Raw genomic sequence first — 230,686 nt, forward strand, 5'->3', positions numbered from 1 at the left:
TGGACTCGATTTCTTTGATGCAAGCATCAACCGGGTTGCTGCATGGGTGGTTGGTACGCGCAACACGATTAAAGCACTGCTTCGTGCGATGTTGGAACCTGTAGATGCACTGAAATCAGCTGAGCTGGCTGGGGATTATACCCTTCGCCTCGCATTGACAGAAGAGTTCAAGTCCTATCCATTTGGAGCCATCTGGGATTACTATTGTGCCCAGCAGCAAGTACCTGTACGTGAACAGTGGATTGCTGAGATCAAAACCTACGAGCAGGAAGTTTTACTTCAGCGCGATAAGTCATTCGTATAACAAGTAATCATATTATTCATGACTGGCCACAGTGGAGCAAAATGTTCCGCTGTGGTTTTTTGTATGGAAAAGCTTCGTAATGTATAACTGCGGTCAGAAGTTCCATACTAAAAATACATAAAAGGATTGTAAGGATGCTTGCTATTCTTAAAACGTAGAGGAGGGTCAATCCAAATTGAATTTCGCCCATAACAAACTGTATATCGCTGCACTTGGCGGCTTGAATGAAATAGGTAAGAACATGTATCTCATCCAGTACAATGAGGACATTATTGTCATCGACTGTGGTTCAAAGTTTCCGGATGAAACACTGCCGGGGATTGATCTCATCATTCCCGATGTGACGTATCTGCTGGAGAATCAGGAAAAGGTCAGAGCACTTGTAGTCACGCATGGACATGAAGATCACATTGGCGGCATTCCCTATTTGTTAAAGCAAATCAATATCCCTGTGTATGCGTCCAGGCTGACGCGAGGATTGATTGAGCTTAAACTGAAAGAGCATGGGCTGTTGCGAACAGCATATCTGCATACGATTGATGCCAAATCCAGCATTACGCTGGGTGATGTTCAGGTTTCTTTTTTCGCAACCAGTCACAGCATACCGGATTGTCTCGGTATTTTCTTTCAGACGCCAGGCGGCAATGTGGTCCATACCGGGGACTTCAAGTTCGATATGTCTCCGGTCAACGGGCCGTATCCCGATCTGCATCGTATGGCCGAGATTGGCAAACAGGGTGTTCACGTGCTGCTGTCCGAAAGTACCAATGCGGAGAGACCCGGGTTTACCCCTTCTGAGCGAATCGTCGGTGACCACATATTGGATGCCTTTATTCGTGCCAAACAAAAAGTATTTATTTCAACCTTTGCGTCCAACGTAAGCAGGGTGCAGCAGATTGTAAATGCAGCATTCGAAACGGGACGCAAGTTGGCTCTGCTGGGCAGAAGTATGATCAATGTGGTGTCTGTAGCCAGTGAACTGGGGTACCTAGATGTACCTGAGGGGCTTTTGATCGAGGCGATGGATTCGAATCAGTTTCCACCTGAAGAGGTCGTTGTGCTCTGTACGGGAAGCCAAGGTGAAACGATGGCTGCATTATCCCGTTTGGCCGCGTCCAAGCATCCTCATGTGAAGATCGCACCTGGAGATACAGTCATTATTGCCGCAGGAGCAATCCCGGGTAATGAACGTAATCTCGCGCATGTCATTGATAATCTGTATGTGCTCGGTGCACGCGTCATGTACGGTTCAACCGGCGCTGCAGGCATGCATGTATCTGGACACGGCAGCCAGGAAGAGCTCAAATTGATGCTGACCCTGATGAAGCCTGATTATCTGATTCCTGTTCACGGCGAGTTTCGCATGTTGTATCAGCATAGACTGCTGGCAGAGTCCGTGGGGATGGAACGTAATCATGTATTCATCGTCAACAATGGGGATATGATTCAGTACAAAGACGGTGTTGCTTCTCCTGGTCCCAAGATAGCTTCAGGCAATAGTCTCGTCGATGGACTGATCATGGGCGATGTCGGGAATATTGTACTGCGTGATCGCAGGCAACTGTCCTCGGATGGCATGCTGGTGATTGTAACTACGTTGAGCAAAACAGAGAAGCATATGGTTACCTCACCCGAAATCATCTCCAGAGGTTTTGTGTTTGTGAAGGACTCCGAGGAATTTATGAGAGAGATTCATGAGCTGGTTCAAAGCAAGATGGAAGAGTTAACCGGAAGCGGAGCGAACCAGTGGAATGTGATCAAAAGAAAGCTGAAAGACGAGATCGGTCATTACATCTACGCCCAGACGAAACGAAGACCAATGATTCTGCCCATTATTATTGAGGTATGAAGAAAGGGAAGAAGACGGTTATCGTGTCCGGTCTGGAACGGAGACTCCTGCAAGGACATTAAGTTGATCAAAAGCCTGAGAAATGTAGGATCGTACAGCATTTGTATGACCTACATTTCAGTCAGGCTTTTATTATTGTTAATTAACCTATAGATCGTTCAGCAATCCCGATTGTCTCACGGAGGAGAGGAACTGGTTGAACTGCTCGATGTTCAATTGCTGCGCACTGTCTGAAAGGGCCACCGCCGGATTAGGATGAACCTCAACCATTACACCATCCGCACCCGCTGCAAGAGCAGCCTTGGCACAAGGAGCGAGGATGTCTTTGCGTCCGGTAGAGTGGGTTACATCCACAAGGACAGGCAGATGGGTTTCCTGTTTCAGAATCGGTACAGCAGAGATGTCGAGTGTATTCCGTGTTGCTTTTTCATAAGTGCGAATCCCGCGTTCAATCAACATGACCTGTTTGTTCCCCCGGGAGACGACGTATTCTGCAGCATGAACGAATTCATCAATGGTTGCCGATAAACCGCGTTTCAGCAGAATAGGGATGTTCACATCTCCCGCAGCCTTAAGCAGTTCAAAGTTTTGCATGTTACGGGCACCGATCTGGATCACATCAATGTATTCCGCAGCAAGCTCAATATGTCCCGGATGAACGATTTCACTGATCGTTTTCAGACCGAACTCGTCGGCAACTTTTTTCAGAATTTTCAATCCTTCAATGCCGAGTCCCTGGAAGTCATACGGAGAAGTACGAGGTTTGAATGCCCCTCCGCGCATCACGGTAATGCCGGCTTCTTTCAGCGCTGCGGCGACCTCGCGTACCTGCTCATAACTTTCAACAGAGCACGGTCCAGCAATCATGATCGGTTTGCCTGCCCCAACCTTGACGTCACCGATAGATACGACCGTATCTTCCTGTTGATTTTTACGGCTAACGAGCAACTGTTTCTTGTGTTCGTCGACCTGAAGATTCAGGGAGGCCTGGAAAATCTGCTTGAACAGCAGCTTGATGGCATCGTCCTGGAAAGGCCCCGGATTGGCGGCAGTCAGTTCCTCCAGCATTTCTTTTTCGCGAACCGGATCGAACTTGGGTACACCCTGTTTTTCCTTGATCTGTCCAATTTCCTGTGTAATTTGAGCCCGCTCCGACAACAAGTGGAGAAGACTATGATTAATTTCATTCAAACGGCCTCTTAACTGTTCCAAGTTCATGCTTTGATCCATGCTGAACCACTCCTTCAATATAGATATATGAAAAAACACAAAAAGGCCCTTCATCCGCAAGGGACGAAGAAGCCGTGGTACCACCCTAATTAGAAACGGTCGTGCTGAATGAATGCAGCCGATTTGTTTCTCACTTTGACCTTTTAACGCAAGGAACGGATTGTCCTAGGAGCTGTACCCTTGAGAAGCAGCCCTTCAGCAATCAGCTCGGGAGTGAACTTCCGCGGTGTGTTCCTTCGGGTGCTCTCAGTCTTTGGCACCACGTCCCTGTAATGAACGATAAACTCGCGTACTCTTTCCGTCATAGCCTGTATGAATGATGATGTTCTAAATGATGATGCTCTGTCTGTACTTCATGATGCACGTTATGAATTGAAGTTATACTAGCATCTCAAGACCTTGCTTGCAAGAAGCTGAATTAATGCCAAGACTCAATAACGCTTTACTGTGACGCATTTAATATCCGTATGAGGATCTCGCGAGGTTTGATTCGGATCAGAATGGGAATAGTATTCGCCAGGGTTTGCCATTCGAAGTATAATAAAATGAATTCAAGCGAATGCGAACAAGAGGAGAAGTTATGAATAAAACGATTTCCGATATTGCTCAAATGGCGGGAGTGGCAAAGAGCACAGTCTCTCGTTTCCTGAATGGCGGTTCTGTTAGTGAGGATACCAGGCAGAAGATTGAGCGAATAATTAAACAATATAATTATGTTCCCAATACGTTTGCACAGAGTCTCAAAGCCAAAAAAACCAGTATTATTGGAACGGTTGTTCCCCGTCTGGATTCCTTTGCAACCTCGCAGACATTGATTGGCATTGATGAAGAATTAAGAAATAATCAGTATCAGATGCTGATTGCGAATACAAGTCAGGATATGCAACGTGAAATTGATGCCATTTACGATTTTGCCAGACAGAAGGTATCCGGGATTATTCTGCTTGCCGCTGAAGTGACCGATGCACATCTGAAAGCCGTTGAAGACATCGGAATTCCGGTCCTATTGGTGGGGCAACAACATGAACAGCTGCACAGTCTGGTGCATAATGATGATCAGGCGGGGTATGAGATGGGTAAGTACGTTGTGGAAAAAGGACATCGAAAGATAGTCTATATTGGCGTTACCGAGAAAGATCAGGCAGTAGGAATCCATCGTAAGCAGGGGTTTAAGCGTGCAATCGACGAATGTGGCAGTTGTGATGTGACGTACTATGAGACAAGCTTCAAAATGTCCGAAGCCATCGTTACTGCAGAAGCCATTCTGAAAGAAAGCAAACCGACCATTATTGTTGGTGCAACGGATAATATCGCACTTGGTGTGATGAAGATTGCTTTTTCCAACAAGGTGCGAATTCCACAGGATTTATCGGTTGCCGGATTTGGCGGATACGAGATCACGGAGATGATTCATCCTGCGCTGACAACAGTGAAATATCACTACTTTCAGGCTGGTCAACTGGCGGCGAATCACATTATTCGTCTGGTAAAAGGCGATCCGGTGGAGCTGTGCACGATTATTGACGTGGAGATAATTCCGCGAGAAAGCGTTGACAAATTATAAAAGGATCCTTTATGATAATTCCATCGAACCGGTTCCATAATAAATGTCCTATGGGACGGTTATGGGAACACGGTGCAGGCGAGCAAGCCACATGGAATTATTTTTTTGCGCTTGATGGAACCGGTTCCTCTGATTTGGATTTTAAAATAATTAAATTAAGAGTTACACGATTCGGAAAGTGCAGAAAAAATGCAGAAACGTAGTGTTCGCCTTTATCCCAGGATTTCACCCTTTAGAAAAGGGATCAAGGAAATCTGGGGATAACAGCGATCGGAGGATTGTTCTGCAATCGAAGTGGCCACGTGTAACATTTCTTGGTCTAATTTATATAAGCAAGGATGGAGAACACTTTTTATGAAAATGACTAGAAAGCAACGTTACAGACGAATCGAGCAGGCGGAGCCTGGAGAAATAGGCAAACTGGAGGCTTTGATCTCTGCATGTACGTGGAGACAGCATTACCATATCCAGCCGATAACCGGTCTGCTTAACGATCCTAACGGATTTTCATATTATCAAGGGTATTACCATCTGTTCTATCAATGGTTTCCACTCGGAACCGAGCATGGAATGAAGTACTGGTATCATACCCGATCAACGGATCTGGTGAACTGGGAGGATGTCGGAATCGGTATTCAGCCTGGGGATACCTATGATTCACACGGGGCTTATTCGGGCAGTGCTATTGAAAAAGAAGGTCAGCTGTATCTGCTGTACACAGGAAATACAAGAGATAGTAATTGGATCAGGCATCCGTATCAGTGTCTGGCGATTATGGATGAAAGCGGTTCAATAACCAAAGTGGATCAACCTGTGATCTCTGAAGTACCTGCTGGATACACGGAGCATTTCAGAGACCCCAAGGTATGGAAGCAGGGCGACACGTATTATGGTGTGATCGGAGCCCAGCGCGAAGATGAGACAGGATGCACGGTGTTATATCGCTCGTCAGATCTCAGAAACTGGACGTTTCTTGGAGAGATCCAGACCCAGCTTCCCAAGTTTGGCTACATGTGGGAGTGCCCCGATTATATGGAGCTGCAAGGTCAAGGCGTGTTGATCTTCTCGCCGCAAGGAATAGAACGTCAGGGAGATTGGTACAACAATATTTTTCAGTCGGGCTATCTGATTGGTGAACCGCTTGATCTTCAGACAAGGCACTTCGAACATGGTCCGTTTCAGGAGCTGGATCGCGGGTTTGACTTTTATGCCCCGCAGACGATGCAGTCGCCGGATGGAAGGCGAATTCTGGTGGGGTGGATGGGGCTCCCCGATCTGGAATATCCGACAGACGAGAGGGGATGGGCGCACTGTCTGACCATTCCGCGGCAGTTATCCCTTCGGGAGGGGAAGTTAATTCAACAGCCAGTCTCTGAAATGGTGAAGCTGCGTGGGGGTAAGGAAGGGAAACATATGGTTTCCACGCTTCATAATGAGACTCGATCTTTTGCGGAATTTGCTGGAGTTGCTTATGAATTGAAATGTGAAATCCGAGATTTTGACGCAGAGGTCGTAGGCATTGAACTTCGGGCGGGTGCAGAAGAGAAGACCGTGTTGCAGTATGATCGGTTGGCTCAGAAAGTGATCCTGGATCGCTCCCGATCAGGAGCCGCGCTAGCGGATCAGAATGGGAATGTACGGCGCTGCGTACTGAATGCGGATGTCCTTAAGTTCCATGTATTTATGGATTCCTCTTCCGTTGAGATTTTTGTCAACGATGGTGAAGAGGTATTCACAAGCCGTATTTTTCCAAGCAAGGAAAGTGTGGAGATTCGCTTGTTTGCACATGGAGGCAAGGCAGAGTTTCAGGCATCAAAATGGGATTATTAGATATTACGTGAGAGGAATGAAAAACCATGTCGGATAATCAGCAGATTGCCCAGGACGTTATTCGTGCCATCGGGGGCAAAGAAAATATCGCATCATTTGCACACTGTGCAACACGTCTTCGCATCATGGTGAATGACAAGGACAAGATCGATCAGAAGCAGGTCGAGAACATCGACAAAGTCAAAGGGGCCTTTTTCAATTCGGGCCAGTATCAGATCATATTCGGTACAGGAACCGTGAACCGGATTTTCGAAGAGGTTGAAAAGCTGGGAATCGAAGGATCGTCCAAGGAAGACGTGAAGAGTCAGGGTAAAAAGGAAGGCAATGCTTTTCAGCGGGCCATTCGCACGTTCGGTGACGTTTTTGTACCCATTATCCCTGTGCTGGTGGCAACAGGACTGTTCATGGGATTGCGGGGGTTGCTCACTCAAAATGAAATTTTATCGCTGTTTGGTGCAACACCTGAAGACATTTCGCCCAATTTCCTGTTATTTACTCAGATCCTCACGGACACGGCATTTGCATTTCTGCCTGCACTCGTAGCCTGGTCTGCATTCCGTGTGTTTGGTGGAAGTCCGGTTCTCGGCATCGTTTTGGGTCTCATGCTTGTGAATCCGGCGCTGCCGAATGCATATGCTGTGGCCGATGGATCAGCACAGCCGCTGCATATGTTCGGATTCATACCGGTGGTCGGATATCAGGGCTCCGTGCTGCCTGCGTTCTTCGTGGGGCTGATTGGAGCAAAGTTTGAGAAAGTGCTAAGAAGACGTGTACCGGAGGCGCTCGACTTAATACTTACCCCTTTTATTACGTTAACGGTCATGATTACACTCGGTCTCTTCGCGATTGGTCCGGTATTCCATTCCCTGGAGGAGTGGGTGCTGCATGGAACGACAGCCGTATTGGGACTGCCATTTGGCATTGCGGGTATTATTATTGGTTTCTTCCATCAAATTATTGTCGTTACGGGTGTACATCACATCTTTAACTTTTTGGAGATTCAACTGCTGGAGAAAACGGGCTTTAATCCGTTTAATGCCATCATTACCTGTGCCATGGCTGCACAAGGAGCGGCTTGTCTGGCCGTGGGATTGAAGACCAAAAATTCGAAGTTGAAAGCACTCGCACTGCCTTCGTCATTCTCTGCATTTTTGGGGATTACCGAACCTGCTATCTTCGGAGTTAACTTGCGGTATATGAAACCATTTATCATGGGACTTGTCGGAGGCGCTGTGGGTGGATTTATCGCATCCTTGTTCCATTTGCAAGGTACAGGCATGGCGGTGACGGTTATTCCGGGAACCCTGCTGTATCTGAACAGTCAACTGCCGCTGTACATTCTGTCCAACGTCGTTGCGATGGGGATTGCCTTTACGCTTACCTGGTTCTTTGGATATAAGGATCAGCCCGTTGCAGAGGAAGTAGCGAGCAGTGAAGGAGTAGAGAGCAAGTCGGAAGATCAATCGCAGAGATTAAACTCATCTGCCAGCAAGGTTGTTAATCGTCGTACCAAAGTAGATGTGTTGGAGATTGCATCACCGATCACAGGCACAGCTGTTGCTTTGGAACATGTTCCTGATCCAGCATTCTCGGAGAAACATATGGGAGAGGGGATCGCCATTGAGCCTTCAGAGGGCAGAGTGTACGCACCTTTTGATGGCGTTATCGCTCATGTAATGAACAAGAGCAAACATGCGGTAATTTTGGAACATGAAACAGGTGTTCAGATGCTTGTGCATATTGGGATTAATACCGTTGGACTGAAGGGTGAGGGTTTTACCGCATATGTGAATAGCGGAGACACCGTAACCGCAGGGCAATTGTTGATTGAATTTGACATGGAAGCGATCCAGGCTGCAGGACTGCCATTAATTACACCTGTGCTCGTCCCGAATGGGAACGATAGGATTGAACAGGTGACAGCAACTTTGACAGGCCCTGTTCAAGCTAATGGGGGAGCACTAATTCTTGTGAAATTTGTTGAACCGGCATGAGAGTAAGCTTTTGAAAAAAACAGGTTGAAAAGTGCAAAGAGACCCGGTGTATATCACCAGGGTTTCTTTGCACTTTTATGATATTTCCTTCTAAACGGAAGGTATCAAAAAGAATAATACGTCAGTGCGTATTGCATTAGAAAGGCACGAATTTCTTCGCGGCTTAACATCACATCAGATGTGCTAGCTTGCTCCAGGTTGAGAAGCAAATTGCTGACGGCTTCGTGCAGGAAAAGCATGCGTTCATTTCCCCATAGTTCTTGATGCTGCTGGATATATTGCATGACCTGTGACAGCTCCATACCTTTTAAAGCTCTGAACACCGAAGCCCATTTTACCAGATCAGACGGATGGGAACCTACAGGCAATTCAAATTCGGCAAAACCATGAACATTCCCGCATGAGATTTTGAACAATCCGCAGTAGCAGGATGAATGTTCCCGCGCTATGAAAGGTAATTTTCGCATATCGTACCGAATAATCTCCATGGAACTAATCCGGGCATCAACACGAATCTCCGGTCGAATTTCCACATCACAACTTGCAATCACACGCTCCAACCTCCATAGGCAAAATCATCTTATTCTTTCTATTTTTTTCGTTATCCTGCGATTATGTTACGACTGAACAAAGCTCAAGTAAAATCAACCGGAATAGGATATACGCCCGATTTCCCGATGTTTAATTTAGAATTCACACATGTAAGCGATTAACAAGAGATATATCTTCGTTTTGGACTCGAATAAATCGATTTTTTCTTCCGCTCATGACAGACCGAGTAATATGCCGCATGGCAGCGAAAAGAGGAGATTAGGCAAGAAATGCTCACCTGGATTGTCTGGAATCGATCAGAACGGTACAGAAATCGGATGCATTTGAATTGCGGAGATGCAGACAGAGGACTATGATTCGCACATAACGTACTCCAGATGGCTTTGCAGGATCTGATGTGAAGGCGAGGTTGGCGGCAATGGATGAAGCAATGATGGTGGTATCGACAGGACACGGTGAGGCGGGAAAAAATTTTGTGGATGTATTATTGAAGAGGGGATTTGCAGTTGTCGTACTTGTACACAGCGAAGAAGAGGGAGAACAACTTCAATCGCTTGGTGCAGTCACCGTGCGTTACATTCAGGAAATGGCATTCCGTAATCAGCTTCCGCCAGAATTTGTAGTGAAAAACGCCTTTGTATTTGAAAATAGTTTGCCGCAGTGCTGTCAGGACATTGAGCTGTGTCGCAGCTTGTGTCCGCAACAACTCTATGTCGTTTCCAGCAACAGGGCTCATGTTGGGCTTGTTTATAAAGGTCTGGGAGCAACATATGTCATTCACAGCCGGAGTGGAGATGTTTCATTTTTATTGTGAATCACCTGATCGTGGGTTCCTGTCGCCAGTCGGATGAACCAAGTATAAATGAAAAACGTTGTGTCCAGAGCCTGTTGCCCTGAACACAACGTTTCGTGTATTTCTATGTGCTATCCATTGAGTTGTGAAACGCTATTAGGAAGAGATTCCGACAACACTGGTACCATTCTTTGTAATTTTGTACGTAATGACGTCTCCGCTCCAGAAGTGGAACTTGAGAATGATTTCGCCATTATTCGTTTCGTTGAAGAAGTTTTGTTTCAATTCAATCACGTTGCTACTATAATTCGGACTGAAAGTGTAGGAAAATTCTTTGAAAGAAGTCCAGTTTTGCGGACCCGCGTTCCCGCCACTTGTATAAGTTGCTTCCATGGTGGCCAGTTGATTGCCATTAAAGGTAGTCGGAATCGCAAACAAGCTCGTTGTACCCGTTACATTGTTCAGTTTAGGCGTATCATACTTGATAATATTCAGGTTCCAGTTTGCACCTTTGTTGAATTTGACGGTCAGCTTGGCATTAACCCCAAGATTGCCGGAAGTGGTCAGTCTGGTTAACAGGCTTGATTTTAATGTCAGCACATCACCACTGATCGTGTAATCTGTACCCTGGACCAGGGTGGTGCTGCCATTAGCAAGAGCACTAAATGTATTACCATTGAGATTCAGCTTTACTGTTTTATCCTGAATCGCTGCCCCCTTTTTAAGATAAACCAGATCCGATTCAGCTGTGGAGGAACGACCTGTCCAGCTTGCTTTCATCGTGTTATACAGATCCGGATCAGACCAGGTGAAGTTGGTACGACCAAAATGCTGTCCATTATCCCATAACATGGTCGTCATTTGTTTCTGACGCAAGTATTGGCCAATAAATTCAAAGAATTTCAACTTCTCACCTTGCTCAATAACACCTGTGTGCTGATCAAAGCCGAGCAAGCCATACTCCCCAACGATAACGGGAATACCCTTGGCAGTAAAAGCATTATAGACACGGTCGAATGTATCCGTTATATCCTTTTGCACTTCAGCGTTATATTTTGTGTATCCTGCGATATTAACACTGAATGGCCAGAAGCCATAATAGTGGACGGTTGCGATGATGTTAGGGTCATTCAATTTTGAAATCGTCTGGGTTAATGCATCGAGATCTGGTTGAGCGGAAGAAGTATGCATTGTTGGCAGAACGAGTGGACGTGTGGTGTTGTTTCCGCCGGATGCTCTCACGATGCTATGGAAAGATACATTCAATTCATCCAGCAAAGCGTATGCAGTAGCGGTATTCGTTGTGCCACCTTCGGTGAAGCGTGGTTCATTTACACTTTCGAACATCAGCTTTGTAGAAGAGTTTTTGAATTTATTTGCAATTTGAGTCCAAGCCGCATTGTAGCGTGCGAGAACATTGGCATGGTCATTCTCCATATAGCTGATCCACTGCCATGAGTCGTGATGGATATTGATCATCACATAAAGGTTCGCATCAAGGGCCCAATTTACAACCTGTTGTACTCGATTCATGTAAGCGGTATCAATAGTATAGTTGGGGGCTCCACCCATATGAGCTTGCCAGGTCACTGGAATACGTATACTCTTGTAGCCTTGATTCGCAATATTTTGTATCAGTTGCTGAGTGATCAGCGGGTTACCCCAGGCCGTCTCATCTGCACCAACTGCGTCCAGCGAGTTACCAAGATTCCAGCCCGGCTCCATCGCACTGACATAGGATTGCATATTGGTTGGAGTGGCGGCAGCACTTGTCTGGATCGTCTCATCTGCAGCAGCAGAAGCGATGGCGGATGAGAACAGGGACAGGATCATCGCTGTTACGAGAGTGAGCGAAAGGACCGATTTTCGGTTTTTGTTCATTAACATATTCTCCTTTGTGATTATAATTGTGGATCTAAACATAGAGTGCTTGCAGAAGACATTAGTGAATAAGGTTCAGCATAGAACAAGACTCTGGCTTCTTTGAAATGGAATCACCTCCAAATTAAGTATTGAAAGCGTTTTCTAAGTTGTAAATATATCATAATTAACGATCAGTAAATACCCTTATAATTGGAATAAAATTCATGTGAAAATTAGTGCTTGTAGGATTATTTTTATTTTATTTTGATGAAAATAGCGTTACATTTAGCTCATGGTTTAATTTAAATATCTACAGGAGGGGATCATTGAATGAAACTGGATGCACATCAACATTTCTGGAATTATAATGTTCATGAATATGGATGGATCGGGGAACATATGGGCGTCATTCGACGATCGCTTCTTCCGGAAGATCTGGAACCTCTGCTAACCAATTCAGGCGTATCAGGTTGTATCGCTGTTCAGGCGAGACAAACGGTTGAGGAAACCGAATGGCTTCTTCACTTGGCAGAACAGCACGAGTTCATCAAGGGCGTTGTGGGCTGGGTGGATCTGTGTTCTGCAGATGTCTCTCACCAACTGGAGAAATATGCCTCAAGCCCCTGGTTGAAGGGTGTACGTCATGTGGTACAGGATGAACCGGAGAAGTTTGTATTGCGAGACGATTTTCAGCGAGGAATTGCATTGCTGCAGCAATATAATCTAGCTTATGATCTACTGGTGTCCAAAGAGCAATTGCCTTACGCTACAGAACTGGTGAAGATGTTCCCTGAACAGCGATTTGTACTTGATCACCTGGGGAAACCTGATATTAAGGCGAGCAAGGTTTCACCTTGGAAGGAAGCGTTATATGCTTTGTCAGAACAACCGAATGTTTATTGCAAATGGTCAGGCATGATCACTGAAGCGGATTGGGATAATTGGAGACAGGAGGACTTTACTCCCTATCTCGATACTGCGCTAGAAGCCTTTGGTCCAGATCGGATCATGTTTGGTTCCGATTGGCCTGTTTGCACGGTGGCGGGTACATACGTTCAAACACTTGAGATCATAACGAAACATATAAATTCCTTTTCAGAGGCGGAGCAGCAAATGATTTTCGGGGGAACCTGCGCTGCCTTTTACCAGTTATAGCAGTGCATTAGGCAACTGATTTAGGTTTCATGATGTTGACAGTTTCCCTATTCCTTGCTAAAGTTTTATCCAATCCGCATAATTATGATCTGGGAATGTTACCGATTAGGGCATAACCTGAACTGTCTTGTTTACACCGCAAGGTGTATCCAGGCTAGTTCGGGTTTTTTCTATTTAAGTTGAACGAACGGTTCTACATTGGACCACTGCGCGGCCAGAACAATCTTCCGATCGCTGTTATCCCCAGATTTTTTGATTCCCTCTTTCAAAGGGAAAATCCGGGGATAAAGGCGAACGCTTCGCTTCTCCAGATTTTTTCTGTCCTCTCCGTTTATGATGTAAATGTGTAATTCAACTTAAATATTTTGTCTTTTAATGTTTCTTGCGATTGGAGCGGATAACAGAATTATTTATTTGGAAGGAGAATACGGATGACTAATTTTAAGTTTCCCAAAGACTTTTTGTGGGGTGGAGCCATTGCTGCGAATCAGGCAGAGGGTGCTTATCTGGAAGATGGCAAAGGGCTGAGTATTGTTGACCTGCTGCCGACAGGAGAGAATCGCAGAAGCATCATGAAGGGGAATGTCCCTGCATTAACCCCGCTGGAAACCGAGTTTTATCCTTCGCATGAAGCGATTGATTTCTATCATCGTTATGCCGAGGATATCGCTCTGTTTGCCGAGATGGGATTCAAAGCGCTGCGTGTATCGATTGCCTGGGCGCGGATTTTCCCAACAGGAGAAGATGCACAGCCGAATGAAGCGGGTTTGCAGTTTTATGATCGATTATTCGATGAACTATTGAAGCATGGTATCGAGCCTGTAGTAACACTTGCTCACTTCGATGTACCGGTCAATCTGATTGAGAAATATGGCAGCTGGAGAAGTCGTGAGTTAGTGACTCTGTTTGAAACGTACGCGAAAACCGTATTCGGCCGTTATAAGGACAAGGTTAAATATTGGATGACGTTTAACGAGATTAACATGCTGCTGCATCTGCCATTCTTGGGCGCGGGTCTTGTCTTCAAGGATGGTGAAAATGTGAAGGAGATTCAGTATCAGGCAGCACACCATCAATTGGTGGCAAGTGCTCTCGCGGTTAAGGCCTGTCACGAGATGATTCCAGGCGCAATGATCGGCTGTATGCTCGCGGCAGGCAGCTTCTACCCGTACACATGTAATCCGGAAGATGTGTTCCAGGGCATGGAGAAAGACAGGGAGTCCTATTTCTTCATTGATGTTCAGTCGCGTGGAGAGTACCCGGGCTATGCCAAACGTTTCTTCAAGGATCATGGACTGAACATTGCCATGCAGCCAGGTGATGCAGAAATTCTGAAAAACCATACCGTTGATTATATCGGATTTAGTTATTATTCCAGTCGAACAACGTCCACCGATCCTGAAGTGGTTAAAAACATGACGAGTGGCAACGTGTTTGGTTCTGTAGCCAATCCATATTTGGCAAAATCGGAGTGGGGATGGACGATTGATCCCAAAGGCATCCGTATTACAGCCAATCAATTACATGACCGATACCAAAAACCGTTGTTTGTGGTAGAGAACGGATTTGGAGCCCATGATGAGGTTACACCTGAGGGCGAGGTTAACGATGACTACCGAATCGATTATTTGAAACGTCACGTTGTCGAGATGGGCGAAGCTCTGCAGGATGGTGTAGACATTATCGGTTATACAAGCTGGGGACCAATCGATATTGTCAGCGCTTCTTCAGGTGAGATGAGAAAACGTTATGGTTATATCTACGTGGACCGTGACAATGAAGGTAAGGGTGACCTGAAGCGGATCAAGAAAAAGAGCTTCCATTGGTATAAAAATGTTATTGAATCGGATGGTACTCATTTAGGCGAAGCGTAAGCAAGGCATTAACGAGAGAGTTTTCCCTCATATGATCGGAAGGACCATTCTTCATGGAATTTCCGATCGTTCTTTCATTGAAAGCGTTGACATGTAAGTCTCTTCGCGCTATACTTGACGCAATTATATCGTTTTGGGATTGTTACTACTTGAAGTAGGCAAAACCTAAGCATCAAAAAGCAGACGTAAATGTCTTGTTTATTTTGTGATGCTTCAGGTTTTTTTTGTATGCCCACAAGGCGATATATGACTGCCAAGAGAGTGGATCGTGACGGGGGGATTGAAGTGAAAATAGCAAAGGTTATCAACAATAACGTCATTAGCATCTATCAGGCGGATGGAGCAGAGCTTGTGGTGATGGGGCGTGGGATTGCCTTTAAGAAAAAGCCGGGGGATAAAGTAGATGAGACCCGCATCCAGAAAGTATTTGCGCTTAAAAACAAGCAGACATCTGACAATTTCAAGATGCTGCTGCGCGAAGTACCAATGGAACTGATCGAAATTGTGGAAGAAATTATTACCTACGCCAGAGAGAATCTGGGTCGTAAACTGAATGAAAATATTTACGTTTCCTTAACAGATCATATCAACTTCGCGATCGAGCGGTATCGTGAAGGAGTTGAGATCAAGAATGCACTGATGTGGGAAATCAAACAGCTGTACAAGGCCGAGTTCGGACTGGGTCTGAAAACGCTGGAACAGATCAAATCCAGGCTGGATATTGAGCTTCCACCGGATGAAGCCGCGTATATTGCCCTGCATATTGTCAATGCGGAGATGAATGAAGAAGTCATCACAACGATGAACATCACGAAGTTTATTCAGCAGATTATTAATATAGCGAAATATCACTTCAAGATGGAATTCGATGAAGAGTCTCTCAGTTATTTTCGCTTCATTACGCATCTGAAATTCTTCTCCCAGAGGGTATTAAGCGGGACACATTATGACAACAACTATGACCACTTTTATGACATGATCAAAGAGAAGCACCCGGAAGCAGCCGCATGTACGGAAAAAATCGAAATGTTCGTCAACAAGGAATATAACCATCAGCTTACCAATGAAGAGAAATTATACCTGACCGTCCACATTGAACGAGTCGTTAATAGGTAGTAAATAAATTGTTGACATATTTGGTTGAATTATTATAATATGAGATTAACAGGAATTGAATACGATTTAACTGGGATTGTTACTGGTTATGCAGGCAAAACCTAAGTCATGAGAAAGTAAGGGCCGATGTGTCCAATACTTGCTCAAGGCTTAGGTTTTTTGCGTCCAAAAAAATCGGTAAGGTGCCTGTTTTAGTCAAAATGGGGGTGCACATCATGAGTCAGGAAAAACTCGCAAAAGAGATCGTCGAGCTGGTCGGCGGCGAAAAGAATGTGGTATCACTGGTACATTGCGCAACACGTTTGCGTTTTGTATTAAAGGATGATGCAAAGGCAGACAAAGCCAAGCTGGAAAAGACAGAAGGAATTATCGCAGTGAAGGAAAATGGGGGACAGTTCCAGGTAGTCGTTGGCAATAAGGTGCCTGAAGTTTACAGTGCGATTGGTCAGATCAGCAACATTTTGGATGATTCTTCCGAAAAGGAAAAGCCGAGTAAGTCTGCGAAAGGTATAGGCGGCATAATTGATGTAATATCCAGTATTTTTGCACCGCTCTTAGGGGTTATGGCCGGAGCCGGTATCCTGAAAGGTTTGCTGCTCATTGCAAGCAATGTCGGCTGGCTCGAAACGACGGAAACCACATATAAAATCTTATTTGCAGCAGCAGACAGTCTGTTTTATTTCCTGCCTTTGCTGTTAGCGGTTACAACCGCTCGCAAATTCAAGGGTAATATGTTTGTGGCAATGACGATTGCCGGTGCATTAATATATCCGTCCATCGTTACGCTGAAGGCGGAGGGAACGCCAACCGATTTCTTCGGTATCCCGGTGATTTTGATGAATTATTCATCTACCGTTATCCCTATTATTCTGGCAGTTATCGTCATGAGCAAATTGGAGAAATTCTTCAATAAGGTTCTTCACGAAAGTGTGAAAAATTTTGTCACTCCATTATTTTTGCTGGTCATTATGGTACCTCTTACTTTGCTCGTATTCGGTCCATTCGGCGTATATGTAGGTAATGCCATAGCATCAGGTCTCGTGGCTGCCTTCGGATTCAGTCCGCTGTTGGCCGGAGCTGTTATGGGTGCAAGCTGGCAGCTGCTCGTTATTTTCGGAATTCACTGGGGACTCATTCCCGTATTTATCAATAACGTTGCTGTATATGGACGCGATGGCGTCAAACCGGCTGCGACGGCTTCCATCTTCGCACAGACCGGAGCTGCATTCGGCGTTATGCTGAAAACCAAAAATAAAAAGCTGAAAACGCTGGCGGGTTCATCGACATTGACAGCCTTGTTCGGGATTACCGAACCAGCCATCTATGGTGTCACTCTACCACTCAAACGTCCATTCATCGCAGGCGTTATCGGTGGTGCTGTTGGCGGGGCCATCATTGGTCAAGCGGGTACTCAGGCATTCGCTTCGGGCGCTCCAGGACTACTAACTTTGCCGATCTTCTATGGACCAGGTGGAGAGGGCTTCCCTGGACTGATCCTTGGGATCTGCGTATCCTTTGTTGTTTCGGCTGCATTGACGTACATTATGGGATTCAAAGATCCGGTTGAAGAAGAAGAACAAGAAAAAAGCATGGAATCCACCAATTCATCAGTAAGAACAGCGGATTCCGTGGATCAAGAAGTTCTTAGCCCGATTGAGGGGACCATTGTTGAACTGACTGAGGTACCAGATCCGGCATTTTCATCCGGAGCGATGGGTAAAGGGATTGCCATCGAGCCGGCAGTCGGCCGTGTCGTTGCTCCTTTTGACGGTACCATTACCGTGGCATTCAAAAAGAAACATGCCCTGGCTGTTGTATCGGATACGGGGGCTGAGATTTTGGTTCATGTCGGGGTGGATACCGTTAAGCTCGATGGTCAGCACTTTACGTCACACATTCAGGAAGGTGATCGGGTTAAAGCAGGAGATTTACTGCTGGAATTCGATATCGCTGCAATCAAGGCCGCTGGTTATCATACGGTAACCCCGATCATTGTAACGAATTCTGCGAACTATGAGGATGTGGTTCCTTTGATTACGGGACAAGTGCGAGTTGAAGAACCGTTACTGACCCTGTATGGTGGAAAGGGACAGGAACAAAATTAAAGATCTGCATAAGTGTGGTTTAGCATTTCTATAAGCAGAAGCCGTGTCCAGCGTGGAACAGAATATTTTCTGTTTATGCGGACCCGGCTTTTTTCAGTTTCCATCGCTGTATTCAGGTTGATTTAGTTCAGGATAACTTTAATTTGTTGCAAGGGCTGATCAGGAATCTGCTCGCACAACCGTTGAGTTCATGTTGCCTGTCAGTCGCTGTGGAGGGAAGACCATGCGAACAGGTGCGATAATAATTGCAGCAAACAAGGCTTTGATCAGATCTCCGATGATATAGGGATAGAACCCTTGTATCATGGCTTCGGGTAACGACATTTTGTAAGCATAGGCCAACCAGGGCACGCCCGAAACATAGATCAACAATGAACCAAACACCTCAAAAACGATAAAAGCCAGGAAATAACCAACGAATCCGTTCAGTTTGATTCTGCTGAGTAATAGCCCAATGAGTAATGCCGAGAAGGGCCACATCATAACATATCCCCCGGTAGGCCCAAGGAGTACGGCAAGTCCGCCTGCGCCATGCAGAAGTGGGAAGCCAATTGCAGTCAGGATGACGACCAGAGCGATACTTAGAAAACCATATAATGGGCCAAGCAGTCCGCCTGCCAGCATAACCGCAAGAGTTTGCAGTGTAATCGGCACAGGAGAGAAACCAATGGGAATACTTATGTAACCAAAAAGAACTAGTATAGCTGCCATAAGTGCGCTAAATACAATACCTCGCAAAGATAATTTCATGTTTGAACATTCCTTTCAATTTTGGTAATCTTATTGTTAACCGATTAAACGGATGTGGTTAACGATTTGGATCGTACCACAAAAGATTCAAAAGGGAAAGGACCAATTTGCGATGCAAGACGTTATACCTTTGATTCAACTAGAACATGTCCGTGTTCATTATGCATCCGAGTCAGGACGTGTTCGTAAGGCAGTGGATGGGGTTTCACTGAAAGTGATTCCCGGGGAATGGATAAGTGTTGTGGGAGCCAATGGAAGCGGCAAAAGTACGCTGGCCGGGTTGCTGATTGGATTCACTCCGCTATCCGGCGGAGAAAGGCAGGCTTCGTCAGAACTGGTTGTTCGGGGAGTTCTTCAGCAGCCTGATGCACAGGTACTTGGAGATACCATTGAAGAGGAATTTCATTTTGCCTTAGCTTCGTTGCTGGAATCTTCGGATGAGCACTTACGACGGAGAGAGCAAGCTTTACATATGGTAGGTCTTGAACACCCGCCAGAGACAGTAATATCTCAGTTGTCGGGAGGACAGAAACAGCTCCTTAATATGGCGGTCGCGCTGGCTGCCCAACCGGACGTACTCATTCTGGACGAGTCTACGGCCATGCTTGATCCGGGAGCTAGAGATCGAATGGAAGCGGTAGTTCAAACCATTGTCCAGCAAGGGACGGCGGTAATCTGGATTACGCATCATTTGGAGGAAGCTACCCTGTGCGATCGAATTATTGCCATGGAACAGGGACGCTGTGTTTACGATGGAGCGCCTGCGGCTTTCTTTTATGGAAGAGATAAGGAAGAGACGACGGCTGACGCTGGAAAAGAAGCACAACAACCATCACCCTGCGAACAGCTTGGGCTTGCTCCACCTTTTACAGTGCAGACGGCTCTACTTCTAAAACGGAAAGGTCTGCTGCAACATGCGACACCTCTGCGACCAGAGCAGTTGGTTAAGGAGGTAGCCCTTTGGCAATCGAATTAGAACATGTAGGAATAGTTTCATCACAACCTGACAAAAGAGCGCTGCTTCAAGATATCACTGTCCAACTGAACCGTGGAGAAATTACTTTATTGTTGGGCTGCACAGGATCAGGCAAAACCACACTGCTGCAAACGATCGCTGGCTTAAAACCTCCAGATGCGGGTAGCCTCAAGCTGGACGGAGAGCCTTTCTGGCAGAACGGGAAAGTGCCACAGTCCATTCTGTTGCAGATGGGGTTGGTCTTTCAATTCCCGGAGCAACAGCTGTTCGCCCGAAGTATTGGGCGTGAATTTGCTTATTCTCTGCGTCCATATCGTCTACCGGATGAACAAAAGAAAAAACAGATTTCCGAAGCGCTGACCCGCTGGGACTCCCCAGCTGGTCAGGGAGAGGAAGAACGATTCCATTCGGACAGATCACCCTTTGCACTAAGTGGGGGAGAACGGAGAAGACTGGGGCTTGCCCTGGGAACGGCTACGCAGCCTTCATGGCTGTTGCTCGATGAACCTAGCGCCGGATTGGAAGCACAAAGTGTGATCATGCTGCTAGATGCATTGAATCAGCATCGAACTGCAGGTGAGGGAGCTATTGTGGCTACACACGACCTGGACACATTTTTACCACATGCAGATCGGGTTCTTTTGTTGCAGGAGGGAAGTCTAGTTGCTGATCTCACGCCACGGGAACTTCATACAAGGCCAGATCTGCTGGAACTTGCCGGAATTGGTCTGCCACCTTCTATGCAACTGGCACAACAATTTGCGGCGGCGGGGATTCATTTGTCTTTTACTGCGTTGACCCCGGAAGAAATGGCTGAAAGCATAGTTCAGTCCATTCATGAGCCGTTCGAACAGAAGGTTGATGTTATTGGTAATGAGGAACAATTCAGAATAGATGAAGCAAAGCATGCCTTATCAAGCTCCGACACTTCGGAAGGAGAAGGCACACAAGAGATCATGTACGCCCACGCTGAATCAGGATCAAGCAGAGGCTTGTATGGGGCCATGGACCCGCGTCTGAAATGGGTTTTATACATTTTGCTCGTGACTGCCACGATGCTTCAGCACCACTGGTTGGGCCTATCCCTTACGTTGGTGCCAGTCATCTTGGCACTCGTTGTGCTGCCACGTCAGGCTTTGATTGGATGCTTGAAATTAATGAAGCCGCTCGTATTGTTCTTTCTCATATCAACCGCGCTGTCGGGGACGACCCTTTCTACAGAAGGGGGCGGTCTACAGTTTGGATTTTCCTTGATGCAGGCGGAGGCGACGTTACTGAATGTATACCGGTTGTTTATTGTCACATTGGCAAGTCTTTGGTTTTCACTGACCACGCCTTATGGTCGCATGGTGGCGGGACTGAATTGGGTGCTCGGCGTCGGACAAAAAATAAAGCTGCCCGTCTCGTCATTTGCACTCGCGGTGTCGTTAATCTTCCGTTTTATCCCGATGATCTGGAGTGAATGGCAGCGATTCTCGCTGATTGTTCGGGCACGCGGCAAAGCTGCATTACGACCGAATACGGTGCGTGTGCGTGATCTGGGTCCGATGGTCATTCCCTTGCTCATGGCGCTGTTTCAGCGTGCGGAGGATATGACGATTGCGATGGAAATGCGTAAGGTTAGAGAGGACTCTCTGCTTGGAGCACGCTCATCCTTATTGATATGGTCCAAACGAGACACGTGGATTTGCCTAATTGGACTTATTGTTTTTGTATTTTATATATGGATCAGAGACTAAAGAATGAACCTTAGCCAATGACTATGCATAAATCCATTCATTTCCGTTCAAAATAAACATGCTTTGATCACTACGAAGCAGATATGGAGGGACGAACGATGAAGGATAAATTTTTGCAAGAAGAAAGACGAGAATATACCGATGTGTCGACTGTGGAGTCGCAGCGAAATGATATCACACTCGAAGAGTTCCCTGAGGGTCCTTACGGCTCATCTCTAATGTCTGAATCTCTTGGCAAAAGCTCGCCATGGCGAGTGGATCAAAGGACTGCACACCGTTTCGATTATGAAAATCATGAACTGCACGAAGGTGAAGTTCGGGATTATCCCGGTCAGGACGTCTTCGATGAAACGGTCCCCAATAATGTAACCAAGCCTCAATACCCGGAAGAAGAATAGTACTGACGTATTATATAAAATAGATGATAGCCTCCGGCAGGATCGTCCTGCCGGGGGCTATTTTTTTGTTGTTTATGAAAACAAATCTCCTCAAATTCCACAATATGGGTTATCATAGGCGTAGCTAGATTAAAATGAGCAATTCATTGCCAAACGGGGGATATCAGCATGAGAGAGATTAACTATAGCCATTATTTTTGGCAGGATGATCAGGTCAGATTGCGTGCTTTGCGTGAGGAAGATTGGGAGGATCATTATTATAACCGCTTCGATACACCCGCTCGTCGTTTACTGGAATGTGCAGTAGAGCTGCCACCTACGAATGCTGATGCGAAGAAATTTACGGAAGCCTTTTCCGATTTTTCTCTGGACAGAGGACGGATCATGTTCACAATTGAAAATATGGATGGTGAGAATGTCGGGGGCGTCAATCTGAACAGCATCGATGAGAGGAACGGTACCTTTAGCATTGGAATTCAAATTGACAGGGACCATCGTGGAAAAGGATACGGGACGAGAGCCATTCGAATCTTGCTGAAATATGCCTTTTTTGAGCGCCGGCTTCATAAATTCAATGATTCTGTTCTCGAAGGCAATGAACCCTCCGCAGCCATGATGAGAAAGCTTGGGTGTGTGCAGGAAGGCGTGCGTCGTCAGGTGATTTATACCGATGGAAAATACCAGGATCTGATCCTGTTCGGGTTAACCAAAGAGGAATTTATCGATAAAGAGGGACTTGCATGAGTCCTATTTTAAATCAAATCGGTACGGTGTTTATTCCTGTTCGTGACATTGAAAAAGCACGTGAGTGGTATTGAGACATACTGGGTTTGCCTGCCAATTGACAGGAATTTGTTGATGGTCTGCCAATGTTAGTTTAATTAGGTGTACACTAGGAGGCATTATGAAACAAACCATACAAAGTGATGAATTAATCATTGATTGCAAAGATATTTATTTGCGCGAGTATCGACCTGAGGATTTGGAGAAATTGCAGGAAATCACGTGGCAACCCGAGGTTTACGAATTTTTGCCTGGATGGAATGCTACGGCCGAAGAGAGAGCTCTCTGGCTCACTCAATACGAAATCCCTGAGAATCAGAATTTTAAACAAGCTGTTTTGGCGGGAGGGGGCATTGGAGACCTCTATTTACGTTTGGCTATAGTGCTCAAAGAGAACGATGAGTTCATAGGATGGTGCTGCTCGGGAATCAAGGAGGAGCTGTCAGCTCCCAATCGGGAGATTATGTACGGCATTTCGAAACACTTCAGGAACCGTGGCTTTACAACGCAGGCAGTACAAGGAATAACACAGTATTTATTTGAAAATACAAACGTTGAAGTGTTAAATGCCATCGCTTTATTAACGAATCAGGCATCCAATAAGGTAATACAGAAATGCCATTTTGAATGGCTGAGTTTGATCGAAATCGAGAATGAACCGTACAACCATTACCAACTGTTGAAGCAACAACGATAACCCTCGATACAAATGCACTTTGTAACGATACACCATTTCGTTGCTAAACAAATAACCCTTCCCATTTCTCCGCAGAAATGAAAGGGTTATTTGTCATGTGATAAGAGCCGCAATAAAACGAAAAGCTGGGTCTTGCACGCCTCGTTCAGCTTAGGCTTCACTCTTTATCAAGGGAAGTATGATGGTAAATTCAGTTCCTGCTCCTACTTGGCTGCGTACTGTAATTTTCCCGCCATACGATTCTACAATCGAACGGGTGATGGCAAGGCCTAGACCTGCGCCCCCTTGTTTTCTCGAACGGGAAGAGCTTGTCCGATAGAAACGTTCAAAAATGTGAGGCAGATGTTCCGATTCAATCCCTGAGCCGTTATCTTTAACGGTTAATTCGGCTTTATGTTGAACCGCGTACAACGTGACACTGATGGTTCCGCGATCCGAATCGGTGTGCTGTACTGCATTATGGAACAGATTGAGAACAACCTGTTTCAATTTGTGAGCATCAGCCATAACATGGACTTCAGCGGTCAGGTCGAGATGAACCTGTCTTTCCTGAGCCATCATGACAAGCTGTGGCTGCATTTCGAGCAGCAGACTGCCCAGTTGGATAACTTCCTGCTCTTGCTGAGGCGCCTGGTCCAGCTTGGTAAGCATCAGCAGATCCTCTACAAGTTTATTAATTCGCATAGATTCACCATACATGCTGTTCAAAGCGCTATATAATTGCTCGCTGTTGGACGCTGCGCCGCGCTTGAGCACCTCAATAAATCCGTGAATGGAGGTAAGAGGGGTACGCAGCTCATGGGAAGCATCGGACAGAAAACGCTGCATCTGCTCCTTCGACTCCCGCTCTGCTTCAAACGAATCTTCCAGCCTTTCGAGCATGCCGTTAAATGAAAGCGCCAGTTGATCCACTTCCTGTTGACCCTGGACCGCTGGAAGGCGTTCGGCCAGACTGCCCGCATCGATCCGTTGCACTGTATCTACCATGCTGGACAAGGGAATCAGTGTCCGGCGAAGTGCCTTGGTATACAGAACGAGTCCAGCAACCATGGCCAGTAGGGATAACATCAGGAAGATCAGAAGCTGTTTCACGATCAGATCTTTTAGCGGTTTCGTAGGCGTGCCCATCTGCACCATTGGTAATCCCCGATTGCGTGGTCCAGGAGAGGAGAAGACGATGAGCTGCTCATTGCCTTCACTATCCGTTACAATCCGGTATGGAACATGTTGTTTGTCGTTTATCTGTTCCGTAATGTTCTGATATTCTGCCGACGTCAAGCGAGGAGCGGTCAGACCGTCTTCCCCAAAGATATCCTCGAAGCCACTTTGGTTATCAAATAGGGCCAGTGAACGATCAGGAATATACAAGAAACGATTGCCGGATCCTCTTGGATCCGATCCAGATTGCCCGCCAAAAGGATTATTTGTCGCACCACCGCCACTACGCGAGGACGGTCCAAGCCACACAGGGGGCATGGACATCAACTGTTCTTCCATGGTTTTCGCCTGATTCCGATACAGAAAGCTCTCCATAATCCAGAATTGAAGAAAACCAATTAACAAGAGCAGAGCAGCCAAAATGAACAGCGAGCGCGCGAGTAATTGAGAGCGCAGCGAACGTGGTGAGATCAATCGATGCAGCCATGTCCAAGGACGCTTATCTTTCTTTGATAAAGAAACCATCAGAGATCCACCCTGTATCCGACACCTCGAAGTGTACGAATGAGTTTATGCTCTTTATCCCCCAGTTTGTCACGCAAGGAGCGAACGTACACCTCCACAATGTTCTCTTCTCCACCAAAATCGTATCCCCACACACGGTTCAGAATGGTCGCTTTACTCAGGACAATGCCATGATTGAGCACAATGAATTTTAAAAGTTCATATTCGGTTGGAGATAACTCCAGAATCTGATCGTGATAAGTAATCTCTTTGCGTTGATCATCGATACGGAATGCACCATGAGTCACCGCCCCTATTAATAAAGGAAACTGATTACGGAGCCTTGCCTGAATCCGTGCAAGCAGTTCGTCGAATGCAAAGGGTTTAATCATGTAATCGTCAGCACCAAGCCATAGGCCCTTTACGCGATTCTCGACTTCATCTTTGGCTGTCAGCATAATCACCCCGACCTGAGCCCCGCTCTTGCGCAGACGCTCAACCACCTCAAACCCGTCCATCTCCGGCATCATGACATCCAGAATGGCCATATGTGGACGGAAATCGAGTGCCAATTCAAGCGCAGCGGCTCCATCCGGGGCTGTACGTACATCAAAGCCTTCATTGCTTAGTCCAAGCTCCAAAAATTGCAAAATATGTGGTTCATCATCTGCCAAAAGTATTTTAATGCCAGTACTCAGCTTCATAAGCAGGCGTTCCTCCCTGTTGGATCGATATCTATTACATACCCTCCATTCTAGAGGTCTATATGCTGTATTATCGCTTGCCAAACTGAAAATCAGCTGAAAAGTTTCCACGTTATCCTCAGGCAACATTCAGCGGGCACTCATCCCAGTTTTACTTTGGCCTGTCACAATAGTAGACATGAAGAACTTGAAGGAGTGATTGAGATTGAATAACGCCAAACGAAGGATGGATCTGGTCCTTCTGCCGATTGTTTTACTGGCGGCATTTCTGAACGGGTATGGCATCTGGAACGATCAATATGCCAATTCCTATTATACGACTGCCGTTGGGAGCATGCTGAGAAATTTCCATAACTTTTTCTACGCATCACTCGACTCGGCTGGTTCGGTAACCGTAGACAAACCACCAGTTGTCTTCTGGATTCAAACCGCTTTTGCTTACGTTTTTGGATTGCATGGCTGGAGTGTTATTTTACCGCAAGCGTTAGCTGGGATCGGTTCGGTGCTGCTGATTTATTTTATGGTCAAGCCTACATTTGAACTTGGCGCGGCGCGAATCTCGGCACTTGCGATGGCAACCGTACCCGTAGTGGCTGCGGTCAGCCGTACCAACAATATTGACAGCATGCTGATATTCACCCTGCTGCTGGGTTCATGGTTTTTGTTCAAGGGAAGCAAGCAAGGAAGTACGTGGCGAATCTTGGTTGCCTTTGCTCTCATTGGACTTGCTTTTAATATGAAAATGCTGCAAGCCTACATGATTCTTCCGGCGTTCTACTTGTTCTATCTGCTGGCATTCAACGCCAAGTGGAGAAGAAAAATCTTCTTGCTGATCGGAAGTACGGCAGTGCTGGGCGTTGTTTCCTTATCCTGGGCAGTCACCGTGGATTCTATACCGACAGATGAGAGGCCATATATCGGCAGCAGTGAAACGAATTCGGTGCTGGAGCTGGCTTTTGGATATAACGGTCTATCCCGTCTCACGGGTCAACAGAACAGATCAGCCAACGCAGGCATGCCAAGCGCTTCGGATGAAGGCAATGGACGTGGCAGCGCCACTTCACAGGGATCAGGAACCGATCAGTCTGGCAGCGGCTCGGCTCCCACAGGCAATCCACCGGGCAATGGTGGAATGAGTGGCATGAACGGAATGACTTTTCCGGGCGGCCCGATGCCAAACGGTGGCGAGATGCCTAATGGAAGGGATTTCGGAGCCGGTAATGGCGGCGGAATGGGCGGCATGTTTGGCACAGGGGAAAAAGGCCCTCTGCGGTTATTCCAGACCGAACTTTCCGGTCAGGCCAGTTGGCTTTTGCCGATTGTATTGCTTGGCTGCATTGCCATTTTTGCAGGGTTAAGACGTAGAAACATAACTGATAAGCATAAGGAAGCGTTGTTCTGGTTGGCCTGGCTGCTCCCGGTGGCTGCTTTCTTCAGTGTGGCAGGCTTCTTCCATCAATATTATCTGATTATGCTCGCACCTCCAGTAGCGGCATTAACCGGAGCAGGATTTACAGTCATGTGGACGGCTTATCGTGAACGTAATGGCTGGCAAGCCTGGCTGCTACCGTTATCCGTACTGTTTACGACCATCTTCGGCTGGTATACCATGCAGGTGTATAACGACACCATCGGGGCAGGGTGGTCCATAAGTGAATTGATCGCAGGCATTCTGATTACCGTTATTCTGATTGTGATGCTTAATCGTTCACACCCATGGAAGCAGGGCGTGATTATCGCGGGTTTTATGGTCATGCTGATCGGTCCAATCTATTGGTCATTCACACCTATCACATATGGAGGTAACAGCATGATTCCGGCGGCTGGACCTACAACAGGTTCCAATGAGATGTTCGGCGGAATGGGTATGGCTATGGGGGATCGACAAGGGGATCGCAATGGTGGCGGAATGGGTATGACTCCCTCAAATGCATCAGATGACACTGACACCGATCCGAATTTCCCATCATCCGATGAAGCGTACTCGAACAATGCGGGTATGGGTACTCCTCCGAGTACAGGAAGCAACATGAATGGCGGCGGAGGAATGCCTACAATGGGTGGTCGAGGTGGAGCAGGAAACCGCAACGAAGAAGTGGACACCACAACACTGAATTATCTGAGAGAGCATAACACAGGTGAAACCTATCTCTTCGCAACGACGGACTATAACCAGGCAGCCCCATATATCATCGATGAAAATGAAGCAGTCATTACGCTTGGCGGGTTCTCGGGCTCAGATCCGGTGTATACCACGGAAAAACTGGAACAACTTGTGAAGAGTGGACAAGTGAAATACTTCATGGTAGGTGGCATGGGCGGCCGAGGTGGAAGTTCTGATATTGGTGACTGGATCAAGGAGCATGGTACCGAAATTCCAACGTCAGAGTGGAAGACGGGTACGGACAGCGGTTCCGGTTTCGGCGGTCAAACCACTTTATATGAAGTGAAATTATAAGCGTGATCAAATGGTATAAGGGAGGGAACGAAGATGGCTCAAAAGTGCCGTTACAGCATTATCATTCCGATGTATAACGAAGAAGCGGTAATTGAGGAGACCTATCGGCGTCTGAAAAAGGTCATGGGCAGCACAGGAGAGAGCTATGAACTGTTGTTTGTCAATGATGGCAGCGTGGATCGAAGCGCACAGATGATCCGTGATTACGCCCGTTGGGACGAGAGTGTGAAACTGATTGATTTTGCCCGTAACTTCGGACATCAGATTGCGATAACAGCGGGTATGGATTATGCAGTGGGGGATGCGGTCGTTATTATTGATGCGGATCTTCAGGACCCTCCCGAACTGATTCTCGATATGATCGCGAAGTGGAAAGAGGGCTATGAAGTCGTGTATGCCCGTCGCACTAGACGAAGTGGGGAAACTCGCTTCAAGAAATGGTCGGCCAGTCTGTTCTATCGCCTACTTCGTGCCTCAACGGATACGGATATCCCGGTAGATACCGGAGATTTTCGCCTGATTGACCGCAAAGTATGTGATGAGATGAAACGTCTTCCGGAGAAAAATCGGTTCGTGCGCGGATTGGTCAGTTGGGTTGGATTTCGTCAGACTGCTATTGAATATGAACGTGATGAACGTCTGGCAGGCGAAACAAAATATCCGCTGAAGCGCATGCTGAAGCTAAGCCTGGATGGCATTACTTCATTTTCGTATAAACCACTCAAACTTGCAGGTTATGTAGGTGCGATCCTTTCGGTAGGCGGATTCATCTACATGTTAACGGTTATTGGTTCAGCCATCTTTACGGATTCAACGATTAAAGGATGGCCATCCATTGTGAGTATCATGCTGATGTTTAACGGATTCATTCTGATCATGCTGGGCATTCTGGGCGAGTACGTTGGCAGAATCTATGATGAGACCAAGGCGCGTCCGCTATATATTGTGAGAGATGTGGTCCAAGCCGAGGGCCAGCAAGCGCAATCCCGATTGACAGCTCGAGTTGCTCATCATGACTAAACGTCTGGTAACACTTTTCAAGTTCGGTATTGTGGGTGTTGCGAATACGGCAGTGGATGCGGTGGTATTTGCAATACTCGCTGTGATCGGTGTGCCGGTTCTGATAGCGCAAGTAATCTCGTACAGCAGCGGCGTTACGAACAGTTATTGGCTGAATGGCAGGTGGACTTTTCGAGATGCGGCGCGAGGGAGCGACGATAGAGCCAAACTTATTCGTTTTCTAATCACCAATCTCGTCGTTCTTGCGTTATCCGCGCTGATTCTGATGACTTTGCACGACATGCTGGGTTGGAGTCTTGTGATGAGTAAGATCCTGGCGACCTTGATGGGGATGGTTCTGAACTATATGGCCAGCCAATATTGGGTGTTTCGTATAGCAACTTAGCTGCCCACAGCGTGCAATATGGGTTATAAGAAGCAAAGGAAAGGATTGTATGATGAAATGCGAATTAAAAAAGCAGTTATTCCGGCAGCGGGTCTCGGAACCCGTTTCCTGCCAGCAACCAAAGCACAGCCGAAAGAGATGTTACCAATCGTGGATAAACCGGCTATCCAATATATTGTTGAAGAAGCAGTACAGTCAGGCATTGAGAATATCCTCATTGTGACTGGACGCAATAAAAAATCCATAGAGGACCATTTTGATAAATCAGTTGAACTTGAACATACTTTATATGCGAAGGGCAAACAGTCTTTATTGGAAGAGGTGCAGGCGATCAGCGAAATGGCCAGTATTCATTTTATCCGACAAAAAGAACCGCTGGGATTGGGGCATGCGATTGGATGTGCACGTCAGTTTGTGGGAGATGATCCGTTCGCCGTACTGCTTGGGGATGATATTATAGTGTCCGATCCGCCAGCACTTGCACAGATGATTCATTTATATGAAAAGACAGGCAGCCAGATTGTTGGCGTGCGGCATGTACAGGCGACTGACGTGAGTAAATACGGGATTATCGACTCCAAGGGAGCAGTGGATCGGGTTCAACGGATTACCCATTTGGTAGAAAAACCTTCCATTGCAGAAGCGCCCTCCCGAACAGCCGTGATGGGACGTTACATTCTGAAACCGTCCATCTTTCCCATTCTGGATCGAATCGAGAGAGGGGCTGGAGGAGAATATCAGCTAACGGATGCGCTGAAAAAAGTAAGCCAGGTGGAAGATCTGCTGGCTCTTGAACTGGAAGGTCGCCGCTACGATATTGGTGATCAGTTCGGATATATTCAGGCGATCCTGGAGATTGGACTGATGCGTAAAGAATTGCAGCCCATGCTGACTCCATATCTTCAGAAGCTTGCAACCCAATGGGCATAGGGATTGATATATAGCAGAGGTTTAGATCTGCTATAGGACGGGGCTTCTCCGTGCAATGGTTCTGGCATAGACTCCAGCATTGTACAATGCTTCCTGTCACGCTACAATGAGCTTGAAGTTCAAGTTGCTCTTTGAGGGGTGAGGAATCATATGCATGAATCTGTCATAAAGGATCTTATTCAGTATATGGATGTGGAGGATAACGCCGCCATTCAATACATTCAGACCGAGCATCGGTTGAAACTGGGACTCTTATGGGGAATCAAGGAAGGCAGCCGCGTTCTGGAAATCGGATGTGGTCAGGGAGATACAACGGCTGTGCTTGCACATCTGGTAGGGGAGCATGGGTACGTTCATGGTGTAGATATTGCACCAGAGGATTATGGTGCACCGCTGACCGTAGGTGAAGCGGCGGCCAAGCTGCGGAAATCTCCGCTGGGTGATCGAATTCGAATGGAATATGATTTCGATATTCTAAGTGATCAGGCCCAATTCGGAGAGAATGAGTTTGATGTGATTGTACTTTCCCATTGTTCGTGGTACCTGAGATCATTTGACGAACTTGCCCAGATTCTTAGCAAGGTTAGGACGTGGGGACATCAGCTATGTTTCGCCGAATGGGATGCACGAGTTACAGATGTGAGCCAGCTCTCGCATTGGTTATCCGTTCTGATTCAGTCCCAGATCGAATGTTACAAGGAGAACAGCTTCTCCAATGTGCGCACACTCTTTACTCCGGAGGATATCCAAGAGCTTGTCTCTGCGGCGGGCTGGACGATTAAGGAAGAGGTTTCTATCCATTCTCCCGAGCTGCAGGACGGTCACTGGGAAACGAAAATGACACTGGCAGAAGCGGCTGTGGAACTGCAACTGCTTCCGATCCCGGACAAAGTAAAAACACTCCTTCTTTCTGAACTGAAATTACTTAGGACACATTATGCTTCGGGGCCTGTGAGTCCACTGGGAACGTATGCGATTGTTGGCAAAAAGCAGTAAAGAAATAGCCATTCGCAGCAATTTATAAGAAAAACGTCTATCGACGTACTTTCACAGAAGACAGACCGCGTTTAGCTGAAGTTTTTCTTGCGATAATTGAATTGTTCAGCTCCGCTGAAAACGTATAAATTCCATGATCTAAAAAAATGTGTTTACTTCACGATGGTAATTTTGATATTATAATCGCAATATCAAATGCGACGAAGAGACGAGTAGATAAAATTCATTCTTTCAAAGAGAGCTCCGGCAGCTGAAAAGGAGTAAAGAATCTTTTATTGAATAAAGACTCAGAGCAGCACATCGGAACTTAGCATTAAGGGATGGTGTGACAGGAGCTCCTGTTACAGAGCGAGAGTATATGCGGATGCGGCATGATTGAGTGCGTGCGGTTATCCTTAACTCGAAGAGGCTGATATGGCGACATATTGGCGAATCTGGGTGGTACCACGAGTGTAACAATCTCGTCCCTGAGACTTTTGTCTTGGAGATGGGATTTTTTGGTTTTTTCCGGGATGTTGGCTACACGCTTTGGAAATGCCTGAATAGTGTTTAATTAGAGGAAACTCACACCGAAAGGAAATGATGATTGTATGTCAGCAAAATTGAAAGTCGGTATCGTTGGAGGAACGGGGATGGTAGGTCAGCGCTTTGTAGATCTGCTCAATGAACACCCATGGTTTGAAGTAACGGCAATTTCAGCAAGTGCCAATTCGGCAGGCAAAACATATGAAGAATCTGTTCATGGTAGATGGAAGCTCGCTGTTCCAATTCCTGAAGCGGTGAAAAATATCTTTGTGCAGGATGCTTCCCAAGTGGAAGCTTTTGCGAGCCAGGTTGATTTTATATTCTGTGCTGTAGATATGAAAAAGAATGAAATTCAAGCGCTCGAAGAGGCTTATGCCAAAACGGGAACTCCGGTTGTTTCCAACAACTCGGCTCATCGCTGGACAGCGGATGTACCTATGGTCATTCCAGAAATTAACCCAGGACATCTCGACGTGATTGAAGCTCAACGCAAACGTCTTGGAACGAAAACCGGATTCATCGCAGTTAAACCAAACTGCTCGATTCAGAGTTATGTGCCTGCACTCCACGCGTTGCGCGAGTTCAATCCAACTCAAGTAGTCGCTTCCACATACCAAGCGATCTCTGGAGCAGGTAAAAACTTTACCGACTGGCCGGAAATGCTGGATAACGTGATTCCATACATCGGTGGCGAGGAAGAGAAAAGTGAACAGGAGCCGCTGCGTATCTGGGGAAGCATTCAAAATAATGAGATTGTAAAAGCGTCCTCACCATTAATTACAACACAATGTATTCGTGTTCCGGTAACGGATGGTCACCTGGCGACCGTATTTGTATCCTTTGAGAAAAAACCATCCAAAGAAGAAATTCTGGACCGTTGGTTGCAATTCAAAGGTCGTCCACAAGAACTGGGTCTGCCAAGCGCGCCGAAACAGTTCATTACGTATTTTGAAGAAGAGAACAGACCACAAACGAAGCTGGATCGTGACATCGAGCGTGGTATGGGCGTTTCAACGGGCAGACTGCGCGAAGACTCCCTGTATGATTACAAGTTTGTCGGACTGTCCCACAACACACTGCGCGGAGCAGCAGGCGGTGCTGTTCTGATCGCTGAATTGCTCAAAGCTGAAGGATATATTCAACCGAAATAAACATGACGCTTCGGCAACAGGAATAATAGTAAAAGAATAAGATTAGCAGGTTACCCCTTTTAGTAGACAAGAGTAAAAAGACATCTGGGAAGATGAATTTATTTTTGTTGAACAGAGGGGTATTTTTATGTCAATACATGTGAAACAGGAACACGGGAATTCCAATATTCCAGAAGAGGAAGGGGATTGTGATGGACGGCCAACTGGTATTGCGTCGAGTCCGTCTTACAAGCAGCGGTGAAGCGGTAGATATAGTAATCCATAAAGGCAGGATTGTAAAGATCGCTCCTGGTGGAACGGCAACCGGAGAGCGGATGTGGGAATGGCCTGGAGCTTACGTATCCAGCGGATGGATCGACATGCATGTGCATGCTTTTCCGGAGTTCAATCCTTACGGGGATGATGTGGATGAAATCGGGGCAAAGCAGGGCGTTACTACTGTTGTGGACGCAGGAAGCTGCGGGGCTGACCGGATCGACGATCTGACCAAGATTGCTCAAAAGGCGGATACCCGGCTGTTTGCCTTTTTGAACATTTCTCGCCTCGGATTACTGCGTACTGATGAATTAACGAATCTGGACTGGATCGATCGGGACAAGGTGTTACAGGCTGTGCGGGCATATCCTGAGTTCATCGTGGGATTAAAAGCGAGAATCAGTGGGAGTGTGGTCGGCAAAAGTAGACTGCAGCCGCTGTATAAGGCAAGAGAGCTGTCGCAGGAAACAGGTCTACCGCTTATGGTTCACATTGGATCAGCCCCACCGGATATTCGTGAGGTGATGCCGCTCTTGCGTGGTGGTGATGTGGTAACCCACTACTTAAATGGAAAAAGCAATAATCTGTTTGGTGCAGGAGGCGTGCCCCTGGACGTATTGAACGATGCGATACGGCGTGGTGTTCATTTGGATGTGGGACACGGGACAGCGAGTTTTTCATTTCAGGTTGCAGAAGCTGCCAAGAAACATGGCATTGACCCGGATACGATCAGCACAGATATTTACAGGGGCAATCGTCTGAACGGCCCGGTCTACAGCATGGCTAATCTGTTAAGCAAGTTTCTGGCGCTTGGCTACTCGTTGAGCGAGACGATAGAGCGGGTTACCGTTCGCGCAGCAGCGTGGCTGGGAAGGCCACAGTTGGGGAGAATTCAGACAGGTGATGAGGCCAATTTGACTCTTTTTCAAGTAGTAGACAAGCCTGTAAGTCTTCTGGACTCCGAGGGAGTAAGCAAGATAGCCAGTCGTCAAATTGAAGTAAAAGGAGCGATTGTGGGTGACAGATTCATTGAATGTTAAATATGGACTGAAACGTGTTATCAACGCGAGCGGCCGAATGAGCATCCTCGGCGTATCGGCACCGACAGACACAGTCATGGACGCGATGAAGCAAGGCGGGCAGAGCTATGTGGAAATAGCAGACCTTGTAGACAAATCAGGGGATTATGTGTCCCGACTAATCGGTGCCGAAGCCGCAGTTGTTGTCAATTCCGCCTCAAGCGGCATCGCACTCGCCGTAGCTGCCATGGTAACGAAGGGCAACCGGCACGCAAGTCTGAAGCTGCACCAGGAAGTCATCCACAACAATGAAATCATTATGCTTAAAGGCCACAATGTGCAGTACGGTGCCCCCGTTGAGACAATGGTGTACCTTGGTGGAGGGAAGCTGATCGAAGCCGGATATGCCAATGAGGGCCAGGCTGAAGACATTGCAGATGCGGTTACCGATAAAACGGCTGCCATTCTGTATGTCAAATCCCATCATGCGGTACAGAAAAACATGATTTCCGTGGAGGAAGCTTGGCATGTCGCCCAGAAGTGCGAAGTGCCGCTCATTGTTGATGCGGCTGCGGAAGAGGACCTGCACAAATATGTGAAGTATTCGGATCTGGCCATCTATAGCGGTTCCAAGGCCATCGAAGGCCCAACCTCAGGCATTGTGGCAGGCAAACGAACCTATATTCAATGGTTGAAGGTCCAGCTTCACGGGATTGGTCGCAGCATGAAGGTTGGCAAAGAGACGACGTTTGGCCTGCTTCAGGCTTTGGATGAATACGCAGTCAAAGCAGACCGTAGTGAACAGGAAAAGGCTTCGTTGCAAGTGTTAATGTCTCTCAATCAGATTGCCGGGATTCAGGTATCGATTGTCCAGGACGAAGCGGGCCGGGCGATTTACAGGGGGCGCATCCAGGTCGACGAAACGAAGGCGGGGATCAGTGCCAAACAGCTTACTGAAGAGCTGAAGTCCGGTCCAATCGCGATTTATACGCGGGACTATGGCGTAAGACAGGGTTATTTTGATATTGATCCCCGCCCGCTGATGGGGGATGACATACAGGTCATTGAAGAACAAATTCGGAAGCTGACAGGAGGAAACGGCAATGTCTGAGATCGCAAAACGATTTTATAATCATCGGGTGGCTTTAAATGTGCTCGCCAAGGATATTAGGAATGCAAAAGAGGTTTTTGATGCGGCCGAGGGGCATGTTCTGGTTGGCGTGTTGTCCAAGGATTATACCACCGTGTCCGAAGCAGTTGAAGCGATGAAAGCCTATGGCCGGGAGATTGATAATGCCGTTTCGATTGGACTGGGCGCTGGCGACAACCGACAGGCTGCTGTTGTCGCCGAAATCGTCAAATATTTTCCGGGTAGTCATATCAATCAGGTATTTCCGGCAGTCGGCGCGACACGGGCGAATCTTGGAGACCGGGAAAGCTGGATTAACAGTCTCGTCTCCCCGACAGGTCAGCCGGGCTTTGTCAATATTTCCACGGGTCCAGTGAGCGCTGCCCAATCCGAGCTTGCCGTGGTGCCTGTACACGCAGCTATCGCATTGGTGCGGGATATGGGTGGTAATGCGTTGAAGTATTTTCCGATGCAGGGTCTGAAGCGGGAAGAGGAACTGCGAGCGGTAGCGAAAGCGTGTGCAGAAGCGGATTTTGCGCTGGAGCCTACCGGTGGCATAGATATGGATAACTTTGAAGTCATTCTCAAAATCGCACTGGAAGCGGGGGTTCCTCAGGTTATCCCACATGTCTATTCCTCCATTATTGATCAGGAGGGCCGGACCATTGTAAGTGATGTACAGATGTTATACGCATCGATGAAAAAGCTGGCGAAACAATATGGTTAAACGCGTAGGGGCTTTTGGCGAAGTCATGATGCGACTTGAAGTTCCCGGGCATGATCTGTTAATTCAGAGCAATCGGCTTAAATACTCCTTCTCAGGCAGCGGGGTTAATGTCGTGTCGGCGATGACACGTTACGGATACGCAGGCCTGTTGGTGTCGAGGCTTCCAATCAATCCCCTGGGTGATGCCGCCGAATCCTACTTGCGCGGACTTGGCCTGAGCACTGAGTTTGTGCTTCGGGGAGGGCAGTATATCGGGATGTATTTTCTTGAGAATGGTTATGGGGCCAGACCCGGACGAGTAACCTATTCCAACCGACTGGAGAGCAGTTTTAATATGGCGTCCGAAGGTACATATTCTTATGCGGAAATTGCATCAGGAATGGACGCTATCCATTTTTGCGGAATCACGCTGGCGATGAATAATTCGGTGAGACTGGCGATGAAAAGTCTGGCACAGGAGGTAAAAGAGCAAGGAGGCACGGTTGTTTTTGATTGCAATTATCGTCCTACTCTATGGGGTGATCCAGGTTATGCTATGGCAAAGCCGCATTATGAGGAAATGATGCATTTGTCCGATATCGTCCTGATGAATGAACGGGATGCCCTTCATATTCTGGGGTTAAATACGGACAAAGTACAAAGGGAGGAGCAGCTGGCTGAGCTGATTCCCATGGTTGCTGAACGTTATGCCGTGCGTACCCTAGCGGGAACACATCGTACCATATACAGCGATAATCGCCACTGCCTTCAGGGCTATATATTCAAGCAGGGGGCATTCGAGTTTTCCGAGCCGCTGACCTTTTCGGTTTATGACCGGATTGGCGCGGGGGATGCGTTTGCGAGCGGTATTATGTATGGTGAACTGGAGGGTATGTTGCCAACAGAGACGATCTCTTTTGCTGTAACAGCCGGAATGCTGGCACACACAGTAGCTGGCGATACGCCAATGGCTACCGTGGGGGATGTTATCCAGGCGAGGAACTGCACAGCGCGTGATGTAACAAGGTAAATGCAGAGATTGATATCAATGTGAAACAAAAAGCGCCGACAATAATGTCGGCGTTTTTCATTTGCTTATGTTGTACTAGGCCGCAGACGTCTTATCGGCATTGTGAAGACTCTGCGAGCGGCGCCCAAGCAGGTATCCTGCAAGCGAGGCCAGCATCTGCTGAAACACCATGCCGAGTACAACCGGTACGGCAACCGGTGGAGGGAAATACGATACAGCAAGCACCGCTCCAGCACTAATATTGCGCATGCCACCGTTGAACACAAGTGCGACCTGATCCGCTTCATTCCACCCGAGTATTCGGGCAATGAAATAACTCAGAGCATACCCGAAGGAGGCCAGAAAAATAATGATGGCTGCCAAACCAGCCAACTGCCAGTTAAAGTCAGCCAAATATGGAGCAACCACAGAGCCATTAATTGCGACAACCGCTGCCATGAACAATTTGGAGAACGGATTCAGTCTAGGTCCCCAGACCGGGACAATGGCACCTTTGGTCCATTCATTCAAAAGCATCCCAAGCAAGGAGGGTACAACGATCATCCAGAACAAACTGCTCATCATGGCTACTATATCCAGCGATACACTAGTGCCTATCAACAAGGATAATACGCCGGGTACAACAAAAGGAGCGAGCATCGTGTCAATCAGTATGATCGAGAGCGTCAGAGCAATATTGCCCCGGTAGATACTGACCCAGATAAAGCTGCTCACACCTGTTGGAATCACGGCTGCCAGAACTAGGCCCGTTATCGTATAGGCATCTGTTGGAAAGACCAGGTGACCCATACCCAGAGCAATCAGTGGCATCGCCAGATGCAAAATAAACAGACATACAAACAGTGGGAAAGGCTTCTTCAGCACGTTCACAAAATCCCGTATCCCGAGACTGATACTTCCGGCAAACGTCATGAACGCAAACAGCCAGGGCGACAAAAAGGTATAAGAAGAGAGAAGACTCCCGCAAAGAACGCCTATAATAATGCTGATTGGAGTAATCAGTGGCATGATGCGGTTCAAGCGTACATTTAAAGCCTGAAGCATATTCATGACATCCCTTTACCGTATGATTCCTTTATTATACATGTTAATAATGATGAGTGCAGATCCATTTGCAATAAAGCTGGCTGAGCGGGCTTGGAACGAAACAAATTAAAGTTTAACAAGGTTAGCTTCTGAAGAAATAGCGGCTCCATCCCCATAAAAGGTCGTTATACCGAAGTGGTTTTGATCACTTGCGGTTATCGTCTTTTTTCATGTTCTCATATTCCTTTCATTTCCTAACGATTGATAGATCCCCGAATTTGAGCTGGATGAATATTTACCTTCATACTAGCAAGACTATGTAGTGGATTTGTGTGTGTGATATGACAATTTTCGCATATAGAAGCAATGATTTCCCATTGTTTGACAAAGGGGTAATAAGTTTAATTGATTATTAATAGAAAAAAATATAGTTGCTCACTTTAATTTTAAAAATATGTTCTTATCAAAGGAGACCTGTGTGTGATGTCTGAACAAAATGGTAAAGTAATTATTATTACGGGCGGAGCGAGTGGTATCGGTAAAGAAACAGCGCTTCAGCTTTCGGCGCAAGGCGCAACGATTGTTGTTGCAGACTATAACGAAGAGGGAGCCAAGAAGCTAGCCTCTGAGATTGAAGCAGCTGGTGGCACAGCCGGAGCTTATAAAGTCGACGTGTCCAAAGGAGACGAGATCAAAGCCCTTATTGACTGGACTGTAGAGAAATACGGAACATTGAACGGGATTTTTAACAACGCGGGTATTGGACTCGTTAAGCCATTTCTGGAGATGGACCCGGAATCCTATCACAGAGTCATTGATGTAGACCAGCATAGTGTATATTACGGCATGTATTATGGTGCCAAAAAAATGGTTGAATTAAATGTACAGGGCACCATTGTAAATACGGCATCGATCTACGGCAGTATTGCCGCTGTGGGGAGCTTTAACTATAATGCAGCCAAGGCAGCAGTTGTAATGATGTCCAAATCCGGTGCGTTGGAACTTGCTGAACATGGTATTCGTGTGGTCGGTGTAGCGCCAGGCTTTATTGAGACACCGATTTTGGGTAATGACAGAGCAATGAAGGATGCACTTGCAACCCAACATATGCGCGGAGAGCTTATTCAACCGGAGAAAGTAGCAAGTGTGGTTACCTTCCTGTTTAGTGACGCTGCAAGTGCAGTGAACGGTACAACGGTTGCCGTAGACGATGGTTTCCTCAGCTTCAAAACGAAATAAGAAGAGTATAGTCAGGAATTCATGTAAGGGATTTATGTCCGAGAAAATAAAGAAAAACGGTGCAAACGAATCAATCGTTCTGCACCGTTTTTTGTTTCTGCTATAAGTAAAGGAATCATTATGAAAATAATTCTATATAGTCATCCCGGTAATTCAGAGATCATGATACAATAAGCAGGCGTGCGTATTTTATCATTTTGTGGTGTCATAGACAATCCGCACACCGAGAGAGCTATAGCTCTCTTCTTTGTAGTGACATTGGGAGCACGTTTTTGTAGCGCATAACGCATCACTATGAACTTGTAATTTTTCGTTGCAAAGCGGGCATTTATTTTCAAAAAGAGTCTTCAACACGTTAAACATGCTTAATCACTCATTTCGGATTAATTTACTTGGTTTTTATATTATAGCCGATTATTTTAATGGCGTATACTGTTTTTTGGATGATTTTTTACAAGGCAAGAAAGGAAGAAAAACCGATGGATACTCTGCTTTTTATCATCATGTTTATACTAGGTCTGGTCGGTTCCTTCTTCTCCGGTTTGTTGGGTATTGGTGGAGCCATAATTAATTACCCGCTGTTGTTGTATGTTCCTTCTCTAATGGGACTGGAGCCGTTCTCGGCACATGAGGTATCATCCATCAGTATGTTTCAGGTGTTTTTTGCCTCACTCGCTGGTGTGGTGGCTTACATTAGGAGAACAGGGAATGGGAAAAAGAGCGAAGCTCTCATTCATAAAGGTCTGGTGGCTAATATGGGCTCCAGTATTCTGGTCGGTAGTCTGATTGGCGGTTTCATATCCGGACATCTGAATGGAGAAGTCATCAATCTGATCTATGGCATCCTGGCCATAATCGCGATTGTACTTATGCTGATCCCGGGTAAGGGAACAGCGGGCTCGACTGAACAGCTGATATTTAACACTTATGTTGCGGCAGGGTCTGCTCTTACCGTGGGGATCGTCTCGGGGATTGTCGGTGCGGGTGGTGCTTTTATATTGATTCCAATCATGCTGACCGTGCTCAAGATCCCTACCCGCACAACCATCGCGTCTTCGTTAGCTATTGTGTTCATCTCAGCCCTTGGTGGGGTGGTGGGAAAGATTCTGGGTGGAGACATTCCGCTGGAGCCCATTGTTTATACGGTTATCGGGAGTCTGATCGGAGCTTCTCTCGGTTCCAAAGTAAGTTCGATGATGAATGTGAGACTGCTTCGGTATGGTCTAATGCTTCTCATCGCGATTACAGCAGTGAAGGTGTGGTCATCCATTTTGTAAAACCATATAGGATAGCAGCGTCCATGACGATTTCGTAACCAAACGGATGGAATGCCGTATAAAGGTTATGAACATGAGCTGGCGAATTTGTTTCATCATGAATTCACATCAGTTTTCGTCCATGGAGCATCCTCAAACTCCTTTCATGGATACATGTTTAACATTATTAGAAGTTGAGGTATCCATCCTATGAATAACGTACTTACAGATCATGCTGATGCAGGATATCGGCTGGCTGAGCAGAAGTCAACTCAGTATTTTACTTCTCTTCATGAACAACTTCTGGAAAACAACTATATCACCGCGTTGACGCAGGATATTAACTTATGGCAAAAAAATCACGTTCAACCTTTTTCCTGGTTATCTTTTTTAGCACCAAGTCAACGGAAACCGGATTCCCGGGATGCTCATAGATATATTCAGTGGCTGAATGTTACAGGCAAGCTGGATAACTACCTGGATCGCAGTATCTCTTATATATATATGCGGGATCTGGGCAAAGCGCTGGATTGTTCAGAGACACAGGAGCGAATCCAGCGCGTCGTTCGGGATACCAAAGCATACTTTATGCGTTCGAATACGCCCCATCGCAAGGAACAACCGGATTATATCAGTCTGGCCTCCTTATATCGCTGGGCTCAGAAGGAGAACGTGGAAACGGCCGTCATCTGGGTGATTAGCAAATTAAAGAATGTCGCTTCCAATATTCCGAAAGAACTGGACGCGGAACAGGCACAGCGCAAGTTACTCAAGATCATCCTTGGTGTTGTTCTGCATGTGAATGATGATATGAATGATGACACTCCACAGGCAGAACGCTCAGAGAGGCTGGACGCTGCGATTCGGCTTGGTTATTCTTACGGGTTAACCTATCCATTTATTGATGACCTTCTTGATTCACAGGCATTGACCGCACAAGAGAAGGAACAATATTCTCTTCTGATTCGAAATGCACTTCTCACCGGAATTGTGCCGGACATCGGCGAATGGAACGGAGCCAATCTCAAAGTCATTCAATATGTTCATTCCGAGCTGCGGGATGCGTTCGAGTATATCAAGAACTACCAGCGCCCGGAGACTCAGCGAACGTTCTTCGAGCAATCTTACGTATTCTTTCAGTCCCAGGAGATAGATCGCGCGAAGAAACTAACCAATGCGAATTATACCAATGAAGAACTTTATATTCCGATTATTATCAAATCCTCTTCTTCCAGACTCATCGTTCGTTCCGTCCTCAGTGCATCTGCGGATGAAAGTTTTGATCTGCGGACATTCTATTATGGCATTTACAATCAACTCGCAGACGATTTTGCCGATATGTTTGCCGACATGGAGGAGGGGGCGGTGACCCCGTATACCTACTATCTGAAATATCGTGACCTGCGGCCTGATCTGATCAATCCGTATGAACTATACTGGGCAGTTATCTCTTATCTGATTCATGAGGTGTACCATTCCGATGCGAAGACCCGTGAGGTTATACTGGATCGTGCGATTAATGGTCTTAAGCGTTGTAAAGAGCGTCTGGGTCAAGATCATTACAACGAAGTAATGAACATTTTTGCCTCTGGACAACCGGAATTCAATCGACTCATTCAGCAGATGGTACGAAAAGCCGATGATGTGGATTTTTTGGATAAATTACTGCGAGATCAGGTCATCATCCATTTGCAGAACGACAAGCAGGAAAAACAGGATTTTCTGGATACGATTCGCACGGTTCGTGAACAGATCAATATTGAATTGCAGATTCCCAAGCCAAGTGAGCTTCCAGAGATGAAAGAAACACTTATTGATGCTGCGAATTATAGTTTGCAAGGGGATGGGAAGCGGCTCAGGCCGATACTGACTTGGGTTATGGGTGTGCGTGAATATGGATTGCATGAATCGTCTATCATTCCTCTTCTGAGGTCACTGGAGTACATGCATACAGCTTCCCTGATCTTTGATGATCTGCCAACACAGGATAATGCTTCGACCCGGCGGGGCCGTTCCACCTTGCATCAGGTGCATAACAGCGCAACAGCAGAATTAACGGGTTTATTTCTCATTCAGAAGGCCATCGGAGAGCAATCTTCCCTCAAGCAGTTCGATGCCGCTACCGTTCTGACCCTGATTCAATATTCGGCTGAAAAAGCAGAAGATATGTGTATGGGGCAAGCCATGGATCTGAACGCCAAAGGAAAGGCACTGACATTGGAACAATTGAACATGATCTGTTTCTACAAAACAGGCATTGCTTTTGAGGCTGCACTAGTGATGCCTGCCATTCTGGCTCAGGTGAAGGAATCGGAAATTGCGACCTTGAAGAAGTTTGCATATCATTCGGGTATTGCCTTTCAAATCAAGGATGATCTGCTGGATCTGGAAGGGGATTATCTTGTACTGGGTAAACCGGCAGGTCAGGATGTGCGGAACAACAGTTCAACTTTTGTGTCGATTCTGGGCGAAGATGGCGCGAAGAAAGAGCTGTGGGAGCACTATTGTCTAGCTACCGATGCACTGAACGAAATGCCCAAACCGAATTCTTTTCTGAAACATTTGTTGGATTACATTATTGGACGGGAGCGGTGAAATCTTTTCTGACTACATCCCATTCCTATGTTCGGCATGGTTTATATGAAATAAAACAAAGTTGCCTGGATTCTATGTGAATAGAATCCAGGTCTTATTTTGCTTTAATGACACAAACGTTTAGAAAATGAGATGTTTCAACAAATAAAAAATCGGGTATTAAGCAAATATTGTGTTTATACACCAAAAGGAGAGCTTAAGATGCAGGTTCAAAAGGTCGATCATCACGAATTGTTTGAGCAGATTTATAATCAAGCACCTATTGGTATTGCACTTGTTGCTCCAACAGGACAGTGGATGAAGGTGAATCCTGTTTTTTGCAGTATGGTGGGTTATGCAGCCGAAGAATTAATAGGACTTCACTATAAGGATATCACCCATCCCGATGATTCTGCTCAGGACATGGTCTATGAGCGTGGGCTGTGTGATGCTAAAACGAAAGAGCACAGATATGAAAAGCGTTATATTCAAAAAAATGGAGATATCTTATGGGTATCGTTACATGTAACATTGGTTCGAAATGAAATTAACAATGAGCCTCTTTATTTTATTTGTCATGTTGTGGATATTACGGATCGTAAAACAACCGAACAAAAACTTCTTCAAACGGAAGAAATGTTCAAACTCATCTCCGACAATGCCCAGGAAATCATATATATTGCTACCTTTGACGGTGTTTGTCGCTACTGTTCGCCTTCCGTATATAATCTGCTTGGTTATTCGCCGGAAGAAGTGGTTGGGAATGACAATACCCTCGTTTTCCATCCGGAGGATATGGAAGGTGCTTCGCAGATCGATTTGAGCAAAGGACATCTGATGGACATACAGGTTCGCCACAAAGATGGGCATAACCTCTGGTTTGAAACCACATATAAGGTTATCGGTGACCCGGGGGAAGAACGACAGATTCTGGCAATTGGTCGGGACATATCGGAGAGAAAGAAACATGAGGCCATCAGCGCAGAAGCTGAACGGATTGCTATGATCGGCAGTTGGGAGTGGGACATGCTAAGTGGCCATGTTTCAATGTCGGATCAAATATATGAGATTTTTGAAATAGACAATAACAAAACCTATAAAGCCAGTGAGATCTTTTCCTGCATGGAGCCATCACAGGAACAGCGTTTGAAGAAATGTATCGAATCGGTGAAAAAAGGGGAGCCGCTTGATTTTGAATATCGGCATCTGGGGTCAGACGGTAAGCAAAAGTATCTTCATCTACGAGGCTTAATTACCTATGATGAAGATCAACAACCGATACAGTTGAACGGTACATTGCAGGATATCACGGAGCGTAAACTTGTCGAATTCAAACTGCAGGAATCGGTGGAACGCTATACTTCACTGAAAAAATATAATCATGATGCCATCATTTCTTTTGACATGAGCGGCAATATCATAAATGCCAATCCGGTAGCCATAAAAATGACGGGATGCCCGGTTGCGGAAATGATCGGAACAAGCATATCTAGGTTTATCGGGCTGTATCATCTTGGTCTGATCCTCAATAGTCATTATGAGCTGGCTGAAAAAGAAATCAATGCCATTCAGCACATCAATGGTTCAGAGACAGAAGTGCTGGCAACGCTTGCTCCCATCATTATTAATGAACAAAACGTAGGTTTTTACCTGATTGCAAAGGATATTACAGAGCAGAAAAAATTGCTTGTAGCCAAAGAGACTGCGGAACGAATGAACAAGGCCAAGAGTGAATTTTTAGCGATGATGAGCCATGAGATCCGTACTCCCATGAACGGGGTGATCGGAATGACGGATCTGCTTCTGGATACGCCTGGACTCAGCGGAGAACAAAAGGAATACATTGAGATCATCCAAAAGAGCGGGGATTCGCTGCTTGCGATCATTAATGATATTCTGGACTTTTCCAAAATAGAGTCGGGCAAAACCGATCTGATGGATGAACCCTTTGATCTCAGAGAAATCGTGACCGAGACGGTTAATATCGTAACACCAATGGTCCGAGAGAAGCAGCTGGATCTTCGTCTTAGCCTGGATGATGCCATTCCTACTCCCGTATTCGGGGATGCTTACCGTCTTAGACAGGTCCTCACCAACATCATAGGGAATGCTGTGAAGTTCACCTTGGAAGGCAGTGTAGAAATCGAAGTGAAGGTGATTGGACAAGAATATAATGATGTTCAATTTCAATTCAAAGTGATAGATACGGGGATTGGAATCCCGGCTGAGAAGAGAGGGCATCTATTTGAAGCCTTCTACCAATTGGAGAACTTCATGACTCGCAAGCCTCAAGGTACAGGCCTTGGGCTGGCGATCAGCAAGAAGCTGATCGAGCTTATGGGGGGAGATATCTGGATTGAAGAGTCCAGTGATCCCGGGACAACATTTGTTTTTACAGTTTCCTTTAAAATCAATACATTTGAGGAAATCAACAATTACGATCTTCAACTTAAAAAGAATAAGATGGATGTATTGCGAATTCTGATTGCGGAAGACAATGAAGTGAACCAGCTCGTGCTGCGCCGAATGATTGAGAAGAAAGGTCATCTTGCGGATTATGTAGTGAACGGTGTTGAAGCTGTGGAAGCTGTCAAACAAAATAAGTACGATATTGTTTTTATGGATGTGCACATGCCTAGACTGAATGGATTTGAAGCGACCAAAGCGATTAAGGAAGCCCTGACACCAGACACATGCCCATATATTGTAGCAGTTACTGCAAACGCAGTTAGAGGAGATATGGACAAGTGTCTGAAGGCTGGAATGGATGCGTATGTAAGCAAACCAATTAAAAGTGAATCCATTATGCAAGTGATGGAGGAGTTTTACAAAACAAAGAAACAAAAGAATCATCTGTGATTTGCAAACGAACATGAAAATCGAGAATATATAGTATGTATCAGTACAGACATGCCCATGGTTTAAGATTTCTTTATGTTGTATGATCGGATTACCTTTTGTTTGGCAAAAGAGCCGTTGACTTATCCTTGTGATAAGTCAACGGCTCTTTAACGTTAGATGGAAATCGGAGTGGATAGAAAGTGCTGAACAAAAGTTGACAAATATATAGTTAGGCGCCATACTACATCTATGACCAACCATAATAAAGAAACAAATGACATGTATCTCATCCCCTCGTTAGTACAAACGAAGCGACAGGTTGATCGCTATCAATTAGATGTTGATGCACAAGCCGTGCTTGTCGCATCCAGGCTGATGGTAGCGGGAGCCAAGCTTGGGCATGCCGCGGAAATTCACTTCTCCAGATTTGGTTTATCGACAGGTCGCTATCGTCTGTTAGCAGATCTAGAGGATAACGATGGCGAAGAGCTGCCCTCGCAACTCGCGGAAAATCTGGGCGTTACTCGTGCAACCGTAACTGGTCTAATTGAGATTCTCGAACGCGATGGACTGGTCGCTCGTCGGACGAGTTCCGTCGATGGCCGTCAGAAGTCAGTCATCTTGACAGCCAAAGGCGCCAAAAAGCTGACGGATATGGCTTCGGAGCATTTTGCCAGATTGGAAGCGATGGTCGGCTTGCTCACAATTGAGGAACGGAGTGTGTTTCTCGATCTGCTGGGGCGTGTAACCCAAGGCATCTCGGCACTTACAGATGAGTCAATCGACTTCTCTGAATCCCAATCCTAGGAGCATAGCAAGAAAGGTGAAACGGGCTAGATCAGCTAGCCCATTTTCATCACCATATAGTTAGGCTCCTAATTACATAGTGTAACAATAGGGTTTAATTTCAAATAAAAGGAGTAGTGATATGTTTAACCAAAAAGCCCCCGTTCGATCAGAGGAAAGTTATGCTGTTCGATCCGCACAGCCTCGCCAAAAACCGTTTGTGTTATGGCGAGAATTAATCCCAGCTTACTTATCGCCTGCCATTATGGCAAGCATCGGGGGAATCGTTACCGCTGATAAAGTGCTTCAGTTACGAGCCCTAACAACGATTGGAGGGGCGTCCCTGTTGATGGCTCTATGGATTGGACTCTGGCTGCGTAAGCGTGGAAGCCATACACGCTGGGTGGTGAAAACGCCTCGTGTGATCGTTGTGGGTTGCTTTGCACTTGCAGGCGCAATGCTTGGCCTTATGGCCTCGTGGGGGATTTCCAACGTGCTGCATATCGTAAACCCGAGTCTTTCATGGACTTGGCTTTGGCTGGATCATATCGGGTTCGATTTTCCCCTGTCTGGTGCATTAGCCTGCACGATCATGACCTGGCGTTGGAGAGCTTCCTTTAAAAATAAATGAATTCAATTGAGAAGGAGATATGAAAACATGATTACTATTATTGGAGCAACTGGTATGATTGGAAATGCACTTTTGAGACGTTTGATGGAAGGCGGCGTTCCCGTTCGGGCAATAAGCAGAGAGCCTGATCAGCTTCGTCAACAAATCGTGGACTTGGCATTGTCCGGTGTTGAACTTCGTATTGCCGATGCGAATGATCCTGAATCGATGCGCAGAGCTTTGGCGGGTGCCAGCCAACTATTCCTTGCGTTATCCAACAATCCCAGACAAGTGGAATTAGAGACATCCATTATCCAGATAGCTGCGCAAGAGGGAGTGAAGCATGTCGTCAAAATATCCAGTCCAGCTTATGAGGAACGTTCACCTGTAGCTATAGCAAAATGGCATGCCGATATCGAGCAAGCTCTCGTGACATCAGGAATTGCGTATACAATATTGCGACCTTATGCGTTCATGCAAAATTTGCTGCGTCTCGCACCAACCATAACAACCCAGGATATGTTCTTCGGCTGTATTGGAGATTCACCGTGCAACTTCATCGATTGCCGGGATATCGCAAATGTTGCCGCAGAAGTGATGACACGGTTCAAGTCGGTTAACAGCATATATACGTTGACGGGTTCCGAAACGTTCACCTATCCACAGATTGCAGATAAATTGTCCATTGTGCTCAATCGACCGATCGAGTTCGTTAACCTCAAACCTGAGGCGTTGCGAACGGATCTGATCGAACATGGACAGATGCCTTCTTGGCTCGCAGACCACGTTGTGGAAATCCAGACGATGTCTACCGTTGTGTCAGAGAAGCCGACAGATACCGTTCGACGCTTGCTCGGTAGAGAGCCTCGCTCGCTTAATGCATTCCTGGAAGAGTATCGGGATGCATTTAAACCGAGGCTATAACCATGCAATGAAATAAGGAGAATCCCCTTAATTATTCTTTAGGGGGATTCTTTTGATGCAAATCAAACCTCACTGCCGATTTTGATCCATAATTGAGAGATATCCATATAACCAAATTCGGCGGTTTGCATGCCGAAGATGCTCTGATCGAGTTGAGCGCGCTTGTTCATGTGACAACCGTGCAAAATCCAGTTGTTTTCTCGCAGCATTTCCTCAGCTTCATCTAATAGCTCTGCACGTTCTATGCTGGGCAGTTGGGCGAAATGATCCAGTTTTTGATCCAGTACAGATTGCAGATCAGGAGTCATGCACATATGAAAATGATTGGACAGGTTTTTGAAAAAGTGAATCATGCCATATTGCCAATCTTCCTCCAGAATTTCTTCAGCCATGATTAATTCGGCATTCATCGTTTCTCCGAAATGAACATTATCTTCACAGGGACACATGGCAAGGTGCAGGCCAATGACTTGTGCACGCCGCTGAAGCCACTCCGCAACTTTTGAATCTTTGTTCAAAGTGTACGATAATGCAATGGTTTCACCTTGGTATCCACTGCCGTATAGCAACTCTCGGGCGTGTTCAAGCGAGGATTCTGTCCAGTCCTGTATTTCACTTTTCCATGGCAAGAAGCTGCCTGCGGGTGTAATTCGATTACCGCCCAGATCCTTCACAAGTGCCACGGAGTCATATACCATCCTCAGCGCTTGGCGAAATTTCGGATGATGGTGGATGCCTTCCTTACGAAAATTGAAGAGCATATACTGGCACCCGAGCGCAGGATAATTGATGCTGTTTGTATTGAAATCGGTTGATGGGAGCTTCAGCCGAGATGTTCCAGGAAGTTCATAGTACCGATCATTCGGACCCAAATCGGGAACAAACCAAATATGGACTTGGTCGAGATGGGGACGAATACCATAATAAGCTTCGAATGCGCCAAGCTCCAGCACATCCTCATTCATCTTCGTAATCTGAAAAGGTCCGGTGCCAATCAGCCGTTCGGAGACATCCATATCGTAGGGAAGAATGGTCATTCGTATACAGCTAAACAGATGCAAAAAGAAGCGGTTCGGCCGACTGAGTTCAAATCGGATACAGTAATTGCCAGTGATTTCGGCACGTTCAATATCCCGATATAACCAGATGGACGGGCTGTGCACATCATGCAATCGCTGTAACGTGGCTTGTACGTCCATGGATGTCATTACACGTCCATGGTGGAAACGCACCCCTTTACGGAGATAGAAGATCCATACGGTGTGATCTTCGCTGCATTCCCACATATGCGCCAAATTGGGCTGGAACGAATTGGATTTGGCATCATAAGTGACCAATGTATTGCCGACCTGACCGAGCAGGTAGGTTTCAAAAGCTGTATAAACAAAAGCAGGGTCCAGATTGCCTTGTCTGCGTGATCTCATCATGCGCAGCACATCCTGACCGGATGCCGTTTCGGCATGACTGTGGAATCCCATATGCTTGTTAAGTGATCGCAGCAATTGTTCCTGAAGCGTTTTATGGATGTCAATCGTGCCGATCAGCTCGATCGCTTCTTTAATTTTACCTCTCCCAATCAGTTCCCGCAGGTGACTCTCCAGCGTTTCATTCACACTGCGCAGCAGCGTCATCTCCGAATAATGTCCCCGCCCACGCCCAGGCTGCCAATGAATAAATCCTTGTTCCTCCAGCTTGCGCAGAATAAACTTCACGTTGCGTGGAGTACAGCATAAGGCATCGGAAAGGCTGTCGATGGTTACTGGAACGGGTTCATCAAGTGTAAGAGAAAGTTCTTTTGCTGTTGCAAGACGTACATAATGGGTTGTTGTGGTATCCATGTTTGGATGCTCCTTTATAAAAGGTGAAAAGTGTTATCGCAATCTTACACTTTTATTTCCCCCTTTGATCGATACAATTATACATAAAGAGAGAGGGAAAGACAGCCCCACTTAGACAAAACAACAAGAACAGGAGAACCATACGCATGAAGCAGCATTTACGGCAGATTCACCCTTTAGCATGGACCATCATTATTGGAACCATGTTTGGACGTCTCGTCACGTCCATGAGCATCCCCTTTTTATCCATTTACCTGACCCAGGTACTAGGTGCTACACCAACACAAACTGGGGTTACCGTCGCGGTCAGTTCTCTGGCGGGGGTCATGGTCAGCTTTTACGGAGGTTATATTTCAGATCGAATAGGCCGAAAGTTGGTCATGATGGTCTCCGTATTTGGCTGGGCCTGTGTTTTCTTCATCTTTTCAGCAGCGGAGCATCTGTGGGTATTTTTTGTGGCCAATACGTTAAACGGTTTATGCCGCGCCGTGTTTGAGCCCACGTCACGTGCACTTCTATCGGACATTACTTCACCACAAAATAAGCTGCTTGTCTTCAATCTCAGATATGCTGCCATTAATCTGGGTGTTGTATTTGGACCTATTATCGGCCTTCAGCTTGGATCAGCGGAGTCTACGTTTCCGTTTGTGATCTCCGGGATGGTATATATTGTTTACGGCCTGGTTTTGTTTCTTCAATTTCAATTGCAGCGTGCAACTCTGCCGAAACACGTCCAGGTCACTGCGCCCCGTTTACGAGATGCCTTGGCTACCACCGGCCGTGACCGTGTATTTTTGCCGGTGCTGATCGGGACTACTTTTTGTGTGCTTGGGTATGGGCACTTTAGCTCAACCCTGGCCCAGTATGTGGCGCAAAATCCTCTTTTTGAACATGGGAGTCAAGTGTTTTCCTATATGCTTTCACTTAATGCGTTGACCGTGCTTGTGGTCCAGTTTCCGATTGTGCGGGTGGCCAGCAAATTCCCGCCAGTTGTGCCCCTCATTCTAGGAAACCTGCTGGTCGCTACAAGTTTGTTCCTGTTTGGCATCGCAACAAGCGTTGCGGTACTGATGATCAGTGTCATTCTGTTCACCGTTGGGGAAGTGCTCATGTTCACCATGATGGATATGCTGATTGACCGAATTGCCAAACCGGAATGGAAAGGGACCTACTTTGGGACCATTGGATTCAATAACCTGGGCAGCGTCATGGCGCCGATTCTGGGAGGGCTGTTATTAACCCAATTCGGGACGGGGAATGGACTATCCATTTTTGTACCATTGGCACTGACCACTGCACTTGGATTGCCTTTTCTAATCGTAGCGCATAAGCGCCTTGTCGTCAGGGAAAAGGAGTCAAATCCAATACAAGTGAGTGCCTAGCTTAAGGGATGTCAGTTGCATTGCATATAAGCATTAGTTGTTTTAACTTTTTTTTGTAGACTGTAACTTTCATTGAGTAATCGGTGTTTTTTAGTTAAACATTTCCTCATGGGGGTTCCAAATGATATTTAAAAAGCTCACTTTAACATTGCTGGCATGTGTTATGTTTGCCACATTTTCAACGCCGAGTTTCGCTGAGGAGGCCACGCTAGAGATTGGGAGTGGCGTATTGTCCAATAACCGGGTGCTAATTCCTTTGAGGGTTGTGTCCAGCAACTTGGGAGCAGACGTAACGTGGTATAAGGAAGGGAAGAGCATTCGAATTAAAACGGATGAAAAAGAAATTTGGCTTGTAATTAACTTTAAAAATGCGAGAGTGAATGAACAGATAATCAAAATGGATTCTCCTGTTGAAATAATGGGCAATACAGCATATGTTCCGCTGCGATTTGTCAGCCAAACGTTAGGAGCCAAGCTGGAGTGGAATCCACAAACTAAACAGGCAACCATCCACTTGAATAATCAAAATATGATTGTAAGTATGCAAGAGGAGACGATCCAGATCCCTGATTCAAGGAAATTAACCCAGGGGCGGTTAAATGTTTTGTCAGAAAAATTGAATGAAATTTCAGGCTTGTCTCAGATTAAGCAGGTCAGTGCGTATTTCAAGCCCTATTTTACAGAAGATTTAATCCAATTTATTCTCAAGAGGCAGGATCTAGTAAGGGATTGGATGCTGTATGATGCTCCAGAGACCTCCGTTTATTATACAAGCAGTACAACAGCGACGTTATCCCAATCGTTCGTTATCGGAAATACATTAACGGGTGATTCTCATTATGTAAATGATCGAAATATTGAATTTGTTTACACTAATGGGGTATGGAAAGTGAACCAGTTGAGGTTTAATCTCAGAGAAGTCCCCTATTTGGGTTATGATCGTTGAACTAGCAGCATATGATGATTAGTGGCATGAAGGAAATAACAATTGAGTTAATATTATCTTGACGGATTACGGTGGAGCGAATACAATAAACAACAAATATGTGTGACGGGTGGTTAAGATGAACATGTTCCAGACAGGGCGCATTCTGAAACGATAACTGAATACGCATGAGCATTGTGACTTAACCATGGATTGTATATTGGCGTCTAGACAGTCATGTTTGTGCACCCCTGTCGTGAACGCTCATCATTATTGCGTGCAGTGGAGAAATCCGGAAACGTTTCTTATTTCATATGGTTCTCTTATTGTTACAAGCTGTAGATGAACATTAGTTCATCTATGGCTTTTTTGCATGCATTCCATCCAATTTGTTGCACATGGAAGGGAGATTTTGCAGTACTTTTTAGCATGAAACTATCCCTAAGAGGAGAAAGAGAGGCAGCGATATGAAACGACCTGCTCAAAGTTATACCATTTGGTTTTCTCAACGAACCGGCAGTACTCTGCTGGGTGAAGCCTTAAGTTCTACGGGTGTCGCAGGATATCCAAGGGAGTGGCTGCATTATCAGCATAAGAGCCCAGACACATTAAAGCGTGAAGATCTGGAGCAGATCTGGAGTCAGGGAACTACGTCAAACGGAGTCTTCGGAATCAAAATTAATTTTGAACAACGATGGATTGACGCATTCCGCAGTCTCTATAGTCTGCCAACAGAGTTATCGCGGGCTGAGGTATGGAGTACGGGCTTCCCTCATTGCACCAAGCATATCTATATGACGCGTCGCAACAAAGTCAGATTGGCTGTGTCATGGTGGAGAGCCATTGTCTCGGGTGAATGGCACCGCAAGCACGGTGACATTCCTCAGTTACGGGATATTGCAGATCAATATAACTTTGATGCAATTAAGCATCTGCTTGTGGAGAGTAACATGTGCGAAGCAGCAATTGAAGATTTCCTGTCTGAGTCAGGCATTGTGCCGCTGACGATTGTTTATGAGGATTTTATAGAAGATTATGAGGGAACCGTCATGAATGTGCTAGCGTTTTTGGATGTTCAATCTGACGGTGTCACTATATCACCCCCGTCCTTTGACCCGATTGCAGACGAGATTTCCGAACAATGGGTGCAAAGATTTCGGGAAGAATGCCAGAGAGATTGGGAGAATGTAAGATGGTAAACACACTCGAAAAGATTCATTCATGGGTTGGAAATGTTGCATTTATTTTTATTATGTATGATTCATCTTAGTGAGGAACCAAAATGCGTTGAATGCAAAATGGAATAGAAATGTTATACGAAGGGGTGAGGGGCTATGCCCAAAACAGAGAAACGCTCCATGTCCTGGCTGCTGCAATATCTAAAACCCGTCAAAGGCCGATTGGCCTTGCTTATGGTGATGTTGCTAACGTCAACGGGGCTGCAGCTCCTGAATCCACAGATTATCAAACGATTTATTGATACAGCCGCAAATGGGGGAGTCCTTTCTAACCTGCTCCAGCTTGCCGGATTGTTTCTGGTTGTTGCTGTCGTAAATCAATTGATTACGGTATCCGTCAGTTATCTGGGGAATGATGTTGCCTGGCGGGCAACGAACCGATTACGGGGAGATCTCCTGAAGCATTGCCTGCGTCTGGATATGGGATTTCATAACGTGAAGACACCAGGAGAGATGATTGAACGGGTGGATGGTGATGTGACGAGTATTTCCAACTTCTTTGCCATGTTTATTGTGCAGGTGATTGGAAGCTTTGTCTTGCTTGCCGGAATCCTCGGATTTATGTTCAGCGTAAACGTACCCATTGCGATTGTCATGACGGTATTTACATTGTTATCGATTCTGTTTATGGTGTTTATTCGGAATCTGGGAGTAAACTCTTCTAAAAATGAGCGGGAAGCGAGTGCATCCTTGTTCGGATTGATTGAAGAGCGTATCGCGGGAATCGAAGATGTTCAAGCTAACGGGCATGTCCCGTATGTGATGAATCGCTTTTATCGCACCATGCGTGTTGTGTTTCAAAAGGGCAGAAAAGCCTGGCTGCTTCGGGTCATTCCATGGAATACAACGGTTATTCTGTTCGCTCTGGCTGTTACGGCGGTACTATTGCTCGGTGTTCATTACTACATGAAAGGCATTATCAGCATCGGAACCCTGTTTCTGATTTATCAATACACACAGATGCTCAATGATCCTATTGAGATGCTGGGCGATCAGGTTCAAGAGTTTCAGAAGGCCAAATCCGGTATGCTTCGTTCGAGAGAACTGTTGTCTTTGCGCAGTGAGATTGAGGACGGAAGCGAGGACCAGCTGCCAGAAGGGCCGCTTGGTCTGGAATTCAAGCAGGTGAACTTCAGTTATAACGAGGATAAACCTGTATTGCAGAATATTAACTTTGCCATTAAACCTGGCGAACGGCTGGGGATCATCGGTCGTACAGGTAGTGGCAAATCAAGTCTCAGTCGTCTTCTTCTGCGCCTGTATAATCTGGATAGCGGAACGATTTATGTTGGCGGGAAAGATATTTCAGAGCTTACCTTGCCTGCACTCTACTGCAGGGTGGGTATGGTGACGCAGGATGTACAGCTGTTCGATGGTACGCTGCGAGACAATCTAACGCTGTTCAACCAAGGCGTTTCGGATCAGATCATTAAGGAGACAACGGATCGACTGGGATTAAGTCATTGGATTGAATCACAACCCGCAGGGTTGGACACACATCTGAAGGCAGGTGGTTCTTCATTGTCCGCAGGGGAAGCTCAATTATTTGCCCTGACGCGTGTATTTCTGACTGAACCAAGTCTTGTTATTCTCGATGAGCCTTCCTCACGGCTGGATGCCGCAACAGAGAGCATGCTTCAGTCTGCCATCGATCAATTGATGAAGCAATGTACCGGAATTATTATTGCCCATCGACTGGCTACTTTGGAGAAGGTCGATCGAATTATGGTACTGGGTGATGGGAAGGTGCTGGAATTCGGAGCCAGAGAAGAACTTGCTAGAGATCCGGCATCACATTATGCCAGATTGCTGATTACTGGGCGAGAGGAGGAATTGGCATGACGGTAGCTGGATTTATAGGGCGTTTGTTTCGATTCAGGCCCTTTCTATTTTTGATCAACGGATTGTTGTGGTGCATATTTCATTCTTTGCCATTGGCAATAGGGATCGGGATGCAGTGGTTTTTTGACAGGGCAACCGTAGGTTCCAGTGATTATATGTGGCTGGCGGCTCCGCTGATCTTCATAGCTTTGATCCGAGTGGCTAGAGTAGGGACGTTTTTTGCTGCATTCTATGCATGGATCACATACATCTACCATATTCAGGCTATTCTGCGTACCAATATGCTCTCGGGTATTATGCGCTGGCCTGGACGCAATCTGCCGGCTTCACCAGGGGAGGCGATGAGTCGCTTTCGGGATGATGTGGATGAGGTGGTTGAGTATGTGGAATCCTGGGTGGATTTCTGGGGCAGGCTCGTGTTCGCTATCGTATCCATCGTCATCATGGCGAACATTAACTGGAAAATCACTTTGGTAGCTGTTTTGCCACTGGTCGTCGTGACCTTGCTGAATAACCTGTCTGGTAATCGGGCCCGTCGATATGCTCAGGTCAATCGTGAGTCGACGGGGCGAATCACCAGTTTCATTGCCGAGACGTTTGGAGCTGTGCAGGCGTTGAAACTTGGGCAGGCGGAAGAGCATGTTTCCACTCGTTTTAACAAATTGAATGAAGAACGTCGTCAGGCGGCACTCCGGGATAATCTGTTTAAACAGTGGATGCGATCACTTAATCAGCATGTTCTCAGCATCTGTACAGGTCTCATTCTCCTGATGTGTGCGGCCGAGATGAAATCCGGCCATTTCACTGTAGGTAATTTTGCCTTGTTTACCAGTTATCTTGCCAACATCGGTTTTAGCATTTCATTGTTTGGATATATGGTATTTCAGCATAAACGGCTTAAAGTATCGTTTGACCGCATGCGAACCCTGTTTCGTCCTGGTGAGGAAGACCGAATCATGGATTTCAGAGAGACTTATCTGAATGAAGATCCGCCTGAGCTTCCTAAGGAACAGAGAGATCCCAAGGAGAAGTTAAGAGATCTGGAGATCCGCAATCTGGCGTACCAATATCCTCATTCTGCAAATGGAATACAGGATATCAGCTTCCGTGTGAAGCGGGGACAATTTCTGGTCATCACTGGACGGGTTGGGTCTGGAAAATCGACTCTGGTTCGTACACTTCTGGGATTGCTGCCCAAACAAGAGGGCACAATTCGCTGGAATGGGAAAGATGTTGATCCCGCTACATTCCTGATGCCTCCAAGAGCAGCATATACACCGCAAGTGCCCCGACTATTCAGTGATACACTGAAAGAAAATATAGTTCAGGGCAAACAGGGACGTACGGAGATTGCTCTTGCTAAAGCGATTCGCTTGGCTGTTATGGAGAAAGATATCCAGAATCTGGACCAAGGACTCGAAACGTCCGTAGGCCCAAGAGGTGTCATGCTGTCAGGTGGTCAGATTCAGCGGGCGGCAACCGGACGCATGCTGATGACCGAAGCGGACCTGTTCATCTTCGATGATCTGTCCAGTGCGCTGGATGTGGAAACCGAGCAACAGGTGTGGGAAGGTTTGTTCCAGGAGCCAGATGTCACATGTATTGCAGTGTCTCACCGCAGAGCAGCACTTGCGAAGGCAGATCATATCATCGTCATGAAGGATGGACGAATTGAGGCCGAGGGCAGCTTATCAGATTTGCTTGCTACAAACGAAGAAATGCAGCTACTTTGGCAAGGTGAGCAAACACCGGTTAAAGTGGGATAGGATAAGATATACGATATAAAAATGAAAAAAGCCGTACAGACAACTCTTTTTGAAAGAGTTGTCTGTACGGCTTTTAGTATTGCTCCATTGTTCAATCTTTATTTGATCAGCTGTGCAATCAATGAATACGCAATGATGACCAGGAAGATGATCGTAATGTGGTTAATGGAGAAAATAAACATTTTATGTGACCATTTCTTGGTTTCTTTCTTATCGAAAGTTGCCACACTAAGAATAAGCCAGGCCAAACTTACCAAAAATGCCACAATGGCAATGAACGGACTCATCGGCCAGAACAAGAAGCTGGAGAATAACAACAATACCAGATAAACATTCGTCTGGATGTATGTCCGTCTGATTCCTTTAACTACAGGAAGCATAGGAACGCCAGCCGCTTTATATTCATCAAATCTCCGGATGGCAATACCATAGAAGTGAGGCATCTGCCACAACAGCATGGTAACGACAAGGGCCCAAATCTCATAATGTCCAAGTTCTGGTGAAATGGCTGCCCACCCGATGAGCGGCGGAACAGCACCTGAAAGGCTTCCGACTTCCGTATTATATACGGTTGTTCGTTTGGTCCACATGGTATAAGGGAACACATACAGCAGCAGTCCCAATATGCCGAATACGGCAGCCGATGGGGATGCAATATACAACATGACTCCCCCAATGACCGTAATGGCAATACCGAGGATCAAACCTGTTTTGGTATCTACGCGACCGGTAACCGTAGGACGGGTTTTGGTCCGTTCCATGATTGCATCGATATCCCGATCATACAAATTGTTAAACACTCCGGCCGCTCCGATAATCAGGGAAGACCCGATAACAGAGAGGATAATGGGTACAATATTAGCTAAAATGGATGCATCAAATACATACAAAGCCAAACTTAAACCGGCAAACATGGCGATCAGATTGGATTTGATGATTCCGATCTTGATCGTATCAAAAAATACTTTCGGAATCGAGCTAGTATACTCCAAGCTGATATCGGGCCGTGACCCTTTATTCAATGTTTTCAAGAACTCACTTCCTATATCTATACTTATATATCTCGTGGTTTTATTATAGCATTCAATACAGTATGTGAATTAATTAACGATTTAGTATTTAAAATAATGTCATTTGATTGTGAACAATTTAAAAACAAGGTTTTTTTCAATTGTTAAAAATGATTTTATGTGATACAGGTCACAGAATCAATCTAAACAGTATTAAAGACAAGAAAAGAATATTTTTCTTGCATTATGCGTTTTATTTGTTTATTGTAGATATAAGGGGTCTTTAATGGTATGGAAAGTTCTCCTCTTAGATTATTGTAAGAACAGCTTGTTTGCAAGCGGCAAGAAGTCAGTATGGATTTATTTTTTTGTGTTTATTAAGGACATTGAGTATCTGGAAAGGGTGTTAAATATGAATCAACAGATGGATGTATTAATCATAGGTGGAGGGCCTGCGGGTCTTAATGCGGCTCTTGTATTAGGCAGGGCTCGTAAGCAGGTTGTGGTCATAGACGATGAAACCCCGCGTAATTGGGTCACACGTGAAACGCACGGTTTTCTGACGAGAGATGGTGCCAGTCCGCGTGAATTTCGGAAGGTTGCGAAGGAACAGATTAGCGCATACCCGTCCGTTCATTTTGTAGGGGACACAGCGACCTCTGTGACAGGAACCGATGGTGATTTTCAAGTTACAACGGCGCAAGGAGCGATCTATCGTACAAAGAAAGTGTTGTTCACCGTAGGGAAAAAAGACCTCCCGCTGGATATAAACGGCTTGACAGAGGTATATGGCAAGAGTGCTTTTGTCTGCCCTTATTGTGATGGTTGGGAATTAAGAGATCAACCGCTGGTCATCATTGTTAATGGAGCCAAGGCATTTCATATGGCCAAAACAATCTCGGGCTGGACAAGCCAGTTTACCATTTGCACGAATGGCCCTGATGAATTAACGGACGAGCAGAGGGAGGAATTGAAGCAGCATGGTGTTCCGGTATGGGACTCTCCAATTCGATCCATTGAATCAAGTGATGGGATGGTGCAGCAGGTAGTATTAGAAGATGGCACAGAAATCTCGTGCACAGGGATTTTCTTTGGACCGAAACTGGTTGCCGGATCAGAACTGCCGCAGGCGATCGGATGTGAGGTTAACGAGGCCGGTACGGTCGTTGTCGATGATTACGGCAAAACGACTGTACCAGGTGTATTCAGTGCCGGAGATGCAGCGTCGGAGCTGTACCAGGCTATTACTGCGGCTTCCCTTGGTGCTTTATCTGCAGTAAGTATCAACAATGAGTTAAATATGGAAGCATGGGATGAGCGCGGTAAACATTTAAACCGATAGAACGCCGGTTTACTCGTTTCATTTCTGAGAAGTTGCTTAATAGATAATTCAATAAAAAGGATCAGATCAAAGGGGATTGCCGACGCAATTCCCTTTTTGTGTTTTTTGTAAATTTTTCCATCTCCGAGTGACCGGCTCAGACATTATAGGCGTAAGATCAACATTTGATTTTCATTCGTTAACGATTTATTATTATATCAAATGATAGCTTTTAATATCATTTTAAAGCTATGGGAGAGGGTGTTAAAAGTGAGTAAAGCAATTAACGTTCCACAGCCCAAAATGTATGGTCCACTCGGAAATCTGCCCTTGATTGATAAAGAAAATCCAACGATGTCTCTCGGAAAAATAGCTGAGGAGTATGGTCCCATATATCGGTTGACTGTTCCTGGTTATTCCGGTTTGATTGTATCTGGACCAGATCTGGTGGCTGAATTATGTGACGTAAGCCGTTTTGATAAATTTATATACAATGAACTCGAAAATGTACGTGCCTTTGGAGGCGATGGTTTATTTACAAGCAGAACATCCGAGCCGAACTGGAAAAAAGCGCATAATATTCTGCTACCCACCTTCAGTAAACAGGCAATGAAGGGTTATCATCCGATGATGGTCGACATAGCGGAACAATTGATAAACAAATGGGCGCGTCTAAATTCCAATGACACCATTGATGTAGCAGACGACATGACACGACTTACGTTGGATACCATTGGACTGTGCGGTTTCAATTATCGATTTAACAGCTTTTACAGACAGGATCACAGTCCTTTTATCAAAAGTATGGTGCGTGCATTAAATGAAGCCATGCAGAAAAGCTCGCGCCTGAAAATTCAAAACTTGCTGATGGTCAAAACCAAACGACAGTACCAGGAAGATATTCAAACCATGTTCTCTTTGGTCGATCAGATTATTGAGGAACGTAAAGCAAGTGCTGCACCTGAAGAGGTTGACTTGCTGGCACGTATGCTGAATGGCAAAGATCCGGAAACCGGAGAAAAGCTGGACGATGATAACATCCGGTATCAGATTATTACTTTTCTCATTGCCGGACATGAGACGACCAGTGGTTTATTATCTTTTGCTCTTTATTTTTTGCTTAATAACCCAGAGGCACTTCAAAAAGCGTATAACGAGGTGGATCGGGTATTGGTGAATGAATCTCCACAGTACAAAGAGATCCTTCAGCTCCCGTATATCCGCATGATTCTCAGTGAATCGCTGCGCCTATGGCCAACCGCTCCGGGATTTGATGTTTATGCCAAAGAAGACACCATCATAGGTGGCAAATATCCGCTGAAAAAAGGGGAGAGCTGCAGTATTCTTCTGCCTCAGCTTCACCGTGACAAAGGTGCCTGGGGAGAGGACGCAGAGCTATTCCGCCCGGAACGTTTTGAAGACACGAATCAAGTTCCTCATCATGCGTATAAACCGTTTGGCAATGGGGAGAGAGCGTGTATCGGCATGCAGTTTGCTTTATATGAAGCAACCCTTGTGCTGGGTATGGTGCTTAAACATTTTGAGCTGGTTGACTATAGCAACTATACATTGGATATTAAACAAACATTAACGTTAAAACCAGGGGATTTTCGAATACAGGTGAGAGCGCGTACAGTTTCACCGAAGCTGGGTACACCTGTTGTTCGCTCGAATGAGAAGTCGAACCAGGTTGTTCAAACCAATGTAGCTGATCACGGTCCTATTACGGAATCGATGACCACTACCGTGGACATTAATCCAACTTTATTGGTTCTGTATGGTTCCAATCTGGGAACCGCAGAAGGTATTGCCAGAGGCATTGCAGAGAAAGCCCGTTCCTATGGGATTTCAAGCGAAGCCACGACATTAAATGAATCGGTTGGCCGCTTGCCCAAAGAGGGGATCGTTCTCATCGTGACTGCATCATATAATGGTAAACCGCCGCAAAATGCAACGGCATTTATGGAATGGCTGAAGGAAGCGAAGTCAGAAGAGACAAAGGGTGTGACCTATGCAGTTCTGGGCTGCGGGGATCGAAGCTGGTCCGGTACATACCAGAGCATTCCTCGAGTGGTGGATGAGAAACTTGCGAGCTTGGGAGGCAACAGGCTATTACCTCGGGGAGAAGCCGATGCAGGCGGGGACATGGAGGAACAAGTGGAAGAGTGGCAGCGCATATTGTGGCCTCAGATGTTAAATGCTCTGGGGATCAGCGAGGAATCCATGGAACACTCCTCACGAAGTACACTTCATATGGAATTTGTTCGCGAGAAAGCCGATCTGCCGCTTGCGCGAACCTACAATGCCAGCTATGCCACTGTAGTGGTAAATGAAGAGCTTCAGGCAAGAGATAGTGGGCGCAGTACACGTCACCTTGAGATACTGCTGCCCGAAGGCATGACCTATAAAGAAGGCGATCATCTTGGCGTATTGCCCCGAAATGCAAATGAACTTGTGAATCGCATCCTCCATCGGTTCGGATTAAAAGGAGACGTTCAGATCCAATTAACTTCGAATGTAACACAGCTTACACATCTTCCTTTGAACCGTCCTGTCCAGGTACATGAACTGCTCCGTGACTGTGTTGAATTGCAAGTACCTGTTACAAGAACGCAGCTGCAAGAGTTGGCTAACCATACGGTGTGCCCGCCTCATAAGCGTGAACTGGAGGCCATGTTGGAAGAAAACAACTACAGGGAACATATACTTGATAACAGAGTCACCATGCTGGAACTGCTTGAAAAGTATGAGGCTTGTGAGCTGCCATTCGAAAGATTTCTTGAATTGCTGCCCTCACTTAAGCCCAGGTATTACTCCATATCCAGCTCTCCCCACCTCAATGCCAAGCAGGCAAGCATTACGGTGTCCGTTGTGAGAGAGCCTGCATGGAGCGGTAACGGCGAATTCCGTGGTCTGGCTTCATCCTATCTGGCCGACCGGCAAACGGGCGATAGCATTCTGATGTTTGTACGTACGCCAGAATCCGGATTTGAGCTTTCGGAAGAGCCGGATGTTCCAATTATCATGGTGGGTCCAGGGACGGGCGTTGCACCGTTCAGAGGTTTCCTTCAAGCCAGATCTATCTGGAAAAAGAGGGGATTGCCACTTGGTGAAGCTCATTTGTTCTTTGGATGCAGAAATGAATCGGATTTCATATATCGACAAGAACTTGAACAATACGAAGAGGCAGGAATCGTCAAGCTTCATACGGCTTTTTCACGTGTGGAAGGTCAGCCCAAAACGTATGTGCAGCATCTGATGATAGAGACAGCGGAACATTTGCTTCATTTGCTTAATGGAAAAGGGAGAATCTACGTATGCGGGGATGGAAGCCAGATGGCCCCTGCCGTGGAAGAGACATTGCGGCAAGCGTATCAGAAGGCGAAAGGAGTAACCCCCCAGGCAGCGAAAGACTGGCTCAATCAGCTTCAGGCAGAAGGACGTTACGTCCAGGACGTGTGGGCAGGTAAACGAACGGCTGAATCGGAGAAGTTCGTGTATGCTGAAACATATTAAGATGGAGGCGGCGATAAGTCGCCTTTTTCTTATGTCAAAAAACAGCCGTTGATTTGGAGGTTCATATCCTTCAAATCGGAAGCTGTATGAATTTGGCTGATACATGATCTCTTGACAAAAAAAATATTTTGACGCAATATAAATAAACATACTTTATAAAGTGTATGAATAAAACATCTTATACTGAACAGATAACACGGGAATGGGTCATGGAATGTGAGATGAAGAAAAAGGAGTTTTTAACATGTTGTCATTAATATTGTTATGCCTGATGGTATATGTGGGTGTGTATTGGTGTCTGGCTGACTCCAAGCAGTCTATGGATGTAAAACCGGTGCGTTCGTTCGATGATTTTTTCGAGTAAGATTTATCATGCATATAATGATACTGAAAAGAAGCGAGGAGCAGCTCTCGCTTTTTTTTGTACATAAATTTCACTCATTTTCAGCAGCTTCCAATATCAATCCTCTTCAAAGCGCTTTCATGTGAACCGGCCTAAATATTAGGGTTGACAGTGTTTTTCGAAACAGTTTTAATTATATAGACCGATTGTTATAATTCATTGAAGGATGTGGCTTTATTGAGTGAAAAGTCTAATGCTAGAGAACTAATCGTCAGCACAGCAGCCAGACTGTTTTTTTCACAAGGATATCATGCGACCGGTCTAAATCAGATTATTAAGGAGAGCAGTACGCCAAAAGGCTCGTTATATCATTATTTCCCGCATGGCAAGGAAGAGCTCGCTCACGAGTGCATTCAAAAAGCCAATGAAAACATTCTGCAGAAGTTTGAAGAAATATTTGCAGCCCATGATAATACAGGCGATGCTATTCAGCAATTTATTCATGACTTAGCGGTTGAAACGGAGGCGGCAGGTTTTACGGGCTTTCTTCCATTTAGTTTCTGGGCAGCCGTAGAGACATCCTGCATCAGTCAACAATTGCGGATCGCTTGTCAGGATGTGTTTGCAGGGTGGCAGCAAATCATTACGAAACATCTGATTTTGGATGGCATAGGTGAAGAGAAAGCACAAGAGATGGGACTTCTCGTCATTTCCTTAATGGAGGGAGCATTGATTATCAGCCTGACCAACCAGGACAAACAGCCTTTGCTGACGGCTGCTGATTATTTGTCCCTTGTGGCGAAGAATGCAAGAGAGAAGCAATAAGTTTCGTAAAGAGAGAAATAGAAATTGTCAGATTGTTTGAGGAGGATGGGATTGTGGAGGCTTCCATGAAAGCTGGTTCTGTACAGGATCAACAAGAAACAAAACAATATAAAGTATTTCCGATTTTATTCGCCATGCTGCTCAGCGGCTTTATTGGTCTGTTCGGTGAAACAGCACTGAATGTGGCATTGACACCGCTGATGGGCTTGCTCGAAGTTGGACCTACTACGATTCAATGGTTAACGACAGGTTATCTGCTCGTTTTGGGTATTTTGGTGCCGGTTTCCGGTATGCTGCTACAATGGTTTACGACAAGACAGTTGTTTACCACTTCTCTGATTTTTTCAATTGCAGGAACGCTTGTTGCTGCTATCGCACCGAGCTTTGAAATTCTGTTGGTGGCACGGGTATTACAAGCTGTAGGTACAGCTTTGTTACTGCCACTGATGTTCAACACCATATTGGTTATCTTCCCGATTGAAAAGCGTGGCGCTGCCATGGGACTGATCGGTTTGGTTATCATGTTCGCGCCAGCAAGTGGTCCGAGTATCTCGGGTCTGATACTGGCCAATCTGAGCTGGCACTGGATTTTCTGGATCTCATTGCCGTTCTTCATTATCTCATTGGTATGCGGCTTGCTGTTCTTACCGAATATTTCGAAATTGACCAAGCCCAAAATTGATGTTCTTTCCATTGTACTTTCGACGCTTGGTTTTGGTGGAATCGTGTACGGATTCAGTAGTGCAGGAGGACATGGGGAAAGCGGCGGTGGCTGGACCAGTCCTGTAGTTGTTGCTACGCTGGTTATTGGCGTGTTATCTTTGCTGCTGTTCAGCATCCGTCAATTGAGAATGAAACAGCCGATGATGGATCTGCGGGCGTTCAGATATCCCATGTTTACGATCGGTTTGATCCTGATCTTCCTATGTATGATGATGATGCTGTCTTCCATGCTGATCCTGCCAATGTATCTGCAACAAGGTATGGCGGTTACGGCATTGACTGCTGGTTTGGTTTTGCTGCCGGGCAGCTTGCTGAATGGATTCTTGTCCCCAGTTATGGGACGTCTGTTTGACAAGTTCGGTCCGAAATGGCTCGTGATTATCGGACTGGCTATCGTGACTGTCGTTCTCTTCATGTACACGGGAATCACTCCGACAACGACCCTGAGCAAGATTATTACACTGCATGTGTTCATGATGGTCGGAATTTCAATGATCATGATGCCTGCACAAACCAACGGTTTGAATCAATTGCCTCCTGCATTTTATCCTCACGGGACGGCGATTATGAATACATTGCAACAGGTATCCGGAGCTATTGGTACAGCGGTCGCAGTAAGTATACTGAGCGCAGGACAGACTCGCTTTTTGAGCGGTGTAACGAACCCGGAGAGCCCAGAGAATCAGTTGGCAGGTTTTACATCCGGTGTACAAAATGCATTTGTTTTCGCACTGGTTCTTGCTGCAATTGGACTGATCATTTCACTGTTCCTGAAACGAGTTAAGGTTGGTGCTCAGCAGGGACAACAAGGCCCTATGCATTGATTGAAGTTATTGAAGAATTGAAGAATTGAACGATGCTCTCCCTTCTATTGGGAGCATCGTTTTTTTTGTACATAAAAACCCTAGCGATTACAGAATCACTAGGGTTTGATCACGAATTGTAGTGCTGGTTGAGCCAGCGTTTGATTATAAAACCTATTTCTGGACCAGTTCCAATATTTCCTTAGCTACAAGATCCGGGTGATATTGATGAATATAATGCTCGGTATCCTTAATGGTTACATGTTTGGAATGTTCCGACCAGGACGTAAATTCAGCTTGGGTTTTATCCCATAGAGGCTCACTGGCTCCGAAGTAGTCTGCTGTCAATATGGTGAGTGGGAACGGCAGGGTTTGCTTGTTGTCAATGACAATTTTGGCATTAGTTGTCGTTTCACGCAACTCATCCACGGTATTGGCATTTCCATAGTTAAGCAGCAGGGCCGTTGTATCGATCTTTTTCAGTTCATCAGGCACATACTTTAGTCCGTTTCGATTGGCATTGGAGGCTTCCACGACAGCGTCTGATTGTAAGGACAAGCGGAACAGCCCCGTTTGAATTCGGAATTGGTTCATAAAGCCGCCCATTACACTTGCCATATCCTCAGTTTCATTGGCATAATATTCCGGACTGCCACCATCGATCATGACCATACCTTGTACTTCATCCGGATATTTTTGCGCAAAACGGAGCGTTTCGAGTGAACCCAGTGAATGGGCGACCAACACGTAGGGAGGCTTTTGTCCAGAAACCTGTAATAACTCGTGCAATTCATCTGCTACGGTATCGACATCCCGTTTCTTATCGGTCATATCGCTATAACCATAGCCAAAGCGATCGTAAACCGCGAATTTCGTATAGGGAGCAAGTTCTTCATAGAGCGGATAATAATCCACATAAGGATCAGCTGTACCCCATCCGGATGCAAGAATAACGGTTACATCCCCTTGTCCGCCCGTATATAAATGCATATTGTCACCATGTACGCTGTACAACTTGCCAGGAGGAATGAATGTTTTTGCATCCTGTCGTGCACTCACTTGTTGGTAAATCACACCTGTACCCAAAAGGAGGAGAATTGCCACTACTCCGAATATAAACGTTTTAAATAATCTTCTTTGCCATTTTTTCATCATCTCTCACATACTCTCTGCTGTATTTTCTCTATTATATATGCCCAGTGTTATTGGAGAGAAAACAGAGTCTTAATTCCACCTTAATTATGTTTAACCAGGAGAGGAATCAACGTTAGTTAATGATACAACCCTGTGAGATGTTCGTCGCTGGGCTGTAAAATCTTCGACAACAGTACGATCTGGCCTGTGTGGTAGCCGTAGTGGGTAGCTACCTTAATTAAGAGAGAACGGATAATCTTATGTTCAAGTGCATCTGGGGCTTCCACCTCACTACGGTTCATACGATTCCAATCTGTCAGCTCATAGGGGATGGTCACTTGCCGAAACAAGTCATCCTCGTTCAGATTTGATAATATTGAAATGGACTCCGTTCGCACATGGCGGAGCTTGGTCAGTAATTCCTCCCCGGTCATACCGCCATTAGCATTAAACTCAGCAGAGCGTTCCCGAATCAGAGGTTTGTTTCCGATGCCCGTCACCAGGTTCTGATACTCGTTGCCCGCCAAATGCAGACAATAATTCCCCACACTGTTCATGCCAGGCTGGAGCCTGCTCCAAATCTGTTCATCGTTCAGCCTGTTCAAGCTGGTTTCAATGCGTTCAAGCTGCTTGTTCATGTCCTCAACAACGTCCTGAATAAGTTTAATCATGATAACATGTCCTCCATTCAGTAGGGTCGATTGAATTTCAAATTCAGATAACCAAAGGCGAATTGATTATAAACGAACAATGATTTAATATAAAGGCTAATATTGCTCCTGTTTTATTCTAAATTGAATTGTGGCTTGAAATACGGATTATAGAGAACAGAAGGTATGAATAATGACAAAATACGAAAATCAGATTCCAACATCCGCAGGTATGAGCTTCAGCTCCCTAGTAAGCATGTTGAGGGATTCCATGCGGAGAAGTATAGAGCGAAGACCTGCGGGCAGCATTCCCATGGTGAAATATGAACCGGCGGAATCGTTAAATGTATCCGATCATCCGCAGGTGACATGGTTCGGTCATTCGGCTTTTTTGCTTGAGATCGAAGGACACAGGCTGCTTTTTGATCCAATGCTGGGCAATCGTCCATCTCCTGTATCCTGGGCGGGTACGAAACGATACAGCACGAACCTGCCGATTCAACCCGAGGATTTTCCAACTTTGGATGCAATCATTATATCGCATGACCATTATGATCATCTGGACTATTCATCCATCCGCAGATTGAAGAATAAAACACAGCGGTTTATCGTTCCGCTTGGCGTTCGTCGACGACTGATTCAACTGGGTGTGCCCTCGGAACAGATTACTGAACATAACTGGTGGGATGAGCTATCCTTCAAGGGTTTGACATTTGCCTGTACGCCTGCACGGCATTTCTCGGGCAGAGGATTGTTGGATCGCAATTCTACATTATGGTGTTCGTGGGTCATTGCTGGACAGGAAACGAAGGTTTTCTTTAGCGGCGATAGCGGATATGGTCCTCATTTCAAGGAAATCGGTCAAAAATACGGGCCTTTTGACCTGACCCTGATGGAATGCGGGCAATATGACGAGCGTTGGTCCAACATTCATATGATGCCGGAAGAAACGGTACAGGCGCACATGGATGTAAAGGGAGGCTTGCTCATCCCGATTCATTGGGCTGCTTTTACGTTGGCCTATCATGCTTGGAACGAGCCAGTTGAACGGATCACCAAGGCTGCACAAGCATTGAATGTCAACATTGCAACACCCAAAATTGGCGAGAAGGTTGTGCTGCATTCGGGGAATTACCCAAGCCAACCGTGGTGGAGATCAAATTGAGGCAGATCGAAAAAGCGTTCCCTCATCGGATGAGAGGACGCTTTTTTGTTTTTTTACAATAGGATCGATAGGGCGCTGAAAATGAGCAAAACACCCATCACTATATGAAAAGGACGTTCATATTTCAATAAAAAACTTTGGAATAACATGCCACATAAACCCCACGTCATATTAGCAGCAACACCTATGATGGTGAGAAGCAACGAAAAAAGGATAATATGAACATGTGACTGCCCGAGAGGCATGACAAATACGGAGATAGCCGTAAGACCATACAAAATGACTTTGGGATTGATGAATTGCAGGGTAAAGCCAAAGAGAAATGAAAAACGATTAACCTTGGGATCTTTAGCATTCCCTGGTTTATTTCGCATGATTTTGATCGCCAGATAGATCATGTACATACATCCCAACACGTTCAGGGCAGGTTTAATCCTTGGGATGTATTGATGCAGAACAAGGTTGAAATAACTGGACAGAAACATAATAACCAGGCAGCCAATTGCCACGCCGGAGATAAACGGAAGGATTTTTTTGAATCCCTCGTTTTTTGCATGAGTCATGGCAATGATGTTGTTGGGACCCGGTGTGAATGAAGCCACGATTGCGTACGTCAGTAACGGTATAATATTCATAAGTCCTCCACATCTGATTCTCGATGTATGTTATATTGACTTGAAACGTACGTCATAACGCACGATCTTTATAATTGTACAATATGTACGTTATAGAGCACAATATATTCTTTTAAAAACAGAGGTGACTTTATTTTGAAAAACATTAATGTTGTTCTGGCACAGAATTTGAAGCAGCTCAGGGAACAAAGAAAGCTTAGTCTGGACAAGGTTGCCGAGATGTCTGGAATCAGCAAGACCATGCTGGGTCAAATTGAACGGGGGGAATCGAACCCAACCATTGCTACCGTATGGAAGATTGCGAACGGCCTGAAAATATCCTTTACCGCCTTGATCCACGAGCCAAAGTCGGACACTACAGTCGTAACGGGCAATGATATTCAAGCATTGATGGAGAATGAGGGGAAGATTCGAATATATCCGCATTTTACTTTCGAAGAGGGGCGTCGTTTTGAAATGTACGTTATGGAGATGGATGAGGAGTCTTCTTTGAATGCTGAACCGCATATAGAAGGGGCAGAGGAATTTATTACGGTTTTTGAAGGGCAAGTTACAATTCGGGTTGGGGAGGAGGATTATACGGTAAAACAAGGCGAGTCGATCCGTTTTCGAGCGGACAAGCCTCATGCTTATACGAATTTGGGTGACTCTGCGAACAAATTAAGCATGGTCATCCATTATTCGAAGTGAAATTAAATAAAACGCCAATGTAACAGTCTGTGTTTTCGACTGTTACATTGGCGATTACCTTATGGAAATTCAACTTCATGGGTAAGGGTTTGAATGAATTAAGGTTTTTCTTTGGCCTGACGTTGTATTTCCGCGGAGGTTAACGCTTTATCATATATTTTTACGTTATCCATATTGCCTTTATAGAAGGGATCGGCTGTGTAACGGCTTTTACCCAAATAAGCTTCCGTCACTTGCAGATCCTTCGGGTTAAAGGTCATTTCCGTGCTGCTTGCTACGGATTTTCCGTTCACATACAGAGTGCCGGTATCTCCCTGAAGGGTAACAGCGACATGCACCCATTGATTGGAGGGCAGCGGTTCAGCAGCAATTAGGCTCTGATCCCGTCCCTGATCATGAATGGTGAATTGCAGAGCTCCAGTATGCTGGGCGGGAGTAAGGAACATATGTCTGTTCAGGCCATTTCCAAAGTCGAAAATTCGCTGCCAGGCTCCCCCGCCACTCCAGTTGACCCAAGCACTGAAGGTGAAATCCTTCGTATCGGTCATGATTCCGGGCAGCTGAATGTAGCTGTCTGTTCCATTGAAAGCGGCAGCCTGATTTTTGCTATTAACCGCAGAACTCGTCACATTAAAGGCTTGACCGTGGTATTCATTTTTGCTGAAATCCTGTGCGATTTTTGCAAGTTTCTTTTGTTCAAACGTATATTCTCCAAGCAAAGGACTAACCGCTTGCTGTGGAATGGTAACGTTAAACGTTTTGGAGCTTACCGCGCTTCCTTTGCGAATCGTTGCCGTTAATGCCACTTTAGCATCTCCCTTACCAGCGCGCGGTCGATTCACTACCCCGGTAGCGGAAAGGGCAGAGGCATTGGATGATTTCCACGTAATCTCTGCATCGCGTGCTCCCTTCGTCGGGAGGGAGAGGTTGAAGAATACACTACTCGTGTCGCCGATGCTCAGATCCTTTTTCACCGCATTAACAACGTCCTGATCCTTGATTGCAGCCATCTGACTTCCCCAGATGGCTACGCCAGAAGAGGAGAGCGCGCTAAAAGTAAGAACCGTCTTCTGGGAATCCGGCTCCCATTCATGGGTGAAGACGCCTTTATATACAGCATTATTCGATGTAATTTGGACCTGATTGTCTGCTTCAAGACGCCATGTTCCTGTCACTGGACCACTAATGTGTCCATCTGCTGTGAACTGAACGGTCTGTGATGATTTGATCTCCGCCGTAATCTCCTTACCGTGATTGATCCAGTTATACTGACCCTCAATATCTTGGTTTGTCAGTTGGGCAGTATCCTCTTCCAAGGCCGCATAGCGATAGGGAGAAACGACAGGCCATCCTTCCGCGTTCATATGCATCTCATGCACGCGGACTTCATGCTCTTCGCCGCGCCCCGGAAAGCGGGTATGGAAGATCAGAAATTGTTTTCCGGTCTCAGCATCAACATAAGCAGAGTTATGTCCTGGTGATACATAGCCAGTCCCTTGACCTGTACCCGGATCCCCAATCTGTCTTTGAAAGAGGAAGTTTCCCAACAATTTGACGCCAAAAGGCTCGATCGAGCGGTCATCAAACAAGGGTTTGTCCTTGTCCGCTTTGACGTTGATCATATCGTTCCCTTCGGCATCGAGGAATGGACCGTCAGGTGTTTTGGAACGAGCTACGCGAATGTTATATCCCCCGTCAGCACCGAGTCCGCCATAAGACAGATACAGATAATAATAGTCCGTTTCGGGACTGTATAGCATGTATGGTGCTTCAATTCGGCTGTGATTGCCTCCGGTCAGCTTTTTGCCATAACCCTGGTTAGGCAGTGGTTTTCCCGTCGTTTCGTCCATCTCCAGAATGAAAATCCCCCCGGAATAGGAACCGTATACCATCCACAGCTTGCCGTTTTTATCGAAAAATACATCAGGATCGACCACATTTGGATGGATGGTTGCATCGTATATGGTGCCATCTTCACTAATCTCATCCCACATGCCGGATTTGAGAAGAATGCCCTTGTCCTTATAAGGCCCTTCGATGTTGTCTGCGACAGCAACGCCCAGCGCAGAGCGGGGGGAGTCTCCTTTGCACGCATTGTAGTACATATAAAATTTGCCATCCGCCAACTGAATTACGTCTGCTGCCCATAACGTATCGGTCTGCGCCCACTTCAGGGCTTCAGCGAATTCTTTGGTTACATTGGGCACAACAGGATTGTCATCTGTAACCCCGGAGGCGAGTGAATCCCAGTTCATCAAATCCTTGGATTTGGCTACCTGAAGGTGTGAACCGAAAATATAAAAGGTATCACCTGCCTTAATAACGGAAGGATCATGAACGGAAACATTTCTGAATGCTGGAGCTGCATTCTCAATGGATGTGGAAACTTGCGGGTTGAAACTGGCTGCCCCCGAACTATCCGCCAATACGGAGACGGGTGCCAAAGCTGTTGCCGTAAGTAATGCAGTGCTCAGTAAAGAAATGTGAAGTACGCTTACCCAATAACGTTTCATACGTTTCCCCTTTCCCAATACATGAAATGAAAAATAAGCCCTGTTCATTGCCGCCAACGTTATTTGGTCGGACACCCCTCCTGTTCGTTACCATAATTTATCAAGCGCTTTCATTTGTTATATTATCAATCAATTTATATATTTGTAAACCATAAATATCAGGGTTAGAGTACTTTACATTTTGAAAGAGTGGTAGGCATAAGAGCGATTTATTTGTATGAAATCCTATACTGCAACGGATTTTTTGTCATTTTGGGATTGAAATCTATACTCGGAATAAGATACTATACGATTAGCTCAGGTGTTTATATATTTATTAATCAATTTATATTTATACGAATTAAAGCAAGCACATCTACGATAATTTACGCTACATAGGAGGAATGAACATGACAACGTTTCGCAATCAACTCATCGCACACTATAAGTTTGAGGATGCAGCCGAGATCGGCAAGGATAGCTCAGGGAACGGACACAATGGAGCAGCCTTAGGAGAAAAACTACCCACGATTTCCGAAGTGAATGGCAGATGGGCGGTGACTTTTACCGGAGGAGCAAACGGAACATCCTATTTGGAGCTGCCTTCGGGATTGTTGCAAAATGTAAGCGATAACACCGGAGTGACTGTTGCAGCATGGGTCCATTTGGGCAAAGGTTCGAATGTGTGGGAGCGGATTTTTGACTTTGGCAAAGGAGAAAAGGGCCCCTATTTATTTCTGACTCGTCAGATGCGAGGCACGTTATATGCAGGCGATGATCTGGTTGTAGACCCGGGACGCGGATTTGCCAGCGGGGAATGGATGCATATTGCTTTATCGGTGGCAGGCAGTCAGGGCGGCACACGCAGCAGTGCGGGTCCGGTTGTATATGTGAATGGTGAGAAAGTCGCGGATGGCTCCATCAGTCAGACGTCCAGTGGCAATTATGCCAAGCTGCGCAGGTGGTTTGATTCGTTCGTGGACCCTGAGAATTATTCCCGTAATTATATTGGACGTTCTCAGTACGCGGCAGATGTGGATTTTGCGGGATCACTATCCGATTTTCGGATGTACCAGGCGGCTCTGTCCATGGATGAAGTGATTGAGGTGATGTGCGAGTCCTTGACGGATGAAGAGACTGTGAAGCTTGCCGGAGATAAATACTTGTCTGCTCCAGCCCGAATTATTACCAAAGATGTGTCATTGCCTGTAGATTTGCTGGGGGGCAAGGTAAACGTTCAATGGAATTCAAGTCAGCCTGAAGTGCTGTCAGCGAATGGAGAAGTTCAATCCCTAAGCTCGGCACAGGAGATTCGTTTGACTGCACGTTTGACCAAGGGTGGAATTACGTTAAACAAAAGTTTTGATGTCTCTGTTGTGCCAGAGCATATCCCGCCTTATACCGTCACGATTCACGGGGATCAAAAGGTGGCGGATATCAGTGAAGTAATGTACGGCCTGTTCTACGAGGACATTAACAATGCGGCAGACGGGGGGATCTATGCGGAGCTTGTTCAGAACCGCTCGTTTGAATCCTTTGCATTCGATACGTATTCGCATGACTCTGGCGAATGTGGTTGTTCGACAGGCCGGAATCGTGATCCATTGTTTGCCTGGTCCGGGGATACCGAGAAAATGATTGTACAGCATACCGATGGACTAAACACTCATCTTAACGTGGAAGATCTGGAAGTGAATGCTTATTATGTAACGGTTCAGGATGGTGCGACGATTCGAAATCGCGGGTTCTCGGATTCCAATCAACATTGTGCCATGTCCATCAAGAAGGGTGAGGCATATGATTTTACCGTCTGGGCCAAGGCAGTAGCCGCAGGGACGATTACGATTCAGTTGCAAGATGGAAACGGTGCTGCAATCAGTGATTCGGTTACGCTGCAAGTTGAAGGAGGTAACACGTGGAAGAAATACGGAATCGCCTATTCCGATACCCGCGTCCTCGCGGCCAATGCCGAGTTCAGCGCTCATGCGATTGGCAGTCATGTGTTGACTCACCCCGGTTCCCCCCGAATCACCAATTCGAATGTGACCCTGACGGGAACGGAGACTGCGCTGGGGCAGTTGGCACTCACCTTTGAAGGGGACATTTCCATTGATATGGTGTCGCTGATTCCACAGGACGTGTGGGGAGCCAATCCGGAAGAGCAGGGAGTATCCGCGTCAGCACATGCCAACTACACAGGCAATCCAAACTATCGACTCCGAAAAGATCTGGTTCAGGCGCTTGTTGATCTGCATCCGAAGTTTCTGCGTTTTCCGGGGGGATGTATTTCGGAAGGCTCGTTTATTTGGGACAATGTGTATGACTGGAAGGATTCGGTGGGAGCGGTTGAGCTTCGCAAAGAGAACTATAACGTCTGGGGTTACATGATGACGATGGGTCTGGGCTATATGGAGTATTTCCAACTGGCAGAAGACTTGAATGCTGCTCCGGTTCCGGTCATGGCCTGTGGTGTTCTGTGTCAGGCACGTTCGGATTACGCACACCCGGCGGGTGGGGCTTTGAGGGATTACTATATCCGTAACTTTACAGACCTGATCGATTTCGCGCTCAGCACGGATATTGAACATAACGAATGGGCGGCCATGCGGAGCAGCATGGGACATCCTGAGCCGTTTGATCTGCGTTATCTCGGCGTAGGTAATGAGAACTGGGGAACCGAATTTTTCGCCAACTTTGAAGTATTCAAGACGTCGATTGATGACTATATGAAACGTAACTATCCTGATCATGAGCTGCACATCATATCCACAGTCGGCGCCCAAGCGGATGATGATGCGTACCAGCAGGGATGGAAATTCCTGAGTGGCAATCTGACCGGATCAGCTCAAGTGGCTTTTGCAGACGGCAAAGAGGTGATCGAGGAGACGGTCACCTGGTATGAGAACCAGGACAACTATATGGATACCATTGCGGATGAGCATTACTATCGTTCCAATGACTATTTGCTAAACAACGTGGATCGGTACAACTATTATGAGCGGGCGTATCACAAAGATGGCAGTATCGATTGGAAAGAGACGTCCAAGGTATTTGTGGGAGAATATGCGTCCACGGACAAAAATACACTGGCAGGTGCAATCGCCGAAGCTGCGGTCATGACCGGATTTGAAAATAATGCAGACGTCGTTCGCTTGGCTGCCTATGCGCCACTGTTCAATAAAGTGTTGACGGACGGTACCTATCGTTGGACGCCGGACTGCATCTGGTTTGATGATGAGACGGTATGGTACACACCGAATTACTATGTACAGCAGCTTTTTGCCAAGTATGTGGGTGAGCAGGTGCTGAGGACTTCATTTTCAACGTATAGCAAGGGTCAACCAATGGAACTCATTCCGCGTGGTGGGATCAAGATTGCGACAGGCAATGCCGACATTGTAGTGAAGCGGATTACAGTCACATCGAACCAGGATGGCAGCGTGCTGTTTGCGGAAGATTTCAGAGAACAGACAGCATTAAATAAGGCGTGGAATTGGATTCCCGGATCAGCAGGATATACGTTGGTGGCCGGAACAGGTCTGATGTTGAAAGCACAGGCAAGCGGTCTAAACGGGATATACCTTTTGAACGATGAATGGACCAATTACAAAGTGGAAGTCGAGACGCAGCGAATATCGGGTGAGGAGGGCTTCACCATCGGTGTGGGTTTGACGGATATTTCACCTGAGAAAAAGGATGTCATCGAATACGCGATTGGATATGGCGGCAATGCAACGGGAATCAAGGTATATAAACAAGGTGTAGAAGGCTACACCCTTGGCGACTATTCTTCCAGTTCAGCGGCGGGCAATCTCCGAGCAGCCAACTATGAACCGTTGGAGAACGATACGAATTACACGATTACCGTCAACTATGGTGGCGATACAGGGAAGAGTCTGATCTGCTCGTATACCGATGGTCATACAACCAGCAGAACTCTGGATTACAAGCTGGAAGCGTACAACCGGGACATATTCCATTCGGTTACGAGAGATGCACAACATGTGTATGTGAAGCTGGTGAACGCAGATGGGGGGGACAAAGCAACTCAAATTCACCTTCAGGATCTGAACATTAACTCTGTTGCGAGAATGATAACACTTAGCGGAGATGAAGAATTGCTGCATGTTCCCAACGTGAATCAGAAGAACGATGAGAAAATTGTTCCACAAGAACAAGTGATTCATCTGCAAGAGGATTCTCTAGTTTTGCAGCTCCCTGCCCATTCAGTCAATGTACTGGTAATGGATGTCCAGAAATAATTATATAAGTTGAACCAATAATTTTCACACGAAGTCACTACGTGGTCAGAACCATCTTCCGATCGCTGTTATCCCCAGACTTTTTTGATTTCCTTATTTTAAAGGGGGAAGTCCGGTGATAAAGGCGAACGCTTCGCTTCTTCAGATTCCTTCTGACCTCTCCGTTATCGTGTAAATGTCTAGTCCAAATTATTTAGTTAATATCTCAATAATAACCTGATGCAGCCTTAGAACCGCGATTATCGCGGTTTTTTGGCGTTCAGCGAAGAGAGTCAATAAAAGATACCTAAAGTAAATAGCCTACACTATTGCCGATTCCTGACGGATTCTATAATGAATCTGAAGGAGGAGACAGCTTATGCGTTCCAACTACAGACAATTTATACGAAACGTTCCGCTTCACCTTATGATATTGCCTGGACTGATCATTATTATTGTATTCGGTTACATTCCGATGGCGGGGCTCTCCATTGCTTTTCAGAATTTTTCTCCCATTGCCGGATTCAAAAATATGAACTGGGTCGGTCTGGACAATTTCAGATACCTGTTCGATCTGCCTGGTTTCTCACAGGTCGTATGGAATACCGTATTTATTTCCGTTATGAAAATTGTGTCCGGTTTGGTCATTCCGGTACTTGTGGCCTTGTTACTGAACGAGGTTCGCAAAACAGGTTTTAAACGAACGATTCAGACGGTGATCTATATGCCGCATTTCTTTTCCTGGGTCATTTTGGCCGGCATCATTGTGGATGTGTTGTCCCCCAGCACCGGAATCGTGAATATGCTGCTAAAGGCGATAGGCGTTGAACCCGTGCAATTCCTGGCCAGTAACGAATGGTTTCCCTACATACTCGTCATTACGGATCAATGGAAGGAATTCGGATTTGGCACAATTATATATTTGGCCGCACTGACCAACATTGATAAATCCCTGTATGAAGCATCCGTAATGGATGGTGCGGGAAGATGGAAGCAGACATGGCATATTACGCTGCCTGGCATTCGTCCAATTGTGATTCTGATGGTAACGCTGAGTCTTGGTAACGTACTTAATGGTGGTTTTGACCAAGTATTCAACCTATATAATCCGCTGGTCTATGAATCCGGAGATATTCTGGATACGATGATCTATCGGATTGGTCTGCAGGATGCACAGTACTCGGTATCCACCGCATTGGGTCTTATTAAATCAGTCGTTTCGTTTATCTTTATCGGGCTTGGGTATTTCCTGGCTTATCGATTAGCCAATTATCGGATTTTTTAGAAAGGAGGCAAGAACATGCATCACGCTTCGAGAGCCTATCGTTGGTTTCTGGGATTGAATTACGTCATCCTGACCCTTCTTGCCTTGCTATGCCTGTTTCCTATTGTGAATATTCTGGCGATTTCGTTTAGTTCGAGTGAAGCAGTCAAGGCGGGGAGTGTTACATTCTGGCCAGTGGACTTCACCTTGTCCTCCTATAAATACATTCTCGAAAATCAGCAGTTTCTAAATTCATTCGGTACAAGTCTTCTCCGTGTTGTACTTGGGGTTGCGACCAATCTGGTCTTCACGATTCTTGTGGCCTATCCGCTATCCAAGGAAGCTGCAAAGTTTCGTTCCAGAACGTTCTATGCGTGGATATTTGTCTTCACCATGCTATTCAGTGGAGGACTGATTCCAGGTTATCTGATCGTCAAGGAAGCAGGTCTTTTGGATTCCATCTGGGCTTTAATTTTGCCGGGAGCTGTTCCCATCTTTAATGTATTGCTTATGCTGAATTTCTTTCGAGGTTTGCCGAAGGAGCTGGAAGAAGCGGCATGGATGGATGGGGCAGGACATTTTCGCACCCTATGGAGCATTTACCTTCCCATTTCACTTCCAAGTATTGCAACCATCACGCTATTTGCCATGGTAGGACACTGGAACGCCTGGTTTGATGGCATGATCTATATGAAGAGTCCGGAAGGTTATCCGCTAGCTACGTATCTGCAATCGATGCTCCAGCAAGTGACAAAGCTTCAAAGTGAGATGATGACCCTGGAGGACGCAACGCTGTTAAGCCAGGTGTCGGACAGAACGACTCAGGCATCCCAAATCTTTTTGTCCGTTATACCCATACTGCTTGTGTATCCGTTCCTGCAAAGGTATTTCGTCCATGGACTTGTTGTCGGCAGTGTAAAGGGATAAGATCGATGGAGGAAAGTCAATGGAGGAGCCGATTTCCGGCTCCTTTTTGCCGTTGAGGAGAGGAGTGGAGGGAAAATGAGATTTGCGGTGGGCACTTGGAAAAATGCATCCATCGTCGTCAAACTGATGATAGCCTTTGTGCTCGTCATTCTGCCCCTGTATGGAATCAGCATTATGATCACACATACCAGCTCCAAGCAAATGCAGACGGAAGTGGAGAAGGCGCATGAATCAAAGCTGTTTTTCTATCACAATCATCTGCAATTTGAACTGGAGCGAATGAGTGGGCTTGTTACCGAATTTTCATTTGATGAAACAATGTCTACCCTAAGTACACGAGCTGCGATCATGAGCAGGTATGAGGTGACTTCCAGTCTCAATAATATCCACAACAAGCTGGGTCAGATCATGGTAACGAGTCCCTATATCAGCGATGTTGTGTATTACGTACCGGCTCTGCATAAACGGGTCAGCGCGGTGGACGGAATTCGCAATGTGGAGGATGGCGAATGGAAGGATCTGCTGGCAACAATGGGAAATCTGAATGGAGAGCTGTCTTATTCGGATAACAATCTTTATTTTCTCAAAAGCAATCCGTACAACATGAATCATGAGGAACCGCCCAATTTTATATTAGGCATACGACTGTCTGCGGAAGAACTAAAGCACAGATTGCAGCAACTCGCGGAAACAGGGGGCAGTGATATTACGCTGAGCTTCGGAGAGCAGCATAATGTTGTCATTTCCTCTTCGGATAAACCTGCTTCGGCGGCACAATTGCAACAGGTATCTCCAGAATTTCCGGTATCCATGCAAGTGACGAGGTTTCAATCCGATCCATTCCTGTACTATTCACTTTATGATCCCGATCACTCATTCACGCTGACGGCTAGCATTCCTAATGATGTGCTCAAAGCTCCCCTGCAACAATACAACCTATGGTTGTGGGTGCTAACGCTTATTTCAATTGTTATCATTATGATCTTCTCGTTTTCAATCTACAGATCGATTCACAAGCCGTTATCTGTACTCATTCGCGGTTTCAGAATGGCGGAGCAGGGTCAGACAAGCATTCATATTCCACAATCCAGACGCGATGAATTCGGTTATTTATACTCTCGTTTCAACCACATGATAGAGCGCTTACATATTTTGATTGATGAAAATTATGTTGCCCGAATTCGAACCAGCGAGGCAGAACTGAAACATCTGCAGTCCCAGATTCAGCCTCACTTTTTATATAACAGCCTGTTCAGCATCAAGCAAATGGCCGAGGTCGAGGATGTTGAATTGATTCAGGAGTTCACCGACTATTTGGGTCAATATTTCAGGTATATGTCCAGGGATTCTCATGACGAGGTATCGCTCGGTGAAGAGGTGGACCATGCCCTGGTCTATGCCTCTATTCAAAAAATTCGATTTGGCTCACGAGTCCAGCTGCAATTGGAGGATCTGAGCAGGGAGTATCGAGGCATTGCCATTCCCCGCGTCATCATTCAGCCAATTGTCGAGAACGTCTTTGAACATGCCCTTGCTAAACGCAGTCAGGGAGGGATTCTGAAAATATCCTATCAAGTGGACCATGACAAATTGTCCATTCGGATTGAGGATGATGGCGATCAATTAACGGATGAAGTATTGAGCACCCTGCAAGCATCCTTTCAGGAATCTGCGAATCAGAGACATGGGAATGAAGAGATTACGGGACTGATAAATGTGAATCAACGTTTACGGATCAAGTTTGGGACAGGCTATGGCCTTAGTGCGCAGCGCAGTGTGTTGGGCGGTCTATGCATGATTTTAAATATTCCATGGAGACGGGAGTAGTCGTATGCAGCGAATGTTAATTGTAGATGATGAACCGGTTATTTTGGACGGACTCTATGCTTTCTTTCAAAAGGCGGATTTGCAGGATATGGAGATTATCAAGGCGTACTCTGCCTTTGAAGCAATCGAGTGGTTGAACTCCGTCAAAATTGATATCGTGCTCAGCGACATCTGTATGCCTGGCATGGATGGAATGGAACTCATCGAGAAGATTATGGATCGGTGGCCACGATGCAAAGTTCTTTTGCTGACAGGTCATAACGAATTTGATTATGCGCATCAAGCGATACGCAACCCTTGTGTTGTGGATTATCTGTTAAAGACAGAGGGCATGAATCATATCCGCGCTGCGGTAGAGCGGGCTTTAACACAAATTTCGGAGGAAAATGATTTCCGTTACCAGCATGCCTGGTTTCGCAGCAAGTTGCCCAGAGCGCTGCCACAGCTGCAAAGACAGTTGCTGCTGGATCTCCTAAAGCGAACGGAAAGACACGATATCGCCTCGCTTCAGGAGGAATTGGATGCTGTCCAGCTTCCTTTCATGTCTACTGAGCCTGTAATCCCGGTCATCATACGGGTCGAGGAGTGGAACAACTATCACTCCCAGGCAGATCGGAGTTTAATCCGATATGCCGTTGCCAATGTTGCGGAGGAGCTGCTTCAGGATAAGGTCAAGGTCAAAGCAATCGATCTGGATTATCAGGTGATCGCCTGCTTTGTTCAGCCCAAGGTGGAGCCATCCAGCTTCTATATGGGAGAGCAGGAGAAGGGGGAACAGACGCTGCGATTCGTCTATGGAACGCTGGAGTCTGTGCAGCAATCCTGTGCGGATTGCCTGAATCTGTCCGTCTCCATTATGGTGAGCGAGCAGGCGGTAGAGTGGATGGGGCTGAATCAGGCCATCGCGCAGTTGCGCCTGTCTATTCATGAGGGCCCTGGACTCGGGATGGAGAAGTTGCTTCGTGTCAATGTGCAGCATGATTTGCCATACACCCCCAATATTTTGAATCAACAGAGTGTTGCAGCCCTTCATCTGGATCAGATCAAGCAGCGCGTTGCAGCAGGTGACAGGGAGTGGATGGAGTCGTTTCACAAATGGACAGAGGCTTCAAAAGAAGGGCTTCAGGATCCGTTCTTTCGAATGAAAATCTATACAGGAGCAGGCAACGGACTGATCGAGCTTCTTCATGAACTGGGCTTGTACGAATCGGCGATGGAGGAAATGGCGCTGTCTCGAATGCTTCATTTTGACATCCATACGCCCTGGTCAGATCTGGTGCTCTTTTATCAATCAGCATATGAATGGATCATCTCCAAACGAAGTGTTACACGTATCCATGATCAGTCGCAGATTCTCGTTACGATTCATCATTATATCAAGCATCATCTGGAGGATGATCTTTCATTAACCCGAATTGCACAGGAGGTTTCCCTTAATCCTTCCTATCTGTCCCGTTGGTACAAGCGCATTACAGGCAAAGGCATATCCGACTATATCCATGACCGGCGCATTGAGCGCAGCAAGGAATTACTGCTCGGCTCCGCCTGCAAAATGCATGAAATATCCGCCAAGGTCGGATTTAGTGATCAGCATTATTTTTATCGTTTCTTCAAAAAAGCTACTGGCTGCACGCCGCAGGAATATCGGGATCAAAAAAGTTAGATCAAGTATGAAATGGTAAATCAAAGATACCAGATGTCAACGGGGTACACTCGAAGTGATAGCGCTTACTTATTACAATGAATTATATAAGATGAACAAGATTAAACCATAACGGAGAGAGCAGAAGAGACCTGTAGAAGCGGAGCTAAAAGCTTTCTGTGAAAGCTACTTCGTAAGCATAAACTCGCCTTTATAACCGGATTCTCCCTTCAAAAAGGGATAAAGGACATCTGGGGATAACAGCGATCAAAAGGTTGTTCTGCTATCGGAGTGCAGCGTTTAATATTTATTAGTTCATCTTATATACCTCACGAGAGGAATAAAAGGGGGATTCGCATGAACATATCATTAAAGAAATTCTCATTGTTAACGTTAAACCTGGTTCTGGCAACCACGCTTGCAGCCTGTTCATCAGGTACGGGTAGTGCTGAGAATGAAGCCCAGCCGAACACACAGCAGGATGCCGGAGGTCCGCTTACAAAATATGATCCACCGATCAAATTAACATCAACCATGAATGAAACAGGGAAAGAATCACTCGCTGAAGGTGATACGCATGCCAATAACGTTTGGACCAGAGGATATAAGGACGAACTGGGTATTGATGTCACCTACGACTGGATTGTTCCCGATGCCAATTATAACGACAAAATGAACGTCACCCTGGCTAGCGGCGATCTGCCAGATGTATTGAAAGTGAGTGCTGTACAGTTTGAACAGCTGCATGAAGCGGGAATGCTGGAAGATCTGACCGATGTCTATGATAAGTATGCATCTGACCTCGTTAAGGAATTTATGTCCGCTGAAGATGGAGCAGGCTTGAAGCCGGTAACCAAGGACGGAAAAATATACGCGATGGTCAGTTTCCCAGGCTCGCTGGATTCCTCGGATATGATCTGGATTCGCCAGGATTGGTTGAAAAAAGTCGGGCTTGAAGCGCCAAAATCAATGCAGGATGTCATCCAGATTGCGGAAGCTTTTACCTTTGAAGATCCGGACGGTAATGGCAAAGATGATACGTATGGTATTGCACTCAACAAGGATTTGCCAATTAATGCGTTCTTGCTTGGTTATCATGGTTATCTGGAAACCTGGATCAAGGATGCTTCCGGTCAGGTTGTAAATGGTACCATTCAGCCTGAGGTGAAGGAAGGGTTACGCGAACTGCAAAATCTGTATCAGAAGGGTGTACTCGACCCCGAGTTTGGTGTTAAGGATTTTACGAAGATGATGGAAGATGTGAATGCAGGCAAGTCAGGCATGTTCTTCCTGCCACAATGGGCACCATTTCAGGTTAGCAGCATGATCAAAAAGGATAAGAACGTGGACTGGCTGCCATATCCGGTTCAATCCATTGATGATCAGCCTGCAAAAACGCAGAATCATCTTAGTCTGGGCGGCATATTCGCCGTACGTAAAGGGTATGAGCACCCGGAAGCATTGATTAAGCTGCTGAACTTCCAGGCAGAGAAAATGTTCGGTGAGTCGGCCAAGGAAGAGCGGGCTGCGTATTTGAACGGTTTGACCGGACTCGGTTTTCATAATGCAACTGTATCCAATCTTCCTGCCAACAAAAACGTAAAAGCACAGGATGAAGTGGAGCAGGCGCTCAAAACGGGAGATACTTCCGGATTGGAGCTTGAAGCGAAGCTGTTCTACGATGATATTATGGATTACCGTAATGGTAACCTGGATAAGTGGCATATGGAACGCATTTTTGGACCGGAAAGCTCGCAGGGTGTCATTAAATATTATCGTGATAACGACCTGATTGTCATGAATGAATTCATCTACGCACCAACGAGAACGATGAACACGAAACAGGCAACCCTGGATAAACTTCGCGCAGAGACGTTTCTGAAAATCATCTACGGCAACTTGTCCATCGATGAGTTCGATAACTTTGTCGCCAATTGGAAAAAGCTTGGTGGTGACCAAATCACTCAGGAAGTGAATGAAGTCATTAATGCGAATAAGTAAGCTTAAGGAACAGCAAATGCCACTCTACGTCTATACGTAGGGTGGCATTTTTTATTGCAGCGAGAAACATATGAATCAGAAGAATCATGTCCACAAACAGAGTATGACCCCGTGTTATTTCGCTTTTCGCATAGGGTACACGGTTCATCCAGTTTCATGAGCGCTTTCTCTTTGCTTCTTGCGATATTCATTAGGGCTGCATCCCATTTCCTGTTTAAACAGTTTGGTGAAGTGGGAGTAGTTGGTATAACCCACATGTCCAGCAATGGCATGGACCGATTGCGTGGTCGTTTCCAGCAGTTGGCGAGCAGCTACAAGACGGGTATGAATGACATAGTTGCCGAGTGAGATTCCCATCTCTTTCTTGAACAGCCGTGCGAGATAATCCGGATTCAGATAGACCATTTCCCCCAGGTTATTCCTCGTTAGATCTTCCCCGTAATGAGTGCGTATATAATGGGTAATCTCGTGCACAACCGACTTCGGCTGCTCGGCAGCATTCAGGTATTCCGCAGCGGTATTAACCAGATAGGCTATGTAGGATTGCATATCTTCAATAGAATACAAAGATTGCATAAACAATTGATCATTCGTTTTGCCCATATATAGCTTGTGCACTTCAATCTCTTTACTCTTCAATTGGGCATATACGAGCTGCACCAGATCAAGACGCAACATGCTGAGCACGGCAGTGCCTACCACCCCTTCACGGACAAGTTGGTGCATGTAACGAACGGTCTCATCCAAAAAGGCCTGGAAACGGTTCTCATTCAGCAACTGCTCCAGCAATGCCAGATCAGGCGGTGTGTAATTCAATTCAGGTCTGCTATAGTTTTTCAGTAAAAAGGTTTGGTTGCGGTGTTTGATTCGTTCTTCATTCATGAGCAACAGCTCGTTGATGGTATGACGAATCTGACCCAGTGGCAGAGAAAATCCGATACTACAGCAGGCATCCGACTTCAGGTATCTATTGACCTCCGGGATGAACGAGCAGCACATGGATTCGATCAGCTGAGCATCCGGTGCTCCGTTCCATTTTAGAATAACCATCCAGTTATGATCCTTAATTTCGGAAATAGCTTCAATGGAGAACAAAGCGTCCTGAAACCGTTCAACAATCACATTCAAACTAGCGTAATCGAACAAATTCTTGTCGGTCTTGCCCAGGCTGCCATCATACGGAAAAAGATTTACCAGAATAGGAAGAAATAGATCCGTTGTTTCATATGGAAGATTTTGTTCTGTCAAAAAGGCAGAGACGTTGGCAGGGCCGGAAGGAAAGGCTTTACCGGAGATCAGCCTGCGCCAGCTGTCCTCAATGAGCTTGCTCCGATTTTTCTGCCACAGTTCACCCTCATGAATAGCTTTCTCAATGAACTGCTGGTCTCGGGCTTTGGCAATCGCCTTTTGAATAATCAGAGTCAACTTGTCAAATTCAATAGGCTTCAGAAAATAATCAAAGCTTTGCAGTTCGATTGCTTTCTGCGCATAGTTAAAATCGGCATAATTGGTGAGAAAGATCGTCTGTACATTATGCGATTCCTCCCGGACCCATGCCAGCAGTTCAAGTCCGCTTCCCTGGGGCATCTCAATATCGCAAATGAGGATCTGTACCGGATGATTCCGCAGAATCTCTTTGGCTTGCGCAATATTATAGGCTGTAAATATCGTGTTGATTCCCAAGGCCCCCCAGTCAATTTTCTTTTCCAAAGCCATTACAACAAAGTAATCATCATCAACCAGCAATGCATTCATGGTTTGTCACCTCTCCCGAAGGTTCTGAATTCAGTATCATTTTAGGCAAGGAAAGCGTGATTCGAGCGCCACTTGCGTCGTCGTTTGCAAACGTAATCGTCGCTTCATCTCGATACAGCAACTCCAACCGTTGAATGGTATTCATAATGCCGATCCGATTGCCGCCGGTCTGTTCCAGTGCTTCTCCGCGCATCAGTGCGCCAAGAATTTCCGGACTGAAACCTGGTCCCGTATCTGAAATTTGGATGAGCACATGATCGCCATTTTCCTGTCGTTTCTCAGTTACGTATAAAGTAATACATAATTCCCGGTCCCGGGAGACGCCATATTTGACGGCATTTTCGATGAAGGTCTGAATTACGAGTGGAGGCACAGCGATACCCGTGATCACCTCGGATTGTTCAATTCGGTAGGAAAAAGCATCCCGGTAACGTGATTTCTGGATGTCCAGAAACGTTCTCACATGTTCAATCTCATCCTCCAGCAGAACGAAATTGTCGCCACTTTGAAAGATATAACGGAAGTATCGGGACGTGGCCAGGGCCATACTTTCAATCTCCTCATACATTTGCATCTGCGCCATACTGTACATGCTCGTCAGACAATTCAGGAAGAAGTGGGGTTTGATCTGCAATTTCATATAATCCAAGCGTATTTTCTGTTTCTCCAACTCCTGCTCATAGCGATCAATCTTGAACCGTTTAATCTGGACCACCAGTTCCTTGAACTGTGCATTGACCTGCTCCAGCTCCATAATCCGGCTGCTCTTGAAGTCTGTTGTTTCATCGCCTTCGTTGATACGCGCGAGATTTTTGGAAAAACGCTGAATGGGAACCAGCAGATTTTTTCTGAAAAACAACATTATTGCGCTTAACGAGGACGTTACAATCAGAAAAAGCAGCATAATGAGCAGTTGGGCCACCATAATTTTCTCGAATGCGCCAAACTTGATGACCATATGTGCGCTGAATGCCGCATTGGAGAAGTCGCTGCTCACGAGATTGTGAGACTGGAACAGATCAAGAAATGAATGCCTCTCTTCCGGTGTGTGCTCCCCGCTGGCAGGACCGGAAAGTTGCATGCCGTTCTCATCAACGAGAGAGGCGTATCCGTTGGCACCCAGATTAATCTGCCGGAGAGGGGCGATCAAATCATCTGCGGATATCAAGGCAATCAGATAACGGTTGTAGTACGGCACAATATTGATAAGATAAGAAGTGCCGTTCACATGAATCGGTGTCCAATGGGAATAGAACTTTTCATATACACCTTTATCGCGGGTCAGCGTAATGATCTGTTTTTTCACTTCTGAATAATCCGAATAGGAGATGCTTATCGGCGCGCAGTTAAGGAAATACTCACTATTCTCCAAATAATAAAAGAAATTGTACGATTGCCCATAGTTTCGCTGTAGTTCAGCGAAAAGCATATGTAGTTTTTCGTTGCCCTTCAGGAACGGAATACTGTTTACACCATATGTATTCATGTTGTCGAGATTCTCGTCATTGGCCAGTGTCCACCCCATGAAATGGTTAATGTACGCAAAATCGTGATTAATACGATTGATGTACAGATCGGCTGCATCCTGCAAGTATTGGGTGGATTGCTGCTTCACCATGGAGATCGAAGCAATGCTGATGACCAGATCCAGAATGAACACAACAAATGAAATGACGAACATCATGCGGATGTAATGCCGAATGGGATAAGGTTTGATGGCGTTCAGGTTTGCCATGAACAATGCACCACTTTCTTGATTGCTTCATTATGAATGCGCTTTAATATCTCAGGAATAGTATAAAACCTTTGCTTGAAAAAAGCATAAAGATTTGCCTCATTTGGTTCAGAAGTCCGGAATACACACATGAAAGTCTGGATAACGATATGTTTTCTACTCGTAAGCATTCTGGTTTTCTCGTAATCTTCGAAAAGGGAACAGCAGAAGTCCGAATACCGTTCCTAGGGGTCCGATAAAGAGAATGAAAAGGGGTTTATACTGAAGCTATTCCAGAGATCACGGGTCCAAGCGGGAAAGCAGCATCAGTATATTTACAGGAGGGGAGAAAGAACCATGAGGACCAACCCACTTTATATCGGAAAAACGATGGAGAGAATCAGGCGAAACTGGGGGCTTTACGTTTTGCTTTTTCCGGCTGTTCTATTAACACTTTTATTTGCCTATAAGCCAATGTATGGCGTGATCATCGCATTTAAGGATTATAGCCCGGCATCAGGAATCGGTGGCAGCCCATGGGCGGGATTCAAGTACTTTGAGAAGTTCTTTCATTCCTATCAATTCACCAATACGATTCGCAATACACTTGTGATCAGCCTGTATAGCTTGGCTACGTTTCCGATCCCCATTATGCTTGCACTGTTGGTGAACCAGATGAGAGCGGGAAGGTTTAAGCGATTTTTCCAGACCGTCTCCTATATGCCTCACTTTATTTCAACGGTAGTTATGGTCGGATTGATGCTGATCCTGTTCTCGCCCAGTACAGGGCTCGTTGGCAATCTGTATCAGCTGTTTGGAGCGCAAGCACCGGACTTAATGGGTTCATCAGCTCTGTTCAGCAGTGTGTATGTGTGGTCTGACGTGTGGCAGCATGTCGGTTGGGACAGCATTATCTATATTGCCGCGTTGTCTGCTGTAGATCCAAGCCTCTATGAAGCGGCAACGGTTGATGGGGCAAACCGATGGCACAAAGTTCGTTATATTGATATTCCAATGCTGCTGCCTACGGCCATCACGCTGCTTATTTTGCGAATGGGCGGATTACTTGGCGTAGGATTTGAAAAGGTCTATCTCATGCAGAACGACTTGAATATCCTCTCAAGTGAGATTCTGTCTACGTATGTATACAAAATCGGTTTACTGAGCAGTCAATACAGCTTCTCCTCAGCGATCAACCTGTTTAATACGGTCATTAATTTCATTTTGCTTATTCTGGTCAATCAGTTGTCCAAGAAATACAGTGAGAACAGTTTATGGTAGAGGGGAGACAAACCAAATGAGCGTTATGGAGCCGGCAGCAATGACCAGAACTCCCCGTGTCAAACGTCGATCAGGCATTACGGTTGCAGAAGCCGTGTTTTATGCCTTTGCTATTCTTTTCCTGATTGCGATCATATACCCGATCTATTTTATTGTCATCGCCTCATTCAGTGATCCTACCGCCGTTGCTAACGGACAGGTGTGGGTCTTCCCCAAAGGATTTACGCTGGAAGGGTATAAGGAACTGCTGCGACACGAGAATATCTGGATCGGATATCGAAATACCATTTTATACACGGTGGTAGGAACGCTCTTCGGACTTGTTGTTAATATTTCGGCGGCTTATGCATTATCGAGAAAAGATCTGGTCGGACGAAAATTTTTCTCGCTGTTCTTTATCTTTACGATGTTCTTTAGTGGCGGATTGATTCCGACCTTCCTGACCATTCGTGACTTCCATCTCTACAACACGTTTCTGGTGATGGTGCTTCCGTTCTCCGTGGTGGTCTTCGATATGATCGTTGCCCGGACGTTCTTCCAGACCAGTATTCCGGGGGATCTATGGGAAGCTGCCCAGATCGATGGCTGCGGTAATCTGCGGTATTTCGTGTTAATTGTATTGCCGCTGTCCAAAGCGATCATCGCAGTTCTGGGATTATGGATTGCTGTAGGGTATTGGAACTCATATTTTAATGCTCTGATCTATCTGAAAGACCCTAATCTGTATCCGCTTCAATTGATCCTGCGTAACATTCTCATTACGAATCAGATGCAATCCGGGATGGGAACCGGGGAAGCAGCACAAGTCGCCTTGCGTCTCGCGAATCTGATGAGGTATTCCGTTATTATTATCGCGACGATTCCGATCATGTGTGTCTATCCGTTCATCCAAAAGTATTTCAATCAGGGGGTGATGATCGGCGCTGTGAAAGAATAAAGCAGTTGAAATTTATTACGAATCAAGGGGGTTCCTAAATGGGAAAAAAGATAGGCAAGAAGTTTTTCACCAAAATGAATAGCTTGCTGCTCGTCTCAGCTATGCTGGTAAGCGTGGTCGGATGTAGTAGTGGAAATAGCGGTGAGAGTGCTGAGACTCCGATATCAAGCGATTTTAATCAAGAAGGTCTACCTATTGTTAATAATCCGGTAACACTCAAAGTACTGACGGTTCGCTGGGGCAACATGGGCGATACTTTTACCCAGAACCAATGGCTTAAGGATTTGGAGAAGGATTCCAATGTTAAAATTGAGTGGCAAGTCATGTCCTCCAATGACTGGGGTGAACAGAAATCCATTATGCTGGCCAGTGGTACACTTCCGGACATAATTCTGGGAGATCAGGTGTTCAGCGATTCGGACATTGTCAATAACCTGAGCTATTTCCGTCCTTTGGATGAATATATTGATGCGTATATGCCCAACTTAAAGGCGGCAATGGAAGAGACGCCGGACATGAAGAAAATCAGTACATTTCCTGACGGCAAAATCTACTCGATGCCAACCCGATTACCTGCCCGTCCGAAGAGCCGGAATCAGCCTGTAATCAACAAGGCATGGCTCGACAAGCTGGGGTTGAAGGCACCAACGACGACAGAGGAACTGTATCAGGTGTTGAAAGCGTTTAAGGAGAAAGATCCGAACGGAAACGGTAAACCGGATGAAATTCCTTACACGGAAACGGGCTTGAATGTGGACTTTCTGAATCCCTTCGGGATTACCGATATTAATGCCAGCAGCATGATTGTTCAAGATGGCAAACCGGTATTCTTTCCGACAACCGATGCTTATAAAGAAGCGCTTATCTACACACACAAGTTGTATTCAGAAGGCCTGATCGATCAGGAACTGTTCACACAAGATAACACCATGACATCTGCCAAATGGCAAAATGCAGACATACCAATTGTTGGCTTCAGCAATCAGTGGACACCCGATGCGGTGTTTGGCAAATGGAGCGACCAATACGAAGCGATTGCGCCTATTGCCGGACCTGATGGCAAACGTTATCAGCCAGGGGACCCTGGTGGAATGAATCTGGCCCGTAATGAACTGCTCATTACAAGTTCATGTACTGTTCCAGAAGTGGCGGCACGCTGGGCGGATCAGTTCTATACCAGTGAAGCCAGCATTCAGAATTTCTGGGGTGCGATCGGAACTGTAATTGCGAAAAATGATGATGGCACATACACGCTCATGGACCCGCCGGCGGGTACCAGCGCCGATGCCTGGTACTGGGATCAGTCCCTGCGCGATTTTGGTCCCAAATATGTAAGCCCTTCCTTTGAAGAGAAAATTAAGCTCAATCCAAAGGCTGGTGACGGCCTCAAACTGCAAATTGATCAGTTGGGCAGTGCCGATGTAACGACGCCTTATCCGAAAGTCATGTACAATGCAGATGAGTTTCAGGAGCTGCCAACACTGACAACGGATATTGATGGCTATGTGGCAACGATGCGTGCCCAGTGGGTAACGAAAGGCGGTATCGAAGAGGGCTGGGATGCTTATATCAAAAAGCTGAATGACATGGGACTTGAACAGCTACTGACCATCCGTAATGATGCCTTCGAGCGTTATATGAGCGTCAAATAGGCTGGAGTTCAGCCCATCATTTCATTGAATAACAAACAGGTGCGCTTCCGTGTTTAAAGGAAGGCACCTGTCTGTTCGTTTACGATCTGCGTTTCAACAATAATACGCCACTGATACGCGATGTGTTTTTACGAAATACCACTTTGAAGCCGATATCATTGTCCAGCAAGCAATTTAAGGCATTGATCAGCAATGCACCAGGCACCAGTGTGAAGGTGCATGGGGATGTGTTTCCTATCACACGCACACTTTTAATTCTGCGAGCAGAACCGGGGACGAGCGGATTTCTGGACCAAAAGATCAGTACCAAATCCGGTTGTGGAACAGCTTTTACACTAGCCATCCTCATCATCTCTTTTCTATTAGTTTCTTTATAGTAAATGAAAAGAAGATGATGAAGGTGCTAGACAAAAGACGCGATGTTTAACAAATGGGGTTTTTATGGTACGTGAGAAACGGTTTCAGTTATCAGGCATAGCTTGGAAAAAGGATCTCCCACCAGAGATCCTTTTCATGTAATTGAAGATAAAATGCCCAATATTCTTCTAATGAATTCTGCAATTGATTATGCTCTTACTTATTGGTGCTATGTTGCTTCGATGGCAGTTTACCCGCAGGCGTACCTTTACCGTTGTTTTTGTTATGACGTGCTTTCTCGGCATTCTCATTCACTTTTTTCACATAATCATGAGTACTCTCCATTTTTAAGCACACCTCCTTCAAAATCAAAATGTGTAGCCTGAATCTTAATATAACCATTAAGAGGTCATTATATTTGAATGCTCCATTGGGACGTAATATCTCGATATTGGCTATGACCAAAGGCTGGTGGGATAAACTGGACATCGCAAGTGAGGGCGTCTAAACTGTATAGAACGATACAAAACAAGAAGGAGCCCGAATCCAACCATGTTACAGAAATTCGGTTTTACGCAATATGAAAGTCAGGTATATGAGGCCATATTTGCGCAGGGTGAACCGCTTGATGCGACATCCATTGTCAATCACTCCAATGTGCCCAAAGCCAAGATTTATGAAGTGCTTAATCGTCTTATTGACAAAGGTATTATACTAACAACCATGCATGGGAAGAAAAAATTGTATATGGCCGTTGACCTGCAGTCCATTATTCTTAAAATAAGATCCGATTTCGAAAAAGACATTGAAGAATTGAATACCTACAAAATTAAACGTACGTTTACAGACGAACATATATGGACGTTGAAGGATTCATCATCTATTGCTTCGAACATTGAACAGCTCATTGAAGAAGCCGACTCATCCATCCTTTTTCTGGCTTGGAACGAGCAAATGGAGAAATACCGGGAGCTTCTGGAGCAAAAAGAGGAACAAGGGGTACATGTAGAGGTGCTGGCTGTTGGTGGATTACAAACATCTCTAACCCATAAGTATTCGTTAATCCCCATACTTGAGGCCAACAAGCTTGAACTTTCGCAGCTGCTCATTGTGGACCATGCCTATCTTTTATTTGCAGGTATAGAGCATGATTCATGGAAGGCCATCAAGACCATGTCCAAACCGATTGTAAAAGCAATGACGGATTATTTTTATCATGATGTCGCTTTGACTCAAATTACCAAGAAGTACGGAGAGCAGCTGTTACAGGATGAAGAAATTGCCCGTTTGCTGGCACGATTAATTTATTAAAAAGCATTAAAAACTATTCTTGCGGAGAATAGTTTTTTTTGTTGAAATCTTTTCTCTTATAAGTTACTATCGTAGTTGTAACTTTTGAGGAGGATTCAAAATGAATAAAAAAGTGTATGTGCTTGCAATTGCCGCCTTTGTGGTCGGAACTGTTGAGCTTATTCTAGGCGGGATCCTGGACCTGATTGCGGCAGATCTTCATCTTTCCTTGGCGAAAGCCGGGTACTTAATATCCATCTTTTCACTTGTCTATGCCTTGTCTGCGCCCATTCTGTTAAACTTGACGGCCAGATATGAGCGTAAAAAGGTATACATGTCTACTCTGTTTGTTTTCTTGATCAGTAATCTGGTTTCTGCATTCAGCAGCAACTTTTATATGCTTATGGCAGGTAGAGCACTGGGAGCCGCAACGGGTTCACTGATTTTTGTCCTGTCTCTGACGCTCGCAGCTCGCATTGTAGAGCCACAGTATAAGGGACGTGCAGTGGGAATCATCACGATGGGAGGGAGTGCATCACTGATTCTGGGTGTTCCTCTTGGCATCTTTGTCGGTAATTTGGCCGGATGGCGTGAAGTGTTTATGTTGATCGCAATTCTCACTGCGGTTGTCATGGCAGCCATCGGCATTGCCATGGATCGTGTGCAGCCGATTCCGGCAGTGTCATTGAAAAAACAACTTGCTGCCCTTTGGAATCCGAAAATGCTGGCGATTCATGTTACGACATTGCTTGTGCTCGCAGGGCACTTGACGTTATATGCGTATTTCACACCATTTCTCCAAGAAACGCTGGGAGCCAGCTCAACGATGGTGACCTTTATCTATATGATGTTTGGCATCGCTGCAGTGGCAGGCGGAGGAATTGGAGGCATGTTGTCCGATCGCCTGCATCCGGCCAAGGCGATTGTCATCGTGCTGGTACCTTTTATTGTGAGCATGGCGGTGATCCCTTTTAGTACTGGATTGCCCTTGATTGCATTTCTGCTCTTGCTAAGTATCTGGAGTGCGCTGAGCTGGACGGTTACCCCGGTACAGAACAGTCTCATTATCAAAACCTCACCGGCAACGGCAGAAACGTTAATAAGTACCAATTCAGGGATTGCACATGCTGGTATTGCTCTGGGAACCTATATTGGCGGGGTGGTTATCGATCATTCGTCCATTATGTATACAGGATGGGTTGGTGCTGTTCTGATTTTGATGGGTTTGGTGTCAGCCGTTTATGCAATTAGTCGCAAGGAGCAAACTGTTCAGGCGGTTGGATAATACTTTAGTTAAAAGTTGTCTATGCAAACTGATCTACATTGTTTTACTTCAAAAAACCTCTGCGATCCAATAATTTATTGGATTTGCAGAGGTTTTTTGAATAACATTAGGGATAATATCTCTGCATTCAATATGTAAAAGAACTTGATTTATTTAGGTTATCCCATATAATTATTATAGCTTTATAAAGTATCTTAATTTATTAGTTCAATCATTAATATAGACGCAAAGGGGACACAATCATGAGCAATATCGCAACAAAATCGGAAAAACAAAAAATGATCGATGGTGAGCTATACTTGGCTTCCGATCCCCAATTGTCTCAAGACAGGGATATGCAAGAAGAATGACACGCATGTACAATCAGACCACCGAAACAGATGGCGAGCTCCGTACAAAGGTATTGAAAGAGCTGTTGGGTTCAACGGGTGAACACCTGATCGGGAACAATGTCGTTATTGCTTCCGGTGCCGTAGTCACAAAAGATATCCCGGATAACATGATTGTTGGTGGGAATCCTGCTAGAATTATTAGAGAGATAGAGCTTTAAAACATTCATTCTGGACAGAAGAGTTGGAGGCACAGGAATTGATGACAGAAAAAGAGAAATCACAACTGGGACTACTGTATAATGCGAATTACGACAAAGAATTGATTGATGAACGTTTATACGCGAAGGGACTTTGTTACGAGTATAATCAGCTTCATCCAGGTAAGACAACCGAAAGAGAAGCGTTGCTTAAAAAGCTGCTTGGAAAAACGATGGATCGTTTCCTGATCGAGCAGCCGTTTGTATGTGATTACGGCTATAACATTGAAATTGGTGAGAACTTCTATAGCAATCATAATATGGTTTTGCTGGATGGAGCCAAAATTAGTTTTGGTGACAACGTTTTTGTTGCTCCAAATTGTGGATTCTATACTGCCGGTCATCCTTATGATGTGGAACAACGTAACGAAGGTCTTGAAATTGTAGGTCCCATCACAGTGGGCAATAATGTTTGGATCGGTGGCGGTGTAACTGTTCTTGCGGGTGTGACTATTGGAGATAATACAATTATCGGAGCAGGAAGTGTAGTCACCAGAGACATTCCTTCTGATGTAATCGCTGCGGGTAATCCATGCAGAGTTATTCGCAAAATAACGGAAGCAGACAAAACGAAATATAGAAGAAGCTAATCACCAAGTGTATAGCAACCCTCAGAATGCCCGATGTTTTTCATCGGGTGTTTTTAAACCCTTTGGAGATATTGTATAGTTACTACATTGGAGAAGAAACTACGGAGTAGGGGTGCTTATGAAAATAGCGAACGCGTATCTGATGAAAGAAATTAATATAAACCATGTACGCCAGGTTATGAAACGGGTGGAAACAGCAACCAAGCCACAACTGGCCTCCTTGACCAAGCTCAGTGTAGTAACCGTCAATTCACTGGTAAAAGAGTTATGTGATCTGGGTGAATTGTTTGAGGACGAGACAGTGCCTTCCAACGGGGGCAGACCTGCATTAACTTATCGATATAATTACGATTTCAGCTTGGCTTTGGTCATGTATATCAACGAAAAGCAGGGGCAGGATCTGATTACGGCCACCGTCATTAACCTAGAGGATCACATGGTGTTCAGAGAAGAATATACGATGCCCACGTTTGATCAGAAACAGTTCTATGAGATCATAGGGAACGTGCTGACTCAGCATGCTTCCATTAAAGTGATCGGTATCGGTATTCCTGGGCAAACCGTGAATGGGGAAATTACAGTGAGCAGTCACCAGCAGCTGAAAGGTATACGTATGATCGAAGATCTTGAAGCGCAGTTTGGATTACCAGTCATGGTGGAAAATGATGTTAATGCTGCAATTAGCGGATACTGCGCAAGGCAAGAGTTAGAGGAAGAACACTGTGTCATCGGAATCTATTTTCCGACCCATTACCCGCCAGGCATGGGTATTTATCTGGATGGTAAAGTGATCAAAGGTAAACTTGGCATGGCGGGGGAAGTGAAATACCTTCCTATGGGGGTTGATTGGTATAGCTTAGTGGAAAAGGAACTGTTTATTGAAACGGTATGCAAAATGATTCAAACGGTAAATGCGATTCTTGCACCAGATAAAGTTGTAATTTACCAAAATATGGTTGATAAAGATTCAGTTGTTCAAGCATGGCAGATGAATCAAGCGGAGCTCTCAATGCCATCTTATCCTGACGTCATTCTGATCGATTCTTTCCGGGAAGATTTTGAAGCAGGGATGCGATGGTTAACGTTGAAAGCGTTGGAACCGGCCCTTGTCCAATTTAATTGATTACTGGAACTCACTATATGAATAAAAATCCCTCAGCAGAAAACAGTGCAACATTACATCGTATACCAATGCATGTCCTTGTTTTCTGCTGGGGGAGAGCAGGAATGCACCTGCTACAGGTGTATCCATTCCTTAACGTTTCAGGCTTTGGCCGTTACTGCCGATGACATCTTTGTACCAGTGGAACGACTTTTTGCGGTACCGATCGAGTGTTCCTGAACCATCGTCATGGCGATCAACATAGATGTAACCATAACGCTTTTTCAATTGTGCTGACGAAGCACTGACCACATCAATACATCCCCAAGACGTATATCCCATAACTTCAACGCCGTCTTCAATAGCTTCCGCGACTTGAACAAGATGATCATTCAAATACTGAATGCGATAGTTATCTTCAACAGTCTTTTCACCATCAGGTCCGGTAATAAGCTCGTCAACAGCGCCCAGCCCATTTTCCACAATAAAGAGTGGTTTCTGATAACGGTCATAGAACATGTTGAGCACATAGCGCAGTCCTTGCGGATCGATCTGCCATCCCCACTCACTTGCAGGCAAGTAAGGGTTAGGTATACCGCCAAGCAGGTTACCTTCGCCCGCAACTTGTTTATCCGGATCAGACGTTTGGCAGATACTCATGTAATAGCTGAAAGAAATGAAGTCGACAGTATGGAGCAGCATGTCTTCGTCGCCATCTTCCATGTGAATCTGGATTCCATTTTCCCGGAAGTAACGTTTCATGTATCCAGGATAGCGGCCTCTCACATGCACATCTCCGAAGAAATAATTGCTGTGTTCGAATTCCATCACTTTAATCATGTCATCGGGATTCGGTGTTAGCGGATAGGTCGGCATACTGAGCATCATACAACCAATCTGCGCACCTGGAATGATCTCATGACAGAGTTTCACAGCAGAAGCGCTGGCTACAAATTCATGGTGTATCGCCTGATAAAGATCTTGTTTACTCAATTTCTCTTTTGGAGTATAGATCCCGCCGCTCATGAATGGTGCTTCCAGAATCGAATTGATTTCATTGAATGTGAGCCAGTACTTCACTTTATTTTGATAACGTTTGAACACGGTAGTCACATAGCGCTCATAGAATCCAATCATCTTCCGATTGACCCAGCCATCATATTCCTTGGAGAGATGCAGAGGTGTCTCGTAGTGTGAAAGAGTGACCAGTGGTTCGATCCCGTATTTAAGACACTCGTCAAAGAGATCATCATAGAATTGAAGACCTTCTTCATTGGGTTCCAGTTCATCTCCCTTAGGGAAGATACGGGACCAGGCGATGGAAGTACGGAATACCTTGAATCCCATCTCGGCGAATAACTTGACGTCCTCTTTATAACGGTGATACAGGTCTATCCCGATCAGTTTCATGTTATCTTCAGTCGGTTCTTCCGTAATGGGACCCATGATACCTTTGGGAGCTACATCCTGAGTGGACAAACCTTTGCCACCTAGATTATATGCACCTTCGGCCTGGTTGGCGGCAATGGCACCACCCCACAGGAAGTTTTCGGGGAATTGAAATGATGGATGTTGAGATTGACTCATGGGTATCGCTCCAATCGTTATGAATTCGTTGTGGATGTTACATACAGCAGCAGTGCATAAAAAAAGCTTAAACGTTGGAACGGGTTACACGTCAAGTTTTACTTTTTATTTGTTTTGAGGCAAACTGTAAATCATTATAGATAGTCAGCAAGAAAGGAGACTTCATGTGTCCAAGTTCGATGAAATTATGAAGCAGTCCGGCTACTCGAAGGCCACGGTGTCCAGAGTAATTAATCATTCACCACATGTGAGCGACGAGGCTCGCCAGAAAATAACGGAAATCATGAAACAGCTAAACTATATACCGAATCGAAATGCCGTATCGTTATCCACCGGACAGACCAAGCAGATTGGGATTGTCACATCCGCAACCAACGAGATTATTCTTACGTTCATGAATCAATTCATTGATACCGCGATGGATTATGGATTTCAGACCCTGATCTATACTTCGCGTGGAGATAAGGAAATTGAATTGCAGGCGTTCGAGGATCTGCGGAGTAAACGGGTGGATGGACTGGTGATTATGACCTGTGTCAATCATCCCGACAAACTGAAAGCCTATTGCGAGTATGGTCCGATTGTATCCTGGCAGAGGATGGGGAATGACGAAATTCCGTCAGTGGCTATGGATCAGGCACAAGGCTACAGGCTGGCTCTAGAGCATCTGGTGTCCAAAGGCTATACACGCATTGCGAATGCCTTTGGCAGAGCAGAAAGTCTAAATACCCAGAGCCGGCGGGAAGCCTATGAATCCTTTATGGCAGATAAGGGTCTGCCTGTATTGCGTGAAGCCTATCAATATTCGGTATTCAGCTCATCTGATGGAGAAGAAGCGATGCGAAGAATGGCAAGTGGGCCAGAACTTCCTCAAGCGGTGTTATGTTCGAATGATTATGCAGCAATCGGGATTTGGTCCGAAGCACGCAAACAGAATATACAGATTCCTGAAAAACTCGCCATTGTTGGCTTCGATGATATTGAATTGTCCCGTGTTCTTGGAATAACCACCATACATAATCCGATTGCAGAACAGGCTACACAGGCCTTTCATCGATTATGGGCTGTCCTTGGCAAGCGGGAGCTACAGCCTCAGCAACTGGAATTTCAACTGATAGAGCGTGCAACTACCTAAATTTTATGGGGAATGCGGTCATTTCTTGCGAGTTTTTACAACAGACAGAGAACGGAAGCATAACAAAGGAGGGATAGCTATGGCACGTGTTTTATTCATAAACGGTGGATCAGAGGGACATGTCAATCCAACGATTGGTGTTGTGCAAGAGCTTGTTTCACGCGGGGAAGAGGTTGTGTACTTCACTATAGAGGCTTATCGGGAACGTATGGAGAAGACGGGGGCTGTAGTCCGAACCTTTGACGGTCAAAAATTCATTGAAGCTTTTGTCTCAGGTGGCAGAACTTATTTGCTTGAGCGAGTCAACGGTCTTTTGCTTACGGCAGATATCGTCATTCCGAGCGTCCTTGAACAGATCAAGGGTGAACAGTTTGATTACATCATCCATGATTCCATGTTTGGCTGCGGACGCTTGCTTTCGCAAATACTGAAGCTTCCTGCCATTAATTCGTGCACTTCTTTTGCACAGACCGAAGAATCATTCGATCATTTGATGCAACACTTTTTCTTAAATGTTCCTGCTGAAATCGCCCAACCTATAAACGATAAATTTCATGCCTTGGCGACCATGTTACAGAAAAAATATGATGTGGAGATCTCATCCCCTTACGAAGTGTTTTGCAATCCTGCGCCGCTTACAATCGTATATACAACTAAGGAATTCCAGCCTAATGGAGAAGCCTTCGACCCTACGTATCAATTTGTAGGCCCGTCCATTTTTTCACGAGTATCGCATGAACAATTCGACATGACAGCCATTAAAGGAAAAAGTCTCATATATATTTCACTGGGAACCATTTTTAACCACGCCATCGATTTCTATAAGCTTTGTATTAAGGCATTGGGGAATACCGATCATACGATTGTCATGTCTATAGGGACTAGAACACAAATGACTGATTTGGGAGAAATCCCTGACAATTTCATCGTTAAAAGTTATGTTCCGCAAATGGAGGTATTGCAGTCAGCCCAATTATTTATCACCCATGGTGGGATGAACAGTACCAACGAAGGTCTGTATTTCGGGGTTCCCCTTATTGTGATTCCACAAAGCGCGGACCAGCCGATCATTGCTGAGCAGGTTGTTAGTAGAGGAGCAGGCATCAGCTTACAAATGCAAACGTTGACTGCCAATCAGCTGTGTGAAGCGGTAGATCATGTGTTGAGTGTTCCCTCTTTTGAGAAAGCTGTTGCGAAATTGAGGGAATCCTTTCGAAAATCAGGTGGGTATCATTATGCTGTTGATGCGATTTTCGAATTTAAGACTCAACACCTCACACACGGATAGTTCAGTCATTAATTATTCAAAATTGAAGCATTTCTGGACCAGAACCATGCGGTATACTGAACAAGACGTTTCAAGAAGCTGCATCAGCAGGGGATATGTAGCTTCAAATTGAAGCGCCTTGTAACAAGTTACATATTTCACAAACTAACCGCTGGAAAGGTGAGATTGAACAGGATGAAGACAGTGACAGGTCGATTTAGAATTGCAGGCATATGGGAAGGTGTATCATTACTGTTGTTGATTTTTATAGCCATGCCGCTAAAATATTTTGCCGATATATCCTTCCCTGTTACCATCATGGGTATGATTCACGGTATTCTTTTTCCGTTATATTTGATTGCGCTTGTGCATTTGGCTGTGGTGAAGAAATGGAAGGTTTCACGCTGGCTTATGGGCTTGATAGCAGGCTTACTGCCTTTTGGAACATTTGTATTCGAAGCCTATCTCCGAAAAAGAGACTGGAAGTAAGGATTGCTAAAAAGAATGATGACAATGACAGCAGGCGGCTAATTCGGGAGGTTATCCGAAACGGTCGCCTGCTAGTTTCTGTGTGAATTTTTATGTTGGAAGTTGAGGCTACTATATTTTAGCGAAAGCGCGATTGTCCGAAAGAGGTGATTCCTATAAAAGAGCTTAGTGAAATAACGTCTGCAGGGAAGAGGTTGCGTCCAGATTTCTCATTTTCACAGTTCCAACCATGCACTTGCTCGTAGAGCAGAAAGAGTATATTCGGGAGGATCGCTTTGTTCGCTTAGAACGTTTAGAGGAGCAGCTGCAAGAGATTTACAATCTGTACATGGAAAAATAATTAAAGTGTTGTGTTGAAAACGGTTTTATGCTAATTTAAAATATATAAAAACGTTTTTATAGCAAAGGGACAACAAATTATGGGAAAGATTACGATTAAAGATGTTGCAAGGGAGGCCGGTGTATCCATTTCTACGGTTTCCAACGCCTTGAACGGCGTGGATGTCTTAAACCCGGAGACCAAATCGCATGTACTGAAGGTAGCAGAGCGTTTGAACTACGTTCCCAACCTGAACGGCAAGCTGTTGAAATCCGGGCAAACCAAGATGCTGGGCTTTTTCACCACAAGTGTGTCTGGTCCGTATTTTTATAAGCTGGTTGAATCCATGTCTCGGGAATGCGACCGTCTGGGTTACGGGCTGAATGTGTTTGTCACCAAGGATAAACAGGTCATTATGAGCAATATTCTGGGACGTCGTGTGGATGGCGTCATCATCTACGAAGAGCTTCGGATTGATGAGCAGGATATTCTCGCCATGGAGAAAGACAAGATTAAGGCTGTTTTTCTGGACCGGGTCTATCAGAGTGAGCGGATGGGGAGCGTTATTTTTGACTCGTATGTAGCGGGTTATGAAGCAACCAAGTATTTAATTGGACTTGGACATAAGAAAATTGCCTACATTTCGGGCGTCGACACCATGTTTGACAGTGTACAGCGCAGAGATGGATATCTGGCAGCCTTGCGTGAGTATCAGCTTCCAGTGGACGATGATTACATTATACAGGGGTATTTTGAGGAAGAAGGCACGTATAGTGCGGTAAAATCTTTCCTCCATCTGCATCCTGGCAAGCTTCCTGACGCTTTTCTGGCAGGAAATGATGTGAGTGCCATTGGTTGTATTCATGCATTGAAGTCTCATGGCTATGAGGTCCCTCAAGATGTAAGTGTCGTGGGCTTTGATGATATTGATATTGCCCAGTACTTCTCACCACCTCTGACCACGGTAAGAAATCAGATTGCAAGGCAGGGCATCTTGGCGATCAATCATCTGGTGGGCATGATCAAGAAGAAGGAACAGGGTGTTGCACAGAAGTTGGCGGGTGAACTTGTTGTAAGGGGTTCAAGTCATGTGAAGATTGACCGGAGTGATTATCGTACATAGCTAATGGAGTTGTCTCCGGTCTTTTTTTAAATCTAAAGGTGATCCGAGGGGGTTTTTATGCCAAAAAATAAAAACGTTTTTATGAGAATATGGTCAAGTTGGAGGGGAGCAAAGGAACGTGAGTAAATTAGCCGTAGAGACATCAACCGGGAAGAAGCCTGTAAGGCCGGATAGGAAGAAATCAGTCGGGCAAAGGATGAAAGAGTTTGTCATCGATTATCGAAGACAATGGGAAATTCAATCGATGATCATACCCGGCATCCTATTTATGATTATATTTTGTTATATTCCGATATACGGATTGACGATCGCTTTCAAAAATTACACCGTCATTGATACACTGTCCAGTGCACCATGGGTTGGTTTGGAAAATTTCAGAATCATTATGTCAGACAAATACTTCTGGGATGCTGTCGTGAATACGCTGGGGATCAGCTTTTTGAAACTGGGTATCGGGTTCGTCATCCCTATTATTCTGGCCATCATGATCTATGAGTTAAACAGCGGACGATTCAAGAAATTTGTGCAAACGATTTCATATTTGCCTCACTTTCTCTCCTGGATCGTGCTTGGCGGAATGCTCATCACCTGGTTCTCAACAACCGGATTGTTCAACCAACTGCTGCTTAGTTTGGGAATCATCTCGCAGCCGCAGAATATCCTGCTGGATGCAGGCAAGTACTGGTGGATTGCAACCTTATCGGATATCTGGAAAGAAGCAGGCTGGGGAACGATTTTGTATCTGGCGATCATGTCAAAGATTGATCCCACGTATTATGAAGCAGCCAAAATCGATGGCGCTAGCCGTCTCAGACAAATCTGGAATATCACGCTGCCTAACATGAAGTCGATCATTAGCCTTAACCTGATTCTTACTGTAAGCGGTTTATTGGGTTCTAATCTGGACCAGACTTTGGTTCTGATGAACTCTCAAAACCGTGACAAGGCTGAAGTTATCAATTCGTATGTATATCGTATGGGGATGTCACAGGGTGACTTTTCGTATGCTACCGCGGTTGGTCTGGGCGTTTCGATCGTATCTGTTATTCTGCTGGTCACCGCAAATAAAATTACAAGCAAATTAAACGATAATCAATCTGTGCTGTAGAGGAGGCATCCCGTGTGAATGGAAAGGTGGCTAAAGAAGATCTCGATAGTCGGATCTTTGATACCCTAAATATTATTTTGCTAACTATCTGTACTGTCATTATTGTGGTCCCGCTCTGGAATGTCATCATCTCTTCCTTTAGTTCAGGCAAAGCGTTGGCGGAAGGCGGGTTCATCTTCTGGTCACCGGAATTCTCGCTGGAGAATTACAGAGCCGTGTTCAACGATTCAAGCATCTGGCAGGCGTTCTTCATCTCCGTTTCCAAAACAACAATCGGAGTCGTTACGCACGTATTCTTCTGTGCCATGGTTGGTTACGGTCTGAGCAAAAAGTACATACGTGGCCGTAAACTGTACGTTGCCATGGGGGTAATCACGATGTTCTTCTCGGGCGGAATGATCCCAACGTACTTGTTGATCAAGTCACTTGGCTTGCTCAACAGCTTCTGGGTGTACATTATTCCGGCATTATTCAGCTTCTATGATGTTGTCATCCTGATGAATTTCTTCCGAAATGTACCGGATTCCCTGGAAGAGTCGGCCAAAATTGATGGCGCTGGGGATTGGCATATTTTCCTGAAAATCTTTATTCCGCTGTCCATGCCAGCGATGGCAACCATCGCACTGTTCAATGGAGTCGGGCAATGGAATGACTTTATGACAACCAAGTTGTACATTACCGATCAGTCCCTATATCCACTGCAAATGATGTTATATGAGATTATTGTTCAGTCCCAGACGCAATCCATGCAAAATATTGGTGGATCAGCTGTCATTGAAACCACGACCAAAGGTGTGCAACTGGCCACGATTGTTATTACCACATTACCGATCGTACTGATTTATCCCGTCCTTCAAAGATACTTTATCTCGGGTATGATGCTGGGAGCAGTCAAGGAGTAATTTTTTACCTAACCATAAGGAGGAAACAATATGTTCAAGATGAATAAAGCAGCGGGTAAAAAAGGAGTAAAGCTGTGCGCGGCACTGCTGACAGCGGTGCTTATGATCACCGGTTGCAGCGGGGGTTCAGGTGGTTCAAGTGAGGGCAATTGGGTCTCCATTGAAGACCGGTACACGGTTGATCCGGAAAAACCAGCCTGGCAGCTGGATAAAAAGGAAGAAGCTACGGATCTGACCTGGTACGTCAATGCGGACTGGTGGAACACGGATTTTGGCAAAGACATTGTCACCAAAAAGATTAAAGAAGATCTTAACATCAACATCAAATTCATCACAGGTGATGATACGAAGTTAAATACATTTTTCGCTGGTGGAGATATGCCTGACTTGCTGACAGTGTTTGACTCCAACTCTCCTGTCGTGCAAAAAGCTGCGACCTGGGCCATGCCATTAAATGACCTTGCAGAGAAATATGATCCGTACTTCAACAAAGTAGCGGCTGCCGACACCCTGAATTGGTTCCAGTTGGCTGACGGCAAAACGTATGGTTATCCGAACTATTCCAATACGCAAGAAGATTATGATAGTGGTAACATTCCGGCCAAAACGGCATTTATCATCCGCAAGGATGTGTATGAAGCTCTGGGAAGTCCTGTTATTGGAACACCGGAGCAATTCCAGAGTGTGATGAAACAAATCAAGGAAAAGTTTCCAACACTGATTCCGTTTGGGTTTAACGCCATTGGTGAAGGAACGGGTTCACTCGGAGATACGCTGCAAGATTTCATTGGCGTACCGCTTGAAACGGAAAATGGAGAATTCTATGATCGTAATCTGGATGAAGATTACCTGACTTGGTTGAAAACGTTAAACACGGTGTACAGAGACGGAAACATCAGTGATGACAGTTTTGCTGACGACGGTACAGCATTTGAGGAAAAAGTAAAATCCGGGAAATATGCAACGATGCTGCTGGATGGAACACCTCAGCAGGGAGGGAACCTGCAAATTTATCTGAGTGCCAATGAAGGCAAAGAATATGTAGCCATAGATGGGCCGCAGAGCACCAAGGGCAATGCACCAACGCTGAATCAATCCGGTATTACAGGCTGGATGATCAACTTCATCTCCAAGGACGCCAAAGATCCGGCCAAAGCGATCCAAATCTTTACGTATCTGCTTAGCGAAGAAGGTCAGCTTCTGATGAACTATGGTATTGAAGGCGAGACGTATCAAAAGAATGCAGACGGTACGGTTGAGCTGCTGCCAGCTGTGAAAGACCTGCAACTCCATAATGCGGATAAATTTAAAAAGGATTACCGTATGGGTGAGTTTATGTTCTTCGGTCATGACCGTCACAAAGCTCTGAGTGCGGATGCTTTCCCGGAAGCCATTAAACAAATGCAGGAGTGGGGCAAAGGCAAACTGAAACCACACTTCATTCTGGAGAATATTAGTCCGAATCAAGGAACACCTGAAGCACGTGCATTGTCGGCAATCAACGCCAAGTGGAATTCAACACTGGTAAGTATGGTACGGGCCAAAGATGATGCCTCTTTTGACAATGCTCTTGCTGCTTACAAGTCATTTTTAGGTGAAAACCGCTGGGATGACATTGTGAAGGTTCGCAGTGAGAAGATGAAACTGAACAAAGAGAAATTGGGTATTCAATAAGAGAAATGTGGAGGGCAATCAGATGACAACATTCAAAATGTACAAATCCACGGGAGAAGATGAATTATTTGTATCGGTATCCCCGGATCAATTGAAACCGCAGACATCCGATCGGGAGACAACGACCATCCAGCTCGATGATCAGCAAACCTATCAGGAGATGGATGGATTTGGGGCTTCTTTTACCGACTCGTCTGCCTATCTGATCAACCAAATACTAAGTGAGGAGCAGAGAGCTGAAGTCATGACCCGGCTGTTCCATCCGATAGAAGGCATTGGTTTGTCAGTCATCCGCAATCCGATGGGGGCTTCAGACTATGCCAGAACGGTATACAGCTATAATGATCTGCCAGAAAACCAAACGGACCCGGAATTAACCGGGTTCAGTATTGCACACGATGAAGCCGATATTATTCCTTTGACTCAAAAGGCTTTGGAATTGAATCCCGAACTGAAATTGTTCGCATCGCCATGGAGTGCCCCGGGTTGGATGAAAACGAGTGGGTCGATGATTACAGGACAACTGAAAAATGAGTGGTATTCCGCATATGCCGAATATTTTGTGAAGTATATCCAGGGTTATGGAGCAAACGGGTTGCCGATCCATGCCGTAACCCCGCAGAATGAGGCACTTTATGAGCCAGTACATTATCCAGGCATGTTGATGCCGGCGGAAGCGCAAGCTGATTTTATCAAAAATCATCTGAAGCCAGCTTTGGTCCGCAACGATATCCAAACGAAAATCCTCTGTTATGATCACAACTGGGATCGACCTGATTATCCATTGACCGTGCTGGAACAGGCGGGAGATGATGTAGACGGAGTCGCGTGGCATTGGTATGGGGGAGAAGCCTCGGCTCAAACGAAGGTATATGAAGCGGTTGCGGGTAAAGAGGTGCATTTCACTGAAGGCTCGGGAGGGGAATGGATTCCTCCTTTCGAACAAGCCTTCTCTAATGTGATCAGAACCGGAATTCAGATTTTGCGGAATTACAGCAAGTCTTTTGTACTCTGGAATATGGCACTTGATGAGAATAACGGTCCTACCGTCCCTGGCTTTGGAAAAAGTACATGTCGCGGTATTGTACAGGTCAATCAGCAAACGAAAGAGCTTACCTATACATTGGACTATTATGCTCTGGCTCATTTCAGTGCATTGATCCGTCCAAAGGCAGTTCGAATTGAATCGACTTCCAGCGATGCATCCATATATTCTGTAGCTTTCAGAAATACGGATGGTTCTACCGCGTTAGTTCTCTTCAATGATGGGGATCAGACCGGAAATGTGAAGGTAAACCTTCGTAATGATGAGCTGTTACATTTGCAATTGGAATCCAAAGGTGCCCTGTCCATCTTGATCAACTCATAAATAAGAGAAAATAGCGTGTTCCAGGTTCATTAAAACAAAATAACGATAGCAAAGGGATGTCCCTCGTCATATTCATGACTTATGGGACATCCCCTTGTTATGTTACGTTCGATATTATGTCCAAACTGCTTATATTCTTTGAATCGCAAGATTCGGTGTGCCCCTCCGCTCTCATCAATAAAGAGAACATACTGGCTTGGCATTTGCATTGACATTAATTCTTTATGTCGTCAGCACTGTCGTTTGTTTGCGGTACTCCGTCGGATTAAGTCCTGTATGTTTCTTAAATTGCCTGGAGAAATAGTATAAGTCACTAAACCCAAGGTGTTCGGCAATTGCAGTTACTGTGTTCGAAGTACACGTGAGAAGCTCCTTGGCTTTATCGATTTTCTTGCCTGTTATATAGTGAATGGGAGGAACACCGACCTGCTGTTTGAAGAAACGAATGAAATAATTCGGATGCATGTAGGCAATCTGAGCCAGATCCTGCACCGAAATGTTCTCTTCAATATTGGAATCGATATAAGCCAATATTGTAGATATTTTTTCCATAATAGGCTTATTTACATAAGAAATCTGTTGCAGATCCAGATTCATCACATAGTGAGACAATAATTCTACCAGTTTGCTCTTGGCCATCATATGAGCATAGACTTCGCCGGAGTTGGCATATGCAAGGATGCTGTCGAAGATTTCCTGAACCAGCTTTGGATCATTTACGTCACAACAGTGCGGGAACTTCAGGATTTGGAACAGGTTGATTCCGCCAACCTTTGCGCTAAAATGGCACCAGTATTTGAGGAATGGACGATCACTAATGACAGAATAGGACTGAATCACTCCTTCTGGCATTAAAATAAGCTGTCCGGGTGCCGGATAGTATTCCTGATTCCCAATCTTGAGCCAGCCCTCACCTTCACATATGAAGTAAAACTTGCTGTAATCGGGGGTATAATTCATATCACGCCAGTCGGTTTCACAACGATTGTAGTTGACCATGAACAAATCAACCTGCAGATTGGACAAATGGTTTGTGAGTAATGATTTCTGATTCAAAGTCCTCATCTCCTAACAAAGGTTATTATTGTCCATCCGAAAGTTAATGTTCTGCATGTCTATCTGTTGATCCAGCCACTACAATACAAGTGGATATGATAACGGAAGGAATGAGAATGAATCATGGACAACAACGCTTATTTGCAAAAAATCGAAGCAACAATCACCGAAGGCAAGTACAAAGACAACTGGAACTCGCTTAGTGCCTTTCAGGTTCCAGAGTGGTACAAGAACGCGAAATTCGGTATTTTCATTCACTGGGGGTTGTACTCCATTCCGGCTTATGATAGTGAATGGTATTCACGAAATATGTATATAGAAGGCTCCAAAGCCTATGAACATCATCTTGCTGTTTATGGACATCCGAAGGAATTTGGATACAAAGACTTTATTCCGATGTTCCAGGCGGAGAAGTTTAATGCTGATGAATGGGCAGAACTTTTTAAAAAGGCGGGAGCCAGATATGTCATGCCAGTTGCCGAACACCATGACGGGTTTCAAATGTACCAAAGTTCCATCTCTCACTATAACACAGTTGAAATGGGACCCAAACGGGATCTTCTGAAGGAGATGAAGGCCGCGTATGAGAAACAGGAGTTGACCTTTTGTGTCTCCTCACATCGGGCAGAGCATTGGTTCTTCATGTCTCATGGAAAGGAGTTTGATTCAGATATTAAGGAACCGCTTGCACGGGGCGATTTCTACTGGCCTGCGATGCCCGAACCGGATCATCATGATTTGTATGGTTCACCTCCTTCCGAAGAATTCCTGGAAGATTGGCTGATTCGCTGCTGTGAGCTTGTGGATCAGTACCAGCCCAAAGTATTTTATTTTGACTGGTGGATTCAAACGGCCGCGTTTAAACCTTACCTGAAAAAATTCAGTGCCTATTACTATAATAAAGGGGAAGAATGGGGAACCCCTGTTGCTATTAATTATAAACATGATGCATTTATGCTCGGCTGTGCCGTCCCGGATATAGAGCGAGGGCAGTTCGCTGATCTCAAGCCCTATTTCTGGCAAACGGATACCGCTGTAGCCAAAAATTCATGGTGTTACACGGAAAATAATGACTATAAATCCGCGGATGAAATCATCAGGGATCTCGTCGACATCGTAAGTAAAAATGGAAGCCTTCTGCTGAACATTGGACCGAAAGCAGATGGCAGCATTCCCGATGAAGATCGGGACATCTTGCTTGCCATAGGCAAATGGCTAGACGTGAATGGCGAAGCCATCTACGATACGACGTTCTGGCGCATATATGGTGAAGGGCCGACCATAGTAAAAGAAGGCCAGTTCACAGATGGAGATACCAAGATTTTTACAAGTGAGGATATTCGGTATACCGTAAAAGAAAACGTCCTGTATGCAACGGTTCTTGCCTGTCCTGACAATGGAGTGGTTCATCTTAAAGCGCTGAAGGAAAACTCCCAACATTTTCACGGTTTGATCAAGGAAATACAGGTTCTTGGTTTTGACGAACGACCGGAATGGAACAGAACGGAAAATGCCTTGTCGATTACAACAAAGAATGTACGAAGTACAGCACCCATTGTTTTCAAATTAGAACTGGATTAACAGGACGAAGGGCCATAACGAGGAGTGCTACTCTCTGGTTATGGCCTGTTTTAATCAAGGCTCCATTTTCTCAGATCTAATGTTTCCGTCTTCTGCTTGAAGCGGGGTGTGGGAGCTTGCTTCGTTTTTTGGACATACGGTATGTTTTAACCTTACGCCGTCGCTTGGATAAGTGCTGCCGGAGGGAACGCGTTTTCTTTTGAGGGGGTAATCGTGGGGGTGGTTGCATTTGTACTGGTGACAGATCAGAGCATACATCCGGTATATCATTCAGTGCTTTGTAGTTAATTGGGACAATGCCAAGTGTTCTTAACGTTCGGGGAATTTCCGGATCGACAAAGACTTCCAGCTCATGCTCCCGAATGTCCAGCCAATTGGAAATTTCACGCAGAACATCATCGACATATCCCGGATGACATACAATTTCGGTTACGCCTGGGCGAAGCGCAGAAAAATGATGAAGCAAACGATGTAATCCTTCATTGCCTTCGTAGGTATCCAGCAGAATCGTCTCCGTCATTCGAGGAGCTGGCAGATCAGAGATTAAATGCTGAATTTGCGATCTCCGGAGTGGGATGTTTTCCCGTACTGCTTTCTCGGCCATTAATTTATATACTCTGGGATCGTTTTGGTGCAGTAATTGATGAGAATCCAGATGTGTAGGAGAAAGGGATGTATGCATAAAAACATTCCACTGCGCTTCGAGTTCCTTTGCTATATCCGTAATGTCTCGCACGAAGACATTGTTGCCTTTGTAAAAAGTACCGTCAGGGTTCACCAGGGAAGGCACATGGGCCGGATTGGACACAGGCCTTCCGTAAGTCAGGTTGAAATGCAGTCCGATACCAAGGTCTGGCAATAATCGGGCAGAGCTCACTGCATGATCGAGACCCGGCATATTAACCATCATCGAAGTACTCGTAATTCCCCCAGCTTGATATGCTTGAATAATTCCCTGATTAACGCCGGGTGATAGTCCAAAATCATCCGCGTTAATAATCACTTTCCTGCTCATACCGCTACATCCTTCCTAACGTTGACTCCGAATCAACTGCCATGCCCCAATATATTAAAGGCAAGAAAGTATGGACCGTTCATTCGCACAGGCCTGACAAAATTACTTCAAATGGTGACATGTCCTTTACATATCCTGTTCACGTTTAGAATTTTCGAGCGGCCCTTGGAATACATTTAATGTAAAAGATGCGATGGATTGATAAAAATGGGGTATGCCCTTTTGGGTCAGTCCGTTAACATGAGGAGGGAAAGTGGTTGAAAAAGGGAAAAATGATAAGTCTGCTTGTGCTTTTCAGTTTGTTGGTCGCTTCGCTGCCTGGCACGACAACAAACGCAGCGCCAAACTGGAATCTGGTGTGGAGTGACGAATTCAATGGAAGCTCTCTGAATACGTCGAATTGGTCAGCAGAGATAGGTACCGGCAGTGGCGGATGGGGAAATAATGAATTGCAGTATTATACAAATCGCACCGAGAATCTGCAAGTTACAGGCGGGAACCTGGTCATTACTGCTCGCAAAGAAAATTACAACGGCAGCAGTTATACCTCGGCACGAATCAAGACCCAGGGTTTGAAGGATTTTACTTACGGGAAAGTGGAAGCACGTATCAAGCTGCCGTCAGGTCAGGGGCTGTGGCCTGCTTTTTGGATGCTGGGAAGCAATATTAATTCCGTCGGCTGGCCCAAAAGCGGAGAGATCGACATCATGGAGCGGGTCAACAACAACGCTTTTGTAAACGGTACCGTGCATTGGGATGCTAACGGGCATGCCGATTATGGAAAGATTTCGGAAAATCTTGATTTTTCTCAATTTCATGTATACAGCATCGAATGGGATTCCAAATATATAAGATGGTTCGTGGATGGCAAGCAATTCAATGAATTTTACATCGAAAATGGAACAGGAAACACCGAAGAGTTCCAGCGTCCGTTCTTCCTCCTGTTAAATATGGCTGTGGGCGGAAACTGGCCTGGCAGCCCCAATAATGCGACACCTTTCCCGTCACAAATGCTTGTGGATTATGTACGGGTATATCAAGCAGCGAGTACACCCAATATTGTCAGCGGGGGCCTCTATACGATCGGTTCCAAAGCAAGCGGTAAAGTGTTGGATATTGTAGATGTGTCCACGGCAAGTGGAGCCAAGGTGCAACAATGGACCAATTACAGTGCAACTAACCAAACGTTCAGGGTGGATAGCACAGGTGATGGTTACTATAAACTCACGGCTGTTCACAGCGGCAAAGTACTGGATGTGCCGAGCTCGACAGCATCTCCTGGTGTACAGCTTCAGCAATGGGACGATAACGGGTCTAACGCCCAAAGGTGGAGCATTCAGGATACGGGTAACGGTTACTATAAAATCATTTCCAAGGTGAATGGATTGGCGGTGGATGTATCGAACTCTTCAACAGCAGATGGGGCCGCAGTGCAACAATGGAATGATAACGGTACAGATGCGCAAAGATGGTCATTTAACAAATTAAATTAATTACTCGATTGAATAACGCGGAGTTAGACTCAAAGTAAGGGAACAAGCTGCGCTCCACTTGAATTGGAGCCAGCTTGTTTTTTTGTACTTTTAGGTATATTCTCGTCAGAAACAGGATTGAAGCAGCCAACAAAGAAACCAGCGTGGAGGGAACCATGAATATAGAACAGCTTTTTTTCCATATTTTATACTGCAACTCAAGGAAGCCGAATGAACAGCGGAAATTTTCCAATAAAGGGGTGCGGACGCTTCAGCATCATGAACTCATTTTTATTACAGGCGGGAAAGCAGAGATTACCATAGAGAGTAAAAGACATGAAATTCAGGCTGGCGTTCTGATCTACCTTCTACCGGATGTCCCTCACTCCATACAGATTGATCTTAAAAATCCGATAAGTTTTTTGTCGGTTCACTTCAGTTATGTCCAGATCGAGCAGAATGACAATACATGGACTGTAAACAAGGACGTCGAGATGTTTCCCTTGCCCGCTGTCCAGCAACTACAGGATTATTATCCATTGGAAGAAGTATTTAATCATATGGTGGACACTTGGTATATGAAACTTCCGGGTTATGAGTTTATCGCCAAGTCATTACTACAGCAATTGATTATTGCGATCAGCCAAAACATAAAAAAGCGTCATCGCAATTACGCAACATCCTTGAAAGTGGAAAAGATTATCTACTATATGAATCAACATCTGCATCGTAAAGTCACCTTGACCGAATTATCTGAACTGGTGCAGCTATCTGCCCCGTATGTATCAAGAGCTTTCAAAGAGATTACAGGATACTCCATCATAGAATTTTTTAATAAACTGAAGATGGATAAGGCCAAAGAGATCATTTTGGAAGGAAACAACAAAGTTAAAGAGGTGGCGCAGTTACTCGGTTACACGGATGAGTTCTATTTCAGCAGGTTGTTTAAACAATTGGAAGGAATGAGTCCTACGGAATTTTACAACAAAAATGTCCATGGAGTTTAACATAATGCATGGTATATAGCCGTTCTGATCGCTAAGATGAGGATATGATTCTCAAGCGGGAGGAAGGCTTGTTGATATGCAGCTGTGGAAAAGAAATTTGATTGTTTGCTGGTTTGGAATGTTTGTGACCGGAGTAGGCATGAGCCAGATCGCACCGATTTTGCCGCTCTATATCAAGCAGCTTGGTGTGAATGACTCAGCAGCGATTGCCCAATTCTCCGGGATTGCCTTTGGCATCACATTTGTGCTTTCCGCCATTTTCTCCCCCATATGGGGAGCAGCTGCCGACCGCTGGGGACGAAAACCGATGCTCCTTCGAGCCAGTTTGGGGATGGCTGTAGTGGTAGGTTGTATGGGGTTCTCAACCAATGTGTACATGCTCGTTGGACTTCGGATGCTGCAGGGTGTCATTACAGGATATAGCACCGCCTGTACGACGCTGATTGCTACCCAAACCGATTCCAGACATGCGGGTTATGCGTTGGGCACACTTTCAACGGCCAACATTGCAGGTTCCTTGATCGGTCCGACAATTGGCGGTTTCATTGGGGTGAATTGGGGGCTCCAGAATTCGTTTTTTATAACGGGTGGACTGATGCTGATTGCCTTTATTACGACGGCTTTGTTTGTGAAGGAATCATTCACGAGAGAGGACAAAATGGTGATTGGCCTTAGGGAAGTATGGCGAAAAGTGCCCGAGAAAAGTCTGACGATTCACTTGTTTGTTACTTTTTTTGTACTAACTGTAGCTTTATATTCGGTGGAGCCTATCATTACCGTATATATTACGCAGCTTACTGGTAACACTTCGCATGTTGCTCTGCTGGCCGGAATCGTGTTCTCGGCATCAGGATTGGCCAACCTCATTGCTGCACCAAGACTGGGCAGGCTTTCGGACCAAATAGGCGCACAAAAAGTAATATTGGTTGCTCTTCTAGCTGCCGGAATTCTCTTCATAGCACAGGCGTTTGTAACGAGTCCATGGCAGTTGATGGTCCTGCGTTTTTTATTGGGGTTGGCGGCAGCCGGATTGATTCCTTCGGTAAATACGCTGATCAAAAAAATTACTCCGGCTTCCCTGACAGGCAGGGTGTTCGGTTTCAACATGTCAGCAGGATATCTGGGTGTATTCGGCGGTGCGGTTTTAGGAGGACAAGTGGCCGCCTGGATGGGCATACGATATGTGTTTCTCATTACCAGTGTATTGATATGGATCAACGCTGGCTGGGTGTATTTTAAAGTATACAAAAAACTTGAAACGAATGGGAGCGAAGATCATGGAAAGCTTGAAAAAAGCAGAAACTGATCAGCTTAGAGCTGAAAAAACAGCGTTGGTCGTGATTGATTTGCAAAAGGGGATAGTGAATAGCCCGCAACAGGCTCCACATTCAGGTGAGCAAGTGGTGCAGAATGCGGCCAAGCTAGCACAGGCTTTTACGGAAAAGGGAGCATTTGTAGTGCTTGTAAAAGTCTCGTCCGTCGATGGAAAAGACATGTTGAAACCAAGGACGGATATGGAACGGGGAGCGATCGGGTATACCGCAGACTGGGATCAATTCGTGCCTGAAATGACAGCCTATACTCCTTATCATACGATTATCAAGCGTCAATGGGGTGCATTCTTCGGTACTGATCTTGACCTTCAGTTGCGACGTCGGGGAATCGATACTATTGTATTATGTGGCGTTTCTACATCCATCGGAGTGGATACTACTGCCAGAGAAGCTTATCAGCATGGTTATCAACAGATTTTTGCAGAAGATGCAATGACAGCCGCTACCAAGGAAGAGCATGACTACGTTTGTAAAACCATTTTTCCCAGATTGGGCCGGATTCGGTCCAGTGAAGAAGTGGTTACGGCACTGAAATAAGGACAAGCGGGTGTGTAGTTCGATACGATACTTAATCGAAATGTCAGAACCTAAAATAAAGAACGGTGTGAAGTTCACGTCGTTCTTCTTTTTGGTGTCAGGATGGTTCAGACATCATTACCACGGACGGTTTGAATCAGTCAAAAAACCTGGATGTTTCGCATTTGCGAAAAACAGAAGCATAATGGAGAGTCATTAGACTTATGAAAGCATTAAAAAGGCTTATTTTCTATATTTTTCTATAAAAGTACTTGTATATCTCTTTTTTTGACTCTATAATATACCATAAAAATACAATTAGTTTCTAAACTTTATATTATATGTAATTTTGAGAGTGTGTTTGTACATATGTAAAGAAATCTCCTGATCTACCCAGATCCATAATACTCCCATGTAAAGTATGCGTTCTTGCTAACGCTGGTGATTACCCTCCATAATGCATGCGAATTTCCGCTCACAAGATGGATTGATCTGAAATCCACCTCTTCCATATACTCTGAAAATGGCTACCTGCAATCTTTCATATACGACGATGCAACTTACTATCCAATAACCTGTCCTGTAAAGGAGGTGAGGCTCGATGTAGATAAACGCAATCTGTCTGTCCAATTGAGGCCGTTTTATCATTTCGTTTAAAGAAATGGGTACAGTGAATCGCTGTATTACAAAAACCGGGTAAAGGGAGTGGAAAAGTTTGATAAAGATAAACCGTTTACGCAAGCCGCTTTCCATGGGCCTGTCGCTTCTCCTTGCATTATCTATCATTCATCCGGTTTCAGCTGAAAACGCTGCATCGCAGAAGATCGACATGAAATCCAGTTTGGGGAAAATCACCACCTCCAAAATCAACGCCAAGCTGAGCAAGGAATTTGAGAGCAATGATTATGTAACTTATCTGGTGAAAATGAAAGAACAGGTAGATACAGCCTCAGTATCCAAGCAAGCCATGGAAAAGGCAACGATCGAAAAGCAAACGGCTTCTGCAACGAAATTGTCTGTGCGAAGCACGGTTGTCAGTACTCTGCGGGAAACGGCCTCACGATCCCAGTACACCCTGGAAAGTTTTCTTGAAAAGGAACTTGACCTTGGCAAAGTCAAAGAATATAAAAGTTATTTCATCGTTAATGCACTCGCAGTAACAAGTAAGAAGGAAGTCATGGAACAGATTGCACTTCTTCCCGAAGTGGATAAAATACTGCCTAACGAGCAGCGTTATATGCAGAAAACCGAGGTTAGCAGCGAAAATGCAACAGCAGCTCCAGCAACAGAGTCTGCCAAGGCACCAGCCAAAGAGGCAGCAGCGAAGGGAAATGCAGCGGCTGATAATAAGAGCTTGCAGACAGAGAACGTTGAATGGAATATCGATTCTATCAACGCGCCAGCAGTCTGGGATAGAGGAATCGACGGTACAGGAATCGTTGTTGCCAACCTGGACAGCGGGGTCGATTACACCCATCCGGCGCTCCGCAGTAAATGGAGAGGACTTGATGCTTCGGGAAATATCGTTGATCCCGAGCTAAGCTGGTATGATCCCCATAGCAATGCCTCCCTTCCTGCGGATGGAGACGGTCATGGTACACATACGATGGGTACAATGGTAGGTTCCGAAGCCAACGGTACCAACAAGATCGGGGTTGCTCCCGGAGCAAAATGGATTGCCGTCCGGATTTTCAATCCGGAAACCACCGATGCCATCATCCTGGATGGCGGGCAATGGCTGATTGCTCCAGTAGATGCCGAAGGAAACCTGCATCCTGAGCTTGCCCCGGATGTGGTGAACAATTCCTGGGGTGGTGGCCCAGGATTAGACGAGTGGTTCCGTCCAATGGTTCAGGCTTGGCGAGATGCACAGATCTTTCCGGAATTCTCAGCCGGGAATGTGACACTGACGAACCCGGGAGGGCCAGGTTCGGTTGCGAACCCTGCGAACTATCCAGAAAGCTTTGCTACCGGAGCAACGGATATCGACGGGAATCTGGCTTCATTTTCCCTTCTTGGTCCGTCCCCATATGAGGAGATAAAACCTGAAGTTTCGGCCCCAGGTGTTAACATTCGTTCCTCTGTTCCGGGCGGAGCATATGAGGGTGGCTGGAACGGCACGTCCATGGCAGGCCCGCATACAACTGCACTGGCCGCACTCCTGCTTCAAGCCAATCATTCCCTTACGGTTGATCAGTTGGAGCAGATCATTATGGATACAGCGACACCGAGAACAGACAGCCAGTACCCAACATCGCCAAATAACGGATACGGGCACGGCATCATTAATGCATTGGATGCAGTAGGTTCCGTACTCGAGGGCATAGGAACAGTATCTGGCAGGGTTGTCACAGCAGGTGACGATCTGGAAGCACCAGTCCTGGAGCATACGCCTGTAAAATCTGCTTTTACGGGGCTGGATATTCCGCTGACTGCGCGTGTTACCGATAATGTCGGTGTAACTGCAGTCGAAGCTTTTGCCAAAACAACAGGCACAAGCCAATATGTATATCTGCCAATGAATCGGATTGATGGAGATGCCAAAGACGGAACCTACACAGCGACGATTCCGTCATTCTTAATCGAGTCGCAGGGCTTGGAATACTACATCCGAGTCAATGATTACGGTAACAACGGATTCGAGAGTAAAGTTTATAAGGTTGCAGTATCCAATGGAGTCCAGCCTGGATATCTGCAGGATTTTGAGGAAGATAATCTCGGCTTTACCTCCGGGGGCGTTGGTAACACTTGGGCTTGGGGAGCACCAACAAGCGGTCCGGGAAGTGCCTTCTCTGGTGATAAAGTGGTTGCTACCAACTTGACCGGTACTTACGCAGCCAATAGTAATACCTATTTGCTCGCACCGCCAATCGATCTTACCCAGAGTACAGAGGGAGCATTGGTGTCCTTCAAACACTGGTATGATTTGGAGAACAACGTCGATTTTGGCAAAGTGTACATTGCAACGGAGGACAGTGACTATGCATTCGAAGAGGCATTGAGCTTCACGGGTGCTGGTGGAGGATGGAAGACACAGTATGTGGACTTGCGTGATTATGCTGGTCAGCAGGTGTTTATCAAGTTTAATCTGACGAGTGACAATTCCGTTCAAAAGGCTGGCTGGTATATCGATGACTTTTCCGTTCAAGCACCAGATGATATTGCTCCGGGAGCACCAAGCGGATTGTCCGCTTCAGCCGACATACTGGGAAATGTAAACTTGTCCTGGACCGGAACAGACGATGAGGATTTGCAATCCTACAACATCTATCGTTCAACAAGCTCAGGAAGCGGTTATGAAGCCATCGGAAATACTTCGGCAACAACCTTTACGGATACCGCTACGGTGACCGATTCGACTTATTATTATACGGTAGCCGCTCTTGATTATAGCGGCAATGAAAGTGACAAGTCGAATGAGGTATCCGTGACCGTGGAGGTCCCTGAAGATATCTATATCGACCATTTCGATGGCAATAACGACAATGATTGGACTCATTCGGGCACCAAGGACGAGTGGGAGCGCGGCGTACCGGTCGTTGGACCTGCCAGTGCCGTATCTTCGCCGAATGTGTGGGCAACGGACCTGGACAGTACGTATGAGAACGGGTCGAACTATTCTCTGGTATCACCAGTGGTGGATCTGACTCAGGTGGATCAAGCCACACTGACCTTTAATCATTGGTATGAGATTGAAAGTGGATACGATTACGGCTATGTCGAGGCTACGAAAGACGGTGGCAGCACATGGTCGGAGCTCGGTAAGTTCTCACATTCTTCAAACGGGAAACAATGGACACCGGTATTCTACGATTTGACTGCATTGAAGGGAAATGAAGTTCAATTCCGGTTCAGATTGACTTCAGACAACAGTGTCGTCAAGCAAGGCTGGTACATCGATGACTTCCGCATTCTGGGAATCGCCGCTGAGACGGTGACGAAAGATACGGCGGTTGTTCTGAACAGTGATAAGCCTAAGCCGGCATATGATAATCCTTGGTACAAAATTTCAAGCACGGACAAGGCTGAATTCAATAAAACCAAGCAGGAACAGCCCGAAATACAGAAACCTGGAACAGGCTCTGTAACGCCGCAAAGCTTGCCTGCAAGTGCAACGGTCACCGTTCTGGAAACAGGACGTTCCGTGAAGACGGACCCGACGACAGGCAAATACAGCTTTACTCACGTGGCGGGCGATTACACGTTGAAGGCTGAGGCCTATGGATATTACCCTCAGACGAAGACGGTAACCATCACGGATGGTAGTGGAGCGACAGCCAACTTCAATCTGGAGACCATTCCTCAAGGCAAGATTGAAGGTATTGTGAGCGATGAACGGACAGGAAAGCCTATAGCTGGAGCATCCGTTCTTGTATTGGAAGATGCTCAGGTAGGTGCTGTTCGGACAGGGTCAGACGGCAAATTCATCCTGGATGTACTGGAAGGAAACTATACGCTGTCCATTATGGCTGCTGACTATTACAGCAAAACTGTAAATGTAACGGTACCTGGAAATGGAAAAGTCGAAGCGAAGGTGGCGTTAAAACCATTTATCGGGTTTCCCGGAGAAATCGCCTATGACGATGGAACAGCTGAAAATGCAAGAGCATTTGTCGCAGCCAATAATGCTTGGGCTGTACGTATGACACCGGAAATGGAAACTGCACAGCTTACAGGTGCATCCCTTCGATTCTGGAATACGGAGTGGCCTGTACCGGGTGGGACGGCATTCCAATATGCTGTCTATGATGCCTCCGGTTCGGGTGGAGCACCAGGACGATTGCTGGCGGGACCGTTCGACGGTACGGCACTGCGCAATGATCAGTGGACAACCGTTGAGTTTCCAGAACCAGTGGTGGTGAAAGGTGACTTCTACATCGTGTATGTACAGACAGCTGCTGGAACGAGCGCACCGGGACTTGCAACCGATGAAACGGGTGTGAATGCGGAGCGGAGTTGGCAGCGTGTAGGGGGTGTATGGAGTACTGCACCTGCAGAAGAGGGGAACTATATGATTCGTGCAGTGGTGAGATACCCGGTGAATGCACCTGTCCTCACGCAACCGACGAACACTTATACGAATCAATCGACATATGCCGTATCAGGAACTTCTCCAGCTAATGGAGCCCAAATCAAGATCTATAACGGGAAAGAGGTTGCGGGAACAACAACTGTAGAGAATGGAACGTTTAAGCTTAATGTAAAACTCCGTGCAGGCATTAACGCCCTTACTGCCGAGGCGGTAGTTAACGGAAAGACAACGGACCGTTCACTTCCAGTTGTAATCATTTTGGATCAGACCGCACCTGTGTTAACGGTTCTGACTCCTGAGGAAGGAAGTCGAACCAATACGGAAGTAGTGCATGTGACAGGCCATGTAAAGGACCAATTCCTCGACAAGGTGACTGTGAACGGACAAAAAGTGCAATTGGAGAAAGACAGAAGCTTTAATCACCGCCTACTCGTAAATGAAGGCCAGAACACCATTACAATAACGGCGACGGATATTGCCGGCAATAAAACAACCGTGACCCGTGTCGTTCATGTGGAAACAGCTCTGCCGGAGCTTACGAATATTTCTCCAGCGGAGGATGTACGGATTGTGGCAGGAGAGAGCGTGACGGTTTCTTTCGACAGTACGCCTAATCTGCAAGCTGTTTTCCGGATTGAGCTGCCATCCAATCTGAGCACACAGGCTGGGGCAGAGATTCCATTGGTGGAGACGGAACCTGGTCATTATACAGGCACCTACACCACAGCTCCTTCGCTGGTGCTTGATGGTGGAGTAATCGTGATCCGTGCGCAGGATGCAGCAGGAAACAAAGTTGAGGTGGAAGCGTCAGGACGTTTGTTCGTTGCTGCAGCAGAAGCTTCCGATACGAAAGAGCCTTCTGAGGAAAAACCCTTGCCATAAATCTGGAAATTGAAATGAAAAGCCGACAAGCCCAAAGATAGTGGCTTGTCGGCTTTTCGTGTGTAATGGTTCCAACTTGTTTTAATGAAGAGGAAGCTTCCTGTAACACGACGGCGTGAACGGGAAGCTTTTTGTTTGTTATTTTCGATAGGTTGTTCTGAATCATGTCGTAATTTTATATATTTATTGTCGTAAGTTCCTATTAAAATTAGATCAAGTCTGTGTTACTTTATACTTAGATGTCAGAATATCATATAGTATGGAGGTTAAACATAGTGACCATTCGAATAGGCAAAATAAGCTTATGGCACGTCCATGCCTGGGATTATATCAAGCAGGTTCAGGAGCATGAAGATACGGAGATGGCTGCGGTGTGGGATGAAGATGCCGTGCGCGGACAGGAAGCAGCCGAACGTCTGAACGTACCATTCTACGCTTCACTTGAGGATATGCTGGCACAGGACAACATCGATGCCGTCATTGTGGATGCGCCAACTCGCCTTCATGAAGAGGTAATCTCAGCTGCTGCAAAAGCAGGCAAACATATTTTCACAGAGAAAGTTATTGCTTCAACCGTAAAAGAGGTCAATACGATCATTACTGATGTACAGGATAGCGGAGTGAAAATGACAGTTTCTTTGCCTCGTCTGAATGATGGGTATACATTAACGATTCAGGATGTTCTGAGCCAAGGACTACTTGGTAAAGTGACTTATGTTCGTGTACGTCTATCTCATAACGGGGCCATAGGCAACTGGTTGCCTGAGCATTTTTATGATTTGGAAGATTGCCAGGGCGGGGCATTGATTGATCTCGGTTGTCATCCGATGTATCTGACGAATCTTTTCCTGGGTCAAGAAGTGACTGGTGTTAATGCCAATTTTGGATATGTAACTGGCAAAGAGGTTGAAGATAACGCCGTTGCCACGTTATTTACAGATTCCGGAGCAATTGGTGTGGTCGAGGCTGGATTTGTGAACAGTCATTCGCCGTTTACGATCGAGGTTCATGGTACGGAGGGCACACTGTTATACGGAACACCGGAGAATAAGCTGCTGATTCGCACAAATGTCGGTTCAGATCAACAAAAAGAATGGACGGAGATTCCTTTGCTGGACAGAAGAGAAAGCGCATTCAGCCAGTGGGTATCCCATATTCAAAATGATACGATTGCTACCGAGAATTTGCAGACGGCCACTCAGTTAACTCGACTGATGGAGGCGGCCAACCTCTCTGCCAAGGAAGGGCGCAGAATCTCCTTGAAGGACTTGCAGGGGTAGGATATTGGGAGGTGCTGTATTGAGCCGATATCCTTATGAGAAAATGCTGGAACGACAGGATATCCTAGAAAGGCTGGAAATCTCGATCCTGTGGGGACACTACGAGATACGTGTATTGCGATTTCATCTGACTTCTTTTCCGGCAGGCAGAGTCGTTGATTTTCATAACCATGCGGAATTCGAATTCCATTTCATCCCGAGAGGGAAAGGTAAAGTCATTCTGGGAGATGAAATGCATCCGCTTTCGGAAGGCATGCTGTATTTAACAGGTCCAGGTCTTGTTCATTATCAGGAGGCAGATTCCCAGGAGGCCATGGATGAGCTATGTCTTCATGTGGATATCATTGAACATCCCAGAGAGGGTGTAGATCCGTGGGAGGCAGCGGAATCCGAGGAAACGATCGAAAAGCTCAGAACGCTTCCTCTTGCTCCAGTCCATGATTATCATCGTGCCATGAACTGTTTCCTGGAAGCTTATGAGGCTTGTGATCGTAAACTCATTGGATATTACACGTCCATCAAGCAGCAAGTGATCAGTATTCTACTCAAGACCGTCCGAGCCTACGATATCGGGGGAAATCGGGCGGAGGCGCCTGTGCGGGACATGTCGGTGTACAGGTACGATTATGCCATTCAGTATATGGAGGCGAATCATCCCACAGCAGTAACGCTGGAGAATGTAGCGGAGAAGCTGCATATTAGCAGCAGGCAACTGCAACGAATCTTTTATCAGGTTCAGCCGGAAATGCCTTTCAGCCGTGTGCTGGAGGATATTCGCCTGCGTGCGGTGTGCCGCAATTTGGAAGAAAGTAATGTTTCCATCGAACAAATTGCCCTGGCTTCAGGGTTTACCAATGCCAATTATTTGCATGCGGTTTTTCGCAAACGTCTGGGGATGACCCCATCGACTTTCCGTAAAATGAAACAACCAATCCAAAAGTGAGGGTGAATGGATATGAGTAAAAAGTATCGTGTAGGAATTATTGGCTGTGGAGGGATTGCAAACGGCAAGCATCTGCCGAGTCTGAGCAAACTTGATAACGTGGAGCTGGCTGCTTTTTGTGACATCGTTCAGGAACGTGCAGAAGAAGCCAAAGAAAAATATGGCACTTCCGAAGCAAAGGTGTATACGGATTATCAGGAATTGCTCCAGGATGAGTCCCTTGACATTGTTCATGTACTGACACCGAATATCTCACATGCAGAGATTTCTATTGCCGCACTGGAAGCTGGAAAACACGTCATGTGTGAGAAACCGATGGCGAAGACATCCGCCGAAGCTCAAAAAATGCTTGAAGCAGCCGAGCGGACTGGTAAAAAGCTGACCATTGGATACAACAACCGTTTCAGAGAAGACAGCTTGTACTTGAAGCAGCTATGTGAAGCTGGCGAACTGGGTTCGATTTACTTTGCCAAAGCGCATGCGATCAGAAGAAGAGCTGTACCTACATGGGGTGTTTTCCTTGATGAGGAGAAACAAGGCGGCGGACCGTTGATTGATATCGGTACACACGCGCTCGATCTGACTCTGTGGATGATGGATAACTATCAACCGAAGGTTGTTCTCGGCACAACCTATCATGAGCTTTCACAACGGGAAAATGCAGCGAACGCCTGGGGCCCGTGGGACCCAGAAAAATTCTCCGTCGAAGATTCCGCTTTTGGCATGATTGTAATGGAAAATGGTGCAACGATCATGCTGGAATCCAGCTGGGCACTAAATTCACTGGACGTGGATGAAGCGAAATGCAGCTTGAGCGGAAGCGAAGCGGGCGCTGATATGAAGAATGGCCTGCGCATCAATGGCGAGAAATTCAGTCGTCTGTACACCAACGAAATTGAACTGAGTGCAGGCGGGGTAGCTTTCTACGATGGAAAGAGCGAGAGCGCGCCGGATGTAGAGATGAGAAAATGGATTGAAGCCATCGATAAGGATCTGGAACCGGTCGTAACGCCTAAACAGGCTTTGGTGGTTTCGCAAATACTGGAAGCACTATATGAATCCGCTCGTACAGGTAAAGCCGTATATATGAACGAATCCATCCAAGCATAGAATAAAATGAAGAACCCTTTGTCCTGATCTTGAGGACAGAGGGTTTTTTGGTGTTAAATACGTCATCGATTCGTCTATACCATTCTCTGCTTCTGCACGTATGATACAAAAATATATATATGTAGGAAAGAGGGTATGTCATGACCACCCCTAAAAAGGGAAACGGTGTTTCCATCATTGTATGTACGAATCGGCCGCAATTTTTTGACAACATCCTGCAAAATTACAATCGACAGCGCTACAAAGGAAAAGAACTTATCATCATTTTGAATCATGACAGCATGAATCTGCAATTATATCGGAACCGCGTTCGAAAACATGCTAATGTTACCGTTTATCAAGTTCCAGAACGCATATCGTTAGGACAAAGCCTGAATGCTGGTATCACACGAGCCCGATTTTCGTTGATCGCCAAATTTGATGACGATGATTACTACTCCCCTTTTTATTTGAAGGAACAAGTGAAAGAACTCAAGCGGACCCAAAGTGATATCGTGGGCAAACATTCCTGCCTGGTCTACTTGGGCGCTTCAAAGACGCTGTTGGTCAGATCCCCCACTGAACAGAATAAATATGTGGAATTTGTACAAGGCGGTACGCTTCTGTTCAAAAAGGAAATATTAAAAAAGGTCTGGTTCACAGATCGTTCCGTTGGAGAAGATGTAACCTTTCTGAGGCAGTGCAGAAAAAGAGGATTCAAAACCTATGCTACATCACCATATAACTATGTGTATCATCGGAGACAAAATAAAAAAAGTCATACCTGGAGGGCAGATGATCACTTCTATCTGGAAGGCAGCAAACAGTTGGCGATCACGAAAGATTTCAGATCATTTGCAGATAAGGAGATCTAGAGAAGAGAGATTCAATGGAATGAAAAAAGTAACATTGCAGACGAATAACGAAATGAAAAAGATGTATCTGTTTCATGCAGATGCGTCTTTTTTGGCTAGGAAAACAGGCCAGACTGAAAACTATTTGTATATTTCCTAAAAAAACTATTGCATATCTGTTTAGTCGGAATTATATTAATGGTATAAGGTCTAGACCATTAACAGATCGGAGTGTTTACATGTCCAGTACGTTTTCATTTCGTTTTGAGAAAGTATCTACCAAAAAGGTTAGTGAATTTATAAGGGAGCAACTTGAAGAAGCCATCATACTCAAAGAATTAATGAGTGAAGAACAGCTTCCTTCCGAACGGGACCTTGCCGAGATATTTAATGCCAGTCGAATTACGGTTCGCGAGGCGTTATCTGCGCTGGAGGAAAAAGGCCTGATCGAGAAACGCGTGGGGGCCAAAGGTGGTACTTTTGTGTTGCCACTGACAGCGAATTCTCATAAACGCACAAGAGAAGAAATTATGCGGGATTGGGATCAGATGCTGAAAGTGTTTGAATACCGGACCATTATCGAGCCGGAGGGGGCTTTTTTGGCTGCTGAGCGGATCACCGCAGGCGAGCTGGAACTGCTTGAAGCCTATATGGAGCAAAGTATTGAACCTCACTGTACGAGGGAATGGTTCCGGGCCCTGGATGTGAAATTTCATCTGACCATTGCCAAGGCATCTGGTAATCCGTACTGTGAGACGGCTGTTAGACAAATCCGGACAAAAATTAATCCGGCACTGGACTTGATGCCCTATGATGACCGAATTCGCTCCCTCAATCATGGGATACATATGGAGATTCTTGAAGCTCTGAAAGCACATGACAGCATCAAGTCCCGGGAGACGATGAAAAAACACATTGAATTCTCGGCTGATGCAATCTATGCCAGACTCGTTTCAGAATCCGATGAAAAAGAAGGGGATGAGAACTAATGGAACAATCACAACTATATCAACGCGCACAAGCACTTCAGCCCAAACTCATTGCCTGGCGGAGAGATTTCCATCGCCATCCGGAAATTGGCTATGAAGAATTTCGAACTTCAGAGATCGTAGCCAAACACTTGGAAAGTCTGGGTCTTGAAGTAACACGTAAGGTAGGGAAAACAGGAGTCGTAGGAGTGCTGCGGGGAGAAACGGAAGGGCCTACGTTCGCACTTCGGGCAGATATGGATGCATTGCCAATTCAGGACCAAAAGGTGGCTGAGTACAGCTCACAGGTAGAAGGCAAGGCCCATCTGTGCGGGCATGACGCTCATACAACCATTCTAATGGGGGCGGCTGAGCTGCTAACAAGCCTCGGCCGACCGAAATCGGGCAACATCAAGTTTGTGTTCCAGCCTGCCGAGGAAGGATTGGCAGGTGCACGTGCCATGATACAGGATGGAGTACTGGAGAATCCGAAAGTCGACGCGATTGCAGGGTTGCATATGACCCCAGGACAAGATACGGGTACCGTGGGCGTAAGCAAAGGCGTGGCGTTTGCCTCGGCTGACCGTCTGGTAATTCGGATACTTGGCAAGGGCGGGCATGCTGCCCGTCCACATGAAGGTATTGATGCCATTGCTGTGTCTGCTCAAGTCATCACTGCATTACAGAATCTGACTAGTCGCATGGTAGACCCGCTGGAACCTGTCGTGGTAACGATTGGTAAAATCACCGGAGGCTATATGGGAACAGCAATTGCACCGGAGGTCGAGATGATTGGTACAGTCCGGACGCTTTCTCCGACCATTCGTGAACGCATGCCAGCCTTGATCGAACAAGTCGTGAGTGGGGTGTGCAGTTCGTTCGGCGCCGGTCACGAAGTCATCTATGGCGATGGCTACCCGGTTGTGGTTAACGATCTGGCCATGGTGGACCTGCTTACAGAGACCGTCGATAGCCTTGACTGGGCCAAGGGATGGAGTAGTATTTTGCCTTCTACGGGCGGCGAGGATTTCGCGTTTTATTGTGAACAGATTCCGGGTGTTTTCTTCCGATTGGGCTCAGGGAATGAGGAGGATCGAACCCGTTATCCGCTTCACCATCCGATGTTCGATCTCGATGAGACGGTAATGCCTTATGGCGTGGGTATGCTGTCCGCCGTAGCGCTTGAATTTTTGGCAAGAAACACAACTTCGAAGGGGGAGCATGAACAATGAGAAAAAGACAATGGACAAGCATGTTGATCACATTATTGGCTGTAGTATTGGTGCTGAGCGCTTGCGGTGGTAAAACTGCTGGTACGGATAGTAACAAGACATCAAGTGAATCGGGAAGCGGAACATCTGCCAGCACTACGCTTACCATCGCAGCTGCTACAGATATTGAGAGCTTCGACCCCCATAACAACAATAATACGTCCAGTGAAGCGGTACTGGTCAACGTATTTGATTACCTGATCAAAAATGACAGTGAACAGAAGAAAGTTCCAGGACTCGCGACTTCATGGGAACAGGTGAATGACACAACTTGGCGCTTCAAGCTGCGTGAAGGGGTGACTTTCCATAATGGGGATCCATTCACCTCGGCGGATGTGAAATATACGCTTGAGCGTGTAGCCAAAGACAGCACTCTGAAACAAAACAGCTACTTCAAAAACATCGTTGAAGTCAAAGCGGTCGATGAATATACGGTAGATATTATTACAGACGGACCAGATCCGTTGCTGCTTAATCGTCTGTCCAAAATGGGAGCAGGCATCTTGCCGGCAAAATATATTGAGGACAAAGGTTTTGATCAATTCCTGAAACAACCTGTTGGCACGGGTCCATATCAATTTAGCAAATGGACAAAGGATGATCGTGTTGAACTTGTGAAAAATGAAAATTACTTCGACGGTGAACCGAAATGGAATGAAGTTGTATTCCGTGTTATACCGGAAGCTTCCACACGAGTATCTGAACTTCTGGCTGGTGGAGTTGATATCGCTGCATCCATACCATCCACAGACATTGCTCGTATTGAAGGCGAGGCGGACAAGAAGATCGTCAAAGCGCCGATCCAACGTGTACTTCAGTTGATTTTCCGTCAAACAGAAGGCAGCGTCACAGCTGATCCGAAAGTTCGTGAAGCTATTGATCTGGCGATTGACAAGCAGGGCATTGTAGACAGCATTGCCGGAGGTGCAGGTATCGTTACCCGTACATCCGTGACACCTGGCAACTTTGGGGCAGATCCTTCATTGTACAAAACATCGCTATATGATCAAGAGAAGGCGAAGCAGCTGTTGCAGGAAGCAGGGTATGCGGAAGGTGAAGCGGAGATGACCATCTCGGTATCCTCCCAGTACAAAGAGCCTGCCGAAGTCGTGGCAGCGATGCTGGAGCAGGTGGGCTTCAAAATTAATCTGGACGTGCTTGAGCCAAGTGCTTTCAGTGAGCGTTATAGTTCCAAATCATTCAAGGAAATTTTCATGATCGGAATTGGTAACTCCCTCTTTGATGCTTCCAATAACTACAATCGTTACATGGCGGAAGAGGCCAAAGGAGAGTCGGATTATAACAATCCGGAAGTGGAGAAATTGCTCCAGTCTGCGCTGGTTAACATGGACCCGGCTTCCAGGGAGAAAGAATACCAGCAAGTTCAGCACATTCTTGCTGAAGATCGCCCAGCTGTGTATTTGTACCAGATGGAAGGGGTTTATGGAACAGATAGCCGTGTGAACTTCCAGCCGCGTAGTGACGAGATGTTCTATGCTGACGAGATCACACCTGCACAGTAACATCAGACAGAACAACCTGTTATGACAAAGATAAGCCTTGAACGGCAGGGACTGTACCACGTTCCTGTCGTTCTTTTTTAAAAGGAGGTGGACAGAGAATGGGCAAATATGTACTCAAGTCATTACTGCAGGTTATTCCGGTTCTGTTCATTGTTTCATTAATCGTATTCATATTGGTCCGCGTCACGGGAGATCCGGTTGCCCTGATGCTGCCGGAAACAGCTACCGCTGAAGACCGGGCTGTGTTGACGCAGGCCCTTGGACTGGACCAGCCGTTATACACGCAGTATATCAAGTTCCTGGGCAGTGCCTTGCAGGGGGATTTTGGCCAATCCTTCCGTTATGGAGAGCCGGCCTTACAGCTTGTACTGGAACGATTGCCGGCCAGTTTTGAACTCGCTGTTGCCGCGATGTTTTTTGCCATTCTCATGGCTATACCGTTGGGTGTTGCCTCAGCTGTTAAACGTAACACGTTTACCGATCTGATCATCTCCGGGATATCGGTCATTGGAAAAGCCATGCCGAACTTCTGGATGGGCATCATGCTGATTTTATTATTTTCGGTTATGTTGGGTGTTCTGCCCGTCTCCGGCCGAGGTGGAATATCACACTTGGTATTGCCTGCCTTTACGCTGGGGGTCGGACTGGCTGCTCAGATGACTCGTCTTATTCGCTCCAGCATGCTGGAAATTCTGAGTCAGGATTACATCCGTACGGCACGGAGCAAGGGACTCGGCCGGATGGTCGTGATTGGCAGACATGCGTTTCGCAATGGCTTGATTCCAGTCGTGACGATTATGAGTTTGCAATTTACAAGCTTGATCGGTGGAACATTGATTACCGAGACCGTATTCTCCTGGCCCGGGCTGGGTCAACTGCTGGTTGTTGCCGTCAACACGCATGATATGGCGATTGTACAGGCCGCTGTTTTTGTCATTGCGTTTATCGTGGTTGTAACCAATATATTGACGGATGTGGCCTACAGGCTGCTTGATCCACGGATTAAATACGATTAGAAGGAGGTGCAATCGATGACAGGCAGCAATGAAATGCCAATGCTGGGTGCAGGACAGGAACATGAGAATTTACGTACACCAACAGGACTTCGCTATATCTGGAATCAACTGATTATCAGCAAAACCGGAATATTTGGCGCTGTGCTCGTTTTGTTGGTTGTATTAATCGCTATATGTGCACCTCTGTTAACGAGTCATGATCCGGGTGCAGTTAATCCTCTCAATCGTCTTAAACCGCCTGCTTGGCTTGAGGGGGGAACGGCTGAATATTGGCTGGGTACGGATAATCTGGGCAGGGATATGTGGAGCCGAATCGTATATGGTGCGCGGGTATCATTAATCGTGGGCATGGGTGCGGTCATCGTGTCCGGAATCATTGGTGCCATCCTTGGTCTCTTGTCCGGATTTTACGGAAAATGGCTGGATGCAGTTATTATGCGTGTGGGTGATGCATTTATGGCCATCCCTACCATTCTGTTTATGCTCGTTGTAATGGCCATTGTGGGTCCAGGAATTACAACGCTGATTTTGGTTATCGGTGTGACCAACTGGGTTCCTTTCACCCGTGTGGTTCGCAGTGAGGTGCTGAGTATCAAGGAGAGGGACTTTGTTCATGCTGCCAGATCCATCGGTGCCAAGAACGGGAGATTGATTCTGAAGCACATTCTGCCGAATATTTTATCTTCCTTTATCGTGATCTGCGGGATGAATGTCGGGACCACCATCATTATGGAAGCTTCCCTTAGTTTCCTGGGTCTGGGCATCAAGCCGCCTGACATTTCCTGGGGAGGCATGCTCAGTGATGGCAGGCAGTATGTGGCTACAAGCTGGTGGGTGGCAACGTTCCCTGGATTGGCAATAACCCTGACGGTTCTTGGCGTTATTTTCCTGGGAGATTGGCTGCGCGATGTGCTTGATCCACGTACGGATACGAACAAAAAATAAGAGAAACGACAGAAAGGAGCCATGGATATGAACCAAAGACCGATCTTACCAGAGGACTTATATCATTATCGCTGGGTAAGTCAGCCTGTGATCAATGTGGATGGTCAGGTGGCGTACGTTGAACAGACCATTGATCAGCAGAAAAATGAGTATCACACGCAAATTCGGGGCGTTTCTCTGGACGGTAGTGGGGACAAGCCCCTTACAGATGGATTAAAGGATTCTTCTCCTGCCTGGTCACCGGATGGTACTCAGCTCGCTTTTTTACGGTTGGAAAGTGGGGGTAAGGGGTTATGGACTATGGCGATAGACGGTACAACGGCTGTAAATCGCATCTCACCTGAGCGTAAGCTAGCGCAATTTGTCTGGTCTCCAGATGGAAAATATATTGCATTCACCAGCAAAGTTGTACGAGGGAATGAAGAAACAAAGGCTGACGAGGCATCTAAGACAGACGAATCACCTAAGGTAAGCCCCTTGAGGGGCAAGGTGTTTGAACGCACTACACCCAAAGCGGAAGGCTCTGGTTGGTGGGATGGTCTTTATAGCCATTTGTTTGTATATGAGATCGGAAATGGAACCATTACACAGGTTACGTCCGGACATTGGAATGTTACTGCTCCAGTCTGGTCACCGGACAGTCAGTCCATATCTTTTATTTCAAAGCAAGTGCAAGATGAGGAACTGGACGCTGATCTGTTGTATTTTGCGGATGTACATACCGTTCAGTTGCAAAGCGGCAAGATATGCAAAGTAACAGATTCCACCCTGCTGGTGAGCCAATTCGCGTATTCACCCGACGGACAGCACCTGATCCTGATCGCCAGTGATCGTGAGTATGGCAGTGGGAGTCATAACAGATTATATGAAGTGCCGCTTAGTGGAGGTATTCCAAAGCAGCTTGCACCCGAGATCGATATGCAGTTAGGAAACGCAGCTCTTGGAGACATGAAAGCGGCAAGCCCATCTCCGTCGCCTCTGATGGATCACCGTCTTGCGAAACGTACGGCGTACGTATTGGGGACTCATGGCGGAAGTGTGGATGTGTATCGAATCACCGAGAATGGTCATTGCCAATCAGTGACGGGAAACGGCGAGAAGGATGTGTATCAATATACCCTGTCATCTGATGGTAAGACACTGGTCATTGGCGCATTGACTGAGGATCGTCCCGGGGAACTGTACCGTGTGGATATCGACAGTGGGAATATGATCAGACTGACACAGCGAAACGATGAATTCATCGCAGAACTGCAAGTAAATGTACCTGAACGTGTTGAGTTTACATCATCGGACGGATGGCCGATTCAGGGCTGGTTACTGAAGCCGGTTATGAATGAACCGAACCTGAAAGTACCGATGATTTTACAGATTCATGGTGGGCCTCATGCGATGTATACAGGCACTTTCAGCCACGAAATGCAGACACTTGCTGCACAGGGGTATGCTGTTCTATGGGTAAACCCCCGTGGAAGTATGGGATACGGGCAGGAATTTGCCAGAGCTTGCCGGGGTGATTTTGCCGGGGGAGACTTCAGGGACTTGCTGGAGGCGGTGGATCATGTACTGGCTACAACCGATTTCCTGGATGAAACACGTCTTGGCATAGGCGGTGGCAGTTATGGGGGTGTCATGACCAACTGGATCGTGGCTCATACCAACCGATTTAAAGCGGCGGTAACCCAGCGGTGCATATCTAATTGGTTATCCATGTATGGAACCAGCGATATTGGAATCTCCTATGTGGAGGGAGTTATTGGTGGCAATCCGGCTGAACATGCTGACTTATTGTGGTCCCGTTCACCCCTTGCTCACGCGCACAAGATTGAAACGCCATTACTGATCATGCATGGAGAGCAAGACTATCGTACACCGATCGGACAGGCGGAGGAGTTATATACCACATTGAAACGATATGGAAAAACGACCAAACTGATTCGATATCCTGGCTCTAATCACTCTCTGCTCAAAAGCGGGAAACCTTCGCTGCGCGTAGATAGCTTTGAACAGGTAAATGCCTGGTTTAATCAATACCTCAGAGATGGAGAGAGCGGAGCATGAGTCAAGTTCAACTTTCCATTCCTGTAGCCCTGTTAGTGGAAAATGTACTGACAAGCGGAGAACCGAGTGACGTGATTATTGATTGTTTGCAGAGAAAAGACTTCTCCCTATTGTTATCCAAGATCAAGGAACCCATGATGGATCTGGCGGAGAGACTGGATACAGCAGTTGAAGTGGGAGACAACTGGGAAGAGGCAATACGCAGCGGAGTCTATGAGTTTAAGTTTTTGCATCTGAATGCCTTGAAAAGACTGCTCTATTTCCGCTTTGGCCTCAGGGCAGATGAGGATTATATTCAGGAAGATCTGTCACTGAAACAGGTTCACTTGACCTTGCAAGAGATTAACTTGCTGCAATCGTTGGTTGGCAGACAGTGGATTGTGCAAGAAGAAAAGCAAGATAAAGACCTCTACAAAAACGAATCGTCACGGATCTCTGTTCACATCCGATTGAAGTACTAGCAAAAATTGGAGAGCCAAAAGCCGCGAATATCGCGGTTTTTTTTAATTGTAACTTCTACGTTTTTTTGAAAATAAGATTCTTGACTTTTGCAGGCGTTTAAGCAGGTACTTGACAGCCGTATGGTATATTATAAAAAGTTCTTTAACTGGTGAACACATGATAATTATCAAATGGGGTGTACGTAGTGTATCAATATAAGGATCAGGAATATGAGGCTGTACATTTTGAAGGACGTGATTTGCGTTATGGAGAACTGATCAGCTGTGTTTTCAAACAATGTACCTTTATGAACGCTTCCATGGAAGAAATCGAGACAAGCAACTGCCGTTTTATCGAATGTGACTTTAAAGGTGCGTCCATGAATGGCTCTATTCATAGAGAATCGGCTTTTGAAAATTGTTTATTTGGTGGTGCTAATCTCTTCGCTTCCAAATTCAGTTCCTGCAAGATGACTGGGTCGGACTTCTCCGGTGCGCAAATGGATGGTATTACATTAAGTCAAGGCGATTGGTCTTATACGAATCTGAGGCATACCCGATTGGGCAAACAGGATTTACGAGGAATTCGTTTCTTTGAAGCCGATTTTACGGATACGGATTTTACCAAAGCGGATTTGAGAGACTGTGATCTCACAAGAGCTATTTTAAGCAGAGCCAAGCTGCAAGGGGCTGATCTTAGAGGGGCTAACCTGGAAGGAATCGATCTGAAATCATTGGATATCAAAGGCGTACGTTTGGATCGCGAACAGTCGGTTCTGTTTGTACGTTCTTATGGTGCGAAAGTGGAGTAAGGTGCATTTGCGTAAAACGCCAAAAACTTCATAAACACCAAGAAACCGCCTCTACGGCGGTTTTTTGGTGTTTATGCGTTCCAGTTCAAGCAAATTTGCAGGAATAAGAGATATAAACAAGAAGTAGTAAACATACGTTTCTAATAAAAGGAGGCCATTATGACGACCACATTAATTACTATTGTTGCTATTATTGGCTTTGGGCTTATTACAGGCACGATCACTACGATTATGGCATTTAAACTGCTGCGTAACAATCAACAGAAACAGCACCTTCGAAAAAGTATTTTGATGGAGGGAATTCCCGCGGAGGCAGTTATTCATGATATTGTGCAGACTTCATCCAGTATGGATGGAAGGCCGGGAGTGCGTCTGGATTTGACTGTAACTCAAACGGATGGACGTACCTTTCCATCGATTGTGGAGACATATATCCCGGTCACACATATACCCCACTTTCAGAAAGGAAACATCATTAAAGTCAGATACATAGCAGACGGAAATGAACGAAAAGTTGAGGTAGAGGGTGCCTATGTTCCTTAGGCTGGTTATCGGAAATCACATGACTAAATCCTCGCTTAAACCATAGGGTGTGCAAGTCTGTGGAACAGTGTTGCAGTGGATCTGCTTAGTTATTTCGTGAAAAGCAATCCCGATGAATTACATCATCGAGATATACGTAGAAGTATAGTCAGGCTGCTGACCAGTAACCAAAAAGTTGACCAATCAAAAAGGAGGCGTTTTATTGGAATTTATTACAGTTTACGATATGGATCTGAACGAAGATTGGTCCATGGCGCTTCAAGAATTGCTTGTTGCCAGTTTTCCAGAGGTATATCCCGAAGACAGATTGTTTTTCAAACAAATCCCATTGTGCAGAATATTGGCGTTCAGCCCGGATCATCAATTGATTGGGCATGTAGGATTAGACTACAGAGTGATGAATTTAAATGGAAAAGCAGTACGAGTAATGGGCATCATCGATTTATGTGTCTCTACTGCACATCGCTCACAAGGACTCGGTTCCCTGCTGCTTTCTGAAGCGGAAAAACGATCTCAGAAGAATAGTGATTTTGTACTTTTATTTGCGGATCATGAGGAATTGTATAGCAAACATGGATACAAAGCGGTAAGCAATACATGTAAATGGCTAAAAATTGACCATGAAACTTTAACAACCATCGGAATTGGATGCCAAAAGGTTGAGGGATTAATGATTAAAGAAGTTGGAACCTTGTCATGGAGTGAGGGAGAACTCGATTTCCTGGGCTATTTATACTGACTTCGGAGAATTTCATGAGCTAATAAGGGGAAATTATGAAGAGTCACTATTCGATTTTCTCATCTTGACCCCTGGTTGTATTCCATGTTAAGTTTTTTGTATCAAATTGTTGAGTTTTAAAAGGGGGATAGCGCGATGACTGAATTAGATGTTGTAGATGTTTATGTGGACCTGTCAACGAACATGAAGACTGACATGGTTCACAACATAACTAATCAGAATCCGGCACTTTATCCTCCTATGCATAGATTCACTTGGCGCCCGAATGGTATATCGCTAAGTTTCTTTATCGTATAGTCAGGTTGATGTAACGCAAAAAGTACCGGTGAACTGGGGCTTATTTGCGTTTTTTCATCTGAGGATATTCTAATAAATCAGACATGGAGAAGTGTGTCATTCATTCAGGAGCGGATTAAAATTCTGATTATGTTCAAATATAAAGTGAGGGACCATGTCGTGGTTAAATACCCCGCCCGACTAACTTTTATATTTCACATAAAAAGGATGATCCTTATGTCTTTAATCAATGTTACAAACCTGACTTTTGCCTATGATGGCAGTTACGATAACATATTTGAAAATGTGAGTTTTCAGTTGGACTCCGATTGGAAATTGGGTTTTACCGGAAGGAACGGCAGAGGCAAAACGACATTCCTCAATCTGTTGCTCGGTAAATATGAATACAGTGGAAATATCTCTGCGAATGTTAGCTTTGAATACTTTCCCTTTCAGGTGGAGAATAAAGAAGCTATGACTCTCGACGTTATTGAAGAGATTTATCCTGAATATCTGCACTGGCAGCTGGTCCGGGAGCTTAACCTGTTAAAGGTTTCGGAAGACGTTCTGTATCGACCTTTCGATTCTTTATCCAATGGAGAACAAACGAAGGTCATGCTGGCTGCCTTGTTCCTGAAGGATAATCGATTTCTGCTCATTGATGAGCCTACCAATCATCTCGACATTCATGCGAGAAAACTCGTCAGTAATTATCTGCGCAGCAAAAGTGGATTTATTTTGGTATCTCATGATCGATCCTTTTTGGATAACAGCGTAAACCACATCCTGTCCATCAATAAAAATAACATCGAGATTCAGAAAGGGAATTTCTCCGCTTGGTGGGAAAACAAACAAAGGCAAGATCAGTTTGAGCTTGCCAGTAATGAGAAATTAATAAAGGACATCAAGCGTCTATCTGACTCGGCCAAACGGACGGGGGGATGGTCGCATGAAGTCGAAAAAACGAAAAATGGCACGAGAAATTCCGGTTCAAAGGTGGATAAAGGCTATATTGGACACAAGGCTGCAAAAATGATGAAACGTTCCAAAAATATAGAGCAGAGACAGCAATCCGCCATCCAAGAAAAGTCCAAATTGCTCAAAAATATTGAAAATGCAGAACGCTTGCAGATTCATCAACTGGATTTTCACAAAAAGGAACTTGTCGAATTGGAACATGTATCGATTGCATACGGCTCCAATACGGTGTGTGAGGATATCAGTTTCACAGTTGAAAAAGGGGATCGTATCGCGCTTTACGGTAAAAACGGATCTGGAAAATCAAGCATCCTTAAATTGATTTGTGGTGAAAATATCCCACATACAGGTCATTTTCGAAAGGATCCTCAGCTTAAAATCTCGTATGTCTCACAGGACACGTCTCATCTCGGAGGCCAGTTATCGGATTATGCTGTTACGCAGGGAATCGATGAAAGCTTGTTTAAATCGATCCTAAGAAAACTGGATTTTTCCAGGCTGCAATTGGAGAAAGATATCTCGACGTTTAGCGCTGGCCAAAAAAAGAAAGTGCTGATTGCCAAAAGCCTGAGTGAGCAAGCTCATTTGCACATTTGGGATGAACCACTCAACTTTGTAGATGTCATTTCTCGCATGCAGATCGAAGAGTTGCTGCTGGAGTATTCTCCAACCCTTCTTTTTGTAGAACATGACAGTGAATTTTGCACAAATATCGCAACGAGGATTATCGAGCTATAAGCAAGGAGAAATGTAATAAATGTGAAGAGCCGCCGAAAGGCGGCTTTTGAGTTTTACAGGGACGATTGTGCATCAGGCATTGGTATTGTGGGGAGTTGTGCTATAATTTTTATAAGCATATCCCATCATATGATGGATGAATGAATCAATTTATAGAATATACTCCTTAAGAGGTGTGCACACATTGAAAAAAGAAATGACATCGATGAAGCAAACAAGACTTCACTCCATTTTGGACGAAGCGACCAAATTGCTGATTGAAAAGCCGAATGCTTCCATGAATGACATTGCTGATTCAGCAAGAATCGGGATCGCGACACTGCACCGATACGTGGAGAGTCGTGAACAATTAATGGTTCATCTGGGCTTGCGTGCGATTGAGGTCGTAAGTGAGGCCATGCAAAATATTCATCTGGATGAAGAAAACTGTGAATCGTATATTCCCGAGCTGATTGAAGTGCTTATTCCGTTAGGAGATAAAATCTATTTCCTTACCCATGATGCAACCGTTCTTTACAATCCTGAGATTGAGGGAGCAGATTTGAAACTGAGAGAGCCCATACTGCAGGCCGTCGGTTTGTTGCAGCAAAAGGGATATTTCCGTCAAAATGTGGACAAGAATTGGGTTGTAGATGTATTGTATTCGATTTTGTTCCTGACCTGGCAGCAGGTTATAAGTGGTCATATCGCTCGTAAATCGGCAGCCTCATTGGTTGTGGATACATTCTATCATGGCTTCAGAGCCAAATAAGAAGCCGCTAATGTTATGAAAATATGTAATATTGCATTGGAAGCACGTCTGGCAGTCGACCGTGTCAATTGATACGGAAATGACTCTGGGCGTGTTTTTTTGTGTGGGAAGATAATGTAATTGCTCGAAAGGGATTATGTTTTCTTCCGGGAACATATTCAAATTTTAACAGAGTTCAGAATTTAAGATTTCAAACTTACAAAAAATGATATAAATTTCTAATAGATTCAAATCATTACCAAATTAAGACAGTGAATTCTCGACAAGGAGGTCGATAATCTAAAACTGATGCAGTACCGCTTTAACCGCTTATGTACGCATATTCCATCATATCCAACAGGAGGGATTCCATGCTTTACACCATTATTGTGCCAGTCAACCAGGACTATAACATTTTGAACCTGTTCACTGATTCGCTGCTCCGGACGGTAAGTCCATCCACTCAGATTATTTTTATCAACGACGGTTCCGGCTCAGCAGTCTTTCAACATCTGGATAGATTGAAGCAAGAAGTAAGAGAAGGTGTGACCATCGAGATTCTTCAGCATGATTTTCCACTCGGTTGCGCCGTGTCGATCAATAGCGCACTAAGTCTTGCCAAAGGGGAATACATTTTCTTCCTGGATTCCGACACGATTCTCCAGCCGGACTGGCAACCGATGATGAAAGAGACACTGGACAGCGATATTACGATTGGCATGATCGGAGGGGTTCTGTTGTATCCGCAGACAGGAGGCGTGCAGCATTGCGGCATTGCTTTTGCGGACACCATCGGCCGGCACCTGTTCCTGAACGCATCGCCTGAAGATATCCCGAAGGACACCTTCTCCGTTCAACTGGTGGTATTCGCGATGTTCGGCATGAAACGGGAAGTCTACGAGACCATTGGCAATCTTGATGAGAAGTTCTTTAACGGATATGAGGATTTTGATTATCAGATGCGGGCACGAGCGGCCGGATACGATACGGTCATTAATCCCAATATTCGAGCGTATCACTGGGAGCGGAGCAGTGGCATACACCGGAATTTCAACCGAAAAAACAATCTGGCACGTTTCTGGAAAAAGTGGGGCGGGGAAATCGAGGCTGATGTTTGGCCATTTGTTTTCAGTCATCTGAAGGAGCAGCTGGACCGCCAAAGTGAATACGAACATCTGCCGATCATCGGGATTGACCTTGCGGAAGTTCGCAGTGACGCCGATACGTTCTGGACCAAACTGGAGGAAGCGGGCATTGCACCTGTTGCTGAGGTGCGTGACTATTCCAACCGTTTTAACTCTAATGGAGCCATCTGGTTGCCGCAGGTCTTGGGCAAGGAACTGATTCATAGCGAGAACCGTTTATTATTTCTAGTGGACAACTTCGCCCGTTTGCTGGAGAACCGCTACTGGATCGAAATGAGACATGCCCATCGGGCCAAAGATTTGATTATTGATCTGTATGGCAATGTCATTACCATGGATCGCATATATGATGGCTGCTGGCCTGGCACCAAAGTTCGATAACTCATAAACCAAGTAAACAGGGAGGAACCAAAGGTGAATTCAAAAGAGAGCACGCTGGATCGTGCCGTAAGATTTACCCGGAATCTGGAGTGGTTGGAACAGGTCGAAAAGGTCATTCCGAGTGGATGCAGTACGTTGGCTAAAGCGCCTGAACGATTGTTTCCGGGTTACACTCCCGTATGTTGTGCCGAAGCGCGCAATTCCCGTTTTATAGATATCGATGGAAATGAATGGCTGGATTGTGAGATGGCGATGGGCACGGCCCCATGGGGACATGCAAGGCATGAAGTTCAACTGACCGTCATCCATCAACTGAAAAAAGGTACAAGTTATTCGATCCCTGCTGACATTGAACTTGAATGCGCTGAACTGATTTTGGAGCGATTTGAAGGCCGTTACCCCTCACTGCGATTCACCAAGAGCGGTGCCGATGCAGTCAGTGGAGCCGTACGTCTGGCTCGTGCGGGAAGCGGCAAAAGCAAGGTCATTGCAACTGCCTATCATGGATGGCATGACTGGTCTGCGTATGGTTACTACGGCCGCGAAACGAAAGAGCGAGGCATTCCGGTGGATATTGAGCGTACAACAATATGGGTGGACAAGCCTTCGCCTGAGCGTATTGAGGCCCAAATCACATCCTCTCCCGAGGATATCGCCTGCATTGTTCTGTGTCCGAATGAATGGAAACGTGAACCGTTGGAGAAAGTCGTATCCCTATGCCGTTCATTAGATATCATTGTCATCTTTGATGAAGTAACTTCGGGTATTCGAATGGGTAAGCAGGCTACAGCTGGAGAGTATGACATCTGGCCTGATCTGCTCTGTATCTCCAAAGGTATGGCGAATGGAATGCCCCTTGCTGCCGTGATGGGACCAGAACATTTGATGTCGCTATCAGGACAGGTAAGGTTCAGCAATGCTCATTCCAGCGAGACCACTGCACTCGCGGCAGCCATTGCATGTGAGCGATTGATGAAGAGCGCGAAAGTATGGCCAAGCTGGCGGGAGGCTACCATCCGCATTATGGATCTTATTGAAGCCGAACTTGTACTTCTTGGATTGACGGATCAGTTGGCGTTGAAGGGGACCTATGCGAGTTTTTCGATTCAATCTGTGTCGGAGGATAACTTTCAGACTGATCCATTCCGTGAGTTTATCGTTAAAAGAATGGCCCACTTCGGCATTTTCACCAAAGGATATTTTATTTTCTCAGATGCTCATACCCGGGATGAATTGCTATGGGTAGAGGATGCTCTTTTGCAGACGCTATCGGACTGGAAAGAGGTATTGAAGCAGCAGCACCTTTCGAGATGAGATTCTCGAAAACGTTTAAAGTATAACCCTGTAAGGGGAACCAATAAGGAGGAGTATTCAATGAAAGCAATCGTATATCAGGATCATAAACAGGTGGCACTGCAAGATATTGAGGAGCCAAGCATCCAAAAGGCAAATCAGGTCAAAGTTAAGATTTACGGCTCCGGTATTTGCGGTACGGATTTGAACATTGTGAAAGGTAAAGTTCCTGCCAACAAAGGAACGGTTATCGGCCATGAAGGGGTGGGTACCATCGTTGAGGTGGGATCAGAGGTTCGGGGACTCCAGGTAGGAGATCGGGTATTAATTGACCCCACCCAATCCTGCGGCATTTGCTCTTATTGCCGTGAAGGTCTGTTCATCTATTGCGAAAACTTTGATGATCACCAGGTAGGCATGACCACTCATGGTACATTTGCAGAATATTATGTTGGCGATGAAAAGTATGTCTATCCCATTCCGGATTCCATGAGCTGGGAAACAGCCATGATGATCGAGCCGCTTGGTTGTGTGCTGCAGACATTTATGAAAGCAGGAGTTAAGCCAAGCGATTCTGTTCTGGTCCTGGGTTCCGGTGCAATTGGTTCGTTATGTCAGCTTGTAAGTAAACGACTAGCACGGCTTACGGTAGGAACAGAAGTCGATCCATACCGCAAAGAGTTTGCTGTAGGCATTGCCAACCATGTTTTCTATCCTCAGGAACTGACGCTGGATCAAGTATACGAGATCAATAACAATAAAAAATTTGATATCGTGGTGGATGCTGTAGGGAACCAGCTTCATGTGGGATTTGATCTGATTGCCAAAGGCGGCAGAATCATTCCTATGGGCTATGACGACAGCTATGAAGTGACGTTCAAATCGACACACGTTATTAATGACGGAATTAGTATTATTGGTGCGGTGGCTAATCACTCGATGATCAGTACAGCATTGAAATTTGCACAAAGCATCCCGGAACTGGAGCAAATGGTGACATCCACGGAACTGCTAAGTGACTACGAACAGGCATTCAACGGAACGATTGGTTATCATCTGCGGACCGGGGAGAAACTGCCCATGAATTCGGTTAAAACCGCTTTGATCTTATAAGTATGTAGATATTGGAAGGTTTACCGCTGCGAAAAGAAAGAATTCGCAGCGGTGAAAACCACCGCAGAAAGAGGGGGATATGGATTGAAGCTGCTTCAAGATTTGCCGAAAAATCCGCGGTACTCCATTTTACTCGAGCCGGTATGGGCCATTCCAGGAACAATCGTTCTCTTCTATGCTCCCTTATATATGAAGGAAGCTGGACTTTCGGATATTGAAATTGGTTTGATCAATTCAGTAAATCTTTACTTTGCCTTTATATTTCAATTGTTTGCAGGCTCCATCACGAATAAGTTGGGGCGTAAGCGAACAACACTGATATTTGATTTGGTTGCATGGAGTGTTCCCATGTTCATCTGGGCTTTTTCCCAGAATTTCTGGTTGTTTTTGATCGCTTACTTACTAAATGCCACTTCCAAATTTGTGACGGTTTCCTTCAACTGTCTAATCATCGAGGATGTTGAGGAACACAAACGATCCAAGGTCTTCGCAATCCTCAACATGATCATTACAGGTGCTGGGGTCCTGACACCTATTGCAGGAGTAGTCATTGCAGACTTTGGTATTGGGCCTACACTCGCCAGTATCTATTTTATCGGGGGAATTCTGATGACCGCCATGTTCTTCATTCGGAATCGGTACACGGATGAGACAGTGGTCGGGAAAGAACTTATGGGAATGCATAGTCAGACTCGCGTGATGCATAGCCTCGCTTCCAGTTTGCGCTTATTCGGGAGATCGTTCTACAAACGGAGACTATTTCCGATTATTTTGATTACGGTGTTGTCCAATCTGATCCTGCAATTGAATTTTTTTCAGGTGATTTTTTTCAAGGAACAGTTAAAGTTTGATGATCGTGTTATCTCGTTTATTCCGGTAGTGACCGCGGTAACCGTCATGCTGCTGTACCTCGTAATCATCCCGCGTCTGAAACGACGCTCGGAAGAGAAGTATGTCGGTTTTTCCATTATACTCAGCACAGCCGGGGCAGTACTGTTCCTTCTGATTCCAGTGGGAAACATAGCGATGCTCTTTCTGACTCTGATCGTGCTCGCGGCAGGCAATTTTATCTTGCAAACGTACCGGGACTCGCTGCTTATGAACCGATTGGGCACGCACGAAAAAGCCGATATGTTCTCGGCAGTACAGACCGTCATGACGCTAACAGCTATCCCATCAGGTTATCTGACGGGTCTGCTCTATCACTATAATCCAATGCTATTATTTAGTGTCATTCTTGTACTTTACCTCCTGCTTATGATCATTATGTTATTCCTGCCTGATCCTCAAAAACACTCCCAAGTCATCGAGTCCTACAAAAATATGTAGAAGAAGGGGTTTTCTGTATATAGCACGAATATATGATACAGAAAATATCTTGGGAGGCAAAGAGATGACAAACATATTGGCAACAGAAACCAGAAACCAACTGAATTGGATCAATGAGCCGGATACCTGGTCTTATACCGATCAGGGAGGGCTGATTGTGGAAGCACAGGCAGATACAGACTTTTTCCATGATCCAGCGGGTAAACATATCCGTTCAACCGCACCATTTTTTTCGATGCCTGTACCTAACGATTTCGAAATGACGACGCAATTAACCGTGGACATGAAAAACCAATATGATTCCGGATGTTTGATGGTCATGGCGGATGAACGCAACTGGTGCAAACTGTGTTTTGAGTACGATGGAAAAGCAGCTACCATTGTGTCGGTGGTAACCAAAGAAGGCTCATCCGACGATTGCAATTCTATCGAAGTTTCTGTAGCCAATCCCTATCTGCGCATACGCAAAGTGGAAGACTGCATTTCATTTTTTTATTCATCCGACGGGGATGAGTGGAAACTAATTCGGTATTTCGGCATGCCGATTCAGGGGGAGATTCGGGCTGGAGTAGTTGGACAGTCACCGGCAGGAACAGGATGTACCTGTCACTTTTTATCTATGAATGTGACCCATCCGGACTTGACTGCACGTTTCTAAGCCCATCCCCCTGCCGATCATTGGAGGGAGAAAAGCGGAATGATAAAAGCCTTTATTTTGGATTTTGATGGACTTATTGTGGACACGGAAACTCCCTGGTATTATGCTTTCCGCGATATCTATGAGGAGCATGGAATTGAGTTGGGGCTTGAGCTTTGGTCGAAAAATGTGGGGACATCATTTGAGGAATTCCACCCTTTTCTCTATCTCGAGCAAGCGCTGCAAAGACCAATAGATCACGATCATATCAAGTTGCTATCTGAACAGAAATACGAATCATATCTGGGGCAGGCAGCCATTCTTCCAGGAGTACATGAGTTGCTCCAGTCTGCCAGAAATAAGGGGATTCAGCTTGCTGTTGCCTCCAGCTCCACTCGGGATTGGGTGCATGGTTATTTGCACAAGCTTGGCATTTTCGAACAATTTACGGTGATCCATACCTCTGAGGAAGTCAAGCGGGTCAAACCGGATCCGGAATTGTACCTTCTAACTCTGAAGAGTCTTGGGATCGAAGCGGTCGAAGCCGTAGTGTTCGAAGACTCGCCTAATGGATTAAAGGCAGCCAAAGCGGCTGGGATTCGTTGTGTCATTGTACCAAACGAGGTAACGCGTAATCTGGAATTTACGAAACATGATTTGCGGTTAACCTCGCTGGCAGAGATTACGATGGAAATCCTTTAACCCAGGTACTGTTTACGTAACTCGATAGGGGAGATCCCTTCATATTTTTTAAACACTGATCCAAAGTAACTGGCGCTGTTGAAACCAACCGCCTGGGCTATTTCATGGGCAGTGATGACGTCATCGTGGATGAGCATTTCTTTCGCTTTCAACAATCGATAACGCGTCAGATAATCGAGGGGAGTCATCTGGAATTCTTTTTTGAATATTCGATTCAAATGCTGTTCCGTGACGTTCATCTGCTGAGCTAACATGGAGAGCGAGATATCCTGATGATAATTTTGTTTGATAAAAGTGACAAGTCCGCCCAGCTTTAATCGAGCATCAGAGCGTTCATAAGCACCATAACGTTCTCCCTCAAGAGTTAACCTGACCAGAAGCATATACAGTAATGCGGATACGTGCCAGATTTGATCCTTGTGCCGGGACTGTAGCGCCAACGTTATTTCATGCAACAGGATATGAAGCATTCCGTCCGGCTTGAAGGCGCGCAGCTCCCCGATCTGCAAGGTATGCAAGAAACGAGGCAATAAATAGCCATTAAAGGATAGACAATCGAACAATAATGAGTCACTCAGATTGTGGTAACGGTAAGTAACTTCCGGGAACATGATAAGCGCGGTTCCTTCACGAATCGAATATTCATGATCTTTGGCTGCAATTCTCCCAGTTCCTCCGATGCACTGCACAATGCTGTAATCCCGTGAATGGTCATTCCAATTCATCAATTCATCTAAGGTCAGCTGGTTTTTCCCTGTAATCATAAGCGGCATTTCAGTATCCAGCGTGTTCCCCTTGCTAGGTTTCGGCATCGTCGTGTTTTCCTCATTTCGTTAAAGGATCATGTGCGTAAGTAGCGTGGTTACAGCGTTAAAGGAAACCTAAATTGAATTATATTACATAAATAACATTAATTTAAACGGCTATTTCATCCCCCACCCTCTTCCTCGAAAACCTTTTAGGAATAGGCGTCTCGATGACGCTGCCTTGCCATGATTATGCAAAGCAGTATAGGCTATAATGGATACAGTGATTTAGGAAAGGAATGCAATCATGAAGAAAGTCATCGTTGTAGGATCAGGAATTCTTGGGGCATCAACAGCCTATCAATTAGCAAAACTCGGAGCAGAGGTTGTTCTTGTTGACCGAAAAGATCAAGGACAGGCTACGGATGCCGCTGCGGGGATTATCTGTCCCTGGTTATCTCAACGGCGCAATCAGAATTGGTATCAGCTCGCCAAGGCAGGTGCTCGTTTTTATCCCGGATTAATAGAACAACTTGAGCGTGAAGGGGAAACGGAAACGGGTTATGCTCGGGTAGGTGCTCTTAGCATTCATACGGATGTGGAGAAACTCAACAAGATGCAGGATCGAGCACATTTGCGTAAAGAAGATGCCCCGGAGATAGGTGAGATTACACGTCTGGATAAAAAGGAAACCCGTGAGCGTTTTCCTCTACTGGAGGAACATTATCAATCGGTAAACATTAGCGGAGCTGCACGCATAGATGGACGTGCGCTGCGCGATGCCTTGATCCGATCTGCGCAGCGCAATGGCGCGGTCTTGATTCACGGGGATGCGGCACTTCAATATGAATCGAATCGAGTAACCGGAGTCATTGTGGATGGCAGGAGCATAACCGCTGACGAGGTTGTTGTATGTGCAGGCGCATGGGCCAATGAGCTGTTACAGCCCTTGGGACTGAACTTTAAGGTTCATTTTCAAAAGGCACAAATCATGCATTTGCATGTCCACGATCAGCAGGATACAGGTAGTTGGCCTGTCATTATGCCGCCTTCAGATCAATATCTTTTGGCTTTTGATCAACAGAAGATTGTCATCGGGGCTACCCATGAAAATGATATGGAAAGCTATGATACAAGGATAACGGCAGGTGGCATGCAGGAAGTTTTGAATAAAGGGCTGGAACTGGCACCAGGCTTGGCAGATAGTACTTTTCAGGAGGTTAGAGTGGGCTTCCGTCCGTTTACACCCGGTTTTCTGCCGGTGATGGGTACTGTTCCTGGCTGGCATGGTCTGATCACGGCTAATGGCCTAGGTGCTTCCGGTTTGACGATGGGGCCATTTATTGGATACCAGCTGGCGAAGTTGGCACTCGGTATGAATTTGGATATGGATATCCAGCCATATGATATTGGAAAAGCTCTGGAATAAAGGGAAAGAGGTGAACCATGACGTATTCCCAGCGTTTAGCTCACGGCAATTCCTCAGATATCGTATATTTGGAGCATCAGATTGCTATCGCAGAGGAAGAATTGGCAATAGCCGAGGAAAACCTGAAGAATGATGAGGCGGAATTGCGCCAGGTCAGAACAAAAGTAACTTATGATTCGGCGGTAGGTTCGTCGAAGGAAACAAAAATGATGGAGCAGTTATCACAGGCGCAGAAGACTATCGAACGTATTCGCACCCGTCTTGTGAACTTACAAGAGGATTTAGGGAAGCTGGGCGATTAATCAGGAAGGGTTTGACATTCCGATATTTAAAACGGCCTTATGCAAACATAAAGCGGAGCAGGAACTGGGAGCTGTAGAGGACACTCAGAAGAAGCAACACATGGACTACAACCAGAGCAGAGGGTGAACATACATGAATGATGCCGGAGAACGAATCCAGTTAAAGTTGTTGAACGTCGAAGACGCGGAAATACTTCTGGATTTGCAGCTTCGCAACCGGGCTGTATTCGAAGAAATATCGGCAAGCGATCGATCGGATACCTTCTATACGCTGGAGGGCCAAGTGGCAATTCTTGAGCGTTGGGCGAAGGCTAGAGAAGAAGAGAAACGGTATTCTTTTGGGATTTTCCTGAAGGCTACACAAGAGCTCATTGGGGAAATCTCTCTGTTTGAACTTGTACTGGAGCACACCGACAAATGGATTGTCGGTTATGTATTGGATCAAGGGCACAATGGTAAAGGATATATGAGTGAAGCCCTTCAAATGGTACTGAAATTTGCTTTTAGTGAAGCGGGAATAAAGCGGGTGGAAGCAGGTGCTTTGCCCGACAATATTGGATCGATACGAGTGCTCCGCAAAGCAGGTTTCCAGGAGATAGGCCGCCAGAACATTAAAATTAAAGGAAGATGGAAAGAACATGTGATGTTTGCAGTGGATTGCCCTGAGAGAGCTTGAATAAACGGAAATAAAAGCACTTTTCAGAATGAAGCAAGAAAAAGTGAGGCAAGGAAAATGGCTCTAACGGTTGAGAGTAGCGTATTGGCCTTTCCTTTTTTGAACTCGTTTAAAGATACAAAAAAGCGGCGGATTGGACGTAAATCTAAATGTCCTAATCGGCCGCTTCTTGTATAAAGACTCTGACTCCACAGGATGCAAATCCTGTATTTGCGTTTCTTAATTGGTGTTCATGGAGACTTTTTGCCGTACAGGCTGTTTGGAGTCTTCCTCCGTTGCTTGTTTGGTCCGTTTAATGAAGAAAGAAAGCAGCAGTCCGAGAACGGCAATGCCGATAATGACGACATATGCATCATTAATTCCCTGGATCATAGATTCCATTCCCAACTGTTGTTGAGTTAAACCTTTGGCTGCACCGCTTGAAACCATATCCTGTACATGTGCCGTTGTACGACTGGTCATGACACTGACGAGCAATGAAGTACCTACAGCTCCAGCGACCTGTCTGACGGTATTGGATATCGCTGTACCATGTGGCCCAAGTCTTGGTGGCAATTGATTCAAACCTGCCGTTTGGATAGGCATCATGAGCAAGGCCATACCAATTCGGCGACCGGTTGACATTAATACCAGGTACGTATAACTGGTCGAATCCGTAAGGTCGATGAACCCGATGGTGGTTACGATGGTTATAACCATCCCGATAATAGCCAGCCATTTTGCGCCGAAGCGGTCAAACAATCTGCCCGTTACCGGCATCAGGAAGCCCATCACAAGTGCCCCAGGGAGTAACAGTAGTCCAGACTCCAATGCCGTGTAACCCCGTGCATTTTGGAGGTATAAAGGAAGCAACATCATATCAGCATACATGATCATCGTTATCGCGATATTAATGATCGTGGTCAGAGAGAACATATTATACTTGAAAGCCCGCAGATCGAGCAGGGGAGTTGCAGACGCGAGCTGTCTCCATGTGAACAGTCCAAGAGCAACAACTCCTGCTGCAAGGCATATGATGACTTCTGCGCTTGACCATCCCAGACTTCCCGCCCGGCTGAAGCCATACAGCAATGCGCCGAATCCAATCGTGGACAGCAGCACGCTAAGCGTGTCAAATTTGAGTTTGATTCGTTCCGATACATTTTTGAGATATACAAACCCAAAACCAATAACAATAACGGTTAGTGGGATCATCCCGTAAAACATCGTTTGCCATGTGTAGTTCTCAAGAATATAACCAGCAAGGGTTGGCCCAATGGCCGGAGCGAAAATGATGGCAAAACCGACCATACCCATCGCGGCGCCCCTTTTCTCAGGAGAGAACAAGGTAAGAATGACATGCATCAACAATGGCATGATAATACCAGCACCGGCTGCTTGAACCATACGTCCTGTCAGCAAGGTACCGAAATTACTCGCAAGGGCAGATATAATCGTACCGATGAGGAAAATAAACATCGAAGCTTGAAATAATTGCCGTGTCGAAAAGCGTTGCATGAAATAGGCCGTGATGGGAATAAGAACTCCGTTCACCAGCATGTAGCCTGTCGTAAACCATTGGGCTGTTGCTGCTGAGATATTAAAATCACCCATCAGCTCCGGTGTTGCCACACTCATTACGGTTTGGTTCAATGTGGCAAGAAATGCTCCCAAAATCATAACAAACAGTATGGGGCCCTTTTTTACGTCATCTCTTTCTTTTAATCTAGCCTGGCTCAATCCATTCCATCCTTTCAATTCACACGTGACTAAATTTACAACGTGTTGTATAGTTTACATTGTATTTATTGAATTATATACATATTCCCGAAGATTACAATTTACGATTTTGGGTATTTTCGTTGCTTATTTTACGAAACAATAAAATATGTCGTTTAATTCGGAAATAAACGACTGATCATTTAAAATTGTAATTTTTAAAATTTGAGGAGTGATTTTGCATGAAACATGATAAGAAATCTGCTACAGATCCTCGGATACTTCGCACAAGACAGCTGATTCGGGATGCGTTTGTAGACCTGTTACAAGAAATGGATATCGAGAAATTGTCCGTTAATCGGATTGCGGAACGAGCGACCATTAATCGGGTGACGTTTTACCTTCATTATCGTGACATTACAGATATGATGGAAAAAATGGCTGACGAGATGATCGAACACATTGAACGGATTGTGGACGAACATGCTCCTCCATTGGATGATGCTGCCAAAGACGATGGTTGGCCTGTACTTGTAAAATTGCTTGAACACTTTGCTGAACATTCGAAATTCTATAGCGTTGTTCTCGCTTCCAGACGAACCCCCATTTTTACGGAGAGACTCTTGAAATTGCTAACGAAACTTGTTTCAGCCAAGATTGATAGTTTGGAACTGGGAAACTCTCTTGCACAGGCGGGTATTCATAAGGAGATCGCCATTTGGTACAGTTCCTCAGCCCTGATTGGTACCATTGTATCCTGGCTTCGCAATGACATGCCCTATGCTCCGCATTTTCTTGCCAAACAGTTCTCTTTAATTCGTGCTTATTCTTATAATGACTTGATATGATAAAAAAACATCTGTCTATAGTTAGGTTCAACTATAAGCAGATGCGGTTACAACAGATGATAGTATGGCTATTCTCTTGCCCGGGTTCTTAATATCATATACAGTCCGATGAGTGCTGCCAGAAGGCCAAAAATGATGCCTGAAAGTCCATTGTAAAAGGTAGGATCTCCTTTATATGAGAATGACATGATCGCAGTTTGTGTTAATGAAAGTGAGATCAAAGATGAAGAGAAATTCGTCAGTTTGATCGCTTCAATGACCGGTTCATTATTCCGTCTCGCCATGATGGCGCCCCCAAGAGAAACGGCGATTTCGGTAAAAGTAACGGCAGCTATGATGAAGGCGACATAGCGAGGATAGTGTGTTCTGCTGCCATCAACGAATAATAATTTACTGCAATAAATGATGTACACCACACTTGATGCAAGCACAATCGTGCCTATAAAGTGATAAGCAGCGTATTGTTTTTTACTGATCTCCTCCGGGCTGGAGTCACCGAGATTCGAGTCTTCATGTGCCTTTGCTGCATAGTACTTGGCAACGGCGATGCCGATATTATAGAAGGCGTTAATACATAAAAAGAAGGAGAGCGAGAAAATTCCCAAGAATATTTTACCCACTGCGATTAGGGCATTGAGTGGAACGGATAATTTGGCAAAGTAGATAATGCGATTATTTTTAACTTTTAATACGGATTCGCCCGTATTAAATTGACGTATCCAATTCACTGTCTTTCCTCCCAAACGAAACCCGATGTGTTAAGAATGAGTCCAGTGTTCAAGCATACCATACTAAACCATATGGTCCACATATTAAGTTTAGACATCGTTGTACAATCGCAGGAAATGGGACAGCTATATGTTCACGAGGCAGTGATTCATCGGCACACCTCTCGCAAATTGAAGCTGTCCCGTGCCAATCTGGCTGATTTTTGCTTGAGCAGGCCAGTGACAATACGTATGACAAAAGGACATGTAAAAGAAAATCATATGAGCTGAGTTTGCGACGAAGAATCGGAAGGGGCTTCGGTTTGCGAGAGTCGCCTATTTTTATCAAGCGTGGAAAACTGCTGAGCGATAAGCTGCTGCTTCATGATTAGGAAATCCATTTTATGGTGCAGATGCTCCAAATGCAGATTACTTTATTCATTGCCTTCACTATAGAAAAGATTACATGGAAAATGTTCTCAGATTAATTCTACCAAACGGCAGGATTGGACCATGGGCAACATTGTGTTTATTCCTGTTATTCAGTAGAATTATTTTTAATTCATATTTTCAAAAGGAGAGCAAATACGTGCTGGAACTCAGCTTTAATGACCCGGAAAAACTGGTAACTGTAACCCACGCCCTGTCGACTCGTTCCCGGATTGACATTCTCCAGCTTTTAAATACCAACAACTTAAACATTATCGAAATTGCCGAAGCACTGGACCTGCCGGTGTCAACGGTAGCCAATCATATTAAAGTGCTGGAGGCAGCCCATTTAATACATACGGAAATGCTCCCGGCTTCTCGCGGAGCCATGAAGGTTTGTAGCCGTAACTATGATGATATTCACATTGCCCTGGATCGGGTTGCATCTTTTCCCAAACGGGATACGAATGTCTATGAGGTCCAGATGCCGATAGGGCACTACAGCGACTGTGAGGTTGCGCCAACATGCGGTATGGCGAGCACGGAGGACATGATTTTGAAGGAAGATGACCCGGCAAGTTTCTATCATCCCAAGCATATTGATGCTCAGATTATCTGGCTGGCAAAAGGGTACCTGGAATATTTGCTTCCGATGGACATTCCGCAAGGCGCCATGATTGAAGCTTTGGAATTGTCCATGGAAATCTGTTCTGAAGTAGCAACCTATAACAATGACTGGCCCTCAGATATTTCCGTTTGGGTTAATGGCACTGAGATCGGGATGTGGACAAGTCCCGGAGATTTGGGTGACCGCCGTGGTAAACTGAATCCGGCATGGTGGTCTGATGGTTCTACACAGTACGGTATTCTCAAAAAATGGCGTGTGGACGACAACAAAACCATGCTGGACGAAGAGAAAATTTCTGATGTGTCCCTGTCTGATCTTCATCTCGAGGAGAAACCCAAATTAAGACTGCGCATTGGAATTCATCCGGATGCCAGACATCAGGGAGGCTTGAATCTGTTTGGCAAGGGGTTTGGTGATCATGAACAGAACATTATTATGCAGGTAAGGTATACGATGAATGCGGGTGATAAGCATGCGAGATATGCCAAATAACAATACCTCATTAATTGTGAGTATCGAGCGTTTTAAACCGAATTTGTTTCATTTGGAGCAGGGCGAAGGTTTATTCAAGTCTCATTCACATGATTATAATGAACTGACACTTATACTGGATGGAGAAGGGTACTACAGTTCACCAGAGCAGAATGTCAAAGTGGGCAAGGGCGACATGATCATGATTCCTCCAGCACTTCATCACGGTTATGTATGCACCGATCCCTGGCAAGGCATTTCCGTGCATTTCTACCATGATCAGTTACCTGTACATTCTCGTTATCTCTTTCACGCGCAGGATCATCAGAGGGATCGCATTCAGACTGCGCACCTCTCTAAGGACAGTCTGCGGTGGGCAGAAGTGAGTTTGTCTCAATTGGAGAAAGAGTGGCGTTCCGACAAAAAAAACATCGATTCCAGTCAATTAATGCGTTTGGCGCTGGAGACCTCACTGTGTCTTTTCCAACAAAATCATTCGCTCGACTCTTCCTATCCTGTTCACCATACGACCAGCCAAGAGATAATTCAGGAAGTGCTAAAAGAGATTCACTCGGCGTATTACACTCCGATTACGGTCAGTGAGTTAGCGTCTCGACATTTTCTGTCCGCCAGTAATCTGCGAAAGAAATTTACGGAAACCGTTGGTGTCTCCCCGAAACAGTACATCATTAATCTTCGACTAATCGAAGCCAAGCGTCTGTTACAGCAAACCAACAAGGCTGTTGAGATGATCTCATCGGAAGTGGGTTTTACCTCGTCTAGCAGGTTTTATGATTTCTTTGTTAAATCGGTTGGGGTTACTCCGCTGGAATGGCGGATGCAAAACAATTAGTAGCGCTTCAACAGGGAAACCGTCTGCGGACGGTTTTTTTCGACCGACGAAATCGCTTGAAGGTTGTCTTTTTTATCCTTGTATTTAAAGCGTTTTCATAATTGTTTGTCAATATAACCTGCCAGATAATAGAAAATAGTTCGATAAGAAGGGAGAAGGAAGAAATGACCAACAAGAATATTTTCTATAACCCGGTTGCAATGCAATCCGCAGATCCTTGGGTCTATAGGCACTCAGATAGCCATTATTATTTTATGCGCACAACCTCAAATTACCTGGAGCTTATTCAGTCTTCTCGATTATCGCAAATCGACAAAGGGACTCGGAAAATCATCTGGTCACCGGAGCCTGGGGGGCGTTACAGCCATCATTTGTGGGCACCAGAAATCCATTTTTTGAATGGAAGATGGTATATATACTATACGGCCAACGATGGGGGAGGGGACGATTCACGGCGGATCTGCGTGCTGGAGAATGAAAGTCCGAATCCTATGGAGGGGGAGTGGGTATGGAAGGGAGCACTGAATACTCCTGTTCCCGGTTTGGACGGTACTGTGCTGATGCTCAGGGGACAGCTTTATTTTTTGTATGCCGGATATGGTCATTTTCCAGACTATGGATCGGCAATCTATATGATGCGGATGTCTGATCCACATTCCTTGACAGGTGATCATGTTTTGCTCACGGCCCCGACCCTTACCTGGGAAAAGCAGGGGGGAATGGCGATTAATGAAGGCCCGGTCACACTGCAACGGAATGGACGCATTTTTCTGGTATATTCCGCAAGTACAACCTGGTCTGAAGATTATGCGCTTGGCATGCTGACCATGAATGAACAGGATGATCCGATGCTTGCCTCTTCGTGGACCAAGTCTGCGGAACCTGTTTTTCGAAAAAGCCCGGATAATGGAGTATATGCCACAGGACACAACAGCTTCACCACCTCACCTGATGGTCAGGAAGACTGGATTGTATACCATGCTCTCCCGAGCCCAGGGGCTGAAACGGCTTTAAGGGCAACGCGCGTTCAGAAATTGGGATGGAATTCGGATGGAACCCCTGACTTTGGTGTGCCTTTCAGTGATAATCAGGCGCTTCAAGTTCCATCCGGAGAATGAACCGGAAGACGTGGGAATCATGTATAGGTATGTTCATAATTACAATAACTTTGTAACTAATAGTGCTTCATTTATCTTTGGATAAAATCGATATTGTTAAACCGGACTATTGAAACGTTGCTTGGAAAGGGTGAGAGTGGCTTTTTAACAAAATATGCGAAGATATTTTATTACAATAAAATAGATTGAAATCGTTGATATACAATTATTGTGTAACTATACTTTGATTCAAATACAGAAAATTACAAATTAGATAGGCATCATTAGGGGCGCTTCTCAAATTCATAGCGGGGGGATGGATATGGCGAAATTTAGGAAACGGCTCATGAGTGTTGTGATGGTGTCTGCAATGTTGTTTTCGACTGCAGCATGCAGCAGTCAAAATGAATCAGGAGAGGCTGAACCTCAGGATAAAGAAGTTTCCACAGAGAAGAACAAGGTCACATTCACGGATATAAGCCTGGATATTCGCGGCAACCAAAAGCCTACGCAAGCGCAGAGTGACGAGGTAAACCACACGTTAAATGACACCTATTTGGGAGATCTGTACGATGAAACCATCCCGAACGATTACTCAGCGTATCCATATAAGAAAGATGTCACGCTGGACGTTTGGATGCCAGCCAATCCCAACGTCCCTGACATGAACAAACAGGTGGTACAAAAGCAAGTGCAGCAACTGACCGGAATCAAGGTCAACTTCATTACACCACCAGTTGGACAAGAGGCAGACGCCTTTACCCTGATGATCTCATCCGGGGAGCTGCCCGATATCATTATCAATCCTGAACGTTATCCGGGAGGTCTTGAAGCGGGTTTGAATGACGGGGCTTATCTGGATCTCACCGACTTGATGGAAACCAACGCTCCGAACTATTCAGCATGGCGGAACTCCGATGAGACGAGAAGGAAGACGACCGTTACCGATACCGGCAAGCTTCTTGGTTTTTATGGAATCGCTCCGTATTCCGAATGGACCTGGTTCGGTACGCTGATCAAGAAGGAAGCATTGGAAAAGACGGGACTGGACGTTCCAGCCACGATCGAGGAGTGGCATACCTTTTTGAAAAAGAGCAAGGAAGTTGGATATGCTGAACCACTGAATTATGGATCTTCCTATGGCCAGGTCTTTACAGGCATTATTAATGGCGCATATGGCGTATGGGACTGGACCTTTCTTGATGCGAATGGAAAAGTCGCTTGGGGTCCTGCACAACCCAAAGCCAAGGAATACCTGACAACGATGCAGCAGTGGAACAAGGAAGGATTGCTTAATCGGGATTGGGCAACCGCAGACTTTAACCAAAGGATGGCAAGCGCGATCTCGGATAAAACGGCAGTCATGATGGATTCACCGGATACGATGTGGAGTTACTGGAAGCAGCAGAACGATATCGATTTTGTGGGCGCGCTCAATCCAGTTCTGAACAAAGGTGATAAATCAGCAACGACCTACAAGAACTTCAAACGAACAGGAACCACAGCGGCAATCACCACTCAATGTGAAGATGTAGAAGCGGCAATGGCCTGGCTTGATTTTAACTACAGCAAAAAGGGCTGGGAAATTCTCAATTATGGAGAATACGGAACAGTACATTTAATCGATGAGAACGGCAAACCGTATTTTCATGAAGATAGTTACATTTACAAAGATCCGGACGGCCAGCCTGTTGCGACGACTTTGTTGAAGTACCGCATGCATTCCTGGCCAGCCATTCGCGACGAGCATAACTCAAATCCACTCATTGTTGCCAAAGGGAGCTATTCCGGAGACATTCGGAAAGAGTGGACAGAGAACATGGATACCAGCATGGCGATGCCTCCAATCACGTTCACTCAGGAAGAAGCATCACGGGAAGCTGAATTGGGCAACCAGCTATCCACACTGCGTGGCGAGTATTTTGCCAAGATCATCATGGGGGAACTTCAGGTTGATGCATATGACAAGTTTCTAACGGAAGCCAAGAAGATGGGGCTGGATGAATTCCTGAGCATCCATCAGGCAGCGCTGGATCGGTATAACCAAAGGTAGCATGAATCTCTGAACAGTGAGGAGTTAGAAACGAGGTGCCAATAAGATGCTGACTGTACGAAAAAACAGGGAGCTGCACAGCGGGATGATCGCCCCCAAACGCAAAAATACCGGTCAAATCATTAAAAAAGATTTTAAAAAGAACTGGTTTGCCTATATGCTCGCGATCCCGGTGATCGCCTGGTTCCTGGTCTTCTGTTATGGACCGATGTGGGGTGTACTCATTGCGTTTAAAGACTTTAAACCATTGCTGGGCTTTGCGGATAGCCAATGGGTTGGATTCAAGCACTTTATCGAATTCTTTGAAGGCCCTTATTTCTGGAGAGTAGTCAAGAATACACTGCTGTTGAATCTGTGGGGAATCGTATTTGGTTTTACGGCTCCGATCCTACTGGCGTTAATGCTTAATGAAGCACGGAACAGCAGGTTCAAAAAAGTGGTACAAACGATTACCTACATGCCTCACTTCATTTCACTGGTCGTCGTCTGCGGTATGATTCATATCTTCACTGCCGATGAAGGTATCATCACTCAGATTCTGCAGTTCTTCACAGGCAAGGAATACAGCTCCTTGTTAGGATATTCGTCCATGTTCCGACCGATTTATACCTTTTCGGGCATATGGCAGAGCATAGGTTGGGAGAGTATTATTTATCTGGCCGCCATGAGCTCGATTGATCCTGCCTTGTACGAGGCAGCCGATATTGATGGGGTTGGGCGAATCAAAAAGATGTGGCATATAACGCTGCCCCAGATCAGTCCGGTCATCGTGATTCTGTTTATTTTTGCAATTGGCGGTTTGATGGCTTCCGGTTACGAGAAAATAATCCTTCTATATAACCCGCTGACCTATGATACCGCGGATGTCATTGCATCCTATGTGTATCGAAGAGGGTTAAGAGAAGCGAGCTTGAGCTATTCCACAGCCGTCGGCTTGTTAAGTGCAATTATCAATTTCGCATTATTGTGGGCAACGAATAGAATTGCCAAGCGTAACTCTGAGGTCAGCCTGTGGTAGGAAGGAGTTAGGAAGGAGTGAAGCAAGATGAAATATCGTAAAACGATGGGCAACCGGGTGTTCGACATCGTGAATTACACACTGCTGTCCCTGTTGACGCTGGCCTGTCTGTATCCCATTCTGCATATTGTGTTTGCTTCTTTCAGCGACCCGGCCCGACTGGTGGCGCACAAGGGGCTTCTGCTTAAACCGTTGGGATTTACTTTGGATGGATACAAGCTGATTTTCAAGGATAACAGCCTTTTGGTGGGATATAGAAACACGTTAATTTACGTGGGACTGGGGACGTTCGTCAATATGGTCATGACCATTATGGGGGCTTTTGTCCTATCGAGACGTGATTTGTATTTTAAAAATGCAATCATGATTGTCATCACGATTACGATGTTCTTCGGAGGTGGCCTGATTCCCTGGTTCCTTTTGATGAAGGATATCGGTTTGTTCAATAATCTGTGGGCCATGATTTTGCCTACGGCGCTGAGCACCTGGAATATTATCATTTTGCGAACCGGCTTTCAGGCGATCCCCTTGGAATTGGAAGAGGCAGCAACGATTGATGGTGCGAGTCAGGCACGGATATTGATGTATGTGATATTGCCGCTATCCAAAGCTACCCTGGCTGTCATCTTCCTCTACTATCTGGTTGGTAACTGGAACTCATGGTTTAACGCCATGGTTCTGCTGCAGGACCGGGACAAATTCCCGTTGCAACTCCTGATGAAAGAGATTCTGGTAGCCAATGACTCAAGTGCAACAACCATGGGGAGTGCGGGCGGTGTCGTGATTGACAGTGCTGGCAGTTCAACGGCTTATCGGGAACTCGTCAAATACTGCACTATAGTCGTATCTACCATTCCAATCCTGATGGTCTATCCTTTCTTGCAAAAGTATTTCGTAAAAGGTGTCTATGTGGGTTCAATAAAAGGTTAAAAGGAGCGATTCATTAATGAAAGAACAGAGCAGAAGCATGTCAACAATTCCTCGTCCGGAATATCCCCGGCCCCAGTTTGTTCGAGAGGATTGGACCAATCTGAATGGTCCCTGGCAATTCGAAATCGATCATGGGAAAAGCGGGAAAGAGCGAGGTTATGAGCAAACCGGACATAAGCTCTCCGGGACAATAACCGTTCCGTTCTGTCCAGAGAGCAGGCTGTCAGGCGTGGAGTATACCGATTTTATGGCAGCCGTATGGTATAAACGGGAATTCACCATACCGGATACCTGGATGAATGGCAGCATTTTGCTTCATTTTGGTGCGGTTGATTATGAGGCAGAGGTCTGGGTGAATGGTACATCCGTTGGCAAACATCGGGGAGGATACGCACCATTTCATTTTGATATCACTTCCCATATTTCATCAGGCACCAATGTTGTAACGGTCTATGCGGAAGACGACGTTCGTTCGGGACGTCAGCCGAGAGGCAAACAGAGCGAAAGATTCCACTCGCATGGATGTGATTACACCCGTACGACGGGCATCTGGCAAACGGTGTGGCTGGAAAGTGTACCAGAGGTATATTTATCCGATCTGAAAGTGGTAGCTGATCCGGATAATGCTTGTGTCCATCTCGAAGTGAAGATTTGCGGTAACGCTGCTGGAGGCGAAGTGTCTGCAATTGCCCGCTTCGAAGGGAGGGATGTCGGATCGCAAACAGCGGTGGCTCATGGGCCTTCCGTTAAACTTACGGTCCCATTGTCGGAAATTCATTTATGGGAACCGGGGCATGCCAAACTGTATGATTTGGAGCTCAAGCTCCAAGGTAAGAGTCAGGAAAACGATACGGTAACATCGTATTTTGGCTTACGGACGCTAAGACTGGATGGCATGGCGTTTCGTATTAATGAGAAGTCCGTTTTTCAGCGACTTGTACTGGATCAGGGCTTTTACCCGGAAGGTATCTATACGGCACCGAGTGACGAGGATTTGCGCAAGGACATCGAAATCTCTATGAACCTTGGCTTTAATGGGGCAAGGTTGCATGAGAAGATGTTTGAACCGCGTTTCCTGTATTGGGCTGACCAGCTTGGTTATCTGGTCTGGGGAGAACATGCTAACTGGGGACTGGATATTACAACTACTGAAAGTCTTTCGCGTTTTCTGCCGGAATGGGTGGAAGGCATGGAACGTGATTTTAATCATCCCTCACTTATCGGCTGGTGTCCGTTCAATGAAACGTGGGATCGCAGCGGAACCCGCCAGGATGACGATGTGCTCCGAATAGTCTATGAGATGACCAAACGCTTGGACCCGACACGTCCTGTCATCGATACCAGCGGTAACTTTCATGTGGTGACGGATATTTTCGACTTGCATGATTATGATCAGAATCCGGAAACGTTCCGGGCCAGGTATGAACCGATGAAAAATGGCGGGCAGGTGTTCAATACGTTTCCGGAGCGACAGACGTATGGAGGGCAGCCTTATTTTATCAGCGAGTATGGCGGAATCTGGTGGAATCCGGATCAACAGGATGAGAAGTCCTGGGGTTATGGCGACAGACCTCAATCCGAAGAGGCGTTCATCGCTCGGTATGAGGGCTTAACCAACGTTCTGCTGGACCATCCAATGATGTTCGGTTTTTGTTACACCCAACTGTATGATGTGGAACAGGAAGTGAATGGACTATATACGTATGACAGACGTCCAAAGTTCAATTCGGAAACGATTCGCCGCATCAATTCCCGCAAGGCTGCCATAGAAGATTGAACACTATCGCTTCGGTACGTACATGATTCATAATCCGATAAGGAGTGTGACTGTAGATGAAGATCATGAATTACAGGAACAAATTGCTGTTGGCCTTTTGTGCATTCCTCATTTTTCCTATGGGACAGATGGCACAAGCTGCGACCACACAGAACAACTTCTATAACGTGGTCATGCAGGATGGGGCAGATCCATGGGTTTACAAGCATACGGACGGATTCTTTTATTTCACAAAAACAACAGGTGGCAACGTCACGATCTGGAAGTCCGCTCAATTAACAACCATTGATGCAGCACCCACCACAGTGGTGAATACAGGGTGCTGTGGCATATGGGCTCCAGAACTTCACTATATCAACGGCGCATGGTACATCTATTATGCAAAGGATGACGGAGACAACGTCAATCATCGCATGTACGTTATGGAAAATACGTCCGCCGATCCGACCCAGGGAAGCTGGCAGTATAAAGGTCAAATCACGGACCCGTCGAACAAATGGGCAATTGATGGTACGGTGCTGCAGTCCAACGGACAACTTTACTTCATCTGGTCGGGATGGGAAGGCGACACGAATGTACGGCAGAACCTGTACATTGCCCATATGAGTAATCCCTGGACCATCGATTCGAATCGTGTGGAAATTGCACGGCCGAGCTATGCCTGGGAGACGAATCATTCCCCGAACGTGAATGAGGGACCGCAAGTGATCGTTCGAAATGGGGTCATCAGTCTGGTGTACTCGGCAAGTGGCAGCTGGACCAATGACTATTGTCTTGGAATTATTACTGCCAGCACCTCCAGCAATTTACTGAATCCGGCATCCTGGAGCAAGCGCAGTCAGCCCATCTTCCGATCCGGAAACGGCCTGTACGGTCCGGGTCATCATTCCTTTACCAAGTCTCCTGATGGAACGGAGGACTGGATTATGTACCATACTGCGAAATTCAACAATTCCGGTTGGAATCGGGAGATCCGCTTGCAAAAATTCACCTGGAACGCCGATAACACACCCAATCTGGGCACGCCGGTAAATCCCAATACTCCAATTGCCTTGCCATCGGGAGAAAAGTCAGTTGTTCGATATGAAGGTGAAGAAGGGACATTTGGCGGGATTGCTTACGCTTCTCAAAGTCCTTCCGGTTCGGGAGGGATGAAAGCGGGACATATCGATACAGTTGACAGCTATGTAGAATTTAATGTGAATGCAGCGTCCGCTGGTCAATATATTCTGCTGGCAAGAACAGCGAATGGTACGGCTGGTGGCAACTGGTCTAATCTGCTGCTGAGTGTGAATGGAGGCACAGCGAGTCCTTTCCATATCACCAACAAAGGGTGGGAGAACTGGGGACTGTCTACAGCCAGAATCCAGCTGAATGCCGGTGTGAACAAAATTCGCTTTTCCAAGGGCGAAGGTTATGGAGAGCTGGACTTTTTTGATATCAAGCCTGTGAACTAGGAAATTATAAATACAATCAGAACCCTGCCGGCCCATCGTGGACCTGGGCAGGGTTTTGTCGTTATTGTCGTTATGGATTGAACAATCCGAATTCATTCATATTCAGTTCATAAATGTACGTTATTCTTCCCCTATAAACGATATGGGAGGAACTACAATTGATAAATACACAACAAAGAGCAGTGGGGAATGAACTTGGTGAGTGGGCTATTGATGCGGAAGGGCTTGTGAAAACCTTTGGTGATCATCGTGCGGTAGACGGGGTGAACCTGAAGGTGAGAGCCGGTACAATCTACGGAGTGCTTGGTCCTAACGGAGCTGGCAAAACAACAACCATTAGCATGCTGGCCACCTTGTTGCGACCGGATGGAGGTTCAGCCCGGATATTTGGTCACGATGTGGTGAAAGAGTCACAGGTTGTACGCCAGCTGATTGGATTGACAGGACAATATGCATCTGTTGATGAGTCACTCAGTGCCAACGAAAATTTGATGATCTTTTCCAGGCTGCTGGGTCTGGGACGTGCAGAATCCAAGCGGAAAACAGTGGAGTTGCTGGAAGAGTTCGGTTTGACGGAAGCTGCCAAACGTCCAATTAAAGGTTTCTCGGGAGGCATGCGCCGCAGACTGGATTTGGCAGCAAGTCTTATTGCTCAGCCGCCGCTGATCTTCCTGGATGAACCTACGACAGGACTTGATCCACGAACACGTGCACAGATGTGGAATACGATCCGCCAACTGGTTAAATCGGGTTCAACCGTTCTTTTAACCACTCAGTATCTGGATGAGGCAGATCAACTGGCAGATCGTGTCGCCGTAATCGACCATGGTCGCGTTGTTGCGGAAGGAACAGTGGATCACTTAAAAGAATCAGTGGGTACAGCCTCACTTCAGTTGCGGATACAGGAACCAACGAAGATTGAACAGGCCCGTCAGATTGTGGAGCAAATACTTCGGACGGAGTCCATTATATCAGCGGAAGCCGGGAAGATTACAGCACCCATGGCGAATGCCAATATTGCAGCTGATCTGCTGATTGCTTTTCGTTCCGCAGGCATTGATCTGGCAGAGATGAGTGTCCAAAAACCTACACTTGATGAGGTCTTTCTTACAATCACCGGCCAGGATGCGAGTGGCAATGAGTCTAATATGTCTTCAGAATCCAATGCAGTGGAGGAGTTGCAAGCATGAACAGTACATTAATAAAACAAAACTCAAGTCGGAAGCTGAGAAAATACACGAGTTTTGGGCAAACCATCCGAAATTCCTTAACGATGGCTTATCGCGGGATATTAAAGGTGAGACGCACACCAGAGCAATTATTCGATGTCACCCTCCAGCCCATCATTTTCACATTGATGTTTACTTACATCTTCGGTGGCGCGGTTTCGGGAAATATTCAAGATTATCTGTTGGTCATTATTCCGGGTATACTTGTGCAGACGGTCATTACAAGCTCAGTCGTTACCGGAGTGCAATTGCGCGAAGATATGGAAAAGGGCGTGTTCGACCGATTCAAGTCACTGCCGATTGCCCGCATCGCGCCGCTGGCTGGAGCATTGCTCGCAGACACGCTACGATATACCATTGCAACGGTACTAACCTTTGCTATAGGCTATTTATTGGGGTACAGCCCCGCAGGTGGATTGGCTCATGTCGCGATGGCGGGATTGCTGGTCATTGGTTGTTCATGGGCCATCAGTTGGATTTTTGCCTTTCTTGGTGTGATTGCTCGAACAGCTTCCAGTGTACAGGGGATTTCCATGCTCGTTCTGTTTCCATTGACCTTTGCTTCGAACGCTTTTGTACCCGTAGAAACCATGCCGAATTGGTTACAGTGGATTGTGAACGTCAATCCGATCTCCCATCTGGTTACGGCTGTTCGTGAGCTGGCTAATCAGGGAACGATGGGAGCTGATCTGGTCACTTCACTTATCGGTGCGGCAGTCATCGTAGCGATCTTTGCACCACTTACGGTACGGGCATATATGCGGAGAACCTAGTCGACAATAGAAAGATATTTTATGGTAATAAGGACATGAGGCAACGTTTGCCTGAAGGAGGTGGTCACATTGACAAGCATATTGGTCGTTGATGACGACCCTCATATTCGAGAACTGGTAGGACATTTTTTACAGCAAGAGGGTTTGCACGTGATCGAGGCCGTTGACGGTCTCGATGCACTTCGTTTACTGGCTGATCAAAAGGTTGATCTGGTCGTTCTCGACATCATGATGCCGGGCATGGATGGGTGGGAGCTGTGTCGCGAGCTGCGTCACCAGACCGACCTGCCACTCCTGATGTTAACGGCAAAAGGGGATACATCGCAGATTATTAAAGGATTTACGCTTGGGACGGATGATTATCTGGTGAAGCCTTTTGATCCATTGGTGCTGGTCGCTCGGGTAAAGGCTTTATTGAAACGATATCGTATTATGACTTCACAAACAGTATTTCTTGGCGATCTCGTTCTGCGACGTGATACATTTGAGTGCAGGAAGGGCGATCAGGATATTGTGCTGCCACGCAAAGAATTTGAACTTCTTTTTACCCTTGCCAGCTACCCCGGCAAGACCTTTACGCGTGACCAGTTAATCGAAAAGATCTGGGGTTATGATTATGAAGGGGATGAAAGAACGATTGATGTTCATATCAAACGCCTTCGCGAACGTTTTCCCGAAGAGGTTCATACCTTCAGCATCCGCACCATGCGAGATTTGGGGTACCGATTGGAGGTAAGGTAATGAAGGGGGAACCTAGATTTCTTCATATTGCGAGAAACATGATTCTCGTATCACTCGCCCTGTTTATATGCTGGACTGCGGCGTTCTATATAACGAGGAGCACATATTCCTTTATCGCGTGGCAACCGCATGAATTAATTGCTCTTCTTATCAATGCCATGCTCGGATTTATTTTCTTTGGAGTAGGCATTACACTCATTGGTCCGTTGGTTAAAGGAAGGGAGTATGAGTTCTTTAACGAGTTAATTCAGGCTTTGAAACGTATTTCCCGTGGCGACTTTCGGGTAAATCTGGATTCGGCACTTGTCCAAAGAAACGGGAGGCAGGGGCATGATCATCCATTTGCCCAACTGGTAGAAGGTATCAATGACATGGCCGCGAATCTCAAAGTGATGGAAGAACTGCGACAGGAGTTCATCTCTAACGTGTCACATGAAATCGGATCACCACTGACGTCGATCAGCGGATTCGCCAGAGCATTGAAGGATACAAATATGGATCAGGAGAAACGGGACCAATATTTGACGATTATTGAGACGGAATGTGTTCGTTTGTCCAGACTCAGCGATAACTTGATGAAGCTCGCAGTTCTGGACTCATCCGAGCATGCATCTCACAAAACATCCTATCGATTGGATCGGCAACTGGTTACTCTTGTACTCGCCTGTGAGCCCCAATGGGATGACAAAAATATAGATATGAACGTGGAACTGGAAGAAGTTGAGATCGTTGCAGATGAGGATTTGATGATTCAGGTGTGGATCAACCTGATTCATAATGCTATCAAGTTTACGCCCGAAGGCGGGAAGATAGAGGTTGGTCTTACACGAATTCAAGATGACGTTCAAGTGTGCATCACAGATTCAGGGCCTGGTATCGTGCCTCAGGATCAGACTCGGATATTTGAACGGTTCTACAAAGCAGATCAATCCCGTACACGTACCGCAGGCGGAAGCGGACTAGGGTTGTCGATTGTGCAAAAAATTGTAGAGATGCATGATGGTTCTGTCTCGGTATCCAGTAAACCGGGTGAGGGAGCGGCATTTACTGTGCAGCTGCCGATACGCTCTGTACAAAAGTAACCGTGAATTGAGGTTAACATAGCATGATAATTCTGTGAGGAAGGATCGTACTTTTTTATTAAACATCTGGAGTATACTCTATTGAATGAATCCATCGGATGATGGAGCCTCATGATCTAAAAGGGTAATCGACGGTCAATGGCCATCCCTTCCATGGGTAAAAACGCTTTTCTGTATCAGGCCGTATTTGAGTCGTTTCTGCCTGAATTGGATCAGTTGAAGAATCTCCTCATTATTCCATTAGGAAAGTCAGTTGAGGCAGTACTTCGTCAATTACTTGATGAAAATCGAATACAGAAAGAAAGAATATTGTGGGGTTTCCCTCATCCATCGGGTGCAAACGGCTATCGTGTAAAACAGTTTGAAAATACCAAGACTGAGATGCAGAGCATACTGCGCGACATGTTCAATTCAAACCCGTTATTATAAAATAACTTCATATAAATGAGAAGAAGCTTGCTTTTTACAAATCCGATAATAGTATAATGGTTACGACTACATGACATGGAAAATAGGAAAAGAGGAAACAAATGCCTAAGATACTGGTTGCTGACGACGACCCTAATATTCGCGAACTTGTCTGTTTATTTCTAAGGAATGATGGATTCGAAACAGCCGAAGCAGCAGACGGCAAGGAAGCATTGAGCGTTTACGGCTCAACGCATGTTGATCTGGTTGTACTCGATATCATGATGCCAATCATGGATGGCTGGGCGTTATGCAAGGAACTTCGGAGAGCCAATCCTGATCTACCGTTACTCATGCTGACTGCGAGAGGTGAGACATGGGAGAAGGTGAAAGGGTTTGAACTGGGGACAGATGATTATCTGACGAAACCGTTCGATCCGTTGGAACTCACGGCTCGTGTCAGGGCATTACTGAAACGATACAAGATTGGCTCGACACACACGATCCAGTTTGGCAACGTCATCCTGGATCGCCAGACGTATAAGGTGATGAACGGCTCGGAGTCGCTTACATTGCCACTTAAGGAGTTCGAATTGCTGTACAAGCTTGCTGGAACACCAGGGCAAGTCTATACACGTGAGCAATTGATTGATCAGATCTGGGGCATTGATTATGCCGGAGATGATCGAACGGTAGACGTGCATATTAAACGGTTGCGTGAGCGATTCGCGACGACATCTGAATTTCGGATTGAAACGGTGCGCGGACTTGGGTACCGGCTTGAGGTTTATGAATGATCAGGTCCCTGTACATACGTGTGGTTCTCACATTTCTGGTCTCCGTCATCGCAGGCACAGTCATCTCCTTTTTTGTGTCAACCTGGATATTTGAGGACAAATTGAATGAGAACGCTCAAATTAACATACGCAACTTCGGCCAAGACGTAGTGCAGATTTATAAGATCCTCCCAGTGAGTGAAGCGGACTTATATGTCAGTGGAATGAAGCAGCTCAGCTCCTATCATATTCGAATTTACGAAGCTTCGGGTGAGTTCAAGTCCTTCGGAAAGCTTAACGGACATAAGTCTGCTGCTGTAACGAGCGAGCAACTCAAGAAAGTATTAGATGGGGGCGCTGTTCAAGAAACAACGAGTGGGATTGCTACAGGGTTCTTAGGGTTACCTCTGAAAACAGAGGTTGGAACGAAAGCGATATTTTTGGAAACACTCGCACCGCCTTCCACCTCTTTTGTGATTAGGTGGGGCTTAATCTTTGCAAGCTGTTCGTTGATTGCAGGAAGTTTGTTGATTCTGGTTGCTTCTGTATATCTGGTAAGACCGATCAAGAAATTGACCAAAGCGACCAAACGGATTGCAGCTGGAGATTTCAACGTCAAGCTGAACATTAAGCAAACGACTGAGATTGGTACGTTGGCCCGCAGTTTTGAAGAAATGATGCATGATCTGAAGCAGTTGGAGCAGATGCGCAGGGAATTCGTTACGAATGTTTCGCACGAGGTTCAGTCTCCGCTCACCTCGATATCCGGTTACGCTTCGGCACTGAAGCAAGTAAACCTCTCAGAACAAGAGCGAAACCGTTACCTGGATATTATCATCTCTGAAGCGAAACGAATGTCCAAAATGAGCGATAGCCTGCTCAAGCTGAGTTTGCTTGAATCGCAGTCACAGCAACTACGGCTTAACACCTTAAGCCTTGATGAACAGATCAGGCGAGTCATTGTGGCGCTTCAGCCGCAATGGTCTGGGCGTAACATTCATTTTGAGCTTGATTTGGAGAACGTGAAGGTAACGGCTGATCACGACCAGTTGAATCAGGTATGGACAAACATCATCGGAAACAGCATCAAGTTCTCCAAGGATGGTGGTATGATTAAAGTCAGTATCGAAGAGGATTTCAAAAATGTGATTGTTCGAATATCCGACACGGGCATTGGTATTCCCCTGGAAGACCAGAAGCGGATCTTTGAGCGGTTTTTCAAGGCAGATCGTTCCCACAGTCGTAAATATGACGGGAGTGGTATGGGACTTGCTATCGTTAAACAGATCGTGTCCCTTCATCAGGGTGACATCCGAGTGGAAAGCGAACCTGGTCAAGGCACGACCTTTATTATCACGTTGCCCATCCATCCACCAACGGATAGTTAGGCTCACAGGATAGGCCAATGAATAGAATATCCATCGGATTATCTGAACCGAATTTTCATGCCATATGTAACATGCAAGCTTCCTTGTATGTTACACATGGCATTTTTTTTGCTTGTTCATATTATGGTCATAGGGAGTACATCTTTGTTGGTTAGGCTTGCATTAGCGGCCTGTTAGGCCCATAAGCAGATGAAGGCAGGAGAAGCTGAGTGTGACCCAACAAGCAGAGAAAGAAGTACAGATTAGAACAAAAACAAAGAAAGTGTTAAGCATCTTGTTTAAAGTGCTTGCCGCAATCTTTATAATAATCCTACTTTTTATAGCCACAGTGTATACCGTTAACAAAATCAGTAATTATTCGGAGCAAAAAAGAATGGAACCGTATGGTCAACATGTATCTGTAGATGGGAAAAATATGAATGTGTTCATTCAAGGTGAAGGTGATGAAACGATTGTGCTTCTGCCTGGTCTTGGAACAGCGTCACCTGCACTTGATTTTAAGCCACTTATTTCAGAACTATCCCCCTATTATAAAGTCGTCGTGGTTGAACCTTTTGGTTATGGATTGAGTGATCAGACGGAAAAGGAGCGCAGTACGGCAAATATCGTCAGTGAAATCCATGAAGCGCTGCAAAGTCTTCATATTGATCGTTATATCCTTATGGGACATTCCATTTCCGGGATCTATAGTCTGGATTATGTGAACAAATATCCCAATGAAGTAAGTGCATTTGTTGGACTGGATAGCAGTGTTCCAGCGCTGAGTGAAAAAAAGATTGATTCGTCAGAGACAAAACCGATTAAATGGTTCCGCAACTTAGGGTTCGCCCGAGTACAATTGAAACTGAGTACGGACCCTTATGATGGACTGCCTTATGATGAGCAAACGAAAGAACAATTGAACATTCTGATCCGAAAAAATATGTATAATACCACTCAATTAAAATGAGGCAGAAAGCATGTATTCCAATTTTAAAGCAGCTGAACAGTTAACGTTCCCTGTCGATCTCCCGGTTCTTTTCTTTGTTCAAAAGAATCATCCGGCAGCGGACAATTGGGTTCCCGAGCACGAGAAGTTAATCAATGATTCTGTACATAGTGAAATGGTACTGCTGGAAGCGAATCATTATTTATATCGTTCCCATGCCGAAGAAATTGCTGAAAGATTCAGGGGATTTATGAAGGAACTTCAATAATGTGTTCACGGAAATTTATCCGACAATGACGTCCCCGTAATTTTATTCATTTATTAGCTTGTTCATATTCAGTTCATATTGACGTCACGGAGAGTACATTTTCATAGGTTAAGATTTCACTAGCAGCAAAGAAGAAAGCCGAACAAACCGTTCAAGACAGGAGAAGATGAGAGTGACACAACCAGAGGAAAAGAAAGCGAAGAATGGATCGAGGGCCAAGAAAGTGCGAAACATGATCCTTAAAGTATTAGGAGCAATCTTAATTGCTATTGTTCTGTTTCTAGGTATTGTTTACATCACAAATGTGATTAGTAGTAATTCTGAGGCCAAAAAGATCGAGCCCTACGGTCAGCATGTATCTGTAGACGGGAAAAATATGAATGTGCTCATTCAAGGTGAAGGCAAGGAAACGATTGTGCTTCTGCCTGGTTACGGAACAGCAACACCAGTGCTTGATTTCAAGTTACTTATTGATCAATTATCTCCATATTACAAAGTTGTTGCCGTTGAGCCATTCGGTTATGGATTAAGTGATGAAACTGAAAAAGAAAGAACGACAGAGAATATCGTAAGTGAAGTTCATGAAGCACTGCAACAACTTGATATTCATCAGTACATGCTCATGGGTCACTCCATTGCAGGCATTTACGGCATTGATTACGTGAACAAATATCCGGATGAGGTAACTGCTTTTGTCGGTATTGATAGCAGTGTATCCACCCAACCAAGTATTACAGATGCGAAGTTTCCATTAAAAACGTTTGCTCTTCTCAGAAATACAGGTCTCTTAAGATTAATAATGAAAGTGAGTGCAGACCCCTATGAGGGACTTGCATTTGATGAACAGACGGTTGAGCAGATGAAAATGATCTCCAATAAAACCATGTATAATCCCACGTCATTAAACGAGATGGAACATATTTATTCCAATTTTAAAGGTGCTCAAGGTTTAACCTTCCCTAAAGACCTTCCACTTCTTCTCTTTGTACAAGCGAATAATGAAGGTGTAGAGGGATGGATACCGCTGCATGAAGGACAGATTAAAGATTCGGTACATGGGAAAGTAATCACAATGGATGGTTCACATTATTTACATCATACTCAATTCAAAAAAATTGCTGAAGACGTTAGAGCATTCTTTAACGAAGTGAAGTGAGTATCCTGTAAATCTAATCGTGATTTCACAAATGTGTATAAATAAATATGAGAAAGCCGTCCTGTGGGACGGTTTTTCCATAGTAAATCCAATGCGGACGAGTCCGTGATGAAAGAGAGAGAGGAAATACAAATGAGATTTTTTGAAATACTTTTAGTTTTATCCTGTTTCGCTTTACTCATAGATCTACTGTTTGTGAAAAGAAGTGCAAAGAAAATAGGATGGGGTGTGGGTATAGGAAGTGGCGTTATATTAGCACTTCAATTGTTGGTTGAGGGATACCGATGGCAGTTGCTTGTGGTATATATCATGACGGCTCTATTCATAATCATTGTTTTATTCAGACATTCCGACAAGATGATCAATCTAAAAATAGGGAAGCTGTTGAAATATAGTTTATCTTCCCTGATCGTCATTCTGCTTGTTGCTTCTACCCTCTTGTCTGTATACTTACCTGTCTTTAATTTGCCGAAGCCGGATGGTCCAGAGAAAGTGGGTACTCAAACCTTTCATTTTACGGATCAGAACAGAGATGAAGTCTTAACTGAAGATCAAAGCGACAAGAGAGAGTTAATGGTCCAAGTCTGGTATCCTACGGAGAACATGAATAACAACAAGCGTGACACACTGTTTCCAAGTAATAAAGAAATGTTCAAAAAGTATATTCAGAGCTTCTCTGCTTCTTTAAAACTGCCTGAATTTGTGCTCAATTACTGGAAGTATAGTCAGACCAACTCTTATGAAAATGTAGAAATATTACCTTCTGCAACTCCTTATCCCGTGGTAATGCTATCTCATGGTATGGGAACGAGTAGAGTTCTACAAGCATCACAGGCGGAGAATCTGGCCAGTCATGGGTTTATCGTAGTGACAATCGATCATACGTACAGCACCTTTGCTACCCTTTTTCCTGATGGCCGTGTAACGGGTTATACAACGAAGATGACAACCATTGATGACCGCAAAGAAATTGGGGATATATGGACAAAAGACGTGGAGTTTGTAATCAATGAAATCGAAAAGCTGAATTCAGGTGCAATTGAAAGTCAATTCAAAGGGAAAATTGATTTAAATAACATAGGCGTGATGGGGCATTCTTTTGGGGGTGCAACGGCGTTTAATGCAACGTATTTGGATCATAGAATCAAGGCCGGGGTTAATATGGACGGGTCACTGAATGAAGTAGAAAATAGAGATGATATAAACAAGCCGTTTATGTTCATCAGATCGGGTAGTTTTAAAGACTGGTTAGTCAATTTTGAAAATGATAGAAATTCGGATGACGAAGTAAATAAATTTCTTTCAGATGAGCTGCACATTATGAAAAATGTGATCGAACATGGGGGAGAAGTGATTTATATAGAAGGAACCCAGCACTTCAATTTCACGGATCTTCAATTTTATTCGGAGCTGATTAAACTGTCCGGGATCACAGGAGACATCAATGGTAAAAGAGGAGCAAACATCGTAAATCAATATGTACTCGATTTCTTTAACAAGCAGCTGAAAGGAACGGGTGGAGATCTGATTCAGGGACCGAGCGACATGTATCCCGAAGTGAAATTTATAGATCCCAAAGAACTCTAAACGACCAATAACATTTAAATTTCAGGAGATGATGTGAATGGGACGAGAAAAGGGAAAACGAACTTCAATCACCGCCTTAACTCTGGTGTTAACGATGTTAGCTCCAATGTCAGTCATGGCCGCATCAGCTACGAGTAACAGCAGCGATCAGACGTATGAACCAACCAAGAAAATAGTAGCGGAGAAAGCGAAGATCCTTACCGAAACGTATGGTACAACTAGTGTGCAATATGCATTAATGGATGGCGGAGAGATCGTAGTGTCCGGTCAGACAGGCAAGAACGATCTAGAGGATAAGGTGCCGCTTACTTCAAATACGATCTATGGCATCGGCTCAACAAGTAAAATGTTTCTTACAGCTTCTGTTATGAAGCTTGTTGACGAGGGAAAGGTAGATTTGGATCTGCCTCTAGTGACCTATTTACCTGATTTTAAGATGAAAGATAACCGCTACATAGAAATCACACCACGTATGTTGTTGAATCATTCCTCCGGTCTGTTAGGCAGCACCGGAAGCAATGCTACATTATACGGGGATAACGACACGTATTCACATGACACGTTTCTGGAGCAATTGGCGAATCAACACCTGAAGGCTAGTCCCGGTGCATACTCGGTGTATAGTAACGACGGTTTTACGTTGGCGGAGATTATGGTTGAACGTGTTAGCGGCATGAGCTTTACAGCTTTTATACACCACTATTTTACGGAACCGTTGGACATGAAACATACTAAAACACCACAGGATGTCGTTGATCCGGCAGCAATGGCGGGGATATATTCTCCTCTGGTTAAGGGTCAGCTTCCACAAGAGAATTATAATATCATCGCTACTGGAGGCATTTATTCGACCGCTGAGGATCTTGTGAAATTTTCACAAATCTTCACAGGAGAAGTCGATGGCATTCTATCCAGTAAGTCGGTAGAAGCCATGGCGCAAGAAGAATACAAAAGAGGTATGTGGCCGGAGGATAGCGACACGTCCATCTCTTACGGGCTGGGGTGGGATAGTGTGAACTTGTACCCATTCAGTGAATATGGCATCAAGGCCGTGACGAAAGGTGGAGATACGATATCGTATCACTCATCTCTAATCGTACTACCGGAATACAATCTGGCTGCAGCCGTTACCTCTTCAGGGGGAACGAGTGCGAGAGATCAGTTCATTGCAAGTGAATTATTACTTAGCGCGCTTGAGGAAAAGGGCATCATTACAGAGCGGAAGCCGGATAAATCATTTGGCGTGCCAGTAAAGGCGGATATGCCTAAAGAGATATCCACGTATGCGGGCATATATGGCGCCAATAATTCGGTTAAGAAGGTTGAAATTAATGCTGGAAAAATGACTGTATCCGCGCTAACAGCTCCAAATAACCCGGCTCAAGAATACACCTATACAGCGGATGGTACGTTTGTTAACGATAAAGGCACAGAAAAGCTGAAATTCGTTACGGAACAGAACGGAAGGACGTATCTGTGGTCTCGATCTTATATTTCCTTGCCGGGACTTGGGCAGTTGGCGTTCTCCGAATATACGGCGGAGAAGCTGGAAGCCAATGAATTATCCCAGGATATTACCGCCTCATGGGAGCAGCGTGAAGGTAAGAGATACTACGTGGTGAATCAGAAGTATACATCAACAGTATATCTGCATTCATCACCAATCCTCTCTTTCCATATGAATGAAGAGACCCCAGGGTATATGACCAATAGTAAGATTATTGGAGCCAACGAAGCAGTCACGGATCTGCAAATCCCTGGTATGGCAGGACGGGATTCAAAGGAAATTTATTTCGCTGAAAAGAACGGAGTGGAGTATATTACAGCCGTAGGTAGTGTATACGCCAGTGAGGAAATTGTAAAACCACTCTATTCGGGGAAACAATCTGTAACAACGATTCAAGCAGATGGTTATGCCAAATGGTTTTCAGTGCCAGCAACGGTGAATGGAAAAGTCATGACTGTTAAACTGCCTTCAAATGGCGCCTTTGCCGTATATGATCAGAATGGTATATGTATTAATCACACCGTAGTCAGCGGTAAAAATGAGGTTGTTTTGCCAGAAAACGGCCGCATTGTATTTGCAGGTGACGTTGATTCCACATTTGAAATTTCATTGAAATAGATGAATTCTAGTAAGGTAGCATGCTTAACGAAACTAAGAAGGCAGCCGATCAAAGTAATCGGCTGCTTTTGTTCAATTTAACTATAATTAGTTTGTCACTTCAGTTAGAAAGAAGTACGTGTGTTATAAGGAGTTTATCTTCGAGGTTCATATAGTGATAGATTATGGAATTATGCAAAGAAGAAGATATATTTATAGTAGAACAGAGTGATTTCAACTTTCAACCAATGGGGTAGCATGATTTAGAATTCTTCGCTCTTGCTCAACCGAAGAATTATTCTTTTTTAGGAGAGTGCCAACGATGACTACGATATTGGTTGCTGACGATGATGCGAACATTCGCAAACTCGTCTGTTTATTTTTGCGCAACGACGGATTTACAACCATCAACGCCGTAGACGGAAAAGAAGCCCTGGCTATCTATACCTCCACGCCAGTCGATTTGGTTATTCTTGATATTATGATGCCAGTCATGGACGGTTGGGCATTATGCGAGGAACTTCGAAGAGCCAATCCGGATCTTCCGTTACTAATGTTGACGGCAAGAAACGAGACCTGGGAGAAAGTACAAGCATTTCAGCTCGGGACAGATGACTATATGACGAAGCCATTCGATCCGCTTGAGTTGATGGCTCGCGTCAAGGCACTGTTGAAACGATACCGTATAGGTTTAACGCAGACCATCCAATTAGGAAACGTTATTCTGAACCGGCAGACTTATAAGGTCCTGAGGGGTACAGAGTCGTTCACCTTGCCGCTTAAAGAGTTCGAATTATTGTATAAACTTGCTGGATTACCGGGACAAGTCTATACGCGGGAGCAATTAATCGATCAAGTTTGGGGAATTAATTATACTGGCGATGATCGAACGATAGACGTGCATATTAAACGTCTACGCGAACGTTTTGCCGATATCTCCGATTTTCGTATCGAAACGGTGCGGGGACTTGGCTACCGGCTAGAGGTGCAGGAGTGACCGGCTCCCTCTATACACGTGTAGTCCTGACCTTTCTGGTCTCCGTGATCGGGGGCACAATCCTTTCTTTTCTTGCTACAACCTGGATATTTCAAGATAAATTAAATGAAAACCTGCAAAGCACCTTGCTTGACTTTGGCCAGGATATCGTACGTATCTACGAGACATTGCCGTTACGCGAAGCAGAAATGCTTATAAGTGAAATGAAACAACTCAACTCCTACCACATTCGAATCTATGAAGCAACGGATAAGTTTCAAACCTATGGAGAACTTAATGGACAACATCCTTTCCTGGTGACTACGGAACAAGTAAAGAAAGTGCTTGATGGAGGAAGGATACAAATTAATGGAATCGATACGATCTTCTTGGGATTGCCGATAAAAACTGAAATGGGAAGGAAAGCCATGTTTGTAGAGCCCCTCACTTCCTCTTCCGCCTCATTTCTTATCAAGTTTGTTGTAACCTTTTTGATTTGTTCCTTTGTAGCAGGAAGCCTATTGATGCTAATTGCCGCTATTTTTCTGGTAAAACCGATCAAAAAATTGACAGAAGCGACCCGGCTTATAGCTGCTGGAGATTTCAACGTCAAGCTTAATATTAAACAAAAGGGTGAGATAGGTACTTTGGCTCGCAGCTTCGAAGAAATGATGCACGATCTACAGCAGCTTGAGCAGATGCGCAGGGAATTCGTAGCAAACGTGTCCCATGAAGTTCAGTCTCCACTCACTTCCATTTCCGGTTTTGCTATAGCGCTCAAGCAGGTAGACATCCCGGATGACGAACGAAGCTCTTATCTCGACATTATCATCACTGAGACTGCACGGATGTCCAAAATAAGTGATAGTCTGCTAAAGCTGAGTTTGCTCGAATCTCAGTCATTGCAGATGCGACTTGCCACGCTCAGTCTGGATGAACAGATCAGACGAGTAATCGTCGCTATTCAACCCCAATGGTCGGCCCGTAACATTCAGTTCGATCTTGATTTGCAGCCCACCAAAATCACGGCCGATCATGACCAGTTAAATCAGGTGTGGATCAATATCTTCGGCAATGCCATCAAATTTTCCGAAGATGGTGCCCGAATTAGCATCAGGATCAAACAGAATATCAAGAACGTGACGATCCGCATATCGGATTCGGGAATTGGTATTCTCCCTGAAGACCAAAAGCGTATATTTGACCGCTTCTTTAAAGCAGATCGTTCCCACAGTCAGAAATATGAAGGAAGTGGTATGGGACTAGCTATTGTAAAGCAGATCGTCTCGCTTCATCAAGGGGACATCCGGGTGGAGAGCGAATATGGACGAGGAACGACCTTCATAGTCATCTTGCCAATCACAACACCCACAGAGTGATTGGATTTTATGCCTTCACTAGGCTATGATACCCTGTATAAACCTCCTTGCGTATGATGATGCAAACTTTTTTTGCCTGTTCATCTTCCGTTCATACTATAGTCATTAGGGGGACATCTTGGTTTGTTATATTGTCTTTAGCGCCCACGTTATGGTGGCTTAACACAATGATGAAGACAGGAGTAGATGCAAGAATGAAACCAAGAGAGGTAACAAAACTGAAGATGAGTGTGAGAAGAGCAAGAAAGAGAAATACTATAGCTGCTGTGACTCTCATGCTGACGATACTTGCCCCAATGTCTGCAATGGCCGCACCGGCTGCCATGAATAACAGCATTAACCTTACGTATGAGACAACAAAGAAAACCGTAATCGAAAAAGCCAAATTACTGACTGAAACGTACGGTACGACGAGTCTGCAATATGCGCTCATTGATGGTGGAGAGATTACGGTGTCTGGTCAAACGGGGAAGAACGATCTAAACGACAAGGTACCTCTTACTACGAACACAATCTATGGCATTGGTTCAACCAGTAAAATGATGCTTACAGCCGCTGTAATGAAGCTGGTTGATGAAGGCAAGATCGATTTGGATGTGCCTGTTGTGAACTATATGCCTGATTTTACAATGAAAGATAAACGATACAAACAGATTACACCCCGTATGTTGCTGAATCATTCGGCCGGGCTTTTCGGAACCTCTGTCGGTAGTGCTATACTGTATGGGGACAATGATACCTATGCACATGATACCTTTTTGGATCAATTGGCGACCCAGAATCTGATGGCAAAGCCAGGTGCGTATTCGGTGTACTCTAACGATGGATTTACATTAGCTGAAATTCTGGTTGAGAGAGTCACTGGTATGAGCTTTACGGCATTTATACACAAAAATTTTACAGAGCCTTTGAAAATGAATCATACCAAAACACCACAGGATATAGTTAATACGGGAGAAATGGCGGGAATCTACTCTCCTGTGTATAAGGGGCAGCTTCCACGCGAGAATTATAATATCATAGCTTCAGGAGGCTTATATTCCACCGCTAAGGATCTGGTGAAATTTTCGCAAATCTTCACAGGAGAGGTCAAAGGGATTCTTTCCAACAAGTCGGTAGAAGCCATGGAGCAAAAAGAATACAGAAGAGGCATGTGGCCAGAGGATAGTGATTCTTCTATGTCTTACGGATTAGGGTGGGATAGTGTGGACTTGTTCCCATTCAGTGACTACGGCATCAAGGCTGTTACGAAAGGTGGAGATACGTTATCTTATCATTCTTCACTCGTCGTACTTCCGGAATACAACATGGCTGCAGCCGTGATCTCTTCAGGCGGAGCAAGCATAACCAATCAATTCATTGCGAGTGAGTTATTACTTAGCGCACTTGAAGAAAAGGGCATTATTAAAGAACGGAAACCGGAAAAATCATTTGGTGTACCTGTGAAGGCTGATATGCCTAAAGAAATCTCCAAGTTTGCAGGGAATTATGGTGGCAATAATTCAGTTACGAAGATCAAAATAAATAAGGCAGGACAAATGACGCTCTCCTCTCTCACGGCTCCAAGTAATCCGGTTCAAGAATACACCTATACATCAGATGGTACTTTTGTGAGTGATGATGGTACAGAAAAGTTGAAATTCGTTGTGGAGAAAAATGGGAATACCTACCTGTGGTCTCGATCTTATATCTCCGTTCCAGGACTCGGACAGGTGGCTCTCTCAGAATATAATGCGGAGAAGCTCAAAGCCAATACATTACCCAAGGAGATTAACGCTGCATGGGCAAAGCGTGATGGTAAAAAATATTATCTGGTGAATGCGAAATACACATCAATGCTCTATCTTAATGCTACATCGATCCTGCCTATTCATATGAATAAAGAGAATCCAGGGTATATGTCCAATAATAAAATTATTGGAGCAAGCGAAGCAGCCAATAAATTGCAGATTCCGGGTACTGCCGGACGAGAACCGATGGACATTCATTTCTCCAAAAAGAACGGAGGAGAGTATCTTACATTTTCAGGTTATGTATTCGCCAGTGAGGGATTGGTAAAACCAATCTATTCCGGTAAACAATCCGCAACAACCATTCAAGCAGATGGATATGCCAAATGGTTTTCGGTACCCGCTACTGCGAAAGGAAAAGTCATGACAGTGAAGTTACCTGCAAAAGGAGCCTTTGCTATCTATGATCAGAACGGAATTTGTATTAATCACAGCGTGGTTAGCGGTAAGAATGTTGTTGTTTTACCCGAAAACGGCCGTATTGTATTTGCAGGTGAGGCTGGTTCCCAATTTCAAATTTCATTGAAAAAATAAACGAACTCAACAGGAGAGAACCATCATGATGAAAAAAATATTAATTATTTTGCTCAAAATATTTGGTGCGATCGTTATCGCTTTTGCATTATTTATTGCGACTGTCTTTATTGTTAATGCAGTTAGCAACAAATCGGAGGAAGGGAAAATAAAACCTTATGGCCAGTTTGTAGCGGTTGACGGCAAAAACATGAATGTGTTGATTCAAGGAAAAGGCAAAGAAACGGTGGTATTGCTTCCTGGGTATGGAACACCCGCCCCAGCCCTTGATTTCAAACCGCTCATCGATGAGCTATCTCCATTTTACAAAGTCGTTGTCATTGAACCTTTCGGTTATGGATTAAGTGACATTACTGAAAAAGAGCGTACTACGGAAAATATGGTTAGTGAAATTCATGAAGCGTTACAGCAACTTGGTATTCAACGTTACACGCTCATGGCTCACTCCATTTCAGGGATATACGGACTGGATTATGTGAACAAATATCCAAACGAAGTAACTTCCTTTGTCGGCATTGAGAGCAGTGTCCCAACGCAGGGAGGTAACGATGATCCATTCCCAACCGGAACGTACAAACTGCTTAAAAAATCAGGATTCTACCGACTGTTAATGAAACTGGCCCCTGATCAACTGATTGCACCCGATGTTGATGATGAAACCAGAGAGCAAATTAGAATACTTTCGCTCAAAAATACGTTTAATCCGAACAACCTGAATGAAGGGGAAAACTTTGCTCCTAATTTCAAAGCAACTGAGAACTTGTCTTTCCCCAAAGATCTTCCGTTGATTTTCTTCTTACAAGCGAATGATACCGAAACGGAAGGATGGATCCCCTTGCATGAAGAGCAAGTCAAAGATTCAGTGCATGGAAAAGTGATGACTTTCGAGGGAGACCATTATTTGCATCACACCCGATCCAAAGAAATGGTTCAAGAATATAGGAAGTTTATGAGTGAGATAAAGTAGTATCGCCAAGAAAAGAAGTCGCGAATTCGCGGCTTTTTTTCTGTTGTTACAGATGGGTGAACATACATACTCCTTTACTCTATTGGAAAATTAAGGTTGACACCACTTTTTATCGCGTATACAATCGTATGCATGAATATGTTGTATACAAACGTATACACATAATGGAGGTGGCAGGATGAGAGATCGTCATATCGAAGAACCCGATGGAAGTGTGCGTCAAGGTGAACGTTCGAAACGTGATGTAAGTGACAGCGAGCAACGATCAGAGCGTTCCAGACGTGGAAGAGGACATGGCGAACATCACGGAAAACGGGGTAACGGGGCACAAACGTTTCGCCGAGGTAGAATACTTGTCTTTTTGGAACAAATGCAGAACCGAAGAGCGACGTTGGCCAGACAGCTTGGTCAGGAGGAGTATGAACATATTCGCCCGATGATCAGTGGGGAGTTGAAAGCCATTGATCAGGTCATCGACGAGTATATCCATCTATTCGAACTGCAAAATGAAGATGTAAGTCCCAATAAGGATCTGGAGAGTGAGAGTGAATAAGTATGATTCGTCGTTTTTTTTCGTATTATCGTCCTTATAAAAAACTGTTTTTAATCGACTTTGGATGTGCTGTACTCGCAGGTCTTCTGGAGCTGGCTTTCCCCCTTGCCGTCAGTAAATTCATTAATGAGTTGTTGCCAGGTCAGGATTGGCCTCTTATTATGCTTGCCTGTATTGTACTGTTATCCATCTATGCACTTAATACGGTATTGAACTATGTAGTTACATACTGGGGACATATGCTGGGCATTAACATTGAGACCAATATGCGTTCGAAGATGTTTGCTCATTTGCAAAAGCTATCCTTCCGGTTCTTCGATAATCGCAAGACGGGACATCTGATCGGTCATCTGACGAATGATCTTAACGATATTGGCGAGGTGGCTCACCATGGACCCGAGGATGTTTTTATCGCTGTTATGACATTGATTGGATCGTTCTGGCTGATGGCGAACATTAATTTGGAGCTTGCACTGATCACCTTTATCATTATCCCAATCATGGCCTGGGTCATTATCGTGTTTGGTGGGCGCATGACGAAGACCTATCGGCGTCTCTTCGGCGATGTGGGGAATTTCAATTCCCGTATTGAAGATAATGTAGGCGGAATTCGTGTCGTACAATCCTTCGCAAACGAAGAGCATGAGAAGAAGCTGTTCTCCGTAGACAATGAGAACTTCCGTAAAACAAAGCTGCTTGCTTATAAAACGATGGCGAAGAGCATATCGGTCAGCTACATGATGATGCGTCTGGTTACTGTTTTCGTGATGATCAGCGGTGCCTGGTTCTTTATTGATGGCAGAATTGATATGGGTGATTTTATGGCATTCCTGCTGTTGTCCAATATCTTCTTCCGCCCGATTGAGAAAATTAACGCCGTTATCGAAAGTTATCCCAAGGGTATTGCCGGATTCAAGCGATATCTGGAAATCATTGATACCGAGCCGGAAATCGCCGATGCGAAAAATGCCGTTGAGCTAAAAAGCGTGCGCGGGGATATTCGCTTTGAGAATGTTTCGTTCGGTTATGAGCCGAATCGACGTATTCTGAATGATATCAGTCTGTCCATTAAGCCAGGAGAAACGGTTGCTTTTGTTGGTCCTTCCGGTGCGGGTAAAACAACAATTTGCAGTCTTCTTCCACGATTCTATGAGGTAGAGAAAGGCCGGATCACTGTTGACGGTATGGATATTCGTGAGGTTCAGTTGGAATCATTGCGCAGACATATCGGTATTGTTCAACAAGATGTATTTCTTTTCTCAGGCACCATTAAGGAAAATATCGCTTACGGTGATCTCACGGCAACGGACGATCAAATCTGGGAAGCAGCCCGTCGTGCATCCTTGGAAGAATTGCTTCTTAGTTTGCCAGAGGGGATTAATACGGTGATTGGTGAACGTGGTGTTAAACTTTCGGGAGGACAAAAGCAGCGTTTGTCCATCGCACGCATGTTTTTGAAAAATCCACCCATTCTCATCCTAGATGAAGCAACGTCAGCGTTAGATACGGAAACCGAAGCGTTGATTCAGAAGTCTCTGGCGGAACTGTCTGTCGGCAGAACAACGCTTGTGATTGCACACCGCCTGACTACCATCAAGAACGCTGATCGAATTATCGTAGTCAATGCAGACGGTATTGCAGAGCAGGGGAACCATGAGGAACTGGTCGCTGCCGGAGGCATATACAGCCGGCTTCATCAGGTACAATACAGCCATTCATAATGATTCATAATGTTGTAACGCCAAAACCGCGTATAATGCGCGGTTTTTTTGTCTTCCGTATTTAGCAAGTTGATTCCAATGTTGCAAACTATGGATTTAGCTAAGCTCTTCATTCAGTGAATTGACTTGCTCATCAACATTATATTGTTGACAACGTCCACTAATCTCATTAATATAATGTTGACATTGTCCACTAAAAAGGAGGGTTTCACATCAACTCTCAGCAAATAAATCCAGATATGTTGACTGAAATGCGACGTTTCAACCGTTTCTATACCAATATACTCGGTGTTCTTGACAAGCACATCCTGGGAACGGGATACTCGTTCGCCGAAGCACGAGTCATTATCGAAATTGGGATTCAAGGAGAGAGTATTGCCAACAATCTGGTGGATACACTGACCATCGATCGCAGCTACATGAGCCGAATTGTAAGTAAACTGACCAAAGAGGGACTTCTGGTAAAGGTGAATTCAGCAGCTGACAGCCGGGTAAGTCTGATTCGACTGACTGAAAAGGGTAAGGAGCTATACAACGAATTGAATGAGCGCTCGGATCAGCAGATTCAGAAGCTGATGGAAGGCTTGAACGAAGAAGAGATTAAAGAAGTGTACGATTCCATGATGGACATCCAGAGCAAGTTAAACAAAAAGGCAGGAGAGACAACACGATGATACGATTTGAATGTGACTACAATGAAGGTGCGCATGAGCGTATTCTGCGCAGGATGATTGAAACTAACATGGAACAAACAAGCGGCTACGGGACGGATGCCCATTGTGATCGGGCGAGAAGTCTTATTCGACAAGCTTGTGAAAATGAGCAGGCGGATGTGCATTTTTTGGTTGGTGGTACACAGACAAATACAACGGTTATTGCCTCCATTTTGCGTCCATACCAAGGCGTGATTGCAGCGACTTCGGGCCACATCGCGGTCCATGAGACGGGAGCGATCGAAGCCACAGGTCACAAAGTGATCACGGTACCAAGCGAAGATGGGAAGATCACGTCAGATCAGGTCAAAGCCGTCTATGATGCCCATTGGAATGATGCAGCACCTGAACACTGTGTCCAGCCCGGAATGGTTTACATATCCCAGCCTACCGAGAACGGTACGATGTACAGCAAGGCAGAGCTGCAAGCATTGTTTGATGTGAGCCAACAGTGTGGTCTCCCGTTCTTTATTGATGGGGCGCGTCTTGGGTATGCTCTTGCTTCCCGGAATTGCGATACGACTCTCGCTGATCTCGCTCGTCTATGTGATGTATTCTATATTGGCGGAACCAAGATCGGAGCATTGATGGGAGAAGCGGTAGTCATCCTGAATGACAAACTCAAGCCAGATTTTCGTTATATGATCAAACAAAAAGGCGGCCTGCTTGCCAAAGGCAGATTGCTGGGGATTCAATTTGAAACGCTGTTTGAAGATGGTCTGTATCTTGAAATTTCCCAGCATGCGGTGGACATGGCCATGTTGATTCATGATACGCTTGCGGAGCAAGGCATTACTTTCCTATATGATTCCCCAACCAATCAGCAATTTCCGATTCTGCCAGATGACCTGCTTCAAGATTTACGCAACCGTTATTCGTTCACATTTTGGGAAAAGGTGTCCGATACACACAGCGTCGTTCGTTTTTGTACCAGTTGGGCAACCCAGCGGGAAAATGTGGATGCACTAATTCGTGATATTTCTCATGCCTTAATCCAAATAAAAGAACCCTGTTTTAATTAAAGTATGTGTGTCCATTAATATCTAAAGGTTAGTACACTGCGGAGTAAAACGCCAAAAGAAGTCGCCATGTTAATGGCGACTTCTTTTTTTTGTTTGCTGTTATATGTTCCATAAATGTACTTACTAAAATTGAATTACTACCATTTGATGACAGGACCACTCTGGTATCGTGTAGGTCACAAGTTCATTCACCTGACTGAATGGCAGACTAAGGTTCTGGGGCGCCAGATACACATCCTGTACTTGTTCGGCAGTCGCCACCGTTACCTCTGTATTGATAAGTGGAGGGATATCCTCGATAACTTCCACACCTTGTCCTCTACGTACCGGAGAGGCATACAGCAGATGATTCACCCAACGGTTCGAGTTCTTCTGCATCTGCAGCGTGGTAACCCCTTGCGCAGGCAGGTTGGTCATCAACGATTTATTATTACTTAGTAAACGATCCAGCGCGTAAAAGATGATTTCCTTGACAGCCAAGCTTCCCTTTGTCGCATAATCTTCAAAAACATTCCATGCAATATAGATTCCATCCTGACCTTCAGCCATACCAGTTCCCGATTCCTGCAGATCAGAAGGCGTATGCTGGTGAGAGCAGAAGGTGAACAAGTCACGGTTAAAATAAGGATTTTCCTTACTGCCAAGTACGATGCCGTCTATCGTTGGCACTGTGTTCTGTCCTTCGGTGTACATGACGAAAGAAGCTTTACGCAGCGAAGGAAGATCAAATTTCGGTCGGAAGTAAGAGGGACGGAATGGGGAAACCTCCTGAAATTCTACACCCAAATCGAATTCAAAGCCTGTTCCATCTGGTGAGAGTCCGGAACGGCCAGTGGCGAGAATTTTGCCGCCCCCGGCAAGAAAGGCTGTCAGGTTGGTTTTGATTAACGCTGTAATGCTAATGGCATCCGGCAAAATAACAACTTTATATTTGGACAGATCAGCCTGCAGATCTACCACATCGAAGAGATAGTGGCCTTCCAGCAAAACTCTTACAGCGCCGATATCTTGGTGTTTGTGCTGGTTATGAAGATCGCTTCCGGATTCCCACAAAGTTGCCTCCACTGACAGCAACGCGATATCGGCCATAGAGGTAGTATCCCGGCACCATTCTTCCTTTGTTTCTACCTCGCGGTAAGCTTCCCCGATCAACGAATACGTGGCAAGGTCCATCTGTCCACCTGGATGCAGCTGATCTCCAATGGAGCAGCGTGCCCCGTTCGCAAGGCTCAGCGCAGTTTCATAACGCAACGCGTTAGGATGTTTGTATCCACCGAATTCGCCCCAGGAGGTATGGAATTTTCCGGTCATGCCGAGGAAATCCATGCCCAGTGTTTGCGCATAACGTGCAGAGAGCGGGAAGTGGTCGTACCCCCAGCCGCCCGTTGGTAGAGATTCCAACTCCAAATGGGTATTCACATGGGCGAGATCCCGCCGCCCACGGTCGACGTGACTGCTGTTGTGGAACACAGGTAGTCCGGGTTTCCATGCATGTACCGTCTCATTCATTCGACTGGTATAACGAGCATAAGTTTGTTCCCACAGTGTTCTCATGTCTTGGATGTTCCGTGGATCGGAGCCCTGCGTGCGGATGGCGGCAACGCAATACTGACAATAACATTCCCTAACACCAACGATATCGAGGAAGATACCGTCCACATCATAGTTCTTTACGACCTCCTCGACCTGTTGGGAGAGAACGTCAAGATAAGGGGTGTTCATGCAAAATTGATGATAGCCTGGCGTCATGAAATCGGCCGTCCAACTAATTCGTTCCTGTTGATTACGGATGAGCCATTGTGGATGTTTGCGGGCGAGTCGCTCATCCAGACCAGCGGAGAGGTAGACCGGTGTCTTCACGCCAATCTCATGAGCAGCTTCCATTTGGGCACCCAAAAGATCGAAATCCAGATGTGGATGCATTTGATTGGCACTTGTTGGGTGGTAGGCCCAGCCATGATGGCATTTGGAGAATAGGGTGATGGAATCGACATGCCCAGTCTTGAGCATCTCCTGAAATTGCTGCTTCGAGAAATCACGCCCAATGCCTTCAATGGCTTCTGACGTATGAAAATCGAGATGAACCTGACGAAATTTCATTGTTGCGTCCCCCTGGTCGTTAAATGATAGAATCATATTATATCTACCACTCTAATCGATCATTAGCTTCGATACAGGTGACAATGACGACTTTATATAGTACATTTTCTACATTTTATATAAAGGGGGATCTCATGCTTGTACTTGAACTTCAGGTTCCGCCGTTTCCGCTGTTAGCAGCCATTGGGCACACCGATTGGCAGCCGGGTGTGCAACATGCCCAGCGTTGTTTTGATGTGTTCGATCTTATTATTTGCGCCAAAGGAGCGCTATATATGGAGGAAGAGGGTATCTGTTACGAGGTTGCGGAAGGCATGATGCTGGTTCTTGAACCTGGCAAAGAACACCGTGGCTATAGACCAACGGATGTGCAGACGGAGGTATACTGGATTCATTTCCAGCTTCCCTCTGTGCAAAAGATGATTTTGAAAGAAAAGACGACTTGGGAGCAGCCTTTGCTTCAGCAAACAGACCAGGATATTGAGGCTCCTCCTGGAGTTATTGAAATTCCCAAATTCACCGCGGTGGATTTACGTAACCTGGAGCCGATAATGAAAGAAATGCTTGAGCTGCACCATGTACTCACCCGTCAGCGTTCCTTCGAGCTGCATGTTCTGTTAGGCCAATTCCTTCTGCAATTACAGAAGGGAATGAGACAGAACAGCCCGCAGGCTCGTTCCTATTTTCTGAGCGAGAAGGTAGCGAAATATCTTGGTCAACGCCTGGAGCAGCCGTTTGATTCCGGACAGATGGAGCGTGATCTGCTTTATCATTTTGATTACCTGGCTCGCTGCCTGAAGCAGTATACGGGGATGAGCCCGCTTCAATACAGGCATCACCTTCAAATGGAGAAGGCCAAGCGGTTATTGGCACATTCGGAGCTTCCGCTGAAGCGTATCGGCGAGTTGTGTGGATTGCAGGACCATAACTATTTTACACGGTTATTCAAGCGTCAAACTTCCCTCACGCCTGGAGAATACCGTAGGAAGCATCAGTTGCATTTTATGGAATAGAAGTGGTCGAACAGATCCCCATAGGCAGTTCATCCACCCAAAACAAATAAAAAAACCGTCCGAAAGGACGGAGGGGGGACTGTGTTCTAACTTATATTAGTAAGCGTTCAATCGCTTTCTAGTCGTAGAGCAAAATATCAAAATAGTTCTTCTTGCGATATCAAGCTTTGAAGTCCTCGCTTCGTACAGGACTAGCATTCGATAAGCCAGTTGGCTTTCATACTTTATATTCAATAAAATTAATAAAAGCAGTCCAGATACGATAAAAGTATACTGGACTGCTTCTGTTTTTTTGAAATGTGCCCCGTGACATTTCTTTGTATTATTTATGATCCTAATGAATTATCCTAATAGATTATTCTTCTGAAATAAATCTTTTGGCAAGCAACCACATACCGAGGCTAATGATTAGAAAATATAAAGGCATCATTAGCAATGAACCGGTGTGCAGAGCACCCATTCCCCATGTCGTCAGGCTTACCAGCAAATAGTAGCCTAAGCTAAATATCGCACCGGCGGTGCCAATTACATCTTGAAAATGAACAAGGGCAAGGCTCAGACAATTGGGCAAAGCAATACCTGCGCCAATCAACAGAACAAACATGGCTGTTAACATGCAGATGATCTGCAAAAGATTGGGCAGCATAGACAAGCTGCTTCCAAGGGTTAGGAGCAGAGCTCCGCTGGTCATGACCAGACAACCCAAATGAATGATCTTTTCCGGTGCGTAAACGGTCAATAATCTTTTGGAGATCATTGCCCCGACCACCGATGCCAAGGCCACAATAATGCCCAGAAAACCATAAACGCCAGGCGACAGATCAAAGTGTTCAATGAATATAAAGGGGGCTTCGGCATAATAACTGAATAAAACTCCGTTAATACCACCAATCAATACTCCAAACACCAGTACACGCGGCATAGCGAGCATCTTTTTTACAACCGGAAGTATAGCCACCTTGGATCGTAAAGAAACGTTTGTTGTCTCTGGCAGTCTAAGAAAAGCATATATAAACAACAACACGCTCATCAGTACTAACGCCAAGAACACCCATCTAAAACCAAGGGCCTGATCAATCCAACCACCAATAAGTGGTCCAACTGCCGGCGTAAATGCAATGACAGCAGAGATTTGGGCAAACATCGCATGTCTTCGATCTCCCGATACACTTTCTCGAAGCATGGTTTGGGTGATAATCGAGCCAGTTGCGGCACCGAAAGCCTGTACGAAACGGCCGACGAGAAGCCATTGAATTGATTCCGAATAAAAGCACATCAGACTTCCGATCCCATATACGATGAGACCAGCCAGCATTGCAGGTCTGCGACCAATCAAGTCGGACAGCCAGCCCCAGCAGAAAACACCCAAGGCAAATCCTACAAAATAGATGCTTAACGTGAATTGTACGGAACTATTGGTTACACCAAGTGCTGCTGCGATATCTGGCAGCGATGGAGTGTAGATGGTCTCACTGATTTGTGGAAAAGCGACAAGAACAATCATTAAAAGCAAAGATGGTACTGCATATTTCTTCATTATTATTAGCCCTCCTACAAGCTTATACTCCGTTATGACAACAAGAATATGAGCCTAGCTAGGGAAAGGGGGGCATCATGATGGAGAGACGACTATAGATCATCATTTGTTGAATTACCTTTCATCATTATAAGAGTAGGAGGGTTTGACAATCATTGTTAATACTCGGCCTAGGTTAACATGCTTGATATAGCTAGTCAACCAGACAGCATTGCACCTATAGCAATGGAACTGATCATTCTGCCAGATGTAAGCACCTACGTAGGGTCGAACAATTCAAACAAAGATGTAAAGATATAAAGGATCGGAATCAATAGTCTCCGACCAGCTTCGTGCAATGGCTTCCTACTGCCTTGGATAACGCCCCTTAATATAAGTACAACAATTATAATGAGATTGTTAAAGATAATGGATCTATAGGAAGCACCTCGTTTGTTTTTTGTGCAACCTAAGTATCTAGGATATTTAAATTTATATAAGTGTACAAAGTAATTCGTTAGGTAATTTTTGTCATTTTCGCGTAGGCCTTCTGTCTGCTGCATAAGTGGATAGAGCCCTTTTTTTGATGATTGTCTCAATAGCCTTGTCAATACATGCGTGATTGAATACCTTATGACATAACACAAAAGAGGAGGAGATTACATGAGTGATGTAGGATATGGAAATGGTGGAAATGTTGGAGGCCTTGGTGGATACGGGGGTTTCACATCCATCGGAGCAATCCTTGTTCTGTTTATCTTGTTGGTCATCATCTCCAAAGCTTTCCTGGTTTAATTCATTTGATGAACAGCTCTGCTGGCATTACGCCGGCAGAGTTTTTTGTCGTCATTGTACGGCCCACGAAGATTAAATAAAACCATTGTTAATGTCGAATTATGAGATGAAAGCGTTTGACATATTTGAGTATCAATCTATAATTATGGAGTTGCGCACACTCTTGAGATTTGGATGAAGTTAAGGAGAATGGGTTGGAATGACACTTAAAAAAAGGATTTTTTTACTGTTTTTTCTCAGTGCGTTTATTCCTTTCATTAGTATATTTGCAATTTCGTACTATACCATTGATTCCATATTTGCCAATAAGATCGATGATGGCATTCGAAGCAATCTACAGCAGGTCACTTCATCACTGGAGAATTCGATTACGAACCTGAATCATGTTACTCAACAGTTGTCCTACAGCGGTACATTAGGCAAAAAGTTGGATGAGGTGTTGAAACCATCCTCCAATATATTTGAATTGATTGAAACTCGGGATGAATTAAAGAGCGAATTAAATGTCGTAACGTTTACCAACCCGAATATAGGTTTGACATTGTATTATTTTCAGGAGGATGGCTCCACACAGTTTGGGAACTTTCCCATAAAGGATCGTTTTTCACCGGAATCTCTGCCTGTGCTCTCCAAAGCATATGGGATTACCTACTATGGTCCTCATGTCAGTATGAACCGGTTTGATGATCAGCTCGTCCTATCCGCCATGCGGAAGGTAAAATTGCCTCAGAGGGATGATGCATATATTTACGTCGAATCCGGTTTCCGCCTTGCGCAGGATATATTGGGTTACAATCAGTACAAAGGAGATGTATCCCATTTGATCCTCGATGGAGGGGGGAACATTGTGTATAGTGAGATCCCGGAAGCGATGAAGGTCGGTGAGAATTTCTCCAACTTATCGAAAGGTGCCGTATCGGATGGAATAGCTCGCGGTCACCATTGGTTCAGGCAGGACTCCACCCAGAACTGGAGCGTTGTATCGGTGATCTCGCAGGCCAAGTATCAGCAGGAGAAAAACCAGTGGTTGCTTCAAATATTACTGGTCGCTTTATTTTTCCTTGGCTTTACTGTATTTCTGGCGTGGCTGCTGTGGAAGATGGTCTATAAACCCCTCGGTCTGTTCCATTCGGAGATCAACGGAATGTCTCAAAATCCACAAACGGCAGGCAGCCAGACCCGCACGCAAATTCCCGAATTCGATTTTCTGTTGGGCGAATTCTCGAATATGCAGCATCAAATCGGTGACCTCTTTAAAGAGGTACAGCAGAAAGAGAAAATTCGTGCAGATCTTGAAGTGGAGAAGCTGCTGTACCAGATCAATCCTCATTTTTTGATGAATACGCTGGATACGGTGCACTGGCTGGCGGTCATGAATGGACAAGGGGAGATTGACCGGTTGGTGCAGTCCCTGAATAAGTTGTTGTACTACAATTTGGGGAAGTTAGGACAAGTTTCCACGATGGAAGAGGAAATTGATGCGCTTAGACAGTACTTGATCCTCCAGCAGATCCGATATGATTTTGAATTTGATGTGCGCATTTCGGCTGATGATCAAGTGCTTCAAATACCTGTACCTCGTTTTATTCTACAGCCGTTGGTTGAAAATTCACTTTACCATGGACTTAGCGACGAAGGTTTTATTCAGATTGAAGTGACACGCAAAGAAACGCTGAACATTATGATTCAGGATAATGGAGCAGGTATGACGGACGAAGCGATTGAAAGACTTCTCAACAATCGTGTAGCTGAACATCAAAAAGTAGGGATGGGCATCGGGCTCAATTATGTTCACCGTATGTTAAAAGCACAATATGGGGATCAAGCTCAACTGGTGATTGAGAGTGAATTGGGAACAGGGACAAGCATATTGCTTATACTTCCTATCAAAGGAGAAGATATCTCGGCATGATTAAGGTATTGATTGTGGATGACGATAAATTGGTACGAAAAGGAATAAGCTCTGCGATGCCATGGAATGAGTTCGGCATGGAGGTCGTTGGAGAAGCAAGTAATGGCGCTAAGGCGCTGGATTTTCTGGGATCCAACTCGGTGGATCTGATGCTGACGGATCTTGCGATGCCAGTGATGTCAGGCATTGAACTGATGCGCGCCGCAAGGCAGCTATACCCGGAACTTCATATTGTCGTGCTTACTCTTCATCAGGATTTCGATTATATCCAGGAAGCACTTAGGCTGGGAGCGATCGACTATATAGCCAAAGTTCAGCTCGAGAAGGAGCAATTCGAACATGTACTGAATCGAATACATACCCGGATTGGTGAGCTGGCGAATACAAGGCGAAAGCTGCCGCAGCTAGGTGAAACCAACGTCCATTATCGTAAAGTGTATGCACTTGTTTCACTGGACCGAAAATCTGGCCACATCTGGCCCATTGGACTCGAATCCGATACAGACGAGGTCCAATTTGAAGTGGAACGGAACAGCTGGATGTGGGCGATACCTGTGGGTGGAGAGGATCAGCTATTTGATAAATTGAAGGGATATTTGGATCAAGTTCCTCAAGGTGCACTACTGGTGTTGTCTGATGTACAGGAACGGACATGGTCGGAAATTCAAAACTGGATTATAAACTATACAGAAACGTCCTTATTTTATGCGTATGAACCCCAAGATCCGGTTATTGCCGTTTCCATGAATGAAGAAGACACTTCTCCAACAGAACCTCAGGATGAGGACATGGATCGTATCAAGCGAAATTGGTTTCTATCCCCGTGGACGCATAACGATAATTATTATAACCAGCTTGTTGAAGAGTTTAGATCTCTAAGGCTGCAAAAAGGGCAATTGATGGGATTGCTGTACTCTTTGGTCATGGAGTGGAACCATCTATTTGCCCAGACTACGCTGGGCAGAATCTCAATGATCCATTCTTTTCAATCCTGGTATGAAGTGGAACAGTGGATCAAGCAGACTTCGGAGAGCATTCGCAAGGCGGATGAACAGACCTCGTATTCTCAGGAAATGATAGATGGTGTGAAAAAAGCCGTGATGATTATGCAGAATGATTTGGATCAGGCATTTACAGCTTCTGGGCTGTCTCAGCAACTCAATATTAGCAGAAGCTATTTCAGCCAATGCTTCAAGGACATCATGGGAAAAACCTTTAATGATTATTCCCGATATATACGAATGGAGAAGTCGAAAGAGTATTTATTGAACACAAACAACACGATTTTCTGGATTGCAGAGCGGGTGGGTTATACGGATGAGAAATATTTCAGCCGAATCTTTCGCGAACTGACAGGCGTGCTGCCTAGTGAATATCGACAGTTAGGCAGAGCGGACAAATAGTGTCGCTCCACACAACCGACTGACAATCCGGTGAAAGAAGGGAAAGCAATGATCAAGAAGATGGCTGCGTGTGTTGTTGTCGTCAGCTTGATTGCAGGTATCGTATTTTTCAGTATTTCATACTTTCGGGAATCGCCAATTGTACAAACGACAACCGCTCCTGACACGGCTGCCACCAAGCCATTCGGTAAATATGAAAATCCCGTTTCTATCCGGTTGGGATATGTGGTCGACCCAACAGGGACGGATCTCTCCGAAGGAGAGACGTTAGAAAAGAACATGTGGAAAACGGCGATTAAGCAAAACCTCAACATTGATGTCGAGGTCATGTGGCAGGTATCCAAGGAGAATTTCGGACAGAAAATTGATCTGGCTATCGCCAGCAATGATTTGCCAGATGCGATGATCGTTAATCAGGTTCAGTTGAATGAGATGGTCCAAGCGGGAGAAATTGAAGATCTGACCAAGGCATATGCAAGCAGCGCTTCACCCGAGATGAAGAAAATTATCGACAGTACCAATGGATTGGCACGGGAACAAGTGACCTTTGAAGGAAAAATGATGGCTGTTCCGTCTGTGACGGCGGAGGATTTCAGTATGCTTTGGATCAGGCAGGACTGGCTGGATCGTCTTGGATTAAAACCACCGAAAACAGTGGACGATTTGGAAGCTATCGCGAAGGCCTTTGTGGAGCATGACCCGGATGGGAATGGGAAACGGGATACGATCGGGCTTGCCTCAAGCACAAGTTTGTTTAACGATTTCAACAACAGCGCTTTTGCTTTTGATCTAACACCGATCTTCTCGGCTTACGGGTCTTTCCCCGGATATTGGCTCGAGAAAGATGGGAAACCTGTATACGGTTCAATTCTACCAGAGACAAGGAACGCCTTGGTCAAGCTTCGTGATATGTATGCCAAAGGTCTCCTTGACCCAGATCTGGGCATCCGCAAAGAGCCAGAGGAAACCGTCATTAGCGGACAGGCGGGGATGTTCTTCCAAGGTTTCTTTGCGGGCTACTGGCCGCTCCCAAGCGCGTGGCTGAATGATCCCAAGGCGAACTGGCAGGCTTACGCGCTCCCGCTGGATGCAAACGGAGCATATCGTGTCAAGGTGGATAATCCCTCAAGTTCTTTCCTGGTGGTTCGAAAGGGGTATGCTCATCCGGATGCGATCATTAAAATAAACAATCTGTACCTCCGTGATGAGTTCAAGTATGGTACCAGTTTTATGCTGAGCCGCAATTTCTTTGCCCCGGCAGATGAAGCCCGATATGAATCCAAAGCCGTACAGGAGATTCTGGCAGGATCCAAATCTCCAGCTGATTTCAAGGACAAGTCCGAATATAAGCTGCTGGAAAATATGGTTTCGACGATCAAACAAACCAAACTAAAGCCTTATGATCAACTTGGCATTTCGTATTGGGATCAGCACAACGAGAACTTTATGCGCGGTTATTCACTGCTTGTGGGTGGAAGAAACTTCTTTGATCCGAATATCCAAAAAGTTCGAAGTCTTACCTACAAACGCACACCAGCAGTGGAGAGGTCGTGGGTTAAACTGTCCAAGCTGGAACATGATACGTTTTTGAAAATTATTCTAGGCGCTGCGCCGATTGATTCATTCGATCAATTTGTACAAGAGTGGAAGGAACAGGGGGGCTACCAAGTGACTGCTGAAGTGACTGCATCCCAGAATCAACGCTGAAATGCTAACAGATCTGCGTGAATCTCCATGTTTTTTTACTCAATTCGATCATTCATAGCCGGTAGACTCCTGTTTATGGAGTTTGCCGGTTTTTCTTTGTGCCACACCTCTGTGCTACCCTCCCTTATTCACGAGGATAGACAAATGTAAGTCAGTAGGTAAGATAAATGTTCACAACCTTAATATTGCTCGTTAACCACAGCCAAATGTGTACACATTTCTCTATCCAAACAAGCGTTTAATCCCTATCTCGATTAGGCTTCTCCAAGTTTTATAATGAAAGCGTAAACAACATAATAGAGAAATAATCAGAACGAAGGGGAGTTGAATGTAATGAGCAATAATTGGTCAATAAAAAGCAAACTGTTGACGAAACGACTGGCTGTGCTGTCCATGTCGGCCCTGATGGTTTCCATCCTTGCAGCCTGTGGAGGTTCCTCCAATCCGCCAACTGCTGAGGATGCAGGCCAGTATGAGGTGACACCTGGAGACCCGTTCAGTGCCTATAAAGACGAAGTGACGGTAACGATGGGGCGTGTTACTACGGCGAACCCGAAATTGCCGGCAGGAGATACATATGAGAACAATGCGTATACCCGTCTTGTCAAAGAAACGTTTAACGCACAAATTAAGGACCAATTTGAGGCTAACGGTGAAGATTACAGCCGTCAGGTTTCTCTTGCAATCGCTTCCGGAGAACTGCCCGACATGATGCGTGTGGATTCCAAGGACGAACTTAAAGAACTGGTTGATAATGATCTGATTGAAGATATGACGGAGGTGTACAATCAATACGCTACCGATAATATCAAGCAGATTTACGACTCCTATGATGGCCGCGCACTGGATAATGCCACAATTGATGGCCGATTGATGGGCCTTCCGGCGACTTCCCTGGATTCCGCACCAACCATGGTCTGGGTTCGTCAGGATTGGCTCGATGTGCTGGGAATCAAACTTGATGCTGACGGAGACGGTGCCATCAAGCTGGAAGATGTAGAGAAAACAGCAGAAGAGTTCCTGAAAAAAGATCCTGGGCAAACCGGAAAACCGGTGGGTATTCCTTTTGTGAACACCCTGAATACGACGGATTATAATGGTTCTGCCTATACCATGCTGGGTGTTGCTTCAACCGAAGGGGCATATCCTCAATATTGGATGAAGGGTGAAGACGGCAGCATTGTTTATGGTTCAACTACAGAGGAAACCAAGCAGATGTTGGGCATTATGGCCGACTGGTTCAAGAGAGGCATCATTGATCCGCAATTTGGAACCCGTACATTTGACGATATCACTGCACTTTACACTAATGGCCAGAGCGGAATTGCTTTTGGACCTTGGCACATCCCAGACTGGGGACTGAGCAGTGTGAAGCAAATGGATAAACATGCGAAATTCACGGCTTACACGCTGGAGGATGCAGACGGCAAGGTAAATGTGGCACACGCCAATCCATCCGGTCAGTTTATTGTTGTGAGAAAAGGTTATGAACACCCGGAACTCGCGATTAAAATTATTAATCTGTTCTACGATAAATTGGCAAATGACAAGGATGTCGCTACTACCATGCCAGAGGCAGCCAAGTATTTGGAAAGCGGAGTAGACGGTTCAACCAGACCTTTTAATATTGAAGTCAACTCGGCAACATCACTGCTGGATGATTACTCCGATGTTGTTCGTGGAATTAAAGGTGAAATCGGTTTGGATCAGGTCCGTACAACGGAATCGAAGAACAATATTGGCAGTATCCAAACGTACTTGAAAGACCAGGATACGGATGATGTAACAGCCTGGTCGAAATACCACTCGCGTATGAACGGAGTGGGGCTGATCGACAAGCTGACGCAGGAAGGTAAATTCAACTGGATGACGCCAGCGTTCTCTGGAACTACACCAAGCATGAAACAGACGTGGGCTAACCTGACCAAAATGGAGCAGGAATCGTTCATCAAAATTATAACGGGTGCGGAACCGCTGGATTACTTCGAAACGTTCGTCGGCAATTGGAAGAAACAAGGCGGCGACCAAGTGATCCAGGAGATCGAAGCTGAGACCACATCCCAAAAATAATTAAGCTAACACTGCTGACAGGCTGCGATAAGCAGCCTTTCTTCAGGAAAGGGGTTCATCCATGAAACAGGAAAATGTTAAAGCAAGAAACCGATTGGGCACGGGGGCCATGTATCATATGATGATGCTGCCAGGCATTTTATTTTTGCTGGTATTCAGCTACATTCCGATGGTTGGTGTCATTACGGCGTTTCAGGATTATGTACCAGCAAAAGGTATGTTTGGCTCTGAATTTGTTGGGCTCAAGCATTTTATTTATATGTTCAAACTGCCGGACATCGGCCAAGTGATCAGCAATACGTTGGTGATTGCCATCGCCAAGATTCTATTAGGCACCCTGATGGCCATCATTTTTTCCATTTTATTAAACGAGATCCGCTTTAAATTTGTTAAAAAATCCGTGCAGACGATTGTATATCTGCCTCACTTTTTGTCCTGGGTCGTTCTGGCCTCCGTGGTTGTTAACATGTTCAGCCTGGATGGAAGTATAAATCAGATTTTGGCCTTTTTCGGCTTGGAAAATATTAATTTTCTCGGAAGCAATACCTGGTTTCAACCGTTGATTATTGGGACGGACGTCTGGAAGGAATTCGGTTATAGTTCCATCGTATATTTGGCTGCAATTACCTCCATTGATCCGGGTCTGTATGAAGCGGCAGGAATGGATGGGGCAAGCTGGTGGAGAAAAGTATGGCATATTACGTTGCCGGGGATGCTGCCTATTATCCTGCTCATGGGGGTTATGAGTCTGACCAATATCTTGAGCGCAGGCTTCGATCAAATCTACAATCTGTATAACCCGGTTGTCTATGAGTCGGGCGATATTCTGGATACCTATGTATACCGGATTGGTCTCGTTGGCAGACAGTATAGTTTTGGTACGGCCGTTGGGTTGTTCAAGTCAGTGATTGGTATTGTTTTATTGTTGTCTGCCAACCAACTGGCCAAAAAATACACCGACAGAAAAATATTCTAAGGAGGCGAAACTTGTGTCTTATTCCGCAAGTCTGAAAGACCGAATGGGCCGGTTTGTCATCTACGCCATCGTTATATTGCTGGCCCTGATCTGCCTCCTTCCATTATGGAATATCGTTGCGATTTCATTCAGCAGCAGCGAGGCCGTCTCGGCCAATACGGTAGGTCTGTTACCCGTCAATTTTACAACAGCAGCTTACATGAAAATTATTGATGATGCGCAGTTCTGGCGATCCTTTGGCATTTCCGTTCTACGTGTGGTTCTATCACTTGTGCTCAACATGATTCTTATTGTTTTGATGGCTTATCCACTGTCCAAGTCGAAAAGGGAATTTAAGGGCAGAAATATTTATATGAATGTCATGATTTTTGCCATGCTGTTCAGTGGGGGGATGATCCCCAGCTATCTGCTGATCAAAAACCTGGATATGCTCAATACGATTTGGTCGCTTGTACTGCCAGGTGCTGTCCCGATATTCAGTGTCATCCTTGTGATGAACTTCTTCGCCGCCGTACCGAAAGCGCTTGAAGAAGCGGCTTTTATCGACGGAGCGAACGCATTGCAGGTCTTGTTCAAAGTGTATGTCCCCGTGTCTATTCCGGCGTTGGCGACCGTATCCCTGTTCAGTATCGTGGGCACGTGGAATGATTTCTTCAGCGGATTGATCTATATGACCAAAGTCAGTAATTACCCACTAATGACCTATATTCAGTCGCTTAACGTGAATATCGCGGAACTTCTTCAAGCCGGAACCAACTCCGCGCAGCTCAGCAATCTGACTGAAATTTCAAACAAAAATCTGAATGCGGCCAAAATCGTAGTTGCTGTCATACCGCTGCTGCTAATATATCCGCTGTTGCAAAAATACTTTGTGACTGGAATTGTTGTAGGATCGGTAAAAGAATAATTGAGTTCTGAAACGGTAGAGAAGACAGAGGGTTGAAGGCGGATAGCCTTCAACCCTCTTTTTTGACGAAAAGAAGCTTCTGCAAGAAAACTTCCAGTGCCATGGAACGGGAATGTTCCTTGTTGTGAATAATAGAGAAGCTCCGTTCCAGATGGAGCTGCCGGAGGCGCAGCTCTGCGACCTCCCCGGTTGCCAACTCCTTATGGACAATCCATCTGGATACCATGGCGATTCCGAGTCCGGCGGCGACAGCTTCCTTCACACCCTGACTGCTGGTGAAAACATAGGAGCGCTTGGGCAGAATGCACGTTTCCTCCATGAATTGATCGCTAAAAGCGCGTGTCCCTGAACCCATCTCGCGGAGCACCCAGACCTGATCCTGAAGCATATGCTGTTCAACCACAACAGAACCAGAGAGGGGATGACCGGAAGGAGCTACCACGATCATCTCATCTTTCATGTAAGGAATAACGTCAAGTTCAGCCGATGCCTGTGCTGTACCCTCCACAAATCCGATGTCCAATTGGTTCCCTTTTACCGCAGCCAGCACCTCCTGGGTATTGCCGATTGTGACCTGCATATTGACCTGAGGATACTGAGCCGCAAATTCAGCCAGTCTCTGAGGCAGGATATATTCTCCGATGGTGAAACTGGCCCCGATCTGGATATTACCTGTGACCTCATTTTGCAACATCTGTATTTCCTGCCGGGCTTCCTCATAACGTGTCTGAATCACCTTGGCATGTTTGTAAAGAATGGTTCCCGCTTCGGTAAGGGATACCTGTTTGGGCGAACGATGTAGAAGCTTTGCTCCCAACTCATTCTCCAGATTTTTGATATGAAGGCTGACTCCCGGTTGAGAGAGGTTCAGCAGTGCTGCGGCCTTGGAGAAATGGCGTTGTTCCACAACGGTCACGAATACCTTTAGTGCATCAGTTATCATTATAATTCCTCATTCATGTCGTGGATTTTTAAGTTATAAAGCTATTTAGGCTCATTTTAGCACAGTCGATTTGATTAATCATAAGTTTTGGTAATGGTAAAGATCGCAAACTCGTATTTCACTTCCTTCCTTTATCCTTCTATAGTGAGGGTATACATTATCTGTTGAGGAAGTGCAGCCATATGATTTTGCAGACACGATCGAAATCGTGGAAGAACATTAAAAAAGTAGGGAACTTCGGATTTTTTCAGGGAGTTGGACTGACGTTATTGCTTTCTGTTATCGCCAAATTACTAGGGTATCTCCCGTTTTTGAATATTATGGGTCAACTGGTTATAGCGATTATGCTCGGCATCCTGTACCGGGGGACGCGCGGCGTTCCCCTGAAGATTCAATCCGGGATATCCTTTTCTGGAAAAAGACTGCTCCGGTTCGGCATCATTTTGCTGGGGTTGAAGCTGAATCTCCTGGATATTGTCCATGCAGGATATAAAGTTGTGGCGTTAGCTGTTATCAATGTTGTTATTACGATTATTGTTGTTTATGGATTATGCAAATGGTTCAAAATCGATAAGAGCCTCGGACTGCTGACTGCATGTGGAACGGCAATCTGTGGTGCAGCCGCTATGGTCGCAATTGCTCCACAAATCAAGGCAAAAGACGAAGAAACCGCAGTTAGTGCTGCAACAGTAGCTATATTGGGTACAATGTTCACACTTGTCTACACATTCCTGTACCCGGTATTGGGCTTAAGCATGAAAGGATATGGCGTGTTTACAGGGGCCACGCTGCATGAAGTGGCGCATGTTATTGCTGCAGCTGCCCCCGGAGGTCAAGCAGCGATAGACATGGCTGTTCTTGTGAAGCTGACGAGAGTCGCATTGCTTGTCCCCGTTGCACTGTTTATCGGTTTGTGGAGCGGGCGTGAGTCACGTGGTGGAGGGAAGTCATTTCAGGGAATCCGGTGGCGTGAATTGCCAATACCCTGGTTCATATTTGGCTTTTTGGTCATGAGCGGAGTAAACACCTTGGGCATTATTCCGGAGAAAATGATCTCCGATCTTCTGATCCTTGCCTATATGCTGCTGGCAATGGCGATGGCCGGACTTGGACTCGGTGTGGATCTGGCAACCTTCAGCAGGCTTGGCAAAAAACCTTTTTTGGCTGGGCTGATTGGCTCTATTGTATTGTCTCTGGTCGGCTTCGTGCTCGTTTGTGGTTTTGGCCTGAACTAGGGCGTGTCTTCAAACTCAGGCAAGCCAGACGAATACTCTAATTTATCGTAACGAGTCGCTGAATTGCCAAAAAACACGCATTGACCCTTAGTGGATCAATGCGTGCTTTTTGTTGTTCGTTAGATGCTGATCAACAGAGACAGAATGAACACGACAAATGAAATGACAAACACCATGCAAATATAATCCCGAATGGGATAGGAGATCATGGCGTTCAGATTTGTCATGAACCAGTAACACATTCTTTGATTTTTTTGTTATGAATGCGATTTATTATCTTAGGAATATAAAACCTTTGCTTAAAAATATAAATATTTTCCTTTTATGGTTATAAAGTCCGGAATGCACATATGAAAGTCTGGATAACGATGTACTTTCTGATCGCAAGCAGTCAGATTGCTCGTAAACATCCAAAAAGGATCATTAGAAGTCCGAATACCGTCTCCAGGGGTCCGATAAGGAGAATGCGAAGCAGTTTATACTGAAGTTAATCCAGAAATAACAGGTCCAAGTGGGAAAGAAATGTCAGTATATTTACAGGAGAAAAGAAAGAACCGTTCTCGCCCATTACAGGGATCGTTGGTATGGGTTCGTTCAGAATTATTTTAATCAGGGGGTGATGATCGGCGCAGAGAAAGAATAAGGCAGATTGTAGTTTCATTATGAATCAAGGAGGTTCCTAAATGGGGAAAAGATAGGCAAAAAGATTCCACCCAATCTCAAAATGGCCGGAATTCAGCCGTTCATTTCATTGAATAACAATATTGCTAATAATCTGAGGAGGTATTTAATGCGCAACAAGTATATCGTATGGTCACTCGTATTGACCCTACTAGTCTCGAATTTATTTCTGACTGTCGGATCCCCAGCTCATGTATCAGCGGCCGGAGGACCGGACCTGGCACAGGGGAAAAATGTTACAGCGAGCGGGTACAACCAAACATACAGTCCGACCAATGTGATTGACAGCAACCAAGCGACCTATTGGGAAAGTACCAACAGTGCGTTCCCCCAATGGATTCAAGTGGATCTAGGAAGCAGCACTAACATTGATCAAATCGTATTGAAGCTTCCTACAGTGTGGGAAAAGAGGACCCAAACGATAACCGTGCAAGGCAGCGCGAACGGTTCATCGTTTACGGATATCGTGGGTTCTGCGGATTATGTATTTAATCCATCCGTTGAAGAGAACTCGGTTACCATCGATTTTCCTGCTATCGAGACAAGGTACGTTCGCTTAAGCGTAACGGATAATTCCGAGTGGCCAGCAGCTCAACTGTCCACATTTGAAATTTACGGCCCAGACAATGAGGGACCAACTCAGCCTGACCCCGATCCTGTAGATCCCCCAACTCCTGCAGAGGGGAGCAACATCGCCATCGGTAAGTCGATTACTGCATCGTCCAGCACCTTAAACTTCGTAGCTGCGAACGCAAACGATAACAATATCAATACGTACTGGGAAGGAGGCAGCAATCCAAGCTCACTAACGCTGGATCTCGGCTCGAATCATAAGATTACATCCATTGTACTGAAGCTGAACCCTGACTCCATTTGGAGCACCCGTACACAGACCATTCAAGTGCTTGGACATAACCAGGACACAACAACCTTCAGCAATCTGGTTTCCGCCCAATCGTATACATTCAATCCGGCTTCGGGTAACACCGTGACCATTCCCGTTACTGCAACGGTTAAACGTCTGCAGCTGAACATTACGGCGAATTCGGGTGCTCCGGCTGGGCAAATTGCTGAATTTCAGGTATTCGGCACACCTGCACCCAATCCTGATCTGACGATTACAGGTATGTCCTGGTCCCCGGCTTCTCCAGTGGAGAACAATTCAATAACTCTTAATGCCGTCGTCAAAAACATTGGATCTGCCGCTTCTCCATCCTCTACCGTGAACTTCTATTTGAACAACGAACTGGCTGGTTCGTCACCGGTAGCTTCTCTGCAAGCAGGGGCTTCGACAACGGTCTCGCTTAATGCAGGTAATAAAGGAGCTGCATCATATACGCTCAGCGCCAAGGTGGATGAGAATAACCAGATCATCGAAGAGAATGAAGGAAACAATAATTATACACACGCCTCTTCTTTGGTGGTTGCACCGATTACAAGTTCTGATCTGGTAGGCACGGTCTCTTGGAGTCCCGGCAACCCTACAGCAAACAGTACAGTAACATTTACGGTTAATCTGAAAAATCAAGGGAACATGGCCTCCGCAGGCGGTGTGCACGGAGTTACAGTGGTTCTCAAGAACGCTGCCGGAGCAACGCTTCAGACGTATAGTGGTTCCTATAACGGTACATTGGCACCAGGAGCTTCGGTCAATGTCAATGTTGGAACGTGGACTGCTGCAACCGGTAATTATAATGTGACAACTACCGTTGCAGTGGATAATAATGAAGCCCCGGTAAAACAAACGAATAACATCATTACAACAGGTCTGAACGTATATTCTGCCCGAGGGGCAAGCATGCCTTATACCCGTTATGATACGGATGATGCTGCTCGTAGCGGTGGTGCCACGCTGAAGTCAGCACCGACTTTTGATCAGGCATTGACGGCTTCGGAAGCCTCCGGGCAGAAGTACATTGCTCTGCCTTCCAACGGTTCCTATGCACAATGGACGGTTAGACAAGGGGAGGGAGGCGCAGGTGTAACCATGCGATTCACGATGCCGGATTCCACAGATGGCATGGGGCTTAACGGCGCACTTGACGTCTATGTTAATGGGTCCAAGGCCAAAACGGTTTCCTTGACCTCTTACTACAACTGGCAGTACTTCTCCAGCGATCATCCGGGAGATACGCCAAGTGCGGGACGTCCGTTGTTCCGTTTTGATGAAGTGCACTGGAAACTGGATACACCTCTAAAAGCTGGAGACACCATTCGCATTCAGAAAAACAATGGAGATAACCTGGAATACGGTGTGGATTTTCTTGAAATCGAACCCGTTCAGGCTGTAATCCCGCGTCCGGCTAACTCCGTCTCTGTAATCGATTTCGGTGCGATTGCAAACGATGGAAAAGACGATCTTGCCGCATTCGAAGCTGCGGTCCAATCCGCGGTTTCCACAGGCAAGACTCTATATATCCCTGAGGGCACGTTCCATCTGGGCAATATGTGGAAGATTGGAACGCCAACGAATATGATTGATAACCTCACCATTGTTGGCGCAGGTATTTGGCATACAAACATTCAGTTTACCAACCCCAATGCAGCCTCTGGCGGGATTTCTTTCCGTGTGCAGGGCAAACTGGATTTCAGCAATATTTATATGAACTCGATGCTGCGTTCACGCTACAACGAGAACGCAGTCTACAAAGGTTTTATGGACAATTTCGGCAAAAATTCAAAGGTCAGCAACGTATGGGTCGAGCACTTTGAATGTGGTTTCTGGGTAGGGGATTATGCCCATACACCTGCAACAATTGCCGATGGCCTAGTGATCGAAAACAGTCGTATTCGGAATAACCTTGCCGATGGCGTCAACTTTGCCCAAGGCACGAGTAATTCGACTGTACGTAACAGCAGCGTCCGCAACAATGGTGATGATGGTCTGGCCGTATGGACCAGTAATGTGAATGGTGCACCTGCTGGGGTGAACAACACATTCTCGTTCAACACGATTGAGAATAACTGGCGTGCAGCAGGCATTGCATTCTTTGGGGGGAGCGGACATAAGGCAACCAACAACCTGATTGTTGACACGGTTGGCGGTTCGGCCATTCGAATGAACACCGTTTTCCCTGGATACCATTTCCAAAATAACACAGGTATTCTGTTCTCTGATACAACAATCATTAACAGCGGCACAAGCAAAGATCTGTACAACGGTGAACGTGGAGCCATTGATCTTGAAGCTTCCAACGATTCCATCAAGAACGTCACGTTTACCAATATTGACATCCTCAATACGCAGCGCAGCGCTGTTCAATTCGGATACGGCGGCGGTTTCCAGAACATTGTGTTTAACAACATCAATATTAATGGTACGGGTCTGGACGGAATTGAGACATCAAGGTTCACAACACCGCATAAAGGTGCAGCAATTTACACCTATACCGGCAATGGTTCGGCAACGTTTAACAATCTGACAACCAGCAACATTGCCAACCCTAATGTGAATCAGATTCAAAATGGGTTTAATTTGATCATTCAATAAATTTTTCTAAACAAAAGCAGGGAGCTCGAAGGAGTTCCCTGCTTTTTAAGGTTATGTTGAGGAAGAAAGAGTGAATTACGATTTGAAATACGGCAAAAAAGTAATTACACAAAAGTAAGGTTTTTAAGAATTTCCATATTTTCTTTTGTAGTGACTCAGGGTGAGTAGAGGCCAAATATATGTATAGCTGTGATAGTTGGAATAGAAGTTTCCGGGAAGACCAGCGCCTGTTGGATAAGAGGTTCTCCAATCATTTTCGTGCATGGATGCAATAAGTCTTAAAATGCCTTGATTCATCTCAGGTGTGGGTTTGGGTTGGACTGCAATGAGCGCGTCAAGCGCCCAAGCGGTTTGGGAGGGGGTGCTTTCCCCTAATGGCACATAGTGCAGGAGTCGGTCACTATGACAGGATTCTCCCCATCCACCGTCGGAGTTCTGGATGCTTAAGAGCCATTGGGCCCCTTTTTGCACTGTATCATGGCTTGCAGGCAGCCCTACAGCTCTCAGACCTGTTAATGCAGCCCAGGTACCGTAGATATAACATACACCCCATCTCCCGTACCATGAACCGTCCTTCTCCTGATTATGAATAATCCATTTTACTGCCCGTTGGATGAATTCGTGTTTGGAATCCAGCCCGGCAAAATTTCCGAGATACTCCAAGGTACGTCCCGTTAGATCGGGCTCCGAGGGGTCTGTAGCCGCAGATTTGGCACCATCGATGGCGAGCCAGGTAAGCATTTCCTTGTTCGTATTTTTTTCGAATGCCGGCCAGCCGCCGTCTTTATTTTGCATGGACAGAACCCAATTCAGTCCGCGATTCCAGGATTTCTGAAATGTTGGAATAGTCGTGGACAAGCCTCGGATTGCTCGTAAAGCTGCTGTTGTATCATCCACGTCTGGATTGATCGTATTCGACTCCGAAAATCCCCATCCTCCAGGGACTGTATTCGGATTATGGATGCTCCAGTCGGCGATCTTATCTTGCTGACGAGAGAGTAAGTAGGAGGCCGCACGTCGAATAGCCTTATGGTCATCGGTAACAGAAGCCTCCTGCAATGCGTAGGTGATTAGGGCCGTATCCCACACGGTAGATGGAGAGTTTTGAATCGTCGTTTTACCTTCAGAAGAACGGCACTGCATTGCAGTGAGTCCGGTTATGGCTTTTGTAATCAGGGGATGCTGCTTATCGTATTTTAGGGCCAACAAGGCAAAAATCATGAGAATCGTACTACTGGCATAGCTGTATAATGTGCCATCAGACTCAATCCGCTCTATCATGAACTGTTCCGCCTTCGTTTTTGCAGTATCGTGGATGTGGCGAGGATTGCCGAGGAGTCTGCTTCTCCCGGTTAGAATATCGTCCTGCATTTCCTGATATCCTCGGGAAGTTGACTCATCTACAACCATTCGTAAGTCGGTCAGATCAGACAGATCGGGAGCATCTGGTATGGTGAGGGAGAAGCGCAGGTCTGCCATAATGAGCATGGGGGTAAGGTGAACTCGGGAATAACCGGAAAATTCAAAATAGTTGATGGGAAAATAGGTAGGGAACATCAGTATCTCCAGCGGGATCATAGAGATGAATAAGGGCCATTTCATTTGTCCGGTAGCGGCAAGTATTGCTTTGGTCAAAATGCTGGTAACTTTTCCGATCCCTCCTTTGGACTGAATATAGTGTTTGGCTCGCTGAATTGGCTCGTCCGTATGATGGCTGTACCCGGAGTAAAGCAGGGCGTAATAGGCTTCAACCGATGCGGATAAATTTCCATCCTCTTCATCGGGGTACAATCTCCAGCATCCATCCTGTTGCTGTTTGAGAAGAATACGATCATGCAACTGCCGGATCAGTGCTTCATTCGGAACGTCCAATATCCGAAAGAGAATGATGACATAAGCATCAATTACCGTACCGTTCTCAAAACAAAAATGCCAGGAACCGTCTTGTTGTTGCTGGTGAAGCAAGGAAGTCGTCATCCGACTCATTTCCTCATCAATTGCGCTCAGTACATGGTCCATTCCACGGATACCTCCAGAGTACGTCATTTGTACGTCATTTTTGTATTATATGATGGTAAACAAGGGGAAATGAGGAGCAAAAAGAGTATAGAAATCCGGGCCTGTAGAGGGATTCTCTACAATTTTAAATAAAAAGTTGAATTTAACGGTTGAAATTTTTTCCAATAAAGTGTATAAATATCTTTGATAGCGCTTACAAATTTTGATCTATATCTTTCTCCGATATCCTTCAAAAAGGAGGTGTACATACTTCGCATGGAAGAACTTAAAAAATAGACTTTATGATTTTTAAAATGAAATCGATTTCATTCTGAGTATTTGATATTTGGCTGTTCAAATTAAAATCATTAAAAAGGGAGATATGTTTATGAAGATATGGAAAAAGAGTGCGTTAGTGTTGCTGTCCACTTTTCTGGTAACGGTGGGTTCATATAGTTCATATGTGCCCAAGACTGCCCATGCAGCGGGTGAACAGGTGGAGGTATGGATTTCAACTTCAGACCCCAATTCCGAACCGGCAGTGGGGCTTAGAACAGATGCCAGACTCACCAAGATTGCATCCAAAAACTTCAGCAGCAATTCAGGCAATGCGGATGTTACCATTACAGTAAATGAGAACAAAACGTATCAGCAAATGGATGGTTTTGGCGTGTCATTAACGGACGCTTCCGCATGGCTCATGAACTACAAGCTGGATAACAGCAAGCGTGCGGAAGTGATGGAAAAGCTGTTTGGCAACACAGGAATCGGGCTTAGTTTGTTGAGACAGCCGATCGGCAGCTCCGATTTTGCCTGGGCCGCTTACACCTATGCGGATACACCAAATGATACTTCACTGAGCCAATTTACGATCGACCGGGACAAGGCCTATATCCTGCCCATGGTCAAAGCCGCAATTGCTAAGAATCCCAATATCAAAGTGATGGGTTCCCCATGGAGTGCGCCTGCCTGGATGAAATATTCCAACCATCTGAACGGCGGCAAACTGAAAGCAGAACACTATGGAACCTATGCGAACTATTTCAAAAAATACATTGAAGCCTACCAAGCTGAAGGTGTACCCATCTATGCTGTTACGTTGCAAAACGAGCCAATGTACGAGCCATCCCATTATCCTTCCATGGGTATGAATGTACAGGATCAGACAGGGTTTATCGGCGATTATCTTGGACCAACGCTCCGCAATGCCGGAATGAATACCAAAATAATTGCATTTGACCATAACTTTCTGGACTGGAACTTCCCGAACCAGGTCATTACGAATCTGAAGAATGCAGGCAAGGGCAGTTACGTATCTGGCAGTGCATTCCACCATTATGACAGTGGGGACGGATCGACCATGACCTCGATGAATAACAGTCACCCGGACAAGGAAATTTGGTTCACGGAGGGTGGGTTCGGTAACTGGAATGATCCGCAGAATGGTACCTCATCCGGTTTCGATAATATGATGAACGAGTTCATTAATATTACAAGAAACTGGTCCAAATCGATCATTCTATGGAATGCTGCCCTGGATCAAAAAGACGGTCCAGCATTGCTTTCACCGAACAACACGAACAAAGGCATGATTACAATTCGCAACTCGGACAACCGTAATGATGCTCCTGAGAATAATGTCACATATCACAAACAATATTATTTGCTGGGTCACTTTAGTAAATTTGTAGTACCGAATGCACACCGCATTGACAGCAACACCGGATCTGAAGTCAAAAATGTAGCTTTCCGCAATCCGGACGGTTCCAAAGTGGTGGTTGCGTACAATTCTTCCAGCTCTTCACGAAACGTGAAGATTCAATGGGGAAGCCAAAGCTTCGTTGTAACCATCCCGGGCAAATCCGCCATGACTTATAAATGGTACGGGAATGTATCCTAAGGGATAGCGGGAATTCAGATACCCTCACCATGAAAGGGCTGAATTGAGATGCACTCTCGTAACCAACCCGGAATGCTACATCAGCAGCATCGGCCGACCCAGCCAAGAGGAAGCCGCCGGGTTTCCTGAAGCCTTAACTGCTTTTGAAACTGAAACGGGCTCATGGTGGTGATCTCTTTATAATGCCGATGGAACGAGGACACGCTCTTAACATTAATGATACTTCGCTCCCTCTTAGAGTTGCCATTCGAATAGAAATGTGTATAATTGGAGTCACATCAGAATATTGAAATGTTTTCTAGGGTTCCGCGACAGTGGTGTCGGTCTGGTCCGAGAGAAAACTCATAGCCTCTTGGCTGTGTCACGGAGGGATAAAAGCCTGGGAGATGAACTGCTTCATGCAGTTTGTTTCTCGGGCTTTTTTATTTTGGTTTCATGTAACTAGTAATACACGTTCAAAATTTGATAAGGAGTGTGACAGAAATGAACAAAACTTGGCTTTCCGTCGTAATTGCTGCTTTAGTTGAAGTCGGTTGGGTCATTGGATTGAAACATGCCAGTGGTTATCTGGAATGGGGGGCTAGCTGGTCGCCATCATTGTCAGCTTTACCTTAATGATTGCGGCTTCCCGTTCACTTGATGTGGGTACTGTTTATGCGGTATTCGTTGGTCTGGGTACAGCCGGAACTGTACTGGCAGAAATTATTTTGTTTGATGCACCAGTTCAATCCAGCAAAATGCTGCTCATTGGAGTTCTTTTACTGGGCGCAATCGGTCTTAAAATGCTCAGCAAAGGAAAAACAAAGGAGGTAAACGAATCATGAACTGGGTATATCTTATTTTGGCAGGTGTCTTTGAAATGATTGGGGTTCTGATGATTAATAAACTGCACAAAGATCGTAACCTGATTTCAATCATGCTCCTGGTTGCAGGTTTTGGATTAAGTTTTCTGTTCCTATCCCTGGCAATGAAGACTCTTCCAATGGGAACGGCTTACGCCGTATGGACAGGAATAGGCGCTTCTGGGGGAGCCATTCTTGGCATGATATTTTACGGAGAATCTCGAAATGCCCTCAGGATCGTATTTGTTGCCATGGTACTCGGATCAGCGGTAGGGTTAAAATTGGTGAGTTGACTGATAAATTTTTAAAAAAAGATATACAGACGGCTCTTTTAGTGTTATCCTTATGTGTTACGTTATGAAATGAAAGATACGTCAAATGAATATTTGTTGCGTAAATTAAGGAGACCTAATGACATTTAAAGACTTGAATATTATACCCCCGATTTTGGAAGGTTTGAGCAAAGCAAACTATACTTCCCCAACCCCTATACAGGAACAGGCGATTCCAGCAGTGCTAGCAGGCAGGGATTTGCTGGGCTGTGCACAAACAGGAACAGGGAAGACGGCAGCATTTTCTGTGCCTATCATTCAGTTATTAAGCGAAAAGTCGAACGGCCCCAAAGCCGCACGTCATATTCGCTCATTGATTTTAACACCAACAAGAGAACTTGCGATTCAGATTTCAGATAATATTAAGGCATATAGCCGTTTTACCGATATTCGTTGTGCCGCAATCGTGGGTGGCGTTTCACAAAAAGTTCAGGAGCGTGCGCTCAATCAAGGTGCAGATATTATTATTGCAACGCCCGGTAGACTGATTGACTTGGTCAATCAAAAGCGCATTGATCTGAAACATGTTCAAATACTGGTTCTTGATGAAGCAGACCGCATGTTGGATATGGGCTTCATTCATGATGTGAAAAGAATCATCTCCAAGATGCCGAGTAAGAAACAGACCCTTTTCTTCTCAGCAACGATGCCTCCGGAAATTACAAAAATGGTAAAAACGTTGCTGGTAGATCCGGTAAAAGTAGAAATTACTCCCGTGTCCTCTACTGTAGATCGAATTGAGCAGTCCATATATCTATTGGAGAACGGCAAGAAACAGAGTCTGTTGAACCATATCTTGCAGGACAAATCCATTGTGTCGGCACTGGTATTCACTCGTACCAAGCGTGGAGCCGACCGTGTGACACGTGATTTGTCCAAAGTGAATATTACGGCTCAGGCCATTCATGGCAACAAGTCTCAGAATGAACGACAACGAGCATTAAATAATTTCAAGAGCGGAGTCACACGAGTGCTTGTGGCGACGGATATAGCGGCAAGGGGTATTGATGTTGAAGAACTTTCGCATGTAATCAACTTTAACCTTCCTAATATTCCAGAAACATATGTTCACCGAATTGGCCGTACAGGTAGAGCAGGGAACAGCGGAATGGCGATCTCTTTCTGCGAAAAGGATGAGCTTCCGTTCCTGAAGGATATCGAGAAAGTGATCAAGAAGACCATTCCTGAAGTGAAAAATCATCCTTATCCGATGACAAGTGTTCCTGCTTTTGTAAAATCGAATCAAACATCGAAGTCTGCACCTCATAAATCTGCAGCCGATAAACCCGCGAAGTCAAAAGCGAATCCGGCTCGCAAGCCTAAATCCGAGTGGTTTAAAAAGAGTGGTAAAGCTAATCACAGTAAGCCAAACAGTAGTAGGCCTAACAGCGGTAAACCAAACCACAATAGTACAAATCAGAGCAAACCCAAGAGCAGCAAAGTGAATAAAGCACTTTAAACAAACGAGCAAAGCGCCTTCTCCAATTCGTGGAGAAGGTTTTTTTGTGAACAAAAAAACGAATGTGATATTGATAATCATTTTCAATAAGGATAAAATAATAGAGTGCATGTTAAAAAATGTCTCAAGGCCATTGCATCCAAGCAGTGACTTGAGGCAATCAGGAGGCGTAACTCATGTTCATTCAAACTCGCGTTATGGTAGTCGAAAAGGGTCACAGTCATAAACTGGTGGAACGTTTCAGTGCCCCTAGCCCTGTAGAGGAAATGCCGGGACTAATTGATTTCAGTGTAATGGTTAACAAAAAGATTAAAGAATACGAAGAAGTAATGGTGCTAATTCGTTGGGAATCAGAAGAAGCATGGAAGAATTGGGAGAAGAGTGATGTGCATATTAAAGGTCATCGGGAGAAAAGAGGACAGGAGAAACCCGAGTATCTGATTAGCACTACGGTGAATATGTACGAAGTACAGAAAGTGAAGACAGCTAGAGTATCGAATGCATAATTCGAATAATGAAAAACCGATCTCATGATTTCTTTCATGAAGTCGGTTTTTTTTGTTTGTATGTCCATAGAAGCTTTGTCGCATCATTATGTAGAGGTTCAATTATAAATCAATAATTCAGTCTTAAGAACGCAAGTTGACAGGTTTTAACCATTGAAGTTATTATAGATATCTAAGATCTATAAAGGAGATTGAGCCATGTCTGGTGAACCATTCAAAAACGAGCGCAATTCAGTACCCTACATTCATTCAATAGATTTCTTATCTAATCTGGGAGTGGATATCCTGTCCTTATTGCAGCCGCAAATCGGGGAACGGATTCTGGATATCGGCAGTGGCAACGGAGATTTGACAGCTAAGATCGCAGCTGCCGGAGCGATACCGACAGGTATCGATCTATCAGAGAGAATGGTGACACTTGCCCAACAGAAGTACCCTGACCTGAATGTTCAGGTGAAAGACGCTTCTCAATATCGCACAGATGTACCCTTTGACGCTGTATTCTCACATGCAGCTATACACTGGATCAATAACCCTGCGGCTACAACCCGATCCATCTGGTTGGCCCTGCGCGAAGGTGGCCGATTCGTAGCTGAATTTGCCGGAAACGGTAATGTCGCCATCTTGACCACTGCGATGAAACAGGTTCTGGAGGAGAATGGCTATACATGGGCTGGACGGAATCCCTGGTATCATCCTACTCTTGGTGAATACGCCACCCTGCTGGAGCAGAACGGTTTCCGTGTCACATTTGCTCAGCATTTCGACAAGCCTGCTCCGCTCAAAGGAGAAGAAGGACTTCGGAATTGGCTAAACAGTTTTGCTGATTATTTCTTTAAGGACGTTTCCTCCGCAGACCTGGAATCAATCTATCAAGCCATCGTGGCGGAGGTTAAACCCCACTTTGAGCGCGAAGGTCAATGGTTTCTTGACACTACCCGATTACGCATTGTAGCGATTAAGGAACCTGTCTGAGAAGATAATTCCTGTATTAATGGAAGAATAGCTGCAATGAAATGCTTGATATTTACATGCAAACGTACAATCGGTATCATTAGATTTGGGTAGGGAAAGTTGTTGTCTTCTGCGTAAAGGAGAGATACTGAATTGAAGCATAAGGTTATAGAGTACTGTTTGAAGAAAAAAGGGGCAACGAAGGATTATCCCTTCGGAGCCGATCCAATTGCTATTAAAATTGCAGGAAAAATATTTGCCCTTATTTTTGAGGATAAAGCGGATAACGTTCGCTTGAACTTAAAATGTGATCCGATCATCGCGGAAAACCTGAGAGAACAGCATGAAGCCGTTCAACCGGGGTATCATATGAACAAAAAGCATTGGAATACCATTATTTTAGACGGCTCCTTGTCGGAGCAGGATATCTTTGTCATGATTGACCATTCATACGATTTGGTTGTCAAAACTCTGTCCAAGAGTCTTTTGGAATCCATATCGTAATTAGGCCACATGCAATAACAATTCAGACAGCAGGTGGTCGGCACCAATTGCAGAAAAATCAGCTTTTGTCGAAAAGAATAGCGGTAGTCCCGGGATGTTAACTTCGTATCCTGAGACTACCGCTATTTTGGTTACGTGCACATTGCACGTTACCCCAAATTCATTTTGATTAATTCTCCTAACTGCTCAGACATGACCTCGGGTGGATGGGGCATTTCGTTCTTGATCCACCACTCGACGACCCCTACATAAGACATGACCACATATTGGAGAATGATATCCTCACTTAATCCGGATTTTCTAGCCTGAGATAAGTGTACATCCTCCTTAAAATCCTCATTAAGAAACTCAACCAGCCGGTTGCGGAATTGTACCGCTCCCTTACTGGCCATCATCGTCGAGAAGAACAAGTAATTCTGTTCCAAATAGGTAAACCAGGGAATGATGGATTCTTTCCATTCCAAGTCTGCAACCGAATGGCAAATTTCACTTAATTCCTTGATATGCCCGTCAATGAGCTTGTCCAATAGATCATACTTATCGACGTAGTGAAGATAAATGGTGCCTCTGCTAACGTCCGCTCTATCGGAAATATCTTGTAAGGTAATATCATCAAAATTTTTCTCTGACATCAATTCAATTACTGCTGCTTTGATGGCTTCTTGTGATTTTCGAATTCTTCGATCCACTTTGGTCATGTGATTCTCACCAAACTTTCTATAGATAATAAACAAATTTATGTTTAATGTTCACTAATTAACGAAACGCGTTCAATTAACAATGGTAAACTTTCTTATACTGTCTATAATTATTAACAGATGTTCATTAATATATCAATATTTGTTTTTGTACAAGAATAGATCGCATCATAGATATCATAACAATAGTTGGAGGGGGGATGAATGATGCAACCTTTATGGACAAAGTCATTTATTCTAATGACGCTGGGTTTGCTTTTTTTATTTACTGCATTTTATATGTTGTATCCCACACTGCCGCTCTTCATTAAAGAGATGGGTGGCAATGAAAAACAGGTGGGCTTGGCCATGGGAGCTTTAATGTTGTCTTCCGTCATCCTTCGTCCTTTTGTCGGTGGACTACTGGATCGATTCGGCAGACGTCCGTTTATGATCGGGGGTTTGCTTTTATTTATATTGGCGATGTACATATACAACTGGGTTGGTGGAATCATTATGCTGATCGGACTTCGTATCGTACATGGAATGAGCTGGGCTGTATCCACAACTTCCATGATGACAGCTGTGACTGACATGATTCCATCGGCTCGGCGCGGGGAAGGTATGGGGTGGTTTAGCACCTCCATGACGCTGGCAATGGCGGTTGGCCCCATGATTGGTCTGGGGATTATGCAAGGCACATCATATCAGACGATGTTTCTTTTTGCTGTTGGTTTGTCCGTCGTGGCCCTGCTTTTGACGCTGGGAGCCAAAATGCCATTCCAACCACATACGGACAGAAAGAAAATCCAAATCTTCGAAAAATCAGTCTTGCCTGTGATGGCGCCAATCTTTTTTCTTTTCATTGCATATGGTGGAATTACTACATTTGTACCCTTGTTTGCGGAGCAGATTAAAGTCAATTCTGGCACATTCTTTCTGGTCTATGCCGCGACACTTGCTCTATCCAGGCCCATTGCCGGAAAGCTGTCCGATAAGAAAGGAGAGACAGCAGTCATTGTCCCGGCGCTTATCATTACGATCATTGCTTTGATTGTGCTTAGCTTCGCAACCAATTTGCTTGGCGTGCTCGCTTCAGCAGTTCTTTACGGGATCGGCTTTGGTTCCGCTCAGCCAGCTCTTCAGGCCATAACGCTTCGCCTTGCCCCCGAGGATCGGAAAGGGGCAGCCAATGCTTTCTTTTCAACGGCGACTGATCTCGGTATCGGACTGGGTGCCATGGTCCTGGGTCTGGTATCCGAATACATGAGCTATCACATATTGTTTATGGTTAGTGCCTTGTCGGTCATGGTTTCTTTTCTGCTTTTCATAATCTACGTAAGGCAGTTGTTGAAAATCAAGCAGACGTTGCCTGCCAAAACGAGTGATTCCGTTTCACTGTAGTTGAATGGTAGTGTGTTAAATCAGATTTGTAGTATAATTTGTGCAGTTAAGAGCAGCAATTATTTCATGATGCGGAGGCTTACTGCATGTTCATTAGAGAGATAGAGGAAAAAGATAATCAAGAAGTAGAGTCTCTGATTCGAAGTTGTTTGATCGAATTCGGGGCCAATAAGTCAGGAACAGCGTGGGCTGACCCGAATTTGGGCGATTTTTATCATCTTTATCAACGCGAGGGCTCCAGGTATTGGGTGGTTGAGCATAACTCCACCGTTATAGCCGGCTGCGGTATCGGACCCGTGGAGGGATTTTCACATATTTGTGAATTGCAGAAGATGTATGCATTAAAAGAAGCACGAGGCACCGGAATCTCATATGAATTGCTTCAGATTTCGCTGGAATATGCCAAAGAACGCTATGAACAATGTTATCTTGAGACGCTTAACAATATGGTTGCAGCCAACAAGTTCTATATCAAGAACGGTTTTATTCCATTAGAAGAACCTTTAAATGCAACAGAGCATTTCGCTTGTGATGCATGGTATATCAAAACATTATAAATTCACACCTCCAGCTCATAAAAGCCTAGTTCAAGCGTCAGATTGTCGACGATGAATTAGGCTTTTTTGCATTTTTATATATCCATTTACGTTAAAGAAACGTCAAACAGAGCTGCTCCACAATGCGGTCTGGAGAGTTGCCGCGCACGTTTTTTTGAAACAGATATGAATCATTACTCATGGCGGTCAGGAGCATGTCCGTTTTGAACAAGCTGATGGCCTGGGATTCGTCACTCTCTGTTGCCATCTCTTCGAATAATCCGAATAGCTGTTGATGCAATTGGTCATAAAGAGGACTCGAGGTTCTGGACTCTGATCCTTGATATACTGCATTCTCAATACCCGAGAGCAGTTCCGCATTTTTCTCTCTAAACTGGATAAACAACGTCAGCAGACCACGCAATCGCTCAGATGGTGGATGCTGTGCATTCTCCTGCAAGTATATTTCCACATCATCGAAGAACAGCGCTGCGTTATCTTTGATCAAGTCCATACATAACTCACTCTTATTACGGTATCGGCGGTATAAGGTACCCGCTCCAATCTGCGCTGCGGAAGCGATCTGATTCATGCTGACCCGTTCGACGCCGTGCAGCTCGAATAATTTGCTAGCCACATCCAAGATACGTTGGCGATTCTCGGCGGCATCCCGTCGCTCCGAACGAGAGGTTGTATTGGTTTTATCCACTGTCTGTCACTTCCTATCCTTCAACGTCCAAAATTTGACAAGGGGAGAACCCTCCGTTTAATATCAAGAAGAGATTAAGCGGAGAGTTCTCCCTTTAATCTTAATCAAAACGAGAGGGATGTGCAACCCGTGGAGAGTCATCATAACCAAGCTGCACTTCTGGTCATGGATATGCAGAACATCATTGTATCGCAATATGCGAAGCACGAGGATGCACTGCTCCCGTTTCAGAAAGCGATAGAAGCAGCTCGCAGACATAACGTACCCGTGATTTTTGTGAAGGTTGGTCATCGCCGGGATTCCCCTCCAATTAGTGAGCGTAACAAATTGTTTGGAAAAAAGTCGAGTCGTGGTGGAGAGAACGCAGCCAATCCGGCGATGAAAGTGGCAATGGACATTCACGAATCGGTACAGCCGCTCCCAGGAGAGCTCATTGTGGACAAGTTCCGCGTTAGTGGATTCTCGGGAAGTAACCTGGAACCCCTTCTTCAATCCCATGGCATTAATACACTTATTCTTAGCGGTATCGCAACAAGTGGAGTAGTGCTGTCTACCTTATGTGAGGCAGCGGATAAGGATTATGCGTTGACTGTACTTTCTGATGCTTGTCTGGATAGGGACCCGGAAGTTCATCGAGTTCTCGTAGAGAGCGTATTCCCCCAACAAGCTGATGTGCTGGCTGTAGATGATTGGATCAATGCATTTATGTAAACCAATAAAATGGTCGAAGCGAAAGGATGGTTATGATGAGTGAGCTAGATCTTAATGTTTCACAAAAAGCAGCGCTGAGCCTGTTTAGTGGAGATAGTGGTGAAAACCCGTTTTCACTGATCAAGCAGTTGCGTGATACAGGTCCTGTTATTCCGGTATCTTTGCCAATGGGTGGTACAGATCGCGGGCAGTGGTTGGTCACACGAATGGAAGAAGCGTCACAGGTACTCAAAGATCATGCCCACTTCACGGTAGACCCACTATCCATGGACGGCAATGAGAATATCCTGAAAGCCTATGTGGAGAATATCGATCCAGATGCTCCTCCAACGTTCTTCACCGGGAAATCAATGCTCTCTGTAGATGAGCCTGATCATCGGAGATTGCGCCGGCTGGTCTCCAAGGCCTTTACCCCAAAATATATGGAAAGTCTTCGCCCCCGTGTGCAGCAGATCGCTGATGAATTACTGGATCAGGTTCAGGCACAAGGGGAGATGGATCTGGTCAAGGAGTACGCCTATCCTTTGCCGATCCATGTAATATCCGATATGCTTGGAGTACCTAAAGCAGATCGTCCTCAGATCCAGACCTGGTCCTCCGCGATTGCACACGGTCTGGGCCTTGGAGTGCGTGAACCGGGAGTGGAGGAACACCTCCGAGCTTTCGGTGACTATACCGCGCAACTGGTAGCTGAGAAACGCAAGCATCCAGCGGAAGATTTGATCAGCCAATTGATTGCTATTGAAGAAGAGGGCGATCGACTCAGTGAACCAGAACTTCTATCCATGATTACGTTATTGATCTTTGCTGGCCATGAGACCACTTCCAATCTGATCGCCACGGGTGCAATGATGTTACTGGATCATCCTGAACAATTGGAGAAGCTCAAGGCAGATCTTAGTCTGGTTCCTTCCGCTGTCGAAGAGCTTCTTCGCTTCAATGGGCCGGCAACCATTGCAGGACCTCGCTACGCAACACAGGATATTGAGCTGGCAGGACAACAGATTAAAAAGGGAGATATGATTATTCCCATATTGAAGTCAGCGAATCGGGATGAGCTCCAGTTTGAGCATTCGGAGGATCTGGATGTGACACGTCATATGACTCGTCATCTGGCTTTTGGTCATGGTATTCATTCCTGCCTGGGGGCTCCGCTGGCTCGTGTGGAGGGAGATATTGCTTTTACAACCTTGTTAAGACGCATGCCTAATCTGCGGCTCAACGTTCCACGGGAAAATATTACCTGGCATTTGGCACTAAGTTCGCAGAGTTTAGCTGCCTTACCTGTGGCTTTTTAGCAGAAAAAGGTAGAGGCATCAGTGATCTGAACCCACTCTAACCGTTACTTTCGTATAATGGATTTTATCAATTTCATAAGTGGTATCATTCTTGATTTTCACGTAAAAGGTTGCCTTGTAGGCAGCCTCTTTTTGCTGCGACCGACAGCTGAAGGAGGGAATGAATATAAAGAGAAAAGTGCTATTCGTATCTTTTCAACCGTTGGGGTACATATGCTGATAACAGTTGTTTTAGGTGCAGTTATAAGTATTTTATATTGGCACCACCGGTTGTTCACGTATATTCATTGCAAGTTATATGAAAAATGAAGACGGATGATGAAGTAGCAGTCATTTAATACAAAACAAATAATTTGTTACAATATTATTGACTCATTCAAAACATAACAGTAAAATTATTGTAACATAATGATAATATAGGCGGTGATGTAATGCTTGAACTTAGTTTTGATGACCCGGACAAGCTTGTAACCGTCACTCATGCCTTATCGACGCGTTCCCGAGTTGATATTCTCCGCCTCCTGATTTCCAAAAACCTTAATATCGTTGAGATTGCTGAAGCTCTTAATCTTCCAGTATCTACTGTAGCCAGCAACATCAAGGTTCTGGAGGCTGCAAGGCTGATTAATACGGAGTTGCTGCCCGCCTCTCGGGGTGCGATGAAGGTATGCAGTCGCAATTACGACGATATCCATATCGCGCTTAATCTGGATAAATCCGGACCAAAAGGAGATGTTCAGGTCTATGATGTGGATATGCCGATTGGTCATTACAGTGATTGCGAAGTTTCGCCAACGTGCGGGATGGCGAATGCAGACGGGATGATTATACGTGAGGACGAACCAGCAAGCTTTTTTCATCCGAAACATATTGGTGCCCAGATTATGTGGTTTCGCAAGGGTTATGTCGAATATTTGATGCCGTTAGAAATACCGGCAGGCGCGCGTATTGATTCGTTGGAGCTGTCGATGGAAATGTGTTCCGAAGCCCCTAACTATGACCACAACTGGCCTTCCGATATTTCCATATGGGTTAACAGTGTGGAAATCGGCATGTGGACCTGTCCCGGTGATTTTGGGGACAGGAGAGGAAAGTTAAATCCTGCCTGGTGGCATGAGTGGTCTACCCAATATGGTCTGCTTAAGACATGGCGAGTGGATAAAGAGAAGACCTCGCTTGATATGGAAAGGATCTCTACGGTTACTTTGGATCAGCTCAACCTGCAAAACAGCCATAAACTTCGGTTGCGCATAGGCATCAAGCCGGATGCGGTGCATCAAGGGGGAGTCAATCTGTTTGGTCGCCAATTCGGAGATTATGATCAAAACATTAAAATGACTGTGAATTACGTAATGAATCCGGAAGTGGATTAATAAAAAAAAGCTTTAGTTGCGGATATATTGTAACTAAAGCTTTTTTGTTCATATAATTACAATAAATATGATTGAAAGCGTTGACAATAGTAAAATACCTCGATATAATCCCTCTATAGATACAATAATAATGTAATAAATCAATTAAATCGTTTGTATCTATAAAACTAGAACAAAGGGGATACTCGCATGAAAAGAAGAATGGGCTTGTTGGCACTAACGTTACTTCTCTCGCTATCCACGGTTTTGAGTGCATGCAGCGGAAGTGACGATGGTGCTGGTGATGGTGCCTCGGGCGATGAAAAAGTAACATTGTCTTTCTGGACACTGTTCGATGGCGGAGATGGAGCGAACATGCAGACATTAGTTGATGAATTCAACAAAACCCACCCGAATATCGAAGTGAAAAATACGAAGCTGGCTTGGGGAGAGTATTACACAAAGCTCATTACAGCCGTTGGTAATGGCAATGGACCAGACATTGGCATTTCCCATTCCTCCAGACTCCCCGATCTGATTGACCAAGGTGTTGTCACCGAACTCGATACTCCCGCTACGGATGCAGGTGTAGACTGGAATACCTACAACCAGAATCTTTTGGATGCGGTTACAGTCGAAGGCCAGCATTATGCAGTTCCCATTGATACCCATCCTTTTATTATGTTCTATAACAAAAAGCTGCTGAAACAAGCAGGGCTGCTTGGCGAAGACGGTAAGCCAATACTGGAACAATCCGCTGACGGCTTTCTCACCTTCCTCCAGACTTTAAAAGAAAAGCTGCCTGCCAAGGTTACCCCTTTTGCATTATCCAACAACAATGATGATCCATACCGTCTATGGTGGTCCTTATATTCACAATTGGGCGGCAATGATGTGGTATCCGATGACTTGAAATCTGCAGCCATTGATAAGGAGAAAGGGATTAAAGCAGCTGAATACGTTCAGAAACTGTTTACCGAAGGGTATATCAAGAAAAACGACCCGGACTTTTATAAAAATTTCCAGAGTGGTACATCAGCCATTATTATGACAGGCGTATGGACAACGGGAACGTGGGAATCCACCAAAGGACTTGAATTTGGAGCCATGCCTATTCCGAAATTCTATGATCAGGAAGCGACTTGGGGAGATTCTCACACGATTGTATTGCCTCTGACGCAGGATGAAGATCCTGCCAAACGTAAAGCAGCCATGATCTTTGCTGATTATGTTGCCGACAATGGCCAGATTTGGGCCAAAGCAGGACATATTCCATCCAAGCCGTCCGTGTTGGAGAAGCAGGAATTTAAGGATCTGCCATATCGCAGCGATTATTCCGAGGTGGCGAGTGTGGTTAAATTCAGCAAACATTCTACCAAAAATGCGCAAATCCGTGATGAAGCCGCTTTTAAATTTTTGAATGAAGTCTGGATGAGCAAAATGACCCCTGCGGATGCCATGAACAATATGGAGGCAGCGATTCAGAAAATACTGAGTGAATAGAAGGAAGACGGATCACGCAGGCCTGTGGTAATCCTCATTGCAAACACAGGCTTGTGTGCCAATCAAAGGGGAGACGCATATGAAGATCAAAAAAATGAGGGCGGATATGCAGGCACTTGTATTTCTGCTTCCATTCTTAATTGTCTATGGTTTATTCACAATCTGGCCAATGATTAAAGGCGTAGAGATGACCTTTTACAAATGGACGTTGATTAAGAAAATGGATTTTGTCGGTCTTGATAACTTCCGTAAGGTTCTTCAGGACAGAGAAGTGTGGGAAGCGATCTGGCATTCAACTTTTTTCGTTTTTTTAAGTACGCCAACCATGATTATTCTTGCCATTATGCTGGCTGTGATTGCCAACCGAAAATCGGTTTTGCAGAAATTCTACCGCATCATCTTTTTCATACCAAGCGTGCTCTCTGTTGCCGTCGCAGCCTATCTGGGATTATTCGTATTTCAGCCCTACACGGGACTTGTAAACTCAGTACTGCACCTTATTCAATTGTTACCCGAAAATGCCGAGATCTTCTGGCTGACCGAAACGGGGCTGGCATGGGTCGTGATTACGGTCATTACTCTCTGGTGGACGGTCGGATTCAACTTTATTTTGTATCTCTCGGCGATGCAGGAGATTCCTGATGAGATTTATGAAGCGGCAAAGCTGGATGGTGCAAGTGATACACAGATATTTTGGAGAATTACTCTTCCTTATCTGAAGCCACTAACCAAAACCATCACCATGCTGCAAATTATTGCTTCATATAAAGTCTTTATGCAAATTTATGTTATTACTGGCGGGGGTCCGCTTGATCAGACACGTCCGATTATTCAATTGATCTATCAGACTGGGTTTAAGAACAATAATCTGGGTTATGCCGCAACGATGTCCTATATCTTGTTTGTTATCCTGCTGGTGTTGTCTGCGCTACAATACTGGATGAATAACCGGAAAGGGGCGGAAAGCTGATGAAATGGTTATATCGTATAGGTTCAGCATTGATGGCGGTTATGTTCGCTGCCCCACTTGTGTGGATGCTGGTGGTATCCATCAAAGAAGAAGGCATGAAGATCATCACGGTCCTGGACTGGTTTAAACCTCCATATTCCATGGCTGTATATCAAGAAGTACTCACGACCACCAAGCTTTCCCAGTGGGTTGTTAACAGTTTGTTTGTCGCTGTAGTTGTAACGGTGCTAACTGTTATTTTCGCAGCAATGGCCGGATTCGCTCTCTCGAAAGTACCGTTCCGTTTCCGTACCTTTGTATTCTTCTTCATTCTTGGTGGATTACTGATTCCCGGGGAAGCTACCATTATTCCACTCTATCAGGTAGCCAAGGATTTGCATTTGCTGAACTCGTACAGTGGACTGATTATTCCTGCTTTGGCTTCACCTGTAGCCGTCATCGTGCTCAAAAGTTTCTTCGATGGTGTTCCCAATGATCTGCTGGAGAGCGTACAAATTGACGGAGGAGGTTTTTGGCGGATTTTTACCAGCATCATGCTGCCTTTGACACGTCCAGCCATGGCATCGATGGCGATTCTGACCTTTATCGGTTCGTGGAACAATTTCCTGTGGCCATTCCTTTCCATAACCGATGATAATCTGTTTACACTGCCAATGGGTATTCCAACACTCATGGGCCAGTACTCGGAAGATTACGTGAAACCGATGGTTATCAATGCGGTGGCTTCTGTTCCCATCATTATATTGTTTATCATTTTTGAGAAACAGATTGTTAAAGGCATCAGCATGTCCGGTATTAAGGGATAACCTGCAATTGTCTTATATGTAACCTGATGCTAACGTTTTTCAGGCTCACGAGCCAAATACAGAGGAGATCGGAGAGAACAAAATGACAACTAAATTTTACAACAAGGATTATCCAAGACCGCAATTCGTACGCAACGAGTGGTTGGATTTGAATGGAGAATGGGATTTTAGCTTTGACGACAATCAGGCTGGTGAAAACGAGCGCTGGTATGACCAGAATCAATTCCCGGAAGGACTCAAAATTAAAGTTCCGTTTACCTATGAAACTCAGGCTAGCGGAATCGGGATCGAAACATTTCATCCGTTCGTTTGGTACCGCAAGCAGGTCACTATTCCCAAGGAGGTAGAAGGCAGGAGAACCATTCTGCATTTTCAGGGAGTGGATTATCACGCCAAATGCTGGGTGAACGGAACGGTTGTGGGTGAGCATGAAGGAGGGTACGCAGCGTTTTCGTTCGATATTACCCCTTATGTCACTTACGGCTCGGAGAACAACATTGTTCTTGAAGTAGAAGACAGTCAGAGTGCGATGCAGCCTCGGGGGAAACAACGCTGGGTGGATGATAATTTTGAATGCTTTTATGTGCAAAGCACCGGGATTTGGAAAAGTGTCTGGCTGGAGCATGTGAGTGAAGCAAGGGTTGAAGCAGTTAAGATGACACCCGATATTGATCGTCACATGATTCGATTGGACTTTCAATTGAATGGGATCGAAGGCAAGAACAACTTGCGTCTGGAGACACGGATTGAGCTGAAGGGTCAGCATGTGCAAACTATTAGCCTGTCTCCCGACAGACCCTGGATGACCGTGGAGGCCAGTGTCAAGCATGAAGCGGGCGGACCGTGGAAACAGATGTTGTGGTCAACGGACTCACCGAACCTATACGATATCGAGTTTGTGATGTACGAAGATGAAAAGGAAATCGATCGGGTTCATTCCTATTTTGGTATGCGAAAAATATCGATTGAAAATGGGCAAGTTCTGCTAAATAATGCTCCGTTGTACCAAAGACTGATTTTGGATCAGGGCTACTGGACGGAGAGCCATTTGACCCCGCCTTCAGTGGATGCGCTGATTGAGGATATCGATAAAATTGCCGAGATGGGATATAACGGAATCCGTAAACATATGAAATTGGAAGATCCCCGCTTTTTGTATTGGTGTGATGTAAAAGGCATGCTGGTCTGGTCGGAAATGGCGGCAACCTTCGAGTTTAATGATGAGGCCGTGAGTCGATTCACCAAAGAATGGCTTGAAATTGTCCCACAACAATACAATCATCCCAGCATCATAACCTGGGTTCCGTTTAATGAATCGTGGGGAATACCGACGATTGCCCACGAGGTAAGGCAGCAGCAGTTTACGCAATCCATTTATCATCTGACCAAAGCGATCGATCCCTATCGTCCGGTCATTACCAACGACGGATGGGAGCATACGGTATCGGATATTTTGACAATCCATGATTATGTGGAGTCGGGAGAAGCTTTTGTGGAACGGTATCAGGATAAGGACAAGATCGTAAACAATAACATTGCTTCTAATAGATGGAAGTTTGCTTTTGCCGAAGGTTACCAGTATAAAGGACAACCCATTATCATCAGTGAATTCGGCGGTATTGCTTTCCAATCGGATAAAGGATGGGGCTATGGCAATCAGGTGGACTCGGTTGAAGCCTTTATCGAACGTTTCCGTTCCATCACCGAAGCGATCAAATCCATTCCGTATATCTCGGGCTATTGTTATACACAGGTCACGGATGTGCAGCAGGAGATTAATGGTCTGTTGACGGAAGACCGTAAACCGAAAGTGCCATTGGAAGTGATCCGCAAGATCAATTTGGCTTAAAACCATCATGACAAATTACAGATTCAACGAGAACAGGAGTGCTGATGGCAATGGTACGAGAAGATTATCCTCGCCCGCAATTCGTGCGTGAACGTTGGATAAGTCTGAACGGGGAATGGGAGTTTGAGTTTGACGATGATCATCAAGGACATGCGGACAATTGGAATGAAGGGACCCGGGCGTTTAGCCGGCGGATTCAGGTACCGTTCGCCTTTCAAAGCCAGCTTAGCGGTATTGCAGATCCGGATTTTCACGACAACGTCTGGTATAAAAGGACCTTTGAGATTCCGGAGAAATTCGCAGGCAAACGTCTGCTTCTGCATTTCGGAGCCGTAGACTATGAAGCCACTGTATGGGTAAATGGACATCTAGTGGTTCGGCATGCGGGTGGACACACGCCATTTCATGCAGATATTACGGATGCGCTACAGGAAGGGACCAACGTGTTGACCGTCCAGGCGCTGGATTATAGCAGGGATGTAACGCTGCCGCGCGGGAAGCAATTCTGGCAGGAGCAGTCCGCACAAATTTTCTATACCCGCACTACTGGAATATGGCAATCCGTCTGGCTGGAAGCGGTTGAGTCCGTATATTTGCAGAAGGTGCGCCTTACACCGGATATCGATCGGAACGAGATCAACGTTACCACCTTTATTCAGAGAGATCATGGGAATCGGGATACACAGGATATCAGGCTGCGTGTGCAGATCGCCTATCAGGGCGAGCATTTAACAGAGGATGAATACCGGATTAACGGCAGGAAGGAGAGCCGGACCATCGGACTTCATACTTTTAACGAACATGGACTGGGCAGGCTGTGGTCACCGGAACATCCCAACCTGTATGATATTCATTTCACGCTGCTAGTGGATGGTGTGCCAGTCGATGAGGTGGACAGTTATTTTGGCATGCGTAAAATCTCGATTGAACATGGAAAACTGTTTCTGAATAACCGTCCATATTTTATGAAGCTGGTTTTGGATCAAGGTTATTTCCCGGATGGCAACCTGACTCCGCCGAGTGACGAGGCGATCCGGCATGATGTGGAACTGACAAAGGAAATGGGCTTTAACGGTGCCAGAAAACACCAGAAGATCGAAGATCCAAGATATCTGTACTGGTGCGATAAGTTGGGTCTGCTGGTATGGGGAGAGATGGCGAATGCTTATGATTTCTCCGAACAATATGTTGCACAGATCACAAAGGAATGGCAGGAGGCGCTCGAGCGGGATTACAACCATCCATGTATTGTGGTCTGGGTACCTCTTAATGAGAGCTGGGGCGTTCCCAACATCCTGACCAGCAAGGAACAGCAATATCATGCCTTATCGATGTATTATTTGACTAAGTCGCTTGATCCCACTCGTCCCGTCATCTCGAATGATGGCTGGGAAATGGTACAAACGGATTTGTACAATATCCATGATTATGAATGGAGACGAGAAGTTCTGGAGGAACGATACCGTACCCGTGAAAATGCAGTGAATGCCCTGCCTGGCAGCCGGAAGCTGAGCGTAGGCGACTATCGCTATGAAGGTCAGCCCATACTGATTACCGAATTTGGCGGAATTGGTTATAAGAAAAGCGATTGGGAGGGCTGGGGATACTCCGGAGCCGAGAATGATGAGGATTTTGCAGCGCGACTGCATGCCGTAATACAGCCATTGCTGGATTCTCCTGTCGTTGAAGGCTTCTGTTATACCCAGCTGACAGATGTGGAGCAGGAAATTAATGGTCTGCTAACGTATGATAGACAGCCGAAGATGCCGATGGAACAGATTCGAGCTATTATCGAAGGACGCGAGCCATCAGGTGCTAGAGAATAAAGGAGGCGAACGTGTCTTGAACACAAGAGAAACAAGTGCATCATGGGAAGGCGAATACCAAGGGGAAAGAGCAATTTATCTGCGCTTCGGCTCCAGTGAGGCTGTTATGCTTCCGGAAATCGGTGGCAATTTGATCGCTTTTCGCGATCATGAACGAGGATTTCATTTCCTGCATGAACCTTCACCCGAAGAGATGGAATCATTCAAGGCAAGGCCGATGATCCATGGCATCCCGGTTCTCTTTCCACCGAATCGCTATGAGGATGGACGGTTTGCCTGGAACGGCCAGAAACTTCAGCTTCCGGTGAATGAAGAAGCTACTGGCAATCATTTGCACGGATTTTTGTATAACACACCCTGGGTAGTGGATGAATACGGGCATAGCGGGAAGGAAAGCCATGTATCCGTGTCAATTACCATTGATGAAGATCATCCGGTTTATCAACTTTTTCCATTCAGTTTCAACATCACATTACGTTATTCACTAAGTAGCGATGGGCTTATGCAGCATGTCAGAATTCGTAATCATGGAACAACCTGCATGCCGTGCCTGCTGGCTTTTCATACTTCCATCAACGCCCCGTTTACCGCCGATGGCTCGGCACGGGATTACAGGCTCAAGCTGACAATCGGAGACAGATGGGAGCTGGATGAACGCATGCTGCCAACGACACATTTTCAGCCGTTGGCCCCAGAGGAAGAGCAGATGCGTGACTCCGGGGTATATCCGTTCTTTGCTGAGATGGATAACCACTATACGGCAGTATCGCAGAATGGACGGAATCGGATGGAGCTTCAGGATACGAAGAGTGGAATGACGCTGATCTATGATGTTGGAACGTCCTACAAACAATGGATGATATGGAACAACAGTGCGGAAGAAGGTTTTTTCTGCCCTGAACCGCAGATCAATCTCGTGAATGCTCCTAATCTGGATTTGCAGGCCGAGGAAGCTGGATTATTTAGTTTGCAGCCGGGAGAAATCTGGGAGGAAACGAGCAGATTATATCTGCGTCAATCGTAAAAATAAAGTGAAGGGGAGCAGCCAGGACAGCTAATGCTGTGATCGCTGCTCCTTTTAAAACCATTGAAGGCAGTGACTACTGCCTGTCGTCGGCACACTGAATTTAAATTAAGATAAATAAAGAGGAATTTACCCATGAATTGTCGTGCATCCGATAGAATAAGGCGGAAGAGTAGCACAGTCACGACGAGTGAAGGCAAAATCATACCTGCAGTAGAGACGGCGGCTCCGATATAACCTGTCGTCCGATAACCAATCAACGTTGCGGTATTGGTTTCAATCGAGCCGGCAATTGATATAAGCTCACCGATCTCGTCCTCTCGCATCCATTTTTTGTTGTTCACCATTTCGCGTTCAATAATTGACAGCATCGGGGAAGGAAGTAATCCCTCCAGTTCGTACATCCCTGTTCTTCCAGCCATAGCACGTAATGCTGACCGACATGCGCTTCGTTCGTATGATTACGTGTTAACTCTACGTGGTCAAAACCGTAAAACGGCCCGTGGAAATGTCTCCAGTACTCCAGATCCTGAAGGATGGGATACGCTTCTACCGACGGGTATTCCTCCGTAGATTTCAAAGGCTGAAAATGTGACTTACCTACTAGGGCAGTGCGGTAGCCTGCCTTTTTGAAACTTCCCCCGACGGTATGACGATCTTCAAGCAGTTTTGTGCCCAACGTTCAGGCTCCATGCTGACTGGGATACATCCCAGTAATAATGGAAGCGCGGCTAGGGGTGCAGGTAGGGTTAGGGCAATATGCCCGATTAAACGTTGTTCCTTGCTGGGCCAGCCGGTCCAGATTGGGTGTGGAAATTTCAGACTGAAAAGCTCCGATCGTGTTCCAGTGCTGCTGGTCACTAGTGATTAGCAAAATGTTAGGTGTTCTCGACAAGTGTAATCGCCTCCTAGCAAGATGATATTGAAAAAAACGAGTTATAAAAATAGCCCTGTGTTATATTTTATCGTCATTTTGTTATGTTCAAACAAAATAGGAGAAGGAGGAAACTCGCTATGATGCAGGAATATGAGTACGAGTATGCACAATTCATCTACTATAAGCCAGGTTATTTGGATAAAGAGGAACATATCTGGCCAGTCCGGGCAGGGCGAAGCATAGCCAAGTCCAATTACATGGTTGGTCCCAAACGTATCGAGTGTTATAGTCTTCATTTTGTGCATGAAGGTAAGGTCAGGCTTGAGTTTGATGACAAGCGAGTGGACCTGCAGAAGAATGATCTGTTTTGTCTGTTTCCCGGCAGAACCTATTACTATCGCATGCTTGCCTCGGAATCTCCACTGCAAATGAACTGGCTGGCCTTGGATGGGCCCAAAGTCAA

At 45.5% G+C, this 230,686-nt stretch carries 180 protein-coding genes, 5 pseudogenes, 1 riboswitch and 1 other annotated feature (2 of these 187 cut by a window edge); of the genes and pseudogenes, 153 read left to right on the forward strand and 32 right to left on the reverse strand.

All coding sequences use genetic code 11. From position 1 onward, the window contains the following. Both rhaA and ACFTRD_RS09720 read left to right on the forward strand, forming a co-directional pair. Positions 1-304, forward strand: the final stretch of a protein-coding gene (rhaA, locus tag ACFTRD_RS09715; protein WP_379379220.1) for an L-rhamnose isomerase. Its footprint begins 968 nt before the window's first position; the window shows 304 of its 1,272 coding nt (coding positions 969-1,272); the start codon falls outside the window, past its left edge; it ends in the stop codon at positions 302-304. Positions 305-479: 175 nt separating this feature from the next. Then, entirely contained in the window at positions 480-2,153 is a 1,674-nt protein-coding gene (locus ACFTRD_RS09720; RefSeq protein WP_379379222.1) for a ribonuclease J, read from the forward strand. Between the two features lie 147 nt (positions 2,154-2,300). Here ACFTRD_RS09720 and ACFTRD_RS09725 read toward each other — a convergent pair whose 3' ends face one another. Beyond that, entirely contained in the window at positions 2,301-3,383 is a 1,083-nt protein-coding gene (locus ACFTRD_RS09725) for a bifunctional 3-deoxy-7-phosphoheptulonate synthase/chorismate mutase (RefSeq protein ID WP_379379224.1), read from the reverse strand. A gap of 580 nt (positions 3,384-3,963) precedes the next feature. Here ACFTRD_RS09725 and ACFTRD_RS09730 point away from each other — a divergent pair. The 3 genes from ACFTRD_RS09730 to ACFTRD_RS09740 all read left to right on the forward strand — a co-directional run bounded on the left by ACFTRD_RS09730 (position 3,964) and on the right by ACFTRD_RS09740 (position 8,771). Further along, positions 3,964-4,947, forward strand: a complete 984-nt coding sequence (locus ACFTRD_RS09730; RefSeq protein WP_379379226.1) for a LacI family DNA-binding transcriptional regulator — start codon at positions 3,964-3,966, stop codon at positions 4,945-4,947. A gap of 354 nt (positions 4,948-5,301) precedes the next feature. Further along, positions 5,302-6,777: a glycoside hydrolase family 32 protein gene (locus ACFTRD_RS09735; RefSeq protein ID WP_379379228.1), complete on the forward strand. Its 1,476-nt coding sequence runs from the start codon at positions 5,302-5,304 to the stop codon at positions 6,775-6,777. A gap of 26 nt (positions 6,778-6,803) precedes the next feature. Further along, on the forward strand, positions 6,804-8,771 hold the full coding sequence (locus ACFTRD_RS09740; protein WP_379379230.1) for a sucrose-specific PTS transporter subunit IIBC: 1,968 nt from the start codon (positions 6,804-6,806) through the stop codon (positions 8,769-8,771). A 104-nt stretch (positions 8,772-8,875) separates the two neighbouring features. Here the strand turns inward: ACFTRD_RS09740 and ACFTRD_RS09745 are convergent, their stop codons facing one another. Further along, positions 8,876-9,322, reverse strand: coding sequence for a hypothetical protein (locus tag ACFTRD_RS09745; RefSeq protein ID WP_379379232.1), 447 nt, complete (start codon positions 9,320-9,322; stop codon positions 8,876-8,878). Positions 9,323-9,720: 398 nt separating this feature from the next. On the opposite strand from ACFTRD_RS09745, the gene ACFTRD_RS09750 reads away from it, so the two are divergent. Continuing rightward, positions 9,721-10,137 (forward strand): hypothetical protein, encoded by a 417-nt coding sequence (locus tag ACFTRD_RS09750; RefSeq protein WP_379379234.1) that lies wholly within the window; start codon positions 9,721-9,723, stop codon positions 10,135-10,137. A gap of 135 nt (positions 10,138-10,272) precedes the next feature. Here ACFTRD_RS09750 and ACFTRD_RS09755 read toward each other — a convergent pair whose 3' ends face one another. Continuing rightward, a complete protein-coding gene (locus ACFTRD_RS09755) occupies positions 10,273-11,997 on the reverse strand; it encodes a cellulase family glycosylhydrolase (protein WP_379379236.1) in 1,725 nt (574 codons plus the stop codon). Between the two features lie 312 nt (positions 11,998-12,309). Here ACFTRD_RS09755 and ACFTRD_RS09760 point away from each other — a divergent pair, with 312 nt between their 5' ends. From ACFTRD_RS09760 to ACFTRD_RS09775, 4 genes are all read left to right on the forward strand, one after another. Then, positions 12,310-13,134: an amidohydrolase family protein gene (locus tag ACFTRD_RS09760; RefSeq protein WP_379379238.1), complete on the forward strand. Its 825-nt coding sequence runs from the start codon at positions 12,310-12,312 to the stop codon at positions 13,132-13,134. 431 nt (positions 13,135-13,565) lie between these two features. Then, positions 13,566-15,008 (forward strand): 6-phospho-beta-glucosidase, encoded by a 1,443-nt coding sequence (locus ACFTRD_RS09765; RefSeq protein ID WP_379379240.1) that lies wholly within the window; start codon positions 13,566-13,568, stop codon positions 15,006-15,008. 285 nt (positions 15,009-15,293) lie between these two features. Further along, positions 15,294-16,124, forward strand: a complete 831-nt coding sequence (gene licT / locus ACFTRD_RS09770) for a BglG family transcription antiterminator LicT (protein WP_379381266.1) — start codon at positions 15,294-15,296, stop codon at positions 16,122-16,124. A 215-nt stretch (positions 16,125-16,339) separates the two neighbouring features. Beyond that, positions 16,340-18,229, forward strand: a complete 1,890-nt coding sequence (locus tag ACFTRD_RS09775; protein WP_379379242.1) for a beta-glucoside-specific PTS transporter subunit IIABC — start codon at positions 16,340-16,342, stop codon at positions 18,227-18,229. Between the two features lie 159 nt (positions 18,230-18,388). Here ACFTRD_RS09775 and ACFTRD_RS09780 read toward each other — a convergent pair whose 3' ends face one another. Beyond that, positions 18,389-18,979 carry a biotin transporter BioY gene (locus tag ACFTRD_RS09780; protein ID WP_379379244.1) on the reverse strand — a complete coding sequence of 197 codons (591 nt, stop codon included), beginning with the start codon at positions 18,977-18,979 and terminating at the stop codon, positions 18,389-18,391. 112 nt (positions 18,980-19,091) lie between these two features. Here ACFTRD_RS09780 and ACFTRD_RS09785 point away from each other — a divergent pair, with 112 nt between their 5' ends. From ACFTRD_RS09785 to ACFTRD_RS09805, 5 genes are all read left to right on the forward strand, one after another. After that, positions 19,092-19,955 (forward strand): ATP-binding cassette domain-containing protein, encoded by an 864-nt coding sequence (locus ACFTRD_RS09785; RefSeq protein ID WP_379379246.1) that lies wholly within the window; start codon positions 19,092-19,094, stop codon positions 19,953-19,955. Then, on the forward strand, positions 19,940-21,694 hold the full coding sequence (locus ACFTRD_RS09790) for an ATP-binding cassette domain-containing protein (protein ID WP_379379248.1): 1,755 nt from the start codon (positions 19,940-19,942) through the stop codon (positions 21,692-21,694). Before ACFTRD_RS09785 ends, ACFTRD_RS09790 begins: the two co-directional genes overlap by 16 nt. 98 nt (positions 21,695-21,792) lie before the next feature. Next, positions 21,793-22,092 carry a hypothetical protein gene (locus ACFTRD_RS09795; protein WP_379379250.1) on the forward strand — a complete coding sequence of 100 codons (300 nt, stop codon included), beginning with the start codon at positions 21,793-21,795 and terminating at the stop codon, positions 22,090-22,092. Between the two features lie 168 nt (positions 22,093-22,260). After that, positions 22,261-22,836: a GNAT family N-acetyltransferase gene (locus ACFTRD_RS09800; protein ID WP_379379252.1), complete on the forward strand. Its 576-nt coding sequence runs from the start codon at positions 22,261-22,263 to the stop codon at positions 22,834-22,836. Between the two features lie 160 nt (positions 22,837-22,996). Further along, positions 22,997-23,572 carry a GNAT family N-acetyltransferase gene (locus tag ACFTRD_RS09805; RefSeq protein WP_379379254.1) on the forward strand — a complete coding sequence of 192 codons (576 nt, stop codon included), beginning with the start codon at positions 22,997-22,999 and terminating at the stop codon, positions 23,570-23,572. Positions 23,573-23,722: 150 nt separating this feature from the next. On the opposite strand, the gene ACFTRD_RS09810 is transcribed toward ACFTRD_RS09805, so the two are convergent. Further along, positions 23,723-25,255 carry a sensor histidine kinase gene (locus tag ACFTRD_RS09810; protein WP_379379256.1) on the reverse strand — a complete coding sequence of 511 codons (1,533 nt, stop codon included), beginning with the start codon at positions 25,253-25,255 and terminating at the stop codon, positions 23,723-23,725. Beyond that, positions 25,255-25,938 carry a response regulator transcription factor gene (locus tag ACFTRD_RS09815; RefSeq protein ID WP_379379258.1) on the reverse strand — a complete coding sequence of 228 codons (684 nt, stop codon included), beginning with the start codon at positions 25,936-25,938 and terminating at the stop codon, positions 25,255-25,257. Before ACFTRD_RS09815 ends, ACFTRD_RS09810 begins: the two co-directional genes overlap by 1 nt. Before the next feature lie 226 nt (positions 25,939-26,164). Here ACFTRD_RS09815 and ACFTRD_RS09820 point away from each other — a divergent pair, with 226 nt between their 5' ends. The 10 genes from ACFTRD_RS09820 (at position 26,165) to ACFTRD_RS09865 (ending at position 37,542) form a co-directional block, all read left to right on the forward strand. Next, entirely contained in the window at positions 26,165-28,396 is a 2,232-nt protein-coding gene (locus ACFTRD_RS09820) for an ArnT family glycosyltransferase (protein ID WP_379381268.1), read from the forward strand. Between the two features lie 33 nt (positions 28,397-28,429). Continuing rightward, positions 28,430-29,416: a glycosyltransferase family 2 protein gene (locus ACFTRD_RS09825; protein ID WP_379379260.1), complete on the forward strand. Its 987-nt coding sequence runs from the start codon at positions 28,430-28,432 to the stop codon at positions 29,414-29,416. After that, positions 29,409-29,801, forward strand: coding sequence for a GtrA family protein (locus ACFTRD_RS09830; protein WP_379379262.1), 393 nt, complete (start codon positions 29,409-29,411; stop codon positions 29,799-29,801). The genes ACFTRD_RS09825 and ACFTRD_RS09830 overlap by 8 nt, the downstream gene beginning before the upstream one ends. Before the next feature lie 57 nt (positions 29,802-29,858). After that, positions 29,859-30,731, forward strand: a complete 873-nt coding sequence (gene galU / locus ACFTRD_RS09835; protein ID WP_379379264.1) for a UTP--glucose-1-phosphate uridylyltransferase GalU — start codon at positions 29,859-29,861, stop codon at positions 30,729-30,731. Between the two features lie 150 nt (positions 30,732-30,881). Continuing rightward, on the forward strand, positions 30,882-31,727 hold the full coding sequence (locus tag ACFTRD_RS09840) for a class I SAM-dependent methyltransferase (RefSeq protein WP_379379266.1): 846 nt from the start codon (positions 30,882-30,884) through the stop codon (positions 31,725-31,727). A gap of 191 nt (positions 31,728-31,918) precedes the next feature. Continuing rightward, positions 31,919-32,199 (forward strand) — a binding site (T-box leader). 118 nt (positions 32,200-32,317) lie between these two features. Next, entirely contained in the window at positions 32,318-33,403 is a 1,086-nt protein-coding gene (asd, locus tag ACFTRD_RS09845; RefSeq protein WP_379379267.1) for an aspartate-semialdehyde dehydrogenase, read from the forward strand. A gap of 191 nt (positions 33,404-33,594) precedes the next feature. Next, entirely contained in the window at positions 33,595-34,698 is a 1,104-nt protein-coding gene (locus tag ACFTRD_RS09850) for an amidohydrolase/deacetylase family metallohydrolase (RefSeq protein ID WP_379379269.1), read from the forward strand. A gap of 37 nt (positions 34,699-34,735) precedes the next feature. After that, positions 34,736-35,788 carry a DgaE family pyridoxal phosphate-dependent ammonia lyase gene (locus tag ACFTRD_RS09855; protein ID WP_379381270.1) on the forward strand — a complete coding sequence of 351 codons (1,053 nt, stop codon included), beginning with the start codon at positions 34,736-34,738 and terminating at the stop codon, positions 35,786-35,788. Beyond that, on the forward strand, positions 35,781-36,533 hold the full coding sequence (dagF, locus tag ACFTRD_RS09860; protein WP_379379271.1) for a 2-dehydro-3-deoxy-phosphogluconate aldolase: 753 nt from the start codon (positions 35,781-35,783) through the stop codon (positions 36,531-36,533). Before ACFTRD_RS09855 ends, dagF begins: the two co-directional genes overlap by 8 nt. After that, entirely contained in the window at positions 36,526-37,542 is a 1,017-nt protein-coding gene (locus ACFTRD_RS09865) for a sugar kinase (RefSeq protein WP_379379273.1), read from the forward strand. Before dagF ends, ACFTRD_RS09865 begins: the two co-directional genes overlap by 8 nt. Positions 37,543-37,617: 75 nt before the next feature. Here ACFTRD_RS09865 and ACFTRD_RS09870 read toward each other — a convergent pair whose 3' ends face one another. Next, complete coding sequence (locus ACFTRD_RS09870) at positions 37,618-38,586, reverse strand: bile acid:sodium symporter family protein (RefSeq protein WP_379379275.1); 969 nt, start codon at positions 38,584-38,586, stop codon at positions 37,618-37,620. Positions 38,587-39,051: 465 nt separating this feature from the next. Between ACFTRD_RS09870 and ACFTRD_RS09875 the strand changes: the two genes are divergently transcribed. From ACFTRD_RS09875 to ACFTRD_RS09905, 7 genes are all read left to right on the forward strand, one after another. Further along, positions 39,052-39,807, forward strand: coding sequence for an SDR family NAD(P)-dependent oxidoreductase (locus tag ACFTRD_RS09875; RefSeq protein ID WP_379379277.1), 756 nt, complete (start codon positions 39,052-39,054; stop codon positions 39,805-39,807). Between the two features lie 479 nt (positions 39,808-40,286). Further along, positions 40,287-41,084: a sulfite exporter TauE/SafE family protein gene (locus ACFTRD_RS09880; RefSeq protein ID WP_379379279.1), complete on the forward strand. Its 798-nt coding sequence runs from the start codon at positions 40,287-40,289 to the stop codon at positions 41,082-41,084. A 189-nt stretch (positions 41,085-41,273) separates the two neighbouring features. Beyond that, entirely contained in the window at positions 41,274-43,658 is a 2,385-nt protein-coding gene (locus ACFTRD_RS09885) for a polyprenyl synthetase family protein (protein ID WP_379379281.1), read from the forward strand. 201 nt (positions 43,659-43,859) lie between these two features. Beyond that, the gene (locus ACFTRD_RS09890) at positions 43,860-46,496 is read left to right on the forward strand and encodes a PAS domain S-box protein (protein WP_379379283.1); all 2,637 of its coding nucleotides are present in this window, start codon (positions 43,860-43,862) and stop codon (positions 46,494-46,496) included. A 231-nt stretch (positions 46,497-46,727) separates the two neighbouring features. Beyond that, positions 46,728-47,285 (forward strand): MarR family winged helix-turn-helix transcriptional regulator, encoded by a 558-nt coding sequence (locus ACFTRD_RS09895; protein WP_379379285.1) that lies wholly within the window; start codon positions 46,728-46,730, stop codon positions 47,283-47,285. A gap of 121 nt (positions 47,286-47,406) precedes the next feature. Continuing rightward, positions 47,407-47,895, forward strand: a complete 489-nt coding sequence (locus ACFTRD_RS09900) for a hypothetical protein (RefSeq protein ID WP_379379287.1) — start codon at positions 47,407-47,409, stop codon at positions 47,893-47,895. A gap of 27 nt (positions 47,896-47,922) precedes the next feature. Next, complete coding sequence (locus ACFTRD_RS09905) at positions 47,923-48,798, forward strand: SDR family oxidoreductase (RefSeq protein WP_379379289.1); 876 nt, start codon at positions 47,923-47,925, stop codon at positions 48,796-48,798. A gap of 62 nt (positions 48,799-48,860) precedes the next feature. Here the strand turns inward: ACFTRD_RS09905 and ACFTRD_RS09910 are convergent, their stop codons facing one another. After that, the gene (locus ACFTRD_RS09910; RefSeq protein WP_379379291.1) at positions 48,861-50,636 is read right to left on the reverse strand and encodes an ABC transporter substrate-binding protein; all 1,776 of its coding nucleotides are present in this window, start codon (positions 50,634-50,636) and stop codon (positions 48,861-48,863) included. A 146-nt stretch (positions 50,637-50,782) separates the two neighbouring features. On the opposite strand from ACFTRD_RS09910, the gene ACFTRD_RS09915 reads away from it, so the two are divergent. From ACFTRD_RS09915 to ACFTRD_RS09935, 5 genes are all read left to right on the forward strand, one after another. Next, the gene (locus tag ACFTRD_RS09915; protein ID WP_483875041.1) at positions 50,783-52,018 is read left to right on the forward strand and encodes an MDR family MFS transporter; all 1,236 of its coding nucleotides are present in this window, start codon (positions 50,783-50,785) and stop codon (positions 52,016-52,018) included. Positions 52,019-52,139: 121 nt separating this feature from the next. Next, a complete protein-coding gene (locus ACFTRD_RS09920) occupies positions 52,140-52,964 on the forward strand; it encodes a copper amine oxidase N-terminal domain-containing protein (RefSeq protein ID WP_379379293.1) in 825 nt (274 codons plus the stop codon). A gap of 446 nt (positions 52,965-53,410) precedes the next feature. Then, a complete protein-coding gene (locus ACFTRD_RS09925) occupies positions 53,411-54,142 on the forward strand; it encodes a Stf0 family sulfotransferase (RefSeq protein ID WP_379379295.1) in 732 nt (243 codons plus the stop codon). 135 nt (positions 54,143-54,277) lie between these two features. Next, on the forward strand, positions 54,278-56,023 hold the full coding sequence (locus ACFTRD_RS09930) for an ABC transporter ATP-binding protein (RefSeq protein WP_379379297.1): 1,746 nt from the start codon (positions 54,278-54,280) through the stop codon (positions 56,021-56,023). Beyond that, complete coding sequence (locus ACFTRD_RS09935; RefSeq protein ID WP_379379299.1) at positions 56,020-57,789, forward strand: ABC transporter ATP-binding protein; 1,770 nt, start codon at positions 56,020-56,022, stop codon at positions 57,787-57,789. The genes ACFTRD_RS09930 and ACFTRD_RS09935 overlap by 4 nt, the downstream gene beginning before the upstream one ends. 98 nt (positions 57,790-57,887) lie before the next feature. On the opposite strand, the gene cyoE is transcribed toward ACFTRD_RS09935, so the two are convergent. Further along, positions 57,888-58,811, reverse strand: a complete 924-nt coding sequence (gene cyoE / locus ACFTRD_RS09940) for a heme o synthase (RefSeq protein ID WP_379381274.1) — start codon at positions 58,809-58,811, stop codon at positions 57,888-57,890. Positions 58,812-59,211: 400 nt separating this feature from the next. Here cyoE and ACFTRD_RS09945 point away from each other — a divergent pair, with 400 nt between their 5' ends. The 4 genes from ACFTRD_RS09945 (at position 59,212) to ACFTRD_RS09960 (ending at position 66,351) form a co-directional block, all read left to right on the forward strand. Next, positions 59,212-60,141 carry an NAD(P)/FAD-dependent oxidoreductase gene (locus ACFTRD_RS09945; protein WP_379379301.1) on the forward strand — a complete coding sequence of 310 codons (930 nt, stop codon included), beginning with the start codon at positions 59,212-59,214 and terminating at the stop codon, positions 60,139-60,141. A 249-nt stretch (positions 60,142-60,390) separates the two neighbouring features. Next, on the forward strand, positions 60,391-63,636 hold the full coding sequence (locus tag ACFTRD_RS09950) for a bifunctional cytochrome P450/NADPH--P450 reductase (RefSeq protein ID WP_379379303.1): 3,246 nt from the start codon (positions 60,391-60,393) through the stop codon (positions 63,634-63,636). A 580-nt stretch (positions 63,637-64,216) separates the two neighbouring features. Further along, positions 64,217-64,804 (forward strand): TetR/AcrR family transcriptional regulator, encoded by a 588-nt coding sequence (locus ACFTRD_RS09955; protein WP_379379305.1) that lies wholly within the window; start codon positions 64,217-64,219, stop codon positions 64,802-64,804. Between the two features lie 65 nt (positions 64,805-64,869). After that, the gene (locus ACFTRD_RS09960; RefSeq protein ID WP_379381276.1) at positions 64,870-66,351 is read left to right on the forward strand and encodes a DHA2 family efflux MFS transporter permease subunit; all 1,482 of its coding nucleotides are present in this window, start codon (positions 64,870-64,872) and stop codon (positions 66,349-66,351) included. A gap of 153 nt (positions 66,352-66,504) precedes the next feature. Here the strand turns inward: ACFTRD_RS09960 and ACFTRD_RS09965 are convergent, their stop codons facing one another. Together ACFTRD_RS09965 and ACFTRD_RS09970 are read right to left on the reverse strand one after the other, a co-directional pair. Continuing rightward, entirely contained in the window at positions 66,505-67,485 is a 981-nt protein-coding gene (locus ACFTRD_RS09965) for an alpha/beta fold hydrolase (protein ID WP_379379307.1), read from the reverse strand. A 116-nt stretch (positions 67,486-67,601) separates the two neighbouring features. Continuing rightward, positions 67,602-68,135: a DUF1572 family protein gene (locus ACFTRD_RS09970; RefSeq protein ID WP_379379309.1), complete on the reverse strand. Its 534-nt coding sequence runs from the start codon at positions 68,133-68,135 to the stop codon at positions 67,602-67,604. Positions 68,136-68,307: 172 nt separating this feature from the next. Here ACFTRD_RS09970 and ACFTRD_RS09975 point away from each other — a divergent pair, with 172 nt between their 5' ends. Further along, positions 68,308-69,279, forward strand: a complete 972-nt coding sequence (locus tag ACFTRD_RS09975) for an MBL fold metallo-hydrolase (protein ID WP_379379311.1) — start codon at positions 68,308-68,310, stop codon at positions 69,277-69,279. A 53-nt stretch (positions 69,280-69,332) separates the two neighbouring features. Here the strand turns inward: ACFTRD_RS09975 and ACFTRD_RS09980 are convergent, their stop codons facing one another. Further along, positions 69,333-69,914, reverse strand: a complete 582-nt coding sequence (locus ACFTRD_RS09980) for a LysE family transporter (RefSeq protein WP_379379313.1) — start codon at positions 69,912-69,914, stop codon at positions 69,333-69,335. Between the two features lie 135 nt (positions 69,915-70,049). Between ACFTRD_RS09980 and ACFTRD_RS09985 the strand changes: the two genes are divergently transcribed. Then, positions 70,050-70,604 (forward strand): helix-turn-helix domain-containing protein, encoded by a 555-nt coding sequence (locus ACFTRD_RS09985; protein WP_379379315.1) that lies wholly within the window; start codon positions 70,050-70,052, stop codon positions 70,602-70,604. Between the two features lie 98 nt (positions 70,605-70,702). Here ACFTRD_RS09985 and abnB read toward each other — a convergent pair whose 3' ends face one another. Further along, on the reverse strand, positions 70,703-73,117 hold the full coding sequence (gene abnB / locus ACFTRD_RS09990; RefSeq protein WP_379379317.1) for an arabinan endo-1,5-alpha-L-arabinosidase AbnB: 2,415 nt from the start codon (positions 73,115-73,117) through the stop codon (positions 70,703-70,705). A gap of 389 nt (positions 73,118-73,506) precedes the next feature. Between abnB and ACFTRD_RS09995 the strand changes: the two genes are divergently transcribed. The 6 genes from ACFTRD_RS09995 to ACFTRD_RS10020 all read left to right on the forward strand — a co-directional run bounded on the left by ACFTRD_RS09995 (position 73,507) and on the right by ACFTRD_RS10020 (position 84,998). After that, entirely contained in the window at positions 73,507-77,358 is a 3,852-nt protein-coding gene (locus tag ACFTRD_RS09995; RefSeq protein WP_379379320.1) for an alpha-L-arabinofuranosidase C-terminal domain-containing protein, read from the forward strand. Positions 77,359-77,716: 358 nt separating this feature from the next. After that, on the forward strand, positions 77,717-78,622 hold the full coding sequence (locus ACFTRD_RS10000) for an ABC transporter permease (protein ID WP_062318848.1): 906 nt from the start codon (positions 77,717-77,719) through the stop codon (positions 78,620-78,622). 15 nt (positions 78,623-78,637) lie between these two features. Beyond that, a complete protein-coding gene (locus ACFTRD_RS10005) occupies positions 78,638-79,528 on the forward strand; it encodes a carbohydrate ABC transporter permease (RefSeq protein WP_379379323.1) in 891 nt (296 codons plus the stop codon). A gap of 75 nt (positions 79,529-79,603) precedes the next feature. Then, positions 79,604-81,355: a sensor histidine kinase gene (locus ACFTRD_RS10010; RefSeq protein WP_379379325.1), complete on the forward strand. Its 1,752-nt coding sequence runs from the start codon at positions 79,604-79,606 to the stop codon at positions 81,353-81,355. 4 nt (positions 81,356-81,359) lie between these two features. Beyond that, positions 81,360-83,018 carry a response regulator transcription factor gene (locus tag ACFTRD_RS10015; RefSeq protein ID WP_379379327.1) on the forward strand — a complete coding sequence of 553 codons (1,659 nt, stop codon included), beginning with the start codon at positions 81,360-81,362 and terminating at the stop codon, positions 83,016-83,018. A 336-nt stretch (positions 83,019-83,354) separates the two neighbouring features. Then, positions 83,355-84,998, forward strand: a complete 1,644-nt coding sequence (locus tag ACFTRD_RS10020; protein ID WP_379379329.1) for an extracellular solute-binding protein — start codon at positions 83,355-83,357, stop codon at positions 84,996-84,998. Between the two features lie 144 nt (positions 84,999-85,142). Here ACFTRD_RS10020 and ACFTRD_RS10025 read toward each other — a convergent pair whose 3' ends face one another. Together ACFTRD_RS10025 and ACFTRD_RS10030 are read right to left on the reverse strand one after the other, a co-directional pair. Continuing rightward, positions 85,143-86,753, reverse strand: a complete 1,611-nt coding sequence (locus ACFTRD_RS10025; protein WP_379379331.1) for a response regulator — start codon at positions 86,751-86,753, stop codon at positions 85,143-85,145. Beyond that, positions 86,734-88,488, reverse strand: coding sequence for a sensor histidine kinase (locus ACFTRD_RS10030; protein ID WP_379379333.1), 1,755 nt, complete (start codon positions 88,486-88,488; stop codon positions 86,734-86,736). The genes ACFTRD_RS10025 and ACFTRD_RS10030 overlap by 20 nt, the downstream gene beginning before the upstream one ends. Before the next feature lie 336 nt (positions 88,489-88,824). On the opposite strand from ACFTRD_RS10030, the gene ACFTRD_RS10035 reads away from it, so the two are divergent. Genes ACFTRD_RS10035 through ACFTRD_RS10045 form a run of 3 tightly spaced genes read left to right on the forward strand, consistent with a single transcriptional unit; the run spans position 88,825 to position 92,337 of the window. Further along, complete coding sequence (locus ACFTRD_RS10035; protein ID WP_379379335.1) at positions 88,825-89,748, forward strand: ABC transporter permease; 924 nt, start codon at positions 88,825-88,827, stop codon at positions 89,746-89,748. A gap of 16 nt (positions 89,749-89,764) precedes the next feature. Further along, positions 89,765-90,685, forward strand: a complete 921-nt coding sequence (locus ACFTRD_RS10040) for a carbohydrate ABC transporter permease (protein WP_379379337.1) — start codon at positions 89,765-89,767, stop codon at positions 90,683-90,685. Positions 90,686-90,723: 38 nt separating this feature from the next. After that, a complete protein-coding gene (locus ACFTRD_RS10045) occupies positions 90,724-92,337 on the forward strand; it encodes a type 2 periplasmic-binding domain-containing protein (protein WP_379379339.1) in 1,614 nt (537 codons plus the stop codon). Between the two features lie 79 nt (positions 92,338-92,416). On the opposite strand, the gene ACFTRD_RS10050 is transcribed toward ACFTRD_RS10045, so the two are convergent. Further along, entirely contained in the window at positions 92,417-92,680 is a 264-nt protein-coding gene (locus ACFTRD_RS10050) for a hypothetical protein (RefSeq protein ID WP_379379341.1), read from the reverse strand. A gap of 230 nt (positions 92,681-92,910) precedes the next feature. Continuing rightward, positions 92,911-93,039, reverse strand: coding sequence for a DUF4023 family protein (locus ACFTRD_RS10055; RefSeq protein ID WP_379379343.1), 129 nt, complete (start codon positions 93,037-93,039; stop codon positions 92,911-92,913). A 207-nt stretch (positions 93,040-93,246) separates the two neighbouring features. On the opposite strand from ACFTRD_RS10055, the gene ACFTRD_RS10060 reads away from it, so the two are divergent. The 5 genes and pseudogenes from ACFTRD_RS10060 to ACFTRD_RS10080 all read left to right on the forward strand — a co-directional run bounded on the left by ACFTRD_RS10060 (position 93,247) and on the right by ACFTRD_RS10080 (position 97,571). After that, a complete protein-coding gene (locus ACFTRD_RS10060; protein ID WP_379379345.1) occupies positions 93,247-94,005 on the forward strand; it encodes a TrmB family transcriptional regulator in 759 nt (252 codons plus the stop codon). A 100-nt stretch (positions 94,006-94,105) separates the two neighbouring features. Next, positions 94,106-95,269 (forward strand): MFS transporter, encoded by a 1,164-nt coding sequence (locus ACFTRD_RS10065; RefSeq protein WP_379379347.1) that lies wholly within the window; start codon positions 94,106-94,108, stop codon positions 95,267-95,269. A gap of 242 nt (positions 95,270-95,511) precedes the next feature. Beyond that, positions 95,512-95,819, forward strand: a pseudogene (locus ACFTRD_RS10070) (maltose acetyltransferase domain-containing protein). Between the two features lie 41 nt (positions 95,820-95,860). Further along, on the forward strand, positions 95,861-96,448 hold the full coding sequence (locus ACFTRD_RS10075; protein WP_379381278.1) for a sugar O-acetyltransferase: 588 nt from the start codon (positions 95,861-95,863) through the stop codon (positions 96,446-96,448). Positions 96,449-96,566: 118 nt separating this feature from the next. After that, positions 96,567-97,571 (forward strand): ROK family protein, encoded by a 1,005-nt coding sequence (locus tag ACFTRD_RS10080; RefSeq protein ID WP_379379349.1) that lies wholly within the window; start codon positions 96,567-96,569, stop codon positions 97,569-97,571. A 132-nt stretch (positions 97,572-97,703) separates the two neighbouring features. Here the strand turns inward: ACFTRD_RS10080 and ACFTRD_RS10085 are convergent, their stop codons facing one another. Continuing rightward, positions 97,704-99,137, reverse strand: coding sequence for a glycoside hydrolase family 1 protein (locus tag ACFTRD_RS10085; protein WP_379379351.1), 1,434 nt, complete (start codon positions 99,135-99,137; stop codon positions 97,704-97,706). 166 nt (positions 99,138-99,303) lie between these two features. Here ACFTRD_RS10085 and ACFTRD_RS10090 point away from each other — a divergent pair, with 166 nt between their 5' ends. The 8 genes from ACFTRD_RS10090 (at position 99,304) to ACFTRD_RS10125 (ending at position 108,523) form a co-directional block, all read left to right on the forward strand. Next, positions 99,304-100,272, forward strand: coding sequence for a LacI family DNA-binding transcriptional regulator (locus tag ACFTRD_RS10090; RefSeq protein ID WP_379379353.1), 969 nt, complete (start codon positions 99,304-99,306; stop codon positions 100,270-100,272). A gap of 79 nt (positions 100,273-100,351) precedes the next feature. Beyond that, the gene (locus ACFTRD_RS10095) at positions 100,352-101,560 is read left to right on the forward strand and encodes a macrolide family glycosyltransferase (RefSeq protein WP_379379355.1); all 1,209 of its coding nucleotides are present in this window, start codon (positions 100,352-100,354) and stop codon (positions 101,558-101,560) included. A gap of 174 nt (positions 101,561-101,734) precedes the next feature. Continuing rightward, positions 101,735-102,028, forward strand: coding sequence for a DUF3817 domain-containing protein (locus ACFTRD_RS10100; RefSeq protein WP_379379357.1), 294 nt, complete (start codon positions 101,735-101,737; stop codon positions 102,026-102,028). Positions 102,029-102,447: 419 nt separating this feature from the next. Further along, positions 102,448-103,470 (forward strand): LacI family DNA-binding transcriptional regulator, encoded by a 1,023-nt coding sequence (locus ACFTRD_RS10105; protein ID WP_379379359.1) that lies wholly within the window; start codon positions 102,448-102,450, stop codon positions 103,468-103,470. 118 nt (positions 103,471-103,588) lie between these two features. Further along, on the forward strand, positions 103,589-104,578 hold the full coding sequence (locus ACFTRD_RS10110; protein WP_379379361.1) for an ABC transporter permease: 990 nt from the start codon (positions 103,589-103,591) through the stop codon (positions 104,576-104,578). A 14-nt stretch (positions 104,579-104,592) separates the two neighbouring features. Next, the gene (locus ACFTRD_RS10115; protein WP_062318867.1) at positions 104,593-105,480 is read left to right on the forward strand and encodes a carbohydrate ABC transporter permease; all 888 of its coding nucleotides are present in this window, start codon (positions 104,593-104,595) and stop codon (positions 105,478-105,480) included. Between the two features lie 30 nt (positions 105,481-105,510). Then, on the forward strand, positions 105,511-107,154 hold the full coding sequence (locus tag ACFTRD_RS10120) for a type 2 periplasmic-binding domain-containing protein (protein WP_379379364.1): 1,644 nt from the start codon (positions 105,511-105,513) through the stop codon (positions 107,152-107,154). A 22-nt stretch (positions 107,155-107,176) separates the two neighbouring features. Then, positions 107,177-108,523 (forward strand): glycoside hydrolase family 30 protein, encoded by a 1,347-nt coding sequence (locus ACFTRD_RS10125; RefSeq protein ID WP_379379366.1) that lies wholly within the window; start codon positions 107,177-107,179, stop codon positions 108,521-108,523. A 222-nt stretch (positions 108,524-108,745) separates the two neighbouring features. Here ACFTRD_RS10125 and ACFTRD_RS10130 read toward each other — a convergent pair whose 3' ends face one another. Continuing rightward, positions 108,746-109,579, reverse strand: coding sequence for an AraC family transcriptional regulator (locus ACFTRD_RS10130; protein WP_379379368.1), 834 nt, complete (start codon positions 109,577-109,579; stop codon positions 108,746-108,748). 123 nt (positions 109,580-109,702) lie between these two features. On the opposite strand from ACFTRD_RS10130, the gene ACFTRD_RS10135 reads away from it, so the two are divergent. Then, positions 109,703-111,160 carry an alpha-L-fucosidase gene (locus ACFTRD_RS10135; protein ID WP_379379370.1) on the forward strand — a complete coding sequence of 486 codons (1,458 nt, stop codon included), beginning with the start codon at positions 109,703-109,705 and terminating at the stop codon, positions 111,158-111,160. A 76-nt stretch (positions 111,161-111,236) separates the two neighbouring features. On the opposite strand, the gene ACFTRD_RS10140 is transcribed toward ACFTRD_RS10135, so the two are convergent. After that, positions 111,237-112,175 (reverse strand): carbohydrate deacetylase, encoded by a 939-nt coding sequence (locus ACFTRD_RS10140; protein ID WP_379379372.1) that lies wholly within the window; start codon positions 112,173-112,175, stop codon positions 111,237-111,239. 272 nt (positions 112,176-112,447) lie between these two features. Here ACFTRD_RS10140 and ACFTRD_RS10145 point away from each other — a divergent pair, with 272 nt between their 5' ends. The 27 genes from ACFTRD_RS10145 to ACFTRD_RS10275 all read left to right on the forward strand — a co-directional run bounded on the left by ACFTRD_RS10145 (position 112,448) and on the right by ACFTRD_RS10275 (position 146,224). After that, positions 112,448-113,668, forward strand: coding sequence for an RICIN domain-containing protein (locus ACFTRD_RS10145; protein WP_379381280.1), 1,221 nt, complete (start codon positions 112,448-112,450; stop codon positions 113,666-113,668). A 155-nt stretch (positions 113,669-113,823) separates the two neighbouring features. Further along, positions 113,824-114,654 (forward strand): AraC family transcriptional regulator, encoded by an 831-nt coding sequence (locus ACFTRD_RS10150; protein WP_379379374.1) that lies wholly within the window; start codon positions 113,824-113,826, stop codon positions 114,652-114,654. A 76-nt stretch (positions 114,655-114,730) separates the two neighbouring features. Then, positions 114,731-115,960 (forward strand): multidrug efflux MFS transporter, encoded by a 1,230-nt coding sequence (locus ACFTRD_RS10155; RefSeq protein WP_379379376.1) that lies wholly within the window; start codon positions 114,731-114,733, stop codon positions 115,958-115,960. After that, positions 115,932-116,525 carry a hydrolase gene (locus ACFTRD_RS10160; protein ID WP_379379378.1) on the forward strand — a complete coding sequence of 198 codons (594 nt, stop codon included), beginning with the start codon at positions 115,932-115,934 and terminating at the stop codon, positions 116,523-116,525. Before ACFTRD_RS10155 ends, ACFTRD_RS10160 begins: the two co-directional genes overlap by 29 nt. A 694-nt stretch (positions 116,526-117,219) precedes the next feature. Further along, complete coding sequence (locus ACFTRD_RS10165; protein ID WP_379379380.1) at positions 117,220-122,418, forward strand: S8 family serine peptidase; 5,199 nt, start codon at positions 117,220-117,222, stop codon at positions 122,416-122,418. A gap of 275 nt (positions 122,419-122,693) precedes the next feature. Further along, the gene (locus ACFTRD_RS10170) at positions 122,694-123,698 is read left to right on the forward strand and encodes a Gfo/Idh/MocA family protein (protein WP_379379382.1); all 1,005 of its coding nucleotides are present in this window, start codon (positions 122,694-122,696) and stop codon (positions 123,696-123,698) included. 19 nt (positions 123,699-123,717) lie between these two features. Continuing rightward, positions 123,718-124,641, forward strand: a complete 924-nt coding sequence (locus ACFTRD_RS10175) for an AraC family transcriptional regulator (protein ID WP_228469308.1) — start codon at positions 123,718-123,720, stop codon at positions 124,639-124,641. Between the two features lie 12 nt (positions 124,642-124,653). Continuing rightward, positions 124,654-125,751: a Gfo/Idh/MocA family protein gene (locus tag ACFTRD_RS10180; protein ID WP_379379385.1), complete on the forward strand. Its 1,098-nt coding sequence runs from the start codon at positions 124,654-124,656 to the stop codon at positions 125,749-125,751. A 140-nt stretch (positions 125,752-125,891) separates the two neighbouring features. Beyond that, the gene (locus ACFTRD_RS10185; protein ID WP_379379387.1) at positions 125,892-126,605 is read left to right on the forward strand and encodes a glycosyltransferase family 2 protein; all 714 of its coding nucleotides are present in this window, start codon (positions 125,892-125,894) and stop codon (positions 126,603-126,605) included. Between the two features lie 218 nt (positions 126,606-126,823). Continuing rightward, positions 126,824-127,573, forward strand: a complete 750-nt coding sequence (locus ACFTRD_RS10190; protein WP_090897374.1) for a FadR/GntR family transcriptional regulator — start codon at positions 126,824-126,826, stop codon at positions 127,571-127,573. Further along, positions 127,573-128,784: a M20 metallopeptidase family protein gene (locus ACFTRD_RS10195; protein WP_379379389.1), complete on the forward strand. Its 1,212-nt coding sequence runs from the start codon at positions 127,573-127,575 to the stop codon at positions 128,782-128,784. The genes ACFTRD_RS10190 and ACFTRD_RS10195 overlap by 1 nt, the downstream gene beginning before the upstream one ends. Beyond that, the gene (locus ACFTRD_RS10200; RefSeq protein WP_379379391.1) at positions 128,781-130,346 is read left to right on the forward strand and encodes an ABC transporter substrate-binding protein; all 1,566 of its coding nucleotides are present in this window, start codon (positions 128,781-128,783) and stop codon (positions 130,344-130,346) included. The genes ACFTRD_RS10195 and ACFTRD_RS10200 overlap by 4 nt, the downstream gene beginning before the upstream one ends. Before the next feature lie 98 nt (positions 130,347-130,444). Continuing rightward, positions 130,445-131,362: an ABC transporter permease gene (locus ACFTRD_RS10205; protein ID WP_379379393.1), complete on the forward strand. Its 918-nt coding sequence runs from the start codon at positions 130,445-130,447 to the stop codon at positions 131,360-131,362. A gap of 39 nt (positions 131,363-131,401) precedes the next feature. After that, positions 131,402-132,307 (forward strand): ABC transporter permease, encoded by a 906-nt coding sequence (locus ACFTRD_RS10210; RefSeq protein WP_379381282.1) that lies wholly within the window; start codon positions 131,402-131,404, stop codon positions 132,305-132,307. 27 nt (positions 132,308-132,334) lie between these two features. Then, positions 132,335-134,368 carry a S9 family peptidase gene (locus ACFTRD_RS10215; protein WP_379379395.1) on the forward strand — a complete coding sequence of 678 codons (2,034 nt, stop codon included), beginning with the start codon at positions 132,335-132,337 and terminating at the stop codon, positions 134,366-134,368. Next, a complete protein-coding gene (locus tag ACFTRD_RS10220; protein ID WP_379379397.1) occupies positions 134,365-134,829 on the forward strand; it encodes a hypothetical protein in 465 nt (154 codons plus the stop codon). The genes ACFTRD_RS10215 and ACFTRD_RS10220 overlap by 4 nt, the downstream gene beginning before the upstream one ends. Positions 134,830-135,014: 185 nt before the next feature. Then, entirely contained in the window at positions 135,015-135,620 is a 606-nt protein-coding gene (locus ACFTRD_RS10225; RefSeq protein ID WP_379379399.1) for a pentapeptide repeat-containing protein, read from the forward strand. Positions 135,621-135,779: 159 nt separating this feature from the next. Further along, positions 135,780-136,163: a hypothetical protein gene (locus tag ACFTRD_RS10230; RefSeq protein WP_379379401.1), complete on the forward strand. Its 384-nt coding sequence runs from the start codon at positions 135,780-135,782 to the stop codon at positions 136,161-136,163. Between the two features lie 202 nt (positions 136,164-136,365). Then, positions 136,366-136,902, forward strand: a complete 537-nt coding sequence (locus tag ACFTRD_RS10235) for a GNAT family N-acetyltransferase (RefSeq protein WP_379379403.1) — start codon at positions 136,366-136,368, stop codon at positions 136,900-136,902. 513 nt (positions 136,903-137,415) lie between these two features. Then, a complete protein-coding gene (locus ACFTRD_RS10240; RefSeq protein ID WP_379379405.1) occupies positions 137,416-138,894 on the forward strand; it encodes an Lsa family ABC-F type ribosomal protection protein in 1,479 nt (492 codons plus the stop codon). A gap of 184 nt (positions 138,895-139,078) precedes the next feature. Next, complete coding sequence (locus ACFTRD_RS10245; protein ID WP_379379407.1) at positions 139,079-139,645, forward strand: TetR/AcrR family transcriptional regulator; 567 nt, start codon at positions 139,079-139,081, stop codon at positions 139,643-139,645. A gap of 350 nt (positions 139,646-139,995) precedes the next feature. Then, positions 139,996-141,150: a glycosyltransferase family 2 protein gene (locus ACFTRD_RS10250; RefSeq protein WP_379379409.1), complete on the forward strand. Its 1,155-nt coding sequence runs from the start codon at positions 139,996-139,998 to the stop codon at positions 141,148-141,150. A gap of 33 nt (positions 141,151-141,183) precedes the next feature. Next, positions 141,184-142,464 (forward strand): aminotransferase class III-fold pyridoxal phosphate-dependent enzyme, encoded by a 1,281-nt coding sequence (locus ACFTRD_RS10255; RefSeq protein WP_379379411.1) that lies wholly within the window; start codon positions 141,184-141,186, stop codon positions 142,462-142,464. A 60-nt stretch (positions 142,465-142,524) separates the two neighbouring features. Next, positions 142,525-143,556, forward strand: coding sequence for a zinc-dependent alcohol dehydrogenase (locus ACFTRD_RS10260; protein WP_379379413.1), 1,032 nt, complete (start codon positions 142,525-142,527; stop codon positions 143,554-143,556). An 84-nt stretch (positions 143,557-143,640) separates the two neighbouring features. Beyond that, on the forward strand, positions 143,641-144,885 hold the full coding sequence (locus ACFTRD_RS10265) for an MFS transporter (protein ID WP_379379415.1): 1,245 nt from the start codon (positions 143,641-143,643) through the stop codon (positions 144,883-144,885). A gap of 64 nt (positions 144,886-144,949) precedes the next feature. Continuing rightward, a complete protein-coding gene (locus ACFTRD_RS10270) occupies positions 144,950-145,543 on the forward strand; it encodes a DUF1349 domain-containing protein (RefSeq protein ID WP_379379417.1) in 594 nt (197 codons plus the stop codon). Between the two features lie 39 nt (positions 145,544-145,582). After that, positions 145,583-146,224, forward strand: coding sequence for an HAD family hydrolase (locus ACFTRD_RS10275; RefSeq protein WP_379379419.1), 642 nt, complete (start codon positions 145,583-145,585; stop codon positions 146,222-146,224). Here the strand turns inward: ACFTRD_RS10275 and ACFTRD_RS10280 are convergent. Then, positions 146,221-147,036, reverse strand: a complete 816-nt coding sequence (locus ACFTRD_RS10280; RefSeq protein ID WP_379379421.1) for a helix-turn-helix transcriptional regulator — start codon at positions 147,034-147,036, stop codon at positions 146,221-146,223. The genes ACFTRD_RS10275 and ACFTRD_RS10280 overlap by 4 nt on opposite strands. A gap of 241 nt (positions 147,037-147,277) precedes the next feature. Between ACFTRD_RS10280 and ACFTRD_RS10285 the strand changes: the two genes are divergently transcribed. The 3 genes from ACFTRD_RS10285 to ACFTRD_RS10295 all read left to right on the forward strand — a co-directional run bounded on the left by ACFTRD_RS10285 (position 147,278) and on the right by ACFTRD_RS10295 (position 149,377). After that, complete coding sequence (locus ACFTRD_RS10285; protein ID WP_379379423.1) at positions 147,278-148,399, forward strand: NAD(P)/FAD-dependent oxidoreductase; 1,122 nt, start codon at positions 147,278-147,280, stop codon at positions 148,397-148,399. A 17-nt stretch (positions 148,400-148,416) separates the two neighbouring features. Then, positions 148,417-148,701, forward strand: coding sequence for a hypothetical protein (locus tag ACFTRD_RS10290; RefSeq protein WP_379379425.1), 285 nt, complete (start codon positions 148,417-148,419; stop codon positions 148,699-148,701). Between the two features lie 133 nt (positions 148,702-148,834). Further along, positions 148,835-149,377 carry a GNAT family N-acetyltransferase gene (locus ACFTRD_RS10295; protein ID WP_379379427.1) on the forward strand — a complete coding sequence of 181 codons (543 nt, stop codon included), beginning with the start codon at positions 148,835-148,837 and terminating at the stop codon, positions 149,375-149,377. Positions 149,378-149,596: 219 nt separating this feature from the next. Here ACFTRD_RS10295 and ACFTRD_RS10300 read toward each other — a convergent pair whose 3' ends face one another. Continuing rightward, positions 149,597-151,036, reverse strand: coding sequence for a DHA2 family efflux MFS transporter permease subunit (locus ACFTRD_RS10300; RefSeq protein ID WP_379381284.1), 1,440 nt, complete (start codon positions 151,034-151,036; stop codon positions 149,597-149,599). A gap of 281 nt (positions 151,037-151,317) precedes the next feature. Here ACFTRD_RS10300 and ACFTRD_RS10305 point away from each other — a divergent pair, with 281 nt between their 5' ends. Continuing rightward, complete coding sequence (locus ACFTRD_RS10305; RefSeq protein ID WP_379379429.1) at positions 151,318-151,923, forward strand: TetR/AcrR family transcriptional regulator; 606 nt, start codon at positions 151,318-151,320, stop codon at positions 151,921-151,923. A gap of 68 nt (positions 151,924-151,991) precedes the next feature. Here ACFTRD_RS10305 and ACFTRD_RS10310 read toward each other — a convergent pair whose 3' ends face one another. Then, positions 151,992-152,651, reverse strand: a complete 660-nt coding sequence (locus ACFTRD_RS10310) for a hypothetical protein (protein WP_379379431.1) — start codon at positions 152,649-152,651, stop codon at positions 151,992-151,994. Positions 152,652-153,219: 568 nt separating this feature from the next. On the opposite strand from ACFTRD_RS10310, the gene ACFTRD_RS10315 reads away from it, so the two are divergent. The 27 genes and pseudogenes from ACFTRD_RS10315 to ACFTRD_RS10445 all read left to right on the forward strand — a co-directional run bounded on the left by ACFTRD_RS10315 (position 153,220) and on the right by ACFTRD_RS10445 (position 185,438). Beyond that, the gene (locus ACFTRD_RS10315) at positions 153,220-154,179 is read left to right on the forward strand and encodes an ArsR/SmtB family transcription factor (protein WP_192266931.1); all 960 of its coding nucleotides are present in this window, start codon (positions 153,220-153,222) and stop codon (positions 154,177-154,179) included. After that, a complete protein-coding gene (locus tag ACFTRD_RS10320; protein ID WP_379379434.1) occupies positions 154,160-155,011 on the forward strand; it encodes a helix-turn-helix transcriptional regulator in 852 nt (283 codons plus the stop codon). Before ACFTRD_RS10315 ends, ACFTRD_RS10320 begins: the two co-directional genes overlap by 20 nt. Positions 155,012-155,175: 164 nt before the next feature. Next, positions 155,176-156,129 carry a glycoside hydrolase family 43 protein gene (locus ACFTRD_RS10325; protein ID WP_379379437.1) on the forward strand — a complete coding sequence of 318 codons (954 nt, stop codon included), beginning with the start codon at positions 155,176-155,178 and terminating at the stop codon, positions 156,127-156,129. A gap of 301 nt (positions 156,130-156,430) precedes the next feature. Next, entirely contained in the window at positions 156,431-158,161 is a 1,731-nt protein-coding gene (locus ACFTRD_RS10330) for a type 2 periplasmic-binding domain-containing protein (protein ID WP_379379439.1), read from the forward strand. 46 nt (positions 158,162-158,207) lie between these two features. Further along, entirely contained in the window at positions 158,208-159,179 is a 972-nt protein-coding gene (locus ACFTRD_RS10335; protein WP_379379441.1) for an ABC transporter permease, read from the forward strand. Positions 159,180-159,206: 27 nt separating this feature from the next. Next, on the forward strand, positions 159,207-160,109 hold the full coding sequence (locus ACFTRD_RS10340; protein ID WP_379379443.1) for a carbohydrate ABC transporter permease: 903 nt from the start codon (positions 159,207-159,209) through the stop codon (positions 160,107-160,109). A 16-nt stretch (positions 160,110-160,125) separates the two neighbouring features. Then, the gene (locus ACFTRD_RS10345) at positions 160,126-161,886 is read left to right on the forward strand and encodes a glycoside hydrolase family 2 protein (RefSeq protein ID WP_379379445.1); all 1,761 of its coding nucleotides are present in this window, start codon (positions 160,126-160,128) and stop codon (positions 161,884-161,886) included. A gap of 65 nt (positions 161,887-161,951) precedes the next feature. Then, complete coding sequence (locus tag ACFTRD_RS10350; RefSeq protein WP_379381286.1) at positions 161,952-163,343, forward strand: family 43 glycosylhydrolase; 1,392 nt, start codon at positions 161,952-161,954, stop codon at positions 163,341-163,343. A gap of 161 nt (positions 163,344-163,504) precedes the next feature. Further along, positions 163,505-164,533 (forward strand): ATP-binding cassette domain-containing protein, encoded by a 1,029-nt coding sequence (locus ACFTRD_RS10355; RefSeq protein WP_379381288.1) that lies wholly within the window; start codon positions 163,505-163,507, stop codon positions 164,531-164,533. Then, positions 164,530-165,345: an ABC transporter permease gene (locus tag ACFTRD_RS10360; protein ID WP_379379447.1), complete on the forward strand. Its 816-nt coding sequence runs from the start codon at positions 164,530-164,532 to the stop codon at positions 165,343-165,345. The genes ACFTRD_RS10355 and ACFTRD_RS10360 overlap by 4 nt, the downstream gene beginning before the upstream one ends. Before the next feature lie 69 nt (positions 165,346-165,414). Beyond that, positions 165,415-166,086 (forward strand): response regulator transcription factor, encoded by a 672-nt coding sequence (locus tag ACFTRD_RS10365; protein WP_379379449.1) that lies wholly within the window; start codon positions 165,415-165,417, stop codon positions 166,084-166,086. Then, positions 166,086-167,168 carry a sensor histidine kinase gene (locus ACFTRD_RS10370; RefSeq protein WP_379379451.1) on the forward strand — a complete coding sequence of 361 codons (1,083 nt, stop codon included), beginning with the start codon at positions 166,086-166,088 and terminating at the stop codon, positions 167,166-167,168. The genes ACFTRD_RS10365 and ACFTRD_RS10370 overlap by 1 nt, the downstream gene beginning before the upstream one ends. A gap of 138 nt (positions 167,169-167,306) precedes the next feature. Continuing rightward, a complete protein-coding gene (locus ACFTRD_RS10375; RefSeq protein WP_379379453.1) occupies positions 167,307-167,597 on the forward strand; it encodes a uracil-DNA glycosylase family protein in 291 nt (96 codons plus the stop codon). A gap of 101 nt (positions 167,598-167,698) precedes the next feature. Continuing rightward, positions 167,699-168,373, forward strand: a complete 675-nt coding sequence (locus tag ACFTRD_RS10380; RefSeq protein WP_192266940.1) for a response regulator transcription factor — start codon at positions 167,699-167,701, stop codon at positions 168,371-168,373. Next, positions 168,370-169,740, forward strand: a complete 1,371-nt coding sequence (locus tag ACFTRD_RS10385) for a sensor histidine kinase (RefSeq protein ID WP_379379456.1) — start codon at positions 168,370-168,372, stop codon at positions 169,738-169,740. The genes ACFTRD_RS10380 and ACFTRD_RS10385 overlap by 4 nt, the downstream gene beginning before the upstream one ends. 211 nt (positions 169,741-169,951) lie before the next feature. After that, positions 169,952-170,936, forward strand: a pseudogene (locus tag ACFTRD_RS10390) (alpha/beta fold hydrolase). A gap of 172 nt (positions 170,937-171,108) precedes the next feature. Beyond that, positions 171,109-172,092, forward strand: coding sequence for an alpha/beta hydrolase (locus ACFTRD_RS10395; protein ID WP_379379458.1), 984 nt, complete (start codon positions 171,109-171,111; stop codon positions 172,090-172,092). 108 nt (positions 172,093-172,200) lie between these two features. Next, entirely contained in the window at positions 172,201-173,679 is a 1,479-nt protein-coding gene (locus ACFTRD_RS10400) for an alpha/beta hydrolase family protein (protein ID WP_379379460.1), read from the forward strand. A gap of 37 nt (positions 173,680-173,716) precedes the next feature. Next, complete coding sequence (locus ACFTRD_RS10405; RefSeq protein WP_379379462.1) at positions 173,717-175,804, forward strand: serine hydrolase domain-containing protein; 2,088 nt, start codon at positions 173,717-173,719, stop codon at positions 175,802-175,804. 301 nt (positions 175,805-176,105) lie between these two features. Continuing rightward, positions 176,106-176,780 carry a response regulator transcription factor gene (locus tag ACFTRD_RS10410; protein WP_379379464.1) on the forward strand — a complete coding sequence of 225 codons (675 nt, stop codon included), beginning with the start codon at positions 176,106-176,108 and terminating at the stop codon, positions 176,778-176,780. Then, positions 176,777-178,138 (forward strand): sensor histidine kinase, encoded by a 1,362-nt coding sequence (locus ACFTRD_RS10415; RefSeq protein ID WP_379379466.1) that lies wholly within the window; start codon positions 176,777-176,779, stop codon positions 178,136-178,138. The genes ACFTRD_RS10410 and ACFTRD_RS10415 overlap by 4 nt, the downstream gene beginning before the upstream one ends. 194 nt (positions 178,139-178,332) lie before the next feature. Next, positions 178,333-180,462, forward strand: a complete 2,130-nt coding sequence (locus tag ACFTRD_RS10420) for a serine hydrolase domain-containing protein (protein WP_379379468.1) — start codon at positions 178,333-178,335, stop codon at positions 180,460-180,462. A gap of 25 nt (positions 180,463-180,487) precedes the next feature. Further along, complete coding sequence (locus tag ACFTRD_RS10425) at positions 180,488-181,429, forward strand: alpha/beta hydrolase (RefSeq protein ID WP_379379470.1); 942 nt, start codon at positions 180,488-180,490, stop codon at positions 181,427-181,429. A gap of 178 nt (positions 181,430-181,607) precedes the next feature. Further along, the gene (locus ACFTRD_RS10430) at positions 181,608-181,982 is read left to right on the forward strand and encodes a hypothetical protein (RefSeq protein ID WP_379379472.1); all 375 of its coding nucleotides are present in this window, start codon (positions 181,608-181,610) and stop codon (positions 181,980-181,982) included. Positions 181,983-181,984: 2 nt separating this feature from the next. Beyond that, positions 181,985-183,703 (forward strand): ABC transporter ATP-binding protein, encoded by a 1,719-nt coding sequence (locus tag ACFTRD_RS10435; protein WP_379379474.1) that lies wholly within the window; start codon positions 181,985-181,987, stop codon positions 183,701-183,703. A gap of 239 nt (positions 183,704-183,942) precedes the next feature. Then, entirely contained in the window at positions 183,943-184,377 is a 435-nt protein-coding gene (locus ACFTRD_RS10440; RefSeq protein ID WP_379379476.1) for a MarR family winged helix-turn-helix transcriptional regulator, read from the forward strand. Further along, positions 184,374-185,438 carry a threonine aldolase family protein gene (locus ACFTRD_RS10445; protein ID WP_379379478.1) on the forward strand — a complete coding sequence of 355 codons (1,065 nt, stop codon included), beginning with the start codon at positions 184,374-184,376 and terminating at the stop codon, positions 185,436-185,438. The genes ACFTRD_RS10440 and ACFTRD_RS10445 overlap by 4 nt, the downstream gene beginning before the upstream one ends. Before the next feature lie 123 nt (positions 185,439-185,561). Here ACFTRD_RS10445 and ACFTRD_RS10450 read toward each other — a convergent pair whose 3' ends face one another. Next, entirely contained in the window at positions 185,562-187,538 is a 1,977-nt protein-coding gene (locus ACFTRD_RS10450) for a beta-galactosidase trimerization domain-containing protein (RefSeq protein WP_379379480.1), read from the reverse strand. Positions 187,539-187,672: 134 nt separating this feature from the next. Here ACFTRD_RS10450 and ACFTRD_RS10455 point away from each other — a divergent pair, with 134 nt between their 5' ends. Further along, entirely contained in the window at positions 187,673-188,551 is an 879-nt protein-coding gene (locus ACFTRD_RS10455) for a helix-turn-helix transcriptional regulator (protein ID WP_379379482.1), read from the forward strand. A 355-nt stretch (positions 188,552-188,906) separates the two neighbouring features. On the opposite strand, the gene ACFTRD_RS10460 is transcribed toward ACFTRD_RS10455, so the two are convergent. Continuing rightward, the gene (locus ACFTRD_RS10460) at positions 188,907-190,088 is read right to left on the reverse strand and encodes a multidrug effflux MFS transporter (protein WP_379379484.1); all 1,182 of its coding nucleotides are present in this window, start codon (positions 190,086-190,088) and stop codon (positions 188,907-188,909) included. A gap of 642 nt (positions 190,089-190,730) precedes the next feature. Between ACFTRD_RS10460 and ACFTRD_RS10465 the strand changes: the two genes are divergently transcribed. The 7 genes from ACFTRD_RS10465 (at position 190,731) to ACFTRD_RS10495 (ending at position 199,837) form a co-directional block, all read left to right on the forward strand. Then, the gene (locus ACFTRD_RS10465) at positions 190,731-190,862 is read left to right on the forward strand and encodes a YjcZ family sporulation protein (RefSeq protein ID WP_379379486.1); all 132 of its coding nucleotides are present in this window, start codon (positions 190,731-190,733) and stop codon (positions 190,860-190,862) included. Between the two features lie 199 nt (positions 190,863-191,061). Beyond that, a complete protein-coding gene (locus ACFTRD_RS10470) occupies positions 191,062-192,774 on the forward strand; it encodes a sensor histidine kinase (protein ID WP_379379488.1) in 1,713 nt (570 codons plus the stop codon). Beyond that, positions 192,771-194,177, forward strand: coding sequence for a response regulator transcription factor (locus tag ACFTRD_RS10475; RefSeq protein ID WP_379379490.1), 1,407 nt, complete (start codon positions 192,771-192,773; stop codon positions 194,175-194,177). The genes ACFTRD_RS10470 and ACFTRD_RS10475 overlap by 4 nt, the downstream gene beginning before the upstream one ends. A gap of 48 nt (positions 194,178-194,225) precedes the next feature. Continuing rightward, positions 194,226-195,884 (forward strand): extracellular solute-binding protein, encoded by a 1,659-nt coding sequence (locus tag ACFTRD_RS10480; protein WP_379379492.1) that lies wholly within the window; start codon positions 194,226-194,228, stop codon positions 195,882-195,884. Positions 195,885-196,217: 333 nt separating this feature from the next. Beyond that, the gene (locus ACFTRD_RS10485) at positions 196,218-197,954 is read left to right on the forward strand and encodes a type 2 periplasmic-binding domain-containing protein (RefSeq protein WP_379379494.1); all 1,737 of its coding nucleotides are present in this window, start codon (positions 196,218-196,220) and stop codon (positions 197,952-197,954) included. Between the two features lie 61 nt (positions 197,955-198,015). Then, a complete protein-coding gene (locus ACFTRD_RS10490; protein ID WP_379379496.1) occupies positions 198,016-198,930 on the forward strand; it encodes an ABC transporter permease in 915 nt (304 codons plus the stop codon). Positions 198,931-198,943: 13 nt separating this feature from the next. Beyond that, positions 198,944-199,837 carry a carbohydrate ABC transporter permease gene (locus tag ACFTRD_RS10495; RefSeq protein ID WP_379379498.1) on the forward strand — a complete coding sequence of 298 codons (894 nt, stop codon included), beginning with the start codon at positions 198,944-198,946 and terminating at the stop codon, positions 199,835-199,837. Positions 199,838-199,886: 49 nt separating this feature from the next. On the opposite strand, the gene ACFTRD_RS10500 is transcribed toward ACFTRD_RS10495, so the two are convergent. After that, positions 199,887-200,780, reverse strand: coding sequence for a LysR family transcriptional regulator (locus ACFTRD_RS10500; protein ID WP_379379500.1), 894 nt, complete (start codon positions 200,778-200,780; stop codon positions 199,887-199,889). Positions 200,781-200,962: 182 nt separating this feature from the next. On the opposite strand from ACFTRD_RS10500, the gene ACFTRD_RS10505 reads away from it, so the two are divergent. Together ACFTRD_RS10505 and ACFTRD_RS10510 are read left to right on the forward strand one after the other, a co-directional pair. Beyond that, positions 200,963-202,015, forward strand: coding sequence for a YeiH family protein (locus tag ACFTRD_RS10505; RefSeq protein ID WP_379379502.1), 1,053 nt, complete (start codon positions 200,963-200,965; stop codon positions 202,013-202,015). Positions 202,016-202,805: 790 nt separating this feature from the next. Continuing rightward, positions 202,806-206,186, forward strand: a complete 3,381-nt coding sequence (locus tag ACFTRD_RS10510) for a discoidin domain-containing protein (RefSeq protein WP_379379504.1) — start codon at positions 202,806-202,808, stop codon at positions 206,184-206,186. 123 nt (positions 206,187-206,309) lie between these two features. On the opposite strand, the gene shc is transcribed toward ACFTRD_RS10510, so the two are convergent. Next, complete coding sequence (gene shc / locus ACFTRD_RS10515) at positions 206,310-208,205, reverse strand: squalene--hopene cyclase (RefSeq protein WP_379379506.1); 1,896 nt, start codon at positions 208,203-208,205, stop codon at positions 206,310-206,312. A gap of 367 nt (positions 208,206-208,572) precedes the next feature. Here shc and ACFTRD_RS10520 point away from each other — a divergent pair, with 367 nt between their 5' ends. After that, entirely contained in the window at positions 208,573-210,084 is a 1,512-nt protein-coding gene (locus ACFTRD_RS10520; RefSeq protein WP_379379508.1) for a glycoside hydrolase family 30 protein, read from the forward strand. Between the two features lie 7 nt (positions 210,085-210,091). Here the strand turns inward: ACFTRD_RS10520 and ACFTRD_RS10525 are convergent. Continuing rightward, a pseudogene (locus tag ACFTRD_RS10525) lies at positions 210,092-210,290 on the reverse strand (helix-turn-helix domain-containing protein); the annotation flags it as partial. A gap of 81 nt (positions 210,291-210,371) precedes the next feature. Then, a riboswitch (guanidine-I (ykkC/yxkD leader) is annotated at positions 210,372-210,472 on the forward strand. A gap of 95 nt (positions 210,473-210,567) precedes the next feature. Between ACFTRD_RS10525 and ACFTRD_RS10530 the strand changes: the two are divergent. The 6 genes and pseudogenes from ACFTRD_RS10530 (at position 210,568) to ACFTRD_RS10555 (ending at position 214,681) form a co-directional block, all read left to right on the forward strand. Next, positions 210,568-210,908 (forward strand): annotated as a pseudogene (locus ACFTRD_RS10530) (DMT family transporter). Continuing rightward, positions 210,905-211,219, forward strand: a complete 315-nt coding sequence (locus ACFTRD_RS10535; RefSeq protein ID WP_379379510.1) for a DMT family transporter — start codon at positions 210,905-210,907, stop codon at positions 211,217-211,219. The pseudogene ACFTRD_RS10530 and the gene ACFTRD_RS10535 overlap by 4 nt, the downstream one beginning before the upstream one ends. Positions 211,220-211,337: 118 nt before the next feature. Further along, positions 211,338-212,717, forward strand: a complete 1,380-nt coding sequence (locus ACFTRD_RS10540; RefSeq protein WP_379379512.1) for a DEAD/DEAH box helicase — start codon at positions 211,338-211,340, stop codon at positions 212,715-212,717. A gap of 176 nt (positions 212,718-212,893) precedes the next feature. Next, positions 212,894-213,223, forward strand: a complete 330-nt coding sequence (locus ACFTRD_RS10545) for an antibiotic biosynthesis monooxygenase (RefSeq protein ID WP_379379514.1) — start codon at positions 212,894-212,896, stop codon at positions 213,221-213,223. A gap of 198 nt (positions 213,224-213,421) precedes the next feature. Next, positions 213,422-214,198, forward strand: a complete 777-nt coding sequence (locus ACFTRD_RS10550; protein WP_379379516.1) for a class I SAM-dependent methyltransferase — start codon at positions 213,422-213,424, stop codon at positions 214,196-214,198. A gap of 132 nt (positions 214,199-214,330) precedes the next feature. Beyond that, positions 214,331-214,681, forward strand: a complete 351-nt coding sequence (locus ACFTRD_RS10555; protein WP_379379518.1) for an MmcQ/YjbR family DNA-binding protein — start codon at positions 214,331-214,333, stop codon at positions 214,679-214,681. 149 nt (positions 214,682-214,830) lie between these two features. Here ACFTRD_RS10555 and ACFTRD_RS10560 read toward each other — a convergent pair whose 3' ends face one another. After that, complete coding sequence (locus tag ACFTRD_RS10560) at positions 214,831-215,379, reverse strand: TetR/AcrR family transcriptional regulator (RefSeq protein WP_379379520.1); 549 nt, start codon at positions 215,377-215,379, stop codon at positions 214,831-214,833. A gap of 207 nt (positions 215,380-215,586) precedes the next feature. On the opposite strand from ACFTRD_RS10560, the gene ACFTRD_RS10565 reads away from it, so the two are divergent. Then, a complete protein-coding gene (locus ACFTRD_RS10565; protein ID WP_379381290.1) occupies positions 215,587-216,762 on the forward strand; it encodes an MFS transporter in 1,176 nt (391 codons plus the stop codon). A gap of 86 nt (positions 216,763-216,848) precedes the next feature. Further along, the gene (locus ACFTRD_RS10570; RefSeq protein ID WP_379379522.1) at positions 216,849-217,319 is read left to right on the forward strand and encodes a GNAT family N-acetyltransferase; all 471 of its coding nucleotides are present in this window, start codon (positions 216,849-216,851) and stop codon (positions 217,317-217,319) included. A gap of 91 nt (positions 217,320-217,410) precedes the next feature. Here ACFTRD_RS10570 and ACFTRD_RS10575 read toward each other — a convergent pair whose 3' ends face one another. Then, complete coding sequence (locus ACFTRD_RS10575; RefSeq protein WP_379379524.1) at positions 217,411-218,007, reverse strand: TetR/AcrR family transcriptional regulator; 597 nt, start codon at positions 218,005-218,007, stop codon at positions 217,411-217,413. Positions 218,008-218,136: 129 nt separating this feature from the next. On the opposite strand from ACFTRD_RS10575, the gene ACFTRD_RS10580 reads away from it, so the two are divergent. The 9 genes from ACFTRD_RS10580 to ACFTRD_RS10620 all read left to right on the forward strand — a co-directional run bounded on the left by ACFTRD_RS10580 (position 218,137) and on the right by ACFTRD_RS10620 (position 229,346). After that, positions 218,137-218,718, forward strand: coding sequence for a cysteine hydrolase family protein (locus ACFTRD_RS10580; protein WP_379379526.1), 582 nt, complete (start codon positions 218,137-218,139; stop codon positions 218,716-218,718). A 35-nt stretch (positions 218,719-218,753) separates the two neighbouring features. Then, the gene (locus tag ACFTRD_RS10585; protein ID WP_379379528.1) at positions 218,754-220,016 is read left to right on the forward strand and encodes a cytochrome P450 family protein; all 1,263 of its coding nucleotides are present in this window, start codon (positions 218,754-218,756) and stop codon (positions 220,014-220,016) included. A gap of 431 nt (positions 220,017-220,447) precedes the next feature. Next, on the forward strand, positions 220,448-221,389 hold the full coding sequence (locus tag ACFTRD_RS10590) for an ArsR/SmtB family transcription factor (RefSeq protein ID WP_379379530.1): 942 nt from the start codon (positions 220,448-220,450) through the stop codon (positions 221,387-221,389). 189 nt (positions 221,390-221,578) lie between these two features. Then, positions 221,579-222,871 carry an ABC transporter substrate-binding protein gene (locus ACFTRD_RS10595; RefSeq protein ID WP_379379532.1) on the forward strand — a complete coding sequence of 431 codons (1,293 nt, stop codon included), beginning with the start codon at positions 221,579-221,581 and terminating at the stop codon, positions 222,869-222,871. Positions 222,872-222,950: 79 nt separating this feature from the next. Next, positions 222,951-223,841 carry a carbohydrate ABC transporter permease gene (locus ACFTRD_RS10600; protein WP_379379534.1) on the forward strand — a complete coding sequence of 297 codons (891 nt, stop codon included), beginning with the start codon at positions 222,951-222,953 and terminating at the stop codon, positions 223,839-223,841. Further along, positions 223,841-224,647 carry a carbohydrate ABC transporter permease gene (locus ACFTRD_RS10605; RefSeq protein WP_175396520.1) on the forward strand — a complete coding sequence of 269 codons (807 nt, stop codon included), beginning with the start codon at positions 223,841-223,843 and terminating at the stop codon, positions 224,645-224,647. The genes ACFTRD_RS10600 and ACFTRD_RS10605 overlap by 1 nt, the downstream gene beginning before the upstream one ends. An 82-nt stretch (positions 224,648-224,729) precedes the next feature. After that, on the forward strand, positions 224,730-226,496 hold the full coding sequence (locus tag ACFTRD_RS10610; RefSeq protein ID WP_379379537.1) for a glycoside hydrolase family 2 protein: 1,767 nt from the start codon (positions 224,730-224,732) through the stop codon (positions 226,494-226,496). A 44-nt stretch (positions 226,497-226,540) separates the two neighbouring features. Further along, positions 226,541-228,322, forward strand: coding sequence for a glycoside hydrolase family 2 protein (locus tag ACFTRD_RS10615; RefSeq protein WP_379379539.1), 1,782 nt, complete (start codon positions 226,541-226,543; stop codon positions 228,320-228,322). A gap of 16 nt (positions 228,323-228,338) precedes the next feature. After that, a complete protein-coding gene (locus ACFTRD_RS10620) occupies positions 228,339-229,346 on the forward strand; it encodes an aldose 1-epimerase (protein ID WP_379379541.1) in 1,008 nt (335 codons plus the stop codon). Here ACFTRD_RS10620 and ACFTRD_RS10625 read toward each other — a convergent pair. Together ACFTRD_RS10625 and ACFTRD_RS10630 are read right to left on the reverse strand one after the other, a co-directional pair. Further along, on the reverse strand, positions 229,337-229,768 hold the full coding sequence (locus tag ACFTRD_RS10625; protein WP_379379543.1) for a chromate transporter: 432 nt from the start codon (positions 229,766-229,768) through the stop codon (positions 229,337-229,339). The two genes, ACFTRD_RS10620 and ACFTRD_RS10625, sit on opposite strands and share 10 nt — an antisense overlap. Further along, positions 229,720-230,241: pseudogene (locus tag ACFTRD_RS10630) on the reverse strand (sulfatase-like hydrolase/transferase); the annotation flags it as partial. The gene ACFTRD_RS10625 and the pseudogene ACFTRD_RS10630, both read right to left, overlap by 49 nt. A gap of 122 nt (positions 230,242-230,363) precedes the next feature. Here ACFTRD_RS10630 and ACFTRD_RS10635 point away from each other — a divergent pair. Beyond that, a protein-coding gene (locus tag ACFTRD_RS10635) for an AraC family transcriptional regulator (RefSeq protein ID WP_379381292.1) crosses the window boundary here: on the forward strand, positions 230,364-230,686 show its start. 532 nt of this gene lie beyond the right edge of the window; only the first 323 of its 855 coding nucleotides appear in the window; its start codon is at positions 230,364-230,366; the stop codon falls past the right edge of the window.

The organism is Paenibacillus sp. NPDC056933 (genome assembly GCF_042674385.1).
Classification (GTDB): Bacteria; Bacillota; Bacilli; order Paenibacillales; family Paenibacillaceae; genus Paenibacillus.

Excerpts from the sequence above, each read along its gene's own strand:
- ACFTRD_RS09725 (WP_379379224.1), bottom strand. The coding sequence starts at position 3,383 with ATGGATCAAAGCATGAACTTGGAACAGTTAAGAGGCCGTTTGAATGAA.
- ACFTRD_RS09730 (WP_379379226.1), top strand. The coding sequence starts at position 3,964 with ATGAATAAAACGATTTCCGATATTGCTCAAATGGCGGGAGTGGCAAAG.
- ACFTRD_RS09735 (WP_379379228.1), top strand. The coding sequence starts at position 5,302 with ATGAAAATGACTAGAAAGCAACGTTACAGACGAATCGAGCAGGCGGAG.
- ACFTRD_RS09740 (WP_379379230.1), top strand. The coding sequence starts at position 6,804 with ATGTCGGATAATCAGCAGATTGCCCAGGACGTTATTCGTGCCATCGGG.
- ACFTRD_RS09755 (WP_379379236.1), bottom strand. The coding sequence starts at position 11,997 with ATGAACAAAAACCGAAAATCGGTCCTTTCGCTCACTCTCGTAACAGCG.
- ACFTRD_RS09760 (WP_379379238.1), top strand. The coding sequence starts at position 12,310 with ATGAAACTGGATGCACATCAACATTTCTGGAATTATAATGTTCATGAA.
- ACFTRD_RS09765 (WP_379379240.1), top strand. The coding sequence starts at position 13,566 with ATGACTAATTTTAAGTTTCCCAAAGACTTTTTGTGGGGTGGAGCCATT.
- ACFTRD_RS09775 (WP_379379242.1), top strand. The coding sequence starts at position 16,340 with ATGAGTCAGGAAAAACTCGCAAAAGAGATCGTCGAGCTGGTCGGCGGC.
- ACFTRD_RS09780 (WP_379379244.1), bottom strand. The coding sequence starts at position 18,979 with ATGAAATTATCTTTGCGAGGTATTGTATTTAGCGCACTTATGGCAGCT.
- ACFTRD_RS09785 (WP_379379246.1), top strand. The coding sequence starts at position 19,092 with ATGCAAGACGTTATACCTTTGATTCAACTAGAACATGTCCGTGTTCAT.
- ACFTRD_RS09795 (WP_379379250.1), top strand. The coding sequence starts at position 21,793 with ATGAAGGATAAATTTTTGCAAGAAGAAAGACGAGAATATACCGATGTG.
- ACFTRD_RS09800 (WP_379379252.1), top strand. The coding sequence starts at position 22,261 with ATGAGAGAGATTAACTATAGCCATTATTTTTGGCAGGATGATCAGGTC.
- ACFTRD_RS09805 (WP_379379254.1), top strand. The coding sequence starts at position 22,997 with ATGAAACAAACCATACAAAGTGATGAATTAATCATTGATTGCAAAGAT.
- ACFTRD_RS09810 (WP_379379256.1), bottom strand. The coding sequence starts at position 25,255 with ATGGTTTCTTTATCAAAGAAAGATAAGCGTCCTTGGACATGGCTGCAT.
- ACFTRD_RS09815 (WP_379379258.1), bottom strand. The coding sequence starts at position 25,938 with ATGAAGCTGAGTACTGGCATTAAAATACTTTTGGCAGATGATGAACCA.
- ACFTRD_RS09820 (WP_379381268.1), top strand. The coding sequence starts at position 26,165 with ATGGATCTGGTCCTTCTGCCGATTGTTTTACTGGCGGCATTTCTGAAC.
- ACFTRD_RS09825 (WP_379379260.1), top strand. The coding sequence starts at position 28,430 with ATGGCTCAAAAGTGCCGTTACAGCATTATCATTCCGATGTATAACGAA.
- ACFTRD_RS09830 (WP_379379262.1), top strand. The coding sequence starts at position 29,409 with ATGACTAAACGTCTGGTAACACTTTTCAAGTTCGGTATTGTGGGTGTT.
- galU (WP_379379264.1), top strand. The coding sequence starts at position 29,859 with ATGCGAATTAAAAAAGCAGTTATTCCGGCAGCGGGTCTCGGAACCCGT.
- ACFTRD_RS09840 (WP_379379266.1), top strand. The coding sequence starts at position 30,882 with ATGCATGAATCTGTCATAAAGGATCTTATTCAGTATATGGATGTGGAG.
- asd (WP_379379267.1), top strand. The coding sequence starts at position 32,318 with ATGTCAGCAAAATTGAAAGTCGGTATCGTTGGAGGAACGGGGATGGTA.
- ACFTRD_RS09850 (WP_379379269.1), top strand. The coding sequence starts at position 33,595 with ATGGACGGCCAACTGGTATTGCGTCGAGTCCGTCTTACAAGCAGCGGT.
- ACFTRD_RS09855 (WP_379381270.1), top strand. The coding sequence starts at position 34,736 with ATGAGCATCCTCGGCGTATCGGCACCGACAGACACAGTCATGGACGCG.
- dagF (WP_379379271.1), top strand. The coding sequence starts at position 35,781 with ATGTCTGAGATCGCAAAACGATTTTATAATCATCGGGTGGCTTTAAAT.
- ACFTRD_RS09865 (WP_379379273.1), top strand. The coding sequence starts at position 36,526 with ATGGTTAAACGCGTAGGGGCTTTTGGCGAAGTCATGATGCGACTTGAA.
- ACFTRD_RS09870 (WP_379379275.1), bottom strand. The coding sequence starts at position 38,586 with ATGCTTCAGGCTTTAAATGTACGCTTGAACCGCATCATGCCACTGATT.
- ACFTRD_RS09875 (WP_379379277.1), top strand. The coding sequence starts at position 39,052 with ATGTCTGAACAAAATGGTAAAGTAATTATTATTACGGGCGGAGCGAGT.
- ACFTRD_RS09880 (WP_379379279.1), top strand. The coding sequence starts at position 40,287 with ATGGATACTCTGCTTTTTATCATCATGTTTATACTAGGTCTGGTCGGT.
- ACFTRD_RS09885 (WP_379379281.1), top strand. The coding sequence starts at position 41,274 with ATGAATAACGTACTTACAGATCATGCTGATGCAGGATATCGGCTGGCT.
- ACFTRD_RS09890 (WP_379379283.1), top strand. The coding sequence starts at position 43,860 with ATGCAGGTTCAAAAGGTCGATCATCACGAATTGTTTGAGCAGATTTAT.
- ACFTRD_RS09895 (WP_379379285.1), top strand. The coding sequence starts at position 46,728 with ATGACCAACCATAATAAAGAAACAAATGACATGTATCTCATCCCCTCG.
- ACFTRD_RS09900 (WP_379379287.1), top strand. The coding sequence starts at position 47,407 with ATGTTTAACCAAAAAGCCCCCGTTCGATCAGAGGAAAGTTATGCTGTT.
- ACFTRD_RS09905 (WP_379379289.1), top strand. The coding sequence starts at position 47,923 with ATGATTACTATTATTGGAGCAACTGGTATGATTGGAAATGCACTTTTG.
- ACFTRD_RS09910 (WP_379379291.1), bottom strand. The coding sequence starts at position 50,636 with ATGGATACCACAACAACCCATTATGTACGTCTTGCAACAGCAAAAGAA.
- ACFTRD_RS09915 (WP_483875041.1), top strand. The coding sequence starts at position 50,783 with ATGAAGCAGCATTTACGGCAGATTCACCCTTTAGCATGGACCATCATT.
- ACFTRD_RS09920 (WP_379379293.1), top strand. The coding sequence starts at position 52,140 with ATGATATTTAAAAAGCTCACTTTAACATTGCTGGCATGTGTTATGTTT.
- ACFTRD_RS09925 (WP_379379295.1), top strand. The coding sequence starts at position 53,411 with ATGAAACGACCTGCTCAAAGTTATACCATTTGGTTTTCTCAACGAACC.
- ACFTRD_RS09930 (WP_379379297.1), top strand. The coding sequence starts at position 54,278 with ATGCCCAAAACAGAGAAACGCTCCATGTCCTGGCTGCTGCAATATCTA.
- ACFTRD_RS09935 (WP_379379299.1), top strand. The coding sequence starts at position 56,020 with ATGACGGTAGCTGGATTTATAGGGCGTTTGTTTCGATTCAGGCCCTTT.
- ACFTRD_RS09945 (WP_379379301.1), top strand. The coding sequence starts at position 59,212 with ATGAATCAACAGATGGATGTATTAATCATAGGTGGAGGGCCTGCGGGT.
- ACFTRD_RS09960 (WP_379381276.1), top strand. The coding sequence starts at position 64,870 with ATGAAAGCTGGTTCTGTACAGGATCAACAAGAAACAAAACAATATAAA.
- ACFTRD_RS09965 (WP_379379307.1), bottom strand. The coding sequence starts at position 67,485 with ATGATGAAAAAATGGCAAAGAAGATTATTTAAAACGTTTATATTCGGA.
- ACFTRD_RS09970 (WP_379379309.1), bottom strand. The coding sequence starts at position 68,135 with ATGATTAAACTTATTCAGGACGTTGTTGAGGACATGAACAAGCAGCTT.
- ACFTRD_RS09975 (WP_379379311.1), top strand. The coding sequence starts at position 68,308 with ATGACAAAATACGAAAATCAGATTCCAACATCCGCAGGTATGAGCTTC.
- ACFTRD_RS09980 (WP_379379313.1), bottom strand. The coding sequence starts at position 69,914 with ATGAATATTATACCGTTACTGACGTACGCAATCGTGGCTTCATTCACA.
- abnB (WP_379379317.1), bottom strand. The coding sequence starts at position 73,117 with ATGAAACGTTATTGGGTAAGCGTACTTCACATTTCTTTACTGAGCACT.
- ACFTRD_RS09995 (WP_379379320.1), top strand. The coding sequence starts at position 73,507 with ATGACAACGTTTCGCAATCAACTCATCGCACACTATAAGTTTGAGGAT.
- ACFTRD_RS10000 (WP_062318848.1), top strand. The coding sequence starts at position 77,717 with ATGCGTTCCAACTACAGACAATTTATACGAAACGTTCCGCTTCACCTT.
- ACFTRD_RS10005 (WP_379379323.1), top strand. The coding sequence starts at position 78,638 with ATGCATCACGCTTCGAGAGCCTATCGTTGGTTTCTGGGATTGAATTAC.
- ACFTRD_RS10010 (WP_379379325.1), top strand. The coding sequence starts at position 79,604 with ATGAGATTTGCGGTGGGCACTTGGAAAAATGCATCCATCGTCGTCAAA.
- ACFTRD_RS10015 (WP_379379327.1), top strand. The coding sequence starts at position 81,360 with ATGCAGCGAATGTTAATTGTAGATGATGAACCGGTTATTTTGGACGGA.
- ACFTRD_RS10020 (WP_379379329.1), top strand. The coding sequence starts at position 83,355 with ATGAACATATCATTAAAGAAATTCTCATTGTTAACGTTAAACCTGGTT.
- ACFTRD_RS10025 (WP_379379331.1), bottom strand. The coding sequence starts at position 86,753 with ATGAATGCATTGCTGGTTGATGATGATTACTTTGTTGTAATGGCTTTG.
- ACFTRD_RS10030 (WP_379379333.1), bottom strand. The coding sequence starts at position 88,488 with ATGGCAAACCTGAACGCCATCAAACCTTATCCCATTCGGCATTACATC.
- ACFTRD_RS10035 (WP_379379335.1), top strand. The coding sequence starts at position 88,825 with ATGAGGACCAACCCACTTTATATCGGAAAAACGATGGAGAGAATCAGG.
- ACFTRD_RS10040 (WP_379379337.1), top strand. The coding sequence starts at position 89,765 with ATGAGCGTTATGGAGCCGGCAGCAATGACCAGAACTCCCCGTGTCAAA.
- ACFTRD_RS10045 (WP_379379339.1), top strand. The coding sequence starts at position 90,724 with ATGGGAAAAAAGATAGGCAAGAAGTTTTTCACCAAAATGAATAGCTTG.
- ACFTRD_RS10050 (WP_379379341.1), bottom strand. The coding sequence starts at position 92,680 with ATGGCTAGTGTAAAAGCTGTTCCACAACCGGATTTGGTACTGATCTTT.
- ACFTRD_RS10055 (WP_379379343.1), bottom strand. The coding sequence starts at position 93,039 with ATGGAGAGTACTCATGATTATGTGAAAAAAGTGAATGAGAATGCCGAG.
- ACFTRD_RS10060 (WP_379379345.1), top strand. The coding sequence starts at position 93,247 with ATGTTACAGAAATTCGGTTTTACGCAATATGAAAGTCAGGTATATGAG.
- ACFTRD_RS10065 (WP_379379347.1), top strand. The coding sequence starts at position 94,106 with ATGAATAAAAAAGTGTATGTGCTTGCAATTGCCGCCTTTGTGGTCGGA.
- ACFTRD_RS10075 (WP_379381278.1), top strand. The coding sequence starts at position 95,861 with ATGACAGAAAAAGAGAAATCACAACTGGGACTACTGTATAATGCGAAT.
- ACFTRD_RS10080 (WP_379379349.1), top strand. The coding sequence starts at position 96,567 with ATGAAAATAGCGAACGCGTATCTGATGAAAGAAATTAATATAAACCAT.
- ACFTRD_RS10085 (WP_379379351.1), bottom strand. The coding sequence starts at position 99,137 with ATGAGTCAATCTCAACATCCATCATTTCAATTCCCCGAAAACTTCCTG.
- ACFTRD_RS10095 (WP_379379355.1), top strand. The coding sequence starts at position 100,352 with ATGGCACGTGTTTTATTCATAAACGGTGGATCAGAGGGACATGTCAAT.
- ACFTRD_RS10100 (WP_379379357.1), top strand. The coding sequence starts at position 101,735 with ATGAAGACAGTGACAGGTCGATTTAGAATTGCAGGCATATGGGAAGGT.
- ACFTRD_RS10105 (WP_379379359.1), top strand. The coding sequence starts at position 102,448 with ATGGGAAAGATTACGATTAAAGATGTTGCAAGGGAGGCCGGTGTATCC.
- ACFTRD_RS10120 (WP_379379364.1), top strand. The coding sequence starts at position 105,511 with ATGTTCAAGATGAATAAAGCAGCGGGTAAAAAAGGAGTAAAGCTGTGC.
- ACFTRD_RS10125 (WP_379379366.1), top strand. The coding sequence starts at position 107,177 with ATGACAACATTCAAAATGTACAAATCCACGGGAGAAGATGAATTATTT.
- ACFTRD_RS10135 (WP_379379370.1), top strand. The coding sequence starts at position 109,703 with ATGGACAACAACGCTTATTTGCAAAAAATCGAAGCAACAATCACCGAA.
- ACFTRD_RS10140 (WP_379379372.1), bottom strand. The coding sequence starts at position 112,175 with ATGAGCAGGAAAGTGATTATTAACGCGGATGATTTTGGACTATCACCC.
- ACFTRD_RS10145 (WP_379381280.1), top strand. The coding sequence starts at position 112,448 with ATGATAAGTCTGCTTGTGCTTTTCAGTTTGTTGGTCGCTTCGCTGCCT.
- ACFTRD_RS10150 (WP_379379374.1), top strand. The coding sequence starts at position 113,824 with ATGAATATAGAACAGCTTTTTTTCCATATTTTATACTGCAACTCAAGG.
- ACFTRD_RS10155 (WP_379379376.1), top strand. The coding sequence starts at position 114,731 with ATGCAGCTGTGGAAAAGAAATTTGATTGTTTGCTGGTTTGGAATGTTT.
- ACFTRD_RS10160 (WP_379379378.1), top strand. The coding sequence starts at position 115,932 with ATGGAAAGCTTGAAAAAAGCAGAAACTGATCAGCTTAGAGCTGAAAAA.
- ACFTRD_RS10180 (WP_379379385.1), top strand. The coding sequence starts at position 124,654 with ATGAGTAAAAAGTATCGTGTAGGAATTATTGGCTGTGGAGGGATTGCA.
- ACFTRD_RS10185 (WP_379379387.1), top strand. The coding sequence starts at position 125,892 with ATGACCACCCCTAAAAAGGGAAACGGTGTTTCCATCATTGTATGTACG.
- ACFTRD_RS10190 (WP_090897374.1), top strand. The coding sequence starts at position 126,824 with ATGTCCAGTACGTTTTCATTTCGTTTTGAGAAAGTATCTACCAAAAAG.
- ACFTRD_RS10195 (WP_379379389.1), top strand. The coding sequence starts at position 127,573 with ATGGAACAATCACAACTATATCAACGCGCACAAGCACTTCAGCCCAAA.
- ACFTRD_RS10200 (WP_379379391.1), top strand. The coding sequence starts at position 128,781 with ATGAGAAAAAGACAATGGACAAGCATGTTGATCACATTATTGGCTGTA.
- ACFTRD_RS10205 (WP_379379393.1), top strand. The coding sequence starts at position 130,445 with ATGGGCAAATATGTACTCAAGTCATTACTGCAGGTTATTCCGGTTCTG.
- ACFTRD_RS10210 (WP_379381282.1), top strand. The coding sequence starts at position 131,402 with ATGCTGGGTGCAGGACAGGAACATGAGAATTTACGTACACCAACAGGA.
- ACFTRD_RS10215 (WP_379379395.1), top strand. The coding sequence starts at position 132,335 with ATGAACCAAAGACCGATCTTACCAGAGGACTTATATCATTATCGCTGG.
- ACFTRD_RS10220 (WP_379379397.1), top strand. The coding sequence starts at position 134,365 with ATGAGTCAAGTTCAACTTTCCATTCCTGTAGCCCTGTTAGTGGAAAAT.
- ACFTRD_RS10230 (WP_379379401.1), top strand. The coding sequence starts at position 135,780 with ATGACGACCACATTAATTACTATTGTTGCTATTATTGGCTTTGGGCTT.
- ACFTRD_RS10240 (WP_379379405.1), top strand. The coding sequence starts at position 137,416 with ATGTCTTTAATCAATGTTACAAACCTGACTTTTGCCTATGATGGCAGT.
- ACFTRD_RS10250 (WP_379379409.1), top strand. The coding sequence starts at position 139,996 with ATGCTTTACACCATTATTGTGCCAGTCAACCAGGACTATAACATTTTG.
- ACFTRD_RS10260 (WP_379379413.1), top strand. The coding sequence starts at position 142,525 with ATGAAAGCAATCGTATATCAGGATCATAAACAGGTGGCACTGCAAGAT.
- ACFTRD_RS10270 (WP_379379417.1), top strand. The coding sequence starts at position 144,950 with ATGACAAACATATTGGCAACAGAAACCAGAAACCAACTGAATTGGATC.
- ACFTRD_RS10275 (WP_379379419.1), top strand. The coding sequence starts at position 145,583 with ATGATAAAAGCCTTTATTTTGGATTTTGATGGACTTATTGTGGACACG.
- ACFTRD_RS10280 (WP_379379421.1), bottom strand. The coding sequence starts at position 147,036 with ATGCCGAAACCTAGCAAGGGGAACACGCTGGATACTGAAATGCCGCTT.
- ACFTRD_RS10285 (WP_379379423.1), top strand. The coding sequence starts at position 147,278 with ATGAAGAAAGTCATCGTTGTAGGATCAGGAATTCTTGGGGCATCAACA.
- ACFTRD_RS10290 (WP_379379425.1), top strand. The coding sequence starts at position 148,417 with ATGACGTATTCCCAGCGTTTAGCTCACGGCAATTCCTCAGATATCGTA.
- ACFTRD_RS10295 (WP_379379427.1), top strand. The coding sequence starts at position 148,835 with ATGAATGATGCCGGAGAACGAATCCAGTTAAAGTTGTTGAACGTCGAA.
- ACFTRD_RS10300 (WP_379381284.1), bottom strand. The coding sequence starts at position 151,036 with ATGATTTTGGGAGCATTTCTTGCCACATTGAACCAAACCGTAATGAGT.
- ACFTRD_RS10305 (WP_379379429.1), top strand. The coding sequence starts at position 151,318 with ATGAAACATGATAAGAAATCTGCTACAGATCCTCGGATACTTCGCACA.
- ACFTRD_RS10320 (WP_379379434.1), top strand. The coding sequence starts at position 154,160 with ATGCGAGATATGCCAAATAACAATACCTCATTAATTGTGAGTATCGAG.
- ACFTRD_RS10325 (WP_379379437.1), top strand. The coding sequence starts at position 155,176 with ATGACCAACAAGAATATTTTCTATAACCCGGTTGCAATGCAATCCGCA.
- ACFTRD_RS10330 (WP_379379439.1), top strand. The coding sequence starts at position 156,431 with ATGGCGAAATTTAGGAAACGGCTCATGAGTGTTGTGATGGTGTCTGCA.
- ACFTRD_RS10335 (WP_379379441.1), top strand. The coding sequence starts at position 158,208 with ATGCTGACTGTACGAAAAAACAGGGAGCTGCACAGCGGGATGATCGCC.
- ACFTRD_RS10340 (WP_379379443.1), top strand. The coding sequence starts at position 159,207 with ATGAAATATCGTAAAACGATGGGCAACCGGGTGTTCGACATCGTGAAT.
- ACFTRD_RS10345 (WP_379379445.1), top strand. The coding sequence starts at position 160,126 with ATGAAAGAACAGAGCAGAAGCATGTCAACAATTCCTCGTCCGGAATAT.
- ACFTRD_RS10350 (WP_379381286.1), top strand. The coding sequence starts at position 161,952 with ATGAATTACAGGAACAAATTGCTGTTGGCCTTTTGTGCATTCCTCATT.
- ACFTRD_RS10360 (WP_379379447.1), top strand. The coding sequence starts at position 164,530 with ATGAACAGTACATTAATAAAACAAAACTCAAGTCGGAAGCTGAGAAAA.
- ACFTRD_RS10370 (WP_379379451.1), top strand. The coding sequence starts at position 166,086 with ATGAAGGGGGAACCTAGATTTCTTCATATTGCGAGAAACATGATTCTC.
- ACFTRD_RS10375 (WP_379379453.1), top strand. The coding sequence starts at position 167,307 with ATGGCCATCCCTTCCATGGGTAAAAACGCTTTTCTGTATCAGGCCGTA.
- ACFTRD_RS10380 (WP_192266940.1), top strand. The coding sequence starts at position 167,699 with ATGCCTAAGATACTGGTTGCTGACGACGACCCTAATATTCGCGAACTT.
- ACFTRD_RS10385 (WP_379379456.1), top strand. The coding sequence starts at position 168,370 with ATGATCAGGTCCCTGTACATACGTGTGGTTCTCACATTTCTGGTCTCC.
- ACFTRD_RS10400 (WP_379379460.1), top strand. The coding sequence starts at position 172,201 with ATGAAAGAGAGAGAGGAAATACAAATGAGATTTTTTGAAATACTTTTA.
- ACFTRD_RS10405 (WP_379379462.1), top strand. The coding sequence starts at position 173,717 with ATGGGACGAGAAAAGGGAAAACGAACTTCAATCACCGCCTTAACTCTG.
- ACFTRD_RS10410 (WP_379379464.1), top strand. The coding sequence starts at position 176,106 with ATGACTACGATATTGGTTGCTGACGATGATGCGAACATTCGCAAACTC.
- ACFTRD_RS10420 (WP_379379468.1), top strand. The coding sequence starts at position 178,333 with ATGAAACCAAGAGAGGTAACAAAACTGAAGATGAGTGTGAGAAGAGCA.
- ACFTRD_RS10425 (WP_379379470.1), top strand. The coding sequence starts at position 180,488 with ATGATGAAAAAAATATTAATTATTTTGCTCAAAATATTTGGTGCGATC.
- ACFTRD_RS10430 (WP_379379472.1), top strand. The coding sequence starts at position 181,608 with ATGAGAGATCGTCATATCGAAGAACCCGATGGAAGTGTGCGTCAAGGT.
- ACFTRD_RS10435 (WP_379379474.1), top strand. The coding sequence starts at position 181,985 with ATGATTCGTCGTTTTTTTTCGTATTATCGTCCTTATAAAAAACTGTTT.
- ACFTRD_RS10440 (WP_379379476.1), top strand. The coding sequence starts at position 183,943 with ATGTTGACTGAAATGCGACGTTTCAACCGTTTCTATACCAATATACTC.
- ACFTRD_RS10445 (WP_379379478.1), top strand. The coding sequence starts at position 184,374 with ATGATACGATTTGAATGTGACTACAATGAAGGTGCGCATGAGCGTATT.
- ACFTRD_RS10450 (WP_379379480.1), bottom strand. The coding sequence starts at position 187,538 with ATGAAATTTCGTCAGGTTCATCTCGATTTTCATACGTCAGAAGCCATT.
- ACFTRD_RS10455 (WP_379379482.1), top strand. The coding sequence starts at position 187,673 with ATGCTTGTACTTGAACTTCAGGTTCCGCCGTTTCCGCTGTTAGCAGCC.
- ACFTRD_RS10460 (WP_379379484.1), bottom strand. The coding sequence starts at position 190,088 with ATGAAGAAATATGCAGTACCATCTTTGCTTTTAATGATTGTTCTTGTC.
- ACFTRD_RS10465 (WP_379379486.1), top strand. The coding sequence starts at position 190,731 with ATGAGTGATGTAGGATATGGAAATGGTGGAAATGTTGGAGGCCTTGGT.
- ACFTRD_RS10470 (WP_379379488.1), top strand. The coding sequence starts at position 191,062 with ATGACACTTAAAAAAAGGATTTTTTTACTGTTTTTTCTCAGTGCGTTT.
- ACFTRD_RS10475 (WP_379379490.1), top strand. The coding sequence starts at position 192,771 with ATGATTAAGGTATTGATTGTGGATGACGATAAATTGGTACGAAAAGGA.
- ACFTRD_RS10480 (WP_379379492.1), top strand. The coding sequence starts at position 194,226 with ATGATCAAGAAGATGGCTGCGTGTGTTGTTGTCGTCAGCTTGATTGCA.
- ACFTRD_RS10485 (WP_379379494.1), top strand. The coding sequence starts at position 196,218 with ATGAGCAATAATTGGTCAATAAAAAGCAAACTGTTGACGAAACGACTG.
- ACFTRD_RS10490 (WP_379379496.1), top strand. The coding sequence starts at position 198,016 with ATGAAACAGGAAAATGTTAAAGCAAGAAACCGATTGGGCACGGGGGCC.
- ACFTRD_RS10500 (WP_379379500.1), bottom strand. The coding sequence starts at position 200,780 with ATGATAACTGATGCACTAAAGGTATTCGTGACCGTTGTGGAACAACGC.
- ACFTRD_RS10505 (WP_379379502.1), top strand. The coding sequence starts at position 200,963 with ATGATTTTGCAGACACGATCGAAATCGTGGAAGAACATTAAAAAAGTA.
- ACFTRD_RS10510 (WP_379379504.1), top strand. The coding sequence starts at position 202,806 with ATGCGCAACAAGTATATCGTATGGTCACTCGTATTGACCCTACTAGTC.
- shc (WP_379379506.1), bottom strand. The coding sequence starts at position 208,205 with ATGGACCATGTACTGAGCGCAATTGATGAGGAAATGAGTCGGATGACG.
- ACFTRD_RS10520 (WP_379379508.1), top strand. The coding sequence starts at position 208,573 with ATGAAGATATGGAAAAAGAGTGCGTTAGTGTTGCTGTCCACTTTTCTG.
- ACFTRD_RS10535 (WP_379379510.1), top strand. The coding sequence starts at position 210,905 with ATGAACTGGGTATATCTTATTTTGGCAGGTGTCTTTGAAATGATTGGG.
- ACFTRD_RS10540 (WP_379379512.1), top strand. The coding sequence starts at position 211,338 with ATGACATTTAAAGACTTGAATATTATACCCCCGATTTTGGAAGGTTTG.
- ACFTRD_RS10545 (WP_379379514.1), top strand. The coding sequence starts at position 212,894 with ATGTTCATTCAAACTCGCGTTATGGTAGTCGAAAAGGGTCACAGTCAT.
- ACFTRD_RS10550 (WP_379379516.1), top strand. The coding sequence starts at position 213,422 with ATGTCTGGTGAACCATTCAAAAACGAGCGCAATTCAGTACCCTACATT.
- ACFTRD_RS10560 (WP_379379520.1), bottom strand. The coding sequence starts at position 215,379 with ATGACCAAAGTGGATCGAAGAATTCGAAAATCACAAGAAGCCATCAAA.
- ACFTRD_RS10565 (WP_379381290.1), top strand. The coding sequence starts at position 215,587 with ATGCAACCTTTATGGACAAAGTCATTTATTCTAATGACGCTGGGTTTG.
- ACFTRD_RS10570 (WP_379379522.1), top strand. The coding sequence starts at position 216,849 with ATGTTCATTAGAGAGATAGAGGAAAAAGATAATCAAGAAGTAGAGTCT.
- ACFTRD_RS10585 (WP_379379528.1), top strand. The coding sequence starts at position 218,754 with ATGAGTGAGCTAGATCTTAATGTTTCACAAAAAGCAGCGCTGAGCCTG.
- ACFTRD_RS10590 (WP_379379530.1), top strand. The coding sequence starts at position 220,448 with ATGCTTGAACTTAGTTTTGATGACCCGGACAAGCTTGTAACCGTCACT.
- ACFTRD_RS10595 (WP_379379532.1), top strand. The coding sequence starts at position 221,579 with ATGAAAAGAAGAATGGGCTTGTTGGCACTAACGTTACTTCTCTCGCTA.
- ACFTRD_RS10600 (WP_379379534.1), top strand. The coding sequence starts at position 222,951 with ATGAAGATCAAAAAAATGAGGGCGGATATGCAGGCACTTGTATTTCTG.
- ACFTRD_RS10605 (WP_175396520.1), top strand. The coding sequence starts at position 223,841 with ATGAAATGGTTATATCGTATAGGTTCAGCATTGATGGCGGTTATGTTC.
- ACFTRD_RS10610 (WP_379379537.1), top strand. The coding sequence starts at position 224,730 with ATGACAACTAAATTTTACAACAAGGATTATCCAAGACCGCAATTCGTA.
- ACFTRD_RS10615 (WP_379379539.1), top strand. The coding sequence starts at position 226,541 with ATGGCAATGGTACGAGAAGATTATCCTCGCCCGCAATTCGTGCGTGAA.
- ACFTRD_RS10625 (WP_379379543.1), bottom strand. The coding sequence starts at position 229,768 with ATGGCTGGAAGAACAGGGATGTACGAACTGGAGGGATTACTTCCTTCC.